Genomic DNA, 227150 nt, shown 5'->3' on the forward strand with positions numbered 1-227150 from the left:
GCCCCTACGCTGCGCTTCGGGGTTCCCTCGCTCCGGCCTTGCTCCCGGGAGGACCGCGCTGCAGGCCCCATCCTGGGGCCCAGCGCTTGACGGGCATCCATGCCCGTCACCTCCCTCCGCAAGGCCTCCGCTCGGCCTCCTAAGGTCGCAATCTGCGTTTGCTGAACTACCGCGCGCTTAGAAGCAAGAGCAAGAGCGTCAGCAAGCAACGCGGCCGTGGTAGGAGCGAGCGCAGCTCGCGATGCGCAGGCGGCGCTCGATCTCAAAGCAAGCGCAAGTGGTTCAGGCTTGGAAATGGCGTTAAATTTGTTATAACGTAACAACATCCCGATTCCCTGTTGGATCACTGGTGTATGAACAGACGTAGTTTGTTGAAGTTTCTCTTGGCGGGAATCGCCTTACCCACTTCACTCGTTGCCAATGCAGCACAATCTCTGCGACGTATCCGCGTCAGTCGGGTAGAGGGCCAGGCCACTGTATTGCTCGATCTCAGCGGCCCGGTCGTTTCCAACAGCTTCACCCTGGACTCACCGCCACGGCTGGTGCTGGACCTCAAGCAGACCGTGATGTCCGCACCGCTCGAAGGTTTGACGTTCGAAGGCACGGCGATCCGCTCGATCCGCAGTGGAACGACACCCACAGGCGATTTACGCATTGTCCTGGACCTGACCGAACCGGGCGTTCATACCGCGCTTCGCCCACTCCCCAATCTCAGCCACACCCTGCAACTGCAAGTGGCGGCCCCGCTGCGCAGTGCGGTGGCGAGCACGCAGGCCAACCGAACCCCCAAGCGCTCCGGCGCCAGGGTTAACCGTGACCTGCTGGTGGTGATCGACGCCGGCCATGGTGGCAAGGACCCGGGCGCGCTGGGCGCAAAGGGCGAGCAGGAAAAGCGCGTTGCCTTGCAGATCGCCACGCTGCTGGCCAAAAGAGTCAATGCGCAGAAGGGTTACAAGGCCCGGCTGGTTCGCAGCGACGACGTGTTCATACCCCTGCGCAAGCGCGCCGAACTGGCTCAGCGGCTCAAAGCCGACCTGTTCGTTTCCGTGCATGCCGATGCTGCCCCCAGGCTCACGGCTTCGGGGGCCTCGGTATTTGCCCTGTCCCAGGGCGGCGCCAGTTCGTCGATGGCACGCTGGATGGCTGCGCGTGAGAACGGTGCCGACGCGGTGGGCGGTGGTTTGGCGGTGAAGTTGCGTGAGGACGACCCCATGGTTGCCGGGGTGTTGCTCGATATGTCGATGAACGCCACCATTTCCACCAGCCTGGACCTTGGCCATCAGGTGCTGACGCAGTTGGGCACGGTTTCGCGGCTGCATCAGCCACGGGTCGAGCAGGCTGGGTTTGCGGTGCTGAAGTCGGCGGCCGTGCCTTCGATCCTGGTGGAGACCGGGTTCATCTCCAACGTGAATGATTGCCAGCGGCTGCACGACGCCCGCCAACAACGCAAGATCGCCGAGGCGATTTTCGCGGGCGTCGAGGGGTATTTCCGACAACGGCCTCCGGCAGATAGCCTGATTGCCACCTTGGGGTAGGGTGGTCCGGTTTTAGCCTTGTGGCGCCTGTGAGATCGAGCGCCGCCCGCGCGGCGCTTCGCGGGGCAAGCCCGCTCCTACATTTGTTTCGGGCCAATGTTCATGTGTCCACCGCGCGCGACCCCTTGGCGTACGACGCGATATCGTGGTGAACGAACAAGGCGGTCGCGCGCGATGGCACAGGCGTAACTGGCCCGAAACAAATGTAGGAGCGGCGGTGCGGCGATCCGACTTGCCCCGCGAAGCGCCGCGCGGGCGGCGCTCGATCTCAACGGCACCACAAGGCTAAAGCCCCACACCACGGCATCAATCCCAATCCTGCACCTGATTGTCCCCGCTTCCCATGTCAGACCCTCCGGTCACGATCCTTTAGCGTGTCGACGATTACCCATTCCAGGCAAAGCAGGATGCTTACCGATGCACTTCAGCGAACTGATGGCGGCTCTTTCCACCCACGCAATCCGACTCCAGCGCGAACACCAGGACCTCATCGTCCTGGGCGATGACGACGCCCTGGACGACACCCTGTGGGAGGCCCTGTCACGGCACAAGCCGGCCTTGCTGGAGATGCTGGCCGGGTGCGATGACGACTGGCTCAGCCCCGCGTTTCGCATCACCCCCGACATGCTGCCGCTGGTGCAACTCGACCAACCCTCGATCGACCGCATCGTCGCCAGCGTGCCCGGCGGCGCGGCCAACGTGCAGGACATCTACCCCTTGGCCCCCCTGCAACAAGGCATGCTCTACCAGCACTTGTCCGCCCAGCACGGCGACCCCTACCTCGCCCAAGTGCAACTGCGCTTTGCCAGCAAGGCGCACCTGGAAGCCTTCGCCGATGCCCTGCAATGGGTGATCCAGCGTCACGACATCCTGCGCACCGCGCTGCACTGGGAATACCTCGACCAGCCCGTGCAAGTGGTGTGGCGCGAAGCGGCCCTGGTACGCGAAGCCGTCGCCGTGGGCGGCAACGATGCCCTGGCCGCGCTGTGCGCACGGTTCGACCCGCACCACTACCGCCTGGACCTGCGCCAGGCCCCGCTGATGCAGTTGATGCATGCCCCAGGCGAAGGCGGGCAGTGGGTCGCCCTGCTGATGTTCCATCACGTAATCATGGACCACACCGCGCTGGACATCGTGCGCCGCGAAATTCAAGCGCACCTGGCCGGTGAGTCGGCGCAACTGGCCCCGCCCATGCCGTTTCGCAACGTGTTGGCCGCCGCCCGCCAGGCCCTCGACGAACAGGCCCATGAGCGCTTCTTCCGCGATATGTTGGGCGATATCGACGAGCCGACCCTGGCCTTCGGCCTGCAAGACAAGGCCGACCAACCGCTGCAGCAAGCCCGCCTGACCCTGCCCGCCAGCCTCAGCGCGCGCCTGCGCCAGCACGCGCGCCAGCTCGGCGTAAGCCCGGCCAGCGTGCTGCACCTGGGCTTCGCGCGCCTGGTCGGGCAATTGTCGGCGCGCCAGGCCGTGGTGTTCGGCAGCGTGCTGCTGGGGCGCATGACCACCGGCGATGGTAGCGAACAAGCCATGGGCATGTTCATCAACACCCTGCCGCTGCGCATCGACCTTGGCCGCACCGGCGTGCGCGCCGCGCTGCTGGCCACCCACAAGCGCCTGAGCACCTTGCTCGGGCACGAACAAGCCTCGCTGGCCCTGGCCCAACGCTGCAGCGGCGTGGCCGCGCCTGCGCCACTGTTCAACAGCATGCTCAATTACCGCCACAGCGATGCCGGTGACGCCGCCGAGATCATCCCCGTGGCACCCGGCATCGACATCGTGGGCGCCGAAGAACGCACCGACTACCCACTGACCGTCAGCGTCGACGACTTAGGTACGGACCTGCGCCTGACCGTGCAAAGCCTGCCCCAGTGGGGCGCCGAGCGCCTGGGCCTGCAGTTCGAACAGGTGCTGGCAAGCCTGGCCGATGCCCTCGAACAGGCGCCGGATACCCCCCTGCAGAGCCTGCCGGTGCTGCCACAGGCCGAACGCGAGCAGGTGCTGCAGCAGTTCAACCGCACCACCCAGGCCTACCCGCAAGGCCAGACCGTGCACGCCCTGGTCGAAACCCAGGCCGCCCGCCAGCCCAGCGCGCAGGCCGTGCAGCAGGGCAGCCAGCAGCTGAGCTACGGTGAGCTGAACCGCCGCGCCAACCAGCTGGCGCACCACCTGATTGGCCTGGGGGTGCAGGTGGGCGACCGCGTCGCCTTGTGCCTTGGGCGTACCCCCGAGCGCCTGGTTGGCCTGCTGGCGGTGCTCAAGGCCGGGGCCGCCTACGTACCGGTGGACCCGGCATACCCAGCCGAGCGCATTGCCTACCTGCTGCACGACAGCGCACCCACCTTGGTGCTGGCAATGACCGAAACCCAAGGCTTGCCGGACATCCCGCGCCTGAACCTGGACCAGGCCGGCGCCTTCGCCGCCGACGACAGCAACCCCCAGCGCCAAGGGCTGGACGCGCAGCAGCTGGCCTATCTGGTCTACACCTCCGGCTCCACCGGCCAGCCCAAGGGCGTGATGATCGAACACGCCACCCTGGCCAACCTGGTGCACTGGCACTGCCAGGCCTTCGATCTGCAGGCGGGCTCACACAGCTCCAGCGTCGCCGGCTTCGGTTTCGATGCCATGGCCTGGGAAGTCTGGCCAACCCTGTGCGCCGGCGGCACGCTGCACCTGCCACCGCAGCACATTGGCAACGAACATGTCGACGAACTGCTCGACTGGTGGCTGGAGCAACCCCTGCAGGTCAGCTTCCTGCCTACCCCGGTGGCCGAGCAGGCGCTGCGCCGCGAGCGCCAGCACCCCACCTTGCGCACTTTGTTGGTCGGTGGCGACCGCCTGCGCCAGTTCGACCGCGACCCAGGCTTCGCCCTGGTCAACAACTACGGCCCCACGGAAACCACCGTGGTCGCCACCTCCGGGCAGCTGCTGCCTGGCGGCGCGCTGCACATCGGCCGCCCGGTCGCCAACACCCGTGTGTACGTGCTGGACGAGGGCCTGCAGCCGGTGCCTGCCGGGGTCACCGGTGAGTTGTACATTGGCGGTGCGCAAGTCGCACGCGGCTACTTCAACCGCCCGCAGTTGAGCGCGGAACGCTTCCTTGACGACCCGTTCAACGCCGGTGGGCGCATGTACCGCAGCGGCGACCTGGTGCGCTGGAACGCTGATGGCACCCTGGACTACCTGGGCCGCAACGATGACCAGGTGAAGATCCGCGGCGTGCGCGTGGAGCTGGGCGAGATCGAAGCCACCCTGGCCGCCCAAGCCGGTGTCGGCGATGCCGTGGTGCTGGTGCGCGAAGGGCGCCTGCTGGCCTGGTACACCGAGGCCGCGCCCGTGCACCCTGACCACCTGCGCCAAGCCCTGCAGGCCAGCTTGCCGGCGCATATGCAACCCATGGCATTCATCCGCCTGGAGGCACTGCCACTGACCAGCCACGGCAAGCTGGACCGCCGCGCGCTGCCCAACCCCGACGGCGATGTGCTGCAAGCCCAGGCCTACGAAGCGCCGCAAGGTGAGCTTGAGGCCACCCTGGCCGTGGTGTGGGCGCAGGTGCTGGGCGTGCCGCGGGTAGGGCGCCACGACAATTTCTTCGAGCTAGGCGGCCATTCGCTGCTGGCCGTGACCCTGGTCGAGCGCCTGCGCAAGGCGGGGCTGGCCATCGACGTGCGCGTGCTGTTCGCCCAGCCGACCGTGGCGGCCCTGGCCGGCGCCGCCAACCTCGGCGGCGAGGCCAAGGTGCCGGAGAACCGGGTGCCGCACGCAGCCGAACAAATCACCCCAGCCATGCTGAGCCTGGTCGAGCTGGACCAGGCTGCAATCGATGCCGTGGTTGCCACGGTGCCCGGCGGCGCCGCCAATGTGCAGGAAATCTACCCGCTGGCACCGTTGCAGGAAGGTATCCTCTACCACCACCTGAGCGCCGAGCACGGCGACCCCTACCTGCTGCAGACCCGCCTGGCCTTCGACAGCGTCGAGCGCCTGCTGGCCTGGGCAGGCGCGTTGCAGCAAGTGATCGAGCGCCACGATATCCTGCGCACCGCGGTGCTCTGGCAAGGCCTGCCACAGCCCTTGCAAGTGGTGTGGCGCCGCGCCGAACTGCAGGTGTGCGAAGTCGACGACCTGGCCGATGAACCTGGCCTTTCGCGCATCGAGCAACTGCATGCACGCTTCGATGCCCGCCATCACCGCATGGACCTGGCCCAGGCACCGCTGACCCGGCTGCACTACAGCCTCGACCCGGTTAACCACCAGGTGGTGGCGATCCTGTTGTTCCACCACCTTACCCTCGACCACACCGCCATGGATGTGGTGGCCCGGGAAATGCGCGCGTTGCTGTTCGGCCAGGGCGGCGCATTGCCGCCAGCCGTGCCGTACCGCAACTACGTGGCCCAGGCCCGTCTGGCCGACCAGGCCGGCCATGAGGCGTTCTTCCGCGACATGCTGGCAGATGCCGAAGAACCGACCCTGCCGCTGGGCTTTGCCGATGTGCAAGGCGATGGCCGTGACATCGAAAGCGCCTTCCTGGCCCTGGACGCCGAACTCAGCCGCCGCCTGCGCAGCCAGGCCCGGCAACTGGGCGTGAGCGCCGCCAGCCTGATGCACCTGGCCTGGGCGCGTGTACTGGGCGTGCTCGCCAACCGCACCGACGTGGTGTTCGGCACCGTGCTGATGGGCCGCCTGCAGGGCGGCGAGGGTGCCGACCGGGCCCTGGGCATGTTCATCAACACCCTGCCGCTGCGGGTCGATACCCACGCCGATGCGCATACCGCCGTGCGGGCTACCCACCGCAGCCTGTCGGCCTTGCTCGGCCATGAGCACGCGCCACTGGCCCTGGCCCAGCGCTGCAGCGCCGTGGCCGCGTCGGCGCCGCTGTTCAGTGCCTTGCTCAACTACCGCCACAGTGCCGAGGATGCCCCGCGTGAAGGCGAGGGTATCTGGGAGGGCGTGCGCCTGCTCGGCGGCGAGGAGCGCAGCAACTACCCGCTGACCCTGAGCGTCAACGACCTGGGCGAAGGCTTCAGTTTCAGCGTGCTGGCCGTGGAAGGCATCGGCGCTGCCCGTGTCACCGGCTGGATGGCCAATGCCGTGGCGCAGTTGCTGCAGGCGCTGGAGCCTGGGCAGCAGACGCCCCTCGACAGCCTGCCGATCCTCGACGACGCCGAGCGTCAACACCTGCTCGGCCGTTTCAACGCCACCACGCAGGCGTACCCGCAAGGGCAGACGGTTCATGCCCTGGTCGAAGCCCAAGCCGCTCGTGCAGCGGAAACGACCGCCGTCAGCCAGGGCGAGCAGGCCTTGAGCTATGGCGAGCTGAACCGGCGCGCCAACCGCCTGGCCCACCGCCTGCTCGAACGCGGCGTGCAGTGTGGCGACCGGGTTGCCCTGTGCCTGCCGCGCAGCGTCGAACGGGTGATCGGCCTGCTGGCGGTGCTCAAGGCGGGCGCCGCCTATGTGCCCGTGGACCCGGCCTACCCGGCCGAGCGAATCGCCTACCTGCTGGAGGACAGCGCGCCGGCGCTGGTACTGGCCGACTCGGCCATCAGCGGTTTACCCGCCGACTTACCGCGCCTGGACCTCGACCAGCAGGACAGCTGGCACCGTGACGACAGCAACCCCCACGTAACCGGCCTGGATGCCCACCAATTGGCCTACGTGGTCTATACCTCCGGCTCCACCGGCCAGCCCAAGGGCGTGATGATCGAACACCACACCCTGGCCAACCTGGTGCACTGGCACTGCCAGGCGTTCGCCCTGGGCGCCGGCGAGCGCACCTCAAGCGTTGCCGGGTTCGGCTTCGATGCCATGGCCTGGGAAGTCTGGCCGGCGCTGTGCGCCGGTGCCACCCTGCACCTGCCGCCGGCGCACATCGCCAATGAGCACGTGGACGAACTGCTCGACTGGTGGTTGCAGCAACCGCTGAAAGTCAGCTTCCTGCCCACCCCGGTGGCCGAGCAGGCCCTGCGCCGTGCGCAGCAGCACCCCACCTTGCGCACCTTGCTGATCGGCGGCGACCGCTTGCGCCACTTCGACCGCGACCCAGGCTTTGCCCTGGTCAACAACTACGGGCCGACCGAAACCACGGTGGTCGCCACCTCCGGCACCGTGCTGCCCGGTGGGGCGCTGCACATCGGCCAGCCGATTGCCAACACCCGCGTCTACGTGCTCGACGCGCGTCTCCAGCCAGTGCCAGTTGGCGTCACCGGGGAGTTGTACATCGGCGGTGCGCAGGTTGCCCGGGGTTACCTGAACCGCCCCGAACTTACCGAACAGCGCTTCCTCGCCGACCCGTTCAGCCGCCTGCCGGGCGCGCGCATGTACCGCAGCGGCGACCTGGTGCGCTGGAATGCCGATGGCACCCTCGACTACCTGGGCCGCAATGACGACCAGGTGAAAATCCGTGGCATGCGCGTGGAACTGGGGGAAATCGAAGCCGCCCTGGCCGCCCAGCCAGGTATCGATTCAGCCGTGGTGCTGGTGCGCGGTGAGCGCCTGCTGGCGTGGTTCACTGAAACCGCGCCGGTCGACCTCGACACCCTGCGCCAGGCCCTCAACGCCAGCTTGCCGGCGTACATGCTGCCGCACGCCTTCATGCGCCTTGCGCAGTTGCCGCTGACCAGCCATGGCAAGCTGGACCGCCGCGCCTTGCCCGAGCCTGACTTGGCGCAGCTGGGCCATGTCGCCCCGCTGGGCGAAACCGAAACCCGCATGGCGGCCATCTGGGCTGAGGTGCTGGGCCTTGAGCGGGTAGGGCGCCACGACAACTTCTTCGAGCTGGGCGGCCACTCGCTGCTGGCCGTGACCCTGATCGAGCGCCTGCGCCAACAGGGCCTGAACACCGACGTGCGCGTGCTGTTCGGCCAACCGACCATCGCCGCGCTGGCTGCAGCGCTGGGCAGCGGCCGCCAGGTCGAAGTGCCGGCCAATGGCATTGCCGATGATTGCCAGCACATCACCCCGGGCATGCTGACGCTGATCGACCTCGACCCCGCCAGCATCGAGCGCATCGTCGCCACGGTGCCGGGCGGCGCCGCCAACGTGCAGGACATCTACCCGCTGGCGCCGCTGCAGGAAGGCATCCTCTACCATCACCTCAGTGCCAGCGGCGATGACCCGTACCTGCTGCAATGGCAGGTGGTGTTCGACAGCCCGGCGCGCCTGCAAGCCTTCGCCGCCGCCCTGGACAAGGTCATCGCCCGCCACGACGTGCTGCGCACTGCCGTGCTCTGGGACGGCCTGGCACAACCGGTACAAGTGGTCTGGCGCCACGCTCCGCTGCGGGTCATTGCTCAACCCCCGGCAGGCGTGGGCTCGCCCCGCGAAGGCGACACCGCCGATTTCAAACTCAGCCAGGCCCCGCTGATCCGCCTCGTGCATGCCGACACGGCCGGCCCCCTCAACGCCACCTTGCAGTTCCACCACATCGCCCTCGACCACACCGCGATGAAGGCCGTCCTGCACGAAATCCGCGATCACCTGCGCGGCGAGCAACCCAGCCAGCCGCCCGTGCCATACCGCAACTACGTGGCCCAGGCCCGCCTGGCCATCAGCGAGGCCGAACATGAAGCCTTCTTCCGTGCTGAACTCGGCGATATCGACGAGCCAACCTTGCCATACGGCCTGGCCGACCTGCAGGGCAAGGCCTGCGATTTCGAACTGGCCACGGTCCAGCTCGACCCCACCCACTACCAGCGCCTGCGCCAACACGCCCAGCAGCAGGGGGTGAGTGCCGCCAGCCTGCTGCACCTGGCCTGGGCACGGCTGGTGGCGGCCACCAGCGGCCGCGACAGCGTGGTGTTCGGCACGGTGTTGCTTGGCCGCCTGCAGGGCGGCGCAGGTGCCGACCGTGGCCTTGGCATGTTCATCAACACCTTGCCACTGCGCCTGGACCTTGCCGGCCTGCAGGTGCGCGACGGTGTGCGCCTGGTGCACCAGCGCCTGAGCGCGCTGCTGGTGCACGAGCACGCCTCGCTGGCCCTGGCCCAGCGTTGCAGCGGCGTGGCGGCGCCAACGCCGCTGTTCAGCGCCATTCTCAACTACCGCCACGGCGCCAGTGCCAGCGAACGACAGGCCCAGCGCGAAGCCCTGGAAGGGATCGAGGCGCTGCCCAGCGGTGGCCATGGCAACTACCCGCTTAGCGTCAACATCGATGACCTTGGCGATGGCCTGCGCCTGACGGCCCAGGTGCCCCAGCAGGTGGGTGCCCAGCGCCTCTGCGAGCAGCTGCTGCACGTGCTGCTGGGCCTGCTCGATGCCTTGGAACGGCAACCGCAGACGCTGCTGCAGCACCTGCCCGTGCTCACCGCTTCGGAGCGCCAGCAGCTGTTGGTGGCCGCCAATGCCTCGGCACAGCCCCATGACCTGCAGCAGCCGCTGCACGCCCTGTTCGAGGCCCAGGTGCGGCGCGCACCCGATGCCGTGGCCCTGGTGGCGCAAGAGGGCGAGCTGACCTACCGGCAACTCGACGAACAGGCCAACCGCCTGGCGCACCACCTGATCGCGCTGGGCGTGCGGCCCGATGATCGCGTGGCGATCTGCATCGAACGCGGGCTGTCGCTGGTGGTTGGCTTGCTGGCCATCCTCAAGGCGGGCGGCGCCTATGTGCCTGTCGACCCAAGCTACCCGGCGCAGCGTATCCGCCACATGCTCGCCGACAGCGCGCCCCAGGCCGTGCTGGTGCATGCGCCAACCCGTGACGTGGCTCCCCACGCCGTTCAGGTGAACCTCGACCACCCCAGCTGGGCCACCCAGCCGATCAGCAACCCACGGGTCGCGGGCCTTGCAGCGCACCACCTGGCCTACGTGATCTACACCTCCGGCTCCACGGGGGTGCCCAAGGGCGTGATGGTCGAGCACCGCAACGTGGTCAACCTGGTGCACTGGAGCCGGCGCCTGTGCGCCGTTGGCGAAGGCGCCAGCGTACTGCACAAGACCCCGGTCAGCTTCGATGCCTCGGTGTGGGAGCTGTTCTGGCCGCTGTGCAGTGGCCTGCGCCTGGTGCTGGCACGCCCCGACGGCCAGCGTGACGGGCACTACCTTGCGCAGCTGATCCAGGCGCAGCAGGTCAACGTGGTGCAGTTCGTGCCGGCCTTGCTGCAGCAATTTCTCGACCAGCCACAAAGCGCAGGCTGCACCAGCCTCAGCGACATCGTCTGCGGCGGTGGCGAACTGACCGAGGCACTGGCCGCCCTGGTGCGCCAGCGCCTGCCGGGGGTACGCCTGCACAACGTCTACGGCCCCACCGAAACCACCGTCGACTGCAGCGCCTGGACCCTGGAGCCGCAGGCGCCGCTGCCGCGCGGCAGCTTGCCCATCGGCCAGCCGATCGACAACACCCACCTCTACGTACTCGACAGCGCCGACCAACCGCTGCCGTGGGGTGTGGCGGGGCACCTGCATATTGGCGGTGCTGGCGTCACCCGTGGCTACCTGGGCTTGCCGGCGCAGCAGGCGGAGCGCTTCATCGACAGCCCGTTCGTGGCCGGCGAACGGCTGTACCGCAGCGGCGACCTGGTGCGCCAGTGGGCCGATGGCACCCTGGAATTTCTCGGGCGCAACGACGACCAGGTGAAAATCCGCGGCCTGCGCATCGAACCGGGCGAGATCCAGGCCTGCCTGGGCCGCGTCGCCGGTATCCGCGAAGCCGTGGTACTGGCCTGCGACGACCGTGCCAGCGGCCCACGCCTGGTCGCCTACTACACCGGTGCAGCCCAGGCGCCGGACGCCCTGCGCCAGCACCTGCTGGCGCAATTGCCGGAGTACATGGTGCCGGCGTTGTACATCCACCTTGAGGCACTGCCGCTGGCTCCCAACGGCAAGCTCGACCGCAAGGCCTTGCCAGCCCCCGACGCGCAACCGCGCACCTTCGAGCCACCGCAGGGCACCACCGAAACCCTGCTGGCGCAGCTCTGGGCCGAGCTGCTGGGGGTTGAGCGGGTAGGGCGCCACGACAATTTCTTCGAACTGGGCGGCCATTCGCTGCTGGCTGTCAGCCTGACCGCGCGCCTGCGCCTGGAAGGCTTGCAAGTCGATGTGCGGACCCTGTTCGGCCAACCGACCATCGCTGCGCTGGCCGCGACCCTGGGTGCCGACCAGCAGGTCAAGGTGCCGGAAAACCGCATCCCGGCAAACTGCAGCCAGATCACCCCGGACTTGCTCAGCCTGATCGACCTCGACCAGGCGGCCATCGACCGCATCGTCGCCTGCGTACCCGGCGGCGCTGCCAATGTGCAGGACATCTACCCCCTGGCGCCGCTGCAGGAGGGCATTCTCTACCACCACCTCAGCGCCGCTGAACACGACCCCTACGTGCTGTTCTCGCACCTGCGCTTCGACAGCCTGGCGCGCCTGCAAGCCTTCGCCGCCGCCCTGGACCAGGTCATCGCCCGCCACGACGTACTGCGCACCGCCGTGCTCTGGGACGGCCTGCCACAACCAGTGCAAGTAGTCTGGCGCCAAGCCCCACTGCTACTGGTTGCACACCCCCCTGTAGGAGCGGGCTTGCCCCGCGAAGGCCATATCGCGGATTTCAACCTGAGCCAAGCCCCCCTGATTCGCCTCTTGCATGACGACACCGCAGGCCCCCTCGAAGCCACCCTGCAGTTCCACCACATCGTCCTCGACCACACCGCCCTGGAAGTGGTGGGCGAAGAACTCCAAGGCTTCCTGCAGGGCGCCCCGGCCCCGGCCCACGCCCCGGTGCCTTACCGCAACTACGTGGCCCAAGCCCGCCTGGGCATCAGCCAGGCTGAGCACGAGGCATTCTTCCGCACGCAACTGGCCGACATCGACGAACCCACGTTGCCATTCGGCCTCAATGACGTGCAGGGCGATGGCCGCGACATGCAGGAAGCCAAGCTGCCCTTGTCTGCCGGCCTGGCCAGCGGCCTGCGCCGCCAGGCCCGGGTGCTGGGCATCAGCGTCGCCAGTTTGTTCCACCTGGCCTGGGCACGGCTGCTGAGTGCGGCCAGCGGCCAGGACCGGGTGGTGTTTGGCACCGTGTTGCTGGGCCGCTTGCAGGGCGGCGAAGGCGCCGAGCGGGCGCTGGGCATGTTCATCAACACCTTGCCGCTGCGCGTCGACCTGGCGGGCGTCAGCCTGCGCGACGCTGCCCATGCCACCCACCAGCGCCTGAGCGCGCTGCTGGCCCATGAGCACGCCTCGCTGGCCCTGGCCCAGCGCTGCAGCGGCGTGGCGGCGCCATTGCCGCTGTTCAGTGCGATGCTCAACTACCGCCATGGCGCCGAGCGCAGCGACGAGCAGCGCCAGGCCTGGCAAGGCATCGAAGTGTTGGACGGGCAGGAGCGGACCAACTACCCGCTGAGCCTGAACGTCGATGACTTGGGTGAAGGCTTCCGCCTGGTGGCCATGACCCCGGCCGAGGTCGGCGCGGCGCGTATCTGCGGGCAGATGAACCAGGTGCTGGAGGCCATGGTTGCGGCGCTGGAGCAGGAGCCGGAGCTGTTGCTGCAGCGCCTGCCGGTGTTGCAGGCCGAGGAGCGCCAGCGGGTACTGGTGGAATTCAACGACACGGCGGTCACTTACGACCTTGAGCAGACCCTGCATGGGATGATCGAGGCGCAGGTGCTGCGTTCGCCCGAAGCGGTGGCGGTTCGTGCTGAAGAAGGCGAGTTGAGCTACCGCGCGTTGAACGAGCAGGCCAACCGCCTGGCTCATTACCTCATCGGTTTGGGCGTCAAACCTGATGATCGCGTGGCGATCTGCGTGGAACGTGGCTTGTCGATGGTGGTTGGCTTGCTGGCCATTCTCAAGGCTGGCGGCGCCTACGTGCCGGTCGACCCGGATTACCCGGCTGAGCGGGTTCGGCATATGTTGACCGACAGCGCGCCGGTGGCGGTGCTGGTGCATGCGGCGACGCAGCATGTGCCGGAAACGGGCCGCATCATCGACCTGGACCAGCCAACGTGGGCCGAACAACCTTCAACTAACCCGGTGGTGGCGGCCCTGACGCCCCGCCATCTGGCCTACGTGATCTATACCTCCGGCTCCACCGGGCTGCCCAAGGGTGTGATGAACGAACACGCCGGTGTGGTGAACCGCCTGCTGTGGATGCAAGACGCCTACGGCTTGAATGCCGAAGACGTGGTGCTGCAGAAAACCCCGTTCAGTTTCGATGTGTCGGTATGGGAATTCCTCTGGCCACTGCTAACCGGCGCCCGCCTGGTCATGGCCCGCCCCGGCGGCCACCGCGACCCGGACTACCTGCGCCAGGTAATCGAGCACGAAGCCATCACCACCCTGCATTTCGTCCCTTCGATGCTGGACGTCTTCCTATCCTCCACCCCCGATACCACCGCGCTCCCTGTAGGAGCGGGCTTGCCCGCGATCACCGGCGAAGCCGGTGCCATCCTCCATGCTTCACCCCTGAAACGGGTCCTGTGCAGCGGCGAAGCACTACCAGGCAGCCTGGTCCGCCGCTTCCACACGCAACTCCCCGGCATCGACCTGCACAACCTCTACGGCCCAACCGAAGCCGCCGTCGATGTCAGTGCCTGGCACTGCCTGACCGCCCCGGACAACACCCCCATCGGCAAACCCATCGCCAACACCACCCTGTACGTCCTCGACCCCCAGGGCCAACCCGTCCCCCAAGGCGTCGCCGGCGAGCTGTTCATCGGTGGCGTACAGGTCGCCCGTGGCTACCTCAACCGCGCCGAGCTCACCGCCGAGCGCTTCCTCGACGACCCGTTCGCCCCAGGCGGGCGCCTGTACCGCACCGGTGACCTGGCCCGCCACCGCGCCGACGGCAACCTCGAATACCTGGGCCGCAACGACGACCAGGTAAAACTGCGCGGCCTGCGCATCGAGCTGGGCGAAATCCAGGCAGGCCTCACCGCCATCGCGGGCATCAAGGAAGCTGTGGTGATCGCCCGCGAACAACGCCTGGTTGCCTATTACACCGGCGAGCCACAAAGCACGGAAACCCTGCGCACGGCACTGCTCGCGCACCTGCCGGAATTCATGGTGCCCGCGCTGTTCATCCACCTCGAAGCCCTGCCGCTAAGCCCCAACGGCAAGCTCGACCGCAAGGCCCTGCCAGAACCCGACGCCATCGAAGAGCGCCCCTACGAGGCCCCACAAGGCGAAACCGAAACCCTGCTGGCCGCACTTTGGTGCGAACTGCTGAACCTGGAGCGGGTAGGGCGCCACGACAACTTCTTCGAACTGGGCGGCCACTCGCTCCTGGCAGTGACCCTCACCTCCCGCCTGCGCCAGCAAGGCCTGCATGCCGATATCCGCGTGCTGTTCGGCCAGCCAACCCTGGCTGCGCTGGCATCTGCAGTGGGCGTCGAAACCCGCGTGCAGGTGCCGGCCAACCGCATCCCGGCGGATTGCACCCGCATCACCCCAGGCATGCTGCCGCTGGCGCAGTTGTCCCAGGCCTCGCTCGATGCACTGCTGGCGCAAATCCCCGGCGGCGCAGGCAATGTCCAGGACATCTACGCCCTGGCCCCGCTGCAGCAAGGCATCCTCTACCACCACCTGGCCAGCGAAGGGGCCGACCCTTACGTGCTGCAAGCCCGTTTCGCCTTCCCCGACCCGGCCACCCTGGCCGCGTTCGCCGCAGCCCTTGACCACGTCATCGCCCGCCACGACATCCTGCGCACCAGCATCCACTGGCAGAACCTTGAAGAGCCGGTCCAGGTGGTGTCGCGCAATGTCCCACCGGCAATGCCGGCCCAAGGTGGCAGCGCGCTGGCCCGCGAAGCGCTGAACCTCGCCCAGGCCCCGTTGATCCGCCTGCTGCCCACTGAAACCAACGGCCGCCTGGAAGCGACCCTGTACATTCACCACATCATCCTCGACCATGCCGCCGTCGAGCAGCTGGTTGCGGAAATCACCGCCGTGCTGCAAGGGCAGGCGCTGGCCGACGCCAGCGTGCCGTACCGCAACTACGTGGCCCAGTCGCGCCTGGCCGGCAACCGCCAGGCCGAGCAAGCGCTGTTCCACGAACTGTTGGACGATATCGACGCCCCCACCGAAGTGTTCGGCCTGCGCGAAGCGCACAGTGCTGGCCGCCCCGTGCTCGACAGCCGCCAGGCGCTGGATGCCGGCCTCTCGACCCAACTGCGGGTGCAGGCGCGCCAATTGGGCATCAGTGTCGCCAGCCTGGTGCACCAGGCCTGGGGCCAAGTTCTGGCGCAGTTGTCTGGCCGCGACGAGGTGGTGTTCGGCACCGTGCTGCTGGGCCGCCTGCAAGGTGGCGAAGGCGCCGAGCGGGCGCTGGGCATGTTCATCAACACCTTGCCCCTGCGCGTCAGCGTCGGCACCTTGGGCGTGGCCGAAGGCGTGCGCCTGACCCACCAACGCCTGGCCCGCTTGCTTGCCCACGAACAGGCCTCGCTGGCCGAAGCCCAGCGTTGCAGCGGCGTGCCAGCGACTCAGCCGCTGTTCACCAGCCTGCTCAACTTCCGTCACAGCGCACCGGCCAGGGCCGAGCTGCGCGAGGCCTGGCAGGGCATCGAGCAACTGGCCGCCCACGAACGCAGCCACTACCCGCTGGTGGTGAACGTCGATGACCTGGGCGACGGGCTGGTACTGACCGTTCAGGCCGTGGCCGAAGTGGACGGCGCCCACGTGTGCCGCTTGCTGGCCACGGCCCTGGCGCAGCTGGCCCAGGCCCTGCAGCAGGCACCGGCCACGGCCTTGCAGCAGCTGAGCTGCCTGGCACCTGCCGAACGGGAGCGAGTGCTGCACGGCTTCAACGCCACCCGCCGCGACTACCCCCAGGCCCATGCCGTGCATACGCTGTTCGGTGCCTACGCGGCGCTGAGCCCGGACGCCGTGGCCGTGGTCCACGGCGAGCAGGCTTACTCCTACGCCGCACTCGACCAACATGCCAACCGCCTGGCCCATCACCTGTTGGCCCTGGGCGTGCAACCAGGCGAGCGTATCGCGCTGCTGCTGCCGCGCAGCTTCGACCTGCTGGCGGCGCAGCTGGCCGCCAGCAAGTGCGCGGCGGTGTATGTCCCCCTGGACAGCAATGCACCGGCCGAGCGCCTGGCGTTCATGCTTGCCGACAGCCAGGCCCGCGTGCTGCTGGCCTTGACTAGCGAGCCGCCGGCCGGCCATGTGCTGCGCGTGGACCTCGACCGCCTCGACCTCGCCGGCTGTCCGAGCCACGCCCCAGGCCTGGCCGTGGATGGGCAAGACGCGGCGTACATCATGTACACCTCCGGTTCCACCGGCACCCCGAAAGGCGTGGAGGTGCCGCATCGGGCCATCGTGCGCTTGGTGGTCAACAACGGCTTCGCCGATTTCACCAGCCAGGACCGGGTGGCCTTTGCCTCCAACCCGGCCTTCGATGCCAGTACCCTGGAGGTGTGGGCGCCGCTGCTCAACGGCGCCAGCGTGGTGGTGATCGACCAGCAGCACGTGCTGTCGCGTGAGGCCTTGCGCGACACCTTGCTGCAGCAGCGCGTGAGTGTGCTGTGGCTGACCGCCGGCCTGTTCCATCAGTTCGCCGCAGACTTGCTGCCGGCCTTCGCCAAGCTGCGCTACCTGATGGTGGGTGGCGATGTGCTGGACCCCGCGGTGATCGCCCGCGTGCTGCGCGATGGCGCCCCGGCGCACCTGCTCAATGGCTACGGCCCGACCGAAGCCACCACCTTCAGCACCACCCACGAAATCCTCGCAGTGGGCGAGGGCAGCATCCCGATCGGCAAACCCATCGGCAATGCCCGTTGCTACGTGCTCGATGCCCGCCAGCAACCCCTACCGGTCGGCGCCGTTGGCGAGCTGTACATCGGCGGCGACGGCGTTGCCCTGGGCTATCTGGGCCAGCCCACGCTGACGGCCGAGCGCTTCCTCGATGACCCGTTCAACCCCCAACCCGGCGCGCGCATGTACCGCAGCGGCGACCTGGTCTGCTGGCAGGCCGACGGCACCTTGCGTTACCTGGGCCGGGCCGACCAACAAATCAAGCTGCGCGGCTTCCGCATCGAACTGGGTGAGATCGAGGCGGCGCTGGGTGAATGCGCAGGCGTAGGCGATGCCGCGGTGCTGCTGCGTGAAGACGCACCCGGCGACAAGCGCCTGGTCGCCTATTTCACCGCTTGCGAGCAAGCCCCGGCCATCACCGATGTGCACGCCCAGCTGCAAGGCCGGTTGCCGGACTACATGCTGCCGGCCGCCTATGTGCTGCTGCCGGCCTTGCCGCTGAACGCCAACGGCAAGCTCGACCGCCGCGCCTTGCCGCAGCCGGGCAGCGATGCGCTGCTGAGCCGCGCCTTCGAAGCGCCGCAGGGCGAAGTGGAATCCACCCTGGCGGCGATCTGGGCCGACCTGCTCAAGGTCGAGCAGGTGGGGCGCCACGACCACTTCTTCGAACTGGGGGGCCATTCGCTGCTGGCGGTCACCTTGATCGAGCGCATGCGCAAGGCCGGCCTGAGTGCCGATGTGCGAGTGCTGTTCGCCCAGCCGACCCTGGCCGCCCTGGCCGCGGCCGTGGGCAGTGGCCGTGAAGTGCAGGTGCCGGAAAACCGCGTGCCCCATGACGCCCGGCAGATTACCCCGGCGATGCTCAGCCTGATCGACCTCGACCAGGCCACCCTCGATCGCATCGTCGCCTGCGTGCCCGGCGGTGCCGCCAACGTGCAGGAAATCTACCCGCTGGCACCGCTGCAGGAGGGCATCCTCTATCACCACCTGAGCGCTGAACAGGGCGACCCGTACCTGCTGCAGTCACGCCTGGCGTTCGACAGCCTTGCCCGGCTGCAGGCCTGGGCCGGGGCCTTGCAGCAGGTCATCGACCGCCATGACATCCTGCGCACCGCCGTGCTCAGCGAGGGCCTGGAGCAACCGGTGCAGGTGGTGTGGCGCCAGGCGCGCATGGCCGTGACGGCCGTTACCGACCTGCGCAGTGATTCGCTGATCGACGCCTTGCAGGCACGCTTCGATGCCCGCCATCAGCGCCTGGACCTCACCCAGGCACCCCTGATGCGCTTGATGTACGCCGAAGACCCGGCCAATCAGCGCGTGGTGGCGATCCTGCAGTTCCACCACCTGGCCCTGGACCACACGGCCATGGAAGTGATCGCCGGTGAAATGCAGGCGATCCTCGCAGGCCACGCTGAGCAGCTGGCAGTGCCTGCGCGGTACCGCACCTATGTTGCCCAGGCGCGCCTGGGCGCCGATGACGCCGGCCACGAAGCCTTCTTCCGCGACATGCTGGGCGACCTTGACGAGCCGACCCTGCCGTTTGGCCTGGCAGATGTGCAGGGCGATGGCCGGGCGATCGAGGAGGCGCGCTTGGCGCTGGACCCCGGCGTGGCCCGCCAGCTGCGCGACCAGGCCCGGCGCCTGGGCGTCAGCGCCGCGAGCCTGGCGCACCTGGCCTGGGCGCGCGTGCTGGGGGTGCTGGCCAACCGCAGCGACGTGGTCTTCGGCACCGTGCTGATGGGCCGCCTGCAGGGCGGCGAGGGCGCCGACCGCGCACTGGGCGTGTTCATCAACACCTTGCCCCTGCGCATCGACCTGGCAGCCCCCGTGCAGCAAGCCGTGCGCGCCACCCACCAGCGGCTTTCGGCACTGCTTGGCCACGAGCATGCCTCGCTGGCCCTGGCCCAACGCTGCAGTGGCGTGGCCGCCTCGTTGCCGCTGTTCAGTGCCTTGTTCAACTACCGCCACAGCAGCGCCGGCACACCGGCTGCGCAGGATGCCAGCGTACAAGGCGTGCGCCTGCTGGGCGGCGAGGAGCGCAGCAACTACCCGCTGACCCTGAGCGTCGATGACCTGGGCGAAGGCTTCACCTTGAGCGTACTGGCCCAGCAGGGCCTGGGCGGCGAAGCGGTGGCGCAGTGGATGGCCCAGGCCCTGGCCCAGCTGTGCCAGGCGCTGGAGCAGGGCGAAGCAACGCCGGTGGAGGCCTTGTCGATTCTTGATGAGCCTGCCCGCCAGCACGTACTGGAAGCCTTCAACCTCACGCACCGCGACTACCCACAAGGGCAGACCGTGCATGCCCTGGTCGAAGCCCAGGCCGCCAGCGCACCGCAAGCGGCGGCGCTGGTGCAGGAGGGCCAGGTACTGAGCTATGGCGAACTCAACCGCAGCGCCAACTGCCTGGCCCACCACCTGGTCGCCCGCGGCGTGCAGGTTGGCGACCGGGTGGCCGTGTGCCTGGCGCGGGGCATCGAGCGCGTAGTGGCCTTGCTCGCAGTGCTCAAGGCCGGCGCTGCCTATGTGCCGGTGGACCCAGCCTACCCGGCCGAGCGCATCGCCTACCTGTTGGCCGACAGCGCGCCAGCGTTGGTGCTGGCCGATACCCGCACCCAGGCCCTGGTCGGCGACACACCGCGAGTCACCCTGGACCGCGACCCGTGGCAGGCCAGCGCGGATGGCAACCCGCAGCTGGCTGGCCTGGACGCGCGCCAGCTGGCCTACGTGATCTACACCTCCGGCTCCACCGGCCAACCGAAGGGCGTGATGGTCGAGCACCACACCCTGGCCAACCTGGTGCACTGGCACTGCGCAGCGTTCGCCCTGGGCGCCGGCAGCCACACCAGCAGCGTCGCCGGTTTCGGCTTCGACGCCATGGCCTGGGAAACCTGGCCAGCGTTGTGCGCCGGGGCAGTGTTGCACCTGCCACCGGCGCACATCGCCGGCGAGCACGTCGACGAACTGCTCGACTGGTGGCTGGAGCAGCCGCTGCAGGTCAGCTTCCTGCCCACCCCGGTGGCCGAGCAGGCCCTGCGCCGCGAGCGTCAGCACCCGACCCTGCGCACGCTGCTGGTCGGTGGCGACCGCCTGCGCCAGTTCGACCGCGACCCAGGCTTTGCCTTGGTCAACAACTATGGCCCCACGGAAACCACCGTGGTCGCCACCTCCGGGCATTTGCAGCCGGCTGGCGAGCTGCACATTGGCAAGCCGATCGCCAACACCCGCGTCTACGTACTCGACCCGCACCGCCAGCCGTTGCCGGTGGGCGCAGTCGGTGAACTGTACATTGGTGGGGCCGGTGTCGCCCGGGGTTACCTGAACCGCCCTGAACTGACTGCAGAGCGCTTCCTCGACGACCCGTTCAACGCCGGCGGGCGCATGTACCGCAGTGGCGACCTGGTGCGCTGGAATGCCGACGGCACCCTCGACTACCTGGGCCGCAACGATGACCAGGTGAAAATCCGTGGCGTGCGCGTCGAGCTGGGTGAGATCGAAGCCGTGCTGGCTGCCCAGCCAGGGGTGGCCGATGCGGTGGTGCTGGTGCGCGGCGAACGCCTGCTGGCCTGGTTCACCGAAGCGGCCCCGGTGGCGGCCGAACACCTGCGTGAAGCCCTGCAAGCCAGCCTGCCGGCGCACCTGGTGCCGCTGGCGTTCACCCGCCTGGCGGCGCTACCGCTGACCAGCCATGGCAAGCTGGACCGCAAGGCCTTGCCGGACCCGGACCCTGCGCTGCTCAGCGGCCACGCCTACGCGGCGCCGCAAGGGGCAGTGGAAATGGCCCTGGCACAGGTTTGGGCGCAGATGCTGGGCGTGGCGCGGGTAGGGCGTCACGACAACTTCTTCGAGCTGGGCGGCCACTCGCTGCTGGCGGTAAACCTGACGGCGCGCTTGCGCCGCGAGGGCCTTCAGGTCGATGTGCGTACGCTGTTCGGCCAACCGACCATTGCTGCCCTGGCCGCGACCTTGGGCCAGGCGCGTACGGTCGAGGTGCCGGCCAACCTGATCCCAAACGGTTGCCAGCACATTACCCCAGCCATGTTGCCGCTGGTGGCGCTGGAGCAGGGCGCCATCGACCGCATTGTCGCCCAGGTGCCGGGCGGCGCCGCCAACGTGCAAGACATCTACCCCCTGGCACCACTGCAGGAGGGCATTCTCTACCACCACGTGAGCGCTGCCGGGCATGACCCGTATGTGCTGCAGTCGCGCTTGAGCTTCGCCAGCCGCGACCACCTGGCCCAGTTCGCCGCCGCCCTGGACCAGGTCATCGCCCGCCACGACGTGCTGCGCACCGCCGTGCTCTGGCAAGGCCTGCCACAACCGGTGCAAGTGGTCTGGCGCCAAGCCCCCCTGTCGCTGATCCCTGTAGGAGCGGGCTCGCCCCGCGAAGGCCATATCGCTGATTTCAACCTGAACCAAGCCCCCCTGATCCGCCTAGTGCATGACGACACCGCAGGCCCCCTCGAAGCCACCCTGCAGTTCCACCACATCGTCCTCGACCACACCGCCATGGAGGTGGTGGCCGAGGAGCTGATCGGTTACCTGCAAGGCAACGCCGAGCCCGTCCACGCCCCAGTGCCTTACCGCAACTATGTGGCCCAGGCGCGACTGGGCATCAGCCAGGCCGAACACGAGGCGTTCTTCCGCACCCAGTTGGCCGATATCGACGAGCCAACCCTGCCGTTCGACTTGAGCGACGTACAGGGCGACGGCCGGGATATCGAAGAGGCCCAACTGTGGCTGCACCACGACTTGGCCCTGCGCCTGCGCCAGCAAGGCCGGCAACTGGGCATCAGCGTCGCCAGCCTGTTCCACTTGGCCTGGGCGCGGCTGCTGAGTGCGGCCAGCGGCCAGGACCGGGTGGTGTTCGGCACCGTGCTGCTGGGCCGCTTGCAGGGCGGCGAAGGCGCCGAGCGGGCGCTGGGCATGTTCATCAACACCCTGCCGCTGCGCATCGACCTGGCGGGCGTCAGCCTGCGCGACGCTGCCCATGCCACCCACCAGCGCCTGAGCGCGCTGCTGGCCCATGAGCACGCCTCGCTGGCCCTGGCCCAGCGCTGCAGCGGCGTGGCGGCGCCATTGCCGCTGTTCAGTGCGATGCTCAACTACCGCCACAGCAGCCAGGCCACCGCCAGCCAGAAGCAGGCGACCGAGGGCATCTCCACCCTGGAAAGCCAGGAGCGCAGCAACTATCCGCTGGGGCTGAACGTGGATGATACCGGCGAAGGCTTCCGCCTGGTCGCCATGACCCCGGCCGAGGTCGGCGCGGCGCGTATCTGCGGCCAGATGAACCAGGTGCTGGAGGCCATGGTTGCGGCGTTGGAGCAGGAGCCGGAGCTGTTGCTGCAGCGCCTGCCGGTGTTGCAGGCCGAGGAGCGCCAGCGGGTACTGGTGGAATTCAACGACACAGCGGTTGCGTACGACCTTGAGCAGACCCTGCATGGGATGATCGAGGCGCAGGTGCTGCGTTCGCCGGTGGCGGTGGCGGTTCGTGCTGAAGAAGGCGAGTTGAGCTACCGCGCGTTGAACGAGCAGGCCAACCGCCTGGCTCATTACCTCATCGGTTTGGGCGTCAAGCCCGATGACCGCGTGGCGATCTGCGTGGAACGCGGCCTGTCGATGGTGGTTGGCTTGCTGGCCATTCTCAAGGCCGGCGGTGCCTACGTGCCGGTCGATCCGGATTACCCGGCTGAGCGGGTCCGGCATATGTTGACCGACAGCGCGCCGGTGGCGGTGCTGGTGCATGCGGCGACGCAGCATGTGCCGGAAACGGGCCGCATCATCGACCTGGACCAGCCAACGTGGGCCGAACAACCTTCAACTAACCCGGTGGTGGCGGCCCTGACGCCCCGCCATCTGGCCTACGTGATCTATACCTCCGGCTCCACCGGGCTGCCCAAGGGTGTGATGAACGAACACGCCGGTGTGGTGAACCGCCTGCTGTGGATGCAAGACGCCTACGGCTTGAATGCCGAAGACGTGGTGCTGCAGAAAACCCCGTTCAGTTTCGATGTGTCGGTATGGGAATTCCTCTGGCCACTGCAAACCGGCGCCCGCCTGGTCATGGCCCGCCCCGGCGGCCACCGCGACCCAGACTACCTGCGCCAGGTAATCGAGCACGAAGCCATCACCACCCTGCATTTCGTCCCCTCGATGCTGGACGTATTCCTATCCTCCGCCCCCGATACCACCGCGCTCCCTGTAGGAGCGGGCTTGTCGAGGCGTCGAACCGCCGCGAACACCGGCAAAGCCGGTGCCATCCTCCATGCTTCACCCCTGAAACGGGTCCTGTGCAGCGGCGAAGCACTACCGGGCAGCCTGGTCCGCCGCTTCCACACACAACTCCCGGGCATCGACCTGCACAACCTCTACGGCCCAACCGAAGCCGCCGTCGATGTCAGTGCCTGGCACTGCCTGACCGCCCCGGACAACACCCCCATCGGCAAGCCCATCGCCAACACCACCCTGTACGTCCTCGACCCCCAGGGCCAACCCGTCCCCCAAGGCGTCACCGGCGAGCTGTTCATCGGCGGCGTACAGGTCGCCCGTGGCTACCTCAACCGCGCCGAGCTCACCGCCGAACGCTTCCTCGACGACCCGTTCGCCCCAGGCGGGCGCCTGTACCGCACCGGTGACCTGGCCCGCCACCGCGCCGACGGCAACCTGGAATACCTGGGCCGCAACGACGACCAGGTAAAACTGCGCGGCCTGCGCATCGAACTGGGCGAAATCCAGGCAGGCCTCACCGCCATCGCGGGCATCAAGGAAGCCGTGGTGATCGCCCGCGAACAACGCCTGGTCGCCTATTACACCGGCGAGCCACAAAGCACGGAAACCCTGCGCACGGCACTGCTCGCGCACCTGCCGGAATTCATGGTGCCCGCGCTGTTCATCCACCTCGAAGCCCTGCCGCTAAGCCCCAACGGCAAGCTCGACCGCAAGGCCTTGCCAGAACCCGAGGCCATCGAAGAGCGCCCCTACGAGGCCCCACAAGGCGAAACCGAAACCCTGCTGGCCGCACTCTGGTGCGAACTGCTGAACCTGGAGCGGGTAGGGCGCCACGACAACTTCTTCGAACTGGGCGGCCACTCGCTCCTGGCAGTGACCCTCACCTCCCGCCTGCGCGAACAAGGCCTGGAAGCTGACGTGCGCGCGCTGTTCGAGCAACCGACTTTGGCCGGCTATGCAGCCATCACAGACAGCATGGAGATCGTCCTGTGAGCATCAACGAACTTTTGGCCACACTGGCGGCCAACAACGTCCAGCTGGCCTTGAAGGATGGCCAGCTGGTGGTCCAGGGCAATCGCCAGGCCCTCACCGACGCTGCCCTGGTGGCGCGCCTGCGCGAGCACAAGCCGGCACTGGTGGCGCTGATCGAAAGCGGCCAGTACGTGGCCGTCAAGCACGGCGCCGTGCAGGTGCCAGGCAACCTGATCCCGCCCGGCTGCACGCGCATCACCCCGGCACTGGTGAACCTTGCCGACCTGCAGCAGGGCACCCTCGACCAGTTGGTGGCCGCGATTCCCGGTGGCGCGGCCAACGTGCAAGACATCTACCCCCTGGCCCCCCTGCAGCAAGGCATGCTGTTCCACCATGCCAGCGCCACCGGCCACGACCCTTACGTGATGCAAGCCCGTTTCGTGTTCGCCAGCGAAGCGCGCTTGCAGGCCTTCGCCCAGGCCCTGCGTGGGGTGGTGGCGCGCCACGACATCTTGCGTACCTCCGTGCATTGGCAGGGGCTGGAGGCGCCGCTGCAGGTGGTTTGGCGCCAGGCTGAGCTGCCCGTGCTCGACCTCGCGGTGGATGACCCGGCACGCCACTGGCTCGACCTCACCCAGGCGCCGCTGATTCGCCTGCTGCGCGAGCCGGTGCAGGCCGACGGCCGGCTTAATGCCACCTTGCAGTTCCACCATATCGCCATGGACCACAGCGCGCTCGACGTGGTGCGCCAGGAACTGATCGCCTTTCTCAGCGGCCAGGGCGAGCAGTTGGGCGCACCGGTGCCGTTTCGCAACTACGTGGCACAGGCGGTGCTGGGCATCAGCCAAGCGCAGCATGAAGCCTTCTTCCGCGAGATGCTCGGGGGCATCGATGAAGCCACCCTGGCCTACGGCATCCAGGACGTGCAGGGCGACGGCTCGCCCCACAACGAACACGCCCTCGACCTGCCCCAGGTGCTGTGCCAGGGCCTGCGCGCCCATGCCCGCAGCCTGGGCGTGAGCGTCGCCAGCCTGTTCCACCTGGCCTGGGGCCGGGTGCTGGGCGGCCTGACCGGGCGTGACCAGGTGGTGTTCGGCACGGTGCTGATGGGCCGCCTGCTGGGCGCCGAGGCCACCGACCGGGCGCTGGGCATTTTCATCAACACCCTGCCATTGCGGGTAGACCTGGGCGAGGGCGACCTGCCCACCGCCATTCGCGCGACCCATCAGCGCCTGAGTGCGCTGATGCGCCACGAGCACGCACCGCTGGCCCTGGCCCAGCGCTGCAGCGGCGTAGCGGCCCCGGCGCCGCTGTTCAACGCACTGCTCAACTACCGCCACAGCGCGCCGGCGGCGGCTGCCGAGCCGCAGCGGGCAGCGCTGGCTGGCATCGATATCGTCGAGTCTGCCGAGGCCACCAACTACCCGTTGACGCTCAGCATCGACGACCTTGGCGAAGGCTTCCGCCTGACCTTGCTGGCCAGCCCCGAGGTGCCTGCCGAGCGCGTTTGCGCCTACCTGCAGCACACCTTGGAAAGCCTGCTGCACAGGCCGGATGCCGAAGTGCTGGCGCTGCCGATGCTGCCCGACAGCGAACGCCAGGCGCTGCTCGAAGGGTTCAATGAGCACACGGCCCCTTTCGAGGCGACGCTGACCCTGCACCAACGCATCGCGCAGCAGGCCCAGGCACAGCCGGACGCGGTGGCCGCCACCTGCGGCGCGCAGCGCCTGAGCTATGCCCAGCTCGACCGCCAGGCCAATGCCCTGGCACACCGCCTGCTGGCATTGGGCGTGCGCCCGGACGACCGGGTGGCCGTGTTCGCCCGCCGTGGCCTGGACACCCTGGTGGCGCTGCTGGCTGTGCTGAAGGCGGGCGCAGGCTACGTGCCGGTCGACCCCGCCCACCCGGACGAGCGGGTGCAGTACCTGCTGGCCGACAGCGCGCCAGTGGTGGTGCTCGCCCAGCACGCCTTGCGTCAGCGCCTGGGGGCCTTGGCGGCGCCGCTGGTGCTGCTCGATCAGCCTGATTGGCCGGCCCAGGCGCAGGCGCCGGTGGTGGCTGGGCACAGCGCTCGCCACCTGGCCTACGTGATCTACACCTCAGGCTCCACCGGCCAGCCCAAGGGCGTGATGGTCGAGCACCGCACCGTCAACAACCTGGTGGATTGGCACTGCCGTGCGTTCGACCTGTGCCAGGGCCGCCACACCTCGTGCCTGGCCGGCTTCGGCTTCGACGCCATGGCCTGGGAAGTGTGGCCTGCCTTGTGCGCGGGGGCGACCCTGCACCTGGCGCCGCCCGCCGAGGGCAACGAAGACCTCGACGCCATGCTGACGTGGTGGCGCAGCCAGCCGCTGGATGTAAGCTTCCTGCCCACCCCGGTGGCCGAGTATGCCTTCAGCCACCAGCTCGAACACCCGACCCTGCGCACCCTGCTGATTGGCGGCGATCGCCTGCGCCAGTTCAACCGCACCCAGCGCTTTGCCGTGGTCAACAACTACGGCCCCACCGAAACCACCGTGGTCGCAAGCTCCGGGGTGGTGGAGGCGGGCGGGGTGCTGCACATTGGCCGGCCGGTGGACAACGCCCGCCTGTACGTGCTGGATGCGCAGCTTCAGCCCGCGCCGCTGGGGGTGCCTGGCGAACTCTACATTGGCGGCGCCGGGGTCGCCCGTGGCTACCTCAACCGCCCTGACCTGACCGCCGAACGTTTCCTCGACGACCCGTTCAGCCCAGGCGGGCGCATGTACCGCAGCGGCGACCTGGTACGCTGGCTGGCCGACGGCACCCTCGACTACCTGGGCCGCAACGACGACCAGGTGAAGGTCCGTGGCGTGCGCATCGAGCTGGGTGAAATCGAGAGCCGCCTGGCCAGCCTGCCTGGCATCACCGAGGCCGTGGTACTGGCCCGCGAGGACCAGCCCGGCCAGCCGCGCCTGGTGGCCTACTTCACGCCCCAGGCCGCCGTCGAGGCGGCAACCCCCGAAAGCCTGCGTGCGCAGCTGCAAGCCCACCTGCCCGAATACATGGTGCCGGTGGCTTTCGTGCAACTGCAGGCCCTGCCGCTGACCGCCAACGGCAAGCTCGACCGCCGCGCGCTGCCCAAGCCAGAGCGCTCGGCGTTGTTCGAGCAGGGCTTCGAGGCCCCGCAGGGCGAATTGGAAAACGCCTTGGCGCAGATATGGGCCGAGTTGCTGCAGGTGGAGCGGGTCGGCCGCCGCGACCATTTCTTCACCCTCGGTGGCCATTCGCTGCTGGCCATGCGCATGGTGTCTCAGGTGCGTGTGCGCCTGGGCGTGGAGCTGGCCTTGGCCGAGCTGTTCGCCAATGCCGAGCTGGCGGCGGTGGCCGAAGTGCTGGCAGGCGCCGGGCGCAGTGCCTTGCCGGCCATTGTCGCGGTGCCGCGCGAGCACGCCTTGCCGATGTCGTTCGCCCAGCAGCGGTTGTGGTTCCTGGCGCAGATGGAAGGCGGCAACCAAGCCTACAACGTGCCGCTGGCCCTGGGCTTGCGCGGGCCGCTGGAGGCCGATGCGCTGGAGTGCGCCTTGTTGCGCATCGTCGAGCGCCACGAAACCCTGCGCAGCCGCTTCGTGCCCCGCGACGACAGTGCCGAGGTGGTCATCGCCGCCACGCCTGGCGCCGGCTGGTTCCGGCGCGAAGACATCCAGCCCGATGCTCTGGCGGCCACCCTGCAGGAAGAAGCTCGCGCGCCGTTCGACCTGGCCCACGGCCCGTTGCTGCGGGCGCGTTTGCTGCGCGTGGCCAGCGACCAGCACGTGCTGGCCCTGACCGTGCACCATATCGTTGCCGATGGCTGGTCGCTGGGCGTGCTGACCCGCGAGTTGAGCGCCCTGTACCCGGCCTTCTGCCAAGGGCGGGACGACCCGCTGCCGGCGATGGCCATTCAGTACGGCGACTACGCCGTGTGGCAGCGGCGCTGGCTGGCCGGCGAACAGCTGCAACGTCAGGCCGACTACTGGCGCCAGGCCCTTGAAGGCGCACCCAGCCTGCTGCGCCTGCCCAGCGACCGGCCGCGCCCCGAGCGCCAGGATTTTGCCGGGGCAAGCCTGGCGCTGGCATTGGACCCAGGCCTGGCAGCCGGCCTGCGCACCTTGGCCCAGCGCCACGGGGTGACCTTGTACATGACCGTGCTCGGCGCCTGGGCCGCCTTGCTCAGCCGGCTGGCAGGGCAGAGCGAGGTGGTGATCGGCTGCCCGGTCGCTGGCCGTGGCCATGCCGAGCTCGAAGCGCTGGCCGGCCTGTTCGTCAACACCCTGGCCATTCGCATCGACACGGCCGCTGCGGCCAGCACCGAGGCATTGCTGGCCCAGGTGAAGGCGCGTGTGCTGGACGCCCAGGCACATCAAGACCTGCCGTTCGAGCAGGTGGTGGAGATCGTCCGGCCTGCCCGTAGCCTTGGCCATACGCCACTGTTCCAAGCCACCCTGAACTGGCAGGCGACCCAGGGCGCGGCCCTGCAATTGCCGGGGCTCGAGCTGGAAGCGGTGGGCCAGGCCGGGCAGGTGGCCAAGTTCGACCTGACGCTGAACCTGGGCGAGCATGACGACCGGCTGGCCGGCAGCCTGGAATACGCCACGGCGCTGTTCGACGAGGCGACCGTGCAGCGCTACCTGGGCTACTTCCAGGCGCTGCTGTGGGCCATGGCCGGCAATGACCAAGCCCCGCTGGAACAGGTTGAACTGATCGACGAGGGCGAGCGGCAGATGCTGCTGCAAGCCTTCAATGCCACGGCCTACGACTACCCCCGCGCACAGGGTGTCGCCGCGCTGTTCGAGCAGCGCGTCGCCCGTCACCCGCTGGCCGTGGCCGCCGTGCAAGGCCAGCAGACCTTGCGCTATGGCGAGCTCAACCAGCAGGCCAACCGCCTGGCTCACTGGCTGATGGCCGAAGGGGTGGTGCCTGGTAGTTGCGTGGCGATCCTGCTGCCGCGTTCGCTGTCGTTGCTGGTGGCGCAGTTGGCGGTGCTCAAGTGTGCAGCGGTCTATGTGCCCCTGGATATCCACGCCCCGGCTGAGCGCCAGGCGTTCATGGTCGAGGATTGCCAGGCCGTGGCCTTGCTGACACTGGCCGAAACCGAGGCCCCATGGCCGGTACGCCGCATCGACCTGGACCGCTTGGCCCTGCACGACCAGGACGGCCACGACCCACGCCTGACGCAGGACACCGGCAGTGCGGCCTACGTGATGTACACCTCCGGCACCACCGGCCAGCCCAAAGGGGTGTGCGTGCCGCACCGGGGCATTGCCCGGCTGGTGCTGAACAACGGCTATGCCGACTTCAACGCCCAGGACCGCTTCGCCTTCGCTTCCAACCCGGCGTTCGATGCCGCCACCCTGGAGGTGTGGGGCGCGTTGCTCAACGGCGGGCAGGTGCGGGTGATCGACCACCCGACCCTGGTCGACCCGCAGCGCTTCGCCGCGGCGCTGGTAGACCAGGGCGTGACCGTGCTGTTCCTGACCACCGCGCTGTTCAACCAGTATGTGCAGTTGCTTCCAGAAGCGCTGGCGGGGCTGCGCATCCTCATCAGCGGTGGCGAGCGGGCTGAGCCGGCCGCGTTCCGTGCGCTGCTCGAACGGGCACCGGCGCTGCGCCTTATCAATGGCTACGGCCCCACCGAAACCACCACCTTCGCCACCACCTGCCACGTGCAGGCGCTGGCGGCCAACGCCGCGCAGGTGGCCATCGGGCGGCCCATCGGCAATACCCGGGTTTACGTGCTCGACCACCAGCGCAAGCTGGTGCCGCGCGGCGTGGTTGGCGAGCTGTACATCGGCGGTGATGGCGTGGCCCTGGGCTACCTGAACCGGCCTGAACTGAGCGCCGAGCGTTTTCTCGACAGCCCGTTCGTGAGCGGCGACCGCCTGTACCGCACCGGCGACCTGGTGCGCTGGCAGGCCGATGGCCAGCTGGAATGCCTGGGGCGCAACGACGACCAGGTCAAGATCCGAGGTTTTCGCATTGAACTGGGGGAAATCGAGCAGCAACTGGCGCTGTGCCCTGGCATCGCCGAGGCGGTGGTGATGGCGCTGCCGGACGGCCAGGGGCCGCTGCGCCTGGTGGCCTGGTTCACCTGTCACGGCGCCGAGGTCGATGCCAGCAGTGTGCGCAGCTACCTGCGCGGTCGCCTGCCCGACTACATGCTGCCAGGCGCCTATGTGGCGCTGGCGCGCATGCCGCTGAACAACAACGGCAAGGTCGACCGCAAGGCCTTGCCACAACCCGGCCCGCAGGATTTCACCACGGCCGCCTTCGAGTCCCCGCAGGGTGAGCGCGAAACAGCGCTGGCCCTGCTGTGGAGTGAGTTGCTGCAACGCGATCGGGTGGGGCGCCACGACCGCTTCTTCGAGCTGGGCGGCCATTCGCTGCTGGCCATGCGCATGCTGGCCCAGGTTCGCCAGCGCCTGGGCCTGGAGTTGGCCTTGGCCGAGCTGTTCGCCGACGACAGCCTGGCGGCAGTGGCTGCCAGCCTTGGGCAACAGGGCGAGCGGGCCTTGCCGGCCATTGAGCCGGCCCCGCGCCTGGGCAGCCTGCCGCTGTCGTTCGCCCAGCAGCGCCTGTGGTTCCTGGCGCAAATGGCCGGCGGCAGTGCGGCCTACCATATTCCCATTGCCCTGCACCTGCATGGCGCGCTGGATGTGCTGGCCCTGGAGCGCGCCTTGCGCCGGGTGGTCGAACGCCACGAGAGCCTGCGCAGCCACTTCGTGGAGCAGGAGGGTGAACCGCGCGTGGTGCTGGCCACCGACGCCCGTGGCCTGGCCCTGGGCCGCGAAGCGGTGCAAGCGTTGGATGAGCCTGGGTTGGCGCAACTGATGGCCGAGGAAGCGGGGCAGCCTTTTGTGCTGGCCCATGAGTTGCCGATTCGTGGCCGCCTGCTGCAGCGTGGCCAGGATCACCACATCCTGCTGCTGACCGTGCACCACCTGGTGGCCGATGGCTGGTCGCTGGGGGTGCTGGTGCGTGAGCTGGACGTGTTGTACCGGGCCTTTACCGACGACCAGGCGGACCCATTGCCCGCCTTGCCGGTGCACTACCTGGACTACGCCGTGTGGCAGCGGCGCTGGCTTGGCGTCGAGGCCTTGCAGCGCCAGGCGGACTACTGGCGCCAGCAACTGGCCGGCGCGCCGACCTTGCTCAGCCTGCCATGGGACCGGCCACGCCCGGAGCGCCAGGTGTACGTCGGCGGCAGCGTTGCGCTGAACTTGGACCCGCGGCTAAGCCACGAGCTCAAGGCCCTGTGCCGGGCCCAGGGGGTGACGCCGTACATGCTGTTCATGGCCGCCTGGGCGGTGTTGCTGGCGCGCTTGGCCGGGCAGGACGAGGTGGTGATTGGCTCGCCATTGGCCAACCGGCGCCAGGCCGAGGTCGATGGCCTGATCGGCATGTTCGTCAATTCCGTTGCCCTGCGCGTGGACACCGCCGGCATGCCGAACGTGGCCACCTTGCTGGCGCAGGTCAAGGCCTGCGTGCTGGCCGCCCAGGCGCACCAGGACCTGCCGTTCGAGCAGGTGGTCGAAGCGGTACGCCCACCGCGTAGCCTGGCCCATACGCCGTTGTACCAGGTGTCGCTGGACTGGGACGCTACCTCCGAAGCCCAGGCGCTGCAGTTGGGAGACCTGACGGTGACCGCAGTGGCCGGGCAGGCGAGCATCGCCAAGTTCGACCTGAGCCTGAGCCTGGGCGAGGGCGCCGATGGCTTCAGTGGCGGCATCGTGTATGCCACGGCGCTGTTCGAGCGGGCGACGGTCGAGCGTTACGCCGGGTACCTGCAGCAGGTGCTGTGGACCTTTGCCGAAGGCGCCCAGGCCGTGCCAGGGCATGTGGGCTTGCCGGATGCCACTGAGCGCAAGCGGTTGCTGGTGGATTTCAACGACACGGCGGTTGCGTACGACCTTGAGCAGACCCTGCATGGGATGATCGAGGCGCAAGTGCTGCGTTCGCCCGAGGCGGTGGCGGTTCGCGCTGAAGAAGGCGAGTTGAGCTACCGCGCGTTGAACGCGCAGGCCAACCGCCTGGCTCATTACCTCATCGGTTTGGGCGTCAAGCCCGATGACCGCGTGGCGATCTGCGTGGAACGCGGCCTGTCGATGGTGGTTGGCTTGCTGGCCATTCTCAAGGCCGGCGGCGCCTACGTGCCGGTCGATCCGGATTACCCGGCTGAGCGGGTTCGGCATATGTTGACCGACAGCGCGCCGGTGGCGGTGCTGGTGCATGCGGCGACGCGGCATGTGCCGGAAACGGGCCGCATCATCGACCTGGACCAGCCAACGTGGGCCGAGCAGTCTTCGACTAACCCGGTGGTGGCGGCCCTGACGCCACGCCATCTGGCCTACGTGATCTATACCTCCGGCTCCACCGGCCTGCCCAAGGGGGTGATGAACGAACACGCCGGTGTGGTGAACCGCCTGCTGTGGATGCAAGACGCCTATGGCTTGAATGCCGAAGACGTGGTGCTGCAGAAAACCCCGTTCAGCTTCGATGTGTCGGTATGGGAATTCCTCTGGCCTCTGCAAACCGGCGCCCGCCTGGTCATGGCCCGCCCCGGCGGCCACCGCGACCCGGACTACTTGCGCCAGGTAATCGAGCACGAAGCCATCACCACCCTGCATTTCGTCCCTTCGATGCTGGACGTCTTCCTATCCTCCACCCCCGATACCACCGCGCTCCCTGTAGGAGCGGGCTTGCCCGCGAACACCGGCAAAGCCGGTGCCATCCTCCATGCTTCACCCCTGAAACGGGTCCTGTGCAGCGGTGAAGCTCTACCAGGCAGCCTGGTCCGCCGCTTCCACACGCAACTCCCGGGCATCGACCTGCACAACCTCTACGGCCCAACCGAAGCCGCCGTCGATGTCAGTGCCTGGCACTGCCTGACCGCCCCGGACAACACCCCCATCGGCAAACCCATCGCCAACACCACCCTGTACGTCCTCGACCCCCAGGGCCAACCCGTCCCCCAAGGCGTCACCGGCGAGCTGTTCATCGGCGGCGTACAGGTCGCCCGTGGCTACCTCAACCGCGCCGAGCTCACCGCCGAACGCTTCCTCGACGACCCGTTCGCCCCAGGTGGGCGCCTGTACCGCACCGGTGACCTGGCCCGCCACCGCGCCGATGGCAACCTGGAATACCTGGGCCGCAACGACGACCAGGTAAAACTGCGCGGCCTGCGCATCGAGCTGGGCGAAATCCAGGCAGGCCTCACCGCCATCGCGGGCATCAAGGAAGCCGTGGTGATCGCCCGCGAACAACGCCTGGTCGCCTACTACACCGGCGAGCCACAAAGCACGCAAACCCTGCGCACGGCACTGCTCGCGCACCTGCCGGAATTCATGGTGCCCGCGCTGTTCATCCACCTTGAAGCCCTGCCGCTAAGCCCCAACGGCAAGCTCGACCGCAAGGCTCTGCCACAGCCCGAGGCCATCGAAGAGCGCCCCTACGAAGCCCCACAAGGCGAAACCGAAATCCTGCTGGCCGCACTTTGGTGCGAACTGCTGAACCTGGAACGGGTAGGGCGCCACGACAATTTCTTCGAACTGGGCGGGCACTCCCTGGCCGCCATCCGCCTGCTGGACAAACTAACTAAGGCCAACCTGCCAGCGGCGCTCAATGATGTGTTCCAGCAACCCAGCCTGGCCGCGTTCGCCCGCCATCTGGACGCCAGCCGCATCGACCCCGCCCAGGCCGTGGTAACGGTCAGGGCTAACGGCAGCCAGACACCGCTGTTCCTCGTTCACGAGTTCACCGGCCTGGACTTCTACTTCCCCGTGCTCGGCCAGCACCTGCCCGGCGATTTTCCGGTGTACGGCTTGCCAGGCATACCCTGCGGCCAGGCGCAACCGCACACGCTGGAATGCCTGGCCCGCTATCAGGTCGAGCAGCTGCGCAAGGTTCAGCCCCACGGCCCCTATCGCCTGGCCGGCTGGTCGTTCGGCGGCGTGCTGGCGTTCGAGATGGCCAACCAGCTGCTGGGCGTGGACCAGGAGGTGGAATTCCTCGGCCTGATCGACACCTACGTGCCACGCCTGGCCGACCAGGGCAAGGCGCGTTGGCAGGGCCCGGGCGCGCTGGAGCGCCAGTTGCTGCTCAACTGCAGCAGCTTCTGGCGTTCCCAGGGCGAGGCGGGCGTTGCGCCCCTGGCGCAACTGCAACGCCTGGAAAACGAGCAGGCCGACTTCACCCAACTGCTGGCCAGTTGCCGGGAACACCACCTGTTGTACGGCCTGTGGTCGAGCATGGGCGATGAACAGCTGCGCCACTACTTCGAACGTGAACTGGCCCACGGCCATGCCATGGCGCACTACCGCCTGGCGCCGCTGAACCTGCCGGTGCACCTGTTCCGCGCCGAGCACGACAGCGCCAGCCGCGGCTGGCACGAGGCGCTGCCGGGCCAGGTGCTGCTGGAAGTCGGCGTGCCCGGCGACCACCGCAGCATGATGCAGGCACCGCATGTGGCCGCCTTGGGCGCTGCCCTGGGACAGGCGCTGGCCAGCCTGGCACGCCCCGTTGCGCAGCCGGCGGCGTACCAGCCGTTGGTAGCGATTCAGAGTGGCCAGCCAGGCCATGCGCCGCTGTTCTGCGTGCCGGGCGCCGGTGACAGCGTCACCAGTTTTATTGGCTTGGCCGAGGCACTGGGGCCGGAGTGGCCGCTGTATGGGCTGCAGGCCCGTGGCCTTGAAGGCTCAGCCGTGCCCCATGCGACCGTGGAAGCGGCTGCCGAGCGCCACCTGCAGGCGATCGAGGCGCTGTACCCGCACGGGCCGTTGAACCTGGTCGGCCATTCGTTTGGCGGCTGGGTGGCGCACGCCATGGCCGTGCGCCTGGAAGCCAAGGGCCGCACGGTGCGTTCGCTGACCTTGATCGACAGCGAGGCGCCGGGCGAGGGCGGATCCTGTGGCAGGCCGTACACCTTTGGCCAGGCGCTGGAAAAGCTGATTCAGGCGCTGCAGTTGTCCACCGGCAAAGCCCTGGGCATCGAGCCGCAGGGCTTTGCTGCGGCCAGCGATGACGAGCAGTTGCGCCAGTTGCATGGGGCGATGGTGCGCACCGGCCTGCTGCCGGCGCGCTCGGCGCCCGCCGTGCTGGAAGGCACGGTGCGCACCTTCGCCACGGCGCTGCGCACGCGCTATCGGCCGGCGCAGGGCTACCGTGGGCCGGTGGGGCTGGTATTGGTCGACGACCCCAGTTTGGATGCCCCGGCCAATGCCCGCGAGCAGGCGGCGATGCAGGCCGGCTGGCAGGCGCTGATGCCGCAACTGGCGCTGTGGCAGGGCCCAGGGGATCACTTCAGCATCCTCAAGGTGCCGGATGTGTTCAGCCTGGCGGCCTGGTGGCACGACGGGCAAGCGTTGCAGCCGGGCAAGGTGACCCAGTGAGTGAAGGCGTCCCGCCCCATTCGGGGCGGGGCAGGCCGTTGATGATGTGCTTTCAATGGAAGTGAGTGTTCATGGAAAAATCCAGCTTTCGCAAATTCAGCCTCGGCGCCGCCGTGGTGCTGGTGGCCGGCATCACCCTGTATGCGGTGCAGGCGCCGGCCAAGCCGCCGCAATACATTGTCGCCACCGTGGAAAAGGGCGACATCGAGAATGCCGTGCTGGCCACTGGCATGCTTGAAGGCATCAAGCAGGTGGATGTGGGCGCGCAGGTGTCCGGGCAGCTGAAATCGCTCAAGGTCAAGCTCGGCGACAAGGTCAGCCAGGGCCAGTGGCTGGCCGAGATCGACCCCCTGGTGCTGCGCAATACCCTGCGCCAGGCCGAGGTCGACGAGGAGAAGCTGCAGGCCGAAAAGCGCTCGACCCAGGCCCAGTTGCGCCAGGCCAAGCGCGTCTACGAGCGCTACCGGGAGTTGCAGGCCGACGAGTCGGTGTCACGCCAGGACTTCGAGAACGCAGAGTCGGACTATGAGGTCAAGCAAGCTTCGGTGCGCTCGCTGGACGCCCAGATACAGAGCGCCCGAGTGGAAATCGACACGGCCAAGGTCAACCTGGGCTACACCCGCATCAACGCACCGATCACCGGCCATGTGGTGGGCATCGTCACCCAGGAAGGGCAAACGGTGATCGCCAACCAACTGGCCCCCGTGCTGCTGAAACTGGCCGACCTGGACACCATGACGGTCAAGGCCCAGGTGTCGGAGGCCGACGTGATCCACATTACCCCCGGGCAAGCGGTGTACTTCACCATCCTCGGTGAAGACAAGCGCTACTACGCCAAGCTGCGCGGCACCGAGCCTGCGCCGCAGAACTACGCGCAAAGCAGCGACAAAAGCGACGGCAGCAGTGCCAAGCCCAAGGGCGCGGTGTTCTACAACGCCCTGTTCGAAGTGCCCAACCCCGATCACCGCCTGCGCATCTCGATGACCGCCCAGGTGCATATCGTGCTCGACACCGCCCAGGGCGTGCTGACCGTGCCGGTGGCCGCGCTGGGCCTGCGCAATGGCGATGGCAGCTTCCCGGTACGGGTGCTCGACGCCAAGGGCTTCGCCCAGCAGCGCAACGTGCAGACCGGCATCAACAACAACGTCAAGGTGCAGATCAAGGACGGCCTGGCCGAAGGCGACCGGGTGGTGATCGGCGAGCCGGTGTCTGGCGAATCAGGGGCGTGAGCATGAACATGAATGTCGAGCTGACCCCGCACCTTGAAGTGCCCAGTGGCCAGGGCCAAGCCTTGTTGCGCTTGCGCGGTGTTACCCGCAGCTTCCTCGCCGGTGACCGTGAGTTCCTGGCGCTCAAGGGTATCGACCTGGACATCCGCAGCGGCGAGCTGGTAGCGATCATCGGGGCTTCTGGCTCGGGCAAGTCGACCCTGATGAACATCCTTGGCTGCCTGGACAACGCCAGCAGCGGTAGCTACCAGGTTGGCGGCCAGGAAACCCGTGAGCTGGACGACGACGCCCTGGCCGCGCTGCGCCGCGACCATTTCGGCTTCATCTTCCAGCGCTACCACCTGCTGCCGCACCTGGATGCCCTGCACAACGTCGAGATCCCAGCCGTGTACGCCGGCACCCCCCAGGCCCTGCGCCATGAAAGGGCGCGCGAGCTGCTGACTCGCCTGGGCCTGAACGGGCACCTGGAACACCGCCCGAGCCAGTTGTCCGGCGGCCAGCAGCAGCGCGTGAGTATCTGCCGCGCGTTGATGAACGGTGGCCAGGTGATCCTCGCCGACGAGCCCACCGGCGCCCTGGACACCGCCAGCGGCAAGGAGGTAATGAACATCCTGCTGGAGCTGCACAACGCTGGGCACACGGTAATCCTGGTAACCCACGACCCTAAGGTGGCCGCCCATGCGCAGCGCATCATCGAGGTCAGCGACGGGCAGATCATCAGCGACCGCAGCAACGCCCCAGGCAGCGTGCCTGCCCCCGCCGCCCAAGCCGCGCCGAAGGCTCCGCCCAGCCGACGCCTGGTGGCCAGCCTGGGGATGTTCCGCGAGGCCTTCAAGATGGCCTGGATCGCCCTGGTTTCGCACCGCATGCGCACCTTGCTGACCATGCTCGGGATCATCATCGGCATCACCTCGGTGGTGTCGATCTCGGCCATTGGCGAAGGCGCCAAGGGCTACGTGCTCAAGGACATCCAGGCGATCGGCAGCAATACCATCGACATCTATTCGGGCAGCAACTTCGGCGACAGCCGGGCCAAGACCATCGAGACGCTGCTGCCCGCTGACGTGGCGGCGCTGAACGCGCTGTACTACGTCGACAGCGCCACTCCGGTGATCGGCCAGAGCACCCTGGTGCGCTACCGCAACCTGGACGTGGACGTGCAACTCAACGGGGTCAGCGAACACTACTTCCAGGTGCGCAACATTCCCCTGGCCGCGGGTATCGTGTTCAGCGCCGACGACGCCCGCCGCCAGGCCCAGGTGGTGGTGATCGACCACAACACGCGCACGCGCCTGTTCGGCAGCAACGTCGACCCGCTGGGGCAGGTGATCCTGGTCGGCAACCTGCCGTGCACGGTGATCGGCGTTACCGCGCAGAACAAGAACCTGTTCGTGGCCAGCAACCAGTTGAACATCTGGGTGCCCTACGAAACCGCTGCCGGGCGCGTACTGGGGCAGCGCCACCTGGACAGCATCAGCGTGCGGATCAAGGACGGGGTGCCGAGCAAGCGAGTGGAAGAGGAGGTCACCAAGGTGATGCTGCAGCGCCACGGCACCAAGGACTTCTTTACCAACAACCTCGACAGCATCATGCAGACCGTGCAGAAAACCAGCCGCTCACTGACCCTGCTGCTGTCGCTGATTGCCGTGATTTCGCTGGTGGTGGGGGGCATCGGGGTGATGAACATCATGCTGGTATCGGTCACCGAACGCACCCGCGAAATCGGCATCCGCATGGCGGTGGGGGCGCGGCAGTCGGACATTCGCCAGCAGTTCCTGGTGGAGGCGGTGATGGTCTGCCTGTTTGGCGGGGTGGTGGGGATCGGCTTGTCGTATGGGATCGGCTACCTGTTCGAGCTGTTCGTCAAACAGTGGGAGATGGTGTTCTCGCCGGCCTCGATCGTGATGGCGTTCGCCTGTTCGACCTTGATCGGCGTGGTGTTCGGCTTCGTGCCGGCGAGAAATGCGGCGCGGCTGGACCCCATCGAGGCGTTGGCGCGGGATTGAGGCTCCGCCGGCCCACACCCTCCGGTAGGAGCGAGCGCAGCTCGCGATGCGTCGCCGCAAGCGGCGCGGGCCCCGAAGGGCCCCTTCGCGAGCTGCGCTCGCTCCTACAGGGGAAACCCGGAGGGCCAGGAAGGCGTCATTCGGTATACATCCAGCGCATCAACGAATGCCGGCCACTGATGCCCAACTTGATTGCCGCCCGGCGCAGGTAGCTCTCCACGGTATTGACCTTGAGCTGCAAATGCTCGGCTTGCTCCGGCGCCGTTTGCCCGGCCAGCAGCCCCAGGCACACCTGGCATTCGCGTGCCGACAGCTTCAGGCCAGACTGGGCGATACGCTCAAGGAACCGCTCGGCCAGGCTTTCCGGGGCGTTGCGTTCGGTGGCGGGGCGCAGGGCGTGGGCGTGCTTTTCCAACATCGGCAGCAACAGCGGCGAGATGTCATCCAGGCGGCTGCGTTCGTGGGCGGAAAAGCCGTAGGCCGAGCCTGCCCGCAGCACCTGGATTTCGTAGCGCGAGTCGCCTTTGCGGCGGATCAGGTGCAAGCGCGAGGGGTCGCTGAATTCCGCCTGGGGCCGGCGCTCGGAGGTGAACACGGTTTCGTGGATCACGCTTGCGTCGTTGCTGCATGACTGGCGAATCTGCGTGGCATCGATGGTCAGGTGGGCCTGGATCAGGTTGTGCAGCATGCGCGGAAACTCGCGGCTGCCAGTGCTGGCAATGACTTTGCCGATCTGGGGGTAGAGCAAGTGAGCGTTCATCGTGTCGTCCATGAGTTCGGTGGCGCGAATCCCGTCGGTTTGGGCGGCCTTTATCCTGGGCCAGCGACGGGACGTGGTGAGTATCCTAGTACAACGATTGGGTGACGGTTAAATGAAGTAGCGATAGTGTCAGATTAATGGCATCTATTCCTTGACGTCTACTGCCCCGGGGGTTGTCGGGTATGATGCGCGCCTCAACTTTTTTCACGAGGCCTGTCCCATGTCCCTGAACGCTGAACAGATCGGCGAATTCCAAGCCTTCGCCGAGCAGTTGGCCGATGCCGCCGCCGCCGCGATCAAGCCGTATTTCCGGGCAAGCCTTGAGGTTGAGGACAAGGGTGGGCGGCTGTACGACCCGGTGACCGTGGCCGACAAGGCCGCCGAGGACGCCATGCGCGCCTTGATCCAGGCCCGCTACCCCGAGCAGGGCATTCTTGGCGAGGAAGCCGGCGTGGCGGTGGGCAGTAGCCCGCTGACCTGGGTGCTGGACCCAATCGACGGCACCCGGGCGTTCATCACCGGGCTGCCGCTGTGGGGAACCTTGATCGCACTGAACGATGGCACGCGGCCTGTGGTTGGGGTAATGAACCAGCCATTCACCGGCGAACGCTTCGTCGGCACCCCGGCTGGCGCCTGGCGCAGTGGCACGCCGCTGAAAACCCGGGCCTGCGCCGACCTGGCCGCCGCCACGCTGATGTGCACCACCCCGGACATGTTCGACACCGCCGCGCGCAAGGCCGCATTCGAAGCGGTGGCCGGCAAGGCGCGGCTGATGCGGTACGGCGGCGACTGCTATGCCTATTGCATGCTGGCGTCGGGCTTCGTCGATGTGATTGTCGAGGCAAGCCTGCAACCGTACGACGTGCAGGCGCTGATGCCGATCATCGAAGGGGCGGGCGGGGTGATCACCGCCTGGGATGGTAGCTCGGCACAGAACGGTGGTTGCGTGGTGGCCTGTGGCGACCCGGCGCTGCATGCGCAGGTGGTGGAGATGTTGCGCCACGCCATGTGATTGAAGCGCAGGCCCTGCGAACTGCACAGTGCCCGCAAGCGCGCCGCAATACCCTGTAGGAGCGGGCTTGCCCGCGAACACCGGCGCAGTCGGTGCCATTCCCTCACTGTTCCCGTTTTGCGGGCACTCTGCTTGGCCAGGCCGTTGATTTCTTGATGCGTGTTATGCCTGCCAGATCGCATCGCGAGCTTTGCTCGCTCCTACGGGGGGAGAGGAAGTCAATCGGCGAGTGGTGAGGTGGCCCCATCCCTGGGGCCACAGGTCGTCAGGGTTGGAAACAGGCGATCATTTCGTATTGGGGACCGTTTGCGATCATGGGCATCAGTGTGAAAACGCGAATGCCGTTCGCGTTGACGTTCAGGTCGGTAGCGGCCCAGAGATAGGCATTGGGCTGCGTGAAACCACTATTTCCGAAACTGTCGTCCAGCGTTCCGTCAGCCAGCAGCCGTACCACGTACAACTCGGAGTGAATTTGATCGGCACTTTCAGCTTCGTAGTAACGTTCGCCCGCCAGTACCAGACGGCCCTGGTCATCGAATGAAGCGTGGTGAAGCGAGAGATTACCAACCGGCAGACGGACGATGCGTCTGAATCGCAGGTCCTGGTGGCCGTCCATGTCATAGCCATAGAGGCTGGTTGCCTCGGGTATCGAGATTTTAGGGGTTGCACCCTTGCAGACCACGATCATTGACCTGTGCTCCCGTATCCGGGTCCAGTGTCATGCAAAGGGTTTTTCGGTAATGGAGCCATCTGCAGCCGCCAACATCGATTTGAAAACGACCCTTATCAGGCCCGCTGCCAATGCCAGTTTCGGCGCGCTTATATAGGTCGCTACTTGCGGAGAAATGTGTTCATCCCGCAATTGGCTTCCAGGGGCCAGGACAGGTCGCGTCGTGGCGATGCCGTCGTCGGCGAAGCCTGGCCAAGGCGCGAAATGCTCTGTGTAACGACCCACTACAATTTCCTGGTAAACGTCATCGCCTTCAAAATAGTACGCCTTGCCTGCTGTCAGAACGCCGTCCTGCGCATTGCCTGTGGTGTAAGTCAGCGCAGTGAAGTCGTCAAATTGCAACGGCATTGGGCCGTTCTGATTTTTTGAAATCGGCACGTGCCCTGTTTCACGATCCCAATGCCCGTCAGCGTTCATGCGTGTGAAGACCTTGTTGGCGTGGAGGGGGTCATCTGGATTAAAACCATACATGGCCGCCGAGCCGTCATTGGCCCAACCAACAGGGTATATCTGTAGGGAGTGCGTATCCGGATCCAAGCCGCCCATGGGAGGGATGCGTGCAATCCCGTCGCCTTTGTCGCCGTAGGAAAGGTCCAGGTCGCCCGCTCTCTTGGTCCTCATGGCACGCGCTCTCGTGGTGGAAGGTGCTCCCACAGTCAGCGCGCCGTCATTGCTCCGAAACTGGCAGAATTACCAGGTCGGCGATCAAGGGTGGCCACTGCACTTTTTCGGTTTCCTGGGCTCTATGCTTGGCCAGGCCGAACCGATCCCCAGTACGGCCGCCCATTCTCGACCCGGTGCCGATGGTTGCAAGCAACGCCAAAACCCTTTCGCGCCTGCTGCTGGCAGGCACGCTTATCGCCCTGGCCGGCTGCAGCCAGCAGCAGGGCCGTGACATCGTCAGCCAGTTCGGTGACGGCAAGCCCAGCGAGCTGTTCCAGACCAGCGTCGACCGCATGGCCACCCTGGCCATGCGCGACAACCTGCAAAGCCTGTACTTGCTGATGAACAAGCTGTACCTGCGCAACCCCAGCCAGTTGAAGCTGTCTGGCTACCTCGATGCTGCCACCGCCGAGCGGCAGATCCGCCTTGCCATCGAGCAGCGCCAGCCGTTGCCGCAGCTGGGCGAGCGCCGCGACCTGGCGGCGCTGAGCTATGCCCTGAGCCCGGAATTTCGCGGCGACCGGGTTGGCGCTTTCATCTACGCCATTGGCAGCATGTTGATCACTGCCCATGGTGGGCGTACCGAGTTCTACATGACCGATACCCTCGACCCGCTGTTCATCAACAACGCGGCGCGCAATATCGAGAAGGCCACCTGGATGCTCAGCCAGCGCCAGGATGCCAATGGGGTGCTGTTGCTGTTCAGCAACGAAATCTCCGAGGAGGGCAGCAACCTGAGCTTTGCCGTGGAGTTCGGCAAGATCGTGGCGCGCCTGGACCTGTTGGCCGAGCTGTTGGATGAGCGCTACCGGCGTATTGGCCTGAACTATGCGCAAAGCCTGCTGCTGATGAATTTCCTGCCGGTGCAGTGATCTCGAAACGCTACGTCAGCCTGGGGTAGGAGCGAGCGCAGCTCGCGATGCGGTGTCACGGCCGGGTTGGTCCCTTGAGCGTGCTACGCCTGCCAGATCGCATCGCGAGCTTTGCTCGCTCCTACGAGGGCGAGACGTGCAGGCGGGCTTAGGTATTGCGCAACTGTTCGAGCAACGGTTGGAACTCCACCAACAACCAGTCACGCAACCGCCGGCAACTGGAGTCGTGTTCCTTTTCTTCGTTGAACGCCAGGAAATGGAAGGTGTCCTTGAGCACCAGCTCCTCGGGCACTGGCCGTACCAGCAGCCCCTGGGCCAGCAGCGGCGTCACCAGGTGGTGCCAGCCCAGCGCCACACCCTGGTTGCCCAGGGCCAATTGCACCAGCAGGTTGTAGTCGTTGGCGTTGAAGAAGTGCGGCGCAGTGCTGGCGCGGCTTTTCAGGTCGACATCATGGAACGCTAGCCACACGTTCCAGTCGACATGCTCGGCCACCTGCGAGCGGCCGTAGGGGCTCAAGTTGAGCAGCGAGCCGTCGCGCAGGCCCTCCAGGGTGCGCACCTCGGGGTGCTCGGCCAGGTACTGCGGCGAGCATACCGGGTAGATCACATCGTGGTTCAACGGGTGGCAGCTGTAGCCCGCCTGGATCTTGCCCAGCTTGGTGATGTAGATGTCCGGGCGCACCCCAGGCTCCATCGACAGGAAGTTCTGCGTGGTGACCAGGTTGATGTCGATATCCGGGTTGTCTGCGAAGAACCTCGGTATCCGCGGCCCCATCCACAACGCAGCGAAGGCCGGCGAGCAGCACAGGGTGACCACGTGCTTGGTGTTGGTGTTGCTGCGGATACGCTCGGCGGCCTGGGAGATGTTGACGAACGACAACTGCACCGCATCGAAGAAGATCGAACCGGCCACGCTCAACTCCACCGCCCGGCCCACGCGGGTGAACAGTTCAGCCCCCAGGTAGGTTTCCAGCTCGCGGATCTGCCGGCTGACCGCCGCCTGGGTCACGCACAGGGCCTCGGCGGCGCGGGTGAAATTCTGGTACTTGGCAGCGGCGACGAAAACCTTCACGGCGCGCAGGGAGGGCATCTTGATCAGCGTCTGATCGGGTTCGGAGTGTCTGACCATGATGGTGGCGGGATGTCCTTCGTCTAGCCAAGGGGATCACTCTGTCAAAGCCCCGGCGGTAAATGCGCAGGGGCTCTGGCGTCGTGGCTGCAGGCCAATTGATAACTTCAGGTAATGGTTAGCGTCATGCAAATGTCGTTGGACCCCGTCTGGATCAGGGCCTAACGTAAAACCACGGCGCGGCATTCGCGACAGCGATGTCTAATAATTTCGAAGCAGGACTTTCTGCGTGCCGGTGTTGACTCACGTTCGAATTCGAACGGACTGCCAAGCGTACTCGCACTGATCTCTACCCGCCTTATTGAAAGTGCGATGTTGAAAGATTGGTTAATAAGCATAATAAAGAGGGTCGTATGAGCCATGCCGATGAGATTCTTTCGGTAAAAAACATCTTCAAGGTATTCGGGCCCAACCCCGACATGGCCATGGAGATGCTCCGCAAGGGCGCCGACAAGAACGAAATCTTCAGCAAGACCGGCCACGTCGTCGGCGTGTTCGATGCAAGCTTTTCCGTCAAACGTGGCGAAATCTTCGTCATCATGGGCCTCTCCGGCTCGGGCAAGTCGACCATGGTGCGGCTGTTCAACCGCCTGATCGAGCCCACCTCCGGCAGCATCCACCTCAACGGCAAGGAAATTACCGGGCTCTCCGACAAGGCCCTGCTCGACGTGCGCCGCAAGGAAATGGGCATGGTGTTCCAGTCCTTCGCGCTGATGCCGCATATGAGCGTGCTGCAGAATACTGCCTTTGGCCTTGAGATTGCCGGTGTGCCCGAAGCCGAGCGCAACAGCCGCGCCCGTGAAGCCCTCAGCCAAGTTGGCCTGGCCGGCCACGAACACAGCTACCCGCACCAGCTGTCTGGCGGCATGCAGCAGCGCGTGGGCCTGGCCCGGGCGCTGGCCAACGACCCCGCGATCCTGTTGATGGACGAAGCGTTTTCCGCCCTCGACCCGCTGATTCGCAGCGAGATGCAGGGCGAGCTGATTCGCCTGCAGGCCGAGCAGCAACGCACCATCATCTTCATTTCCCACGACATCGAGGAAGCCATCCGCATCGGCCATCGCATCGCGATCATGGAAGGTGGGCGGGTGGTGCAGATCGGCACCCCGCAGGAGCTGATAAACGAGCCGGCCAACGACTACGTGCGCACCTTCTTCAAGAGCTTCGACAGCTCGCGGGTGCTCAAGGCCGGTGATGTGGCCAAGTTCGACCCGGCCGTGGTGTGCAAGGTCAACGGCAAGGCGCCGAGTTTCCAGGCCGGCGTGCCGTTCGGCTACCTGGTCGACGACCGTGGCCAGTTGCTCGGGGTGGTCGACACCGACGCCAGCGGTGCCACCGCCAGCGAGCGCTACAGCCTGCACGAGCAGCAACCGGTGTATACCGACACGCCGCTGCACGAAGTGCTGGGCATCGCCGCGGACCTGCCATACCCGGTGCCGGTGCTCGACCGCCAGGGGGCCTTCAAAGGCACCGTGTCGAAGAACGAGCTGCTGCAGACCCTGAGCCGCCACTAATACAAGAAGAGGTAAGCCCTCATGTCCGAATTCAGCCTGCTCGACCCGTTCCAGGCGGCCACCATCCCCCTGGGCGACTGGGTGACCGCCACCCTGAACTTCCTGGTGCATAACTTCCGTGACGTATTCCGTGCCATTCGCTGGCCCATCGACCAGGTGCTCAATGGCATCGAGTTCACCCTGCAGAGCATTCCGCCCACCATCGGTATCCTGCTTTCGTCACTGCTTGGCTGGCAGTTGGCAGGCAAGCGCATGGCGCTGCTGTGCTTCATCACCCTGACCTTGCTGGGGTTGATCGGCGTGTGGGCCGAGTCGATGACCACCCTGGCACTGGTGCTGACCTCGGTGTTCTTCTGCGCGGTGATCGGCATTCCACTGGGTATCGTCTGCGCCCGCAGCAACCGCCTGGAAAGCATCATTCGCCCGCTGCTCGACGCCATGCAGACCCTGCCGGCGTTCGTCTACCTGGTGCCGGTGGTCATGTTGTTCGGCATCGGCAACGTGCCGGGCGTGCTGGTGACCATCGTCTTCGCCCTGCCGCCTTTGGTGCGCCTGACCAACCTGGGCATCCGCCAGGTGCCGGAAGACAAGATCGAAGCCGCCCGTGCCTTCGGTTGCACGCCACGGCAGATGCTGACCCGCGTGCAATTGCCGCTGGCCACCTCGACCATCATGGCCGGCCTCAACCAAACCCTGATGCTGTCGCTGTCGATGGTGGTGATCGCCTCGATGATCTCGGTGGGCGGCCTGGGCCAGATGGTACTGCGCGGCATCGGCCGCCTGGACATGGGCCTGGCCACGGTCGGCGGCGTTGGCCTGGTGTTGCTGGCGATCTTCCTCGACCGCCTGACCCAGGCGATGGGCGCGCGCACCAGCGCCGACCCAAGCCGGCGCTGGTACCACACCGGCCCCGTAGGCCTGCTGCTGCGCCTGTGCGGCGCGGCGCAACCCCAAGGGCAGCGCAAGACTGCCTGAACAGCACCCTGGATACATTCGATCTGCCGCACTTGAAGATAACAATCAGAAGAAGGTAAGCGACGATGCACGAATCCACATTCACCCGCAGCATCCTCAAATGCGCTACCGCGCTGACCCTGGTGGCCGCCGCGCTGTGCGCCCATGCCTCGGCCGACAAGCCCGGCGAAGGGGTGAAGGTCACGCCGATCTTCCCGTCCATTGCCGAAGAGCGGTTCCGTGGCGAAGTGGCCATGGAGGGCCTGCGCGAGCTGGGCTACAACGTGCAGGAGCCGAAGGAAACCGAGTACGGGGTGATGATGGTGGCCCTGGCCAACGGTGATGCCGACTTCACCGTGCACCTGTGGGAGAAGCTGCACGACAAGTTCTACCAGCAGGCTGGCGGTGACGATGTGATGGTCAAGACCGGCAACATCCTGCCGGGCGTTGCCCAGGGCTACCTGATCGACAAGAAAACCGCCGACCAGTACAACATCAAGTACATCACCGACCTGAAGAAACCCGAGATTGCCAAGCTGTTCGACACCGACGGCGATGGCAAGGCTGACATGACCGGCTGCAACCCAGGCTGGGGCTGCGAACTGGTGATCGCCCACCACATGAAGGCCTACGACCTGAGCAAGACCGTTACCGTCAACCAGGGTTCGTACTTCGCACTGATGGCCGACACCATCACCCGCTACAAGGAAGGCAAGCCGATCCTGTATTTCACCTGGGTGCCGCAGTGGATCGCCAGCGTGCTGGTCGAGGGCAAGGACGTGGTATGGCTGGAAGTGCCGAAAACCGACCTGCCGGACGGCAACAATGATGTCGATACCATGTACCACGGCAAGAACCTGGGCTTTGCCATCGACAAGGTGGTGGCGGTGCTGAACAAGGACTTCGCCAAGAAGAACCCGGCCGCCGAGAAGTTCCTGTCGCTGGTGCAGATCAGCACCGATGACGAGAGCAACCAGAACCTGAAGATGCAGAAGGGCGAGAAGAAGCCCGCCGACATCACGCGCCATGCCAAGGAGTGGGTAGAGGCGCATCGTCAGCAGTTCGACCAGTGGCTGCAGGCATCCCGCGCCGCCGCTACCCAGGCCAGCAACTAATCCTGTTTCATCTGCTTAGGCCTTTTCGCGGGGCAAGCCCGCTCCTACAGGAACAGCGCAAACTGCGCCTGTAGGAGCGGGCTTGCCCCGCGAAGAAGTCACCGCGATTTCCCCGCCGTAGAGTCACCGCCATGAGCCATTTCGAAAGCATCCTCAAGAACACCAACCTCGCCCACCTCGACCCCGCCGGCCGCAGCACCCTCGGCCAGCCTTGCCGGCGGGTGGCCTTCGTCCTGCGCGAGCACTTTTCGATGATGGCCTTCACCGCCGCCATGGACACCCTGGTCACCGCCAACCTGATGAGCGCCACACCCCTGTTCGACATCCAGGTGGTGGGCGAGGGCGCCCAGGTGATTAGCGACCTGGGCATCGCCTTGCCGGTCAACCTGGCCCTGGCCGACCTCGAGGTGCAGGGCCTGGACTGCCTGCTGGTGTGCGGCGGTTTCCGCGTGCGCCTGGAAGCCTCGCCGCTGCTGCGCAGCAAGTTGCGCCAGGCCGACCATTCAGGCTGCCAGCTGGGCGGGCTGTGGAATGGTGCCTATTTCCTCGCCGAAGCGGGTTTGCTCAATGACCACGACTGCGCGTTCCACCCCGATGGGCGGGCGATGATGAGCGAGTTGTTCCCCAAGGTGCGGGTCAGCCGCCAGGCGCACCTGCTCGATGGCCGGCGCATGAGCTGCGCCGGGGCCAGCAGCGCGCTGGACATGATGCTGGCCATGCTCGAATTCAAGGGCGGCGAAGGGCTGCGCCGGGCAGTGGAGCAGATGCTGGCCTGCGACCGCGCCCGGGGGCTTGGCGATACGCCGTCGAGCGCCCCGGAAGTGGACCCGAGCCTGCCGCGCGGGGTGCGCTTGGCGCTGGAGCTGATGCACGCCAATATCGAAGATCCCATTGGCATCGACGAAATTGCCGAACACGCCGGGCTGTCCCGCCGCCACCTGGAGCGCCTGTTCCGCCGCCATGTCCAGGCGACGCCGCCGCGTTATTACCTGGAGCTGCGCCTGACCCATGCGCGGCAGTTGTTGCAGCACACCAGCAAGTCGTTGACCGAGGTAGCGGTGGCCAGTGGGTTTGTCAGTTTTCCGCATTTCTACCGGCGGTTCCGTGAGCTGTTCGCGATTGCACCCCGGCAGTTCAGGGCACGCAGCCAGGGTTGGGCAGGGCGGCAGGACATGGCGGTTCATTGAGGGTTTAATCTACCGTGTTTACGCCGGCCTGGTAGGAGCGAGCGTAGCTCGCGATGGGGCGCGCAGCGGCCCCGGTGTTTCAGCTCCGCGGCCCATGATGCCGGGGCTGCTTTGCAGCCCATCGCGAGCTGCGCTCGCTCCTACCCGCGAAGAGGCCCGCACAGGCATAACCATTCTGTTCGCTGATCGCCCAATTCCACAGGCTCCACTGTCCGCTATCCGCCCACCCAATCCCAACGGCGCATTGCCCAACCCCTGGTTTTTTGCTTAGGTGTCACTCACCACAACAATAACGATCCCGAGTGCCTGCCCATGGAAAGCCGCCTGCTGAGCGAGCGCAGTAGCGTGTTCCATCACGCCGACCCCTATGCCGTGTCGGACTACGTCAACCGCCATGTCGGCCAGCACTGCATTGGCCTGTCGCACAGCACCCATCCCCAGGCCAGCCTCAGCCACCGCAGTTTCGCCGAACTCGACCTGTGCCGCATCAGCTACGGCGGCAGCGTGCGGGTGACCTCGCCGGCGCTGGAGTCCATCTACCACCTGCAAGTGCTGCTGCGCGGCAACTGCCTGTGGCGCGGGCACCGGCGCGAGCAGCACCTGGTGCCGGGCGAGCTGCTGCTGATAAACCCAGACGACCCCGTTGACCTGACCTATTCCGACGACTGCGAGAAATTCATCCTCAAAGTGCCCACGCGCCTGCTCGACTCGGTCTGCGAGCAGCAGCGCTGGCAACGGCCAGCAGGCGGCGTGCGCTTTGTGCGCAACCACTACCGGCTGGAGGAACTGGAAGGCTTCGTCAACCTGCTGGCCATGGTGTGCCAGGAGGCGGAAGTGAGCGAGCCGCTGCCGCGCGTGCAGGGCCATTACAGCCAGATCGTCGCCAGCAAGCTGCTGACCCTGATGAACACCAATGTCCAGCGCGACAGCCTGGGCGCCGCCACCGCCAGCCTGGAACGCATCCTCGACTACATCCACCACAACCTGAAGCTGGAACTGAGCGCCGAAACCCTGGCGGAGCAGGCCTGCATGAGCGTGCGTTCGCTGTATGCGTTGTTCGACCGCACGCTTGGCACCACGCCTGGCCAGTACGTGCGCCAGCGCAAGCTGGAGCGGGTGCACGCCTGCCTGAGCGACGCCAGTTGCCCGGTGCGCAGCGTCACCGAACTGGCCATGGACTACGGCTTCCTGCACCTGGGGCGGTTTGCCGAACGCTACCGCCAGCACTTCGGCGAGCTGCCGTCGGAAACCCTCCGGCAGCGCCGCTGAAGTGGCCTATAGCGGGTAGTGTTTGAGCTCGCGGGCGATCAGCATGCGCTGGATCTCACTTGAACCTTCATAGATCTGGGTGATGCGTGCATCACGGTAGTGGCGCTCTACCGGGTAGTCTTCCAGGTAGCCGTAGCCGCCATGCACCTGGATCGCCATCGAGCACACCCGCTCGGCCATTTCCGAAGCGAACAGCTTGGCCTGGGAGGCTTCCGACAGGCAGGGCTTACCGGCCGTGCGCAGGCGTGCGGCATGCAAAATCAGCAGGCGGGCAGCGTTCACCTGCACCTGCATGTCTGCCAGCAGATTGGCGATGCTCTGGTGCTCGTTGATCGGCTTGCCGAACTGGATGCGCTCACGCGAATACACCAGCGCCGCCTCGAACGCGGCGCGGGCGATGCCCAGGGCCTGGGCGGCGATGCCGATACGCCCGCCTTCGAGGTTGGACAGGGCAATGGCCAGCCCCTTGCCGCGCTCACCGAGCAGGTTGGCGGCTGGAATGCGGCAGTTGTCGAAGGTGACCGCGCAGGTGTCGGAGGCGCGAATGCCCAGCTTGTGCTCGCTGCGGTCGACCTTGAAACCTGGGTTGTCGGTGGGCACCAGGAAGGCCGACAGGCCTTTCTTGCCCAGTTCCGGGTCGGTGACCGCGAACACGATCGCCAGGCCCGCGCGGCGGGCGTTGCTGACGAACTGCTTGGCGCCGTTGATCACCCACTGGCCATCGACCAGCTCGGCGCGGGTGCGCAGGTTGTGCGCTTCGGAGCCGGCCTGCGGTTCGGTCAGGCAGAAGCAGCCGATCACTTCGCCTGCCGCCAGGCGCGGCAGCCAGGCCTGTTGCTGTTCGGGGGTGCCGTAGGCGAGCAGGGGGCCGCAACCGACCGAGTTGTGAATGCTCATCATCGCGCCGGTGGCGCCGCAGCCGGCGGCGATTTCCTCGACGGCCAGGGCATAGGCCACGTAGTCGGTGTAGCTGCCACCGAAGCTTTCCGGCACGACCATGCCGAGCAGGCCCAGCTCGCCCATCTTGCGTACCACGCCGTCGTCGATCCAGCCGGCCTTGTCCCAGGCCTGGGCATGCGGGGCGATCTCGCCACGGGCAAAATCCCGGGCCATGTCGCGGATCATGATCTGCTCTTCGCTCAGTTCCACGTCTTGCATCTGTGTACTCCCAGGCTCACAGGCCTTCGAAGAATTGGTCGACCCGCTGGCGCGACAGCCCGGCCAGGGTTGGCGGGTTCCAGCGCGGCTGCTTGTCCTTGTCGATGATCAGCGCCCGCACGCCCTCGATCAGGTCGCCGTACTGGAACCACTGGCGGTCCAGGTGCAGCTCCATGGCGAAGCAGTCCTCCAGGGTCAGGTGGCGGCCGCGGCGCAGCATCTCCAGGGTAACTGCCATAGCCAGTGGCGAGCGGCTTTCCAGCTGGTCGGCGGTGGCCAGTGCCCAGTGGTGGCTGTCACCGATGCTGACGGCGCGCAGTTGCTCGATGATGGCCGTAAGGTCGGGCTGGGCGAAAAAGTGGTCGATCACCGGGCGCAGCTTTTCCAGCGGTGCATTGTCCAGTACCTGGCTGCCGAGCCGGGCCAGCAGGTTCTGCAGGTCCTTGAGCGGGGTGCCGCCGAAGCGCAGCTGGTCGAGGCCTTCATCCAGGGCGGCCAGCTTGTCGCTGTGCAGATACCAGTCGGCCAGGCCGCAATACAGGGCATCGGCGGCCTGGATCTGGGCGCCGCTGACGCCCAGGTAGGTGCCAAGCTCCCCGGGAATGCGCGAGAGGAAATAGCTGCCGCCCACATCCGGGAAGTAGCCGATACCCACTTCCGGCATGCCCAGCCGGCTGCGCTCGGTGACGATGCGCAGGTCGCAGCCCTGGGCAAGGCCCATGCCGCCGCCCAGGGTAAAGCCGTCCATCAGCACCAGCACCGGCTTGCGGTAGCGGTGGATGGCCAGGTCCAGGGCGTATTCTTCGACGAAGAAGTCTTCGTGCAGGGTGTCCCCGGCCTTGTAGCTGTCGTGCAGCGAGCGGATGTCGCCCCCGGCGCAGAAGCCCTTGGGGCCCTCGCCGCGCAGCACCACGGCCTGCACCTGCGGGTCGTCGGCCCAGGCGTCGAACTGCTGGCGCAGGCGGCGCACCATGTCCAGGGTCAGGGCGTTGAGGCCGGCGGGGCGGTTGAGGGTAAGGTGGCCAATCTGGTTACGAACCTCGGCCAGTACATGGTCGGTTGCCGAGGTATGAGCGTGCGCGGTCATCGCGTTCTCCCTGCTTTGTTATTGATTTTCCGAGTGAAGTTTGCAGCGCACTGGAGGGTCAATGGATCCTCGCATGCGAATTTGCCCTGAGCAATGGACAAATCTGCAGGGGGATCGTGCGTTTTTGCCACATTGGCCGCGCCTGTCAGGCCCACCGTTGACGGGTGAAAACGCGATTCCCGGTGGTTGAGCGCAATCGTTAACTTTACCGTAATGATCGCCCTCCCAGCTTGATTGATCCACCAGCAGGCACCGCCCTAATGTGGCCCCACGACAGCGAACCCGTGGAGTCACCATGACCTTCAGCAAGAATCCACCCCCGCAATGGTCCAGGCGCCGCGCCGAGAAGCAGCGCCGCCTGGACCGCGTCCGACACCTGGCCGACGGCGTGGTGCTGCCCACCGACAAAATCGTCGAAGCCCTGGAGCTGCTGATCGCCCCCGGTGACCGTGTGGTGCTCGAAGGCAACAACCAGAAGCAGGCCGACTTCCTTTCCCGCTCCCTGGCCAAGGCCGACCCCGAGCGCTTGCACGACCTGCACATGATCATGCCCAGCGTCAGCCGCGCCGAGCATTTGGACCTGTTCGAACGTGGCATCGCGCGCAAGCTCGATTTTTCCTTCGCCGGCCCGCAGAGCCTGCGCATCGGCCAGCTGCTGGAAGACGGCCTGCTGGAAGTTGGCGCCATCCACACTTACATCGAGCTGTACTCGCGGCTGCTGGTCGACCTGATTCCCAACGTCACCCTGGTGGCCGGTTTCATGGCCGACCGCGACGGCAACCTGTACACCGGCCCCAGCACCGAAGACACCCCGGCGCTGGTGGAGCCAGCGGCGTTCAGCGATGGCTTGGTGATCGCCCAGGTCAACCAGCTGGTGGACCGGGTGGATGACCTGCCACGGGTCGACATCCCGGCGTCCTGGGTCGACTTCGTGGTGGTGGCCGACCAGCCGTTCTACATCGAGCCGCTGTTCACCCGCGACCCGCGCCATATCAAGCCCGTGCACGTGCTGATGGCGATGATGGCGATACGCGGCATCTACGAAAAGCACCAGGTGCAGTCGCTGAACCACGGCATCGGCTTCAACACCGCCGCCATCGAGTTGATCCTGCCCACCTACGGCGAGTCGCTGGGCCTTAAGGGCAAGATTTGCCGCAACTGGACGCTCAACCCGCACCCCACCCTGATTCCGGCGATCGAAACCGGCTGGGTGCAGAGCGTGCACTGCTTCGGCACCGAGCTGGGCATGGAAGACTACATCGCCCAGCGCCCGGACGTGTTCTTCACCGGCCGTGACGGTTCGCTGCGTTCCAACCGCATGATGTGCCAGCTGGCCGGGCAATACGCGGTCGACCTGTTCATCGGCGCCACCTTGCAGGTGGACGGCGATGGCCATTCCTCGACCGTGACCCGCGGCCGCCTGGCCGGCTTTGGCGGTGCGCCGAACATGGGCCATGACCCGCGCGGGCGGCGCCACGCCACCCCGGCCTGGCTCGACATGACCGTGCCGGACACGATGCTTGAGCGCGGCCGCAAGCTGGTGGTGCAGATGGTCGAAACCTACCAGGAAGGCGGCAAGCCCACCTTCGTGGAAACCCTGGATGCGGTGGAGGTGGCGAAGAAAGCCGGCATGCCGCTGGCACCGGTGATGATCTACGGCGACGACGTGACCCACCTGTTGACCGAAGAGGGCATCGCCTACCTGTACAAAGCCCGCAGCCTTGAAGAGCGCCAGCAGATGATCGCCGCCGTGGCCGGGGTTACCGCCATCGGCCTGCGCCACGACCCCAAGGACACCCTGCGCCTGCGCAAGCTCGGCCTGGTGGCCTTGCCCGAAGACCTCGGCATCCGCCGCACCGACGCCAGCCGCGAACTGCTCGCGGCGCGCAGCATCGCCGACCTGGTCGAATGGTCCGGCGGCCTCTACAACCCGCCCGCCCGCTTCAGGAGCTGGTAAATGAACGCGCATTCCCAAAAATTGCCGGCCTACCCCCTACCTGTAGGAGCAGGCTTGCCTGCGATGAGGCCCGCCCAGTCCACCCAGCTCCCTCATTCAACCCACCCCCCCCAGCCCGACCACCTGGCCGACCTGGCAGTAGAAGCCCTGATCGACGAAGCCGACCTGTCCCCCAAGCCCGGCCTGGTCGACCGCCGCGGCAGCGGCGCCCACCCCGACATGACCCTGGCCCTGATGCACGCCTCGGCCCTGTCGCTGTGGCCCTGCCTGCGCCAGATGGCCGAGGCAGCCCAGGCCCATGGCCAGGTCAACCAGCCCCTGCGCGCCGAACTGGGCCGCATTGGCCGTGAAGGCGAACACGCCATGCTGGCCACCACCGGCGGCATCAACACCCATCGCGGTGCGATCTGGGCACTGGGCCTGTTGCTGGCCGCCCAGGCCCTCGACCCCAAGGCAGATGCCGGCACGGTTGCCGCCCGCGCCGGGCGCATCGCCCTCATCGATGACCCGGCCATGCCCGTGCAGCCCAGCCACGGCGCCGAGGTGCGCCAGCGCTACGGCGCCAGCGGTGCCCGCGAACAGGCCCAGCAAGGCTTCCCGGCAGTGATTGGCCACGGCCTGCCACAGCTGCGCCGCAGCCGCGCCGCAGGTGCCAGCGAAAGCCATGCCCGGCTTGATGCGCTGCTGGCGATCATGGCCGCCCTGAGCGACACCTGCGTGCTCTGGCGAGCCGGCCCCGAGGGCCTGAACACCGTGCAAAGCGGCGCCCGCGCCGTGCTGGCTGCCGGCGGCAGCGCCACCCTCGATGGCCGCCGCCTGCTGCGCACGCTGGACGCCCAACTGTTGAACCTGAACGCCTCACCGGGCGGCGCCGCCGACTTGCTGGCCGCCTGCCTGTTTCTCGACAAAGCCAGGAGCCTGTGACATGGAAACCCTGACATTTCAATTCCCCGCCGCCGCGCCTGGCCGTGGCCGTACCCTGGTCGGCTGCGTCAGCTCCGGCGACCTGGAAGTGCTGATCGAACCTGGCCGCGCCGGCCAGCTGGAGATCCAGGTGGTCACCTCGGTGAACGGCAGCAGCGCCCGCTGGAGCCAGCTGTTCCAGCGCCTGTTCGACGGCCGCACGCTGCCGGCGCTGAAAATCGACATCCACGACTTCGGCGCCACGCCTGGGGTGGTGCGCCTGCGCCTGGAACAAGGCTTCGAGGAGATCGGCCATGACTGACACCGCACGCCTGCTGCAAAGCCGCAGCTTCGTCGAACTCGGGGCCCGCCAGCGCGCCCGCGCCATGCTCGACCCCGGTAGCTTCCGTGAACTGCTTGGCCCGTTCGACCGCCTGATGTCGCCCTGGCTGCCGCGCCAGGGCATCGTGCCCCAGGCCGACGACGGCGTGGTGATCGCCAAGGGCCTGTTGGGCGGGCGCCACGCCGTGGTCGCTGCCATCGAAGGCGGTTTCCAGGGCGGCAGCATGGGCGAGGTGGGCGGGGCGAAGATCGCCGGTGCCCTGGAGTTGGCCATCGAGGACAACCGCAACGGCACGCCCACCTGCGCCGTGCTGTTGCTGGAAACCGGTGGCGTGCGCCTGCAGGAGGCCAACCTCGGCCTGGCGGCGATTGCCGAAATTCAGGCGGCGATCGTCGAGCTGCGCAACTATCAACCGGTGGTTGGCCTGATTGCAGGTGCGGTCGGCTGCTTTGGCGGCATGTCCATCGCTGCCGGGCTGTGCAGCCACCTGCTGGTTACCCGCGAAGCGCGCCTGGGCTTGAACGGCCCCCAGGTGATCGAGCAGGAAGCCGGCATCGCCGAATACGACGCCAAGGACCGCCCGTTCATCTGGAGCCTGACCGGTGGCGAGCAACGCCACGCCAGCACCCTGGTGGACAGCTACGTGGCCGATGACGTCGAGGCTATTCGCCAACAACTGCTGCACCTGCTGGACACGCCCACGGCCGACCGTGCCGGGCGCCACGCCTGGTTCCTGCAGCGCCTGGCCCGCCTGGGCGCCGAATGCCCGCAACTGGACGCCGCCGCCGTGCGTGCCCTGTACCAAGGAGATGCGCAATGAACCGTGCCCTGAACTGGCTGCCGGGCCTGGCCGGTGCCGAACCGCTGCCGGGTTACCCGGCCTCGCTGCGGGTGGTCGATGGTGAACTGGACAACCGCCTGGCGCGCTTTATTGCCGTGGTGCCCGATGCCAACAACCCGTTTCCCAGGGCGCGCAACGGCGAAGTCGGCTTGCTCGAAGGCTGGGGCCTGGCCCAGGCGGTGAGCGAGGCGGTGGCGTTGGACCGCGAAGGCCAGAAGCGCGCTATTGTCGCGATCATCGACGTGCCCAGCCAGGCCTATGGCCGCCGCGAGGAAGCGCTGGGCATCCACCAAGCCCTGGCCGGCGCCGTGCAGGCCTACGCCCAGGCACGCCTGGCCGGGCACCCGGTGATCGGCCTGCTGGTGGGCAAGGCCATGTCCGGCGCGTTCCTGGCCCACGGCTACCAGGCGCAACGGCTGATCGCCCTGGACGACAGCGGGGTGATGGTGCACGCCATGGGCAAGGACGCGGCGGCGCGCATCACCCTGCGCAGCGTCGAGCAACTGGAGGCCCTGGCCGCTGAAATTCCGCCGATGGCCTACGACCTTGCCAGCTATGCCTCGCTCGGCCTGCTCTGGCGCCGGCTTGCGGTAGAAAGCGCCGAGGCGCCGAGCGCCGCCGACCTGGCGCAGGTGCGTGCCTGCCTGGCCGAAGCCGTGGCCGACATCGGCCATTCGACCGACCTAGCCTCGCGCTTGGCCGGCGAGCACCGCAGCGCGTCCCGCGAGGTGCGGGCGCGCCTGCGTAGCCAGTGGCAGGGGGCCTGACATGAACCTTGCGCAACCCCACGACCTGCTTTGGGGCATGACCCCGGCCGATTTGCCTGCCGATGCCCCTGCCTGGGCCGTGCAGGCGCTGGCGGCCGGGCAACCGGTGGTGGTTCGCCGCGCCGTCTGCAGGGCGGGTTGGGTGGCCGTGGGTGTGCGCGGGCAGGGGCGCGAACAGCGCCTGGCCACGCAGATGCGCCTGGCTGCTGTGCAGCGCCATGTGGCGCCAGAAGCGCTGCGCTGGCAGGGCCACAGCCCGTGCGCCGCGTTGCAGGCGCTGGCCTCGGCGGCGCCGGTGCTGGACGCCAGCGGCCTGGCTTGGGGCCCGACGGGGGGTGTTGGTTATCAGCTGGCGACCGGTTGCCAGGTGCTGCACGCGGGCAGCGACCTCGACCTGGTGCTGCGCACACCGCAATTCATGGCGCGGGCAAAGGCCCGTGAACTGCTGGACATCCTGGACTGCGGCCCTTGCCGCATCGATGTACAACTGGAAACGCCCGCAGGGGCCATTGCCTTGCGCGAGTGGGCCGGCATGGCGCGGCAGGTGCTGCTCAAGTCGGCCCACGGTGCGCGCCTGGTCGCCGACCCCTGGCATGCCGTGGAGCGCGCCGCGTGAGCAGCCTGTTCGCCTTTCCAGGGCAGGGCGCCCAGCAGCCCGGCATGTTGCAGCGCCTGCCAGAAGGCAGTGCGCGGCTGGTGGAGGAGGCCAGCGACGCCCTTGGGCAACCCGTGCTGGGCCTGGACACCGCGCAGGCGCTGCAATCGACCCGTGCGGTGCAACTGTGCCTGTTGCTGGCGGGGGTAGCCTGGGCGCGCTGGTTACTGCAGCGCAGCCCCGCACCCGAGTATGTGGCGGGCCTGTCGATCGGTGCCTACCCGGCCGCTGTCACCGCCGGTGCGCTTGGCTTTGCCGATGCGGTGCGCCTGGTGGCCCTGCGCGGCGAACTGATGCAGCGTGCCTATCCGCAGGGCTATGGGATGACGGCCATCAGTGGCCTGGATGCCGCCAGCGTCGAGTACTTGCTGGCCGAGGTGGCGGGCGAGGCTTACCTGGCCAACCTCAACAGCGACAACCAGATCGTCATCGCTGGCAGCGACGCGGCCATGGCCGAGGTCGTCGCTCGCGCCCGCCGCCGCGGCCAGGGCGTGGCGCGGCGCCTGGCAGTCAGCGTGCCGTCGCACTGCCCATTGCTCGACGGCCCAGCGGCAGAACTTGCCAGTGCCTTTGCCAGTATCGAACTGCGCCGCCCGCGCATCACCTACCTGAGCGGCAGCAGCGCCAGGCCCATCGTCGACCCGCAGCGCCTGCGCGACGACCTGGCGGGCAACATGGCACGCTGGGTGGACTGGCGCGGCACGCTGCGCAACGCCTATGAACGCGGTGTGCGCCTGCACCTTGAAATGCCACCGGGCAGCGTGCTCACTGGCCTGGCCCGCCCGGTGTTCGAACAGGGCAGGGTGGTGGCGGTGGAAGGTACCCGCTGGGACACCCTCGATGCGCTGTTGCGCCAGGAGGTGGCTGGCAACCGATGAGTGCGCTGCATTTCGAAGAACAACAACAAGCAACTTCGACTCAAGCTGAGGACAACAACAATGATCATCTATGGTGTGGCTCTGCTGGCGGTATGCACGCTGGCCGGCGTTATCGTCGGCGACTTCCTGGGCGTGCTGCTGGGCGTGAAATCCAATGTGGGTGGGGTCGGCATCGCCATGATCCTGCTGATCTGCGCACGGTTGTACATGCACCGCAACGGTGGCATGAGCAAGGAGTGCGAGTTCGGCGTCGGCTTCTGGGGCGCGATGTACATTCCAGTGGTGGTGGCCATGGCGGCCCAGCAGAACGTGGTGACTGCCCTGCACGGTGGGCCGGTGGCGTTGATCGCTGCCGTGGGCGCCGTGCTGGTATGCGGCCTGACCATCGCGGTGATCAGCCGCAGCCATCGTGGCGAACCCTTGCCGGCGCCTGATGCGCCCGAGGTTGCCGATGCGCAGGCCGTGCCTGCAGGAGGGCGCTGATCATGTGGCCGATCATTGACAATGCGTTGGAGCACAACGGCCTGATCACGGCCTTCGCGGTGGTGGGTGGGATCATGTGGTTGTCGGTGTTGCTGTCCAAGTACCTGACATTCGGCCGGGTGCACGGCTCGGCGATTGCCATCGTCATCGGCCTGGTGCTGGCCTGGGTGGGCGGCACCGTGACGGGCGGGCAGAAAGGCCTGGCCGACATGGCGCTGTTTTCCGGTATTGGGCTGATGGGCGGGGCGATGCTGCGCGACTTCGCCATCGTCGCCACGGCGTTCGAGGTGCAGGCCACCGAGGCGCGCAAGGCCGGGATGATTGGCGCCGTGTCGCTGCTGCTCGGGACGGTGCTGCCGTTCATCGTCGGTTGCGCGGTGGCCTACGCTTTTGGTTACCGCGACGCGGTGAGCATGACCACCATCGGTGCCGGGGCGGTGACCTATATCGTTGGCCCGGTGACCGGGGCGGCGCTGGGCGCGAGTTCGGACGTGGTGGCGCTGTCGATTGCCACCGGGTTGATCAAGGCGATTCTGGTGATGGTGTTCACCCCGGTGTCGGCGCGGCTGCTGGCGCTGGACAACCCGCGCTCGGCGATGGTGTTTGGTGGCTTGGCGGGCACGGTGTCGGGGGTGACAGCCGGGTTGGCGGCGACTGATCGGCGGCTGGTGCCCTATGGCGCGTTGACCGCCACCTTCCATACCGGGTTGGGGTGCCTGATGGGGCCTTCGGTTCTGTATTTCTGTGTCAGGGGCTTGGTCGGTTAGTGCCGGCATTCCCTGTAGGAGCGGGCTTGCCCCGCGAACACCGGCGCAGCCGGTGCCATGCCCCGCGTCGCCTGCTTCGCGGGTCAAGCCCGCTCCTACAGCGGCGTTCTGAGCCGCGAAGCTGAAACCTTGGGGGCGCTACGCGCCCCATCGCGAGCTGCGCTCGCTCCTACCGAAGCGGCGCTGGCCTGGCTCAATTCTCACGGCTGTACATCCGGCATTCAGCCAGCAACGCCAGCAGGTTCGGCTCCCGCTCCCGGGCCTTCAGGAACACCACGCCAATATGCTGCTGCAGCCGGTACCGCGCCTGCAGCGCAATCAGCTTCACGCGGTTCTCGTACACTGCCGCGATCCGCCCGGGCAGCAGGGCGAAGCCCACGCCCGAGCTGACCATGCTCAGCAGGGTGAAGATATCGTTCACCTGCATCGCCACCTTCGGCTCGAAGCCGGCCTGCTGAAACACCCGGGCGCCGTCGCGGTGGGTGGCGAAGCCTTGGGTCAGGGTGATGAAGGTGGAGTCGGCCAAGTCCGCCAGGTCCACTTCCTGCTGCTCGGCAAAGGGCGAGTCGGTGGGCACGGCCAGGAAAATGTCGTCGGAAAACAGCGGCAGCTGTTCACAGGCAGGGTCTGCCACGCTTTCGTCCAGCGACACCAGGATCGCTTCCAGTTCGTGGTTCTTCAGCCGTTGCAGCAAGTCGACGTTCGAACCCAGGGTGAGGTCGATGTTCAGCTCGCTGCGCCGCAGCTTCAGGCCCATCACCAGCTTGGGCACGGTTTTCACCGTCAGCGAGTACAGCGCCCCCAGGCGAAAGCGCTCGGCGTAGAAGCCCGCTGCCTCGCGGGTTTGGCGCACCATCTGTTCGGCGTCCTGGATCAGCTGGCGGGCTTTTTTCTCCAGTACATAGGCGCTTTCCAGGGGAATCAGCTGGCGGCCCTCGTGTTTGAACAGCGGGCAGCGCAGGGCGCTTTCCAGGGAATGGATGGCCCGGTGTACGCTCACCGCGCTGGTGGACAGCTCGGCGGCGGCGCGGCCCAGGTTGCCGCTGCGCATGAAGGCGAGGAAGGTTTCCAGCTTCTTCAGGGTCAGTTCTTCGTCGATCAACATGTTCGGCCCTGGTAGTGAGGTGGGGTCGATGATGCCATAGGGCGCCGCTTTGCGGCGCATCGCGAGCTGCGCTCGCTCCTACGGGGGCGTGCGTAGGATGGGGGGGCACGGCCTCACCCCGAAGGGTGATGGTCCGCCTGGCAAGCGCGTGCAAGAATCCCAACCACAACAACCCCGGCATGGGACCACGACAATGAGCAAAGACCGGCTGAAATCGCCCGACTGGTACGCGCAGATGGCCCGTGTCGTCGACGCCCAGGGTTCGCCGGGCTTCGTCGAGGCGCTGTTCGCCGCGCTCAAGCTGATTGCCCCGTGCCAGGCCATCACCGTGTTCCTCTACCCACGCAAGGGCCTGCCTTCGGCGTTGTTCGAAAAAGACGAGGAAGGCCCGTGGTTGCCCGAAGGCAACATCCACAAATACCTCGAAGGCTACTACCTGCTGTGCCCGTTCTACCGCGCCTGCATGGACGGGATCGCTCCCGGTTGCTACCGCCTGAGCGATGTCGCCCCCGACCACTTCAAGCGCAGCGAGTATTACCTGGCGTTCTACCAGCACGCGCACCTTGAAGACGAACTGAACTTCATCGTGCCCCTGGACGAACACCTGACCATCGCCGTGGCCCTGGCCAGCACCCGCCGCCTGGACCGCCAGCAGGTCAACGACCTCAAGTGCGTGGCGCCCTGGGTGGTGGCCAGCGTGCGCCGCCAGTGGGGGCACCTGGACGTGGACGCCCTGGGCGGGCGCTTCGAAAGTGCCTTGGGCCGGCAGATCAACGCCGCACTGAACAACTTTGGCTCGTCCCTGCTCACCGAGCGCGAGTGCCGCATCGCCCAGTACCTGCTGCGTGGCCACTCCACCCGTTCCCTGGCCGAGCGCCTGGGCATCAGCGAGGACACGGTGAAGACCCACCGCAAGAACCTCTACACCAAGCTCGACATCGCCAAGCAGTCCGAGCTGTTTTCGCTGTTCATCGACTCGCTCGCCCAGGCCCAGGAAGGCCTGAGCAAAGACCCGTTGGAAAGCTACCTGCGAAGGCGCTGAACGCGCCGCTACCCCTCAAACGTTTTTTACTGTCAGCGGTCTGGCAGGGACAACTGCATGCCGCGTTTCACCCTGGAGAACAACAATGAACGCACCGTTCAAAGCCCAGCTGCACGCCCAGCGCGATACCCGTGACTACCAGGCCGGCGATGCCGCCCACCATATCCATGCCTTCCTCGACCAGAAGGCGCTGAATGCCGAAGGCCCGCGGGTGATGGTGGGCGGCGAGCGCCTGCACCTGTGGGACAGCGACGGCAAGCGCTACCTGGACGGCATGTCCGGCCTGTGGTGCACCCAGCTCGGCTACGGGCGCAAGGACCTCACCACCGCCGCCGCTGCGCAGATGGACCAGCTGGCCTACTACAACATGTTCTTCCACACCACCCACCCGGCGGTGATCGAGCTGTCCGAGTTGCTGTTCAGCCTGCTGCCGGGCCACTACAGCCACGCCATCTACACCAACTCCGGCTCCGAGGCCAACGAGGTGCTGATCCGAACCGTACGCCGTTACTGGCAGGTGGTCGGCCAGCCAGCCAAGAAGATCATGATCGGCCGCTGGAACGGCTACCACGGCTCGACCCTGGCGGCCACGGCGCTGGGCGGCATGAAGTTCATGCACGAAATGGGCGGGATGATCCCGGACGTGGCGCACATCGACGAGCCGTACTGGTACGCCGCCGGGGGCGAGCTGACCCCGGCCGAGTTCGGCCGCCGCTGCGCCCTGCAACTGGAAGAGAAGATTCTTGAACTGGGCGCCGAGAACGTCGCGGGCTTTATCGCCGAGCCGTTCCAGGGCGCAGGCGGGATGATCTTCCCGCCGGAAAGCTACTGGCCGGAGATTCAGCGCATCTGCCGCCAATACGACGTGCTGCTGTGCGCCGACGAGGTGATTGGGGGCTTTGGCCGCACCGGCGAATGGTTCGCCCATGAATACTTCGGCTTCCAGCCCGACACCCTGTCGATCGCCAAGGGCCTGACCTCGGGCTACGTGCCCATGGGCGGCCTGGTGCTGAGCCAGCGCATTGCCGAGGCCCTGGTGGAACGGGGCGGGGTGTTCGCCCACGGCCTGACCTATTCCGGGCACCCGGTGGCGGCGGCGGTGGCGATTGCCAATCTCAAGGCGCTGCGCGACGAAGGCATCGTGCGCCAGGTGAAGGAGGATACCGGGCCTTACCTGCAGCGGATCCTGCGCGAGGTGTTTGCCAATCACCCGCTGATTGGCCAGGTACAGGGCGCTGGATTGGTGGCGGCGTTGCAGTTTGCCGAGGACAAGGGCAGCCGCAAGCGGTACGCCAACGAGAATGACCTGGCGTGGCAGTGCCGGACCTATGGGTTCGAGGAAGGGGTGATCATTCGCTCGACCCTGGGCCGGATGATCATGGCGCCGGCGTTGGTGGCCAACCATGGGGAGCTGGATGAGTTGGTGGAGAAGACCCGCATCGCGGTGGACCGGACGGCGCGGGGGTTGGGATTGTTGTAAGGGGCGGGGCCGCTTTGCGGCCCATCGCGACCTTTGGTCGCTCCTACGCAAGGCGTGCGTTCACATCCCTCCCTGTAGGAGCGAGCAAAGCTCGCGAACGCTTCACAAATATTCACAAAGTTTCAAATGAGACAAAATTGACTCATTAAGCCTCCAGAAATATCATTCGGGCCGTTTTTCTCTAAATAGCTCGGGTGAATCATGCGCCACTTGCGTGCACTAGGACTGGTCAGCTGCTTGGCCGCTGCCGTTGCGTTAGCCGGCTGCGACGAACAGCAAGCGCCAGCGTCCGCCGCCAACACCACCATTCCCGTCCAGACCGTCACCGTCGCCAGCGAACCGCTGGCCCTGGCCTCGACCCTGCCTGGCCGGGTCGAACCCATGCGGGTGGCGGAAGTCCGCGCCCGGGTGGCCGGAATCGTCCTGCACAAACGTTTCGAAGAGGGCGCCGACGTCAAGGCCGGCGATGTGCTGTTCCAGATCGACCCCGCGCCGTTCAAGGCCGCGCTGTCGCGTGCCGAAGGCGAGCTGGCCCGTGCCCAGTCGGTGATGCTCGAAGCCCAGGCGCGGGTGCGCCGCTACCAGCCGCTGGTGAAGATCGAGGCGGTCAGCCAGCAAGACTTCGACAAGGCCAGTGCCGACCTGCGCAGCGGCCAGGCGGCCGTGCGCTCGGCCCAGGCCGATGTCGAAACGGCGCGCCTTAACCTTGGCTATGCCACGGTCAAGGCGCCCATCTCCGGCCGGATCGGCCGCGCCCTGGTCACCGAAGGTGCGCTGGTGGGGCAGGGCGACGCCACGCTGATGGCGCGCGTGCAGCAACTCGACCCGATCTACGTCGACTTCACCCAATCCGCCGCCGACGCCCTGCGTTTGCGCCAGGCGCTCAAGGACGGCGAACTGGCCGCCGGCGACAACCCCGCGCTGACAGCCCGGGTCGAAGGCACCGATTATCAACGCCAGGGCACGCTGATGTTCACTGACGTGGCCGTTGACCGTGGCACTGGCCAGGTCACCCTGCGCGGGCGTTTCGACAACGCCGACGGCATCCTGCTGCCGGGCATGTACGTGCGCGTGCTGACGCCCCAGGGCACCGACAACCAGGCCATCCTGGTGCCGCAACGCGCCATCCAGCGCGGTAGCGATGGCGAGGCGCGGGTACTGCTGGTGGGCACCGGTGGCATCGCCGAGGCCCGTGCCGTGCGCACCGGCGCCATGCACGGTGCGCGCTGGCAGGTCACCGAGGGCCTGCGCCCGGGCGACCAGGTGATCGTTGGCAGCCCGGCGGGCCTGGCCCCCGGCATGCCCGTGGCACCGGCCGCCGCGCAACACGCAGCGGCGCGCTGAGGCGAGGAGCACGAGATGTCCAAGTTCTTCATCAAGCGGCCGAATTTCGCCTGGGTCATGGCCCTGTTCATTTCCCTGGCCGGGTTGCTGGTAATCCCCATGCTGCCGGTGGCCCAGTACCCCAACGTGGCGCCGCCGCAAATCACCATCACCGCCACCTACCCGGGCGCCTCTGCCAAGGTGCTGGTGGAGTCGGTCACCAGCATCATCGAGGAGTCGCTCAACGGCGCCAAGAACCTGCTGTACTTCGAGTCCACCAACAACTCCAACGGCATGGCCGAGGTGGTGGCCACCTTCGAGCCGGGCACCGACCCGGAACTGGCCCAGGTGGACGTGCAGAACCGCCTGAAGAAAGCCGAGGCGCGCATGCCGCAGGCGGTCACCACCCAGGGTATCCAGGTGGAACAGACCAGCGCCGGCTTCTTGCTGATCTACGCCCTGAGCTACAAGGATGGCGCCGGCAAGGCCGATACCACGGCCCTGGGCGACTACGCCGCACGCAACATCAACAACGAACTGCGCCGCGTGCCGGGCGTGGGCAAGCTGCAGTTCTTCTCCTCGGAAGCGGCCATGCGCGTGTGGGTCGACCCGCAGAAACTGGTGGGTTTCGGCCTGTCGATCGATGACGTGAGCAACGCCATTCGCGGGCAGAACGTGCAGGTGCCGGCCGGCAGCTTCGGCAGTGCGCCAGGCAGCAGCGAACAGGAACTGACCGCCACCCTGGCGGTGCAGGGCACCCTTGACGACCCCGAGGCCTTCGGCCGCGTGCTGCTGCGCGCCAACCCCGACGGCTCGCAGGTAACCCTGGCCGATGTCGCCCGGCTGGAAGTGGGCCTGGAAAGCTACAACTTCTCCTCGCGCCTGGACGGCAAGCCGGCGGTGGCCGGCGCGGTGCAGCTGGCGCCCGGTGCCAACGCGCTGAAAACCGCCGAGCGGGTCAAGGAACGTTTGGCCGAGCTGAGCGAGTTCTTCCCCGAAGGCGTCGAGTATTCGGTGCCCTACGACACCTCGCGCTTCGTCGACGTGGCCATCGAGAAGGTGATCCATACCCTGATCGAGGCCATGGTCCTGGTGTTCCTGGTGATGTTCCTGTTCCTGCAGAACATCCGCTACACCCTGATCCCGTCGATCGTGGTGCCGGTGTGCCTGCTCGGTACGCTGATGGTGATGAAGTTGCTGGGCTTCTCGGTGAACATGATGACCATGTTCGGCATGGTGCTGGCCATTGGCATTCTGGTCGACGACGCCATCGTGGTGGTGGAAAACGTCGAGCGGATCATGGCCGAAGAAGGGCTGCCGCCAGCCCAGGCCACGGTCAAGGCCATGGGCCAGGTGTCGGGGGCGATCATCGGCATCACCCTGGTGTTGTCGGCGGTGTTCCTGCCACTGGCGTTCATGGCAGGTTCCGTGGGGGTGATCTACCAGCAGTTCTCGCTGTCGCTGGCGGTATCCATTCTGTTCTCGGGCTTCCTGGCGCTTACCTTCACCCCGGCGCTGTGCGCCACCCTGCTCAAGCCGGTGGCCCCGGGGCACCATGAGAAGCGCGGGTTCTTCGGCGCTTTCAACCGTGGTTTCGCCCGCCTGACCGAGCGCTACTCGGGCATGAACGGCGCGCTGGTCAAGCGTGCTGGCCGCTACATGCTGGTGTACGCCGGGATCCTGGCGATGCTGGGCTACTTCTACCTGCGCCTGCCCGAATCGTTCGTGCCGGTGGAAGACCAAGGCTACGCCATCGTCGACGTGCAGCTGCCGCCGGGCGCCAGCCGCGTGCGCACCGATGCCACCGGCCAAGCGCTGGAGCAGTTCCTGATGTCACGCGAGGCATTGGCGTCGGCATTCGTGGTCAGCGGCTTCAGTTTCTCGGGCATGGGCGAGAACGCCGCGCTGGCATTCCCCACCTACAAGGACTGGTCGCTGCGCGGCAAGGACCAGTCGGTGGACGCCGAAACCGTGGCCATCAACGCCCGCTTTGCCGGCCATGACGACGGCACGATCATGGCGGTCAACCCGCCGCCCATCGACGGCCTGGGCAACTCCGGCGGCTTTGCCCTGCGCCTGCTCGACCGTGGCGGCCTGGGCCGCGAAGCCTTGCTGGCGGCACGTGACCAGTTGCTGGGCCAGGCCAATGGCAACCCGGTGATTCTCTACGCGATGATGGAAGGCCTGGCCGAAGCACCGCAACTGCGGGTGGCGATCGACCGTGAAAAGGCCCGTGCCCTGGGTGTGAGCTTCGAGAGCATCAATAGCACCCTGGCCACGGCGTTCGGCTCGGCGGTAATCAACGACTTCACCAACGCCGGCCGCCAGCAGCGCGTGGTGGTGCAGGCCGAGCAGGGCGAGCGGATGACCCCGGAAAGCGTGCTGCGCCTGTACGCGCCCAATGCCAATGGCCAGCAGGTGCCGTTCAGCAGCTTCGTCACCACCCATTGGGAGGAAGGGCCGGTGCAAATCGTGCGCTACAACGGCTACCCGTCCATCCGCATCGCCGGCGACGCTGCGCCGGGCCACAGCACCGGCCAGGCCATGGCTGAGATGGAGCGCCTGGCCAGTGCGCTGCCGCCGGGCATCGGCTATGCCTGGACGGGCCTGTCATACCAGGAAAAGGTGTCCAGCGGCCAGGCGGGCAGCCTGTTCGCCCTGGCCATCCTGGTGGTGTTCCTGCTGCTGGTGGCGTTGTACGAAAGCTGGGCGATCCCGTTGACGGTGATGCTGATCGTGCCCATCGGCGCCCTTGGCGCGGTGCTGGCGGTGATGGTGACCGGCTTGCCCAACGATGTGTACTTCAAGGTTGGCCTGATCACCATCATTGGCCTGGCGGCGAAGAACGCGATCCTGATCGTCGAGTTCGCCAAGGAGCTGTGGGAGAAGGGCTACAGCCTGCGTGACGCTGCCATCGAGGCTGCACGCCTGCGTTTCCGGCCGATCGTGATGACCTCCATGGCGTTCATCCTCGGCGTGGTGCCCCTGGCGCTTGCCAGCGGCGCCGGCGCGGCCAGCCAGCGCGCCATTGGTACCGGGGTGATCGGCGGCATGCTCAGCGCCACCTTGCTGGGCGTGGTGTTCGTGCCGATCTGTTTCGTCTGGGTGCTGTCGCTGCTCAAGCGCAAGCCGGCCCCGCAAACCCACGCTGGCGAGGTGACTGATGCGCATGCGTAATGTGTTGCTGCCGTTCGCCCTGGCCTTGCTGGCCAGCGGCTGCTCGCTGGCGCCCACCTACCAGCGCCCCGAGGCGCCCGTGGCGCGCCAGTGGCAGGCTGCGCCAGAGCAGCCAGGGCAGGCCGTGGATGGCCTGGATTGGCAGGCGTTCATCGTCGACCCGGCCTTGCGCCAGCTGGTGGGCACGGCGCTGGACAACAACCGCTCGCTGCGCCAGACCCTGCTGGACATCGAGCAGGCCCGGGCGCAGTACCGGATTCAGCGGGCCGACCGGGTGCCGGGTTTGAGTGCTGGCGCTTCCGGTAACCGGCAGCGGGTACCGGCCAGCCTGGCCAGTGATGGATCGGGCGGCGTCACCAGCACCTACCAGGTGGGGGGGTCGTTGCCGGAGTACGAAGTCGACCTGTTCGGCAGGGTGAAAAGCCTTAGCGATGCGGCACTGGAGCAGTACCTGGCCACTGAAGAAGCCGGGCGCGCGGCACGTATCGCGCTGATTGGCGAGGTCAGCCAGGCGTACCTGAGCCTGGATGGCGCCGAGCGGCGGCTGGCGTTGACCCGCCAGGCCCTGGCCAGCCGTGAAGATTCGTTGGCCTTGATCGGCCAGCGCCGCACTGCCGGTGAGGCCACCGCGCTGGATCACCAGGAGGCCCTGGGCCTGGTCGAGCAGGCCCGCGCCGAGCTTGAAAGCAACCTGCGCCAGCAGCGCCAGGCGCGCAATGCCTTGGTGCTGCTGGTGGGCAGCGCGCAGGCGGTGATCCCGGCCCAGCGGCAAACGGCGCCCAGTGTGTTGCAGGACATCGCGCCCGGCGCGCCGTCGGCGCTGCTTGAGCGGCGGCCCGATATCCTCGCCGCCGAGCACCGGCTGCGGGCACGCAACGCCGACATTGGTGCGGCGCGGGCGGCGTTTTTCCCGCGCATCAGCCTGACCGGTAACTTCGGCACGTCGAGTGCGCAGGTGTCGGGCTTGTTCGACGGTGGTTCGCGCAGTTGGGCCTTCATGCCGCAGTTGTCGGTGCCGCTGTTCGATGCCGGGCGCAACCGCGCCGGGCTCAGTTTGGCCGAGGCGCGCAAGGATGCGGCGGTGGCGGCCTATGAGGGCGCCATCCAGGCGGCCTTCCGCGAGGTGGCCGATGCGCTGGCGGCCACGGATACGCTGCGGCGCGAAGAGGTGGCGCGGCGCTCGCTGGCCGAAACCAGCCGGGCCACGCTGGCTTTGGCCAAGGCCCGGTATGAAGGTGGAATCGACAGCCACCTGCGCTACCTGGATGCGCAGCGCAGTGATTTTGTGAACGAGGCGGCGTATATCGAGGCCAGTACCCAGCGGCAGCTGGCGTTGGTCGACCTGTTCCGCGCGCTGGGCGGTGGGTGGCCGGCGCGGGGCTGAATACAGGCTCCTTTGGTTGGGTGATCCGGCCGGTTTGGCCCCTGGGACTTGTGCCCAGGGGCCTTTTTTTTGTGCCGGAACGCGCGCCGCAGGCGGCGCATCGCGAGCTTTGCACAGGCCCCGTAGGAGCGAGCGCAGCTCGCGATCCTCGGTCAAACTCCGGCCATGGCCCCATGCAAAAACAGCTGCTCCAGCGCCACCGCCGAATTGGCACTGGCCGCTCGCCCGCGGCGCTCGGCATCGACCATGCCGTAGATCTGGGTAATGAACATCTCGGTAAACACCGCTGCGCTGATGTCGATGCGCAACACCCCCAACTGCTGCGCACGCAGGAAGAAGCCATCCATCGCCTGGGTATAGGCCAGCCAACGGCGGTCTTCGCTGTCGCCCAACAGGGTGTCGGGGCGGTACTGGAACATCAGGAACACCAGCATTTCACGGTGCTTGAGGTGTTCGGCAATCAGGTGGCGCACGGCATCCAGTGGCTCGGCTGTGCCCAGCGCGGCGTTGCTGATGACCTGGTTGAGCACCTGCTCGCCGTGGTCTTCGAGCATCGCCACCAGGTTGTCACGGGTGCCGCAGAAGCGGTGCAGGGTGGCCTTGCTGACACCGGCGGTTTCCGCCAGCTCCTTGAGGGTGGCGCGGGGGTGGACCACGATGGCGTGGGCCAGGGCCTTGAGCAGGCGTTCGTCGTGGGGGGTGGGTTGCATCAGGGGGCCTCGCAGGGGTGGCATGCTTGGCATTGTGCAGGAAATAGGTGGGGGATCAAGGTTTGGTGTCTCATATGAGACATTTTTGTGTCTTTGCCGGCCTCTTCGCGGGGCAAGCCCGCTCCTACACAAGGCCGTGTAGGAGCGGGCTTGCCCCGCGAAAGGGCCCTTACAGGCTATAGATCAATGCGGCGCACGCGGAATGGTCTTGAGTAGATCTTCCGGGCTGATGTGCCCCACCACCTGGGCCACCGCGCTACCCGGCGTCGGCAGATCGATGATGTGGCTTTTCATCTTGCCCACCACGTGCATCTCGCAGGGCTTGCAGTCGAACTTCAGGGTCAGTACCTCATCACCCTGAATCAGCTGCATCGGCGCCACCTTGGTCCGCACGCCAGTCACGCCCTTGGCCTGCTTGGGGCACAGGTTGAAAGAGAAACGCAGGCAGTGCTTGGTAATCATCACCGGCACTTCGCCGTGTTCCTCGTGGGCTTCGTACGCAGCGTCGATCAATTGCACGCCATGGCGGTGGTAGAAGTCGCGGGCCTTCTGGTTGTACACGTTGGCCAGGAACGACAGGTGCGATTCCGGGTACACCGGGGGCGGCGTGGTTTCTGCCTTGCGCGCACCGCGTGGGTGGGCTTTCACCCGGGCTTCGGTCAGCGCCTCGATGGCTTCGCGGCGCAGGGCCTTGAGCTGCGAGTTGGGGATGAAATACGCCTGGGGCGCATCCAGCTCGATGGCATTGGCGTGGTACATCGTGGTGCCCAACTGGCCGAGCAGGTCGTGCAATTGCTCCAGCGCTTGCTGCGGCTTGTTGGCCGCGCCGAACGGGCCATCCAGCGCCACTTGCACGCTGACGCCTTCTTCGCTGCTGACGGTGAGCATCAGGCGCTGCTCGCGCAGCACCGCGTGCCATTCCACGCCCACCCGGCGTTCGGCCGAGGTGCGCTGCAGGGCCTGTTGCCAGTTATGGTCGAGGTTGCGCGACAACGGGTGGTTCGGGCGCAGCTTGTGCAGGCCCTCGGGCATCTCGTTGGGCTCGACGCGGTAGCGGTAGCGCTTCTGGCCGTCTTCCTCGAACTCGCCACGGGGCTCGGCGATGTTGGCGCGGAAACCCACCACCTCACGCTTGACCAGTACGTTGAGGCCGTCGCCGTTGGTCAGCGGCACCTCGGTGACCACCTGCATGTCACGCTTGCCGACTTTCTCCACCACACCCACCGGCAGGCCGGTGAAGGTTGGCGAGTCGAAGGCGCCAATGTCGACCTTGCGGTCGGTGACGAAGTAGTCGGTGCTGCCGCGGTGGAAGGTTTTGTCCGGGTCGGGCACGAAGAAGTGCTCGGTACGGCCGCTGGAAGCGCGGGCCAGTTCCGGGCGGCCTTCGAGGATGGCGTCGAGTTCCTTGCGGTAGTGGGCGGTGATGTTCTTCACATAGCCCACGTCCTTGTAGCGGCCTTCGATCTTGAACGAGCGCACGCCAGCATCGACCAGGTCGGCCAGGTTGGCGGTCTGGTTGTTGTCCTTCATCGACAGCAGGTGCTTTTCGAAGGCAACCACGCGGCCCTGGTCGTCCTTGAGGGTGTAGGGCAGGCGGCAGGCCTGGGAGCAGTCACCGCGGTTGGCGCTGCGCCCGGTCTGGGCGTGGGAGATGTTGCACTGGCCGGAGAAGGCCACACACAGCGCACCGTGGATGAAGAACTCGATGGCCGCGTCGGTTTCGGCGGCGATGGCGCGGATTTGCTGCAGGTTCAGCTCACGGGCCAGCACCAGCTGGGAGAACCCGGCCTGGTCGAGGAACTTGGCCCGTTCCAGGGTGCGGATGTCGGTCTGGGTACTGGCGTGCAGTTCGATCGGCGGGATGTCCAGTTCCATCACCCCCAGGTCCTGCACGATCAGTGCGTCGACACCGGCGTCGTAGAGCTGGTGGATCAGCTTGCGCGCTGGCTCCAGTTCGTTGTCGTGAAGGATGGTGTTGATGGTGGTGAACACCCGGGCATGGTAGCGCCGGGCGAACTCGACCAGCTCGGCGATTTCGCCGACCTCGTTGCAGGCGTTGTGCCGTGCGCCGAAGCTTGGGCCGCCGATATAGATGGCATCAGCACCGTGCAGGATCGCCTCGCGGGCGATGGTCACGTCACGGGCAGGGCTGAGCAGTTCCAGGTGATTCTTTGGAAGGGACATGTCGTTATAGGTTCGGGCTGTCACGGTTAGGGCGGCATTGTAGCGGGGTTCGGGGCCGGAGGCATCATTGGGTGCCCAGAGGTGCATGGCAGGCTTGGCCTCTTCGCGGGGCAAGCACAAACAACACCCTCTAGAGCCGGATACCTTTCAGGCACTCCACCAACCGCAACGCCGCCGGCGACAAGCTGCTTTCGCTACGGGTAATCACCCCAAGCTCGCGCTCCAGCCCCGGCTCATCCAGCTGCCTGCGCACCAGCCGTTGCTCGCCGTCATCGGCCGACTCCGGCAGCAAGGCAATTCCCAGCCCATTGCGTACCAACGCCAGTACCGTGGACATGTAGTTGGCCTCCATCGCCGCACGCAGGACCAGCCCGCGGTCGCGGAATACCTGTTCGATCTGCGCCCGCACGCTGCTGTCACGGCCGGTCAGGATCATGGGTTGGCCGTCCAGGTCGCCCAGGCTGACCTCGCCCCGGGCCAGCGGGTGATCGGTGGGCACGAACAGGCACAGGCGGTCGTGCAGCAGTGGCGCGAATGCCAGGCCGTGGCCCAACCCGGCACGCACGCCCAGGCCGAAGTCGACATCGCCATCGCGCACGCGCTCGGTGATGCGCTCGGCCACCAGGTCACGCAGGCGTACCTCGATACCGGGAAAGCCCTGGCGAAACACTGCCAGCCGCTCAGGCAAGGCGCCGGCACAGAGCGATGGCAGGGCCGCGACGGTCACCACGCCACGGCGGATGGCCGCCAGGTCCTGGCTGGCATTGACGATATTACCCAGGTCCAGCAGCAGCTTCTCCATGGCCGGCAAGGCTTCGCGCCCGGCCGCCGTCAGCGCCACATGGCGCGGGCTGCGTTCGAGCAGGGCGACGCCCAGCCAGCCTTCCAGTTGGCGAATCTGTACGGTCAGCGCCGAGGGCGACAGGTGCAGGTCGTCGGCGGCGCGGGCGAAGTTGCCGCGCTGGGCAACGGTGAGAAAGGCGCGAATGTGCTGCAGAGCATTCTTCATTTTGTTTTTTCGAATGTGCCTGGCGTTAAATTGCAATTTACACCTAGCCCGGCGCATCCCGATACTCGGGGCAACAACAAAAACAAGCCGGAGTCTTCCCATGCTCGCCCTCTACGGCGTCATTACCATTGTGTCCCTGCTGGTTGCTGTGATGAGCAAGCGCATCTCGCCCCTGGTGGCGCTGATCGCGTTCCCCGTGGTTGCCGCACTGCTGGCCGGCTACGGCCTGCAAACCAGCGGTTTCATCCTGACCGGTATCAAGAACGTTGCGCCGGTGGTGGGCATGTTCATCTTCGCCATCCTGTTCTTCGGGGTGATGACCGATGCCGGCATGCTCGACCCGATCATCGACCGCATCCTGCGCGCCGTGGGTACGCGGCCAACGCGCATCGTCTGCGGCACCGCCTTGTTGGCGCTGCTGGTGCACCTGGACGGCTCGGGCGCGGTGACCTTCCTGGTGACGGTGCCCGCCATGCTGCCGCTGTATACCCGCCTGGGCATCGACCGGCGGGTGCTGGCCTGCGTCGCGGCCATGGCCGCCGGGGTCAACTTCCTGCCCTGGACCGGGCCTGTGCTGCGCTCGTCCGCTGCGCTGCACGTGCCGGTGGCCGACCTGTTCCAGCCGCTGATTCCGGTGCAACTGGTGGGCCTGGCGTTCGTCTTCACCTGCGCCTGGTGGCTGGGCCGGCGGGAGGAAAAACGCTTGGGGCTGCTGGCCGGCAGCGACATCGCCGCGCCACAGCGGGTGCTGACCGGCGAGGAGCAGGCTCTGCGCCGCCCGCGCATGTTCTGGCCGAACCTGCTGCTGACCGTATTGGTGATGGCGGTGATGATTGCCGGCTGGGTCGACCCGGTGGTGATGTTCATGCTGGGCACGGTGGCCGCGCTGTGCCTGAACTACCCGCGTGTCGACCAGCAGCGCGAGCGCATCGATGCCCACGCCAAGACGGCATTGACCATGGCCAGCATCCTCCTCGCCGCTGGGGTGTTCACCGGCATCATGCAAGGCACCGGCATGCTCAAGGCCATGGCTGAGGTGGCCGTGCAGCAGATTCCGCCGGGCCACGGCAAGCTGATCCCGGCGCTGGTGGGCTTCGTGTCGATGCCCCTGAGCCTGCTGTTCGACCCGGACTCGTTCTACTTCGGCGTCATGCCGGTGATCGCCGAAGTGGGCCGCTCACTGGGCGTGGACCCGCTGCAGGTCGCCCAAGCTTCGCTGCTGGGCGTGCACACCACAGGCTTCCCAGTCAGCCCGCTGACCCCCGCGACCTTCCTGTTGGTGGGCCTGTGCAAGCTCGACCTTGCCGACCACCAGCGCTTCACCCTGCCATTTCTGTTCGCCGCGTCGGTGCTGATGACCCTGACCGCGCTGGCATTGGGAGTTTTCTGAACATGAACACCTTGCGAATTGGCGCTGGCGCCGGCTATTCCGGCGACCGCCTGGAGCCCGCCGTGGAGCTGGCCCGTGATGGCCAGTTGGATTACCTGATTTTCGAATGCCTGGCCGAGCGCACCATCGCCCTGGCCCAGCAGGCGCGCCTGGCCGACCCCGAGGCCGGCTTCGACCCCTTGCTGGCCACCCGCATGCGCGCGGTGCTGCCGTACCTGCGCCAGGGCGGCCGGCGCCTGCGCATCATCAGCAACATGGGCGCCGCCAACCCGCGTGGTGCGGCGCGCCAGGTGCTGGCCATCGCCGCCGAGCTGGGCCTGCACGGGCTGAAGGTAGCAGCGGTGGAGGGCGATGATGTGCTGACGGTGCTGCGCCAGCACCCCGACTGGACGCTGGACAATGGCCAGCGCGTGGCGGACCTTGGCGAGCGCCTGGTATCGGCCAATGCCTACCTGGGCGTCGAGGGTATCGTCGAGGCACTGGCGCTGGACGCCGATGTGGTAATCACTGGCCGCGTCGCCGACCCTTCGCTGTTCCTGGCCCCGCAGATACACGCCTTTGGCTGGGCGGCGGACGATTGGCTGCGACGTGGCCGTGGCACCTTGACCGGGCACCTGCTGGAGTGCGCCGGGCAGGTCAGCGGCGGCTATTTTGCCGACCCGGGGGTGAAGGAGGTGCCCGACCTTGCGCGGCTGGGTTTCCCCCTGGCCGAGATTGACGGCGATGGCCACGCGCAAATCACCAAGGTGGCCGGCAGCGGCGGGCGCCTCGATGTGGCGACCTGCACCGAGCAGTTGCTGTATGAAGTGCATGACCCGCGCTGCTACCTGACCCCGGATGTAGTGGCCGATTTCTCTGCCGTGCGTTTCGACGCAACAGGGCCTGACCGGGTACTGGCCAGCGGTGCCAGCGGCACCGAACGGCCTGAGCAGTTGAAAGTGACCGTGGGCTACCGCGACGGCTGGATCGGCGAAGGGCAGATTTCCTACGGCGGGCCAAATGCCGTGGCGCGCGCCCGCTTGGCCGGGCAGGTGGCGATGCAGCGCCTGGCGTTGACCGGTGTTGCGGTCGAGGAACTGCGCTGTGAACTGCTGGGCGTCGATTCGCTGCACGGCAGCAGCTTCGGCCAGCCCGGCGAGCCCTGGGAGGTGCGCCTGCGGGTGGCCGGGCGCTGCGCTACGCGGGCCATGGCCCAAGCCCTGGGCAACGAAGTGGAAACCCTTTACACCAACGGCCCGGCAGGCGGTGGCGGTGCTACCCGGCAGGTGCGTGAAGTGCTGGCGGTGGCCAGCCTGTACCTGCCGCGCGAACTTGCAGTGCCCCGTGTTCACCTGGAGGTATGCCCATGACCCTGTACTTGCACGAGCTGGCCCACACCCGTACGGGGGACAAGGGCGATACGTCGAATATCTCGCTGATTGCGTTCAGGCCTGAGGACTACGGGCTGTTGCTGCGCGAGGTGACGGTGGAGCGGGTCGAGGCCTGGTTTGCGCATCTGCGTGATGCGGCGGCGGGGCCGGTGCGGCGGTATGAGCTGCCACAGTTGCATGCGCTGAATTTCGTGTTGCCGGGGTTGTTGCGCGGTGGAGTGACGCGGTCGTTGGCGCTGGATGCCCATGGCAAGTGCCTGGGGGCGGCGTTGTTGAGGATGCAGGTGCAGCGTTAGACGGTAGATCGGTGGGGCCGCGTTGCGGCCCATCGCGACCTGCGGTCGCTCCTACCAGGGGCGTGTGAAGGGAAGGGCCGCAACGCGGCCCTGAATGTCAAAACTGATATTCGAGCCCTGCACCGGCGTACCAGGACCGTCCCGGCGCCGCCTCGTAATACCGGCCATTGCCGTCGCCGACAATCACCGACCCCACGTACTGGCGATCCAGCAGGTTGTCCAGGCGCACCAATTGGTGGAAGGTCCACGGCCCAACGTGCTGCTCGAACCGGGTACGCCAGTTGAACACCGCATAGCTCGGCGCGGCATGCTGGTCGTTGGTGTCCTCGACATACACCTGGCTACGGTATTGCCCCTCAAGGCCCATGCTGATGCCATCGCGCGGCTTCCACACCAGTTCGCCGAACAGGCTGCTGCGCGGTATACCGGGAAGCTGGTTGCCTTTGTCGATGGTGGTGGTGCCTTGGCTGAACGCCTCGTCATAGGCGGCGTCGAGCAGGGTGTAGGTCAGGTTGGCCTGCCACTGCGCACTGATTTCACGTTGCACGCCCAGCTCGAAGCCACGGCGCAGGGTCTTGCCGGCATTGCGGTAGCTGGTGCGGCCATCGGTGGAGGCGGCCACCACGATTTCGTCCTTGGTACGGATTTCGAAGACCGCCGCGTTGATCCGCGTGCGTTCGTCTGGGCGCCATTTAAGGCCCAGTTCGTACTGGGTGCTGGTGGCCGGCTCCAGGCCGAAGTTGAAGCCTTCCAGCGCGCCCGGCGCGTAGGCCATTTCGGCCTGGGTCGGGGTTTCGAACGCCTTGCCAGCGCTGACATAGCCATGCAGGTCGGGGGTGAAGGCGTACATCACCGACAGGGTCGGGGTGGTGCGCTGGTAGGTCTTCGAGCCGCTGGCATCGCCATTGGCCAGGTAGTGGTCGTCGACTTCCATTTCCATGCTGCTGTGGCGCAGGCCGGCGTCCACGGTCCAGCGGTCCAGTTCCCAGTGCGCCTGCACATAGGGGTCCAGGCTGGTGGCGGTGTCCTTTTCGTCGCGGCGCAGCTCGCCTTTCACGCCCAGGGTATCGCCGCTGAAGTTCTGGTAGCCACGGCGGTTGTCGCGGCTGCGGTCGTAGTCGGCGCCAAACGTCAGCGTGAGGTTGCCGGGGGCGGCGCTGATCGGTTGTATCCAGCGCAGGGTGCCGCCGTGGAACTCGCGGTCGAAGTCGACCACACCGCCGCCGCGGTTGTTCGGCGCAGTGCCTTTGGGAATCGACAGGTACTGAATCACGCTGCGCTTGCCGGCATACAGGTTGAACTGCAAGGTGGCGTCGCCGAAGTAGCGTTCGTAGTTCATGCCCACCTGCTGGTGGTGAATGCTCTTGCGCGTGTTGTACTCCTCGGCGCGCGTGGCCACCGAGCGCGGGTCGTGCTTGTAGGCGTCCCAGGTCTGGCCCAGCGGGTCTTCGGTGCCGTTCTGCTCCAGGGTGCTGAAGGTCAGCGCCAGGCGGCTGTCTTCGTCGGGCTTGACGTGCACCTTGGCGAAGGTTTGGTCGCGGCGGGCGGCGCTGTGGTCGCGGTAGCCGTCGGTGTCCATGCGCGAGGCGTCCACCAGGAAACCGGCTTTTTCGCTGCCGCCTTCGCTGTACAGGTGGTTCTTGTTGAAACCGTCGCTGCCGAAGGTGGTTTCGGCGCCAACCTTCGGTGGCCCAGAACCGTCGCGGGAGAACATCTGGATCACGCCGCCGGCGTTACTGCCATAAATGGCCGAGGCCGGGCCGCGCAGCACTTCGATACGGTCGGCAACGTCCAGGTTCAGCGAGGCCGCCTGGCCCTGGCCATCGGGTGTGCTGGCCGGGATACCGTCGCTGAACAGCTTGATGCCACGGATGCCGAAGGCCGAGCGGGCGCCATAGCCACGCGAGGAAATCTGCAGGTCCTGGGCGTAGTTCTGGCGGTTCTGCACCACCAGGCCAGGCACGCGGTTCAGCGCCTCGGACAGGTTCACGCCCAGTTGGCCATCGGCGATCTGCTGGCGGTCGACGGTGTCGATGGAGTAGGGCAGGTCGAAGCTTGGGTTCGGCGCGTAGGTGCCGGTGACCACCACCGGCTCCAGCAGTTGGAAGGTGGTGGCAGGTTCAGCCAGGGCCAGTGGGCTCAGGCCCAGGCTGGGCAACAAGGCAATCAGGGCCTTGCGGCGCAAAGGGGGATAATGCATGCAGCTTCCTGCTTAAGGGTTGGAAGAGCCGGGGCCGCGTTGCGGCCCTTCGCAGGCAAGCCTGCTCCTACAGGAACAGCGCATGGCCCTGTACGTGTAGGAGCAGGCTTGCCTGCGAAGGGCTGCAAAGCAGCCCCGGCTCTGTCACGGTAAAATCGGTTTCAGGCCTTGGCGGCCATGGCGGTGACTTCCACGCGCATGTCGGGGAAGGCCAGCGCCGCAACGCCCACCGCCGCACGCACCGGCCAGGGTTTGCTGAAGAAACGCTGGTACACCTCGTTGAACACCGCGCGGTCAGCCATGTCGGTCAGGTAGATGGTCAGGTGCATCACCTTGTCCATGCCGCTGCCGGCCTTCTCCAGGGCGACTTTCAAGGCCTCAAGCGTAGCTTCGCTCTGCTGCACGATATCGCCCAGCACCAGGTTGCCGTCGGCATCGGTGGGAATCTGGGTGGTGACCAGGATGCCGTTGTATTCGGCCACGTCGGAGGAAATGGACTCCGGGTCGGAATCCGGGGTGTAGATCAGCTTAGCCATGGGAACGTTTGCCTTGCGACGGAAGGAAAGTGGCAAGCCTACGCGAGCGCGGCCAATGGGTCGAGCCGCGCGCCCCGCCGAGCGCCTGCACATTGAAATACCACGCCCTGGCCGTCAGAATCGCCGCCGATCGTTATGCAAGGGGCTTGAGTTGAACGAACAGACTTTGTCGATGCGCCTGGAGCGCGTGGCGGCGCATGTGCCGCAAGGCGCGCGCCTGGCCGATATCGGCTCGGACCACGGCTACCTGCCGGTGGCCCTGGCGCTGCGCGGGGTGATCGAGGCAGGGCTGGCGGGGGAGGTGGCGCAGGTGCCGTATGCCTCGGCCCAGCGCAACGTGCGCCGCAATGGCCTGCAGGAGAAGGTGACCGTACGCCTGGCCGATGGCCTGGACGCCATCGAGCCCTCGGATGCCATTACCGCCATCAGCCTGTGCGGCATGGGCGGGCAAACCATGTGCGACATTCTTGAACGCGGCAAGGCGCGGTTGAGCGGCAAGCAGCGGCTGATTCTGCAGCCCAACGGCGGCGAACGTGAACTGCGTGGCTGGTTGATGGCCAACGGTTACCGGATCGTCAGCGAGGAGTTGCTGCGCGAGAACCGTTTCGACTACGAGATCATCGTTGCCCAGCCCTGTGAGGCGGTGGCCTACAGTGCCGAAGAGCTGTACTTCGGGCCGCTGCTGATGCGTGAAAAAAGCCCGGCCTTCGTCACCAAGTGGCAGCGCATGCTGCGCCAGAAGCAGCAGAGCCTGGACAACTTCGAACGTGCCCGGGATGCCATCCCCCAGGCAAAACGGCGCGATTTCGCCCAGCAGATTGGCTGGATCAACGCGGTACTGGCCTGACTCATTGCTGCGAGCAGTTACCCATTTCCTGGTAGTTGATTTCGCGGCGCTGGCCTTGGTGGTCGACATACACCATGTGCGCGGTGCCCACCTGGCAGTCGGCGGCGTTGCTGGCCGGGGTGATCGAGATGACCTTGGCCACGTCCAGCGGCATGCCGTAGCTGTAGTTGGCATGCTGGCTGGCAGCGGCCGGGGCGCCAGCGTCGGCGTAGGCACCGAACGAAGCAAGGGCGGCAGACAGGGCGAGGAAGGCGATCGAACGTTTCATGGCAGGCTCCTTTTCGATGTTTTACCTATGATGTATTCGTTTGTGATCCACAATAAATGGGCTAAGTCGTGATAGATTCCTGCCTGGAACGTACGAATAAGAACGGATAAGGAACCAGCCCCCATGGACATGCTGCATGCCATGCGTACCTTTGCCCGGGTGGTGGAATGCGGCAGCTTCGCCGCCGCTGCCAATGCCCTGGATATCTCTGCCGCGCAGGTGTCGCGCATCGTCGCCGAGCTTGAAAACCAGCTGCAGACGCGGCTGTTGCACCGCACCACCCGGCGCCTGCGCATGAGCGAGGCGGGCGAGCGGTTTCTAGAGCGGGCGCGGCAGATCATGCTGCTGACCGATGAGGCGATGGACGAGGCACGCGGCGCGCACCTGACCCCGCGTGGCCACCTGCGCCTGCACTGCCCGCATGGGTTGGGCATGCTGCTGATGCCGTTGGTGGCGGGCTACAACGCGGTGTGCCCGGAGGTGGTGATCGAACTCACACTGTCCCAGCGCAACCCCGACCCGCTGGCCGAGGGGCACGATGTGGTGATCACGGTGGACGAGGCGCTGCCGGATTCGCAACTGATTGCCGTGCCCCTGGGCAATATCTTCAGCATCCCTTGCGCCGCACCCAGTTACCTGGAGCAGCACGGCACCCCCGAGCGGCCTGAGGACTTGCACGAGCATCGCTGCCTGCGCATGGCCTACCCGATGTACGAGGGCGACTGGGTGTTCCCCCACGGGCTGGACCACTGCGTGATCGCCCCGCGCGACAGTTTCATGACCAACGTGGCGGACGCCATGCTGGTGGCCAGTGAACTGGGAATGGGCATCGGCTTGCTGCCGTTCTACACCGCGAGCCAGGCGATCGAGCAAGGGCGCTTGCGGCGGCTGCTGGCGCCGTATCGGTTGCGCGAGAGTGCGTTGTACGCGATCTACCCGTCACGGCATTACCTGGATGCCAAGGTACGGACCTGGATCGACTACCTCAAGGAGCAGTTGCCGGCGTTGTTCGAGGGGCATGCCAAGGTGGTCGATGATTCCCAGTATTGGGTGTAGCAGGGCCGGCCTCTTCGCTGTCGCGCAAGGAACATTGCCAGCAGTCGCGCCGCAATCCCCTGTAGGAGCGGGCTTGCCCCGCGAACACCGGCGCAGCCGGTGCCATACACCGCGTCGCCTGCTTCGCGGGACAAGCCCGCTCCTACAGAAATACCAGTTAAATCAGATGGTTACGATTTGTTCCATAGGAGCGGGCTTGCCCCGTGAAAGGGCCCGTAGCGCCGCCATCAATCCCAATGCAAACAACTCCATGGGTAGCCCAGCCGCCGTCAGTGGCTGTCCTGGTCTTCGGCGGTGCCACCGCTGTGCCCGGCGCCTGAGCCGGTTGCCTCACCGGTGCTGTTGGAGCCGCCTGCGGCACCGTCGGCGGCGTCGCTGCCGGTGTCGCTGCTGTCGTTGTCCTGGCCGCTGCCGGGGCTGTTGACGCTGCTGCCTTGGCCTGCGGTCTTGCCGCCTTGCTGGTCGGTTTGCGGCTTGCTGTCGGTGTTGGTGGCATCGGTGGCGGCATGGCTGGTGGCCGAGGCCAGGCCGAGGGCAAGGGCGAGCAACAGCGGTTGCATGCGGATCATGGCGCGTCTCCTGGGAGGATGATCTGTCCTTGCTTTGGCTGGGCGGCGCCGGCAGGGTGCCGCTTGGGCGACGAGCGGTCAGAAACGACAAGGGCCGCAATGCGGCCCTTGGGGTGTTACTTGGCGTCTGCCGGCGCGGTGGGCGCCACCGGTTCCAGGGGCGGGTGCTCCTGCGCCGCGTGCATCAGGTCTTCGGTTACCCGCAGCTCTGCGCCGGTGGGCGAGAAGGTGGTGGAGGCGGCGAACGGCGCCGGGTGCTCGGCTGCCGGGCGCTTGCCACGGCGCCAGAGGAAGAAGCAGACCATGCCCAGGTTGACCACGGCGAAGGCCCAGAACAGGCCCACTTCGCCAAACTCGGTCATTGCCGGGGAAATGGCCAGCGGCGCCATGGCCGAGCCCAGCGAGTTGATCAGCAGCAGGCCCTGGATCATCGGCACCAGGGCATCCGACGGCGCACGGTCGGCGGCGTGGCTGACCGCGACCGGGTACAGCGCGAACACACCGCCGCCCAGCAGGAACATCACGGCCGGCAGCAGCGCCGAACTCGACGGCAGGAACACGGTGACCAGCGACAGCACCATGCACAGTGCAGCCAGGGCAATCAGCACATCCTGGCGGTCTTTGCGGTCGGACCAGCGGCCCACCGGGTATTGCAGCAGCATGGCGCCGAGGATCACCCAGGCCATCATGTTGCCGACTTCGCCCACGTCCAGGCCGATGCGTTGCAGGTACAGCGGCAGCAGCGCATAGATGCCGGCAATCACCACGCCGGAGCCGAAGCAGCCCACCAGCCCCGACGGCGCAACGCCCAGCAGCTGGCGCGGTTTCAGCGGTTCCACTTGGTCGAGCAGCGGCGAAACCCGTGGCAGGATCACGATTGGCAGCACCGACAGCGCGGCCAGCATGCCCGCCAGCATGAACGGGGCGCTGTCACCCAGGCGGGTGATTTCGCCAAGGCCTGCCTGGGCAATCACGCCTGCGCCATAGAAGGCGATCATGTACAGCGCCAGCAGGCGCCCGCGGATTTTCGCGTCACCGGCCAGCAGCAGCCAGCTTTCGATCACCAGGAACACGCCCACCGCTGCCCAGCCGTTGATCAGGCGCAGCACCGACCACCAGGTGGTGTCGTAGAACAGCCCTTGCAGCAGGATGGTGGCGGCGATCAGCGAGGCGAAGCTGGTGTAGGCGCGGATATGGCCGATGCGCAGGATCAGCCGGTCGTTGAAGATCGCACCCAAGGTCAGGCCGATGAAGTAAGTCGACGAGACGATACCGATGGTCGTGGCCGATTCACCGGCAGCGTCCAGGCGCAGGGTGGTAAGGGAGTTCATGAAGCCGTTGCCCAGGGCAATGATGAACAGCCCAAGCAGGGGCGCCAGCGCCATGGCCAGCAAACGCGGAGACATACATACCTCAAGTTGGAGTGGCGGTTAGAGAACGCCTCTTCGAACGTGCACGCCAAACAGACCCACGAAGGGCCTGGGGTGCACGGATGTGCCTGGGCTGGATGCGACCTGGGCAAGACTCAACCGCTGGACCCTGTGGGAGCTGGGCCGGGCGGGGTCGGTTGAGCCTATTTCACATGGGCTTCATGTGTTCAGGCCTGGACTCTGTCGTTGCTGCCGGTTGCCACCGTTCAAGGCGACGGGCGAAAAGGATGGGCGATTCTACGGCCTGTGGTGGATTTGCCCAAGAGGCTAAGGCCTGCGACCGGACGACGCAGGGCGGGGCGCGACAGGTTTGTGTCTGGATCAGACATCATTGGGGCCTGCAACGGCCTCTTCGCGGGTTTACCCGCGAAGAGGCCTGACCGGTCACAGGTCGCGGTTACGCAGCTTTTCCGGCAAGGCAAACAGCACCAGCAGCGCGGTCACCACGCAGGTGCCGGCAATCAGGTACAAGGCCGGCGTGGTGGTGCCTGTCAGGTCGCGAATGCGGCCCACCAACACCGGGCTGACGATTCCGCCCAACTGGCCCAGGGTGTTGATCAGGGCGATTCCGCCTGCCGCACCTGCGCCGGCCCCGGCCAGCAGTTTCGGCGGCAATGCCCAGAAGCTCGGGATCGACGCCACCACCCCTGCGCCCAGCAGCCCCAGCGACACCAGCAACAGCGGCGTATTGTCATCGAACAGACCGGCGCAGAGGAAACCCAGTGCGCCCACGCCAATCAGCCCAGCAGTGAACCAGCGTCGCTCGCCGCTGGCATCCGACAGCCGGCCACACACCACCATGGAAATCGCCCCGCACACGTAGGGTATGGCGGTGAGCAGGCCAATCATCGAAGGGTTCTCGGTGCCGGCACTGCGGATCAGTTGTGGTGCCCAGAAGTTCAAGCCATAGGAGGCGATCTGGATCAGGAAGTAGATCAGGCCCAGGGTCAGGAAGCCCGGAATGCGCACTGCCTGCAGCAGCGAGCCCTGGCCGTGGGCGGCCTGCGGCGGGTCGATACGCGAGAGCAGCAGCGTTTTCTCACCCGCGCTCAGCCAGCCGGCATCCTCAATGCGGTCCTTGAGCAGGGTCAGCACCAGCAAGCCGAGGGCGATGCAGGGCAGGCCGCCGAGCAGGAACAGCCAATGCCAGCCGCGCATGTCCAAGGCGCCATCCAGGTGGCCGAGGATCAGCCCCGAGAAGGGGGCGCCGAACAGCCCGGCAAACGCCGAGGCAAGGAACAGCAGCGAGGTGATGCGGCCGCGGTAATGGCGTGGGAACCACAGCGTCAGGTAATACAGCACACCGGGGGCGAAACCGGCCTCCATGGCGCCGATGATGAAGCGCAGGGCATAGAACTGCCATTCGTTGTTCACGAACACCATCGCCGCCGTGGCCAGGCCCCAGGAGATCATGATGCGGGCGATCCAGCGGCGAGCCCCGACTTTGTACAGCATCAGGTTGCTCGGCACCTCGAACAGCACGTAGCCCACCACGAACAGGCTCGCGCCCAGGCCGTAGGCGGTGTCGCTGAAGCCAAGGTCGGTCTGCAGCTGGAATTTGGCGAAGCTGATATTGATGCGGTCGAAAAAGGCGAACAGGTAGCAGACCATGATCAGCGGCATCAGCCGCCAGGCAACCTTGCGTACCAAGGCTTTTTCGCTGTCGGCGGTGCCATTGGCAGCCGTGTGCAGGGCGGAAAGACTCATTGTGTGTTCTCCAGTCGGGCCGCGGCGTTGCGCGGCCCTGTTGTTCTTGTTGTCTGGTGGGGCCAGGCCCCTGGGTAATACGGTGATTCAGGCCGGCAAGCCGGCAGGCAGTGGGTGCAGGTCGCCGTTGCGCCCGGCCTTGGCCAGTTGCCCGGGAACGTCGTGGCCGAGCAGGGCAGGCAGGCTTCGGGCCAGTTGCAGCAGGCCGTCCAGGTCGATGCCGGTGGGGATGCCGGTTTCCGCGCACAGGTTGGCCAGGTCCTCGCTGCAGATGTTGCCCGAAGCACCCGGGGCGAACGGGCAGCCGCCGAGCCCGCCCAGTGCGGCATCGAACCGGCGCGCCCCGGCTTCATAGGCGGCCAGCACGTTGCACAGGCCAAGGCCACGGGTGTTGTGGAAATGCAGGGTGAGCATGTTTGCCGGCAGCCGTTGCAGGCTGCGCCGCACCAGGCGTTCCACCTGGCGCGGGTTGGCCATGCCGGTGGTGTCGGCCAGGGTCACGCCCTGTACGCCCAGTTCCAGGTAGGCATCGAGCAGGCGCAGCACCAGGTCCTCGTCGATCTGGCCTTCGAACGGGCAGCCGAATGCGGTTGCCACCGTGGCATTGAGGCTGACCGGGCGCCCCTGCACGGCCTGGACGATCTCAGCGAAACCGGCCAGGGATTGTTCGCGGCGCATGCGCATGTTGGCCAGGTTGTGCGACTGGCTGGCCGAGAGCACCAGGTTCAATTCGTCGGCGCCCGCCGCCAGGGCGCGCTCGGCGCCTTTGAGGTTGGGGATCAGCGCGACATAGATGACCCCCGCCTGGCGGTGGATGCCGCGGAACACCTCATCGCCGTCGCGCAGCATCGGGATGGCCTTGGGCGAAACGAACGAGCCGGCCTCGATGCGGTTGAAGCCCAGCTGGGAAAGGCTGTTGATCAAGGCGATCTTCGCGTCGGTGGGCACCCAGGTCGGTTCGATCTGCAGGCCGTCACGCGGGGCAACTTCCTGGATCACCAGATGGTCAGGGTTGAGCGCAATCATTGCACCACCCCCTGTTCGCGCAGGCGGGCGATGGCGTCGGCACCCAGGCCCAGCTGGCCCAGCACCGCGTCGGTGTGCTCGCCCAGCGCCGGGCCTTGCCAGTCGACCCGGCCTGGGGTGGCCGAGAGCTTGGGCACGATGCCGGGCATGCGCACGTGGGTGCCATCGGGCAACTGGCTGTCGAGCAGCATGTCGCGGGCTTGATAGTGCGGGTCGTTGACGATGTCGGCCACCGAGTAGATGCGCCCGGCGGGCACTTCGGCCTGCTCCAGCGCGACCAGCACGGCGTCGATCGAATGCTGGCGGGTCCAATGTTCGATGGCGTCGTCGAGCAGCCTGGCCTGGGCGGCGCGGCCGTCGTTGTGGGCGAACTCGGGGGCATCGGCCAAATCGGGGCGACCGATGGTTTGCATCAGGCGGCGGAAAATCGGGTCGCTGTTGCCGGCAATCACCACGAAGGCGCCGTCTGCGGTGCGATACGTGTTCGACGGGGCGATGCCGGGCAGGGCGCCGCCGCTGCGCTCACGCACATGGCCGAGCAGGTCGTATTCGGGGATCAGGCTTTCCATCAGGTTGAACACGCTTTCCACCAGCGACACATCGACCACCTGGCCGACGCCGCCGTTGGCGCGCACATTGAACAGCGACAGCAACGCCCCCATCACCGCATGCAGCGAGGCCAGCGAGTCGCCCAGGCTGACCCCGGCGCGGGCGGGTGCAGCGCCGGGTTCGCCGGTGGTGTAGCGGATGCCGCCCATGGCCTCGCCAATGGCGCCGAAGCCTGGGCGGTCGCGGTAGGGGCCGCTCTGGCCATACCCGGAAATGCGCACCAGGGTCAGGCGTGGGTTCAGTGCATGCAACACGTCCCAGCCCAGGCCGAGCTTTTCCAAGGCGCCGGGGCGTAGGTTTTCGATCAGGACGTCGGTGTCCTGGAGCAGTTGCTTGACGATGTTCAAGCCTTCGGCGGCCTTGAGGTCCAGGGCCAGGGACTTCTTGTTGCGTGATTGCAGGTACCACCAGAGGGAGGTGCCGTGGTGCAGCTTTCGCCACTTGCGAAGAGGGTCGCCCTGGCCCAGGGCTTCGATCTTGATCACGTCAGCGCCGAATTCACCGAGCAGGCGGGCGGCAAACGGGGCGGCAATCAGCGTACCGATTTCCAGCACCCGAATGCCTTCGAGGGGAGCAGGCATGTTGCGTACCTCATTGTTCTTGGACTTTGAGGTGGAGGGTAAGGCGGGCGGGGGGCGGGGCACCAACCCTGTGTGGGCAACTACCGTTCGCGATTTGCGAAGGGTCGAGGCTTACCTGTGGTGGCCTCTTCGCTTGTAGGAGCGGGCTTGCCCCGCGAAGAGGCCGGTACAGGAAGACACTAATCCTGGTCCCCACGCAAATGTTCGAACAACATCCGGCTCACCGGCGACAACGCTTCCAGCTCGCGCACCACCAGCAGCAGCTCCCGCTCGGCCCAGTCGTCGCTCAGCGCCACCGCGCGCAACCCCAAAGCCCCGCCAAACAGCTCAAAGGCCTTGCGCGGCAGGACACCCACACCCATGTCCGCCTGCACCATGCGGCACACTGCATCGAAACTCGGCACATGGATGCGCAGGCGCAGTACCTTGCCCGCCCGGCGTGCGGCCTCGACGGTGCGCATGTTGATCGAGCTGGCGGAATGCAAGCCGACGAAATCATTCTCCAGGGTGTCGGCAAAGGCTACCCGGGGCTGGTCGGCCAGCGCATGCCCTTCACGCACCACCAGCACCAATTGGTCCCGCGTGTAGCGCACTGCGTGCAGTTCGCGGGTGTCGCAGTCGCCCGAGCAGATACCCAGGTCGGCCACGCCGTCGAGCAGGCCCTGTACCACGCCGTTGCTCGGGCGCTCTTCCAGGTCGACCTTGATCTGCACATGGTGGCCGCTGAATTCGGCCAGGTCCTCAGGCAGGAACTGGATGATCGCCGACAAGTTGGCGAGCATGCGCACATAACCGCGCACGCCTTGCAGGTGCTCGCCCAGCTCCAGGCCGATTTTCTCCAGGTTGAACAGCATGCGCCGGGCATGGTGCAGCAGGGTTTCGCCGGCTGGGGTCAGTTGCATGCCGCGCGCCTGGCGCAGGAACAGCGGCGAGCCGAGGGCACTTTCCAGCTCGTTGAGGCGCTTGCTGGCCGCCGACAGGGCAATCGACTCCCGCGCTGCGGCGCGGGTCAGGCTACCTTCTTCATGCACGGCTACGAACAGTTGCAGGGTGACCAGGTCCAGGCGGCGGATCAGGTTGTTCAGTTGCATGGTCCGTTCATTCCACCGGGCGGGTATCGATGCTCACCACCACCGACATGCCCGGGCGCAGGTGCCGGGCTTCGGGCTGGTCGGCATCCACGGTGATGCGCACCGGGATGCGCTGGGCGATCTTGACGAAGTTGCCGGTGGCGTTGTCGGCCTGCAGCAGGGCGAACTCCGAGCCGGTGGCTGGGGAAATCTGCTGCACATGGCCGCGCAGTTTCAGGTGGTTCAGGGCATCGACGGTAAAGGTGGCCGCCTGGCCGATGCGCACGTCGGCCATTTGGGTTTCCTTCATGTTGGCGATCACCCACAAGGTGTCGGGCACCAGCGCCATGAGCTGGGCGCCGGAGTTCACGTAGGCGCCCAGGCGTGTGCCGATCTGCCCCAGCTGGCCGTCGCGGGGGGCGGTGACGCGGGTGTTGTCCAGGTCGATGCGGGCCAGCTCCACGGCGGCCTTGGCGTTTTCCACGGCCGCTTCCAGGGCCGCGCGGTTGACGATGACCGTTTCGCGGTCCTGGCGGGCGATTTCCAGCGCAGCCTTGGCCTGGGCCAGGCTGGCCACGGCTGCGGCCTCGCTGGCGCGGGACAGGTCCAGGGTGCTGCGCGACACCGAGCCGTCGCTGACCAACGCCTGGCTGCGGCTGAGGTCGGCCTTGGCCTTGGTGGCCTGGGCCTGGGCGTCGCCAATGGCCGCCTGGCGCTGGGCGATGGTGGCCTCGGCACTGTTGCGTTGCTGCAGGTTGTTGGCCAGCGATGCCTGTTGCTGTTGCAACTGGGCGATGGCCTGAGCCAGGCGCTGCTTGTAGATACGGTCGTCCAGTTGCACCAGCAGGTCGCCGGCCTTGACGAACTGGAAGTCGTGCACCGGCACGTCGACGATGTAGCCGCTCAGCTGCGGCCCGATGATCGTCACCTGGCCGCGTACCAGGGCGTTCTCGGTGCTCTCGATGGCGCTGCTGAATGGCGGCAGGCGCCAGGCGTAGAGCACCAGCAGGATACCGGCCAGGGCCACGCAGGCGAAGCTGACGGTGGAGAGGATGCGGACCCGGCGGGTGCGTACCGGGCTGCTGGGTTCGCTGGGCGGAGCGACACCTTCCGGGGTTTCGGCAAGGGCCGTGGTGGTGGTGCTGCGGGTTTCTTCGGTCATCGCTTGGCAGTACCGCTGGTGGCGTCTTGTGAAGCGGCCTGGCGGGCCTTGTAGCGCAGCCAGGAACCGCGAATAGTAATCCAGATCATGGTCAGCACGGCGATGCTGCCGATCAGCATGAATACATCGTTATAGGCCATCACGTTGGCCTCGCGGGTGGCCGCGCTGGCCAGTGCGCGCAGGCCGGCCTCGCTGCGCAGCGCCGGGTCGGCGATGACTCCGGTGTAACTGGCGCCGCTGCTTTGCACGCGGGCGTTGACCAGCGGTTCCAGGTAGCTGAGGCGGTCCATCAGGTGGCTGGAATGGAATTTCTCGCGCCAGGTCTGGAAGGTGCCGAGCAAGGCTGCACCGATCAGGCCGCCCAGGTTGTTGCAGATGCCGAACAGCACCGAAAAGCTCACCAGGTTGCGCGGGTTGGCGCGCACGTGGCTGATGCCCAGGGCCATCGACGGGCCGAGGAAAAAGGTGCTGCCGAAGGCCAGCAGGAACTGGCTGAGGTACATCTGTGCCGGGCGCGTGAGGTTGCTTGAGCTGCTGTCCATGAAGGCGCCGGTGGCCATGGCGGCCAGCGAGATGAACAGCGGGATGATCAGGTGGGTCGGGGCAATGGTCAGGGCGCTGGTGGCCAGGCCCGCCACGGCGCCCAGCAGCATCACCCAGTACAGCGCACGCATTTGCTCGCTGCCCATGTTCAGGGCCTGCAGGAAGCCGACGGCGCCGGTGGACTGCTCGGAGGTAACCATGCGGATCAGGACCACGCACAGGCCCAGGCGGATGATGGCCCCACTGCCCAGCCAGCGCGTCATCAGCAGCGGGTTCTGGCGGTTGTGTTCAATGGCCAGGCCTGAGAGCACCAGGGCGATGGACGCTGCCAGGGCGACGCCGATCCACGGGGCGTCCAGCCACCAGTCGATGCGCCCGAGCGACAGCACCGCGCAGAGCAGGGCGGTGCCGCTGGCCATCAGGGTGAAGGTGAGAAAGTCCAGTGGCTCGAAGGTTTTGAAGCGGTCGCCGGGGGGCAGCTTGAGCATCAGCACGCAGCCCAGCGCTGCCAGTGCCAGGCCCAGTTCGAACAGGTACAGGCCGCGCCACTCGGCGATCTGCAGCAGGTCTTCGGAGAAGATCCGCGCCAGGGGCAGGGCCAGTTGCGAGGCGCCAAGGCCCAGCACCATGGCCTTGAGCCGCCAGCGTTCGGGAAAGGCCTGGATCATGTAGTACAGGCCCAGCGAGCTGAGCGCGGCACCGACCATGCCGTGGGCGGCGCGCACGGCGATGGCCGAGTTGAGGTCGTTGACCAGCAGGTGGGCGAAGGTGACCAAGGCGTACAGCACCAGGAATACCTCGGTGAAGGCGCGCAGGCCGAACTGCTGGCGGAATTTCACCAGCAGCAGGTTGATCGAGACGTTGGTCATGACATAGGCGGCGGGTAGCCAGGCCATTTCGGCGCTGGTGGCACCCAGGGCGCCTTGCAGGAATACCAGGTTGGCGGTGACCAGTGCGTTGCCCAGGCCGCCGGTGATCGCCACCAGCAGGCCGACCACGCCGTAGGCCAGGCGCTTGGCTGGGGTGTGCAGGGGCGTGGAGGGCGAGCCGGGGAGGCTGGGTTTTTCGTGGGGGAGCCACTGGCGGGGGGCGTATTTGTCCATGGGGGAGACTGTACGTCAGGGGGATTGGCTTGGGAACTGGGGCGCCTGTGAGATCGAGCGCCGCCCGCGCGGCGCTTCGCGAGCTGCGCTCGCTCCTACGTTTGTTTCGGGCCAGTTATGCCTGTGAAATGCGCGCGTCCGCCTTGTTTGTACGACGCGGTGTTGTGCCATGCGCCAAAGCGTTCGCGCGCAAATGCCCCAGGATTCACTGGCCCGAAACAAACGTAGGAGCGAGCGCAGCTCGCGAAGCGCCGCGCGGGCGGCGCTCGATCTCACAGGCGCTGGCAATCGTTCGCCATGCCACAGGCGCTGCAATCGTTCGCCATACCCCACAATCTCAAGCCCCCGCATCCAACACGATCCGATACCGCGCCTTGCCGCTGCGCAGGTGCTCGATCGCCTCGTTCACCCGGCTCATCGGGAACATCTCAACCTGCGGCAAAATCTGGTGCCGAGCACAGAATTCGAGCATTTTCGCCGTCCCTGCCGGCGAGCCGACCGGGGAGGCAGAGAGGCTTTTCTGCTGCGGTATCAGGTTGAACACATGCACCGGGATCGCTCCCGGCACCACGCCAACGAAATTGACCCGGCCACGGTCGCGCAAGGTGCCGATCATGGCCGTCCAGTCGAGGTTGGCGTTGGCCGTCACCAGCAGGAAGTCCAGCGTTCCGGCGATTGCCTGCAGCGCCGCGCTGTCGGTAGACGCCACCACCTTGTGCGCGCCCAGGCGCTTGGCTTCCTCCTGCTTGGCCAGCGATGAGGTGAAGGCCGTGACCTCGCAACCCCAGGCATTGAGAAAACGCAGGGCCAAGTGGCCAAGGCCACCGATGCCGACCACGCCGACGCGATCGGTGGGCTTCACATCGAACGCCAGCAGCGGGTTGAACACCGTGGAGCCTGCGCAGAACAATGGCCCGGCCAGCGCCGGGTCGAGCCCTTCTGGCAGCGGGACCGCCCATGCCCAATGCGCCCGGATGCGGTCGGCGAAACCGCCGTTGCTGCCAATGATGGTCGGTTGCACCGAACCACACAGGTTGTGCGCGCCTTCCATGCAGGGCGCACAGTGCATGCAACTGCCTTTGTACCAGCCAACACCGACCCGTTGGCCCGCCTGCAGCCCCCGCACGGCGCTGCCCACGGCTTCGATGCGGCCAACCACTTCATGGCCGGGAATGAACGGGTAGCGGCTGACGCCCCATTCGTTGTCGATCATCGACTGGTCGGAATGGCACACGCCGCAGTATTCCACGGCAACTTCTACATCGTCGGCCGCCAGGCTGCCAGGGTCGTAGCTGTAGCGCTCCAGCGGCGCGCCGGCGGCGGTGGCGGCCCAGCCGGTGAAGGGAGTGGCATTGCTCATGAGGCACCTCCAGTGGGTTGGCGAAGCCTGGCAAGTGTAGTTCAGCCGGCGCCTTGCCAGTCCGCCAGCAACGCCAGCTCGCTGGGCACCCGCCCGGTCCAGCGCTTGAACGAGCGGCGGAAGTTGGTGCTGTCGCTGAAGCCCAGGTACTGCGCCACTTCATCGTTGCTGTAGCCCTTGACTTGGTAGAGGTACAGCGCCTGGTCGCGGCGCACCCGGTCCAGCTGCTCCTGGAAATTCGAGCCATGGCGGGCCAGGCGGCGCTTGAACGAGGCAGGGCTGGTGCCGAAGGCGGCGGCCACACGCTCCAGGTTCAACGGCTGGCGAATCAGCCCGTGCAGGTACTCGTACACCAGGTCGAGAAAACTCACCTGCCAACCCCAGGCCGCCAGCTGCGCGTCGCAGTGCTGGCGGGCCACCTGCTGGGCGGTGGAGCCAGCGCCAGGCCAGGCGCGTAGCAGGTATTCGCGGGGCAGGCTCATGACCGTGGACGGGCAGCCGAAGGCCACGGCATCGCCCAGGTGTACCCAGTATTGTTCGACATAGGCCGGCTCGGCGTGGCTGAACTGGAAGCGCCAGGGCAACTTTTCCTGTTGCTGACGGCGAGCCAGGGCCACCACCGCGGTCATGCTGGCCTCCAGCAGGAAGCGGCTCTGCTCGCCAATTGCGCAGCTTTCGCGCCAATACAGGTGCAGGTGGTGTTCATCCAGGCGCAGTACCGGGCTGAGCAGGGGCGACAACAGTGCGCGGTACTGGGCGATGCGCTCCAGCGCCTGCAACAGGTGGTCGGCCTGCTCCAGCAACAGGCTGGCAGCGCCGTAGTGCCCGGGCCACAGGCGCTGGCCGTAGAGAAAGCTGCTGTCGTCGGCGCCGAGCAGGCGTTGGGCATTGGCGATCAGGCGCAGGAACTGCTGGGGGCTGAGCCGGGCCTGGCCGGTGATGATGTCGTCGTAGAACAGCCCGCAACCGCGCAGCAAATGGTGGGTGTCGATCTGCCGCGAGCGGGCCAGGTCGATCAGCGCGGCGGGCAGGTGGTGGGCGGTGATGAAGCGGCTGTCGCCGTCGTAGCCGTTCATGCCCGGCGCGCCTGGCGGGGCTTGGCCTGAGCCAGGGCCTGGTTGAGGCGCTTGAGCAAGTGCGGCGGGTCTTCGTCCAGCGCCATCACGCTGGCCACCGTTGCCGCCAGGTGCAAGCGTTCGCCATGGCGGCTGGTGTGATGGGCTAGGTGGGCGATGCTCTGGCCCAGGGCTTGCGCCATGGCTTGGGCCTGACGCTCACCGGTGTTCGGCAGCACCGCGACGAAGCGGTCGCCGGCCAGGCGGCAGAGCATGTCTTGCTGGCGCAGGTTGAGCAGCAGCAACTGGGCGACCACCTGCAGCACCAGGTCGCCTTCATCCTGGCCGTAACGCTGGTTGACCTGGCTGAAGTCATCCAGGTCGATGGCGATCAACGACAGCGCCTGTTGCTCGCTGGCGGCCTTGGCCAGCGCCTGTTGCAGGTGCTGGCGCAGATACTGGGCGCCGGACAGCGGGGTGAGGTGGTCGAACAGGCGGTGCTCGCGGAACAACTGCTCGCGCTTGCGCATCTGCGCGGTGATGGCGTGCTGCTCCTGTTGCAGGTGGTACATGCCCAGGGTCAGCAACAGCATGCCCAATGGCATCGGCGCGGTTTCCAGCCAGTTGTCCCAGACCGCTTCGGGGGGCAGGCGGATGAACTCGTCGAGGGTGTCCATCCACATCGAGAAGGCGGTGAAGCACAAGCCCAGGGACAGCAGGCGGGTGACCCGGCCGGCGGGGCGCCCGTGCAGCAGCATCACCAGCCAGCCACAGAGGATCAGGCAGGTGCCGCCTTCACCGGCAACGTCCATCCAGTTGATCTCGGCCCAGGCCTTGATCGTGCCTGCGGCCAGGTAGATGAGCAGGCCGGCGTTGGCGGCCAGGAGCAGGCCGGCCAGGGTCAGGCCGTGTTGCTTGAAGAGGGATCTGAGAGGCATGGGGTGTCCTGTGGTCTTGTTGTCGCCAGTACCGGCCCTTTCGCAGGTAAACCCGCGCTCAGGGAACAAATCGCAAATAGCTGATTTAACGGAGAATCCTGTAGGAGCGGGCTTGACCCGCGAAGCAAGCACCGCGGTGCATGGCACCGGCTGCGCCGGTGTTCGCGGGGCAAGTCGGATCGCCGCACCGCCGCTCCTACAAAGGATGGCGGCGGGCCTACGTGCGATGCAGCATGCAAGGGCTTTATCTCAATCCGATGACGCTCACTTGCCCCGCGCCGTGCACGGCAGGCCGTCTGGCCCCATATCGGCCTGGCAGTAGCGTTCGCTGGCCAGTGCCAGCTTGGGTTCGTGCAGGAACTTGCGGCCCTTGGCGTCGCGGTTGATATCGAAGGCGTCATACAGCCGGCCATCGGCCGAATAGGTACGAACCTGCAAGCGCTCGCGCTCGACGGAAACGGCCTGGTAGAGCTGCGTGTCTTCCGCCGTGCGGTCCGGCTGGTTGCGGGCGCGGTCGTTGAGCCCGTACATTTTCGACCCGGTCACCGACACCATGTACACCGGGCCAATGGCCTGCTTCGCCTGCTGCGCGGCGCGGGTGGCCTGACGCCCTTGGGCGTGGGTCAGGCGGCTGTAGCAGTGGTCGTGGCCTTGCAGCACCAGGTCGACCTTGTAGCGTTCCAGCAGGGGTTGCCAGGCGGCCTTGAGCGGCTCGGTGTCTTCGGGGCGGGCGCAGGTGTAGACCGGCTGGTGCATGACCACGATGTTCCAGCGTGCCTTGCTGGCTTTGAGCACGTTTTCCAGCCACGCGGTCTGCGCCTGCAGGGTGCCCAGGTCCAGCGCCGAGGTGCCGTCCAGGACCACGAAGCGCACGTTCTGGTAATCGCTGAAGTAGCTGGTGGCGGCCACGCCAGGCGCGCCGTTGCGCGGCAGGGCGAACTGCGCGGGTACATGGGGGCTGAGGCTGCGGCTTTCGCTGCCGTCAGGGTTCAGGGTTTCCAGGTACTCGTGGTTGCCGAACGCGGTCAGTTGCGGGATCGCCGCGTATGCCCAGCCACCGGCCTGGTTCCATTCGCCCCATTCATCGTCGTGGGCAAGGTCGTCGCGCGAAGCCACCAGGTCGCCGGCATGCACCACCAGGGCCGGTTGCGCCACGCTACGCAGGGCCTGGCGGATGGTGCGCGAGGCGATGGCGAGGATGTCGTTCTGGGTATCGCCCAGGTAGATGAACGAGAACGGTGCGAAAGCGGCCTGGGCCGTGCGGAACTGGTGCCATTCGCTCCAGCCGGCGCTGCCTTTGACCCGGTACACGTAGGCCGTGCCCGGTTGCAGGTGCTCCAGCCGTACCTGGTGGTAGTTGGCCGGGCCGTTGTCGCTGTCCAGGCGCTGGGTGGTGCCGCCCAGTGCGCTGGCCTTGGCCGCCAGCGAAGGGCCGGCCAGGGCGGGGCCGAGTTCGAGCACGGCATCGGCCTGGGCCAGGTCGGTGCGATAGCTGATCGCCATTTGCGTGGCGGCGTCCTGGCCTGGGGTGAGCACGATTCGGTCGGCCAATGTGCCGGCGGCGTAGGGCTGGCCGGGCGAGCGCGGCACGGCGCTATCGGCATTGGCGTGGGCGAGGGTGGCGCAGAGCAGGGTGGCGAGTAGCAGGGGGCGGTGCATGGGTTTTCCTCGGTGAGCCCGAACGGCGTGATGGGGCGCAAAGGAAACAAAGGCGGATGACGGTTCGGTTACCGGCAGGGGGGTCGATTGGGCTCAGGTGATTGGTGCATGCCTTGGCGTTTTTCTGCGCCTGGGCGAGCACCCGCCGCCGGCGCGGCGCTCGATTTCCAAGCGCCCAAAATGCCACGACTCACCTTGCGCCCAGGTCATTTCAGCTCAATTCCCCACGAAAACCCCATGAATCCGGCCATTTCAGCCAGCGTGCCCGCCCCCCTGTCACGTAAGTGCCACACACTCTTCCTAGCTTTCGCTGCCATTCCCGGGCTCACCGGGCCACTGCAAGCGAGGGTTCCAAGGTGGCAATGCCGTTTCGTCACATCCGCAATGCCGGATTCAGGGTCAGCCTGCTGACCGTCGCCATCACCGCCACACCGGCCTGGGCCGAGGACGAGGTGGTCGAGCGGGTCGAGGTGATTGGCCAGGCCGCCAGCATCGACAAGGCGCTGCGCGAGCAGAAAACCGCCGACAGCATCAAGAGCGTGGTGCATGCCGATGGCGTCGGCCAACTGCCCGACGACAACGCGGCTGAAGCCTTGCAGCGCATTCCCGGCCTGTCGGTGGAGCGCGACCAGGGCGAAGGCCGTTTCGTCAGCGTGCGCGGCATTGCCCCGGACCTCAACAGCGTGACCATCAACGGCACCCTGGTCCCGGCGCCTGAAGGCGACCGCCGCGCCGTGGCACTGGACGTGCTGCCGGCTGAGCTGGTGCAGTCGCTGTCGGTGGTCAAGACCCTGACCCCCGACATGGACGCCAACTCGCTCGGTGGCACCATCGAAGTGGAAAGCCTGTCGGCCTTCGACCATGACGGGCTGTTCTATACCCTCAGCGGCGAAGCCAGCCACGACACCAACGTCAGCCGCAACAGCCCGAAATTCTCCGGCGCGGTGAGCGACCGCTTCAGCCTGGGTGATGGCGTGAACAACTTCGGCGTGGCCGCGGCGTTCAGCTGGCAGAAGCGCAAGTTCGGCTCCGACAACGTCGAAACGGGTGGCAAATGGGACTTCGACGATGGCGCCCGGCTTGAGGAAGTCGAAGCCCGCGACTACCAAATCACCCGCGAGCGCACCGGCCTGGGCCTGAACTTCGACTACCAGCCCGACGATTTTTCCAGCTATTACCTGCGCACCCTCTACAGCAAGTTCAAGGACACCGAAACGCGCAATGCCCAAGGGCTGGAGTTCGCCGACCCGCAAGGCAGCGGCCAGCGTGGCGAAGCCGAAGGCTGGCGTGACCTGAAGTCGCGTGAAGACACCCAGGAAATCCAATCTTATGTGCTGGGCGGCGAGCGCCTGATCGACCGTTGGACCGTCAGTGCCCAAGCCGGCTACAGCCAGGCCACCGAGAAAGACCCCGGCGGCATTGCCGGCGCCAAGTTCGTTGGCGATTTTGACGAGGTGGGTTTCGACGGCACGCGCAAGCCGCGCCTGAGCGTGGGCAGCGCGTTCTACGACCCGGCCCGCTTCACCCTCGATGAAGTGGAATGGGAAAAGGTCAGCGGCAAGGACCAGGAAAAGAACATCCGCCTGGACCTGGCCCGCGACTACGATTTCGCCGATGCCGCCCAGGTCAAGTTCGGTGGCAAGCTCAGCCGCCGCGACAAGACCAGCGACACCGAAACCTGGGTGTATGACGACTTCGACGATGTCAGCCTGGCCAATTACCAGGGCGGCAATGTCGACTACGCCCTGGGCAACTACGGCAATGGCATCAGTGCCAGCGCCATCAAAGGCCTGATCGGCAGCCTCGACCGGGCGGCGTATTACGACGAGGAAGCGTCGCGCATCAACGACTTCGACATGCGCGAAGACATCAACGCCGCCTACCTGATGAACACCGTCGATATCGGCGACCTGCGCCTGATCGCCGGCTTGCGCTACGAGGGCACCAAGTTCAACGCCAAAGGCACCGGCCTGCGCGATGGCGTGTACGAAAGCATCGACAGCAGCAACCGTTACGACCACTGGTTGCCGGGTTTGCATGCGCGCTATCAGCTGACGCCGGCCACCGCGCTGCGCGCCGCCTGGACCAACACCGTGGTGCGCCCGACCTTTGGCCAGCTGGCCCCAGGCTTCGTCATCGACGACAGCGACGCCTCGTTCGGCAACCCCACGCTCAAACCGCTGGAGTCGATGAACCTGGACTTCGGCATCGAGCACTACATGGGGCGTGCCGGCACCGCCTCGGCGTTCCTGTTCTACAAGGACATCGACCATTTCATCTACAGCACCGACCTGGCCGGCACCGGCGACTGGGTTGACTTCGACGAGGCGCTGACCTTCGAGAACGGCGGTGGTGCCAGGCTGTACGGCCTGGAACTGGCCTACTCGCAGAAGTTCGATTGGCTGCCGGCACCGTGGAACGGCCTGCTGGTCGGCGCCAACCTGACCCTGAGCAAATCCCACGCAACCCTCGAAGGCGCGGGCGGCAAGCGTGGCATCGACCTGCCGAACCAGTCCGACACCGTGGGCAACGTCATGCTCGGCTGGGAAAACGACCGCCTCAACCTGCGCTTGGCGGCCAACTACAAGTCCGGCTACCTGCTGGAGGTTGCAGCCCTCGACGACAAGGCCCACGACCAGTACGCCGACGACCAGGTGCATGTCGACTTCAAGGCCGGTTACTTCCTCACCCCTGAGCTGCAGCTGACCTTCGAGGCCCAGAACATCTTTGACGAGCCTTATTACGTGTACAGCGGCCACCGACGTTACAACGCCCAGTACGAGGAATACGGCCCGACCTACAAGATCGGCCTGACGCTCACCCATTTCTGATTCGCAGCCTTTTAGGGATTTTGCCTGCTCATGCGTATGTTCACCTTGTCCATGCTGGGGTTGTCCGTTGCCCTGGCCCAAGGCGCCGCCAGTGCCGCGCCAAGCCTGACCCTGGAACGCACCCCGATTGACGCCCAGGCCAGCCAGTGGCTTGCGCCGGCGCCTGCACTGAAGCAGGGCGGGCGCCTGCAACTGGCTGCCAAGGCGTTGCAAGTGCTCGATGGCCAGGGCCGCGTGCTGGGCGAGTTGCCCGGCCGCTTCGAAACCCTCGACCACCGTGCCGAGGGTGATGGCCTGCTGGTCGCCACGCTCGACAAGCAACGCCAGCAGGCTTTGCTGGCGCGTTTCGATGCATCAAGCGGCTGGGGCGCGCCGCACTACCTGCCCGCCACGCGCTATGCCATCGAAGGCCTGTGCCTGTACCGCGACAGCGCCGCCAACGATTTTCTGTTCCTGGTGGGCGAGGAGGGTATCGGCGAGCAGTGGTTGGTTGCCGAACACGCCCAGCCGCTTGCCGAGGCACGCCTGGTGCGCAGCCTGAGCCTGCCGCCGCAAAGTGCCTTCTGCCAGGTGGATGACGCCAGCCACAGCCTGTTCATCAACGAAGAGAACGTTGGCCTGTGGCGCTACCCAGCGGCTGCAGAAGCCCCCTTGCTGCGCGAACCGGTAGACCTGGTGGCACCGTTCGGTGGCCTGGCCAAGGCGGTTGCAGGCATGGCCGTGGTACCGGGTGGCTTGCTGGCACTGGACCCCGCCGCCAGGGCCTTGCACCTCTACCAGCGCAGCGCCGGGCAATGGCTGCGCGCTGGCACCCTCAGCCTGCAAGGGCTAAAGGAGCCAGAGCAGGTCAGCGCGCGTGTCGCCGGCAAGGGCTTGGAGCTGCTGCTGGCCGACGACCAAGGCACCCACCGCGGGGTGCTGGGCTGGGCGCCGCAAGCGCCGCACAGCCAGCCGCCGGTGGCGCAGGTCAAGGCGTTGGTGCAAACCGACGGTGTTCCAAGCCTGGGCGATGCGGCAGATGACCCAGCCATCTGGGTTCACCCCCGCCAACCGGCGTTGAGCCGTGTGTTTGGCACCGACAAGAAGGGCGGGCTGCTGGCCTACGACCTGCAGGGCAAGCAGCTGCAGGACCTCAGGGTCGGGCGGCTGAACAATGTCGACGTCCGCGGCGGTTTCCAGTACGGCGCGCACCTGGTTGACCTGGCCGTGGCCAGTAACCGCGACCGTAACAGCCTGCACCTGTTCGCCATTGATCCGGCCAGTGGCGAGCTCAGCGACATCGGCCAGGTGCCGACCGAGCTCAAGGAAATCTACGGCCTGTGCCTGTTCAAGGACAGCGAACAGGCCATCCACGCCATCGCCAACGACAAGGACGGGCGTTTCGTTCAGTACCGGCTCGATGCCAGCAATGGCCAGGTGACCGGCACGCTGGTGCGCAGCTTCAGCACCGCGACCCAGTCCGAAGGCTGCGTGGCCGATGACCGTAGCCAGCGCCTGTTCATCGCCGAGGAAGATGTCGCGGTGTGGGCCTTGGACGCCCGCGCCGAGGGCTCGACCCAACTGGACAAAGTGCTCGGTGTCGGTGGCCCGGTGCAGGACGACATCGAAGGCCTGGCGCTGTACCACGGCAAGGGCGGCGACTACCTGGTGGTTTCCAGCCAGGGTAACGACCGCTACGTGGTGGTCGATGCCGCCCCTCCGTATCGCCTGCGAGGCAGCTTCCAGGTCGGCCTCAATGGCGCCTTGGGCATCGACGGCGCCTCGGAAACCGATGGCCTGGAAGTGACCTCGGCCAACCTCGGCGGGCCTTGGGCCGAAGGCTTGCTGGTGGTACAGGACGGGCGCAAGCGCATGCCCGAAGGCAAGCAGAACTACAAATACGTGCCCTGGGCGGCTGTGGCCCAGGCCCTGGGGCTGAATTGATCGCCCGGCCTGTCATGCCGGCGCAACCTGATTGCCTTTGACTGTGAACCGAACTGAAAGGATAGCTGCAATGCAAACCCCGACTCCGCTCGAACACACCACGCTCTGGAGCCTGGTCAGCGACGCCAGCCTGGTGGTCCAGGCCGTGATGCTGTGCCTGGTCCTGGCCTCGCTGCTCAGCTGGTACCTGATCATCCAGCGCGGCACCCGCCTGCGCCGCAGCCAAGCGCACAGCAAGGCGTTTCTCAAGCAGTTCCGCGAAAACGAGGTCGGCCAGCTGTACCAGGGCCTCAAGGCGCAACAGCCGCACACCGATGCCGGCCTGCAACGGATCTTCGTCGCCGGCTACCAGGCCTTCCAGCAGTTGCAGCCAGGCCAGCAGCCTGACAGCGTGCTCGAAGGCGTCGAGCGTGGCCTGCTGGTGGCCATTGCCGAGCAGGAGGAGCGCCTGGAGCAAGGCCTGCCATTCCTCGCCACGGTCGGCTCGGTCAGCCCCTACATCGGCTTGTTTGGCACGGTGTGGGGCATCATGAATGCGTTCCTTGGCCTGTCCCAGGTGCAGCAGGCGACCCTTTCCACCGTGGCCCCCGGCATCGCCGAGGCGCTGATCGCGACCGCCATCGGCCTGTTCGCGGCGATTCCGGCGGTGATGGCCTACAACCGCTTCTCGGCCAGCAGCCAAACCCTGATTGGCCGCTATTACGCCTTTGGCAACGAACTGCAGGGCCGCTTGCAGCGGCGCCTGCAAGGCCAGGCGGGCAGCCTGGCGGCAGCGGCCTGAGGAGGAACGCGCGATGCTCGCCAAACCTGTGCGCAAGCATGGCCTGAAGGCCGAAATGAACGTGGTGCCCTACATCGATGTGATGCTGGTGCTGCTGGTGATCTTCATGGTCACTGCGCCGATGCTGGTGCAGGGCGTGCAGATCGAACTGCCCAAGGTGGCGGCAGAGGCGCTGCCAGCGCCCGGCCAGCAGCGCATCGTCACCCTGTCGGTCAAGGCCGATGGCAGTTACTACTGGAACCTGGGCCATGAGGTCGATGCCACCCGGCAGACCGACAGCGCCGTGGACACCGCGCAGATGCGCGAGAAGATCGCCGCCCTGGTCGCCCAGGACCCACAAACCCAGGTGTACCTGCGTGCCGACCGTAATACCGATTACGCGGCGGTGGTAGCCGGCATCGCCGAGCTGCAGCGCGGTGGCGTCAGCCGCCTGGGCCTGATCACCGAGGCCCCTTGAACATGAGCAGCCTGACCTTCGGCAACCGCGCCTGGCGTGAGCATGGTGCGGCATTCGGTGTGGCCCTGGCACTGCATGCCGGGCTCGCCTACCTGTTGATCAACTTGTCGCCCACGCCGCTGTTGCCTCCTGCGCCGGCACCGGTGATCCAGACCCAGTTGGTAGCGCTGCCAGCGCCTGTGGCGGTGCCTGAACCTGCAGTGGTCGCGCCGCCCGTGGCTGCACCGGTGGTCGAGCAGCCACAACCGCCAAGGCCCAAGGCACAGCCCCCGGTGGTTGACGAAGCGGCTATGGCGCTCAAGCGCGTGCAGCAGCAACAGCGCGAACAGCAACGCCAGGAACAGGCCCGGCAACAGCGTGAGGAGGCGCAAAGGCGTGAGCAGCAATTGGCCCAGCAGGAGCAGGCGCGTCAGCAGCAGGCACATGAGGCCCAGGCCCGCGAGGCGGCGGCGCAAGCCCAAGCCCGTGCAGCCGCTGAAGCTGCCAGCCGCCAATACCTGCCGATCGCCAAGCAAGCGCCGGATTATCCGCAGCGGGCCTTGGACCGAAACATCGAGGGGGAGTGCACGGTCACCTACACGGTTACCCCGCAAGGCCAGGTGAGTGACCCGCAGGTGGTCGGCCAGTGCCACCCGCTGTTCGTCCAGCCATCGCTGGCGGCCGCCAAGCGCTTCCGCTACCAGCCCAGGGTGGTGAACGGGCAGGCGGTGGCGGTGGCCAATGTGAAGAACACCTTCACCTACAAGATCCGCTGAGCGCCGCCACCCTCTGTAGGAGCGGGCTTGCCCCGCGAACACCGGCGCAGCCGGTGCCATCCACCGCGGTGCTTGCTTCGCGGGTCAAGCCCGCTCCTACAGGTTCCACCCAGTGGAACAACATTCGATTGTGCTGCCACGCCACTCGCGTTTAGCTGTCGCCAAGCACGACCTGCCTTCCCCGTCGTGATCTCAAGCGAACAACAAGAACGGGACCCACCCGCGCGAGGAGATTCCCCATGCTGAAACACCAGCACATCCTGGCCTGGCTGAACGACGTGGCCAGCGACCTGCACGCCATCCGCCACGACATTCACGCCCACCCCGAACTCGGCTTCGAGGAAAGCCGCACTTCGGCGCTGGTGGCCACGCTGCTCAAGCAGTGGGGCTACGAGGTGCACACCGGCATCGGCAAAACCGGCGTGGTCGGCGTGCTGCGCAACGGCAGCAGCACGCGCCGGCTGGGCCTGCGCGCCGACATGGACGCGTTGCCGATCATCGAGGCCACCGGCGCGGCCTACAGCAGCCGCCACCAGGGCTGCATGCACGCCTGCGGCCACGACGGCCACACCACCATGCTGCTGGGGGCTGCGCGCTACCTGGCGGCAACCCGGCAATTCGACGGCACCCTGACGCTGATCTTCCAGCCCGCCGAGGAAGGCCAGGGCGGCGCCGAGGCGATGCTGGCCGACGGCCTGCTGGAGCGCTTCCCCTGCGATGCGCTGTTCGGCATGCACAACATGCCGGGCTTGCCGGCCGGGCAGCTGGGCTTTCGCGAGGGGCCGATGATGGCTTCCCAGGACTTGCTCAGCGTGACCCTGGACGGCGTTGGTGGCCATGGCTCGATGCCGCACCTGACGGTCGACCCGCTGGTGGCAGCGGCCAGTGTGGTAATGGCCCTGCAAACAGTGGTAGCGCGCAATATCGATGCCCAGGAGGCGGCAGTGGTGACCGTGGGCGCGCTGCAGGCGGGCGAGGCGGCCAACGTGATTCCCCAGCAGGCATTGCTGCGCCTGAGCCTGCGCGCGCTGGACGCCCAGGTGCGGGCGCAAACCCTGGAGCGGGTGCGCGCAATCATCGTAAGCCAAGCCCAGAGCTTCGGCTGCACCGCCACCATCGAGCACCGCCCAGCCTACCCGGTGCTGGTCAACCATGCCGCGGAAAACGCCTTTGCCCACCAGGTTGGCGTCGAGCTGCTGGGCGAAGGCAAGGTCGATGGCAACACCCGCAAGCTGATGGGCAGCGAGGATTTTGCCTGGATGCTGCAACGTTGCCCCGGCGCCTACCTGTTCATCGGCAACGGTGTGCAGCGGCCGATGGTGCACAACCCCGCCTATGACTTCAACGACGACATCCTGCTGACCGGGGCCGCCTACTGGGGCGCGCTGACCGAGCGCTGGCTCGCACCGGCCTGACACTTCCCTTTGATTCCTGCCGTTGGACCCCGGGCGCAGCCGTGCCCGGGCGATCACCTGAACGTTGCTGGTCAACAGATGATGGAGTGTTCCCCATGCAGACTTCCCCAACAGGCGCGTCGCGTACCCGGCAAGTGGTCGCGGCGGTTATTGGCAATGCGCTGGAATGGTATGACTTTATCGTGTACGGCTTCCTGGCGAGCATCATCGCCCGCCAGTTCTTCCCCTCGGGCGACGAGTACGCTTCGCTGCTGATGGCCCTGGCCACCTTTGGCGTGGGCTTTTTCATGCGCCCGGTCGGTGGCGTGCTGCTGGGTATCTATTCCGACCGCAAAGGGCGCAAAGCGGCGATGCAGATGATCATCCGCCTGATGACCTTGTCCATCGCACTGATCGCCTTTGCCCCCAACTACCTGGCCATCGGCATGGGCGCGCCGCTGCTGATCGTGGTTGCACGCATGCTGCAGGGCTTTGCCACCGGGGGCGAATACGCTAGCGCCACCGCGTTCCTGGTGGAAAGCGCGCCGGCCAACCGCAAGGGCCTGTATGGCTCCTGGCAGTTGGTGGGGCAGTGCCTGGCGGTGTTCTCGGGCGCGGCCATGGTGGCCCTGGTGACCCACCTGTGCACGCCCGAGGCCCTGGACAGCTGGGGCTGGAGGATTCCGTTCGTGCTGGGCTTGCTGATTGGCCCGGTGGGGTTGTGGATTCGCAAGCACATGGAGGAGCCCGAGGAGTTCCTGCAAGCGCGCAAGCAGGCCAAGGGCCAGGCGCCGAGCCTTGTGCAGGTGCTGCGTGAGCACCGCCGCAGCCTGTTGGTGTCGATGGGCCTGGCCTGTGGCGCGACGGTGTCGTTCTACGTGGTGCTGGTGAACATGCCCACCTTCGCCCACAAGAACCTTGGCCTGCCGCTGGATCAGGTACTGCTGGTGCAGATGCTCGCGGTGGGCCTGATGACCGTGGTGATACCGCTGGCTGGCGCGCTGTCGGACCGCCTGGGCCGGCGCCCGGTGCTGATGGCCTTCACCCTGGCGTTCTTTGTCATGGTCTACCCGTTGTACGTGTGGGTGGCGGCCGCGCCGTCGATCGAACGCCTGCTGGTGATGCAACTGCTGCTGTGCACGGCCATCGGCGGCTTCTTCGGCCCGGCGCCAACGGCCCTGGCCGAGCAGTTTCCGGTGGAGGTACGCTCCACCGGTGTGTCGGTGGCGTACAACGTGGCGGTGATGGTGTTCGGCGGCTTCGCCCCGCTGATCGTCACCTGGCTGAGCCAGGCCCTCGGCACCCCGGTGGCGCCGTCGTTCTACGTGCTGTTCGCCTGCCTGCTGACCTTGCTGGGCACTTATTGCTTGAAAGAGGCCCCGCGCGCCGACAAGGCCGCCGCTTATAACCTTGGAGTAAAACCGTGAACCCGTTAGCCATCGACCCGATCGTTGCCTTGGATGCCGAGGCGTTGTCCCAGGCCATCCATGCCCGCCAGTTGAGCTGTCGCGAGGTGATGCTGGCCTACCTGGGGCATATCGAGCGCTGCAACCCGCAGGTCAATGCCCTGGTGTCGCTGCGCGACGGCGAGGCCTTGCTGGCCGAGGCGGATGTGCGTGACAAGGAGCTGGCACGCGGCCAGTCGCGCGGCTGGATGCATGGCATGCCCCAGGCGATCAAGGACCTGGCGGCCACCGCCGGGCTGCGCACCACCCTGGGCTCGCCGTTGTTCGCCGAGCAGGTGCCGGCGCATGATGCCATCAGCGTGGCGCGGGTGCGGGCCAGCGGGGCGCTGATCGTCGGCAAGAGCAACGTGCCGGAATTCGGCCTCGGCTCGCAGAGCTACAACCCACTGTTCGGCACCACTACCAATGCCTACGACCCGCGCCGGGTGGCTGGCGGCAGCAGTGGCGGCGCCGCCGCGGCGCTGGCCATGCGCTTGCTGCCGGTGGCCGATGGCAGCGACATGATGGGCTCGCTGCGTAACCCGGCGGCGTTCAACAACGTGTATGGCCTGCGCCCGTCCCAGGGGCGGGTGCCCTATGGGCCGACGCCGGAGCTGTTCGTCCAGCAACTGGCCACCGAGGGGCCAATGGGCCGCAGCGTCACCGATGTGGCGCGGTTGCTGACGGTGCAGGCCGGCTTCGATCCGCGCGTGCCGTTGTCGATCAACCAAGGCCCACGGGATTTCGCGGCGGGGCTGGCGCGGGACTTCAAGGGCGTGCGCGTGGGCTGGCTGGGCGACTATGCCGGTTACTTGCCGATGGAGGATGGGGTGCTGGGGTTGTGCGAAACGGCCCTGGCCGATTTCGCCGAGCTGGGCTGCGAGGTCGAGGCCTGCCAGCCGGGCTTCGACCTGGGGCGGTTGTGGCAGTGCTGGCTTACCCATCGCCACTTCCTGGTGCACGGCAACCTGGCTGCAGCCTATGCCGACCCCTCCCGGCGGGCATTGCTCAAGCCCGAGGCGCAATGGGAAGTGCAAGGCGGGCTCGCGCTGAGCGCGGCAGCCGTTTACCAGGCCTCGCTAGACCGCAGTGCGTGGTACCAGGCACTGGGCAAATTGTTCGAACGTTACGATTTTCTGCTGTTGCCCTCGGCCCAGGTGTTCCCTTTCGACGCAGCCGAGCCATGGCCGAAGGTGGTGGCTGGGCGGACGATGGACACTTATCACCGCTGGATGGAGGTGGTCATCGGGCCGACCCTGGCCGGTTTGCCGAGCATGAGCGTGCCGGTCGGTTTCAACCCCCAGGGGCTGCCGATGGGCCTGCAGATCATAGGCCCGGCCCAGGCCGACCATGCCGTGTTGCAGCTTGCCTATGCCCATGAGCAGCTGACCCGGTGGGTGCAGCGCTGCCCGCCGCCCAGCCTGCAGGTGCGCTGAGCGGCCCGTATCTTGCTGTGCTTGTTGACCATCCACGCACGGACAAGGAGGTCTAACCCATGGGCATCACGGCAGACAGCGGCGGCGTTCGTTCGGTGGAACGGGCGTTGGCCATCGTCGAGCTGCTTGGCGAACACCAGGCGCTGGGGTTGGAGGAAGTGCATTACCTCACAGCGCTGCCCAAGGCTACAGCGTCACGCATGCTCGCCACGTTGCAGGAGCAGGGCTGGGTGTACCGGGGCCTGAGCGACCGGCGTTACCGGCTCAGTGCACGGTGCCTGTTCGGTGACCGCCAGTTGCGCTTCAAACGCCAGCTGGTGGAACGGGCGGCACCGCTGTTGCTGGAGTTGTGCGAGCGCACAGGGCTGGTGGCCGACCTTTCGTGTTTCGACGGCGAGCGGCTGGAGGTGATGGAAAGCGCCATTCCCCAGGTGCTGCGCAAGCGTTACCCGAACAACTGCCAGATCGTTGGGCAGCATGCCAGCCTGTTCCATTCGGCGATGGGGCGGGCGTGCCTGAAGGAATTGGCGCAGGAGGAGGTGCAACGCCTGGCGGCCCAGGAACGGGCGCCGGGGGATGAGTGGTTGCGCGGCCTTGAGGGTGATGCGCAGAAAGGCTTTGGGCAACGCACCGAGGGGTATTGGGAGTACCCGGTCCGTTTGCCGTTCCTGATCCGGGCGATTGCCTTGCCGGTGCGGGTGCAAGGGCAACTGGCCGGGAGCATCGCCTTGCACTGGCCGGTGGACCAGGCACCGGTGGAGCGGGTGCTGAGCCTGCACCTGAACAGCCTGGCGGCGACGGTTGGGGATGTGCAGCAGGCATTGAATTAGTTTGCCTGTGCTGGCGCATCGCGAGCTATGCTCGCTCCTACCAGTCGCCCGTAACTCCTCGGTAGCGTAGTCTTAATTTTTTTGAGTGATATTGAACGTTCAGGTCGTCAAGCTGAGTTGGTGCTCTTGTTGTTCTGGCGTCGGCCTGTATCGTGGAGCCGGCGGAAGCAAGGGTAGTTGGAGTGCGCTCAAAGTTGAGGATTTCATAGTTGTAAGTTCTTAACATTTTCATTGGGTCATCTCTTAGCAGGTGCCATCCAATCGCAGCAGTGAAACTCGCATGCCTTGGTTGTCACCCCGGGTGCCGGGGTGCTTTTAGAAATAGATGAGTACATGCAATGAGTCAATGAGGGGCCAAGCCAAGTAGAAAAGGCCGCAGGTTAGTTGCCCTGTGTGCACTTGGAGAGGGTTGTAGGAGTTGTCCGTAGGAAATGGCGGAAAATCCGAAAAGTATTGGGTTGTAATGTAGCTTCTCGTAGGTGATTGTTGTTTGTGGCGTACGAAAATGTACCCTGCAGTGTAGGAGTGCTCTCTTAAATTCAGCCTGGGTTTGCATCGCTACGTGATTGAATCGGAATTGTTGCGCGTGCATTAGTGTTTCGAGATGTAAAATATGCGAGAGAGATTCGCTAATTCAGATTGTGCCATCTGAAGATGGCCGGTTACTAACCGGACAAATATTTGAGCAAGACCGTTGCTCACACAGGGTTGGGCTAACAGCGTGTAGGAGCGGGCTTGACCCGCGAAGCAAGCGACGCGGTGCATGGCACCGGCTGCGCCGGTGTTCGCGGGGCAAGCCCGCTCCTACAGGGCATTGCGGCGCGGCTGCTGGCACTGTTCCCTGCGCGACAGCGCAGCCCGCAGGGCTGGGTGGTCTCCTACAGGGAATTGAGGCGTGGGTTTAACTGGATTGCGCGGCCTGGCCGTCGGTGAAGTCTTCCTGCGGCTCTTCCTCGCCGGGCAACGCGGTGATCACGCTGAAATCACTGACTTCCACCTCACCACCCCCGTAGCCAAGCAGGTGAAACGAAAACGCCTTGCGCACGCTGGGGTTGTCGAAACCGAACTCCATTTCCAGTGGCTCATCGGTGGTTACCCGAATTTCCTCGGGCAAACCCAGCGGTACATCCTGCTCCAGCTCCTTGGCCTTCAGCTGGATGTAAGCAGCGTGCTGCGGGTCGAGTGCCCGCACCTTGACCCGCACGCGCGTGCGTGAGCCCTCGGGCATTTCCAGGTATTGCGCGCCAATCAGGTTGTCCGCCCAATCGTCATGAATGCGCGCCTGCAGGGCGATGGCCGAAGGCCCGCCAAACTGGTAGCGCAGGTTCAGTGGCGTTTGCAGCAGGGATTGGTCCAATACCCCAGCCAATGCACCCAATTGCGGGCCGAAGCTGTTGTCACCCGGCCCCAGGTAGCGCGCCTGGTCGGCGATGAAGCCCTGGCTGGCATAGCGGCGGCAGCGCTGCTGGAAATCGCACTCGGTGAACACGCCCTGGCCATCGTGGTAGCGCAGCATGCCGTTGGTGTAGGAAATCATTTCCCGGCCGCTGTCGTAGTCGCGAAACAGCGAACGGCCCGCCAGCGCAACGGGAATCGGCAGGTTGAAGTAGTCAAGCAGCGACGTGGCCAGGTCGACATGCCCATAGGTGCCCTGCTTGATGTGCGGCAATTGCGCCTGTTCCGGCGCCAGGGTCAGGTTGAAGCCCCATGAAGAGGCCAGGCGTACGCCATCGATGCCATGGGACTCATCCGAGGTGATGACCACCAGGGTGTCCTTCAACACGCCCTGGCGCTCCAGGTTGTCGAGAAACGCGCCGATCGCATCGTCCAGGTAGGCCACCGCCGCCTGTTTGGCCGTGTCGTACCGGGCCAGGTAATCGGCAGGTGCCGAGTAAGGCTGGTGGGTGCCCACGGTCAGCAGGGTGAGCATCCAGGGCTTTTTCTGCTGGCGCAGTTGCCCCACGTAGTCCTGCGCGCCTTCGAAGAAGGCCCGGTCATCCTTGCCCCACGGGAACTCCAGGTAGTTGTCGTGCTTGAACCACTCCAGCCCGTGCACCGACTCGAAGCCGATGTGCGGCATGATGCGGTCCTTGGCCATGAAGCGCAGCCCGGCACCTTGCAGGTAATGCGTGGTGAAGCCCGCCTGGCGCAGTTGTGCCGGCAGGCATGCCTGGTTGCGCTGCTGCTGGGTCAGCAGCTCCATGCCCTTGGGGGTGCCGTTGGCCAGCTTGTCGTAGTCACCGCAGAGCATCGCATACAGCCCGCGAATGGTCTGGTGGGTGTGCAGCACGTAGTCGGGGGTGTTCATGCCCCGCTGCGCCCAGCGGCTGAGTTTCGGCATCAAGGCCTGGTCGAAGCGGCTGTGCAAGGCTTCGCGGTTAGGGCTCAGGTAAGCCCCGGGAATGCCTTCGAGGGTAATCACCAGCAGGTTGCGGGCCTGGCCTGGGGCTGCCAGCAGGCGCTGGCCTGCCAGGTCGTGCTGGGTAAGGCCGTTGGCAGGCAGCGGGGTGATGGCAGGTGCCTCGCCCAGCCAACCCTGGGCCTGGCGTTGCAGGTCGCCGACGCCGGCGGACAACGCTTGGTGGGTCAGGTTGTACTGGCGCCATTGCTCGGCGTCGCTCGGGGCCAGGTGCTGCAGCCCCCAGTGCATGCCGAACAGCACGGCAGGAAGCGCCCAAGCCTTGCGTGGTAGCCGTGCCTGGGGCTGGCCACGGCCGGACCAGGCGCCCAGCAGCCAGGCCAGCAGGCCGCCGCCGAGCAGCGCTGGCAGCCAGGCATGGGCCAGGCCGCCGCCGGTGGAGTTTTCCATGAACTGTGGGTCGAACAGGTAACCCAGGTCGGCGCTGACTGGCAGCCTGCCGACGGCACTCACCAACTCGGCGGAGGCCACCCACAGGGCGGCCCAGGCAAGCAGCAGCGGCAGCGCCAGCCACCAGGGGCGGCGATGCACCAGCAGCACCAACAGGCTGCCCACTGCAAGGTCCGACAGGTAGCCCAGTGGGTTCGACCAACCCAACATGGCGCGCGCGCCCAACGGAATCACCAGAACCAGGGCCGCCAGGGCCAGAAGCCGGGTGAGAGGAGGGCGGAGCAGGTTTTTCACGGACACTTTCCTTATTGACATCAAATCGTCACGAAACGATGGGCGATGATATCAGGCAAGCGTCAGGAAAGTGGCGGATTACAAGGCTGGTTACCAAATGGCGGGGCTGCGTGGCAGCCCCTGGCTTCAGAAGTAGTACGGGAATTTCAGGCTGAACGAGAAGTCCGGGGAGTCTTCGGTCAGGCCGATGGCCAGGTTTGGCACGATGGTGAGGTTTTCCGAGGCGGCAAAGGTCAGGCCGACGTTGAAGTTGGCCGCGTTGTAGTCGCTGTTGGTGATCGACTGCCAATCGCCGCCATCCTGCTTGATCTTGCTCTTGCGGGCGAACTGGTCGGTAACCGAGAACGACATGCTCATCTTCTCGTTGAGGGCGAAGGCGATACCGCCGCCAATTTGCCAGGAATCCCCGAGTTTCACGTCGCCCGGCACCTTGGAGTCGGCCTGCGGGCTGATGTCGCTGAACGAGTCCTTCATGTTGTAGGTGTAGGACAGGCTGCCGAACAGCACGGCAGGGTCGAAGGTCTTGACCAGCGAGATGCCCGGCGTGATCGACCACACGCCGTTACCGGTCGGCAGGCTCTCAGGCACCGACAGGTTGTTGTTGCCGGCCACTTCGCGCAGCTTGATGCCGTAGGGGTCCTTGCCGGTGGGCGCCTTGATGCGCAGGGTGGCCACCGCATCGGGCCAGTGCTCCGACTCGTCGATGAACTTGTAGGCCACGCCGACGTTGACATCGCCGATTTGCGGGTCGCGGGTAACCGTGGCATCGGAGGCGTTTGGGCCAGCCCCGCCGGCGCCGCCGGAGGAGTAGGTCGATTCGCGGTAGATGACCGGAACGTTGACGTCGAACTGCCAACGGTTAGCCAGGTTGTACCGGGCGGTGAGGTCCAGCGTCCAGTTGTCGGCCTTGATACGGTCGATGTTGATGTTGCCAAGGAAGATCGAGTCCAGCGCCAGGAAGCCATTGAGCACCAGGGCGCGGGTGTCGTAGTGGGTATAGGTCAGCCCCGTTTCGACGCTGAACTTGCCGCCCCCGAAGAAGCCGCTGGCTTCGTCATACAGGTTGGATACGCTCTGCGCCGGTTCCGAGTCGTCCTTGAGCGACTGGCCATAGGAACTGCCCCCCGCGGCCACCGTCTGGGTGCCTTTGGAGGGCTCGGAGGGGGAGCGCACGAGGCGCTTGGGCGGTGCTGCGGCCGGGGTCTCTTCGACCTGGCGTACGCGCTGCTCGAGCACCATCAGTGCATTCTGTTGAGCCTCGTAGCGTTGCTTGAGTTGTGCCAGCTCCTGTTTCAGCGCTTCAACCTGTGGATCTGCTGCTGCATATAGCAATGACGCTGGGGCCAGGGTGCTCAAGCAAACTACAGCTCTGAACGTCAACGATCGATGCATGGAATAGCCGTCCCTTCTGACTACATGTTGGATGAGACTGAGCGTAGATCAGTATCCGAGATTGCGTAGGCCTTTGAGTTGATCGAGATTGGGGCCCACGTTTCCGGTACTTGGGGCCGTGTCACGCAGCACCACATTCAGCGCTGTCAGGTTTCTGACCACGTTGCTGCCACCAAGCAGGGTGGTGTTCTGCAGCAAGCCGCCCTGGGCCAGTTGCTGCAGGGTGCTGCCCTGGTTGTTGTTGGCGACGATGTTCATCTGCACACCGGAACCTGTGGAGGACACGCTGAGCGAGCCTGCGTCGTTGGCGCCGGTCAGGGTCTGGCCTGCGCTCAGCACCTGGCCCTGGGGTTGCGGGGTGGGGTCGGCCTGGCTGGCTTTGCTGACATTGATGTCGACATTGTTGTTGGCAATGTTGTTGTCGCCTGCGGCGCGTACAACCTGGGTCACGCCTTGGGTGGTGGTGAGGCCGTTGCCGCCGGTGACCGTGCCGGTGCCGTTGGCGATAGGTTGCGAGCTGGACGAACTGGGCGCCTTTTCATCGATCATCGACACATAGAACTGGGGTTTTATCGTCGATTGCGCAATTTGCATCTGCGACGTTGCGCCGATCAGTTCGCCCTTGGCGTTTTCCCAGGTACTGGTCATGACGATGCCGAAACTGACGATTCTGCCAGGCATGACGAAACGCCCGCGCAGGTTGGCCAGCTCCTGGTCCTTCAATTCGATGGGTTTGAACGTTTCCGCGTGAATCGGCAGGCTGGCTGCCATGCACGCGGCCACTAGCCAGATTGGAGTCTTCATAGGATGCTCCCAGACCCTAGCAAGGGCGTTAGAAGAAGTCGCTGCGGATGAACCCGAAGTCCATCAGCTCCGCGTCTTTAACCGGCTGGAAATCGTTGATGCGGTTCTTGGCGGTGAGCGGCAAAGGTGGGGTCAGCAACACGTTGCTCTTGTCGTAGCCTTGGCCGATGACGGCGAAGATGATGCCGTTCCAGCCTTTGACGAAATCGTCCACCTTGTAGCGTTTGTGCCCAAGCACCGGGTCGCCGATGTAGACCCAGCCTTTATCGACCCGCTGCAAGACCACGAAATGCTTGTAGCCACGGATGTCCATCAGCACCACGACGGGGATGCGCACGGTTTCCAGGGTTTCCGGGGCGACCCGGTAGCCGCGGGCGCGCATGCCCAGGCTTTCGACGTAGCGCTTCATGTCGAGCATGGAGAAGCCTTGGGTTCGCACCAGGTTCTGGTCGGCGTTCTCAAGCATGCCTTCGATGATGTGGGTTTCATCCACGTCCAGCCAGTAGGCTTGGCGCAGGATGGTTGCCAGCGCGGCGGCGCCGCAACTGAAATCGGTCTTTTGCTGCACCAGGTCGACGAACTTGCGTTCGCGCACACTCTGCAGCGGTTTGAACACCACGCCACCTCCGGGGATCACCGAAAGCGGCATCTGGGCAGCTTCGCTCACGCTGGCGAGGCACAGCAACAACGCCAAGGCAGTCATACGCATGATCGGGTGCCTTCTTGTTATGCGGAAGAAAAGGCCCCCCGAGGGGGGCCTTCAGTCCAGCGGTCAGAACGAGGTGTTGGAGATGGCCAGCGAGTTGCTTTGCTGGTTGCCCACACCGGCAGCCACGTTCACGCCCAGGTTGCCGCTGCCGCCATTGACCGAGCCACTGAGGGTGGCGGTGTTGGTGACAGGGTTGGCCCAGCCGGTCGGGGTCAGCACTTGGAACGACACGGAGTTGCTCAGGTCGTAAGCGCTGCTCTCGCTGTAGCCCTTCGACACGTCGTGCGAAGATTGCGAGGCTTTTTCACCCGATTTCTGGTACGCAGAAGCCGAAGCGTTCTCGTAGGCAGAGTCGTGAGACTTAGAGTAGGACGAGTCGTGAGACTTGTCATACGACGAGCTGCGGGTTTTGTCGAAGGACGAATCGAAGGCTTTTTCGAACGACGAGTCGTAGGCGCTTTGATGCGACTTGTCGATCGAGGCATCCAGCGAGGCGTTCAGCGAGCCGCTAGCGCTTTCGCTACGTGTACGGTTGCCGAAGGTTTGGCTGCGAGCAGCTTCTGCCGAGGCATCCAGCGAGGCGCTGAGGGTGGTGTTGCTGGACGAGCTGGCGTTGCCGCTGGCAGAGCCGTTGGCGTTCCAGCTGTTGCTGCCATTGACGTTGGAGGTGCTGTTGCCGCTGGCGTTCGAGCTGCTGGTGCCATTCGAGTTCCAGCTGCTGGAGCCGCTGTTGGCGGAGGCTTGTGCACCGGCTGCACTCCAGCTCGACGAAGCGCTTCTGTTGTCGCTCGAATCGAACTGGCCACTGCGCGAGGCCGAGCCGCTTTGGGTGGTGGTGAGCGTCAGGGTATCGACACGGTAGGTGCGGTCGGCACTGTTGACCACGGTCAGGCCTGGGCCATTCTGGTTGGCCGAGGCGGTGGCGGTGGAGTTACCCAGGCCAGCGTTGGCGTTGGCGATCGCCATGGTGTTTTTCTGCTGGTTGAGGTCGCCACCGGCGATGTTGATGCCCATGTTGCCGCTGCCGGCGTTACCCGACCCGCTCATGGTGGCCGAGGCGGTGGTGCCGTAGTTCTGCACCATGTTGCTGGTGCTCTGCTGGTTGACCCGGGCAGTGGCAGAAGCAGTGCCGAACACGAAGCTGTTGTCGATGGCCGATGCATCGGACGCGGCGTTGGCGATGGCGGCGGCGTTGTCTTGTTGGTTGCCGGAACCGGCCGCCACGTTGACACCGACGTTGCCACTGGCACCGGACGCCGAGCTGCTCATCTCAGCGTTGTTGATGGTGCCTTCGTTACGGATGTAGTTGTTGGTGCTGGTTTGCCGGTCGGTTGCCGTGGCAGTGGCATTGATCGGAACCATCCTTTCTGGAGGGTTCTGGTTGCCATGGTGGTGGTCGTTGCCACGACGATCATTTTGGCCAGCTTGTGCCGCAACAGCCATGATCGCAGCAATTGCGAAAACCAGAGGCTTGATTGCCATCGAAGGTTTCATGGTGTTTCTCCGTCTTTTTTAGGTTAAGTGTTGTTCTTAACTGCTTGGGTCATTGAGCAACCCGCACGCTGAAGGTGTTGGCCGTCTGGTTTCCCACCCCTGCGCTCTGATTCAACTGAATCACCCCACGGCTACCGGTGAAGGCCTGGTCGCTGGTGCTGACATGGCGATAACCGGGGGTGGAGTCAGTTGCATCGGAGTTGTTGAGCAGCGCCACGTTCTGTTGCTTGAGGACGCTGTCGTCGAGACTTTGCGGCTGGGCACTGATGCTGATGCGCAGTGCGTTGGCCTGTTGGTTGGCGGCGCCGGCGGCCTGGTTCACACCCAGTGCGCCGTTGCCACCGCTGAAGGAATTGCCCTGGATATTGGCCTGGGTATCGCGGGCCGGGTCGGGGGCTGTGTTGAGGCGCTGACGAATGTCGGTGACGGCACTGGCATTGTGGCCAGTGGCCAAGGCACGGGCGTTGGCCTGTTGTTGCTGGTCGCCGGCGGCCTGGTTGACGCCGACGTTGCCCTGGTAGTTGGCGCCGGAGTTGTCGATGGTGGCGTTGTCGATGACCGGTGAACCGGCCAACGCCGTTGCACTGCACAGTGAAGCCAGAATCAGCAGCATGTGCCTCATGTCATTGGCCTCCGGTCAGGATCTGCAGGGGCGCCAGGCCACGCTGCACGCTGGAGTTGACCATGTTCGAGATGCCATTGCCGCCACCGGTGCCACGGCCCCCGGCCATGTTCGGCAATTGGCTCTGCTGGTTGATGTTGCTGCCGATGCCGTTGGTTTGCTGGGTGATCAGCGAAGTGATGCCGGCGCCGCTGCTCACGCTTGCGAAATCGCCGTCACTGAGTTCATTGGTTTGCTTGAGCACCTGGGCTGCCGGGTTGGCATTGACGGTGGTCGGATTCGGATCGGGCTGGAGGGGCTGGCGGTAGGCAATGCGTGGTTGCACATCGCGAGTGATCACGATGATGCCATCCGCGGCCTGGGCGCTCAGGGTCGCAAGGCCCGAGCCCAATGCACAACCGACCAGCAGCAAATGGCAGATGCCTTTGTCGAGTTTCCCCATGACGGCGACTCCTTCTTCGGGCGCTGGTCTGTTCAGCGTTGCGAGGGAGGAGAGCGAAAGGCGTGCCGCTTTTTGATTTTATAGAGAATTCAACAGGTTGCGTTCACAGCCTGAACGTGAGCTGAACATGCTGTATCAGCGCTGAGACAGAAATTCAGTAAAACCGGGTTTGGCCCAGCATTTACGTTGCTCGAAGGCCTTCAAGGCACACTGTTTCATCAGCTTGACACTGGCCCGCAAACCCAGGCCAAGCCCGCAGTGACGGGGGCTTGGCCTGCGCGAGTTGTGTCATGGGCTTAACACTCGGTGGCGCAAACCGGTGTTTTTCCAGCCAGCAGCCCTTGCACGGCCTGAAGGCCGGCGGCGCTGCGCTGGGGCCAATCACCGCCAATGATCTGCACGGGGCGCTGGTGGCGCTGCAACCAGTCGAGGCTGTCATCGAAGAACGCCTGGCGGTCGGCCAGGTCTGGCTGGCTGCGCTGGCCATCGGCTACCCAGCCCACGCCCTGCGGGCTGAGCAACAGGTGCAGGTGGTAGTGGCGGCTGAGCAGGGCCTGTTCCAGCCACGGCGGGCAGTCATCGAACAGGGCGCGGCTCCACAGCATGTTGCTGAGCAGGTGCGTGTCGAGAATCAGCAGCTCCGGGGCCTGCAGGCGTGCCTGGTCTTCCCACTGCAACTGGCCCTGGGCAATTGGGGTGATATCGGCATAGCAGGTGTCGCGGCCTTCACGGTCAATGAAGTGGCGCACGTACTCACCCACCACGATGCCTCCGAAGTGGGCCTGGATTTCGCCACTGAGCCAGCTCTTGCCGCTGGATTCCGGCCCGCACAGCACCAGGACCTTCATGCTGGCACCAGCGCTGGGTCGCGGCGCCATTCCAGCCAGCCACGCACGGCAATCAGGGTAAGCAGGGCGAACAGGCCGGCCGTGAAGTACAGCTGCTGGTGCAGGTACAGGCCGACGTAGACCACATCCACCACAACCCACAGTGGCCAGCACTGCACGCGCTTCTGTGCCATCCACAGCTGGGCGACCAGGCTGAAGCCGGTGAGCGTGGCGTCCAGCCAGGGCATCGCGGCATCGGTCCAGTGGGCCATGGCAGCGCCAAGGGCCACGCTTAGCAGGGCGCCGGCCACCAGGCCAGCCAGCAGCGCGGGCGGCCCCAGGCGCGACACCTGGCGTGCTTCAGCCACCTGGTCAGGGCGTTTCCACTGCCACCAGCCATACAGTTGCAGCAGCGCATAGGCCAGTTGCAGGAGCATGCCGGAGTACAACTTCACCTCGAAGAACAGCCAGCCATAGATAAGCACCATCACCAGGCCAATTGGCCAGCACCAGGCGTTCTGTTTGACGGTGAGCCATACGGCGATGACGCCGAGCACGGCGGCGATGAGTTCGAGGCCGGACATCGGCGATCCTTGGGGCGAGAGGGGGCGCGATTGTAGCGCGTGGCAGCAGGAAGGAGTAGGCGCGAATCCACAAGGGTCGCGCCTGCGCAGGCTACACCTTGAACTGGCGCAACAGCTGTTCGAGCTCTTCGCTGAGTTGCCCCAGCGCCACCCCGGCGCTGCTCGACTGCAGCGCCGCATCGGCGGTTTGCTGGGACAGGCCGGCGGTGTCCAGCACGTTGCGGTTGATCTCCTCGACCACATGCGATTGCTGCAAGGTGGCGCTGGCGATCGAGGCATTGAGGGCGGTGAGGTTGTGCAACGCCTGGCTGATGGCATCCAGGCTGGTGCCGGCCTCGCGGGCTTGCTCGACGGTTTGGCGCGAGGCTTCGCTGCTGGTGTCGATGGCCTTCACGGCCGCGTCCGACTGCCCTTGCAGGTGCTCGATCATGGTATGGATCTCGGCCGTCGACTGGGCCGTGCGCTGGGCCAGCAGGCGCACTTCGTCGGCCACCACGGCAAACCCGCGGCCTTGCTCGCCGGCGCGGGCCGCCTCGATGGCGGCGTTGAGGGCCAGCAGGTTGGTTTGTTCGGCAATCGAGCGAATTACCTCCAGCACACCGCCAATCTTGGTGCTATGCCCGGCCAGGTCACGGATCACCTGCACGGCTTGGTCGATGGTTGCCGAGAGCCGGTCGATCTGCTGCAGGCTGCCATGGATGGCCTGCTGGCCGTGCTGCACCTGCTGCTGCGCGGCGCGCATTTCGCCGGCGGCCTGTTCGGCGGTCTTGGCCACGTCCTGCACGGCGTAGGTGACTTCGTTGACGGCCGTGGCCACCTGGTCCATCTGCAACGATTGCTGGGCGCTGTGTTGCTGCGCGGCCCCGGCGTTGTCGCCGACCTGGCCGGCCGATTGGGCGAGGGCGTGGGCGGCCCCTTGCAACTGGCCGACCACACCCTGCAGCTTGCCGTTGAAGCGGTTGAAATGTTCGCCCAGGTGGGTGATTTCATCGCGGCCGTGGGTGTCCAGGCGCCGGGTCAGGTCGCTCTCGCCGCTGGCGATATTGCCCATCGCCTGCACTGCCTCCTGCAAGGGGCGGGCGATGCTGCGGGCGATCAGTGTCACCACCAGCGCCAGCAGCAGGGCGATGACCAAGCCGATCAGCGAGGCATCGCGCAGCTGGCGGGCGAACTCGGCCTGAACGTCATCGACATACACCCCCGAACCAATGATCCAGCCCCAGGGCTTGAACAGTTGGATGTAGGAAGTTTTGGCCACCGGCTCGCTGGCACCCGGCTTGGGCCAACGGTAGTCGACGGGGCCGGCGCCCTGGCTGCGGGCGAGGGCGACCATTTCGTTGAACACGGCAAAGCCGTCTGGGTCGCGGATGGCCGAGAGGTCCTGGCCATCGAGCTTGGGGTTGGCCGCGTGCATGATCATCGTCGGCCCCAGGTCGTTGATCCAGAAATAGTCGTTCTGGTCATAGCGCAATGCGCGCACCACCTGCAGGGCCTGTTGCTGGGCCGCCTCGCGGCTGAGCGTGCCGGCGGCCTCAAGGCCTTGGTAATAGGCCAGCACCCCGGCTGCGGTCTGTACCACGTGGCGGGTCTTTTCCGCCTTGGCCTGGTACAGATCGCCATGGATCTGGCGCAGCATCAGCAGGCCGAGCACCACCAGCATGCCCACCGCAACCACCAGGATCAGCCACAACCGCCGGCTGATCGACATCGACCGCAATGTCTTCATCACCTGCCACTCCTGCTTTGTTCTTGTTATTCAGGTGCATCCAAGCATGCTTTGCTTATCGGCCACACCCGACTAATGGCTAAGTGCTGGTATTTGGCTACTCTGCCATTGGGCTCGCGAGCCTTTGCAACAACGCTTTGCTAGGATTTCGGCCATGCAAGATGAAACCTTTAGGCACGGTGAACTTTTCCACTGGCGCCGGTCCCAGCACAGGCTGTAAAAAGGCGCGCCGCGTGCGGTAATCACTAGCAAATCAAAGAATAAGGGGCCTGCAAGAGCAGTGCTCCAGGGGGAATGATGGATTTTTGGACCGCCTTGCAGGCAATTATCTTGGGTGTGGTGGAAGGGCTCACGGAGTTTCTGCCGATCTCCAGTACCGGGCACCAGATCATCGTCGCCGACCTGATCGATTTTGGTGGCGAGCGGGCAATGGCGTTCAACATCATCATCCAGCTCGCTGCCATCCTTGCGGTGGTGTGGGAGTTTCGCAGCAAGATCCTCGACATTGTCTTCGGCCTGCCCAGCCAGCCCAAGGCACGGCGCTTTACCGCCAACCTGTTGCTGGCATTCCTGCCGGCCGTGGTGCTGGGCGTGCTGTTTGCCGACTTGATTCACCACTACCTGTTCAACCCGATCACCGTGGCCACGGCGCTGGTGATTGGTGGGGTGATCATGTTGTGGGCCGAGCGCCGCGAGCACCGTGTGGACGTCGACCATGTGGACGACATGCGCTGGACCCACGCGCTGAAGATCGGCTTCGTGCAGTGCCTGGCGATGATTCCGGGCACCTCGCGCTCGGGCTCGACCATCATCGGCGGCCTGCTGTTTGGCCTGTCGCGCAAGGCGGCCACGGAGTTCTCGTTCTTCCTGGCGATGCCGACCATGGTCGGGGCGGCGGTGTACTCGGGCTACAAGTACCGTGACTTGTTCCAGCCGGGCGATTTGCCGGTGTTCGCCATCGGTTTCGTCACCTCGTTCATCTTCGCCATGATCGCCGTGCGTGCGCTGCTCAAGTTCATTGCCAACCACAGCTATGCCGCGTTTGCCTGGTACCGCATCGTCTTTGGCTTGTTCATCCTGGCGACCTGGCAGTTCGGCTGGGTGGACTGGTCGACGGCGAACAGCTGACATGGCCAAGGCACAAGGTACGGCGGCACGCGGCGCCGAACGTGGGGTGGGCGTGCGCCATGCACGCCTGAAAGGGCTGGCGCTGGGCTTGTTGTGCCTGTTGCCGGTAGTGGGCGCAGTGCAGCTGGGTTGGCGCGGGCAGGGCTGGGTAGCGCTGGCGCTGTACCCACTGGCAAGCGTGATCAGCCTGCTGTTGTACTGGCGGGACAAGCGCCAGGCCCAGCGCAACGCCTGGCGCACGCCGGAAAAGGTGCTGCACGCCAGCGAGCTGCTGGGCGGCTGGCCGGGGGCGTTGGTGGCGCAGCAGCTGCTGCGCCACAAAACCCGCAAGCTGTCGTACCAGTTGGTGTTCTGGGGGATTGTGCTGGTGCACCAGGTGTTCTGGATAGACTACCTGTTCCTGGGGGCGCGGTTGTTGCCGTTCGGTTGATGGTTGCCTGTACCGGCCCTCGTCCGGATGGAATCGTAACTATCTGGTTTAAATGATATTTCTGTAGGAGCGGGCTTGACCCGCGAAGCAGGCACCGCGGCGCATGGCACCGGCTAAGCCGGTGTTCGCGGGGCAAGCCCGCTCCTACACAAAACGGCCATTTAAATCATCAAGCCCACCTGCAGCCTCTTCGGCAAGCGCTTCACCACCAACTGGTGCGAGCGCTGCAGCAGGTCGCACAACTCGTCCCGGCCCATGGGGTAGGGCTGCTCCATGCTCACCCACTTGGCCCGCGCCAGATACGGCGCCGGCCGCACACCGGGCCGGTCGCAGTAGCCCAGGAACAGCTCGTCGGCAACCTTGAACATCAACGCTGCGCCTTGCAGCCCCTGTACCGCGAACATCTTGTTGCCAGCCACCGAGAACACCCGCAGCCCGCCCCATTTGTAGTCTTCCCGCGCGCCGGGCAGGCTCAGGCAATACTCGGCCACCTGTTGCTCGGTCATTTTCTGTTTGGACATACCGCTCTCCACAAGCCTCGAAGGGATGCCGCCAGGTGATCGACCCACGCCTGCGTCGCCAGCAAATTGTACCCGCAGAGCCGAGCAAATAGCCCTACAGCACAGCAGCGCTCGAAACCAACTCCACCTGGGCGCCCCACGGTGTCAGGAAGTACATCCACTGCACACCATCGGCATTGGTGATTGGCTCATTGAGAATCGTCAGGCCCTTGGCCTTGATGATCGACAGGCTGCGCGCCATGTCCGCGGTCTTGAGGGCAAAGTGGCTTGCGCCGATGTCATCGCCGTGCGGGTGAACTTGATTGATGTGCGAGCCACGATACTGGAACAGTTCGATCTTGGCCCCGCCCGTCAATTCCAGCATTACGAAGCGTTGCAACTCACTGGATTGATGCCAGCGGAACTGTGTTTTCCACGCGGGGGGGACATTGCCCGGCGTGATGTCAGAGATCACTTTGGCACCGGTCAGGTCGGAAAAGAAGCCAATGGCCGCGTTGATATCCGGCACGTTCATGCCGACGTGATCGATCATCGACACCTGAAGCCTATCGGGCGTCGATTGGGGGAGCGGGGTGCTGGTGGCGGCAGCCTGGGCATGCGAGGCGAGGGTTACGGATAATGCAATCAAGGCGGTCTTTACGGTTTTCATGGTGGGTATTTTCTCGGTTGATCAGGTAGGTGAGCAGCCCGAAGTGCTGCGATGGGATAAGCGTATCGACGCGCCGGAAAATTCAAAATAGAATTGCTTGAAACCCATCGTTGCAGAAATGAAATGAGCAAACTTCCTGATTTCGAAGGCTTGGCCATGTTCGCCAAAGTGGCAGAAGAAGGTTCCTTCGCCGCGGCGGCGCGGGTCATGGGCGTGTCGGTGCCGACGGTGTCGCGCGCGGTCGCACGGCTGGAAGAGCGGCTGGGCGGGCGCCTGTTCAATCGCACCTCACGGCAGTTGTCGTTGACCGAATTCGGCCACAGCATGGCCGGCAAGGCGGGTGAGATCTATCGCCAGGCTGAGGAGGTCGAGGGCGAGGCCATGGAGCTGTCGGTACAGCCACGCGGCCAGGTTCGGCTGGCCGTGCCGATGTCGTTCGGGCTGCGTTGGGTGGCGCCGTTGCTGCCGAAGCTGATTCTTCAGTACCCTGAGCTGTCTATCGACCTGCACCTGTCCGATGCCTCGGTGGACCTGGTGGCCGATGGTTTCGACGCAGCGTTGCGGATTGCCGCGTTGCCCGATTCGTCACTGGTGGCCAGGCGACTGTGCGCCGTTACTCAGTTTCTGGTGGCTTCGCCTGCTTACCTGCAACAGCACGGTCGCCCGCAGCACCCGAGGGATTTGGCAAACGTGCCATGCCTGAGCTACGCCTACCGCGCCCGCACCCAGGTGTGGCGCTTCACCGATGCCTCCGGCACTGAAGAAGATGTTGTGCCGAACGGTCCGCTGCGCGTCACCAACTCGGACGCCATGCTGCCGGTATTGCTCGAAGGCCTGGCCATTTCCGAATTGCCAGAGTTCATCGCCAGTGAATACCTGGCCGATGGCCGCCTGGAGCGGTTATTGCCTGAATGGAGCATGACCCGGGGCGGGCTGTACTTCGTGACGCCCTCGGCGCGCACACGCCCGGCGAAGATCAGGGCACTGTCCGATTTCTTCCATGAGCACCTGTCTGACCCCGCCTGGCGTTGGGAAGGCAAGGTGATTTCATAAGTGAAACGATAGCTTTCAATCTTTGCTATTTTCGTGGTTGGCACGGCTGGTTAATGTGGTCCGCATGTTCGGCGATCCCGCGCCGCAACCTGAAGCCCCCGAGGACGATGACCATGAAAAATGCCGTGCAACTCTTTCAGCAGTACCTGGACACGATCCAGGATCCACGTGCCGCCGCCGCGCTATTCGCCGACGACGGTGCGCTGGAAATCCCTTATCTCAAATCCCTGGGCATCCCTGATCGTGCCCAAGGGCCGCAGCAGATCGAAGCCTTCATCGCAGCGCTGTTGGTGAAAGTGCCGGACTTCAAGTTCCGCAGCATTCGCTTCCTGATCGATACCCCGGACCAGGCGTTCGCCGAATACGATGTAGAAGCGCCAGTGCCGGCCACCGGGCGAATCTACCAGCAGTCCTACGCCGGGCGCCTGGTGGCGCACGACGGCAAGATCCAGTTGTTGCGCGAGTCGATGAACACCCTTGCCGCCGCCACCGCCTTCGCCCCGCGCGATGCTGCCTGAACCCTATCGAACGCCTGGAGAATACCTATGCAAGCCACCCACATCGCCGCAGCGTCCGACCACGACAAGACTCAACCTACGCAGATTCTGGTCAGCGCCTATTACCGCGTTCATCCCGATGACCGCCAGACGTTCATCGACGCCGTTGTTCCGGAAATGCTCGCCGCGCAGAAGCTTCCGGGCTGCATCTACTATGCGTTTGCCCAGGATCTGAGCAACCCGAATACCTTTCACCTCACTGAAGGGTGGGCTGATGAGCAGGCGTATGAACGCCATGAGCACTCGGCCACGTTCCTGCATGCGCTGGCCACGGTGGTGAAGAACGTGCGGATCCTGAGCCGGGAAGGCATTCGCTATGACGTAGCCAAACAACACATCGACGACCCGCGTGGAAAAGTCCAATAGGTCAAATGTGCAAGGGCTCTGAACATCATGTAAACGGCGACAGTCCAGCTCAATGGCGTCGCTCTGGCAGTTGTAGGTTCAAGCGGTCGTTACCTGCAATAATGGCCTTTGTTCTTCGGCTGCCGGATTGCCCCTGTGTTTGACTACAACGAATTGTACTTCTTCGCCCAAGTGGTCGAGCACAAGGGCTTTGCCGCGGCCGCCAGGAAAATTGGCATTCCGAAATCCAAGCTAAGCCGCCGGGTTCTTGCCCTTGAAGAACGGCTGGGCGTGCGCCTGATCCAGCGCTCAACACGGAAATTCACCGTCACCGAGATCGGGCAGGACTACTACCGTCATTGCGTAGGCATGCTGGTTGAGGCCGATGCTGCTGAAAAGGTCATCGAGCAGTCGCGATCAGAGCCCCATGGGCTAATCCGCGTCAGCTGCCCGCCGGCGCTGGCGGCGATGGGGGTGAGCGATGCCATGGCGAAGTTCATGGTCGCTCACCCCAACGTGCAGATCCAGGTCGAGAGCACCAACCGCAGAGTGGACGTGTTGGGGGAAGGCTTCGACATCGCGTTGCGTGTGCGCTTCCCCCCTCTGCAAGACGAAAACCTTTTCCTCAAGGTGTTCGGCGAAAGCTATCAGAAGCTCGTGGCGAAACCGTCGCTGGTCGAAGGCATTCAATTGGAAGAGCCCGCCGATCTCATTGGGCTGCCTAGCATGGACCTGGCGCCAGCCAATCGTGACCACCGCTGGGCATTTATCGACCCCTCTGGGAACCGTGTAGAGGTCCCCCATAGCCCACGCTTCGTCACTGCCGACCTGGACTCACTTCACCGGGCCGCGATCAAGGGCGTGGGGGTTGTACAGATGCCAGAGGTGATGGTGAGGCATGACCTGGAGGCTGGTTTGCTCGTCGAGGTGTTGCCAGCTTATCGACCGCCTAGCGGGCTAATCCATGCTGTCTACCCCTCCAAGCGCGGGTTGCTTCCGTCCGTGCGTGGGCTGATTGACCTTCTTGCCGAAGAGCTTGGGGCGAACGCTGAAGCGGACCGGAAGGCCTGCGAAGCAGCAGGCAAGATACCCAAAGCGTCGTGACTGTTCCATCTGTGGGACAAACTAACGCATTTTCTGCGACTTATCAGCCATTCGACATCCCGGTAGGATTCTCCCCATCGTGATCGCCCAACGCTGCGGTCTTCATTCACAGGAGAGTCCCATGAAACTGTTGCACATCGATTCGAGCATCCTGGGCGACAATTCCGCCTCCCGCCAGCTGAGCCGCGAAGTGGTTGACGCCTGGAAGGCTGCCGACCCAAGCATCGAGGTGGTTTACCGCGACCTGGCCGCCGACGCCATCGCCCACTTCTCGTCGGCCACCCTGGTGGCAGCTGGCACCCCGGAAGAAGCCCGTGACGCTGCCCAGGCCTTCGAAGCCAAGCTGAGCGCCGAAACCCTGGCCGAATTCCTTGCCGCCGATGCCGTGGTGATTGGCGCCCCCATGTACAACTTCAGCGTGCCGACCCAGCTCAAAGCCTGGATCGACCGCGTTGCCGTCGCCGGCAAGACCTTCCAGTACACCGAAGCCGGCCCGCAAGGCCTGTGCGGCGACAAGAAGGTGGTGCTGGTGTCCACCGCCGGTGGCCTGCACGCTGGCCAGCCAACCGGTGTTGGCCATGAGGACTTCCTCAAGGTATTCCTCGGCTTCATCGGCATCACCGAAGTAGAAGTGGTGCGTGCCCATGGCCTGGCCTACGGCCCGGAGCAGCGCACCCAGGCCATCGACGCGGCCCAGGCGCAAATCGCCAACGAACTGTTCGCTGCCGCCTGATCGCAAGCCTTGTAAAAAAGCCGGCTGTCGCCTTTGGGCGGCAGCCGGCTTTTTTCATCCAGTTTTCATGTGCCTGCGGGGCCGTCAGTCCTATGCTGACAAAATCCCCTCGCTCTGTGCGGAAGCCGGCCGATGAAGACCTCCCGTTGCGTGTTGGCCGTGCTCCTGTTCGCTGGCCTGCTGGCCCAGGCCCAGGCATCCAGCTGGGTGGCGGGCCTGCATCACATGACCCTGACCGACCCGGTGGACGAGCGGCCGATGCAGGCGCTGGCGTTCTATCCGTCCCAAGGCACCTTGCACAACATCCGTATCGACGGCTACCCGGTCGATGTTGCCGAGGAAGCCCCGGTTGCACTCGGGCAGTTCCCACTGCTGGTGTTGTCCCACGGCAATACCGGTAGCCCGTTGGCCCTTCATTATTTGGCTACTTCCCTGGCCCGTGAGGGGTTCGTGGTGGTGGCGGTGATCCACCCCGGTGACAACGCCCGCGACCACAGCCGCCTGGGTACGCTGAGCAACCTCTATGGCCGGCCTTTGCAGGTCAGTGCAGCCATTACTGCAGCGCGCGAGGATGCCCTGCTCGGGCCGTACCTGAATGACGGCAAGGTGGGGGTGATCGGTTATTCGGCAGGTGGCGAAACCGCGCTGATTCTGTCAGGCGGCCAGCCCGACCTTGACCGCCTGCGCCAGTACTGCCTGGAGCGCCCCACCGACAACGACGCCTGCAAGACCCACGGCGTGCTGATTGCCGACCGCAGTGAGCTGGCGCCCAAGGCCGACGCGCGGGTGGGCGCGGTGATGCTGATGGCGCCGTTGAGCCTGATGTTCGGGCGCCATGCCCTGGCCGGGGTGAAGGTGCCAGCGCTGATCTACAGCGGTGACAGCGACCAGTTGGTGGCCGTGGACCGCAATGCCGAGGCCCTGGCGCGCAAGCTGCCGTTAACCCCGGACTACCGCCTGCTGGCCGGTGCCGGGCACTTCGTGTTCATGGCCCGCTGCGACGATGAGCAGCGCACGCGCATGGCCGCGCTGTGCAAGGATGCCGAAGGGGTCGACCGCCGGCATATTCACCATTCCCTGCAGCAGGATACCGCAGCCTTCTTCACCCAGGCCCTGGGCGGGCCCGAGCATGCCGAACGCTCAGCCGCGACGGCTGCGCCGCGCCAGCAGCAGCGTTAGGCCGACCCCGGCCAGGGCCAGCAACGCGGCAACGCAGAAGATCGAGGCGTAGCCCAAGTGTACGGCGACGCTGCCCATCACCGGCCCGGCAATCGCCAACGCCATGTCGAAGAACACCGCATAGGCGCCCAACCCGGCTCCGCGGCTGCTGCTGGGCACCTGCCTGATCGCCTCCACGCCCAGCGCCGGGTACACCAGCGACAGCCCAAAGCCGGTCAGCCCCGCCCCCAGCAGTGCCCAGGCCGGGGAGGGTGCCAACCACAGCAGGCTCAGGCCGAGCACTTCGGTGGCCATGCAGGCCATGGCCACGTTGTAGCCGCCAAAACGGTTCACGGCATTGACGAACAGCAGCCGGGAAATGATGAAACACACACCAAACGCGCTCAGGCACCAGGCCGCGCCGACCCAGCCGCGTTCCAAATAGTAGAGGGTAACGAAGGTAGTGAGTGTGCCGTAACCGATCGACGCCAGGGTCAGGCCCAGGCCACAGGGCGCCACGCGGCTGAATGCCGACCAGAACGGCAGCCGTTCGCCCCGCGTCACCAGCACATCCGGGCGCTTGCGCAACACCAGCAAGGCCGCCAGGGCCAGCACCAGCAGGGTAGGGCCGAGCACGCTGAAATCCAGGCTGGCCGTCGCCAGAACGCCCACCGGTGCACCAATGGCGATGGCGCCGTAGGAGGCAATGCCGTTCCAGGAGATGACCCGGGCGGTATGCTCGGGCCCGACCTGGCTGATGCCCCAGCTGAGCGTGGCAACGCCGATCAGGCCCTGGGCCAGCCCCAGCAGCACCCGGCCGCCCAGCAACAGGGCCAGGCTCAGCAGCGGAAGCTGCAACGACCAGGCCGAGAGCAGCGTCAGCACCCCGCACCCGGCGATACCGATCAGGCCATAGCGAATGGCTTTCTTGCCCCCCAGGGTATCGGCCACACGCCCGGCAAACGGGCGGCTGAGCAGGGTTGTCAGGTACTGCAGGCCGATGGTGACCCCCGCGATGACGGCGCCGAAACCCAGCTGGTCATGCACGTAGCCGGGCAACACCGCGATCGGCAGGCCGATGCAGAGGAAGGCGATGAAGGTGTAGAAAACGATCGAAAGGATCTGCAGGGTGATGCTGAAGGTACTGCTGGCGGGGGCGGGTTGCTGCGCGGTCATGGGCTCGTTCGCGGGTGGGCGGTTTAGCGTGCGCCCATCATGGCCGGTGTGGAGGGGAAATGAAAGCAGGCTAACGAATTATTCGTCGGGTTGTGCCAACCTGTGGGATTTGTGTTGGCCTTATTCGCGGGGCAAGCCCGCTCCTACAGGAACGGGCTTGTTCCGCGAAAGGGCCGCCCAGGCGGCCCAGTCAGTCAGCTCAGACCACGACGCCCTGGCTACGCAGGTAATCGTCATAGGTCCCGCTGAAGTCCACCACGCCATCAGGGCTCAGCTCGATGATGCGGGTTGCCAGCGACGACACGAACTCACGGTCATGGCTGACGAACAGCAGGGTGCCTGGGTAGTTCTCCAGCGCCAGGTTCAGCGCTTCGATCGATTCCATGTCCAGGTGGTTGGTCGGCTCGTCCATCACCAGCACGTTCGGCTTCTGCAGAATCAGCTTGCCGAACAGCATGCGGCCTTGCTCGCCACCGGAAATCACTTTCACCGACTTCAGGATCTCGTCGTTGGAGAACAGCATGCGCCCCAGGGTGCCGCGGATCACCTGCTCGCCGCTGGTCCACTGGCCCATCCAGTCGAACAGGGTCATGTCGTCTTCGAAGTCGTGGGCGTGGTCCTGGGCGTAGTAGCCCACTTCGGCGCTGTCGGTCCACTTCACCGAACCTGCATCCGGGGTCATCTCGCCGACCAGGGTGCGCAGCAGGGTAGTCTTGCCGATACCGTTGGGGCCGATGATCGCCACGCGCTCGCCGGCTTCGACGGTGATGTCGAAGTTCTTGAACAGCACCTTGTCATCGAAGGCTTTCGCCATTTTCTCGACGACCACCGCCTGGCGGTGCAGTTTCTTGGTCTGTTCGAAACGAATGAATGGGCTGACGCGGCTGGAAGGCTTGACCTCGGCCAGCTGGATCTTGTCGATCTGCTTGGCGCGCGAAGTGGCCTGCTTGGCCTTGGAGGCGTTGGCCGAGAAGCGGCTGACGAAGGTCTGCAGTTCGGCGATCTGGGCTTTCTTCTTGGCGTTGTCCGACAGCAACTGCTCGCGCGACTGGGTGGCCGCGGTCATGTACTCGTCGTAGTTGCCCGGGAACAGGCGCAGCTCACCGTAGTCCAGGTCGGCCATGTGCGTGCACACGCTGTTGAGGAAGTGCCGGTCGTGGGAAATGATGATCATGGTGCTGTTACGCGCCGTGAGGATGGTTTCCAGCCAGCGGATGGTGTTGATGTCCAGGTGGTTGGTTGGCTCGTCGAGCAGCAGCACGTCCGGGTCCGAGAACAGCGCCTGGGCCAGCAGCACACGCAGCTTCCAGCCAGGTGCCACTTCGCTCATCGGGCCAAAGTGCTGCTCCAGCGGAATACCCAGGCCCAGCAGCAGTTCACCGGCGCGGGACTCGGCGGTGTAGCCGTCCATTTCGGCGAATTCGGTTTCCAGCTCGGCGACGGCCATACCGTCTTCCTCGGTCATTTCCGGCAGCGAGTAGATGCGGTCGCGCTCGGCCTTGACTTTCCACAGCTGGCCGTGGCCCATGATGACGGTGTCGATCACGGTGAATTCTTCGTAGGCGAACTGGTCCTGGCGCAGCTTGCCCAGGCGGGTGTTCGGCTCAAGCATGACCTGGCCACCGGACGGCTCCAGGTCGCCGCCGAGGATCTTCATGAAGGTCGACTTGCCGCAACCGTTGGCGCCGATCAGGCCGTAGCGGTTGCCGTTGTTGAATTTGACCGAGACGTTTTCGAACAGCGGCTTGGAGCCGAACTGCATGGTGATGTTGGCGGTGGAGATCAAAGGGCTTACCTATCAGTAACTTACATAGTGCTTTTTCAGCTTGGGACCAATTTGGGACCAATCTGGAGCTTTTCGAGCTCCTGCCAGTCGTTGGACGAGTGAATCCAACGTGCACACGTCGATAAGAGCATCTGCACGCTTTGCCCGAGCTGTTGGGCGATAAATGCGGGGGTTGAGACCAGACATTGAGCCTATTGTCGCATAGGTGTGGCGGCAGTTATACGGGGGCGGTGCCTGATCCCTAAGCGCTTGATGATCGGCCACCCTGGGGTGATGAAGTCCGTCCTACCCCTGCGAGCTGCAATCCCCCTGTAGGAGCGGGCTTGCCCCGCGAAGCAGGCGATGCGGTGCATGGCACCGGCTGCGCCGGTGTTCGCGGGGCAAGCCCGCTCCTACAGGGGATTCGCGGCGCGCATGCGGGTAGCGTGCGCGCTTGAAAATGCGAAGCGGCCGGTACCGGCTTACTTGAACCCGGTCACCGCGTGGGGCACATAGGGCGCTTCCAGGCGGGCGATTTCCTCGGCACTGAGTTCGAACGCCAGGGCGGCAATCGCATCGTCCAGCTGCGCCACTTTCGAGGCGCCGACAATCGGTGCCGAAACACCGCGCTTGCCCAGCACCCAGGCCAGCGCCACCTGCGCCATCGGCACACCGCGCTCGCGGGCGAGCTGTTCGACCACATCGATCACGCGGCCGTCTTCGGCTTCGGTTTTTTCATAGAACGACTGCCCGGAAATGTCGGTGCGGGTACGCGCGGTCTGCTGCCCGTGGGGGCGGGTCAGGCGGCCGCGGGCCATCGGGCTCCAGGGCATCAGGCCGACGCCCTGGTCCAGGCACAGCGGAATCATCTCGCGCTCTTCCTCGCGGTAGACCAGGTTGAGGTAGTTCTGCATCGACACGAAGCGGCTCCAGCCATTGCTGGCAGCGACCTGCTGGGCCTTGGCGAACTGCCAGGCATACATCGACGAGGCGCCGATGTAGCGCGCCTTGCCGGCGCGGACCACATCGTTGAGGGCTTCCATGGTTTCCTCGATGGGCGTGTGGTAGTCCCAGCGGTGGATCTGGTACAGGTCGACGTAGTCGGTGCCCAAGCGGGTCAGGCTGGCGTCGATATTGGCCATGATCGCCTTGCGCGACAGGCCCTGCTCGTTGGGGCGGGTGCTGCCTTCCCACATGTTGGCGGGGTAGAACACCTTGGTGGCGATCACCGTTTCCTCGCGGCGGGTGAACTCTTTCAGCAGCTTGCCGAGGATGATTTCCGAGGTGCCGGCCGAGTAGCTGTTGGCCGTGTCGAAGAAGTTGATGCCTTGCTCCACGGCATGGCGAATGATTGGCCGGCTATCGGCTTCGCCCAGGGTCCAGGGGTGGGTGCCGGCATCTGGCTCGCCAAAGGTCATGCAGCCCAGGCACAGTTTCGAGATGTCCAGGCCGGTGGTACCCAGTTTGACGTACTGCATCCGCTTCTCCTCACTGATTGGTTGTGCATCGGGGGGCAGCTTAACGGTGATACGGCCCTGCGCAAATTCCGCATCGGTGCAGGCGACATCTGCAAAAATTCACAAGCGCAGCAACGGCCGTACCTGCTGCTGGAGAAAATGGGTCACTGCCTTGATACGCGGCGTGTTGCGCACATCTTCGTGCACCGCCAGCCAGATTTCGATACTCATGGTCTGCTCGTCGCGCCCGGCCACCTCCAGGCCATGCTCCTGTGCCATGAACGCTGGCAGGCAGGCGATACCGATGCCGCCCGCTGCGGCCTGGGCCTGGATGCGTAGGTCGTTGCTTTGCAGGGCAAAGGGCTGGTTGCCGGTTTGGCGCAGTAGCCATTGCTGCTGGGGCGACTTGGCCTGGGATTGGTCATAGCCGATGTAGCGCACGGCACTGGCGCTGCGCAGGTAGGCGGGGGCGGCGTAGAGCCGGTAATCGAGGTAACCCAGCAGGCTGGCCACCAAGGTAGGTTCGCTGGGCCTGGCCAGGGCGACGCTGATGTCGGCCTCGCGCCGCGCCAGCGAAGCGCGGGTTTTGCTGCCGACCAGGGTCAGGCGCAGGTGTGGGTAGCGCTGGTACAGTGCACCCAAGTGCTGGGCGATGATGCTGCCCAACAGCGCGGGCGGGGCGGCCAGCACCACCTCGCCCTCGACCTGCTGCTGGCCGGCATTGGCGAAGTGCTCCAGGGCGAACGACGACTGGGTCATCTGTTCGGCATATTCGCCCACCCGCCGGCCTTGCTCGGTCAGCGCGTAGGCCCGGGGCCTGCGGTCGACCAGCTTGAGGTTCAGGGCCTGCTCCAGGGCGGCGATGCGCCGGGCCACGGTGGCGTGGTCGACGCCCAGTTGCCGGGCAGCCGCCGACAACGAGCCGGCGCTGGTAAAGGCGGAGAAATGGCGCAGGTCTTCCCAGTCGAACATAAGTGGCCTCAGGCGTAGACGGCCATCATACGGGCTGCTGGCGATTGCGGCGACCGCAACGCCAGCTTACATGCGCGTCAGCGAGGGGCAGATCGGGCTCAGGTCGCCGCTGCTCAGGTCGATGAGCGGTGCGCTGGCGTTGCTGGCATCGTGCTGCGCCAGGTGGGCCACGAAGGCATCGATGACCTGCCAGGCTGCCAGCGCACCGGGCAGGCTGGTAAGGCCCGGGCAGTCGCTGGGCTGGGCGCCTGCCGTCAGCGCCGCCAGCGCCTGATCGAGGCTGGCCTGCTGGGCCTCCCACACTTCCACTAGCCGCGGCAAGGCGCCGCGCAGTGTCAGGTAATGGGCCTGGATACCGCCCATGGCGGCCACTGCGCGGGTCAGGTGGGCCTGGCGCGTGCTGGGCTTGAGTGTCTGTTGGGGTTCGCTGGCCAGGGCCTGCAGGCCGGCGGCGATGGCCGTGCGCATCTGCGGCTGAGGGCTGCCGAACGCACGGATCATGCCCTTTAGCTCCTTGTCGGCGGCCCGGGTTGCGGCAAGGCTTCTGGCAGTTTTGGGCAGCAGGCGCTGCTTGAGCAGGTCGGCCCACAGGCGCCCGTCATTGGCCACCTCGGGGGCGACCAGCCAGGCGCTGGCAGTGAAGGTGGTGGCGTACTCGCGAAAGGCCTGGAGCACCGGCAGCCACACCAGTGGCCGGTCCAACTGCCAGACATCGGCTGCGGCGTCCAGGCGCCGGAACTCGATGGCCACCTGGGTAAACCAGGCGGGCTCTTCTGCCAGGCGCCCAACCTTGATGCCCTGGCAACTGAGCGCGAAGTTGTCGAGCGCGACGATGTCGGCGTAGGCATCGGTGAGCCTGGCGATGACGTCTTGTGGGTCGCAAACGAGCATAGTGACGTCCCTCGATCAATGGATGAGGTGCGGGAAAGGGAAGGGGTTATGGCGAAGGCCATCGAGCGATGCGCGGATAACGGCGAGGTGGATGGCGATTTTGAAGCGGTTCAAGGTCCTTCTCCCTTCATGACAGATGCGTTTCGGGGGTACCGAGGGCAAGTCACATAGCCATCATTGGCCGAGAAATTAAGGTTTAGATGAGCCGCCTGATGCTGGCAAGGGGGTGTCGGATGAATGGTTGCCACGGCTTGCTGCGGCACTGGGCAAGCCGACGACTGGTGTTAGCATAGCTGCATTTCCTGCCGTGGGGCCCGCCATGCAGCACCTCGATCACCTGTCGTTGCACCTGTTCGTCGTGGTTTGCGAGGAAGGCACCATCGCCCGCGCCAGCGAGCGTGCGTTCATGGCGCCGTCGGCGGTCAGCAAGCGTATTTCGGACATCGAGGCGCGTTTTGGCACGGCCCTGCTCAAGCGCAGCAAGCGCGGGGTCGCGCCCACCCCGGCCGGGCTGGCACTGCTGCGCCACGCGCGCGGCCTGACCCGCGCCATGGAGCGTCTGGACAGCGAATTGAGCGAGTACGCCGAGGGCGCGCGCGGGCATGTGCGGGTGCTGGCCAACGTGTCGTCGATCATGGAGTTCCTGCCCGAGGAGCTGTCGGCCTTCATGCTGGAAAACCCGCTGATCCAGGCCGATATCGAGGAGCGGTTCAGCCCTGACGTGGTACGCGGGGTGGCAGAGGGCAGTGCCGACCTCGGCATCTGCCGGCGCTCCATGGCCATTGGCGACCTGGAGTTCCTGCCGTACCGGCAGGACCACTTGGCCGTGGTGGTGGGCGCCGAGCACCCGCTGGCCGGGCGCGACAGCATTGCCTTCGAGGACACCCTGGACTACGAGCACCTGGGGCTGTCGGCGTTCGCCACCTTGAACAGCTTCATGCGCGAGAGCGCCGAGGCGGCGGGCAAGGCGTTACGGTTTCGTTCCTATGTATCGTCGTTCGATGCCGCCTACCGGCTGGTGCAGTTCGGCCTGGGCCTGGCGGTGTTCCCGCAAGAGGCGGTGGCGCGCTACGCCCAGCTATTTGGCTTGCGGGTGATCCCGCTGGTGGATGACTGGGCGCTGGGCGAGTTCGTCATCTGCATGCGCGACCGCAATGCCCTGAGCCTGTCGGCACGCCGCCTGCTCGACCATCTGCTGCTGCGCGCACCGGCCTGGCAACCGCGCAGCTGATCCATCGTGGTTGGCGATGGATCAGCCCGTAAAACACGTCTTTTCTGCCCGTCATCCTGCTCTTAGTCTGGCCCCACGCTTTAGCCAGAGAGACCGTGATGACAACAATAACCATCAATGAAGTGGGCCTGCGTGACGGCCTGCAAAGCCTGAGCACGGTAATGCCGACTGCCGCCAAGCAGCGCTGGATCGACAGCGCCTATGCCGCCGGCGTAAGGCATATGGAAGTGGCCTCGTTCGTGCCGGCGCGCCTGCTGCCGCAGATGGCTGACGCCCGGCAGGTGGTGGCCCATGCCCTGAGCTACCCGGACTTGGTCGTCACCGTGCTGGCGCCCAACCTGCGCGGCGCCCAGGATGCCTTGGACGCGGGCGCCCAGCGCATTGTCGCACCAGTGTCGGTGAGCACCGCCCACAGCCTGGCCAATGTGCGCCGCACCCCGCAGCAGATGGTCGAGGAGCTGGGGCGCATGTGCCAGCTGCGCAGCGACACGGGGCGTCATGGTGTGCAGATGATTGCCGGTATGTCCGTGGCCTTCGGGTGCACGCGCCAGGGCGATGTGCCGTTGGCCGACCTGTGCGCGTTGACCCGCCAGGTGATCGAGGCCGGCTGTGACCTAGTTTCCCTCGGTGACACCACAGGCTACGCCAACCCCGGCCAGGTCGCGCAGGTGATCCAGGCGGTGCGCGGCATTGCCGGCGAGCGCCTGCGCGCCGCGCATTTCCATGACACTCGCGGCCTGGCCCTGGCCAACAGCCTGGTTGCGGTGCAGCAGGGTATCGTCGAACTGGACGCCTCGCTGGCAGGCCTGGGCGGCTGCCCGTTCGCCCCGGGGGCCTCGGGCAACACGGTGACCGAGGACCTGGTGTTCATGCTCCAGGCCATGGGCCACGACACCGGAATCGACCTGCAGGCGCTAATCGATTCGCGCCAGGTGCTGCGTGACGCCTTGCCCGATGAAGCACTGTACGGGGCGATTGCCCGCGCCGGGTTGCCACTGAACTACCGAGGAATCGCCTGATGGCCAGACTTCCCCTGGACGGCATCCGTGTCGTCGAAATGTCCCATATGGTAATGGGCCCTACCTGCGGCATGATCCTCGGCGACCTGGGCGCCGAGGTAATCAAGATCGAACCCACCCGCGGCGACGGCACCCGCCGCCTGCTGGGCGCCGGAGCGGGTTTCTTCCGCACCTTCAATCGCAACAAGCAATGCATCGCCGTGGACGTCGAGACGCCCCAGGGGCGCGAGGCAGTGCTTGAACTGGTGGACACCGCCGACGTGTTCATCGAAAACTTCAAGCCTGGGCGCATGCACACCCTGGGCTTCGACTACACCAGCCTGCGCCAGCGCAACCCACGGTTGGTGTACGCCTCGCACAAGGGCTTTCTCAACGGCCCCTACGACAACCGCCTGGCCCTGGACGAGGTGGTGCAGATGATGGCCGGCCTGGCCTACATGACCGGGCCGGTCGGGCGGCCCTTGCGCGCTGGCAGCTCGGTAAACGACATCATGGGCGGCATGTTCGGCGCCATCGGCGTGCTCGCTGCGCTCAACGAGCGTCATGAAAGCGGCAGCGGCCGGGAAGTGCAGAGTGCACTGTACGAAAATTGCGTGCTGCTGGCCGCCCAGCACATGCAGCAGTATGTGGTAACCGGCGAGGCGGCGGCGCCCATGCCCAACCGCATCAGCGCCTGGGCGATCTACGACGTGTTCAGTTTCGCCGGCGGTGAGCAGATGTTCGTCGCCGCCACCGGTGAAGGGCAGTGGCATGCCTTGTGCCAGGTGCTGGGGCAGACCGCCTTGCTCGATGACCCGACGCTGGCCAGCAACAATGACCGGGTATTGCAACGCCCGCGGCTGTTGGCCCACCTGGCCGAGGTGTTCGCAACGCTGGATGCCCAGCGCCTGGCGGTGGAGCTGGAAGCCAACGGCATTCCGTTCGCGCCCATCCGCCGCCCGGAGGAGCTGTTCGACGACCCGCACCTGCGCCAGAGCGGCGGCCTGGCCGCGCTGGCCCTGGAGGACGGCAGCCACACCCCGATGCCGCTGCTGCCGTTGTCGCTGGATGGCCAGCGCCTGCAACCGCGCCGGCCGATCCCGCGGATTGGCGAGCATACGCGCGAGGTGATGCGGGGCCTGGGCTACAGCGACGAACACATTGCCCAGTTGTGCGCCGCTGGGGTGCTGAGAACCGATGACCAAGCCCAGGGAGTGCGCTGAATGGCCCTTTACCGATATGACACGCTGACCCCCGACCTTCACCCGGAAACCTTCGTTGCCGAAGACGCCACGGTGATCGGCGCCGTGACCCTGGCGCAAGGGGTGAGCATCTGGCCGCAGGCGGTGCTGCGCGGTGACAACGAGCCAATTCGCATCGGCCAGCACAGCAACGTGCAGGAAGGCGCGGTGCTGCATGCCGACCCAGGCTTCGCCGTGGACGTGGGGTGCAATGTGACCATCGGCCACCAGGCCATGCTGCATGGCTGCCGCATTGGCGATGGCGCCCTGGTCGGCATTCAGGCGGTGGTGCTCAATGGCGCGGTGATCGGCCGCAACTGCCTGGTCGGGGCTGGCGCCGTCGTCACGGAAGGCAAGGTGTTTCCCGACAACACGCTGATTCTCGGTGCACCGGCCAAGGCTGTGCGCGAGCTGAGCCCGGAAGCGATCGCCGGCATGCACGCCAATGCCGCCGAGTATGTGCGCAAGGGCCAGGCCTTCAGGGAAAAGCTGGTGCGCATCGGCTGACTGCGCTTTGCCAAGCGGCGCTCACCCGGGCGTCGCCATTCTCCAATAATTACAACAATGGAGATTCATCATGGTTGCCATGACTGGTGAACTGGCGCGCGAGCGCGCCGACCATCACATCGACGAACTGCTGCTGTACCGCCGGGTGGCCTGGCGCATCATGCCGCTGGCCATCATCTGCTTTCTGTTCTCCTACTTTGACCGTATCAACATCAGCTTTGCCAAGACCCAGATGCAGGCGGAACTTGGCCTGAGCGATGCGGCTTATGGCCTGGCCGCGAGCATGTTCTTCATCGGCTACGTATTGTTCGAGGTGCCCAGCAGCCTGGGCCTGAAACGCTACGGGGCGCCGGCGTGGATCTGCCGGATCATGGTGTCCTGGGGCATCGCCACGGCCTGCCTGGTGTTTGCCTATACCCAGTACACCCTGTATTTCCTGCGTTTTCTGATTGGCGTGATGGAAGCCGGCTTTGGCCCGGCCATCCTGTTCTACCTGGCCTGCTGGTTTCCGCGCAAACACCTGGCGAAGATGAATGGCCTGTGGTTCCTCGCCGTGCCCCTGGCCGGGGCAGTGGGCGGGCCGGCGGCCGGCTTCCTGCTGGGCAGCATGGACGGCGTGCTGGGCCTGGCCGGCTGGCACTGGCTGTTTCTGATGTCGGGCTTGCCCTGTGTGGTGCTGGGCGTGCTGGTGTTGTGCAAGCTTGACCGCGATATCGAGGCGGCAAAATGGCTGAGCCGCCAGGAAAAAGACCTGCTGCTGGAGAACCTGGCCCAGGACACGCGCGTGCACAAGCCGGTGCTGGGGTCGATCTGGCGGGTACTGTTGACCCGCGAGGTGGCGATCATGGCGTTCATCTATTACGTGGTGAAAACCGCGTCCTATGGCCTGAACTTCTGGATGCCGCACCTGATCAAGTCGTCGGGGGTGCAGGACATGCTCTGGGTGGGCGTGCTGTCGGCGCTGCCTTATGCCGTGGCCTGCGTTGGCATGGTGCTGCTGACCCAGCGCTCCGACCGCACCGGCGAGCGCAAGCGTTACCTGGTGTACTGCCTGCTGGCGGCGGCGCTGGGCTACCTGCTGGCCTGCCTGTATGCCGATTCGTCGTGGGCGATGATGGCTGCGCTGGTGCTGGCCACGGCAGGCACGTTCATTGCCATCCCGATTTTCTGGACCATACCGCAATCGACCTTCTCGGGCCTGGCGATTGCCACGGGCACGGCAGCGATCAACTCGGTAGGGCAGCTTAGCGGCATCGTCGCGCCGGTAATGGTGGGCAAGATCAACGACCTCACCGGCAGCAGCTACATGGGCATGTTGTCGATTGCCCCGCTGATCCTGATTGCCTGCCTGGTGGTGGTGCGCTACGTGCGCAACCCGAAAGCCTGAACACGGCTGGCGTGCGACAACAACAATAACAAGGCCTACCCCATGAACGCATACCCATCCCGGCGGGCATCGCTGATGCTCGCGGCGTTTTGCTGCGCCTGCCCGGCGGCCCGGGCCGCGGTGCTCGACGACGGCAAAGGCAGCCTGGAGCTGCGCAATTTCTACTTCGATCGCGATTTTCACGGCGACACGGCCAGCCAGAGCCGACGGGGCGAGTGGGCCCAAGGGTTCATGCTGAAATGGCAATCGGGCTTTAGCGAAGGGCCAGTGGGTTTCGGCCTGGATGCCGTGGGCATGCTGGGTGTCAAGCTCGATTCGTCGCCCGAGCGCAGCGGCACCGGGTTGTTGCCACGGGGCAGCGACAAGCGGGCCACCGATGAATACGCCAAGGCAGTGGCCACGTTCAAGGCCAAAGGGTCGCAGTCCGAGTTGCAGGTCGGTGGCCTGAGCCCGCAGTTGCCGTTGCTGGCTTCCAACTACAGCCGGCTGTTTCCCCAGTGGTTCAGGGGCGCGCAACTGCAGAGCCGGGAGCTCGCCGGCCTGACCTTCACCTGGTTGCGGGTGGACGCAACCACGCTGCGCGATTCCACCGATTTCGAGGCGTTGACGGCGATGGCGCAGCAGGGCGCCTACGCGGCCAGCGTGACAACCGACCGGTTGTACTATGCGGGCGCCGATTATCAGCCCCTGAACAACCTGACCGTGAGCCTGCATGCCAGCGTGCTGCAGGACCTGTTCCGGCGTGACTTTGCCGGCTTCAAGTACCGCCTGGCCCTGGGGCTAGGCGAGGCCTTCACCGAGTGGCGCTGGTTCAACGCCCGTGAACAGGGCAAGGCATTGTTGGGGCAGGTGGACAACCGGACTTTGAGCACGAACTTCGGCTACAGCCTGGGCGGCCATACGGTCAGTGGCGGCTATCAGAAGGTCAGTGGCGACACGGCCTATGCGTATGTGGGCGGCACCGATACCTACCTGTTCAGCGAGCAGCAGGTCAGCACCTTCGCCTTGCAGAACGAACGGGCGTGGATGCTGCGTTACGACTACAACTTCGCGGCGCTGGGGCTTCCTGGGTTGATCTTCAATGTGCGCTACGTGAAGGGCGACCAGGTCGACCCGCAGCATGTGGCCACGGTCAAGGGCCGGGCCCTGGCGGCGCGTGGCGGGGTGGGCGAGGAATGGGAGCGCACCACTGATCTGGGTTATGTGGTGCAGTCGGGGGTGTTCAGGAATGTGTCGCTGCGCTGGCGCAACGCGAGCATGCGCTCGAATTTTGCCGATGGGGCGGATGAGAACCGGGTGATCGTGGGCTACACGCTGAATTTCTAGAGAGTTGGCTGCCCCTCCTATGGAACAAATCGTAACTATCTAATTCAACTGATATTTCTGTAGGAGCGGGCTTGTCCCGCGAAGCAGGCGACGCGGTGTATGGCACCGGCTGCGCCGGTGTTCGCGGGGCAAGCCCGCTCCTACAGGGTTTCCGGTTAAATCAGATAATTACGATTTGTTCCAGGTCCAGAATGCCGCAGCCGATGAAACCGGTTTCAAGGCATTGCAAAACCGGCTAGATTACGCGGCTTTTCCGGCCCGACCGGACACCAGATGGCGCAATTTCAAGGCCGCCCCCTTGCTGATGAGGACCCCACAATGGCTGACCATGCCCCCGACAACCCACGCCGGGACTTCCTGCGCAAAACCCTGACCCTGATCCCGGTGGTCACCGTGGCCAGCACCGGCCTGGGTGCCGGCCAACTGCTGGCAGACCCGGTTCGCGAGCCCAAGGTGCCGGCCGCGCCGCCCGCCAGCCACTACCAGCCGACCTTCTTCACCGCCGAGGAATGGGCCTTCGTGCAAGCGGCCGTGTCGCGCCTCATCCCCGCCGATGAACTTGGCCCTGGCGCCCTGGAAGCCGGGGCTGGCGAATTCATCGACCGCCAGATGAACACCCCGTATGCCACCGGTGCCCAGTGGTACATGCAAGGCCCCTTCAAGGCCGATGCCGCGCCTGAGCTGGGCTACCAGCTGCAACTCACCCCGCAGCAAATCTACCGCCTGGGAATTGCTGCCACCGACGCCTGGTGCAAGAACGCCAGCGGCAAAACCTTTGCCGAGCAAGACAGCGCTACCCGAGATAAGGTTCTCGGCAAGATCGAAGCCGGGGAGATCGTTTTCGACCAGTTGCCGGCCAAGACCTTTTTCAGCCTGTTGCTGCAAAACACCCGCGAAGGCTTCTTTTGCGACCCGATCCACGGGGGCAACAGGGGCATGGTGGGCTGGACGCAAATCGGCTTCCCCGGCGCGCGGGCAGATTTCATGGATTGGGTGGAGCGCAACGAGCCATACCCGTTCCCGGCAGTATCGATTCGTGGCGAGAGGGCGTAAGGCATGGCCAATGCAATGAAAAAGGTCGACGCGGTGATCGTCGGCTTCGGCTGGGCCGGCGCGATCATGGCCAAGGAATTGACCGAGGCTGGGCTGCAGGTGGTAGCGCTGGAACGCGGGCCGATGCAGGACACCTATCCCGACGGCAGCTACCCCCAGGTGATCGACGAGCTGACCTACAGCATTCGCAAGAAACTGTTCGTCGATGTTTCGAAGGAAACCGTCACCATTCGCCACAGCGTCAATGATGTCGCGCTGCCCAATCGCCAGCTGGGCGCCTTCCTGCCCGGCAAGGGCGTGGGCGGAGCAGGGCTGCACTGGTCGGGCGTGCACTTTCGGGTAGACCCGATGGAACTGCGCATGCGCAGCCATTACGAAGAACGCTACGGCAAGCGCTTCATTCCTGAGGGCATGACCATCCAGGACTTCGGCGTGAGCTACGAGGAACTGGAACCGCATTTCGACTTTGCCGAGAAGGTGTTCGGCACCTCCGGCCAGGCCTGGACGGTCAACGGCACGCGGGTGGGCGAAGGGAAGGGCGGCAACCCCTACGCGCCCGACCGCTCTAACCCGTTCCCACTGGCGTCGCAAAAGAACGTGGTGTCGGCCAGGTTGTTCGAAAAAGCTGCCGCAAGCCTGGGTTACAAGCCCTACAACCTGCCGTCTGCCAACACCTCGGGCCCCTACACCAACCCTTACGGCGCGCAGATGGGGCCGTGCAACTTCTGCGGGTTCTGCAGCGGCTACGTGTGCTACATGTATTCCAAGGCCTCGCCGAACGTGAACATTCTGCCGGCGCTGCGCCAGGTGGCGAATTTCGAACTGCGTGCCAATGCCCATGTGCTGCGGGTGAACCTGGACGACAGCAAGCGCAAGGCCACCGGCGTGACCTACGTCGACGCCCAGGGGCGTGAGGTCGAGCAGCCAGCGGATATCGTCATTCTCGCCGCCTTCCAGTTCAACAACGTGCGGCTGATGCTGCTGTCGGGCATCGGCAAGCCCTACGACCCGATCAAGAACGAAGGCGTGGTCGGGCGCAACTTCGCCTACCAGAACATGGGCACGGTCAAGGCGTTCTTCGACAAGCGCACCCATACCAACAACTTCATCGGCGCCGGCGGCAACGGCGTGGCCATCGATGACTTCAACGCCGACAACTTCGACCATGGCCCGCATGGTTTCGTTGGCGGCTCGCCGATGTGGGTGAACCAGGCCGGCAGCCGGCCGATCACCGGGGCTGGCGTGCCTGCTGGCACCCCGGCCTGGGGCAGTGCGTGGAAGAAGGCCGCTGCCGACTACTACACCCACCAGGTGTCGATGGATGCCCACGGCGCGCACCAGTCGTACCGCGGCAACTACCTGGACCTCGACCCCACCTACCGCGATGCCTACGGCCAGCCGCTGCTGCGCATGACCTTCGACTGGCAGGAAAACGACATCAAGATGAACCAGTTCATGGTCGACAAGCTCAGCAAGATCGCCCAGGCGATGAACCCCAAGTCCATCGCCATCCTCGGCAAGAAGGTCAAGGAACACTTCAACACCGCCAACTATCAAACCACCCACCTCAACGGTGGCGCGATCATGGGCACCGACCCCAACACCAGCGCGCTGAACCGCTACCTGCAGAGCTGGGACGTGCACAACGTGTTCGTGCCAGGCGCTTCAGCGTTCCCCCAGGGCCTGGGCTACAACCCGACAGGCCTGGTGGCGGCACTGACCTACTGGTCGGCGCGGGCGATCCGCGAGCAGTACCTGAAAAACCCCGGCCCGCTGGTTCAGGCTTGAGGAGTGATGACCATGAGAAACCTGTTGATCGCCACCTTGCTGCTGGGTGCCAGCACCACTGCCCACGCCGACGATGCCCTGGTGAGCAAGGGCGAGTACCTGGCCCGCGCCGGTGACTGCGTGGCTTGCCATACCGCCAAGGGTGGCCAGCCGTTTGCCGGGGGCCTGCCGATGGAAACGCCCATTGGCACGCTGTACTCCACCAACATCACGCCCGATGCCAGCGGCATTGGCCAATACAGCTTCGCCGAGTTCGACCAGGCGGTGCGCAAAGGCATCGCCCGGGACGGCAGCACGCTGTACCCGGCCATGCCGTACCCGTCCTATGCCCGCGTCAGCGACGAGGACATGCAGGCGCTGTACGCCTATTTCATGCAGGGCGTGCAGCCGGTGGCGCAGCCGAACAAGGCCAGCGACATTCCCTGGCCATTGAGCATGCGCTGGCCGCTGTCGATCTGGCGCGGGCTGTTCGCCCCCGAGGCGAAGGCCTGGCAACCCCAGGCCGGGGCGGACCCGGTGGTCAGCCGCGGCGCCTACCTGGTCGAAGGCCTGGGCCATTGCGGGGCCTGCCATACGCCGCGGGCGCTGACCATGCAGGAAAAAGCCCTGAACCCGCAGGATGGCGCGCAGTTTCTGGCCGGCAGTGCGCCGCTGGAAGGCTGGATCGCCAAGAGCCTGCGTGGCGACCACAAGGACGGTTTGGGGAGCTGGAGCGAGGCGCAATTGGTGCAGTTCCTCAAGACCGGGCGCAGTGACCGCAGCGCGGTATTCGGCGGCATGAGCGATGTGGTGGAGCACAGCCTGCAGCACCTGAACGACGCCGACCTTACGGCCATTGCCCGCTACCTGAAAACCTTGCCGCCGAGCAACCCGGACGACAAGCCGCATGCCTACGACCAGCAAGTGGCCGATGCCCTGTGGCGCGGCGACGACAGCAAGGCCGGCGCGTCGGTGTATGTCGACAACTGCGCCGCCTGCCACCGTACCGATGGCCATGGTTACACCCGGGTGTTCCCGGCGCTGGCCGGCAACACGGTGGTGCAGACGGCGGATGCCACCTCGCTGATCCATGTGGTGTTGGCGGGTGGCACGGTGCCGGCCACCCACAGTGCACCGTCGAACTTCACCATGCCGGCGTTCGGCTGGCGCTTGGGCGACCAGGAAGTGGCGGATGTGGTGAATTTCATTCGCACCAGCTGGGGTAACCAGGGCAGTTCGGTCAGCGCCAGCGATGTGAAAGCCCTTCGCTAACAAGAATGCGCCGACCTGGTAGGAGCGAGCGTAGCTCGCGATGGGGCGCGAAGCGGCCCCATGGTTCCAGCTTCACAGCTCATGATGTCGGGCTGCTTTGCAGCCTATCGCGAGCTGCGCTCGCTCCTACCACCCTATATATCAAGTAGTTACGCCGTATATTTCTTGCTCTGTCTCACCCACCCTGTGACACTTTCGTTCATCGACGGGTTGACGAACGCGCGTGGTTTTGCTGTATTGAAACCGGTTTCATTCGCCGTCACCCGACAACAATCACAAGGGGCCCGCAATGACCGATTCACCCTTCAATGCCCGTGAGCGGGTAACCATCAGCGAAGTGGCGCGCCAGGCTGGCGTGTCCAAGGCCACGGTTTCGCGCTATATCGGCGGCGACCGGCAGTTACTGGCCGAAGCCACCGCCCAGCGCCTGGAACAGGTCATCGAGCGCCTGGGCTACCGGCCCAACCAGATGGCCCGGGGCCTCAAGCGCGGCCAAACGCGGCTGATCGGCATGTTGGTGGCGGACATCCTCAACCCCTATTCGGTAGCGGTGATGCATGGCGTGGAAACCGCTTGCCGCCAGCACGGCTACAGCCTGGTGGTGTGCAACACCAACCGCGACGACGAGCAGGAGCGCCATCACCTCACGGCCCTGCAGTCCTACAACGTCGAGGGGCTGATCGTGAACACCCTTGGCCGCCACCCCGGCGAACTGCTGAACCTGCAGCGCGACATTCCCATGGTGCTGGTCGACCGGCAGCTGCCGGAGCTGAACGTCGACCTGGTGGGGCTGGACAACGCCGACGCCATCGAACAAGCCCTGGATCACCTGCAGGCACGCGGCTACCGCGACATCCTGGCAGTCACCGAACCGCTGGACGGCACCAGTTCGCGGCTGGAACGGGTCCAGGCGTTTACCGCCTCCATCAGCAACCGCAGCGGCATGCGCCAGCAACTGCTGGAGGTCGACAGCGGCCTGCACGCCAAGCTGGGTGCGTTTCTCGCCAGCAAAGGCCACGGCCCGCAGGCGATCTTTACTTTCAACGGCGTCGCCACCCTGGCCGTCACCCGCGTGCTGCACGACGCCGGGTGCAACCTGTTCAACGACGTGGGCCTGATCGCCCTCGACGAACTGGACTGGTACCCGCTGGTGGGCACTGGCATTACCGCCCTGGCCCAGCCTACCGGCCGCATTGGCGTGGCCGCCTTCGAGTGCCTGCTCGAACGCTTGCGCGGGAACGCTCCAGCGCCACGGCGAATCGACTTCAAGGCCGAGCTGATCGTTCGAGGGTCCACGCAGAACCTGCAATAACCTGCCCACGGCAATGCCATGGGCATTACGCTCTGAAAAATGAAACCGGTTTCATAGGATAACAACAATGCACCAGAACCCCGTTTCCATCAGCCTTTCCAGCTACGGCGCCAGCCTGGTTCGCCAGCGTGGCCAGGAAAGTTTTATCAACCTCTTGGCTGCAGCCGGTGTGGCGCGCATCGAATTGCGCGAAGAGCTGTTCGAGGGCGCACCGGACGCTGCCGCGCTCGGCGCTGCCATTCGCGCCGCGAACCTTGAATGCCTGTATTCCTCGCCACTGGAACTGTGGGGCGCAGACGGGCAACCCGACCCGCGCCTGCCAGCCAAGCTCGCCCTGGCCAAGGCCTTGGGCGCCGTGGCGCTGAAAGTGTCCCTGGGGCATTACAGCGAGCGCTGCGAGGTCGGCGCCCTGCAGGCGATGCTCAGCCCCGGATGCCCCTTGCTGCTGGTGGAAAACGACCAGACCGAGCACGGCGGGCGCATCGAACCCATGCTGGCGTTCTGGCGACGCGTCGAGGGCTGGGGGTTGCCGCTGGGCATGACGTTCGATATCGGCAACTGGCACTGGCAAGGCGAGTCGGCGCTGCAGGCGGCGCGCCAGCTCGGCCGCTGGGTGCGCTATGTGCACTGCAAGGCGGTGCAGCGCCAAGACGATGGCCGCCTGGCCGCCGTACCGCCCAAGGCCGCCGACCTGCTGGCCTGGCAGGCACTGTTCGATGAATTCGCAGCCGGCCTTGTGCGGGCTGTGGAGTTCCCGTTGGTGGGCGCCGACCTGCTGGCGGTAACCCGGGCCCAGGTGCACAACCTGGCCCGCCTGGGCGAGGAGGTGAGCCATGCCTGAGCATGATGTGCTGTGCTTCGGTGAAACCATGGCGATGTTCATTGCCGGGCAAACCGGCGACCTGGCGGATGTGGCGACGTTCAGCAAGCGCATCGCCGGCGCCGACAGCAACGTTGCCATTGGCCTTGCCCGCTTGGGGTTTCGGGTGCGCTGGCTGAGCCGTGTCGGCGACGACTCGCTGGGCCGCTTCGTGCTCGCCAGCCTGCGCCAGGAAGGCCTGGACTGCAGCCATGTGCACGTCGACCCTGCATGGCCGACCGGTTTTCAGCTCAAGGGCCGCTGCGATGATGGCAGCGACCCGGTGGTTGAGTATTTCCGTGGCCATTCGGCTGCCCGCCAATTGTCCACCGCGCAGCTTGCCCCAGCCTTGCTGCAGGCCCGCCACCTGCACGCCACCGGTATTCCGCTGGCGCTGTCGGCCAGCTGCCGGGCCTTGTCCCACGCCTTGGTCGAGCGCATGCGCAGCGCCGGTTGCAGCATTTCCTTCGACCCCAACCTGCGCCCGTCACTGTGGCCCGACCCGGCCACCATGGTGCGCGAAGTGAATGCCCTGGCGGTCAAGGCCCATTGGGTGCTGCCGGGCCTTGAGGAGGGCCGCCTGCTCACCGGCCGGCAGGCGCCCGCCGACATTGCCGAATTCTACCTGGCCCAGGGTGTCGAGCAGGTGGTGATCAAGCTGGGCGGCGAGGGTGCCTACTACCGCAATGCCCAGGGCCAGGGGCTGGTCGCCCCGGTGCCGGTGGCCAAGGTGGTGGACACCGTAGGTGCCGGCGATGCCTTTGCCGTCGGTGTCATCAGCGCGCTGCTCGAAGGCTGCGCGTTGGATGACGCGGTGGCCCGCGGCAACTGGTGCGGCAGCCGCGCGGTGCAATCGCGCGGCGACATGGAAGGCCTGCCGCAGCGCCATGAGCTGGAGGCGCACCTGTTACGCAGAAGTGCTTGAAACGCTGATCGCCGGCACGCCGGCCCTGTTGCGACAAAAACAACAAGCTCAGGAGATCGATTCATGCAAACCTCCCGCCTTGCTCCACGCCGGTGGTGGTACATCATCCCCATCGTGTTCATCACCTACAGCCTGGCCTACCTGGACCGCGCCAACTACGGCTTCGCCGCAGCCTCGGGGATGGCCGACGACCTGAAGATCACCCCGGCGCTGTCGTCGCTGCTGGGGGCGCTGTTCTTTCTGGGCTACTTCTTCTTCCAGGTGCCGGGGGCCATCTACGCCGAAAAACGCAGTGTGAAGAAGCTGATTTTCGCCAGCCTGATGCTTTGGGGCGGGTTGGCGACCCTGACCGGGATGATCAGCAACGTCTACCTGCTGATCGCCATCCGCTTCCTGCTGGGCGTGGTGGAGGCGGCGGTGATGCCGGCGATGCTGGTGTACCTGTGCCACTGGTTCACCCGTGCCGAGCGCTCGCGGGCCAACACCTTCCTGATGCTTGGCAACCCGGTGACCATCCTGTGGATGTCGGTGGTGTCGGGTTACCTGATCAAGCATTTCGACTGGCGCTGGATGTTCATCATCGAAGGCCTGCCGGCAGTGTTGTGGGCGTTTATCTGGTGGCGCCTGGTGGATGACCGGCCCGCCCAGGTGGCGTGGCTGAGCGACGCCGACAAGGCGCGCTTGGAGCAGGCCCTGGCGGCCGAGCAGCAGGGCATCCGGCCGGTGAAGAACTACCGCGAGGCGTTTCGTTCGCCGCAGGTGATCGTGCTGTCGCTGCAGTACTTCTGCTGGAGCATCGGCGTTTACGGTTTCGTGCTGTGGCTGCCTTCGATACTCAAGCAGGCGGCCAATGTGGATATCGTCGAGGCCGGCTGGCTGGCCTCGGTGCCGTACCTGGCGGCGGTGCTGGCGATGATCGGCGTGTCGTGGGCCTCGGACCGCCTGCAGAAGCGCAAGCGCTTCGTCTGGCCACCGCTGCTGATCGCGGCCGTGGCGTTCTATGGCTCCTACGCCCTGGGCAGCGAGCACTTTTGGTTGTCGTACGCCCTGCTGGTGGTGGCCGGGGCGTGCATGTACGCGCCCTATGGCCCGTTCTTCGCCATCGTGCCGGAAATTCTGCCGGCCAACGTGGCCGGTGGCGCCATGGCGCTGATCAACAGCATGGGCGCGCTGGGTTCGTTCGGCGGCTCGTGGCTGGTGGGCTACCTCAATGGCGCGACCGGCGGGCCAGGCGCGTCCTACCTGTTCATGGCCGGGGCGCTGCTGACCGCGGTGGCGCTGACGGCCGCACTGAAAACCTCATCGGGCCATGGGCCAATAGGAAGCCGCAATGAAAAAACGAATCGTGCTGTACAAGCGTCTGTCCGAGGGGCTGCTGGCGCAACTGCAGGCGCAGGTGGAGGTAACCTGGGTCGACATGGCCAAGCCGGACGGCCTGGCGCGCCTGCGTGACGCCTTGCCCGGCGCCCACGGCCTGCTGGGCGCAAGCTTGCGCCTGGACAGCGCACTGCTGGACCTGGCGCCGCAGCTGGAAGTGGTGGCCAGTGTGTCGGTGGGCGTGGACAACTACGACATCAACGACCTGCACCGGCGCGGGGTCATGCTGACCAACACCCCCGATGTGCTGACCGAAACCACTGCCGACACCGGCTTCGCCTTGCTGCTGGCCACCGCGCGGCGGGTGGTGGAACTGGCCGGCTGGGTGCGCGACGGGCACTGGCAGGCGAGCCTGGGGCCAGCGCATTTCGGCACCGATGTGCATGGCAAGCGCTTGGGTATCGTCGGCATGGGGCGTATCGGTGAAGCATTGGCGCGGCGCGGCGCTGCCGGGTTCGGCATGCAGGTGCTGTACCACAGCCAGCGGCCCAAGCCCCAGGTCGAGGCGCGTTATGGTGCACGCTACTGCACCTTGGATGCCTTGCTGGGGGAGGCGGATTACGTGTGCCTGACGGTGCCCCTGAGTGCCAGCACCGAGGGTTTGATCGGTGCTCGGGAGCTGGGGCTGATGAAGCCCGAAGCGATTCTGGTGAACATCGCCCGCGGCCGGGTGGTGGATGAGGCGGCGTTGATCAAGGCGCTGCGGGCACGGCGGATTCGCGGGGCAGGGCTGGATGTGTTCGTACAAGAGCCGCTGGCCCAGGACTCGCCGTTGTTGCAGCTGGATAATGTGGTGGCCACGCCACATATCGGCTCGGCCACCCATGAAACCCGCGAGGCCATGGCGCGCTGCGCGGTGGACAACCTGCTGGCCGCGCTGAGCGGGCAAAGGCCGCCGAACCTGGTCACGCCCGGCTACATCTGATTGTAGGAGCGGGCTTGCCCCGCGAACACCGGCGCAGCCGGTGCCATGCACCGCGGTGTCTGCTTCGCGGGGCAAGCCCGCTCCTACACAGTTATTTAAAGTCCCACTGCATCTGGGTGGCGATGCTTACCCCGCTGGAGGATTTGACGCACACATCCAGGTAATCGGTGAAGCGCGGCGGCATGGCGATGCCTTCTTCGAGCAGGCGGCTGTTGTCGAACAGGTAGTTGAGGTCGGCAAAGCCGCTGTACAGGCGCAGGGCGCGCAGCACCAGGCGTGGGTTGGCCGGGCCAATGCGCGCTTCGAAGTCCTGGGCCAGGCTCTTGAGGTCGGCGACATTCACCTTGCGGTAGCGCTCACCCACCGGCGCCGCGCCATTGGCGTGGGCGAAGGCACGGTCGATTTCAGCGAAGGTACAGGCGGCCTGGTGGCCGGCGGAAATGTGGTACAGGTCGTGTTCCAGGCTTGGTTTGAGGGTCAGGCCAATCAGCGCCTCGGCGCAGTAGTCCACCGGGATCACGTCGATCTGCTCGTCCAGTTCGCAGGTGAAGCTTTCCAGCGCGAAGCCCATGCGGAACACCCAGAAGATGCTCGCCGAGGCCTGGCAACCCAGGGTGCGGTGGCCCACCACGATGGACGGGCGCGCCACCACCAGCGGCAGCGTTGGCAGCTGTTCGCTCATGCGCCGCTCAATTTCGGCCTTGGACGCGGTGTAGTCGACCAGTTGCTGCTCGGCGGCCGGGAAGTCCCACGACTCGCTGATCGGCGACTGGCGCTGCGGGCCGCAGCTCATGGCGGTACCCACGTGCAGGAAGCGCTTGAGGCGGGTGGAGCGGCTCATCACTTCGGCAAACGCATAGGTGCCTTCGACGTTTACCGGCCAGATGTTGGGGTTTTTCGAGAACGAGGCGACGGCGGCGCAGTTGATCACACGGTCGATTTGCATCAGCCGTGGCGTGGCGGCTGCCAGCCAGTGGGTGTCGAGGAAATCGCCACACAGGATCTGCTCGGCGCGCAGGGCCTGGCAGTCTGCTTCACTCACGCCGTGCTGGCGCAGGTTGTCGCGCAGGCGCTCCAGGCCTTGCTCCGGGCTGTTGGCTCGCACCAGGAAACACAGGTTGGCGCTGCGGCCGTTGTCGATCAATTGAGCCGTGACCGACCCGCCGAGAAAACCAGTGGCACCGGTCAGCAGGATATGTTCGTGAAGGGCGAAGTTAATAGGGTGGGCTGGCGCGTTCATAAACTTCCTCTGAAAAGTTTATTGATTGTCTTCGGGACGAAGGCACGGGCTGGGTAGTTTTCTAGGCTCGTGCCAAGGGCGCGCAGGTACTGGCGTTCAGCTCGGAGCGGGGGCGATTGTCGACGCCTTGGGAAGGGAAAAGCAATTAACGAAATGGCACTTTCGTATGAAACAAAAGTTAAGGAAGTGTTTGATTTTATTCAGTCAATGGATGCGCATTGCAATAATGCCACGGCGTTTGTTGTAAGCAAGTGAGGGCAATGTGAAAAATGCCTTGAGGCCCTGCCGCATACCCTTTCTTGTAGGAGCGGGCTTGCCCCGCGAACACGGGCGAAGCCCGTGCCAGGCACCGGGGCGCCGGGTTCGCGGGGCAAGCCCGCTCCTACAACACGGCCAACTCAGTGGCCGCCTTTCATCCGCCGTGCTGCCAGGTAGATCAGCAACCCAGCCAGTGCCGTGGCGGCGCCGATGTAGCCGGTGCTGGTCCAGCCCAGGCCGGCGGTAATGGCCATGCCGCCGAACCAGGGGCCCAGGGCGTTGGCCAGGTTGAATGCGGCGTGGTTGGACGCTGCCGCCAGGCTTGGCGCCTCGTGGGCGATGTCCATCAGGCGGATTTGCAAGGGCGCGGCCAGGGCGATCATGGTGCCGACCAGGCCGATGCCCAGCAGCACCGACCACAGCGCATGGGCGGCGAAGGTGAAGAACAGCAGCACGGCCATCGACCACACCAGCACGATGCCCACGGCGCGGAACTGCAGGCGGTCGAACAGCTTGCCCCCGGCAATGTTGCCAATGATGCCGCCAGCGCCAAACGCTGCCAGGCCGAAGGGGATCCACTCCGGCGACACCTGGGTCACCTGAAGCATGGTCGGGGCCAGGTAGCTGAATACGCAGAACATCCCGGCAAAGCCGATGGCGGCGATCCCCAGGGCCATCCATACCTGGGGCAGGGTGAAGGCTTGCAGTTCCTTGCGTGGGTCGCTGCGGGCCTCATTAGCCGGTTGTGGTACATAGCGCCACACCAGGGCGATGGTGCACAGGGCGATGGCCCCCACCAGGATGAATGCCGAACGCCAGCCAAAGAATTGGCCCAGGAAGGTGGCCACGGGGTTGCCCAGGAGCATCGCCAGGGTCAAGCCCATCATCACCCGGGCCACCGCGCCTGCACGCTGGTTGCTTGGCACCATGCTCGATGCCACTACGGCCGCGATGCCGAAATAGGCGCCATGGGGCAGGCCGCTGATAAAGCGGAAGGCCACCATGCTGCTGAACGACGGGGCGAAGGCGGTGGCCAGGTTGCCGATGGCGTACAGCGCCATCAGCAACAGCAGCATGTGCTTGCGCAGCAGCTTGGCCCCCAGTATCGCCAGCGCCGGGGCACCGACCACCACGCCCAACGCATAGGCGCTGATGGCATGGCCGACTTGTGGCTCACTGAGTTGCAGGTTGCTGGCGATGTCGGGCATAAGCCCCATGATGGCGAATTCGCCGGTGCCGATGGCGAAGCTGCCCAGTGCCATGGCAGCTTCCATCTTGCCGATTTCGCCTTTGGAAACGGCGAGGGGCGGTAATTCCTGAACGGACATTGGGATCCCTTGAAACATACTGAAACGTTTAACGTGGGATCATACCATTCAAGCATCCCACGGTGGGGTGGGAGGTAAGGCTGGCGGCTCAGGCCGGTTCTGCAGGGGCCGGGGCGAATGCCTGCGGCGCGGCTTGCAGGCGTTCTGTCAGGCGCGCTACGTAGGCTTCGGCGTCTGCCAGGCTGGCAAACGACACCGGATGCCCATCGATGATGACCTTGCAGCCTGCATCGTGCTCGTTTTGCGCGATCTCGATTTTCATGCCCCTTTCCTTCCTTGCTGTTGTTTTGGCGGGGCGAGAGTAGCGCAATTTTTCTGTAACAAAAAGTGAAATAACCGCTCTAAATCGGGCTTTTCGGGCTGACTGTTTGGTCAGTTATCGGTTGGCACGAACAGCCCGCTCTTCACCGTGCTCATCGACACCAAGGTTTTGAAGCGCTTGACGTTGTTGCTTTCGAAGAACAGCTCGCGGGTCAACTGGGTGTATTGCTCCATGTGCTTGACCAGCATGATCAGCACGAAGTCGCATTCGCCCGCCACGTAATAACACTGTTGCACCTGGGGGCAGGCGAGAAAGGTTTTCTTCATGGCGTCGAGCAGGTCGAGGCGTTCGTTTTCCACCTCCACCTCGGTGATTACGGTCAGCGTGTAGCCCAGCATCGTCGGGTCGACCTGCACCTGGGTGCCGCGTATGACCCCATCGCTGGTCATTTTCTTGAGCCGGCGGTTCACCGCTGCCGAAGAAAGGTTGACCTGAGCGCCGAGGTCCAGTTGCGACGTGCTGGCATCGCGCTGTACGGCGTCGAGCAACGCCTTGTCGAAATGATCGAGTGCCATGGTTCGAGCGTCCGTGGGTGAGTGAAGGTCGGTAGATGGCGTAATGAAATTGCACAAAACGGCTGAAAATCAAGTTTTTCATGCATGAGGGGCGAATAGAATTTCCCCATCGTGACTGAGGAACAGCGGATGAACGCACCTAGGCAATTGCAACTCGATGGCCCGACACTGCTCCAGCAGATCCAGGTGCTGGGGCAGGTGGGCGCGGACGCCGAGCACGGTGGCCGCACGCGCATTGCCCTGAGCGATGCGGAAAAAGCCGGGCGTGACCTGCTGGTGGGGTGGATGCGCGAGCTGGCACTGGATGTTCAGGTAGACCGCATTGGAAATATCTTCGGCACCCTAGGGGCGGCCCCAGGGCAGGGCGACCCGCGCCCGCTGATGATCGGCTCGCATATCGACACGGTCACCAACGCGGGCGCCCTGGATGGCTGTTATGGCGTGCTGGCGGGGCTGGCGGTGGTGCGTGCCTACCGCGCTGCGGGCGTGCTGCCGGCGCGCCCGATCACCGTGGCCGCGTTTACCAACGAGGAGGGTGTGCGCTACCAACCCGACATGATGGGCTCACTGGTGTACGCCGGGGGCCTGGGGCTTGAGCAGGCGCTGGATACCCAGGGCACCGACGGCACCCGGCTGGGTGACGAACTGGCCCGTATTGGCTACGCCGGCACACTTGAGCCGGGCGCGATCGTGCCCCATGAATACCTGGAATTGCACATCGAGCAAGGGCCGATTCTGGAAGCCGAAGGCACGTTGATCGGCGTGGTGGAGAACCTGCAGGGTATTTCCTGGCAACAGGTGCAGGTGCAGGGCAATGCCAACCATGCCGGCACCACCCCAACCCGCTTGCGCCATGATGCCGGCTACGTCGCCAGCGCCGTTGTCACGCAACTGCGCAGCCTGGCCCTGGCGTCGGGCACCACCCTGGCCACGGTTGGCTGCATGCAGTTCGAGCCCAACGTGATCAATGTCATCCCACGCAAGGCGCGCTTCACCGTCGACCTGCGTGACCCCGACGAGGCCCGCCTGGCGAGCGCCGAGCAGCGCCTGGCTGAGCTGCTGGCCAGCCTGGCCGAGCAGGAGGGGGTGACCATCAGCACCGAGCGCCTGGTGCGCTTTGCGCCGGTGACCTTCGATGCCGGCCTTGCCGATGAGATCGAAGCCTCGGCTAAGCGCCTGGGTTTCAGCCACCGGCGCATGACCTCCGGCGCTGGCCACGACGCGCAGATGATCGCGCGCATCGCCCCGGCGGCGATGATCTTCGTACCCAGCCGTGGCGGTATCAGCCATAACCCCCGCGAGCACACCGATGACGCGCAACTGATCCAGGGCGCCCAGGTGCTGCTGGATGTCGTTGGCCGTCGCCTTGCCCTTGCCTGTTGAAAGGAGTGTCTGATGTTCGTTTTTAACCCCAAGGCCACGCGCCAGCCATACCCGTCCGCGCTCAAGGACGTGATGGACATCGCCCGTGCCGAGCAGAGCCGCCAGTGGCTGGCGACCTGGCCACGGCTGAACCCCGGCGCGACGCCGCTGTACCCGTTGCCGGGCCTTGCCGAGCAACTGGGCGTGGCCCAGCTGCTGGTCAAGGACGAGTCGGTGCGCTCGCCGTTGGGCAGCTTCAAGGCGCTGGGCGCACCCATCGCCCTGGTGCGGCTGATTCTGCGTAGTTTTCCCGAGCAGGGCTTCGACCCCCAGGGGCTGTTGCAGGGGCGCTACGCCCAGGCACTGGCCGATTTCACAGTGATCAGCGCCACCGATGGCAACCACGGCAAGGGCCTCGCGGCGGCTGCGCAGAGCGTGGGTTGCCGCTGCGTGATCGTGTTGCATGCCCAGGTCAGTGCCGAACGCGAGCAAGCGATTGCCGACTACGGCGCGCGAATCGTGCGCATCAGCGGCAACTACGATGCGTCGGTGGCGCACGCGGCGCAGCTGGCCGCCAACAATGGCTGGACCGTGGTGTCGGACACGTCCTATGCAGGGTACGAAGTGATTCCGCGCGATGTGATGCAGGGCTACGGCACCATCGCGGCGGAAATTGCCGAGGCCAGCGCGCCGACCCATGTGTTTCTGCAGGGCGGGGTCGGTGGCCTGGCGGCGGGCATTGTCAGTTACCTGTGGGAGTTGCATGGCCAGCAGCGCCCGCGCTTCGTCATGGTTGAGCCAGAGCAGGCCGATTGCCTGTTGCAGAGCGCGGTTCAGGGCCGGGCCGCCCGGGCCACGGGTTCCGTGGATTCGGTAATGGCGGGGCTGGCTTGCGGCGAGACGTCACCGCTGGCCTGGCGGTTCCTGGAAACCAGTGTCGATGGGTTCATGACCATCAGTGATGCACAGGCCGTGGCCGCCATGCGCCGCCTGGCGGCGGGCAGTGCCCGGGACGTTCCGCTGCTGGCGGGCGAGTCGGGGGTTGCCGGGCTGGCAGGGCTTGTGGCGCTGATGCAGGACGCCGAGCAGGCGGCGAGGCTCGGCCTGGATGGCAATGCGCGGGTGCTGTTCATCAACACCGAAGGTGCAACCGCGCCGGGCGTGTATGCCGAATTGGTGGGGGAGACGGCCGCTTCCGTGCTGGGCCGCCAGCAGGTTTGGTTGGCGAAAGGGTAAATCCTGGCGGGCGCTTTCGCGGGGCAAGCCCGCTCCTACACGCGAAAGCGCCCTACCAGGCCTCAGCCAATCACTCGGCCATCTGCAATTCCGGCAGTTTCACCCGAAACGCCCGGGTCAGCCCAAGCAGGCAGACGAACCCCACGGCCATCCAGCACAGGCCAATGGTGAACGACATGCGCGACAAGCTGGTCCACAACCAGATCGTGCTGAGAAACCCCAGCGCCGGAATGGCGCCGTACAGCAGGCAGTTGCGCAGCCCACGCAGCTGCTGGTCCACCAGGTAATGCTTGACCACCGCCAGGTTCACCGCCGAAAAGGCGAACAGCGCGCCAAAGCTGATCATGTTGGCCACGGTGTCCAGGGTAATGAACAGTGCCACCAGCGACAGCAGGCTCACCAGCAGGATCGCCGTCGCCGGCACGCGCTTCTTCGTGACCAGTTGGCCGAACACCCGTGGCAGCGCGCCGTCGCGGCCCATGGCGAACAGCACCCGCGACACGCTCGCCTGGGACACCATGGCCGAGGCGAAGCAACCGGCTACATAGGTGGCGGTGAAGGCGGTTACCAGGTACTCGCCGCCCACCCGGCGCATCACATCCACCGAGGCTGAATCCGGGTCGGCGAAGCTGCCCCAGTCGGGGAACACCATTTGCGCGAAATAGGACACGACCAGGAACAACAGGCCGCCGATCAACGACACCGCCAGGATCGCCTGGGGGATGCGGGTGGTTGGGTTGCTGGTTTCCTCGGCCATGGTCGACACGGCGTCGAATCCCAGGAACGACAGGCACAGCACCGCAGCCCCGGTCATGATCAGCGGCACGCTGAAGCCTTCATGGTGAAAAGGTGCCAACAGCGACACCGGGGTGGTGTGCTCGCCAATGTTGCGCACTGACAGCGCCACGAACACCACGATGAACACCAGTTGCGCGACCACCAGCACCCAGTTCACCCGGGTGACCGACTCGATGCCAATAAGGTTGAGGAAGGTCACCAGGGCAATCGAGCCTGCAACCCACACCCAGGCGTGAATGGCCGGGAAGTATTCGGACATGTAGATGCCGATCAGCAGGTAGCTGAGCAGCGGCAGGAAGATGTAGTCGAGCAGCAGCGTCCAGCCCGCCATGAAACCGAAATGGCTGCCGAAGGCTTTGCGTGTATAGGTATAGACCGAGCCCGAGTAGGGGTGTGCCTGAACCATGCGCCCATAGCTGTAGGCGGTCAGCAGCATGGCGGCGAGGGTGAGCATGTAGGCGGTAGGCAGGTGGCCCTTGGTCATTTGGGTGACCAGCCCGTAGGTGGTGAAGACCGCGAGCGGGACCATGTAGGCCAGGCCGAACAGCACCAGGGCGGTCATGCCCATGGACTTTCTGAAACGGTCGGTGGCGGTGGGCGCGGCGCAATGATGAGGTTGGGCTGTAGTTGTTGTTGTATGCATAGCTAACTCCTGGAAGGGGATGCAGGAAGCCGCAGCAGGCGAGCAAGCTCGCTACTGGCAAGGGAGTTCAGTCAGGGGTGACGCTGGAGGTGGGGCGAGTCGAATGCTCGCACACTGTGCAGGTGGCCGGAATCACCCTTTGGGGGGAGCTTCGGTACGGCGCGGTCGCGCAGGGAACATTGCCCTGTAGGAGCGGGCTTGCCCCGCGAAGCAGGCACCGGCTAAGCCGGTGTTCGCGGGTCAAGCCCGCTCCTACAGGGTTATCGGTTAAATCAGAGAGCGATCAGAGGAGGCTCTGCAGGCTGGTCAGGATGGCATTGGCATCGTAGGGCTTGCGGATTACCGATACCTGGCGCAAGTGCTCGGGAATGCTCACGCTGTCGCCGTAGCCCGTTGCGAACAGGAACGGAATGCCCCGGCGCAGCAGCTCATCGGCCACCGAGATCGATGTACCGGTGCCCAGGTTGATGTCCAGGATCGCCGCATGCGGCACCCGGCTGCCCAACAGGCGCAGGGCTTCATCCTCGGAACTGGCGGTGATCACATCCTTGATCTGCGCATCGTTGAGGATCTGCTCCAGCCCCACGGCAATCACCAGCTGGTCTTCGAGGATCAGCACGCAGGTGTCCACCCGCGCGGCGAAAGCCTCGTGGGCCTGGGCCAAGGGTGCGGCAGGGCTTGCGGCTTCTGGCTGCTGTGCCACCGACAGGTGCTTGGCCGGAATTCTGAAGAACCCGCGCAGCCCCTCGGGCAGGTACTCGACGTTGCTTGTGCCACCGAGGTCGAAGGGGATGCTGCGGTCGATCAATACCGTGCCAAAGCCGCTGCGGCTCGGCGGGCGAACCGTTGGGCCGTCGCTTTCACGCCAGGTGATGTCACAGGCATTGCCGGCGTCCAGTGTCCAGTTCACGCACAATTTGCCGCCAGCGCGCGACAGCGCGCCATACTTGGCCGCATTGGTCGCCAATTCGTGCAGCACCAGCGCCATCACCGAGTAGGCGCGGGCATCGAGAATCACGTTGGGGCCTGACAGTTCGATGGCTTGCGCCGCACTGCGGTAGGGCAAGAGCTCGGCTTCGAGCAAGGCCGCCAGGCGCCCGCCACCGTCGCCGCGCACCACTTGGTCGTGGGCCAGGGACAGGGCGTGAATTCGGCCCTTGAGCGTTGCCACGTAGTCCTTGAGGGTTTGGCTTTCCGAGGTCGGGTGGGCCACCAGCGCGCCGATCAGCGACAGGATGTTCTTCACCCGGTGGTTCAGTTCTTCATTGAGGATGCGCTGGCGCACCTCGGCCTTGGAACGCTCGTTGGCCAGCAGCTCGCTGTTGTGCAGCGCCACCTCGACCACGGCGGTGCGGATGGCCTCGCCGAACTGGCGGTCCTGTTCGCTCCAGGGCAGCGACTGCTGGTGTACGGTTTCCTTCCAGATGGCAAAGCTCTTGCGTGGGGTCAGGCGGTCGCCCAGCGCGCCGCTGTCGTAGGTTTTGTTCGGGTCGCCGGCCCAATCCAGCGTCTCCACCACTTCCTTGCGAAACAGCATCAGGTAGTCCCGCGGCTGCTGCGACATGGGGATCAGCAGTACCCCTGACACGTCGGCGAAATAGGCCTGGGCAGCAGGCAGGGCCATCGACAGGCGGTTCGACGCCCAGGTGCGGCCTTCGCTGACCACCTCCGCCAGGCGCAGCAGGTCGGGCAGGGCGGCCTTGGGTGGGGTGAGGCCGGCCGATGTCCAGCGGCCCTGCAGCGCCATGCCGATGCCGTCGCAGGGGATCAGCGACTGGAACTCGGCCAGGCGTGAATGAAAGAACGCTTCTATGTCCTGGGAATGGTTGGCATCGCGCAACAAGGAATCCAACGCCTTGTGCACGTTGACGGCGGCCTCCAGGTGTTGCCGGGTGCGCAGGGTTTCGATGTGCAGCGAGAAGAACTCGCCGAACATTTCAGCGGCGACGCGCTGGCCCATGGCCAGGGTGCGCGGTGCGTAATGATGGCAGGCGATCAAGCCCCATAACTGGCCATCGACAATCACCGAAATCGACATCGAGGCGCCCACGCCCATGTTGGTCAGGTACTCGCAATGAATCGGCGAGACGCTGCGCAGGTGGGCGTAGGACAAGTCGAGGGGTTCGCCTGAGAGGTCCAGCACCGGCTCGACCGGCACGCGCTTGAACTGGGCGTCGGAAATGATTCGGATGGGGTTGCGCAGGTACAGCGCACGGGCCTGCTGGGGAATGTCGGAGGCAGGGAAATACTGGCCGAGGAAGCTTTCCAGGTCGCCGCGCTTGGCTTCGGCCACCACCTTGCCGGCGCCGTCGGCGCCCAGTTGGTAGATCATCACCCGGTCATAGCCGAGCACGGCCCGCACGAAGCGGGCGGCGTCGCGAAACAGTTTATGGGTCTGGTCGATTTCCCGCAGTTGCGCGATCAGGGTACGGGCCAGCTCGATGGGCTCGGCAATGCTGGCACCGGCAGGTTCGAACTCGATGATCGCGGTGCCCTTGAACACATGAGCGGAGATGTCGAAGGCCCGCCCGCACGGGAGCTGCACGCCAAAGGTCAGCGAAGGCCGGGCCCCTTCCCGGGTGCGCGCAAGCGCGTTGCGCAGGGTGTGCGCCACCTCGTCGCCGAGCACCGCATGCAGTTTCTGGCCGTTGATTTCCCCGCTGATACCGAGCATCGAGGCCAGGTTTGCCGAATGGCGCAACACCATGCGGGCTGAGGCATCGCAGGCAATCAGGCAGCCATGGGGCTGGATGCTGCCCGGGATCTGGATCGGCTCGCGATCGCAGTTGGTTAGGTTTACTTGGGGGTCGAATGTCATTGGGCCCGTGCCTGGAGAGATATCTGACGTACAGTACAGCATCGTTCGACAGCTGCGCGGCGAAAAAAGGCGACCCTGACCCACTTTCCGTGCATCATGCCTGCCCCCCGCTCACTTGCGCCAAACCCTCATCGCACCATGAATCGTCCGTTGTTCGTTTCCCTGGATGGCCCCAAGGGCACCGGCAAGACCACGTTGCTGGAGGCCGTCACCCAGGCCCTGCGCGTAGAAAAGCGCAAGGTCATCCGCCTTTGCGAACGCAAAAGCGACCCTTTTCGGGGCGAAATCATGGCCCTGGTCAACGCCCTCGCAAGGGCGCCCTCGCGGGCGCTGGAACTCAACGTGTGTGAGCGGCTTGCCGACAGCCGCGCCTGGATTTCACAGCATGTGCTGCCCAGGCAGCCGGCGGACAGCATCATCCTGATCGACCGCTGGTATCCGTCCGATGCCGCCTTTCGCCGCAACATCCCCTTTGCAGACATCCTGCAGTTGAACCTGGAACGGGGCGTGCAGGTGCCCGACCTGCATGTGGGCGTGGTCACCGACCCGCGTATTTCCTGGGCCAGGGCGGCCGCCCGCACACGAGGCCTTGGCAGCACGGTGCTGTTCACCGTTGAAGAGCAGGCAGCCTGCACCCAGGCCTTCGAGCGAGCGGTGGCCGAGCAGGGCTGGGTGCTGTGCCGTAACGAGGGCACCCTGGAGGCGGCAACGGCGCAGGTGGTGGCCGAAATTCTGCGCTGCGAATCGCGCTTTCCAGCGCGGCCGCTGGATCCGGCCCGGTAGGAGCGAGCGCAGCTCGCGATGGGCTGCAAAGCAGCCCCGGCATCCTGTGCTGTGAAGCTGTGAACCTGGGGCCGCTGCGCGCCCCATCGCGAGCTGCGCTCGCTCCTACAGGGGACTAAGGCGGCGCAAATCTGTAGGAAGGGGCTTTTTATCGCCAAGGCGCTACCCAGCAAGCCTCGCATCGCGCTCGGCAACCAGCGCTTGCAGGGTCAGCCGGGTCTGCCCCAGCAGCACCTCACGCACCGCCTGGGTGCGCTGTTGATCGATCGTATCCCACCCCAGTACCCCGAGTACCTGGGGGCGCAACACCCGGAACACCATGGCCTGGCTGTTGAGGGCAAAAGTGCGGATCAGGGTGCGCTCATCATTGGCGGCGTACCCGGTGAGGCGCCCGATGAGCGTGCAGGTGACGGTGCCCAGGCGCCGGTGCAGGCGCTCGTCCATCAGCGCCAGGGTGCCGGGCGGGCCGAGGCCGGCCTGTTCGCGCGCCATGAAACGGCGCCAGTCCACGGCTGAGGGCCTGTCATGGATGAACGCGATGAAACTGCCCAGAAGGCCCAGGTAGCAATCGATCAGCTGCGCGTCGGAGCACGCGGCATCCTCCACCAGCGCTTCGGCACAGGCCACTGGGGCGGCCAGCTGCTCCCAGACCCGGTCGAGGATCAACTCGATGCAGGCCGTGTACACCCCTTGCTTGTTGTCGAAGTAGTACTGCAGCGCCGGCGCGTTGACCCCGGCTGCCGTGGCGATATCACGGGTGGAGGCGCCCTCGAACCCGCGCTCGCCAAACAGCCGCAAGGCGCTGTCGACGATGCGTGCGCGGGTTTCTTCACCGCGTTGGTAGCCGCCTTCGGCGGTGGGTTTGTGTCGGGCCATGAAAACAACCTGGTGGAGTGGGTGGTGAAAATATACCACTTGACATAAAAGTGCCAAAATCTCATTTTGTAGCAACTGGAATAATTTCGAGATTTCCCGGCATGTCCTCCGATCGCCCCCTCGGTCAGCAAGACCGTCTGCAGCCTGCCCAGGCCCCTGAAATACCCAGCGAAAAGCGCCGCAGCCCCAAGCGCGTGCTGCTGTCGCTCGGTGCCATTGCCGCGGTTGCCGCACTGGGCTGGGGAGGGCACTGGTACTTTGTCGGGCAGTACATCGAAACCACCGACGATGCCTACCTGCAGGCCGACAGCATGACGGTCGCGCCCAAAGTCGGTGGCTACATCGCCGAGGTGCTGGTGGCCGATAACCAGCAGGTCGAGGCCGGCCAACCGGTCGCGCGCCTCGATCATGGCAACTATCAAGCCGCGGCCGACCAGTCCACGGCCACGGTCAAGGCGCGCCAGGCCGACGTGGCCCGTGCCGAAGCCGAACTCGCCCAGCAGGACGCCAGCATTGCCCAGGCCAAGGCCGAGCTCAGCGGTGCCGAGGCAGACCTTCGCCATGCCCGGGGGCAGGTTCAGCGTTACGCGCCACTGGCGCGTTCTGGCGCCGAAACCGAAGAGCGCCTGGCGGACCTGACCAACGAGCAGTCACGGGCCGACGCCACCCTGGTCGCCAAGCAGGCCGCACTGCGCGCCGCCCAGGTCAAGGTCGGCACCCTGCAAGCCCAGTTGCAGCAGGCCCAGGCGCAGTTGGCGGTGTCCCAGGCCAGCGCCCGGCAGTCGGACATCGACTTGCAGGACACCCTGCTGACCAGCCCGATCGCCGGGCGCGTGGCCGACCGCAGCGTGCGGGTTGGCCAGTTCGCGCAGCCGGGTACGCGGCTGATGACCATTGTGCCGGTGCAGTCGCTGTACCTGACCGCCAACTTCAAGGAAACCCAGATCGGCGCCATGCGTCCTGGCCAAACGGTGACCGTGCACGTCGACGCGCTGCCGGGGCAAAACCTCAGCGGCCATGTCGACAGCATTTCGCCCGGTACCGGTGCCCAGTTCGCGCTGTTGCCACCGTCCAATGCCACCGGCAACTTCACCAAGATCGTGCAGCGGGTACCGGTGCGTATCGTGCTGGACATACCCGAGGCAGTGCGCCCAGCGTTGGTACCGGGCCTGTCGGTGACCGTGGATGTCGACACCCGCACCGGCCCGGATGCCCACCATGGCTGAGGCGGCGCTCAGTGCAGGCAACGCCCAGGCACGCCCGGCCAATGCATCGCTGACCGACTGGATCGCCGTGGCGGCGGGCTCGCTTGGCGCGTTACTGGCGACCCTGGACATTTCCATCACCAACTCGGCATTGCCGCAAATTCAGGGCCAGATTGGCGCCACTGGCACCGAAGGCACCTGGATCAGCACCGGTTACCTGATGTCCGAGATCGTCATGATTCCGCTGGCCGCCTGGTTGACCCGGGTGTTCGGCCTGCGCCGGTTTCTGATGTGCATGGCCGTGCTGTTCACCCTGTTCTCGATGTACTGCGGGATGTCCGAGAGCCTGGCCGGAATGATTGCGGGCCGTATCGGCCAGGGCTTTGCCGGCGGGGCGATGATCCCGACGGCGCAAACCATCATCCGCACCCGGTTGCCGCAGCATCAGTTGCCCATCGGCATGAGTGTGTTCGGTTTGACGGTGTTGCTCGGCCCGCTGATGGGGCCGGTGGTGGGCGGCTGGCTGACCGAGAATGCCAGCTGGCGCTGGTGCTTCTTCCTCAACCTGCCGGTGAGCATTGCCCTGGTGACCTTACTGTGGACAGGGCTCAAGAGCGACAAGCTGGACCTTGAGCAGCTGTTCAAAGCCGATTGGCTGGGCATCGTCGGCCTGACCCTGGGCCTTAGTTCGCTGACCGTGGTGCTGGAGGAGGGCCAGCGTGAGCGTTGGTTCGATTCGCACATGATCATCTGGCTGAGCCTGCTGACCGTGCTCGGTTTCGTGTTGATCACCCTCGGCCAGCTCACCGCCAAGCGGCCGATCATTCGCCTGAGCCTGATGCGCAACGCCAACTACGCCAGCGTGATCCTGATCGTTTCGGTGGTGGGCGCGGGTATCTATGGCATCTCGTACCTGCTGCCGCAGTTTCTCGGCAACGTCTCGGGTTACAACGCCCAGCAGGCAGGCTCGATCATGCTGCTGTCGGGCATACCGGCCTTCATGCTGATGCCCATTCTGCCCAGGCTGTTGGGGCGCTATCCGGCGCGCTGGCTGGTAAGCCTTGGCCTTGCGCTGTTCTGCATCAGTTGCCTGCTTGATGTGAACCTGACTGCCGACAGCGTTGGCCACGACTTCTGGGGCTCGCAGATCTTGCGCGGCTTTGCCCAGATCCTGGCGATGATGCCGCTGAACCAGGCTTCGATGTCGGCGGTGAAGGCCGAGGAAGCCGGCGATGCGGCGGGCCTTTACAACATGGCACGCAACCTCGGCGGCTCCATTGGCCTGGCGTTGATCGGTGTACTGGTCGACCGCCGCGAGCAGTACCACGATGCCGTGCTGCGCGAGTCGGTGCATGCCAACAGCACCCTGGTGCAGGACCAGATGGCCGCCAGTACCGCTGCCTTCCTGGGTCGCAGTGGTGACCTGGCCCACGCGCAGATGCAGTCGTTGGGGCAATTGGCGCAAACCATCGCCCGCGAAGCACTGGTGATGACCTACGGTGAAACGTTCCTACTGCTGGGGCTGGCACTGCTGGCCTGCATTCCACTGGCCTTGTTGCTCAAAACCCGCAAACCCCAAGGTAATGCCCGATGATTCAGAAGACTTTATTGGCCACCCTGGTGCTGGCGGCAATCACCGGTTGCACCGTGGGCCCCGATTACCAAGGGGCGCCGCAAGTGGCCGAAAAAACCCTGGCCGCCGGGCGCCTGGCCCATGACCAGCCCGCCAGGGCCGATGCGCCGCCTGCGGCCCAGTGGTGGCACAGCCTGGGGGATGCCCAGCTCGACACCTTGGTCAACCAAGCCCTGGCCCATAGCCCGACCCTGGCCGAGGCCGAAGCGCGCCTGCGCCAGTCGCGTGCGGGCCTGGCCAGCGAGCAGGCCGCCGGGCGGCCGAAGGTGTCGGCCAACGCCACGATGTTGCGCATGCGTTCGCCGGATGTCTCGCAATTCGCCGGTGGTGAAGGGGGTGGAGGCGGGCGTGGGCCGTTGAGCCTGTACCTGGCCGATTTCGATGCCAGTTGGGAGGTTGACCTGTTCGGCGGCACCCGCCGCGCCATCGAGGCGGCCGATGCCAGTGCCGCCGCCAGTGCCGCGCAGCTGGCCGATGCCCAGGTCCAGCTGGCCGCCGAAGTGGTGCAGGCCTATGTCGATTTGCGTGATCGCCAGCAGCGCCTGGCGCTGGTGGATGCGTCCAGTGAGCTGGAGCAGCAGGTGCTGGAGCTGACCCGCCAGCGCCGCAGCCGCGGCGTGGCCAGCGAGTTGCAACTGGAGCAGGTGATTACCCAGGCCGACACCACGCGCTCGCAACGCTTGCCATTGCAGGCGCAGATCGTTGAATCCCTCGACCAGTTGGCCCTGCTGTGCGGCCAGGAACCAGGCGAGCTGGACGCGCAGTTGCAAGCTTCCGCCGCCTTACCCAGCGTGCCGGCCCAGGTGCCGCTGGCCGACCCGGCCGCCATGCTCAAGGCGCGCCCGGACATCCGCGCTGCCGAGCGCCAGTTGGCCTCGGCCAATGCGCAGATTGGCGAGAAGACCGCCGATTGGTTTCCCAAGCTGAGCCTGCTCGGCGACCTGGGTTTCAGCGCCGCTGACCCAGGCCACCTGGCACGCAAGGACAACGCCACCTGGCTGCTGGTGCCGCGCCTGACCTGGAATGCCCTTGATTTTGGCCGGGTGAAGGCCTCGGTCGAAGGCGCCGAGGCGGGCCGCGACCTTGCCCTGGCGCAATACCGTGGCACCGTGCTGCAAGCGCTGCGCGATGCCGACAGCGCCTTGGTGCGCTACGGCCACCAGCGTGAGAGCGTGGTGCTGTTGCGCGGCATTCAGGCCAGCGCCGAGCGCGCAGCCGAGCTGACCCGCCAGCGCTACCGCGCCGGCACCGCCAGTACCCTGGATTGGCTGGACGCCGAACGCACCCGCTTCGATGCCCAGCAGAACCGGGTAGCGGGCGATGCGCAGTTGTTGAAGGATTTCGCCGCCTTGCACAAGTCGCTGGGGTTGGGGTGGGATGATGCGGGTTCGTCGAGGGAGTTGCAGCGCCTGTGAAATCGAGCGCCGCCCGCGCGGCGCTCGATCTCACAGGCGCAAACAATCCAACGGCGAACACCTGCCGGCCCCACCCGCAATTTCAAACATTGCGGATTCACCGGCACAAGATTTAGCGGCCTATCCCAAGCTCCGCATCATCCAGCAAGGCCTTGGCTAGCGCGCTCAAGTAATGCGCAGCCCAGATCAATTGCGGATCGCTGTCCATCACGGCGGAAAGCGTCAGGTCGCGCACGCAGCCCATCAGTTCCGAGGCCTGGTCGCGGGCATGCTGGCAAGGGATGCCAGGTGCTATCTGGAATAAAGGCTGTTTGAGGGTATCGCCTTGGTAGAAGCAGGTTTTGCCGGGGGTGGTGTGGTTGTCGGCGGTCATGCGTTCTCTCCCTGAATGGTGGGTGTGCATGCGGCGATCATCACAGCATGGGGGAGGGTGACGCCGTCAGGCAGGTTGAATTCGTAGGGAGGGTCGGGGACGATTTGTTTCATGGCAGCTCCATGTGATCACGTGCCACCCATCCGTTTCCACACATTAGGGTGACAGCCGTACACGGGGTGGAAAACCAGGCACATGGCAAACCCGGTAGGCTCGGAAGCCTCCCGTGTACGGCTGTCATGACAACAGCAGCCATATGAATTGCCAGGGTTTCCACACCCCGATCGCTGAACTATTCAGCGACCTGGAAAGCCTAGAAGGATGGGTTTCCAGTCACAATCAGACGCGAGCCGACAGAGGTTGTAGGATATTTTGCGAGTGGTGCTGCTACCAGTGCGGTTTTGTAGGAAATGCCTGGGGATTTTGTGAGCGTTGTGCGCCTGTTTTGAGAGGGGGTGTGGGCCGCCAGGTGTTCGCCGTTGGTTTTTTAGCGCCTGGGAGATCGAGCGCCGCCCGCGCGGCGCTTCGCGAGCTTTGCTCGCTCCTACGTTTGTTTCTGGCCAGTAACGCCTGTGACAGGCGCGCGCGACCGCCTTGTTGGTACGACGCGATATTGCGCCATGCGCCAAGGCGTTCGCGCGCCAATCCCCCAGGACTCACTGGCCCGAAACAAACGTAGGAGCGAGCGCAGCTCGCGAAGCGCCGCGCGGGCGGCGCTCGATCTCCCAGGCGCTGCAAATACCCGCGCGAACACGCCTCAGGCCGTCAGGCCGTCAAACCGTGGAAGAACTGCGAGGCATTTTCATCCAGGGTGGCAATGTCATACCCCCCTTCCTGAACCACCACGCACGGCAGGCCCAGCGCCTTGATCCGCTGGCCGAGGCGGCGGAAGCCTTCATGGCTGACGGCAACCTTCGATTGCGGGTCGTTCTCGTAGATGTCGAAGCCCAGCGACAACACCAGCACATCCGGGGCAAACGCCCGCAGCGCCGCTTCGGCCTTGTCCATGCAGGCGAAGAAGTCCGCCTCGCTGGCGCCGTGGGCCATGGGCAGGTTGAGGTTGAAGCCTGCACCTGCCCCCGTACCGGTTTCGTCATCGAAGCCGGCGACCACCGGGTAGAAGTTGGTCGGGTCGCCGTGAATCGACACGTACAGCACGTCATCCCGGTCGTAGAAGATTTCCTGGATGCCCTGGCCGTGGTGCATGTCGGTGTCGAACACCGCCACCTTGGCGAACCTGCCGCGCAGTACCTGGGCGGCGATGGCGGCGTTGTTCAGGAAGCAGAAACCACCGGCGGCCTCGGCCCGGGCATGGTGCCCCGGTGGCCGGCACAGGGCGTAGGCGGCCTGGTCGCCTTCGATCACTGCGTGGGCAGCGGCGACGGCGCTTTGCGCCGACCAATAGGCAGCCTGCCAGGTATGCTCGCCAATCGGGCAACTGCCGTCCGCCAGGTAGCGGGCGGTTTTGCCGAGAATGCCCCGCAGCGGGTTGCCTTCGCGGATGAAGATGTTGGACATCACCTCATCGCCCCAGTCTTCCGGCACTTCGTGCCACTGTTGGTAGGCGCTGCTCAAGTAGTCGAGGTAGGCCGTGCTGTGCACGGCTGCCAGCGGCGCCAGGCCGTGGTCGGTGGGTTGGTGCAGCGGGTAGCCCAGTTGCTCGACCACTGCCAGCAGCGGGTCGATGCGGCTGGGCAGCTCCTGGGGCTCGCGCATCTGGCCACGCGACAGGTAGGAGCGGGGGTGGTGCAGGCGCTGCGCCGGGTGGAAAAACGTCTTCATGTAGGACCTCCTGGTAAAGCGTGCGATCAATAGCCCAGTTCGGCATCGACTCGGTTGTTCAATTCAAGCCCGGCAGCCAGGCGCGACACGTTGTCGGCCACCTGCCGGGCAATGCACAGGTCGGACGCCGCCGACGCCATGTGCGGGGTCACCCAGACCCCGGGCATGTGCCACAGTGGCGCGTCGGCGGGGAGGGGTTCCTGCTCGAATACATCGAGCAAGGCGCCACGCAGCTTGCCGCTGGCCAGCGCCTGGCGCAGGTGTTCGGCATCGAGGTGTTGGCCGCGCCCACAGTTGATCAGCGCACTGCCGTCCGCCATGTGGTGGAAAACCGCGTGGTTCAACACACCCTGGGTGCTGGCGGTGAGCGGCAGCAAGTTGACCAGCACATCCAGCCCAGCGAGGAAGCCGTGCAGCGAAGGGGCGCCGGCGAAGGTGCTGATGCCCTCGATCTGCCTTGGCGTGCGGGCCCAGCCGCGCACGTCGTAGCCTGCGCCGGCCAGGCGCTGCGCCACCGGCGCGCCAATCGCGCCCAGGCCCATTACGCCGACCTTGAAGTGCTCGGCCTTGCGCTGCACCGGCCGTTGCCAGTGCTGCTGGCTGTGGCCGGCGATCACCTGGTCGAAACCCCGGTGAAAGTGCAGCACGCCCCAATGCACGTACTCGCTCATGCCCAAGGTGTGGTCGGGGTCGACCACCCGGCAGACCGGCACGGCCGGGTCACGCGAGCTGTCCTGGGCCAGGTGATCGACCCCCGAGCCAATCGAGTGCACCAAGCGCAGGTTCGGCAGCTGGCCCAGGCTGCCCGCGGGCGGGAACCAGCACACGGCCACCTCGGCCAGGTGTGCCTGGGCGTCGCCTGGGCGCAGCACATCGAGCTGCGGGGCGTGTTCGGCGAACAGCGCGGCCAACCAGTCGGTCAGCGCGGGGTTCTGGCAAAGCAGTATGAGTTTGCCCATGTCAGCTGCACCAGTTGCTGCGTTGCTCGTCGATCAGGCTCAGCGCGGCCTGCCAGGCCATGTCGATGATGCCGTCGATGCCATCACGGCCGAACTGCGCAGCAGTGTGCCGGCACACATCCTCCGAAGGCACGTTCAGCGCAACGCCTGCGGACATGGCCTGCACCTGCGCCTGGCAGGCGCGTTCGAGGAAGTAGATTTCATGGAAGGCAGCCGCCACGCTGCCACCGGCGGCGAGCAAGCCGTGGTTGCGCAGGATCATCGCCTTGTGCGGGCCCAGGTCGGCCACCAGGCGCTCGCGCTCGGCCAGCGACAGGGCAATCCCTTCGTAGGTGTGGTAGGCCAGGTTGCCGTAGAACTTCAGCGCGTGCTGGGTCAGCGGCAGCAGGCCGTCACGCTGGGCAGCCACGGCCATGCCGGCGGCGGTGTGGGTATGGACGATGCAGTGCAGGTCCGGGCGTGCCTCGTGAATGGCCGAGTGGATGACGAACCCGGCCGCGTTGACCTTGCCGCCGTTGTAGTGGCTGTCGACCACGTTGCCGTCCAGGTCGATCAGCACCAGGTCGCTGGCGCGCATTTTTTCGAAGGCTACGCCGTAGCGGTTGATCAGAAAGTGCCGGTCGGGGCCGGGCACGCGCAGAGTGATGTGCGTGTCGATCAGGTCGGTCATGCGGTAGTAGGCGACCAGCCGGTACAGCGCGGCAAGCTCGCAGCGCGCTTGCCATTCGATATCCGACATGAGAAGAGGCTTGCTCATCAGGCGATTCCTTGGGAAGTGGAGAGGGCGGCCGGGCGTTTCTGCGCACTGCGCAAGCGCGACAGGCCCATGACACCGATCAGCGACATCAGGGCCAGCACGCTGAAGAACAGCGCCAGTGGCAGCCATTGCCCGGCGAACTGGCCAGTGAGGAAGGTGCCCAGCATCGGCGTGAGGCCGCCGGTCAGGCCGCTGCCGAGCTGGTAGGCGATGGAAATGCCCGAATAGCGCACCCGGGCCGGGAAGGCTTCCGCCATGTAGCCGGCGATCACGGCATACAAGGCAGAAAGCAGGACCACGGCCAGGGTAATGCCAGCGGTCATGTAGACCACGTCGCCGGTTTGTACCAGCAGGAACATGGGGTAGGGCGCGACGATGCACAGCGAGGCGACCCCTTTCAGGAAGCGCCCCTCGCCCAGGCGCTCGGCCAGCATGGCCGAGCAGGGCTGCGAGAGAAACTGCAGGATCGTGACCACGAACAGGCAATTGAGGATGGTGGTCTTGGCGATGCCCTGGTACTGGGTGACGTAGGTAATCATGAAGGTGTTGGTGAAGAAGAAGCCACCGGAGCCAATGGTCACCGCCAGGGCGGCGAACAGGATGTTGCGCCAGTGCTTGCGCAGAACCTCCAGTACCGGGTTGTCGCTGGTCTGGGCGCTGTCCTTGACCTTGGCGAATTCCGGCGACTCCGGTACGCCGAAGCGGATCACCAGGCCAACGATCATCAGCAGCCCGCTCATCAGGAACGGAATACGCCAGCCCCAGCTCATCAGCGCTTCCTGTTCCATGCCGGTGATGAAGCGGAAGGCGATCAGGGCCAGCAGCAGGCCGGCCGGGCTGCCCCATTGGGCGAACGAGGCGAAGAACACCTTGCGGCCCTTGGGCGCATGTTCGCTGGCCATCAGTACTGCGCCGCCCCATTCACCGCCAACCGAGATGCCTTGCAACAGGCGCAGGAAAATCAACCCAATGGGTGCCCAGATACCCGCTTGGGCGTAGGTCGGCAGCAGGCCGATGCAGGTGGTTGCCACGCCCATCAGCACGATGGTCACCAGCAGCATCTTCTTGCGCCCCAGGCGGTCACCCAGGTGGCCGAACACCATGCCGGCGAATGGCCGTGCAATAAAACCCACGGCGAAGCTGCCGAACGCGGCCATGGTGCTGAGCATCGGGTTTTCACTGGGGAAGAACAGCTGCCCCAGCACCAGGGCGGCGGCGAAGGCGTAGATGTAGAAATCGTAGAACTCGATGGTGGTGCCAATGAAGGCAGCCGCCGCGGCACGGCGCGGGGTGGGGGTGTGGCTCGTCATCTGAGGCTCCTGGATGTCATTGTTCTATAGGCAGGAGAAAGGGCGTCCGGCGCAGGCTGGACCACGGCACTCTGGCGGTGCATTGCCAGATGGTGAGGCAAGTCGTACCCTACGAAAAGCTTCTAATTTAAATACTTGAGTATAAGTAGGGCCAATAATGACCAAGCCTGCCATGCCGTCCGCCCGGGACCCGGAAGCCAAGCGCTTTCTCAATGACCGGCTGGACTGGAACCTGCTGCGCACCTTCCTGGTGATCGGGCAGGAGGGCAGCATCAGCCGTGCGGCGGCGCGCCTGCACCTGAGCCAGCCAGCGGTCAGCCAGGCGCTCAGGCGCCTGGAGGAACAACTGGCCAGCGCCCTGGTGGTGCGCCGTGGCCCGCGCATCACGTTGTCCAAGGCAGGCGAGGAGGTGATGCAGATTGCCGCTGAGTTGTACGGCATGGTGTCGCGCCTGGGGCCGGCGCTGGACAGCCCGGCCGAGACGGTCACCGGCAAGATTCGCCTGCTGAGCATCAGCCGTATCCAGTCGCGTGCCTACGACGAGTTTCTTGCCCGGTTTCACAGCGACTACCCGCAGGTGGAGTTGGAAATCGATGTACTGCGCAGTGCCGACGTGGTCAGCGGGCTGCTGCAGAAAACCGCATCGTTTGGCCTTAGCCTGTGCCGCACGCCCCAGCCGAGGCTGGAGCAGCGGGTATTGCTGGAGCAGCGTTACGCCTTCTTCTGTGGCCAACGCCACCGCCTGTTCGGGCGCAAGAACCTGAACGTGAGCGACCTGCAGGGTGAGAACTTCGTGAGTTTCACCAGTGACCAGATTGGCGGCAACCTGTCGCCGCTGACGGTGTTTCGCGACCAGCACGGCTTTACCGGGCGGTTGATCGCCTCGTCGCCGAGCCTGGATGAAATCCTGCGCCTGGTCGATGCCGGCTATGGCATCGGCTGCCTGCCGGAGCATATCGTCGCCGCGCAGGTGCAAAGCAATGCGCTGTGGCGCCTGCCGCCGTGGGAGGGGGTCATCGACGTCAACATCTACCTGCTGTGGAACCGGGAACAGAAGCTGACCCAGGCGGAGTCGATCTTTCTTGAGCGGTTTCAACAGATGCTGATGACCACCGACCCCGCCGAGCGTTTCTGACCGGCGGCAGGCTGCCCGGGCCCCGGGCAGACGGCAATGGCAACCATGACCAAAAGTCCGGCAAGGCTGTACATGCCGCGCACCTGCGTGCGTTGCACACTGGTTGGGTGGCAACACACCGAGCCCCCGGGCAGCCGGTTCGCTGCGCAAGCCTGGAAGGTGCGTATTTCCTAACAATAAGGTAGGCCTGCATGTCGCTCTCGTTGGAAAATCCGTCCTCGTACTACACCATGACCCGCAAGTACGACCTGCACTACGGTGATCTGGAAGGGGATATAGACGCGCAGGTGGTCATTGTCGGGGGCGGTTTTTCAGGTATCAACACCGCCCTGGAGTTGACCGAACGTGGCATTACCGACGTGGTGGTGCTGGAAGCCAACTACCTGGGCTTTGGCGGCTCCGGGCGCAACGGCGGACATGTGATGGCCGGCATCGGCCACGACCTGGAAACCATCGAGAAAGACGTCGGCCCCGAGGGCTTGAAGGCGATTTTCGAGATCAGCGACCTGGGTGCCAGCTTGATCAAGCAGCGCATCGCCCGCTACGACATCCAGGCAGACTTTCGCCATGGCTATGGCTACATGGGTTTCAACAAACGCCAGGGCAAGCTGCTGCAGGCCTGGGCGAAGGATTTTCAAAGCCTCAACCCCGACCAGGAAATCAGCTACCTGGAGGGCGCCGAGGTGCGCAGTATCGTGGGCGCCGACATCTATACCTGCGGCCTCAAGCACATGGGCAATGGCCAGGTTCATTCGCTGAACCTGCTGTTGGGCCAGGCGAAGGCGTTCACCGAACAGTATGGTGGGCGGATCTTCGAGCAGTCGCCGGTGCTGCAGGTTCAGTATGGGCCGAAGGTGACCGTGCGCACCGCCAAGGGCACGGTGCGGGCTGACAAGCTGCTGTTCAGCTGCGGTGCCTTCCTCAACAAGCTTGACCGCTCGCTCGACAGCACGGCGATCAATGTGTACGCCTTCAACACGGTCACCGAGCCGTTGTCCGATGCGCTGATCCAGCGTATCAGCCCCATTCGCGGCGCCTTCAGCGACATCACGCCGATCATCGACTACTACCGCATCACGCCGGACAACCGGCTCATGTACGGCACGGCCGGCATGTTGCTTGAGTACGTGCCCCGTGACCTGAAGGCCTGGAACCACAACAAGCTCATGCGCCTGTTCCCCTACCTGGCCGACACGCGCATCGACCTGGCCTGGGGCGGGCCGATGGATTGCACGCTCAACCTGTTCCCGCAAGTGGGCACGCTGCCGGGGCACGACAACGTGTTCTACGTGCAGGGCTATTCCGGGTTCGGCGTCACGCCCAGCCAGGTGATTGCCAAGGTCATCGTCGACGGCATGACTGGCGGCTCGCCGGCCTGGCACGCCATGCGCTCGATCCCGCGCCGCCGAATTCCCGGCAAGGAGCGTTTCCGTGCGGTGATCTGCAGCCTTGGCAAGGTCAGCCGCCAGCTCAATGCGTACCGGGTGGGGCGCCGGTAATTCGCCCCGACGGCGACAGGGAGTGTTGCGAAACCGCTGTAGACAAGCCTATTCAGCCCAGGATCAGCCTATGAAAACAATAATATCCAATCCGATCGACAAAACCTCCGTTTACCTCTGCGCAGGCCTGGTATCGGCCGGCGGCGCCTTGTTGCTCAACGTGCTCCCGGTGTTGTTCGGCGCGTTTGCCGAGCAATTCGGCTATGGCGAGCAACAGCTGGGGAACCTGGCGATGGCCATGAACCTGGGCTTCGGGCTGGTTGCCCTGGCGTCGGTACTGTGGATTCAGCGGGTGAGCTGGCGGGTCATTTCCACCCTGGCTTCGCTGCTGGTCGCCGCTGCGCTGATCGGCATGTGCGGTGGCACGGCTTACCCGGCGCTGGTGTTGTTGATGGCCCTGGCAGGTGCGGGAACCGGCGCGTTGTATGCGCTGGCAATGACCATTTTCGGGGACAGCTCGCAACCTGAGCGTGCGTTCGGCTTCAAGCTGGGCATGGAAACCGTGCCGGGCGCGTTGCTGCTGATCGTGCTGCCGGTCGCGGTGGCGCCCCGTTGGGGCTTGCAGGGGATGTTGATCACGCTGGCGATCAGCATGCTGCTGATGGGCATTGCCTCCTTGCCCTGGGTGCCTCGCCACAGCGCACGTCGCCAGGAGGCCGGGGAGCCGTTGCCGGTATGCCGGCAAAGCCAAACCATTGCCTGGCTCAGCCTGCTGGCCAGCCTGGTGTTTCTCACCGGCATCATGTCGGTGTGGGCCTTTCTCGAACTGATGGGCAAGAAGAGCGGTTTGTCATCGGACACCATCGGTACGGTGCTGGCGCTGGGCTTTATCATCAATGCGGGCGGCGGTTTCATTGCGTCTTCGATTGGCCTTAAGGCCGGGCGCTTTTTGCCGGTGGCGCTGATCATCGCCGCGGAGGTCGGCGGGTTGGTGTTGCTGGCGCAGTTTTCCTCGCTTGCCACTTACATTGCCGGGGTCATGTGCTTCCTGTTCTCCATCAGCTTCGTGCTGGCCTACACCTTCGGGGTGACGGCCGAGTTCGATGTGTCAGGGCGACTGGTGGTGCTCGGCGCGTTGTGCTTGTCGATCGGCGCGGCGGTAGGGCCTGCGGTTGGCGGCTTGCTGATCGAAACCTATGGCTACATGGCCGTGCTGTTGTTCTCTGGGGCCTGCTCGATCAGTGTGCTGGCGATCTATGGCGCTGCGGTACTGCGCTCGCAAAGCGCGAGCAGGCGTGGGCTTGTGCCGCTTTAACCGATAACCCTGTAGGAGCGGCGGTGCGGCGACCCGACTTGCCCCGCGAAGCTAGCGACGCGGTGCATGGCACCGGCTGCGCCGGTGTTCGCGGGGCAAGCCCGCTCCTACAACAGAGGATGGCGGTGCGCTTGCGGGCGGGCGTGAAGTATCAGTACACGCCGCCACCGGTGGTGGCCACGGCAGTTCCCTTGAACTTGCCCGCCAGGCTTTGCAAACCCCGCATCAGCACGGTGGTATCCACGCCAACCGCCACGAACGCAGCCCCCAGCTCGATGTAGCGCCGCGCCAGTTTCTCGTCCGCACTGAGAATACCGGCGGCCTTGCCCGCCTGGCTGATGCGCACGATAGCCGCCTCAATCGCGGCCTGAACCTCGGGATGCCCAGGGTTGCCGCGATGCCCCATGGCTGCGCTGAGGTCTGCCGGGCCGATGAACACGCCATCGACGCCCTCAACGGCTACGATCGCGTCAAGGTTGGCCAGGCCTTCCTTGTTCTCGATTTGTACCAGCAGGCACATCTGTTCGTCGGCATGATCCAGGTAGCTGGCAATGCTGTTCCAGCGCGAAGCCCTGGCAAGCGCACTGCCCACGCCACGCACACCCGTTGGCGGGTAGTGGATGGCCTTGACCAGCTGGCGCGCCTGTTCGGCGCTTTCGACCATCGGCACCAGCAAGGTTTGCGCGCCGATATCCAGCACCTGCTTGATCAGCGCAGTATCGCCAATCACTGGGCGAATCACCGCCTGGCTGGGGTAGGGCGCCACTGCCTGCAACTGGGCGAGCATGCCGCGCAGGTCGTTGGGCGCGTGTTCGCCATCGATCAGCAGCCAGTCGAAACCTGCATTGGCTGCCAGTTCAGCGCAGTACGCATTGGCCAGGCCCAGCCACAGGCCGATTTGTGGCTCGCCGCTGCGCAGGCGCTGCTTGAAATGGTTGATAGGCATGTCCATGGGCAGGTCCTCAAACGAAGCGGCAAGCAATCGAGCCGAGCATGTCGTAGTCGACGTGGAAGGTGTCGCCTGGGCGTGCAGCAACCGGGCGGGTGAACGAGCCACCGAGGATGATCTGCCCTGGCTGCAGGGTGACGTCGTATGGCGCCAGCTTGTTGGCCAGCCAGGCCACGCCTTTGGCTGGGTGGTTGAGCACTGCGGCGCTAACTCCGGACTCCTCGATCACGCCGTTGCGGTAAAGCACGGCCGGCACCTTGCGCAAGTCGATGTCGGTAGGGCGTACGGCGCGGCCACCCATGACCACGCCGGCATTGGCGGCGTTATCGGAAATGGTGTCGAACACCTTGCGGGTGGCCTGGGTGAGCGGGTCGACCTGCTGAATGCGCGCATCGATGATCTCCAGCGCCGGAATCACCCACTCGGTGGCGTCGAGCACGTCGAACACCGTCACGTTAGGGCCCTTCAGCGGCTTGCCGAGGATAAACGCCAGCTCGACTTCCACACGCGGCACGATGAACCGCTCGAACGGAATATCGCTGCCTTCGTCGAACAGCATGTCATCGAGCAGGGCGCCGTAGTCGGGCTCGGTGATGTTCGACGACACTTGCATGGCGCGGGAGGTCAGGCCGATCTTGTGGCCCACCAGCTTGCGCCCGGCAGCGATCTTTTTCGCAACCCAAGCGCGCTGGATGGCGTAGGCGTCTTCGATGGTGATGGCGGGTTGTTCCAGGGAAAACTGGCCAACCTGCTCGCGGGAGCGTTCGGCCTGGTCGAGGCGTTCGGCAGCGTGTTGAATGAAAGCGTTGTCTAGCATGGTAGCGGTCTCTTGATTCAAGGGTTGACGATGGCAGCCCGGGTGCGCAGCACCAGCAGGCCACCCAGGGCGATGAACACGGCAAGCACGTACAGCGCCAGGCTTGCGCTGTGGGTGGTGTCGCGTACCCAGCCGATGAAGTAGGGGGTGAAGAACGAGGCGATGCTGCCCAGCGAACTGATCAGGGCGATACCGGCGGCCAGGGTGCGGGTACTGAGGAAGGCCGGGGGCAATTGCCAGAACATCGGCAAGGCGGCGCTGGCGCCCATGCCGGCCAGCACCAGGCCTGCCAGCACCGGCACGGCCTGTTGCGGGGCGATGGCGGCAATGGCGATACCGGCGGCGGCCATCAGCAGGGGCACGCACAGGTGCCAGCGGCGTTCACGCTGGCGGTCACTGGAGCGCCCGCAGGCCAGCATGAACACACAGCCGGCCAAGTAAGGCAGGGCGCTGAGCAGGCCGACACTGGCATCACTGCCGATACCGGCGCCATGGATCAGGCTGGGCATCCAGAACGCCAGGGTGTTCACGGCCAGCATCACCGCGCAATACACCGCCACCAGCAGCCATACGGCGGGGCTGGCAAACAGGGCGCTGAATGAGGTCAGCGGCTTGCGCTGTTCTTCCTCACCGAACTGGCCACGCAGGGTGGCCTTTTGTTGCGCAGTCAGCCAGCTGACGTGCTCGAAGCGCTCGGGCAGTACGGCCAGCACCACCAGGCCCAGCAGCACCACCGGTGCGCCTTCGAGCAGGAACATCCACTGCCAGCCGCGCAGCCCGCCAGTGTCGTGCATGAAGGCCAGGATAGCGCCCGACACGGGCCCGCCAATCACGCCGGCCAAGGGCACGGCAATGGCGAACAGTGCGGTTACCTGGGCACGGCGCCCGGCGGGATACCAGCGGTTGAGGTACACCAGGATGCCCGGGAAGAACCCGGCCTCGGCCGCGCCCAGGGCAAAGCGCAGCAGGTAGAAGGCGCTGCTGCTTTCAATCAGCAGCATGCCGGTCGACAGCAGGCCCCAGACCACCATCAGGCAAGCGATCCAGCGGCGTGGGCCAACCCGGTCGAGCATCAGGTTGCTGGGTACGCCAAACAGGGCATAGGCGATGAAGAACAGCCCGGCGCCAAGGCCGTAGACGGTGTCTGACAGCTGCAGGTCCTGGCTCATCTGCATCTTGGCAAAGCCGATGTTGATGCGGTCCAGGTGGGCGAACAGGTAGCACACCAGCAGCAGCGGCATCAGCCGCCAGGTAACTGCTCGGTGGGTGCTTTCGGCCCGGTCAACAGGGGCCTCGTTGGGTGAGGCGTGGTCGAGTGTGCTCATGTTTTTGTACTTGTTCTGTAATGAGTCGGGGCGTGCCGAGGGCTAGCGGTTGAACAGCGGGTGCAGCGTGCTGTGCTTGGCGTCGTAGACCTGGGCGGTGCTGTGGTCGATCTGCACGGTGATGCCGATCGGGCGTTGCTGCAGCAGCGGGTCGAGGCGGGCCTTGAGCACCGCCAGCAGGCTGTCGCCTACCGCCTTGTGCACCTCTGCGCTGCGGCCGGTACCCATGCGCAGGTTGGCGTACAGGAAACCGTATTCGCCCTTGCCGTCGGCCACTGCGCAATGCGCGGCGGGGTAGGCCAGCACGCGGGTGCCGCCTGTTGGGAACACGGCGTGGCCTTGGCCGTCGCGCTGTTCCAGCATGGTGTCGGCCAGTGCGCGGCATAGGCCGGGAATGTCGGCATCGGTTTCCAGGTCGGGGGTGTAGAGCAGAACCAGGTGTGGCATGAGGGCATCCTCAGCGAGAAGCACCCGGCCATCGCGGGGATGGCCAGTTGCGAACGGGTGGGTTACAGGCGGCTGGTGGACGCCACGGCGGCCGGATTGGCCGCCTGCGCTTGCGGGATCGCCGAACCGTCCTGGGGGGTGACCGGGAAGATGGCGTTGATCTGGCCAGTTCCCGACGAGCCGAAGTAGGGGGTCACGACCTCGGCCTTGCCGTCATAGTTCGACCAACCGAGGGTGCCGAGCAGCATCGCCGTGTCGTGCATGAAGCCTTCGCCATGCCCCTTGGAGGCGTACTCGGGGAGCATGGCGCAGAAGTCTGCCCACTCGGCGTTTTCCCACATCTTCACCACGCGGTGATCGAGGGTTTCCAGGAACGGGCTCCACACCTTGGTGGCGAAGTCCGGGGCCTGGCCGTTCTGGGCGAAACGGTGCGACAGCGAGCCGCTGGCAAGGAACGCCACGGTGCCGTCGTAGTGGTCTTCCACGGCCTTGCGCATGGCCCAGCCGAGGCGGGCACTGTCGGCCAGGTAGTGCGAGGTGCACAGCGCCGATACCGAAACCACCTTGAAGTGCTGGTCTTGGTTCATGTAGCGCATGGGCACCAGGGTGCCGTATTCCGGGCCGAGCGTGGTGGCGTGGTGGGCCATGGTCTCGACGTTCAGGCGGTTGCATGCCTCGGCCAGGATCAGGCCCAGTTCCTTGTTGCCGGGGAATTCGTACTGCATGTTGCTGATGAAGTGCGGCAGCTCGTTGGAGGTGTACACCCCCTGGAAGTGTTCGCCACAGAGGATGTGGTAGTTGGCATTGACCAACCAGTGGGTGTCGAACACGACGATGGTGTCTACGCCCAGCTCACGGCAGCGGCGGCTGATCTCGTAATGGCCGTCGATGGCTGCCTGGCGAAAGCCCTGGCGTGGGCCAGGCAGTTCGGACAGGTACATGGACGGTACATGGGTGATCTTGGCGGCAAGTGCGACTTTGCCCATGGAAGCCTCCGTTAAGACGTTGTTGTTATCGTGTAGGAGCGGGGATGTTGCCGCGATCTCTGTAGGAGCGGGCTTGCCCCGCGAACACCGGCAAAGCCGGTGCCACGCACCGCGTCGCCCGATTCGCGGGGCAAGCCCGCTCCTACAGAAATTCCCTTTAATTTATGATTTTTCCATGAGAGCGGCCTTTACACGCCCCAGCGCGGGATATGGTGGCTGCCCATGGAAATGCACACGTTCTTGATTTCGGCGAACACTTCGAAGCTGTATTGCCCACCCTCGCGGCCGGTGCCCGAGCCTTTCACGCCGCCGAACGGCTGGCGCAGGTCGCGCACGTTCTGGCTGTTGATGAACACCATGCCGGCCTCGATGCCACGGGCCAGGCGGTGGGCCTTGCCGATGTCCTGGGTCCAGATGTACGAGGCCAGGCCGTACTCGGTGTCGTTGGCCAGTTGCAGCGCCTCGGCTTCGTCCTTGAACGGAATCAGGCACACCACCGGGCCGAAGATTTCTTCCTGGGCAATGCGCATCTTGTTGTTCACGTCGGCGAACACGGTGGGCTGGATGAACTGCCCCTTGGCCAGGTGCGCCGGCAGGTTGGCAGGGCGCTCCAGGCCGCCGGCAACCAGGCGCGCGCCTTCCTCGATGCCGATCTTGATGTAGCCGGTGACCTTGTCGTAGTGCGCCTGGGTGATCATCGAGCCTACTTGAGTCTTCGGGTCGGTCGGATCACCGACGATCAGGCGCTTGGCGCGGGCGGCGAATTCGGCGACGAACTGCGGGTACACGCTTTCCTGGATGAAGATGCGGCTACCGGCGGTGCAGCGCTCGCCATTGAGCGAGAAAATGGTGAACAGCGCAGCGTCCAGGGCGCGATCGAGGTCGGCATCTTCGAAGATCAGCACCGGCGACTTGCCGCCCAGCTCCATCGAGTATTTCTTCAGGCCTGCGGTCTGCATGATCTTGCGCCCGGTGGCGGTGCCGCCGGTGAAGGAGATCGCGCGTACATCCGGGTGGCGCACCAAGGCGTCGCCAGCGGTGGCGCCGTAGCCCTGGATCACGTTGAGCACGCCATTGGGAATGCCGGCCTCGACCGCCAGGCGGCCCAGTTCGTTGGCGGTCAGCGGCGACAGCTCACTCATCTTCAGTACCGCGGTGTTGCCCAGGGCCAGGCACGGCGCGGTCTTCCAGGTGGCGGTCATGAACGGCACGTTCCACGGCGATACCAGGCCACACACGCCCACCGGCTGGTACAGGGTGTAGTTGAGCATCTGGTCGTCGACCGGGTAGCTGTGGCCGTCCATGCGGGTGCACACTTCGGCGAAGAAGTCGAAGTTGTGCGAGGCGCGCGGAATCAACACGTTCTTGGTCTGGTGGATCGGCAGGCCGGTGTCGAGGGTTTCCAGTTCGGCCAGCTTCGGCACGTTCTGGTCGATCAGCTCACCCAGTTTGCGCATCAGGCGGGCGCGTTCCTTGGCGGGGGTGTTGGCCCACTTGGGGAAGGCTTCCTTGGCCGCAGCCACGGCCTGGGCGACTTCCTCGGCGCCGCCGCTGGCGACTTCGCAGATGGCATCGCCGGTGGCCGGGTTGTAGTTGACGAAGGTGTCTTTGCTTTCGACCTCACGGCCGTTGATCCAATGCTTGATCATGCTGCTCATGCCTTGTTGTTCTTGAAGAAGTCAGCTTCGCTGACGATACGGTTGACCAGGCGGCCGACACCTTCCACTTCCACCACCACTTCATCGCCCGGCACCACGTCGGCCAGGCCCTCTGGGGTGCCGGTGGCGATCATGTCGCCCGGTTGCAGGGTCATGAAGCTTGAGAAGTATTCGATCAGGTGCGGGATGTCGAAGATCATGTCCGCGGTGGTGCCTTCCTGCTTCAGCTCACCGTTGATCCAGGTCCGCAGCTTCAGGTTGCTGACGTCCGGCACATCGGCGGCGTCGACGATCCATGGGCCGACCGGGGTGGTGGCGTCGCGGTTTTTTACCCGCAGGTTGGGGCGGTAGTAGTTTTCCAGGTAGTCGCGGATGGCGTAGTCGTTGCACACGGTGTAGCCGGCGACGTAGTCCAGGGCGTTTTCACGCTTGACGTTCTTGGCCGGCTTGCCGATGACGGCCACCAGCTCGCACTCGTAGTGCATGTATTCGACGTTGTCCGGGCGCCAGGTAACCTGGTTGTGGCCGGTGTAGGTGCCCGGCGACTTGATAAAGGCCAGGGGCTCGGTGGGCGGTGCGAAGGCCAGTTCCCGGGCGTGGTCGGCGTAGTTCAGGCCCAGGGCGAACATGCTGCCGTTGGCAGGTGGCAGCCACTCGACCTGGTCGGCGGCGACAAGCCGGCCGTCGTTGAGGCGAACGGCACTGTTGTCTTCGACGGTGACAGCCTGGACGCTGCCCTCATAGCGAATGCGCGCGTGTTTCATGCTTGGCCCTCTGTGTCAGCCACGATGGTATTTGCCAAACGGCCCAAGCCGGTGATCTCCACCTCGACGAAGTCGCCAGGCTGCACATCGACACGGCCCTCGGGGGTGCCTGTGATCAGCACGTCACCGGCGTGCAGGGTCATGAACTCGCTCAGCTCGGCGATCAGTTGCGGGATGCTGCGCACGAAGTTGGCCGTGGTGTTTTCTTGCACGACGTTGCCGTTGACGTAGAGCTTCAAGGTCAACTGATGAGGGTCTTTCACTGCATCGGCGGGGACCAGTTCTGGCCCGATCGCGCAGAACCCGTCGCGGCACTTGGCCTTGACGGCAGGGCGGTAGTAGCTGTCTTCGGGCAGGCTGTATTCGTTGACGATGGTGTAGCCGGCCACATGGGCCAGGGCCTCGGCGGCGCTCACCCGGCTGGCGTCCTTGCCGATCACCACGCCCAGCGCAGGGCCGGGTTGCAGGCGCTCGCCGGCAGGCTGGATGACATCGGCGCCATGGGCGTTACGGGTGTTCGGGGTCTTGATGAACAGCACCGGCTTGACCGGCGCCTGTTTGTAAGGTGGCTGTTCAAATTCGGTGAGACGTTGCTGCAGCAGACCGTTGTAGTTCAGCGCAACGCCAAACAAGGTGCCGTTCGCAGCGTCATGCAAGGCATGGCTCATGCTTCTCTCCTGGCAGTGGTAGGGCGGAAAAGCCTTACCGGCAATTCGTTAATGTGTTAACGTTATATTTAATATGTTAACGATCGTCAAGCACTCATGCGTGGCGCTGCTGTTCTGGCCGGTGCAACATAGGCCGGGCGGCCCGCTTGGACGATGACAACAATGAGTACGCCTTGATGAGCGATCGGCAACCCATCCCGAATATCAACATTGGCCAGGTCTACGACCAGCGCTACAGCGACAGCGAGGTTCATTACGACCGCCTGGGCAACCTGGCCGGGTTCTTCGGGCGCAACATGCCGGTTCACCGGCACGACCGGTTTTTCCAGGTTCATTACGTGAAGACCGGCACCGTGCGGGTGTACCTGGATGACCAGCAGTACATCGAGGCCGGCCCGATGTTTTTCCTGACGCCGCCGACGGTCGCGCATTCCTTCGTCACCGAGGCCGACAGCGACGGGCATGTGCTGACCGTGCGCCAGCAGCTGGTCTGGCAATTGCTTGAGGCCGACGGCAGCCTGGTGGCGTCGGGGCTTCAGGTGGCGCCGGCCTGCGTGGCGTTGTCTGGCCTTGCGCCGATCTACCAGGCCGAGGCGCGGCGCGTTGAGCTGTTGTTCGAAGAACTGAGCTATGAGATTGCCGAGCAGCGAGTGGGGCGCGGCGCGGCGCTGGAGAACCTGACCCGGCTGATCATGATCAGCCTTCTGCGGCTGTGCTCCCATTCCGCGAAAGCGACCCCGGCGCGGCGCGAGGACCTGAAGATATTCCACCGCTTCAACGAGCTGATCGAGGCGCACTACCGGGAGCACTGGCCGTTGTCTCGCTACGCGGCGGGCATTGGTGTGACCGAGCCGAGGCTCAACGATGTGTGCCGGCGCATTGCCGACCTGCCTTCCAAGCGCCTGATCCAGGAGCGGCTGATGCAGGAAGCCAAACGGCTGCTGCTGTTCAGTGGCAGTTCGGCAAACGAAGTCTGCTACCAGCTTGGCTTCAAGGACCCGGCTTATTTCAGCCGGTTCTTCCAGCGCTATGCCGGCTTGACGCCTGGCGACTATCGGCAGCGCCACGCGGGGCTGAGTTGATCTGGACACGGTTGAAGGGCTCCGGCCATCTTGATTGTTGTAGCCCGATGGTCGCAGCTTCGCCGGCGCTGGCAAATGAGGTTTCCGTGGGAGAAATTGTACTTTTCATGGGTTCTGCCCACGCTGGCAGGGCCTTCGCCAAACCTACGGCGGCATGCTTCCCAGCTGCCGTTTCGTTTAATTGACATGGTTGGATCATGGCTAAAACTAGACCTTCACTGACATTGACACTTCTGCAGGCCAGGGAAGCTGCGATGGCATTTTTCAGGCCATCGCTCAATGAGCATGACCTCACCGAACAGCAATGGCGGGTGATTCGGATTCTCAGCCAGCAGGGCGAGTTGGAGAGCCATCAACTGGCGCAACAGGCCTGCATCCTGAAACCCAGCATGAGCGGTGTGCTCAGCCGGCTGGAGCGCGATGGCATCGTGCTGCGGCAGAAATCCCAGCAGGACCAGCGCCGGGTCTTCGTGAGTTTGAGTGAGCGCGGGCAGGCGCTGTTTGCGGCCATGAGCGGTGACATGGAGAAAAACTACCAGCGGATCCACGCGCAATTCGGCCAGGAAAAAATGGAACAGCTCATCGCCTTGCTCAACGACCTCAAGCGCATCGAGCCTTAGGGTCACGGTGCCTGCAGGCAGTAAGTGCCCGCATAACGTTAAGATGTTATCGTTTTCCTCGACCTTGAACTCGCAGTGGAGCACACATGCTGGACAACCCGCGACGCCTGATAATTGTGCTGGCCGCCCTGGTGGCATTTGCACCGTTATCGATAGACACCTACCTGCCCAGCCTGCCATCCATTGCCGAGGACTTGAACGCCAGTGCGGCCAGCGTGCAGATGACCATTGGCGTGTTCCTGGCGGGGCTATGCATTGGCATGCTGTTCTACGGCCCACTGTCGGACCGTTACGGGCGCAAGCCCTTGCTGCTGGGGGGCATGGTGCTGTACCTGGTGGCGTCGGTGGGTTGCATGCTGGCAGGCTCCGTGGAGCAACTGATCGCCTGGCGCTTCCTTCAGGCGCTGGGCGGGGCTGCAGCTTCGGTGCTGGCGCGTACCATCGTCAGGGACCTGTTCTCCCTGGGCGACGCTGCGAAAACCTTGTCCTTGATGCATCTGGTTACCATGCTCGCTACGCTCGTGGCGCCGCTGGCCGGTAGCTTCCTGATGCTGATCGAGGGTTGGCGGGTGATATTTGCCGCGCTGTTCGGGTTCGCGGCCATCTGCCTGCTCGCCTGTGTGTTCAGCATCCGCGAGACGCATCACCCCGACAATCGCAGCCAGTCGCTCGTTGCTGCGCTGATGGGTTACTGGCGCATCGCGAGCGACCCGACGGCCATCGCCTACATTCTGTGCATGGGGCTTTCGTTTGGTGGCATGTTCGCCTTCATAACGGCGTCCCCCTACGTTTACATCGGCTACTTTGGCGTCTCGCCCCATGGCTATGGTTGGTTGTTCGCCCTGAACATTGGCGGCGTCATCATCATGACCGTGGCCAACGCCCGCTTGGTCAGCCGGCTCGGCGCCCTGCGCATGCTGGGCGTCGGGGCACTGTTCGCGGGGTTGTCCGCCGTGGGCCTGCTGGTGCTTGGCAGCCGCGAGTCGGTGACGCTCTGGGGCATCGTCGGGTTGGTGATCCTGTACGTCAGCGTCACGGGGCTGATGGGGGCGAACTGTGTGGCCAGCTTGCTCAAGCGCTTCCCTGCAAACGCAGGCGCTGCAGCTGGGCTTGCGGTGTCGGCCCAATTCGCCCTGGGCGCCGCGTTCAGTGCCTGGGTGGGAAGCCTGGCCCATGATTCACCGCGGCCGATGTGCATGGTGATTGCCGCTGCGGGGATCGGCTCTGCGCTGAGCTACATGGGGATCAGGCTGCGGGCCAACCAGTGAGGCGTTGTGTTTGGCCAGCTTCGCAGTGAGCTTGAAGAGTACGGCGCTGACCATCAGCGCAAAGCCCAGCGGATACCAGGAACCCATCGGGATCCGCTTGTACAGCGACAGTATGAAAATGCCCGCAATCACCCAGGTTCCGGTGCTGTGCAGCCCCTTCCAGGCACGCGCGCCGAGCAGTTTCATGGCGCCTGGGAAGGAGGTGAGGGTCAGCAGGATGATGAACAGGTAGCCAATTGAGCCGGGAATGTTCGCAGCTGCCGTGCGGCCCTGCCAGAAGGTTTCGGGAAACAACTGTACATAGAGAAGGATCAGCAGCGCATGCACCGCGTGGGAAAAGGCAAAGGCCAGGCCCAGGAAGCGGCGGTTGCGCAGCAGGTTGCGGGTGAAGTCAGTGGGCACCAGGGCGGCAACGGACGACGCGAGGAAGGTGGCCAGGAACAGGATGAACGACGTGCGGGCTGTGGTTCGGATTGCGCTGCGCAGGGCGTCCACCCAATGTGGCTGGGCCCACAGGGCCAGTGAGGTGACGAGCAGTACCAGCAGGGACAACAGGGTGAACAGTGGCCAGCCTTGCAGGCTGGCAGGTTTGACTTGGCGGTTCATGGCGGGCTCCGAAATGGCAACGCGGCATACGGGAAGTTGCCGCGTTTCGAGGCGCCATGGTGACAACGGCGGTTATCCGGGTTATGTCGGGAATGGCTCGCCGTGTATCACTCTGTACCCGCTATCGGTCGGTGGCTGAGCCCAGTGTTCCTGATGCTGCCCCGGGCGTAAGGATCACTTTCCGACAATTGTCGGTTTTCTGATCGAACATCTTGTAACCCTTGGCTGCGTCCTCTAGCGCAAGGCGGTGGGTGACAATCAGCTCGGGCTGCAGGCGCCCAGCTTCGATATGCTCAAGCAGCTCGGGAAGGTACTTCTGAACATGGGTTTGGCCCATCTTGAAGGTCAGGCCCTTGTCGAAGGCTTCGCCGAAACTAAAGCCGTGTACGAACCCCGCATAGACCCCAGGCACGCTGACCACGCCGCCACGGCGTACCGCCGCTATGCTCTGGCGCAGGGCCTTGCCACTGCTGCCTTCCAGTTTCAAGGCGGTCATCAGCGAATCCGTGGCGCTGCCTTTGGCTTCGAACCCGACCGCATCGATCACCGCATCCACACCACGCATACCGGGTGTGTGGCGAATGATGCTGTCGGCGGGGTCATCATCCTTTTCGAAGTGGATCGGGATGACGCCATAAGCGTCCCGGGCGTAGGCCAGCCGATGGTCGCTGTTGTCCACCATGATGATGATGCTCGCACCCAGCATCCGTGCGCAGGCGGCGCTCAGCAGCCCCACTGGCCCGGCGCCATAGATGGCCACCGATGACCCTTTGCCGACCTCAGCATTGGTGACGGCTTGCCACGCGGTGGGAAGGATGTCGGAGAGGAACAGCACTTTGTCGTCAGCCAGGGTAGTTGGCACTTTGAAGGGCCCGACATTGGCTTTGGGCACCCGGACGTAATCCGCTTGCCCACCAGGAATACCCCCATACAAATGGCTGTAGCCAAACAGCGCTGCGCCAGGTGGGATGCCTTTTTTGTGGATGACGGCGCCGGGCCCGGTGTTGGTGGTTTCGCAGGCCGCGAACAGGTCGTGCTGGCAGAAGAAGCAACTGCCACAGGCAATGACAAACGGGATGACCACGCGGTCGCCAACTTTAACGTTGGTTACATCCGCGCCAACGTCCTCGACAATGCCCATGAACTCGTGGCCGAAGATATCACCCGCTTCGGTTTCTGGAACCCTGCCGTGGTACAGATGAAGGTCAGAACCACAGATGGCGGTGGCGGTGACCCTGAGAATGATATCGTCGGATTGTTCGAGGATGGGATCGGCGACGGTATCCACTCGAACATCTTTGGCGCCGTGATAGGTCAGTGCTCTCATTGTGTCAGCTCCTGCAGTGGTAGGAGTGAGTTAAGCAGGGAATCGGCCCACTGTGGGAACAATGGCCCTTAGTGCACGACGTGCTGAGCTTGGGCATTGTCGAGATTGCGTGGGTTTTGTACATGCTTGGAGTACAGATGTGCTCCTTCCGAAAAACAGCGTTATGGCTAATGCTGTTCACTTCACGACAAGCCAGCTCCCACAGGACCCGGTAGGAGCGAGCGCAGCTCGCGATGGGCTGCAAAGCAGCCCCAGCACTATGAGCCGCGAGGCTGAAACCCTGGGGCCGCTGCGCGCCCCATCGCGAGCTGCGCTCGCTCCTACCAGGGGCGGCGCTGGCCTGGAGGCGCTCGCGCCCGGACTATACGTCCGCCAGTAACTGACATCTGCAAGCTTCGGGCAACTGTATGATGCGTTGCCTGAAGCCATCTTCGTTCATCTCAGACCTGGGCTTGCAGTGCCTTGATGTGCTGCCACATCAGCGCCGGGTTGGAATACATCGGGAAGTGGCCACAATCGGGGATGCATGCCAGTTGCACCCCTTTGGCAGCGATGTCGCCGAGGTAGGAAAGGTGGGCGTTGGTGATGCCGTACATGTACTGGCGCGGGAAAGGCAGCGCCAGGAATTTCTCCATCAGGCCGCCGTTGTCCGATAGCTCGACCATGGACTCGAAGATGCCACGGACCGCCCCGGTACGGACTTTGTGCGCAAGGCTCGCCGCATAAAGCGCGCTGGCAGGGTCGGCGGCAAGCCGGGTGCGCTCGATGAAGTCGCGCAGGAAGCGTGCATCATCCTCGCATTTGTGCTCAAAGATCTGTCGGCTGAGGAAGCAATCCTCAGGCGCGATGTTGCCCTCGATGTCGACGAAACTCAACACGCGCTCTGCAGAGGCGTCAGCTAGCATCAGCCCGGTCAGGCCCCCCATGGAGTGACCGACCAGATGGAATCTGTCGACGCCAAAATGTGCAAGTACGGCCAGGGCTGTCTTCACCATTAACGGGATGTTGATGCGAGCGAGATCGCTGCATTCGGTTTCACCGCAACCAGGCGCATCGTAGGCAATGAAGGGGTGCCCTTCGAATGCGGGTTGCAGGGTGATGTCGGCATAGTCTTCCTTGGTTGAACCGAACCCATGCAGGAAGAGGATGGGTGCCTTGGGACCGGACCGATGGAGCACTGCCAGGTCCAGCAACACGCCATCGATGTTCAACGGCAATTTCTCGTAAGTGAAGCGAGCAGGGTGTGCCACGGTGGGAGCTCCTTTTACAGAGGCCGCAATGTCGGTCCAGCCCGGCATTTTGTAAAATACGAAGCTGCGAACGCAGTCATATGGCCAGCCTATGATGGAAAAACCTGCTTGGCCTGATCGATCATCGCCTCCACCAGCGGGTTACCGTTGACGCCATGCCACGCCATGGCGGTAGTGACAACCTTCACTTCCGGCTGCAAAGGCCGCACCAGCACATTTTCCGGCGCCAGTTTGTTCATCGAGGTCGGCACCAAGGCGATGCCCTGGCCGCAACTGACGAACGCCACCTGCGATGAAACAGAGCGCACCTGATGCACGATGCGCGGCGCGAAGCCGCTGGCTTTGCAGAGCCCTGCCAGGTAATCGAAATACACAGGGCTTACGTCTCTGGACGCCATCACCAGCGTTTCATCGGCAAGCGCCTTCAGGTCGATGGCTTCACGGGCGGCCAAAGGATGATCCTTGGGCATCGCGACCGCCAGGCGGTCTTCTGACAGTGCCATCGACTGCAGGTGCCGGCCCAAGTTGCCTTCCAGGCGTGCGAATGCAATATCGATATCGCCGGCCTCAAGCGCCGGAATCGCCTCCGCACTATCGATCTCTCGAACCGAAACCGTGATCAACGGGTGGTCCTGCTTGAAGCGCTCGATCAGCTGCGGCAGCACATCGATCATGGCCGATGTGATCGCCCCGATGGTCAGCACGCCAGAGTGCCCGGCCACGGCCTCGTGAACCGCCAACTCCAGCCGTTCCAGTTGATCGGCAAATTTTCGCACTGCAGGGAGAATTGCAGCGCCGGCGGCGGTGAGTTGAGCGCCACGGCGAGAGCGGGTGAACAGTTGAACGCGAAGGGAGTGTTCGAGCGCTTGGATTTGCTCGGTCAACGGTGGCTGCGACATGCCCAGGCGCTTGGCCGCACGGCTGAAGTTCTGGTCCTCGGCAACGGCCAGGAACAACCAGAGGTGGCGTATCAAACGAAAGTTGATCACAGCGCTATTCCATAGGTTTGTAGTATGGATAGCTTAGGTTATTGGTAATATACGTATCAAATATCGGCGCAGATACTCAAAGCCTCACTTACCAGAGGCCTGCAACCCATGAGCTTGAACGCCCCGCTTGATCGCCTGGCTGCGCTCGATACTAACACGGTGTCGGACGCGCTCGATTTCCTCCAGCTTCCTGGCGCCACCAACGGCCTGATGCCGCTCTGGAACTGCCCGAAGATTGTTGGCCGCGCCAGTACTGTGCAGTTGGGGCCAAAGCAGGACGCGGCGCCCATCGCTCACCTGATTACCCCGGTCGTGGAGCAGATCACCAGCGACGACCGCGTGCTGGTGATTGCCGGTGGCGCTGACGGCATCTCCAGTTGGGGCGACATCCTGGCCAACGCAGCTCAGCGCAAAGGCATCCGCGGCTCGATCATCGATGGCTTCAGCCGTGACATCCGCGGCAGCGCCGATATCGGCTACCCGGTATTCGGTCGCGGCGTGACCATGATCAGCGCACGTAACCGGCTCATTCAGATTGACGCGGCTGTTGGCGTTCGCATGGCCGGCGTTGAGGTTGAGGAGGGCGACTACGTCATCGCCGACGAATGCGGCACCGTTTTTGTCCCGGCCGACGCCATCGAGAAGGTGCTCGATCTGGCCGAACGTATTGACCGGCGCCAAGCCGGCATGGTGGATGCCGTCCGGGCCGGCCGCTCGGTCGAGGAAGTGATGCACGACAGCCAATTCGAAGCCATCACGGTGGAGCACTGACATGAGCCTTTGCGATAAAGATCTCGTTGCCTTGTTCGATGGCCTGGATACCCCGGGCGTGTCCGACGCGATGGACAAACTGGGCCTTCCAGGCCAGGCCTTCGGAATTGCACCACTGGCCAACTACAGCCAGGTGGTGGTCGGTCCAGCCTTCACTGTGCAGTACGTCAGTGCGAGCACGCCGCCCGGCACGGTGGGCGACTTCATTGATGAGGTAGCACCAGGTGACGTAGTGGTCATCGCCAACGAAGGCCGTACCGATTGCACGGTGTGGGGCGACATCATGACCCAGTACGCCCTGGCGCGCGGTATCGCGGGCACCGTCATCGATGGCGTCTGCCGCGATGTGAACAAGGCACTGGGCGAAGGCTACCCGCTGTTCAGCAAGGGCCGCTTCATGCGTACCGGCAAGGACCGCGTGGAAGTCGTGGCCGTCAACCAGCCCGTTTCAATTGGCCATGCCCGGGTTTGTGCGCGCGACATCGTCGTTGCTGACGCCAATGGTGTCGTCATCGTTCCGCGTGATCGTGCCCAGGAAGTGGCTGAAACGGCACGCCGTATCGAACACGTTGAAGCGCAGATCCGCGAGCAGATCGCCAGCGGAAAGCGCCTCAAGGAAGCCCGCGCCGCCCTCGGTTACCATGGCTTGCAGAGTAGGCAACCATGAGCCTTCCACGCGGCATGGGCCGTTCTTCATGGCGCATCAATGGCCAACCAATTGATCCAGCAGCCGTTGTTTGTACTCATGCAACACGGCATTGTGACGCTCACGCGGGTGAGGCAGGTCGATGCGCAAGTCTTCACGCACACGGCCAGGATGGGCGTCCAGCACAATCACCCGGTCGCCCAAGTACAGCGCTTCCTCGATATCGTGGGTCACCATGATCACCGTGCAGCGCTCCTGAACCCAGATACGCTGCAGCTCCTGCTGCAAGCGCACCCGCGTCAGGGCATCCAGTGCTCCCAGCGGCTCGTCCAGCAACAGCACCTTGGGCTTGTTGACCAGCGCCCGGGCGATCGCCGCACGCTGGGCCATGCCGCCGGACAACTGGTGCGGGTAGGCCTGCTCGTAACCGCCCAGGCCCACCAATTCGATGTGCTCGGCCACCAGGCGGTGCTTTTCGGCGGGGGCCAGCGCATGGTTTTTCAACGCCAGGGCAATGTTCTGCTGCAGGGTCATCCACGGGAACAGGCGATGGTCCTGGAACACGATGCCGCGCTCCAGGCCCGGCCCGCGCACGGGGTGGTGGTCCAGCAAGATCTGCCCTTGGTAGTCCTGGTCGAGGCCGACGATCAACCGCAGCAGCGTCGACTTGCCGCAACCGCTGGCGCCGAGAATGCTGACGAACTCACCAGGGCGGATGTCCAGGTCGATGCCCGCGAGCACCGGCACCGGCTTGCCCTTGAGCGGGTAGGCCTTGCTCAGGCCGCGAATGGTCAGGGCGCCAGTGCTGGCGCTGGTCGGTAGAGCATGGGCGATGGCATTCATGTTCGGGCCTTTCAACGGGTAGGGCGCCAGCGCAGCAGGCGGCGGGTAAGCAGGGAGCACAACCAGGACATCAGGTAGCCACACAGGCCGATGCACAGCACACAGACCACGATGATCTCCATGCGCGCGGCAGCCTCGGCGTTCATCATCAGGCTGCCAAGGCCGGCCCCGGTGGACAGGAACAGTTCGCTGCCCACCGAGGTGACCCAGGCGAAGGCCAGGGCCTGCAACACCCCGGCGGCAATGCCGGGCAGGGCGGCGGGCAGCAGGATCAGCCACAGTTGCTGCCAGCGGCTGAGCATCAGCACCTGTGCGGCTTCACGGTGCTGGCCGGCGACCTGGCGCAGGCTCTCGAAGGTGTTCAGCACCATCGGGTACAACGCCGCCAGGCTGACGATCAGCAACTTGGCGCCTTCGCCGTTATCCAGCCACAAGGCAATCAGCGGGATCCAGCCCAGCATCGGCACTTGGCGCAGGGCATGGAACAGTGGCGCGATCAGGCGGTTGGCCGGTACGCACAGGGCCATCAGCGCCCCCAGGCCAATGCCGGCGACAATGCCGATGGCCAGGCCGCTGCAGGTGCGCACCAGGCTCGCCCACAGGTTGACCAGCAGTTCTGCGCTGGCCATCAACTCGGCCAGTGCCGTGCCCACCTGCGCCAGCGGCACGAAGGCATAGGCGCCGGCTGGGCCCTGGCCAGAGGCGTATTCCCAGGCGCCGAGCAGCAACAGCGGCAACACCAGGCCACGCAAATTCTGCAGTTTCATCACAGCCTCCTTAGCGGCTTTGCCAGGCCGACAGGCGCCGTTCCACACGGCGCAGGGTGAAATCCAGGGTAAAGCCGATCAACCCGGTCAGCACCACGCCGACCATCACCACGTCGATGCGCAGCATCTGCCGGCCCATCTCGATCATCTGCCCCAGGCCGCTGTCGGCGGCCAGCAGCTCGCAGGCCACCAGCACCACCCAGGCGCGGGTCAGGGCCACGCGTGTACCGGTGACGATCGCCGGCACTGCAGCGGGCAGGGCAATGCGGCCCACCAGCGTGGGCCAGCGCAGGCGGTACACCGCCGCCACTTCGAAATGGCTGCGCGGGATGGCGCGTATGCCTTCGCAGGTCGCCAGTGCCACCGGAAAGAACGCGGTTTTGGCGACGATGACGACCTTGAAGGTTTCGTCCACGCCGAACAGCAGCACGAACATCGGGATCAGGGCGATGCTTGGCACCTGGCGCAGGGTATGGAACAGCGGGGCGCAGTAGGCGTCCACGGTCTTCGACAGGGCCAACGCCGCGCCAAAGCCAAGGCCGGCCAGTGCGCCGCCGGTAAAGCCCAGGGCCAGCCGCGACAGGCTGCCGGCAAGGTGTTCCTGCAATTCGCCAGTGACGAGCAGGTCAGTCAAGGTGCGCCACACCTCCTGCGGTGGAATCAGCAGGTTGCTCGGGAACAGCCCGGCATTGGCGACCACGGCCCAGAGGGCGAGCAGTGCCAGGGGGGAAATGAACCAGGAAAGAAGGGATAGCACGCGCATGGCTGGCCTTGGGGCGAACAGTGGGTTCAGAGGTATCGCAAGAGCTGTGCCAGGCGGCGCAGGCCTCAGAATGCGGGGTTGGAGGAAAGGTATGGTGCTGGAGCAGCAGTGGTGTGCTGCTGGGGCAACAGCCAGTCAGCAACATTGGTGTTGGCGTCTTCGCGGGCAAGCCCGCTCCCACAAGCTGCTGTAGGAGCGGGCTTGCCCCGCGAACACCGGCGCAGCCGGTGCCATGCACCGCGGCGCTTGCTTCGCGGGTCAAGCCCGCTCCTACAGGACTCTTGGTTAAATCCGATATTTGCGATGACGCCAACACCGGTTCCAGATCAGAAGTCGTAACTCACACTGGTGTAGTAGAACGCTCCCTGCGCCCCCTCCGGGCTGGTAATGGAATACTTCGGCACGCCATACAACTGCGCGCCCTCAAGCTTGTCCGGGTGGCTGTCGAACAGGTTGATCGCCCCTGCCGACAAGGTCAGGCCCAGGTCGAAGCGGTACGACACGTCCAGGTCGGTCACCCACTGCGGGCTGAAGGTCTGGTCCAGCGCCGGGTTGGCAGCGTTTCTGTTTTTCCACTCGCCATAGCGGCGTTGGGCCACGGTGACGCTCCAGCCGTCATACAGCCAGTTGGCGCTGAGGGTCAGCTTGTCCTTGGGGGTACCGTCTTCGATCAGCCCTTGGGTGTTACGGCCGATGATCTGGTTGCCGGGTATGCTGCCCACGTCGTCCAGCCCGGTGATGCGGGTATTGTTGCGCGCATAGCCGCCATTGAAGTCCAGCCGCCCCCAAACGGCCAGGTCCAGCTGGTAGTGGCCGGCCAGTTCGAAGCCGTCGGTGCGGGTGTCGGCGATGTTGGTGTAGAACGCTGCGCTCTGGATATTGGCGTAGGGCGTGCCGGCGAAAATCGGCCCGACCACCGCTGCCGGCAACTGGTCGGACAGGGTGATACGGTTGTCGATGTCGATGCGGTAGGTGTCGAGGGTGACCGAGGCATTGGGCAGTGGCCGCCACACCAGGCCCACCGAGAAGTTGGTCGACTCCTCAGGCTTCAATGCCTTGCCCCCCAGCAATGCCGCCTCCGGGCTGTCGGCGCGCAGGGTACGTTGCTGCACCTCGACCCAGTTGCCGCTGCCAGGCGGTTGCTCCACCACCTGCGCGCTGAACGACGACAGCCCGCTCTGCACCAGCGACGGTGCGCGGTAGCCGGTGCTGGCACTGGCCCGCGCGGCAATTTCGGGCGTGAAGTCGTAGCGCACGGACAGCTTGCCGTTGGTGGTGTCGCCAAAGTCCGAATAATGCTCGCTGCGTACCGCCACGCCAGCCTGGAATTTCTCGGTGAGCTGGGCCTCGACATCGAAGTAGGCGCCAATCACCCGCCTGTCCAGCGACACGGCATCGACTTGGGTGATACCCGAGTAATAACCGGGTATGCGCCTGCCGGTGATGGGGTCGCGGGTGTTGAACAGCGGCCCGTTCGACCAGCCGGCAGCATCGCCTTCGCTGAGGTCGTAGTTTTCCTGGCGCCAGGCCAGCCCGGCAGACACGGTCAACGGCTTGAACAGCCAGTCATTGGCGAAGTCGCGGGTCCAGTCCAGGGTCAGGTTGGTCTGGTCGGCTTCGCGCCGGCCGGTGTAGATCGTCGATGGGCTGGCCGTGCCCCAGCTGGGGTTGATGGCGTTACGGTCGGTGGAGTCGACGCGGTTGTCGCCGTAGTTCAGGGCCAGGTCGAATTTGCCCAGGGCCTGGTCTTCGAAGCGCAGGCCACCGGTGACGGCAAAGTCTTCCAGGCCGTAGCGGGTAACGGGCAGGCGGCCGTCCGGATAGCGTGCCAGGGCCACGCTGCCGTAGTTGCTGCGCAGGGTGGTGGGTGGGTCGAAGAAGTTCTCGGCATCCGTGTTCTTGTGCGCATAGGTGGCAAAACCATAGGCGCTCAGGCCTTCGCCCAGGCCCATTTCGGCGTTGGCGGTGAAGTTGTACTGGTCTGAGACATTGCCCGAGCCCCAGCGCCAGTTGCGGTAGCGGTTGTTTTGCTCGCGCGCGCTGCCGATGCTGGTGGAGCCGGGATAGAACAGGCGGTTGTCGTCGCGGGTGTCGCTGGCCGGGTCCTGGCTGCCGGCGTCGAAGGCCAGGGTCAGGAAGCCGTCGTTGGGCAGGGCAAAGCCTTTCCAGCCGCTGAGCTTGCGTTGCAGGCCATCGCCTTTGTTGTAGCCGCCGAAACGGTAGCCGGCGTTGCCGCCGTCGTCGCGCTCTTTGAGCACGATGTTGATCACCCCGGCGATGGCGTCCGAACCATATTGGGCGGCGGCACCGTCACGCAGGATTTCTACCCGCTCGATGGCCGACAGCGGGATCAGGCTGAGGTCTACCGCGGCCGCCCCCCGGGCGTTTACCAGGCCTTGGCGGGTGACGTTGGCACTGGTGTGGCGGCGCTTGCCGTTGACCAGCACCAGCACCTGATCGGAGGCCAGGCCGCGCAGCGAGGCGCCCTGGGCAATGGAGCCGGCAAAGGCGCCTTGGGGCGATTGCGGGAAGCTGAACGACGGTGACAGGGCGGTGAGCGCGGCGGACAGGTCGCTGGCGCCAGTTTCCTGCAGCTTCTCGCCACTGAGCACATCGACGGGCGCGGCACTTTGCAGGGCGGTGACGTCGCTGCGGTGGGTGCCGACCACGACCACGGTGTCGAGGCGATCACTGGGTTCGGCGGCAAAAGCAGGCACGGCGAGGCCGGCGATGGCCAGGGCAATGGCGCTGGCCAAGGGGGTGTAGTGGGGCATTGAGCAATCCTTTTATACCGCGTGATGCTGTGGGGCTGCAGCGCAGCGGCCCCATGGTTTTCAATCAGAACCGGCTGGTAACGCTGAGCCCGACGGTGCGTGGGTCGCCGTAGGTGATCACGTACTGCCCGGCAGTGCCGTTGGGCCGGCCATGCACCTGGTAGCGGCGGTCGGTGAGGTTGTTGACGAAGCCGGTGACGCTCAGTTTGTCGTCGTGGCTGAACCAGCTCAGGCGCGCGTTGGCCAGGGTGTAGTGGGGCTGGCTGAGGGTTTCGTCGGCGCTGCTCTGGCGGTCGGCGAGGAAGTATTCCTTGTCGCGGAAGCTCACGTCGCCGCCGGCCACCAGCTTGCCGCCCACTTCCAGCGGGATGGTGTAGTCCGCACCCAGCGACACCACATTGCGCGGCGAGCGCACGAAGCTGTTGCCGCTGTAGTCGCCGGTCACCGCACCGGTGGTGGGATTGGTGTTCTTGAAATCGGTGTATTCGGTGTCAAGGAACGACACTGCTGCCCGCAGGTGCAGGCGTTCGGTTGGCTGGCCTTCGATCTCCAGCTCAGCACCCTTGACCTTGCCCTTGGCGCCGTTGGTCAGCGCGGTGGTGAGCACGCCGTTGTTCACTGTCAGCAGGTTCACCTGGATGTCGGAATAGTCGTAGTAGAACACGTTGGCGTTGACGGTCAGGCGGCGATCGAACCACTCCGACTTCAGCCCGATTTCGTAGGCATCGAGTTTTTCCGGGTCGACCGTGGTCAACTGCGCCAGGCTGGTCGACAGCCCGGTGTTGAAACCGCCCGAACGGAAGCCGTGGGCATAACGGAAGAACACCCGCAGGTTGTCATTGATGCGGTACTCGGGGGTCAGGTCGTAGGTCCAGGCTTCCCAGGTCTTGTCCTCCTGGCGGTTGCCGTTTGTGCCCACGCCACCCAGCGAGATCAGCGGGCCGTTGGCGGTGGCGCGGGTCAGCTGCACCAGGTTGAGGTCGATGTCCTTTTTCTCCTGGGTCCAGCGCAGGCCGCCGGTAACGCTGAAGTCATCGGTGAAGTCGTAGGTCAGGTTGCCGAACAGCGCGTAGCTGTCGGTGCGGTGGTCGTAGCCCAGGTCGCGCAACACCGTGGTGCCGACCTGGTTGGAGCCGGTGCCGTTGGGGGTTGGCCCGGGGGCAACGATGCGCTGCGCCGAACTGTCGAGGTCTTCGTGGAAGTAGTGCGCACCCAGCAGCCAGTGCAGCGGGCGGTCTTCCGGCGAGGCCAGGCGCAGCTCCTGCGACCACTGGCGGTAGCTATTGTCGGTGATGGCCGCGCCGTTGACCTCATAGGGGGTGTAGTCGGCGTCGCTGGTGGAGCGGTTGCGGATGTAGTCGTAGGCGCTGATCGAGGTCAGTGTGTAGTCGCCCAGGTATCCGTTGAGGGTCAGCGAGGCACCGTCGTGGTCCAGGCGGTAGTCTTCGTTGACGTTCAGCGAGATGTCGCGGCCATTTGGGCGTACATAGCCGACGTTGTAGTAGCGGCCCACCGGCAGCGAGCCGTTGCTGCCGTCGCCCTTGAACTGGCGGCTGTGCAGCTTGAGCAAGGCGTCCAGGTTGGGGTTGAGCTGGGCCAGGAACTGCAGGCGGATGGCCTTCTTGTTGACGTCGCCGTAGGTGTGGCCGTCGAAGTCGTTGTTCTGGAAACCGTCACGCTCTTCGGAATACAGCGACACCCGCCCGGCCAGTTTTTCGTCCACCAGTGCGCCACCGATGGCACCGGTGACGATGCGCTCGTTCTTGCTGCCGAAGCCGACGGTGCCGTAACCGTCGGTGTCGAAGGTGGGCTTTTTCGAAATCACGTTCACGGCACCGGCCGTGGTGTTCTTGCCATACAGGGTGCCTTGTGGCCCGCGCAGGATCTCGATGCGCTCCAGGTCGAACAGCGGCCCGCCACCGGCGATGGGGGCGTTGAGGTAGACATCGTCGGCGTAGATGCCCACCGGGTACACCGTGGCCGCGCCAGTATCGCCGGTGCCCAGGCCGCGGATGTACCAGCGCGGGCGGCCGTCGCCGTCGGGGTTCTTGGCCGAGGCGTTGGGTACGAAGGTGGTGATGTCGCCCATCGCGCGCACACCATCGGCGGTGATGCTGGTGCCTTTGATGGCCGATACGGCTACCGGCACTTCCTGCAAGGTCTGTTCGCGGTGCTGGGCGGTGACGGTGACGGTTTCCAGGGCCGGTTCGTTCTTGGTGTCTTCGTTGGCGGCGATGGCCTGGCTGCCGGTGCCGGCGAGCAGCAGCGCGAGGCTGACCTGCCGGGCGAGTGGGTTGAGCTGGTGCATGGTGAATCTCCCCGTGTGTAAAGCGTTGTTGGGGAGGGTTAGAGCAGGGACTGTGCCATGTTTGTAACGTGTTGAATTGTATGAATTTAATGGGGATTTTCGGCACATGTTGCAGATTGCGCAGCAGTGGGGTGCTGGGCGGGTGCTGCTGGGGCAGCAGTGGGAATGCTGAAAAAGCGGGAAATGTTGGTAGGAGGTTCTGCGCTGTCGCGCAAGGAGCATGCGCCGCATCCCCCCTGTAGGAGCGGGCTTGCCCCGCGAAGCAGGCGACGCGGTGCATGGCACCGGCTGCGCCGGTGTTCGCGGGGCAAGCCCGCTCCTACAGGAGTATCAGTTAAAGCATATAGTTGAGGTGTGTTTCGTAGGGGCGCAAAGCCGAAGGCGGTGCAGCCCCAACCGCTTAAACCGCCAGGCGCGAAGTAGAGCCGATTACGCTTTCCAACACGCGAAAATCAATCCACTCACGCACATCGAAACGCCGTGGTATGAACCCCCAGCGGAACAGGAACTCGGTAAAGTCCTGCAACGCCTCGATCGAGCGGCTGTCCAGGGTGGTGCGCAAGCGCCGGTGCGCATCGTCACCATAGGCCGCCGCCACCCAGTACTCGCTGGTGTTCAGTTCACGCGCCAGGAAGCGCCGGGTTTCCTCGGGGTTGGCCCAGGCCCATTGCTCGGTGCGCAACACGGTGTCGACCAGCGTGCGGCTGGCTTCGAAGTGCTGCTCCAGCAGGTGGCGGTCCACGGTCAAGGTACGTGGCGTGCCGTTGTTGCTGCGAATCAGCGGGTCGGGGTGGCTGCCGGTGTCGACCACCACGCGCAGGCCGAACTCGTGGGCCAGGTGCACGGCGTGGGCGCCCTTGAGGAAGATGGCGTCGATGTCGCCGCGTAACAGGCCGATCAGCTCGTTGTTGCGGCGGCTGAAGCGGCTGGTGTCCAGGCTAACTTCGGCGCCATACAGGTGTTGCTTGGCATCGTCGCTGTAGGTGCCGCCGTAGGGGTAGTCGACCAGCTCCACATCGGCCACCGCCAGGCCTTCGAGCTTCAGCGCATTTTCCAGCCCGCGCAGGGCCTGGGCACGGGTGAAATCGATCTGCACGTTGGCCCACTTGGGCAGGCCGAAGCGGCGGTTCTTCAGGTCGCGAATGCTGCGCACGCCACTTTCCTCGGTGGTGAGGATCAACTGCACCTCATCGCTCCACGACAGGCCGAGCACACGGGTTTCCACGCCGCTGGCATAGGCCCAGATCGCCGGGATGTTGCCGCCGTGGCGCACCGAGTTCTGCAGGTGGTGGTCGTAGTGGGCCTCGCGCACTTCGCGCTCGCTGGACTCGCGCAGGGACTGGATATTGGTGCCGTACGGCGCAAAGGCCTCGGCCAGGCGCCCTGACTGCACGGCAATGCCGAGGCCGGTGGGCACCGGGCTGTGGGTGTACCAGAGGGTTTCCAGGGGCTTGGTCATGGGGCTGTGGTTTTCCTGTCCATGGGGGTGGGGGCCAGCAACTGCTCCAGGGGTTGCGGGGCGATCCAGTCGCGTACCTCGAAGCGGGCCGGGATGAAGCGCCAGCGCTTGAGGAACTCGACAAAATCCTGCAAGGCGTCGATGGCCTGTTGTTCCAGGCGGGTGCTCAGGCGCAGGTGGGCGTCACTGCCGTACGCCACTTGCACCCAGTACTCGCTGCTGTTGGTTTCCCGGGCCAGGTAGCGGCGGGTTTCATCGGGGTGTTGGTGGGCCCAGCGTTCGGCGCGCAGCACCGAGCCGAGCAGGGTGCGCACTACCTGTGGGTGCTGCGACAGCAAGTGACTGTCCACGGCCAGGGTGCGTGGCGTGCCATTGTTGCTGCGGATCAGTGGGTCGGGATGGCTGCCGGTGTCGATCACCGTGTGCAGGGCAAAGGCATGGGCCAGTTGCACGGCGCTGGCCCCCTTGAGGAAGATGGCGTCGACTTCGCCGCGCAGCAGGCCGGCCAGCTCCAGGTTGCGGCCCTCACTTTGGGTGCTGGACACCGGCGTGCCGGCCACGTTGCGCACCGGGCGGTCGCTGAAAGTGCCGTCGTAGCGGTAGTTGACGAGCTCCACGTCACCCACTTGCAACCCTGCGAGCCTGAGGGCGTTTTCCAGGCCGCGCAGGGCTTGCGCGCGGGTGAAGTCGATTTGCGCCGCAGCCCAGTCGGGCAGGCCGAAGCGGCGGCCCTTGAGGTCTTGTACGGTGTGGATGCCGCTGTCTGGGCGGGTCAGTATCAACTGTGCCTCATCCGCCCACGACAGGCCGATCACCCGGGTGTCGCGGCCTTGGGCGCGGGCCCAGATGGCCGGGATGCTGCCGCCGTGGCGTACCGAATTGAGCAGGCTGTGGTCGAAGTGCGATTCGCGCACTGCCTGCTGGTCAGCCTCGCGCAGGGATTGCACCCGGGTGCCGAGGCCGGCCAGGTCTTGCTGCAGCCAGCCTTGCTGCACGGCAATGCCCAGGCCGGTAGGCACCGGACAACGGGTGTACCACAAGGTATCGAGGGGTTGGCTCATGTTCAGCTCCGGTTGGGTTCAGGCACTGGCCTGCAACGGTGGGGTGGTGGCGGCTTGCTGCACCAGCGGCAGCACTTCCTGGCCGATGCGCAGGGCTTCTTCCAGGTGCGGGTTGGCGGCCAGGATGAACGTGCTGAAACCGGCATCGCGGTATTCAGCCAGGCGTTCGGCGATGTGCTGATGGCTGCCCACCAAACCCACGGTGGGGCCAGGCTTGGCCTTGGCGAAACCGGCCCACAGGTTGCGCGCCAGGATCAGTTCGTCGAAACCCTGCAAGCCTTGGTGGTAAGCCGCCTGGCGTGCACCGCCGACAGAATCGGAGCCTGTGACGAAGCCCTTGGCACTGGCGCTGGCCTTGCCTTCCAGGCGCTCGAACTGCTGGCGCAGCTCGCGCCAGGCTTGCTCCTCGGTTTCGCGGGCGAACAGGTCGACACGCAGGCCGAAACGCACCGTTCGGCCCTGTTTGTCGGCCAGTTCACGCACGCGCTCGATATGCGGCTTGAGTTTGTCGATAGGCTCGGCCCAGTTCAGGTACACATCGGCGTGGCGTGCAGCCACGTCCAGCGCCGCATCGGAAAACCCGGAGAAGTACACGCCCGGTTTGCGTTCGTGTTGCAGGCCCGGCGGCAGGCTGCCGTTTTCCAGGCGGTAGATATCGCCTTCGTAGGAAAACCGGTCCTGGGTCCACAGGCCCTCGATCACGTCGAGGAATTCGCCGGTGCGCTTGTAGCGCAGGTCATGTTCCAGGAAGTCGCCATTGGCCCGCTGGCTGGCCGGGTTGCCGCCGGTGATGATGTTCCAGTCCAGGCGGCCACCGCTGAGGTTCTGCAGGATGGCTGCCTGCTGGGCGGCATAGGCGGGCAGGGTCCAGGTGGCTTGGAACGCGATCAGGAAGCGGATACGCCGGGTTTCGCGGGCCAGCGCGGCGGCGGCAATCCACGGCTCCGGGCCGGTAGGCAGCAACGCGCCTTCGAACCCAGCCAGTTCAGCGGCCTTGGCCACCTGGGCGATGTAGTCGATATAGCTGAAACCATCGGCCTGGCCGTCGGGCAGGCGGCCAGGGGCGATGCTGCCGGGGCGGTGCACGGGGTTGCCGCGGTTGTGGCGGTCGGTGGACAGCTGCGGGCCGTCGGTGCCCAAGGGCAGGCGCCAGAAAAATTCGGTGGTCATGGGGGCTCCTGAAGGGAGAGGTTGTGCGGATGGGGAGGGTGGTGCAACGGCTGTGCCATGGCGGCGCAGGGCCTGTGGGGCGGGGATTTGCCGGGCCAGTACCGGTTGGATTGCTGCTGTAGCAGCAGTGGGGCAGCAGTGGATGCTGAAACAGCAGCAAGAGCGGCGTACCTACCACAGGTACTGCGCTGTACCTGTAGGAGCGGGCGTGCCCCGCGAAGCAGGCGACGCGGTGCATGGCACCGGCCTTGCCGGTGTTCGCGGGGCAAGCCCGCTCCTACAGAAATATCCTTTAAATCAAATTGTTATGATTCGGAGAGGCCGGCATGTCAGGCGTTCATAGGCGCGGTTGCAACCTCTCCGGCACTGCGCTGGTAGGCGTCATACAGCGCCGAATACGCCCCGCCCTGGCCAATCAGCTCGGCATGCGCCCCTTGCTCCACCACCCGTCCCTGTTTCACCACGGCAATCCGGTCCGCATCGCGAATGGTCGCCAGGCGATGGGCAATGATGATCGCCGTACGCCCCTGGCACAGCCGGCGCAGGGCGCGCTGGATGCGTCGCTCGGTGTGCACGTCCACCGCCGAGGTGGCCTCGTCCAGCACCAGCACCGCCGGGTCGGCCAGGTAGGCGCGCACCAGGCACACCAGTTGGCGCTGGCCATGGCTCAGGTGTGCGCCCAGTGGGCCGACTTCGCTGTGGTACTGCTGCGGCAGGCGTTCCAGCACCTCGTCGGCACCCAGCTCGCGGGCCGCGGCAATCAGCTGTGCATCACTGGCAGCAGGCGCAGCCAGGCGCAGGTTGTCGAGGATGCTGCCACTGAACAGCACGTTGTCCTGCAGCACCACGCCCACGTTGCGCCGCAGGTTGTGCTGGGCCAGCGCGCGAAGGTCGATGCCGTCGAGCTTCACGGCGCCCCGCTGTACTTCATAGAACCGCGTCAGCAACTGCACCAGCGTGCTTTTGCCATGCCCCGACGGGCCGACAATCGCCATCAACTCGCCAGCGCGGATGTGCAGGTCGAGGCCATCGATTACCGGCCGTGGGCTGTTTGCGCTATAGGCAAAGCCGACAGCCTCGAAGTCGACCTGGCCACGCGCCCTGGCCAGCGGGTGTGGCACGGGAGGGTCGAGCACCTGCGGGCGGGTGTCGAGCAGCAGGAAGATGCGCTGCGCCGAGGCGCTGCCGGTGGCGTAGCGTTCGAACAGGTCCGACAGCTCCTGCAGTGGACCAAGGAACAGAAACACATAGAACAGGCTTTCGGCCACCTGGCCTACGCTGACCTTGCCTTCGGCCAGGCCATGGGCACCCACCAGCAACAGCACGGCCATGCCGGCGGTACTCAGCAAGGCGGTGAATGGGGCAAACCAGCCGGCGCGCAGGCTGCCGCGAATCAGCGCCTGGTTGAAGTCCTCCAGCAGGCGCCGGTAGCGCGCCTGGTTGCGCTGTTGCTGCCCGCACTGCTGGATCAGCCGCACGCCGCTGACGCTTTCCACCAGGTGCGCGGTGAAACGGCTGCGTTGCTCGGCCACCTTGGCCCAGTTGCGCTGCGATACCCGCTTGAAGCGCCAGGTGGCCACGGCCAGCAGCGGTACGGTGGCGGCCAGGCTGTAAAAGAAGCTGGGCTCGATGCGCCACAGCATCACCGCCGCCAGGCCGCAGCGCAGCAAGGCGCCGAGTAGCTCCGGCGGGCCTTGTACCAACAGCGGCTCCAGCGCATCGACGTCGCGGTCGGCGCGCGCGATGATGCGCCCGGCTCGGGTCTGGTCGAAGTAACTCACCGACAGCGCCTGCACATGGGCGAACACCGTTACCCGCAAGTCATTCAGCACCCGGATCGCCGCGCGCCCGGCAATGAACTGCGATACCCCGGCCAACAGGAAGCGCCCCAGCCAGCTCGCTGCCAGCCCCAGGCCCAGGCAAAGCACCAGGCGCTCGTCGAGCAGCCAGTGATCGGCACTGGCCACCAGGCCCTGGTCGAGTAATTCGCGGACGAACCATGGCCGCAGGAACACGGTAAATACCAGCAGCAGCTCGATGCCGATCACTGCCAGGATCTGCCTGCGAATCGGCCGCAACAGTGGCAGCAGGCGCTGTAACATGCTGCGGTCCAGTGCCTGGCGGGCCAGGCGTTGCTCGATGTCGATATCGCTGGCAGGGGGATGTTGTGCATCAGTCATGGTCGATCCCCAACAGGTCGCGGTAATGGGTGTTGTGGGCGCTAAGCTGGGCATGGCTGCCGCTGGCACTGATGCGGCCGTTTTCCAGCAGCAGCACGCGGTCGGCCAGCAGCAGGGTGGACAACCGGCTGGTGATCAGCAGCAAGGTCGGGCCATGGCCGCCGGTGCTGTGCAGGCGACGGATGTTGTGCAGCACCTGGCGCTCGCCCAGTGCATCGAGGGCGCTGGTGGCGTCGTCCAGGCAGAGGATGTCGGGCGCGCCCAACAGCGCCCGGGCCAGGCACAGGCGCTGGCGTTGGCCGCCAGACAGGGTCACGCCGCGGTCACCCAGTGGCGTATCCAGGCCGTGGGCCAGGCGTTCCAGCACATCCTCGGCGGCGGCCATGCGCAGCGCTTCACGCAACTGAGCGTCACTGGCCTGCGGTGCGGCCAGGCGCAGGTTGGCCGCCAGGCTGTCGGAGAACAGGAAACTCTCTTGCGGCAGCACCTGTACCCGCCGGCGCAGGTCCGCCAGGTCCAAGTCGCGTACATCGTGCCAGCCGTTGGCATCGCAACCGACCTGCACACAGCCATGCTGCACATCGGCCAGGCGCGGCAACAGGCTGGCCAGCAAGCTTTTGCCGGTGCCGGTGGCGCCAACCAGCGCCACCACTTCGCCAGGCTGCAAGGTCAGTGAGCAGTCCTGCAGAATATGCCGGCCGGCTTCAGTTGCGCTGACCTGTACCTGCTTCAACTTCAGCCCCAATGGCCCGGCGGGCAGGCTGGCCTTGCCAGTGACGATGGCCGGGCGCTCGTCCAGCAGCTGCCAGATACGTTCGGCACTGGCGCGGGCATCGGCAAAGGTCTGCATCACCCGGCCAATGCCTTCGATACGGAACACCAAGGTGGTGGCTACCAGCAGCGACGTGACCAGCTCACCGATACCCAGCGCGCCGGCGGCCACCCGGTGGGCACCGTAGACCAGAATCCATACATGCCCCAGCGCGACCACGGCCTGTGGCAATGGAATGCGCGAACTGGCGTAGGCGAGGGCGGCCCGGGCGTGGCCGGTGAACACCCCGACCTGGCTGGCAAAGCGGGCGATGCGCTGGTGTTCAAGGCCAAACGCCTTGATGACCCGAACCCCACCGATGCCTTCGGCCAGGTCCTGGCTGACCTGGTCGTAGGCCGCACCTACGGCGCGGTCCAGCCTGACCAGGCGATCGGTTTGCACCACGAACAGCCACAGCCCGACACCGGTCAGCAGCAGCGGTACCAGGCCCAGCAGCGGGTCGTACCAGCTCAGCAAGCCAACGGCGGCGATGACCACCAGCGGGGTTTCGATGATCTGCCGCCAGAAGGTAATCAGCGCGTCGCGCACCTTGTCGGCATCGCGCGTGGTGCGGGTGACCAGCTCGCCCATGCCGTGGCGCCAGTGGTAACCCAGGTGCAGGCGCTGTACCTGGACGAGGATGCGTTCACGCAGGCGCGTGAGCAGGGCCTGGCTGAGGACCAGCGACAGCACGGCGGCGGCATATTGCAGCAGGCCGCGGCCAAGGGCGATGGCCAGCAGCAGCCACAGCCAGTGCCAGGCCACGCGGGCGTCCAGGCTGCCGTCGGCCAAGCGCTGCACGGCGCGGCCGCTGCTGACATCATCGACGGCGTGGCCGATCAACCACTGTTGCCAGGCCAGGCCAAGATTGCCGGCAATGTACAAGGCCGTGACCAGGGCGAAGCGCCAGGGCATTTCGCGATAAATGGCCAGAGCCCGAAGAAGCGGGTGGTTCATGTAGATGCTCGATTGGAATGCGACACCGCCCCTGTGGGGGCGGCCTTCTGCCGCGAATGGGGCGCGGCGCGCCCCCCGGCTGCAACTTCATTCAACGGCGGGTAGCGCCCTGGTTTTCCTTGGCATTGAGCACTGCCGTGTACTCCCCCGGGTCCGCCCCGTTCAGGTAGTAGTTGCCGACGTTGTGCAGCCGCCAGCGGATCGGGTCGTGGGTGGTGTGCACCCGCGCATTGCGCCAGAAACGGTCAAGGTTCCATTTGCTCAGCGACGCGCTGGCCCCCAGCAACGAGAACAGGCCGCTGGAAATGTTCAGCGATGCTGCATCGGAATGCGCACGCGCGGTGGCCACCGAGAGAATCAGCTCATCCTGCAAGGCCTTGTTCTCCGGGTCGCGCTCGTGTTCGTCGAACACCCGCGCCGCCTCGCGCAGCACCGACTCGGCGCCGCGCAGCGCCACGGCGTACTCGCCCACCTGGCGAATCACATGCGGCTCGTCACTGGCGCGCTCCACGCCGCTCTCCACCCAGGCGCGGGCGTGCTCGCGCAGGTACTCGACGCCGGCCTGCAAGGCACCGGCGGCGATGCCGGTGTCGATGGCGGCGTGGAGGATTTGTGGGAAGGTCAGGCCGGTGCGCTTCATCGGCCCGCTGCGACGGGTGAGGTAGCGCTCGTCGAGCACGATGTTGTCGAAGTTGACGGTGCCACTCACCGAGTTCTGCTGGCCGAAGGCCTGCCAGTCATCGACCAGGGTCAGCCCTGGGGTGTCGCGGTGCAGCAGCACGCCGACGCCACCGTCTTCGCTGGCGGCGGTCAGGGAAATCCACTCGGCCAGGTAGGAACCGGTGGAGTAGAACTTGCTGCCGTTGAGCACCCACTGGCCATCGGCGCGGCGCTCGACGCGGGTCTTGAGGGCAAATTTGTTCTTGCCGCCCACCTCGGCCAGGGCATTGCCGAAGCGCTTGCCGGCCAGCACGTCGGCGATCAGCCGGTCGCGAACCTCATCCGCGTAGCCGGTGAAGATGCCGCGCAGCATCACGTTGTGAATCTGCAGCAACTGGCCGACGCCGCCGTCGGCGGTGGAGATCAGGCGCACGGTTTCAACCACGGTCTGTACCGAGGCGCCGAGGCCGCCGAACCGGGCGGGTACGGCGATGGCGGTCAGGCCACTGCTGGACAGCAGCTCGGCCTGGCGGCGCGGCAGTTGGCCATTGTTGCGCGGGTCGGCGGCCAGTTCGGCGATTTGCGCGGCGACCTGGCGGGCGGTATCGATGGCTTCGGTTTCGCTGGTCAAGCGGCGGGCAGGGGAGGGTTGTAAGGCGCTCATGTAGGGGTCTCGGTTTGTCTCAAGGGCCAGTGCGTCTGGTTCGCGGGTAAACCGCGGTCCCAAAGCCTTGAGCAATATCTCTGCCACAGTGCTTCAGGCCACATGCTGCGCGGCCTCCACCCCCTTTTGCTGCCCCAGCAGCAGCCCCCTTGCTGATCTGGCAGCAGTGCACCCGCAATCCTGCTCCCAGCCCAGCACCCAGCCCCCTGCTGCAACTATCAAACCCACGCAAATCAAGGCCTCCAGCGGTTGGCACGCACACTGCAATGCTGCTTGCACGACGCCCAAGGAGCCACACCGATGACCCTCGCAACCTCTACCCTGCAACCTCTGGCCGACGACCCGCACGCCCTGGAGCGTATCTGGTTCACCCGCTGCCCGGTGCCTACCGCCTCAGGCCTGGCCTACAAGCTCGGCTGGCTGGAGCAGGAGTTCGCCGCCGATGGCCTGCCGGTTTCGACCTTGCAGGAGGCCCGCCAGCTGGGCCACCACCACTACGATCACCAACTGCCCGGGCTGTTTCGCGAAGGCGGCAACGTGCCGGCGCTGGCCGCGCGTGCGGCTGGCTCGCCCAGCCGGCTGATCGGCCTGACCTGGATCGAGGAATGGCAAACCATCCTGGTCCGCCCGGACTCGGGCATTCGCAGCGCCGCCGACCTGCGTGGCAAGCGCCTGGCCTTGCCGGCCTGGGGCGACAGCCGCCCTGGCAGCATTGCCCGCGCCATGAGCCTGCACGGCTACAAAGGCGCGCTGGCCTCGGCCGGGCTGCACCTGGATGACGTGCAACTGGTTGAAGTGGCCTTGCTCGACCAGGCCAGCGCTGCCACCCCGCAGCTGGGCCTGCAACGGCTGTGGTCGGGGCTGGACTACCTGGCCCGTGGCGAAGTCGATGCCGTGTACGTGAAAGGCGCTGCGGCGGCCGATGCCGCACGCCGGCTGGGCTTGGTGGTTGGCGTTGACCTCGACCTGCTGGCCGACCCGCGCCACCGCGTCAACAACGGCACCCCCCGGCCGATCACCGTGCACCAAAGCCTGCTCGACAACCACTTCGACCTGGTGGTGCGTTTTCTTGCCCAGACCCTGCGCGCCGCTGACTGGGCCGCCAGCAACCGCGACGCGCTCAAGCGCATCCTCGAAGAAGAAACCCGCGCCGGCAGCCAAGGCGTCGCCGAAGCCTACCGTGGCGACTTCCACACCACCCTGGCACCGGACTTGTCCGATCAGCGCCTGGCCTTCCTTGGCACGCAAAAGGACTTCCTCTACCTGCACGGCTTCCTTGAAGCCGATTTCGCCATCGCCGACTGGGTCGACCCGCGGCCTCTGCAAGCTGCCCATGAACTGCTGGCCCAGCGCCGCGCCTGACCTGACTGGAGATTGACCATGACCGTACTGATCAACGAACGCCCCGTGACTGCCGAACTGCAAGCTTTCATCGACCAGGTAGTGGCCGAAGCCGAAGCGGCCTTCAGCGTATTTCGCGAAACCAACACCATTACTGCCAATGGCACCGTCGGCTTCATCGAGCGGGTGCCCGGTGAGGAACTGCTGGTGTCGGTGAACTACGGCGGGCCGTGGAACCATCGCAAGCCGCTGCAGGCCACTGTCACCGACTTTGCCGGCAACGTAATCGTCGGCAAGGGCAAAGGCGGCCTGGGCCGATACACCAAGCTGTTCCAGACCCACGCCGATGTCACCACCGTGTCACACGTGCACAGCCCGTACCTCGGCGCCTGGGCCCAAACCCATCGTACCCTGCCGTTCCACTACGTGCCGGTGCAGCGCTACCAGCTGGCGCGTGAGCTGCCGGTGTACATCGACCGGCGCCAGGCCGAGGTGGACTTCATCCTCGACAAGATCGCCGAGAACCCCTTCAACCTGGCCATTCTCGAGGCCAATGGCGGCTCCACGGTGTGGGGCAAGCAGGGCCTGCGGGCCACGGCAGAGTTCATCCTGTTGCTGGAGGAGGGCGCGCAGATCCAGCTGCTGGCTGATGCCCTTGGCGGGTCGCGACCTTATGGGCCGGGGGTACTCACCCAGCAATGGAAGATGAGCGGGCTGTATGAGCGGGCCAGCGAGCTGGGGCTCGTACCAGGCATCGATCGGCGTAGCTAAGCAGACCGCCGGGGGCTGCAAGGCAGCCCCAAGGCCCTTGAACCCCGCACCTCTCTGATGAAATGGACATTTCCCCATGGCAGTAAAAATCCTCTGGTACCTCACCACCCCCGACGGCCCTCACCCCTGGGAGCCTGAAGGGCGCTGGCACACTGACTTCGAGCACCTCAAGCAACTGGCCATCGCCGCCGACCGCCTGGGCTTCTACGGCTCGCTGCTCGGCTCCAGCCCCAACGAAAGCCTGGCCGTGTCGGCGGCGTTGATCGACGCCACCAAGCGCCTGCGTTTTCTGGTCGCCCAGCACCCAGGTGAGCTGTCGCCCGCGGTGTTGGCGAAATGGGCGCTGACCTTCGACCAGTTCTCCAACGGCCGCTTGCTGTTCAACGTGGTCAACGGCAACGACGCTGGTTTGGCCACGTTGGGCGTGCATTACCCACACGATGAACGCTACGACTTCAGCCTGGAATACTGGCGCGCTTTCCAAAGCTTCTACGCCGGCGAAACCGCCGGTTACGAAGGCCGCTACGTCAAGCTTGCACCCCGTTCGCCAGGCGCTGCCCATCACCCGCTGGGCGGTTGGCACCCCCCGAAGCAAAAGCCCGGCATCCCGCTTTGGGGGGCAGGCACCTCGGCGCCGGGTGTGGCCCACTCAGTGCAACTGCTCGATGTCTACCTGAGCTTCGCCGACACCCCGCAAAAGCTTGGCGACAAGTTCCGCCGGGTGGCCGCCGAGGCGGCGAAGATCGGCCGTGAACTGACCTATGGCACGCGCCTGCAAGTGATCGTGCGCGAAACCGAGGAAGAAGCCTGGGCCCACGCAGAACGCCTGTTGCAGCGGACCTCGCTGGCCACCGCGCGCGCGGCCATCGAGCGCCAGTTGCCGCCTGGGCAAACCTTCGACAGCTACGTCAGCGACGACCCGCGTATCCAGCGCAACCTCGACAGCATCCGCGCCGGGCGCCTGCCCACCGCCCGCGAGCTGGAGATCTACCCCAATGTCTGGCTGGGCCCCAGCCTGTTCGGCTTCAACATCCTCGGCCCGGCTGCCGGCACTTACCTGGTTGGCAGTGCCGAGCAGGTTGCCGAGCGCATCCGCGAGTACGAAGCGCAGGGCACCTCGGCGTTCATCCTGTCCGGCTTCCCGCTGATTGATGAGGCGCACCGGGTAGCAGACCTGCTGTTCCCGCTGCTGGACCTGGACCACGGCTTCGATGTGCCTCGCCTGGGCGCAGTCAGCAAGCCTGGCGTGGCGCAACCGGCGTGAGGAGAGGGTGATGAGCGAGCTGTTTTCGCGCCGGGTGTTTCTCGGCAACAGCCTGGCCGTTGGCGGCAGCCTGCTGCTCGGTGGTGGCCTGCTCAGCGGCTGCGACGGTGGCACGCCGGCCGCGGCCAGTGCAGCCCTGCCGGGCACGCCAGTGCGTGGTGGGCGCTTGCGGGTGGGCATTATCGAGGGTGACCAGGCTGGTAACCTCGATGCCCATAAACCGGTAGGCGGCGGCATCATCCGTGGCTGGGCGTTGTACGCCAAGTGCTGGGAATGGAACGCCGACGTCAGCACGCGCCTGGCGCTGGCCGAGTTCGCCGAGCCGAATGCCGATGCCAGCGCCTGGACCCTCCGCCTCAAGCCTGGGCTGGAGTTCCACCACGGTAAAAGCATCACTGCCGACGACATGCTGTTCTCGATCCTGCGCCTGACCGACCCGCAACTGGCCTCGCCATTTGCCGGGCTGGTTGGCGCGATTGATCGGCAGGCGCTGCGCAAGCTGGACGAGCGCACCATTGAAATACGCTTCAAGCAGGGGCAAAGCTTCTACCCGCTGGATGAGACGCTAATCAGTTTCGGCGGCATTGTGCCTACCGACTACCACCCGGTGACCAACCCGGTGGGCGCGGGGCCCTACCGGCTGAAAAGCTTCATCCCCGGCCAGCGCTCGCTCTACACCCGTTTTGAAAACTACTACAAGCCCAACCGCCCTTATGCCGATGAACTGGAAATCATCGAATTCAAGGACCAGGTGTCGCGGGCCGCAGCGCTGCGCGCCGGGCAGATCGACGTGGCCAGTGGTGTGCAGGCCGAGCACAGCGCGCTGCTCAAGGCCGACCCACGGCTACGCCTGTATGCCTCGCCGACCACCTCGTTCACCGGTTTCAACCTGAACCTGGCCAAGGCGCCGTTCCAGGATGTGCGCGTGCGCCAGGCGTTTCGCCTGCTGGCCGACCGCCAGGAACTGGTGGCGCGTGGGCTCAATGGCTTTGGCCGGGTTGCCAATGACCTGTATTCGCCACATGACCCTACCTACAACCACACCATCGCCCAGCGCCCCTACGACCTGGACCAGGCCCGTTCGCTGTTGCGCCAGGCGGGGCAAAGTGACCTGCGCGTCGAGCTGACTACCACGCCGGGGCCGGGCGTCAACGCGGCATTGGTGTTTGCCCAGCAGGCCCTGAAAGCCGGGGTGCAGGTGAAGGTCAATCAGGTGGACGGGTCCGTCTTCAACGGCCCGCAACGCGAGCAATGGCAGCTGTCGCCAGGCGCGACGCCGGCGCGCGGCTTTCTTGCCTCGGCGCTGCACAACGATGCACCGCAGGCCATCTATAACCGCAGCAACTTCCACGATCCGCGCTTTACCGAACTGTTCCAACAGGCCCTGGCCCAGCCCGACCTGGCGCGGCGCAAGGCCTTGGTGCATGAGGCCCAGGCCATCCAGCACGAACGTGGCGGGTTGCTGATCTGGGGCTTCTCCGACGTGCTCGATGCTGCGTCGGCCAAGGTTGGCGGGCTTGCTCCGGAGCAGACCACCTTCGCCTCCTGGCGCTTCGACGAACTCTGGTTGAACCCCAATGCCTGACGCTCACCACACACCTCGCACACCGGCCTGGCTGGCCTGGTTCATTGGCCGCCTCGGTTATGGGCTGCTGACCGCCTGGGTAATCAGCCTGGTGGTGTTCATTGCCACCCAGGCGCTGCCCTCAGACCCGGCGCGGGTGATTCTCGGCCCGGATGCGCCACTGGAAAGCATCCTCACCTTGCAGCGGCAACTGGGCCTCGATCAGCCGATCTTGCTGCAGTACCTGCGTTGGCTGGGTGCCACCCTGCGCGGGGACCTGGGCATTTCGCTGGACTCCCAGGTACCGGTGGCGCAGTTGTTGTTCGGCCGCCTCGGCCATACCCTGGCCTTGCTGGCCGGGGTGTTGGCGCTGGTGGTGCCGCTGGCGTTGTTGCTGGGGGTAGGCCTGGCCCTGCGCCGTGACAGCCGCCTCGACCGCTGGGGGCTGTCGGCGTTGATCCTGCTCAAGGCCACGCCGGGTTTTCTGCTGGCCATCGGCCTTGTGTTGCTGTTTTCCATGCCGGGGATGGGCTGGCTGCCGGCGGTGTCGATCCTCGACCCGCAGTTGCCGTTGTGGCGGCAGTGGCCGTCACTGGTGCTACCGGTGCTGGCCCTGAGCCTGACGGCCTTGCCGTACCTCACGCGCCTGGTGCGGGCTTCAATGATCGAGGCGCTGGAGTCCGAGTACGTGATTGCCGCGCGCCTGCGGGGTATCCCCGAGCGTCGCATCGTCTGGCGGCATACCTTGCCCAATGCCCTGACCCCGGCGATCCAGGGCGTGGCACTTACCCTGCGCACGCTGGTCGGGGGCGCACTGCTGGCCGAGGTGATTTTCAGCTACCCAGGTATCGGCACCGCGTTGAACGCGGCGATCCAGATGCGCGACCTGCCGATGATCCAGGGCGTGGTGCTGGTCATCACCTTGGCGGTGGTGCTGATCAACCTGCTGGCCGACCTGCTGACGGTACTGCTCACCCCCAAGCTGCGCACCGCACGCCGGGTGCGGATGATTCGCCGTATCCGCCGTGGCATTCGCCCATGGTGGCGGCGCACGCGCAGCACCCCTGCCCAGGAGGCTACCCATGACTGATTCCCGTTGGCTGGCCGACCCACAGGTGCGGCGTGGCGCCGTTATTACCTTGCTGGTGGCGCTGCTGGCCGCTTTTGGCCCCTGGCTGGCACCGCATGCGCCTACGGCGATGGTCGGGCCGGTGTACGGCCCCCCGGCTGCGGGGGCGCCGCTGGGGCACGACTTCCTGGGCCATGACGTGTTGTCGCGGTTGCTCAGCGGCGGCCTGTCGGTGCTGTGGATGTCGGTGGCGGCGGCCACCCTGGCATTGCTGGTGGGCGGCAGCCTGGGCCTGTTGGCCGGGTTCGCGCGCAGGCGCCTGGACCAGGCGATCAGCTGGGCGGCCGATGTGTCGCTGGCGTTTCCGGACCTGATCCTGGTGCTGCTGATCGTGTCCATGCTCGGCCGAGCACCTTGGCTGATCGTACTGACCGTGGTCATCGCCTTTACCCCAGGGGTTGTCCGCCTGGCCCGTGGCAGTGCCGTGGCGGTGGCCGGGCAGGAATACGTCGAGGCGGCGCAGATGATGGGGTACCCGCGGTGGCGCATCCTCTTTCATGAAATCCTGCCGAACATCCTCACGCCGCTGCTCGTGCACTTCGGCAACATGCTGACCTGGGCGGTGGGCATGCTGTCTGGCTTGAGTTTTCTGGGTTACGGGGTGGCACCGCCGGCGGCGGACTGGGGCTTGATGATTAATGAAAACCAGGCCGGGCTGCTGGTGCAGCCCTGGGCCGTGGTGGCCCCTGCAGTGCTGATCGGGGTGTTTGCCTATGGCACCAACATCCTTGCCGAAGGCATCGGCCGGGCCAGTGCACGGATTGGGGAGAAGCAACCATGAGCGCGCAGTTGAATGTGGCCAGTGAAGTGCTGCAGGTCAGCAACCTGCGGGTAGAGCTGGCCGGGCAGGTCGATGTGCTGGCCGAGGTGTCCTTCAGCCTTGCGGCAGGGGAGATCGTTGGCTTGGCGGGCGAGTCCGGCTCGGGCAAGACCACCTTGGCCACGGCGTTGCTGCGCCATGCCCGGCAGGGTGCGCGCATTGTTGGCGGGCAAGTGGTGGTGGCCGGGCAGTCGCTGCTCGAACTCGAAGGCGAGGCCTTGCGCCTGGCCCGTGGCGGGCTGGTCGGCTACGTAGCCCAGGACCCGGCCACGGCGCTGAACCCGGCGTTGCGCCTGGGAACCTTGCTGCGTGAAACCCTGCTGGCGCACCAGCCCGGGCTGTCGCGTGAGGCCGCACGCCAGCGCATCGGCGAAACCCTGCTGGATGTGGGCCTGCCGGATGACGACGCCTTCCTGCGGCGCTTTGCGCATCAACTGTCTGGCGGGCAGCAACAGCGGGTGATGCTGGCGCTGGCGTTCGTCTTGCGGCCCCGACTGATCGTTCTCGACGAGCCCACCACCGCCCTGGACGTGACCACCCAGGCCCATGTGCTGCAGACCCTCAAGCGGCTATGCCGTGACCAAGGTGTGGCGGCCCTTTACGTCACCCATGACCTGGCGGTCGTACGGGACCTGGTCGACCGCGTGATGGTGATGTACGCCGGGCGGCTGGTGGAAGTGGCCGGGCGCGAGGCGCTGTTTCGCGTACCGCTGCATCCCTACACCCGCGCCTTGCTCGCGGCCATTCCCGACATTGCCCAGCGCCAGCCGTTGCAGGCGATTGCCGGGCATGCACCGGCACCGGGGCAGCGCCCGGATGGTTGTGCGTTTGCGCCGCGCTGCGGCAGGCGTCGTGCAGAGTGTTCAGTGATCGAGCCGTCGTTGTTGGCGCACGACAGTGGGCATCGGGTGGCCTGCCTGGTGCCATACCAAGAGCCCCTGCCGCTGGGCGAGGCGGCCTTCGAGGCTGCTGCAGCGGGCGGCGCTGTGTTGCTGGAGGTTCAGGGGCTGGATGTCGCCTACGATCGCCAGGTGCTGTTCGATGTGTCCCTGCGGGTGGGGCAAGGGGAGTGCCTGGCGCTGGTGGGTGAGTCGGGTTCGGGTAAGACCAGCCTGGCCAGGGCGATTGCCGGGCTGGGCGAAAACGTTCAGGGGCGAATGCGCTACGCCGGCAAACCCTTGGCGTTTGCCGCGCGCGAACGTGATGCCCGGTTGCGTCACCAGATCCAGTATGTGTTCCAGAACCCCTATCGGGCCTTGAACCCAAGGCAGACGATCGGGCAAACGCTCAGCGCGCCGTTGGCGCACTTTTTCGGGGTACGTGGAGAGCAAGCGCGTCAGCGGGTCGAGGCCGTGCTGGAACGGGTGTCGCTGCCGGCGCGGGTGGCGGGTTTGTACCCGCATAGCTTGTCTGGTGGTGAGCGCCAGCGGGTGGCGATTGCCCGGGCCTTGATCTGCGAACCGAAATTGCTGGTGTGTGACGAGATCACCTCGGCGCTGGATGTCTCCGTGCAGGCGTCGATACTGGCCTTGCTGCAGCGCTTGCAGCGGGAGGGGGTGACGTTGTTGTTCGTGACCCACGACCTTGGCGTGGTGCGGGCGATTGCCGACCGGGTGCTGGTACTGCGCCACGGGCGGGTGGTGGAGCAGGGCAGCGCCGCACAGGTGCTGGACCGACCGGCGCAGGCCTATACCCAAAGCCTGGTAGCGGATTCAAATAGTAACTACCTGATTTAACGGGGAATTCTGTAGGAGCGGGCTTGACCCGCGAACACCGGCGAAGCCGGTGCCACGCACCGCGTCGCCTGCTTCGCGGGGCAAGCCCGCTCCTACAAGGGGGCCTTGGGCCGGTCAGAACTGGTAGTCCACCTGTGCCAGCAAGGTGCGGCCCGGCATCGGTTGCAGGAAGGTATTGGTGGAGCCGGCCAGGCCGCTGACGAAATTCAGCTCGTCGGTGACGTTGAGCATGCGCACGGTCACACCCCACTGCGGCTGGCGGTAGTACACGGCAAGGTCGAGGTTGTATTCGTCTGGCACTTTCACCGTCTTGCTCAGGTTCAGGTACCAGCTGCTGGTCCACCAGCCGGAAAGCTCGACGCCAAACCCTGAGTCGAAGCGGTAGTCGACATACCCGCCGACGTTGTATTCGGGAATCTGCACCGCATCGAACTTACCCGACGGGCGCTGGTTGAGGCTGTTGTTGTCGCCAAATACCGTGCCGTTATCGGCAATGAACCCCGCCGAGGCAAACCCAGCCTGGCTGGTGAATTCGTTGTAGGCGCTGATGCGGCTGAGGTTGAGGCCGCCGCGCAGGTGCTGGTCCTGGTAGCGCAGGGTCGCCTCCCAGCCTTTGACGATCAGCCGGGCAATGTTGTTGTTGCTGTCCGGCGACTGGTCGCGGGCCTGTTTGTAGGCGGCCAGGGTAAGGAACAGTTGGTCGGGCACCGCTTCCACTTTCAACCCAACCTCATGCAACACGCTCAGGCTCTCGAAGGCCAGCGGGTTGAGCTGGTTGGCCCCCGCGCCGCTGCCCCAGCCCAAGCCGTTGGTGAAGAAGCCGGTGTTCACGGCGAGGGAACGGTCGAACGTGTAGTACAGCGTGCTGTTTTCGGTGGGTTTGAAATAGGGGCTGACCTGCACCGAGAACAGCCGGTAGTTGTCCGCGTCTTTGCGCGGGTTGCCGCCGGGTAGCACGAAGGGGTTTTCGATACGGGCGTCGATCCAGCTGCGGCTGGCGCCCAGGTTCAGGCCCACGCGCTCGCCCAGGCGCAGGTTGTGCTGGCTGAACAGGGTCTTGGTGGTCCAGGTGCTGTCGGCGGTATAGGGCGCCACCGATTCGGCATACAAACCGTGCCCGGCAGGGTACATGGCGGGCAGGTTGAGCCAGCCGTAGTAGCTGGAATACTGCGCCACGCCGGGTTGGCCGATCCAGGCCGCGTTGCCACCGGCGGGGTTGCGCCCGCCCAGGCCGAGCAGGTCGCCGGGGTTCTTCAAGGTCGGGTCGAGGGTCAGGTCATAGGCGTTGATGGTGCTGCCAAAGCTGTTGTTGGCGGCGATCGACTCGTTGCGCTCGCGGCGGTAGATCAGCCCGGTGTTGCTGTCGTCGACCAGGGTCAGGCCGCCCAACTGCCACTGGCCACGGGCGCGAAATTCGAAGCGGTTGTCGAAAATGTCGTCCTTGCCCTGCACCTGGAACGCCCCGACGGCATCGGTGGTGTCGGTGGAATGCTGGTAGAAGGTGCTGTTGGCCAGGGTGATCGATGGGCTCAGGTCACCTTCCACGCGCAGTTGCGTGGTAAAGCGCCGCGAGCGGTTTTCATCCTGCGCGCGCTGGCCGGCCTGGGACGACAACGAGGTCAGGCCGTTTCCCGCCAGCGATGGATCGTAAACCCAGCCACGCAGGCTGCCGGGGCTGGCCTGGGTATTGGGTGATGCGCCCTGGAAGCTGCCGTCGACGACCTGATACTGGCCCTGGGCATTGCGCTGGCGCTGCACCCAGCCCAGCACCTGGGCGTCGGCTGCACCGGATGACAGCACCGGTGACCATAAGGTATTGCCGTTCTGGATGATCGGTGTGGCACGCCCGGCGTAGTACTTGCCGTGGTCGACCAGGCCCTGGGTAGCGCGGTTCCAGCCGTGGGTGATGTTGTAGTCGTAGTAGTCATCGTAGGCGGCGTTCCAGTCGACCCGCAGGTTGTCGTTACGCCAGGCCAACGCGCCGTAGAAGGCGTCGAAGTTGTTCTCGACGTTGTCGTAGAAGTCTTCCTGGCGCTGGCGGGAGATGCTCACCCGGTAGGCCAGGTTGTCCGTCAGCGGGCCGGTGTTGTCGATGCTGAACTTGGTCGCATCGCGTGATTCGCCATCGGGGATCCAGCTGCCGATCTCTCCACTGAGCTTGGTGCGAAAGCGGTTGAAATCGGGCTTCTTGCTCAGGTAATTGACGTAGCCGCCGCTGCCACTGACCGAACCGTAGGTCACCGAAGACGGCCCTGCGACGATGTCGGCGCCTTCATAGGCATTGAAGTTGGCCGGGTGGCGCACGCCGTAGGCACGCTGGCCGTCCTGGAACACCTCGGTGTTCTGCCCGCGCATCTGCGGTGCGATGCCGGCGTTCTGGCCACCGCCGCGGGTAATGCCGGGGGCGTACTTGACCAGGTCATCGGCGCTGCGGATCGGGTCGTTGGCCAGTTGTTCGGCATTGACCTGGGTGACCGAGCGCGGGGTATCCAGCACCTTGGCTTCCAGGCCGCCGTAGATCGAGGCGGGCGGACGGGTGGGCAGGGCGTCGTCGTCGGCCTGTTCAGCCTGCACGGTGACGGTTTGCAGTTGGGTATCTTCGGCATGCGCCATCGGCATGGTGGCGGCGAGAATGGCCAGCGCCAGGGTGCTGGGTTGGAATTTCGGGTGCAACAAGTTAACGCGGGGCATTGGCTGAGCCTCGTTCGATAGGGGGGGCAGGGCGCAGCCGCGCCTGCGGTTGAAGGTTCTGAGGGGGTACGGCGGCCCTGGATGCCTAACGCTGAATCAGCTTTTCAGCCACAGGCTCTCGAACCGCCAGGTACTGAACAGCGACTGCTCGGCCTGCGCGCCACCCACGCGGGTGCTGACGCTGTCGAGCAGGTCGGCAAAGCCCCAGATCAGCATGCCGCCGCGTTCGTACTGGATACGTTGCGCGCGGTGCACCAGCGCCTTGCGTTGTTCCAGGTCCGGTTGGGCCATGGCGGCGAGGAATGCCTCGCTGAACTCCGGGTCGTGGAAGTGGGTTTTGTTGGCCACCGCGAACGGTGCGTCGGTATGGATGGCGCTGGCCAGGAACGGCGCACCGATGCTGCCACCGGTACTGAGCGTCCAGTCGTCGCGCTGCGGGCCCTGGAAAGTGGCCAGGTCGACCTGGCGCACGTTGATGGTCACGCCGATACGCTGGGCCTGTTCGGCCAGCACCAGTGCCGAAGCCAGCCCCAGCCCAGGCGTGGTCACCAGTTCCACCTGCAACTGTGCATGCCCGGCTTCACGCAGCATTTGCGCTGCCCGCTGCGGGTCGTGCGGCCGCGGGCCAATGCTGTGGTCGAAGGTAGGGTCGAACGGTGCGTACAGGTCGTTGGCCACCCGGCCCTGGCCGTTCAGCGCACGGCGCACCAGTTCCTCGCGATCGGCCAGCAGGCGGAACGCCTCACGCACACGCGGGTCGTCGAACGGCGCCTTGGCAGTGTTCATGTCAAACGACAGCCAGTTGCCGCTTACCGATTTCAGCAGGCGCAGCCGTGGGTCGGCTTGAAGCACCTGCAAATGCTCGGTGGACATGACATTGGCCATGTCGATCTGCCCGGCACGCAACGCCGCCAGGCGGCCGGTCTGGTCCTTGAAGTCGATGATCTCCAGTTCATCGGCATAGGGCTTGCCGGGTTTGTAGTAGTTGGCGAAGCGCGTGAACAACGAGCGTTGGCCCGGGGTGAAGCTTTTCAGTTTGTACGGCCCGGCACCGACCGGGTTGGTGACAGGGTGATAGTCGACCGGCACGATGCCGCCGAAGTTGACCCAGGTTTCCGGCAGTGGCAGGTAGCTGCGCCCATCGCGAAAGCCCAGGCGCACGGTGCGCTCGTCCAGCTTGACCAAATTGTCGCGGTCCACCCAGTGCAGCAGCGCCGCGTAGGGCGAGGCCAGTTGCGGGTCAGTGAGGCGGCGGATGGAGAACATCAGGTCGTCAGCATCGATGGTCTTGCCGTGGTGGAATTCCAGCCCCGGTTTCAGCCGCAAGGTCCAGCCGCTGGCATCGGCGTTGGGCTCGGCGAACTCAGCCAGGGCCAGGCGCGGCTGCATCTGCTCGTCCCACTCCCACAGTTTGCTGTACAGGGCAAACCCACGCACGATGCCGCTGCCAATAGGCTTGTGGGCGTCGAGGTTGCCGCTCTGGTTGCCGTCGATGATCCCTAAGCGCAGGCGGCCACCATGGCGCGGCTGATCGGCTGTGCCATGGGCCGGGCTGTCGGCCGGGCCGCAGCCGACCAGTACACCGCCGGCCAGTACGCCGGCGTGGCCCAGAAAGGTGCGCCGGCTCAGTGGGTATCCGTCCCAGGCCATGGCGTCAGGCTCCGTTACTGGCGTGCAGTTGCACGGGGCCGGCCGGCTGGCGGGCCAGGGGGGCACGCTGCTGGCGAAAGTGCGGCAGGATGTGCTCGCCAATCCGGTAGGCTTCTTCCAGGTGTGGGTAGCCGGCCAGGAAAAACAGGTCGACACCAATGCCGTGGTACTCGCCAATGCGTGCCACCACGTTGGCGTAGCTGCCGACCAGTGCGCAGCCCGGCGGGACGCCGATGTAGCCGAAACCGGTCCACACGTTGGGGTGGATGAAGAAGTTGTCGAACGTCTGTTGGTCGCCCTGGTCGTTGTAGCCGTGTTCATAGCTTAGCTTGCGCGCCGTGCGCAGGCCTGCGTGAGCCGCGCGGGTCTTGACCGTGCCCTTGGCCACGCCTTCGTCGAAGAAGCGCTTGGCCTCGGCCAGCGCGGCTTCTTCGGTATCACGGGCAATGACGTCGATGGATAGGCCAAAGCGGATGTCGGTACGGCCCCACTTCAACGCGCGGGTGCGGATGTCGGCAATCAGTGCGGCGATCTCGTCCGGGTGTTCGGCACGCATCAAGTAGAAATCGGCGTGCTTTGCGGCAAACTCGCGCGCGGCTACCGACGAGCCCGCGGTGCAGATCAGTGGCAGCTCGGCCTTTTTCAGCGGGCCGCGCAAGCCGCCGCCTTCGGCGCGGTAGTAAGCGCCTTCGTAGTGGAACTGCTCGTTGTGCCAGTAGCCGCGCACCACGTCCATGAATTCGGTGGCACGGGCATAGCGTTGGTCGTGGTCCTCGAAGTCGCCGACCTGGCGCTGGATGGCATCCGAGCCGCCGTTGATGATGTTCCACACCAGGCGGTTACCGGTGGCGCGCTGGTAGGTCGCAGCCTGTTGCACAGCGACCCACGGGGTGTAGTGATAAGGCTGGAACGCGGTGACGAATTTCAGTGTGCGGGTTTCCCGGGCCAGCAGCGAGCACACCGTCCAGGGTTCTTCGCCGGTGGGGGCGTTGACCATCAGCGCGCCGCCAAAACCGTTGATTTCAGCAGCGCGGGCGATCTGCCCGAGGTAGTCGATATAGGTGAAGTGATCACCGACGGCAAACCCCGACACCGCACCGGTGCTGGGCCCTCCCGCATGCCAGTCACCGCGGTTGCGCGGGTCGCCGGGGAGGAACTGGGTTTCGCCATGCAGTGGCAAGCGGGTGAAGAATTCGATGCTCATGGGTTGGCTTCCTTACTGGACGCTTGGGCTGCAATTGGGGGTGACGGGCTGGCCACTGATGACCTGGCGGGCGAAGGGGATCGAGTCCTTCAGCGAGGCATTCACCGTTTCACTGTGGCCCAGGCCTTTGTACAGGTGGCCCTGCACCACCGAGCCGGCCTTGCAGGCGTCCTCCATCAACGCCACTTGGGTGGCGGCGGCGGGGGTCTTGTCCTCGGCGCCGGTGCCGATGAAGATCGGCTGGGCCAGTTTCAGGGTGGGGTACGATACCTGCGCCAGCCATGGCTTGAGCTGGTCGCCCTTGTAGTCTTTCTTGGCGTTGGCTGGGGTCAGGCCTGTGCCGACCACATCGCTGACCAGTGCTGACAGGCAGCTGGTGCGGGCCTGTTCGAACAGTGGCAGGGCTTTGTCGGTGTAGAAGTCACGTGGGTCGATGCTCGGGTCATACTGCTGCGCAGCCAGCAGGGTATAGAAGCCATAGGCCAGGGCCGGGTCGACCTTGTCCTGGTCCTGCTCACCGACACTCTTCGAGCCCACGGTGTAGATCACCCCCGTGCCGATACTGCCCTTGACGCCCAGCGTGGGCGCATAGGTTGCCGCATAGGCCCCGGCGGCAAAGGCCCCGGCGCCGCCTTGCGACTGGCCAATGATCAGCACCTTGTCGGCCAGCCCCGGCACGCCGGCGACCACCGCCTTGGCCGCATCGAGAATGCCGTACGCAGCCATGCGGTTGTTCAGCAGCGGGTGGCCGCCCGGGACACCAAGGCCCTGGTAGTCGGTTGCGACGATGGCGTAGCCTTCATCGAGCCAGCGGTTCAGGTATTGCACGTCGCGGTAGCTGCGGCCAGCCCAGGACGGCGCGCAGATATCCGCCACGCCGACGGTGCCGTGGCCCCAACTGGCAACCGGCCAGCCGCCTGCCGGCGCCTTACCTTTGGGAATGAACAGTGCGCCGGAAACCACGATCGGCGTCTTGCCGTCGATGCCATCCAGGGAGGTGTAGAGAATGCGTTGCGCGCTGGCTGCATTGGGCAGGCTAAGTGCCTGCTCTAGTGGTTCGCTGCGCAGCAGCTTGCCGGGGGTGGCGGGGATGGCCTTGCTCCAGGTGTAGAAGGCCGACACACGGCCATCGCCCTGTTGCGGGTCGGGTTTGGGGACGTAGGTTTCAGCGGCCATGACCCCGATGGACAGGGCCAGGGTGCTGAGGCCGAAGATGAGCGAAGCAGGCAGTTTCATGGGTAAGGTTCTCAAGGTTGTTGGCTGATCTGGGCGTCGAGCGACGGCCAGTAGTGGGTCAGTTGCAGGTCGATGAGTGCCTGGCGGGTAAAGCCCGTGGCCAGGTCGCGGGTAATGTCGTAGGGCGTGCGGATCAACCGGTTGGCCAGGGCGTACTGGCCCAGTGCGTCGTAGTGGGCCTTGAGCTGGGCGTCGGTTTTCGGCGCCCAGTGCGTCTTCCACGCGACCGGGTCGTTCTGGTCGTCACGGCGCAGCACGCTTTCGCTGACACCGGCACGGGACGACAGCGCGTAGTAGCCGTCGCGGTTCTGCTCTTGCGAGATCCACCAGGCCGCGCGCACCCAGGCGGTGGCCACCAGTTGGGTCAGGTCGGCATGTTGCTCGACGAAGCGGTCAGTGCCCCACAGGTCGGAGACGAGTCGCCAGTCGTTGGCGCCTTGCTTGGTCGACCAGAGGATGCGTGCCACGCCTTTGTCTTCCAGGGCATAGGCTTCGTTGAGCAGTACGGCCGCATCGACCTTGCCGGCGGACACGGCTGCGGCGCCTACCTGGGGGTTGAGGTTGGCGATCTTGAAATCGCTGAGTGCCAGGCCCTGGCTCTGCAGGAAGTTACTGAAGGCGAACTCCCACGGGCGGCCGCGGTGCAAGGCCAGGCGTTTGCCCTTGAGGTCCTGGATGCTGCGCGCCGGCGAGTCGTTCGGCACCACCAGATAGATGTTGTTGCCGCTGCCGCCCGGTACCACCAGCTTGCCGGGCACCTGGCCAGCCCCGGCGATGACCGAGGGCAGGTCACCGCGTACGGCAAAGTCCAGGCTGTCGTTGCTGAAGCCTTCGTTGATCTGCGGCCCGGCGCCTGCGTGGGGCAGGGCAGTCCATTGCAGTTTCACGCCGCGGGCAGCCAGTTGCTGTTCCAGCCAGCCTTCTTCAATCACCCGCCCGGGGATGCCGCCGAACACCGGGGTACCGCCCTGGGTGAAGGCGACGATGGCGATGCGCACCGCCGCCGGTGGCTCGGCTGCCAGCGCAGCCAAGCTAAGGGTCAGGCCGCCCAGCAGGGTGAGGATATGACGCCAGGGATTATTCATGTGCAGCTCCAGGCAATAGGTACTGCAAGCCAAGAGCGAAATACATGCCAGCCTGCCATGATGTGGCTACAGCCCTTTGAATTCGCGGTGTTCGGGGGATAGCTAGCGGGACAGAGAGGCCGTGCCTGCTGATCGGCGGGCAGGGGAGTGCTGGCGGGTTGCTGCTGTAGCAGCAGTCAATTGCTGGAAATTTAAATATTTCTATTTGATATATCTAAATATTAATTAATAATTTTTTGATCTAATTTGTTTCATGCACTATGGGCCTGCGCGTCAACTGCCAGGAATGCCCCTATGTCGCTGATCACCCATCCCAATGCCCGCGAGCTGACCAAGTCGGTACGTGCCACCGTGCTCGTGTTCAAGGACCCGCGCTCCCAGGAACTGCTCAGCCGCATCGAGCGCTTGGCGCCTAGCGAAGCCAATACCCTGATCATCGGCGAAACCGGCACCGGCAAAGAGCTGGTTGCCCGTCATATCCACCATCTCAGCCGCCGGGGTCGTGAACCATTCGTGGCGGTCAACTGCGGTGCCTTTGCCGAAACCTTGGTGGAAAGCGAACTGTTCGGCCACGAAAAAGGTGCGTTCACCGGCGCCACCAGCGTCAAGGCCGGCTGGTTCGAAGCGGCCAATGGCGGCACGCTGTTCCTCGATGAAATTGGCGACCTGCCGCTGAACATGCAGGTGAAATTGCTGCGGGTGCTGCAGGAGCGTGAAGTGGTGCGCCTGGGCTCACGTACGCCGATTCCGATCAACGTGCGGCTGGTGGCGGCGACCAACGTCAACCTGGCCGATGCTGTAGTGGCGGGGCATTTTCGAGAGGACCTGTTCTACCGGCTGCATGTCGCGACCATACGCCTGCCGCCCTTGCGCGAGCGGCCAGGAGACATCCTGCCTCTGGCGGAGTTTTTCATTGAAGAGCATTGCCGCCGGCTGGGCTACGAACGGGCATCGCTGAGCCCGGATGCCGAGCGCAAGCTACTGGCGCACAGTTGGCCTGGCAACATCCGCGAGCTTGAAAATGCCATTCACCATGCGTTGCTGGTGTGCCGCTATCAAGTGGTGGCGCCGGCGGACCTGCACCTGGTCGATATGAGGCCACAGGTGTCGGCGCCTGCGGTCCCTGGATACTTGCCTGCAGCGAGCGCGGCAGCGCCTGACCTTGAAAGTGCGTTGCTGGCGTTGTTCGAGAAGAATGTGCCGAATTTGTATGAGCATATCGAGGAGACGGTGTTCAGGGCGGCGTATCGATATTGCCATGGCAACCAGTTGCAGACGGGACGGTTGTTGAACATCAGCCGCAACATCGTGCGTGCGCGGCTGGAGAAGATTGGGGAGTTGTCTAAAGCCTGAATTGTGCTGCTTCACCCGCAAACTGGCACCATCGGCATTTGACGCTTCGGGTTGTGATTGAATTGCCTAACTGAACAGCATTGGTAAGCTGCGGCGGTTCAACCTCTTTACCCGGAGTCATCAATGGATGTGCTGAATGCGATGCAGGTGTTCGTGAGCGTCGTGGAGACGGGCAGCTTTACCAACGCTGCACAGTCGCTCCACATGCACCGGCCGGCTGTGTCAAAGTCAATTCAGCTTCTGGAGCAGCGGCTTGATGGGCGACTGCTCAACAGGTCGACACGCAGGCTCAGCATGACCCCGGAAGGTGAGGCGTTTTACCACCGATGCAAGGCCATCCTCGACAATGTCGGGCAGGCAATGGCGTCGCTGGGTGATCGCCCTGCGCGATTGGTCGGGAAGCTGCGTGTTGACTTGCCAGTATCGGTAGGCCACCTGCTCATCATTCCGTCACTCATGGCGTTCCAGCAACGCTATCCTGGGATTGAGTTGACGTTGGGTACCAGTGATAAGCCGATCGACCTCATCAGCGAAGGCGTCGATTGCGTCGTGAGGCTTGGCGCACTGGAAGATTCCAGCCTGATAGCCAGCGGGATTGGTTATCTGCCCATGGTGACCTGTGCATCCCCTGCGTACCTCGCTCGACATGGGGTGCCTGAGCGCATTGCTGATCTAAGCGAACACCTCGCGGTGAACTATTTCTCGGGCAGCAATCCTCGCACGCTGGAATGGTTGTTTGTTCAGGGCGATGAAGTCCAGACCGTTCGTGTCAGGTCGGCAATCAATGTGAACGATACTCAGGGATTCGTCGCATCAGCCTTGGCGGGGTTTGGCCTGATTCAAGGCCCTGCGCTCAATGTTCAGGCTCATCTTGAGTCCGGCGCGCTGGTACGGGTGATGCAACATTGCCCAATCCCTTCCAAGCGCGTCTCGATCCTATACCCCCATCGCGACCTGATGCCGCCGACAGTCGAGGTCTTTGTCGCATGGCTAAGGTCACTGATGGCAGACAAGGGCTTGACCCAGCCTTGATTGGTAATTCTGTGGATACCAGTCTGTAACTCGGGCACGCCTTTTTCTTCGGCTTGCAGCTCAGTAATTTTGAGCTTTGAGCATTCGCAAGAGGAACAAAGACATGTCAAAGGTTGTTCGTAAGCGCTCCATGAACCCCACATTCAAAGCGCTCAACTGATCCCGGATGCTGTGCTCCCGATTTCTTTCCGGAGCCCGCCGACCATGATGCGACCCGACGCCAAAGTCGAAACAGTCTACCTCTAC

The 227150-nt window shown here is 65.3% G+C and carries 167 protein-coding genes and 1 pseudogene; 85 read left to right on the forward strand and 83 right to left on the reverse strand.

The window, feature by feature from the left end:
- Positions 1 to 353 precede the first annotated feature (353 nt).
- The 5 genes from F3J44_RS30240 to F3J44_RS17290 all read left to right on the forward strand — a co-directional run bounded on the left by F3J44_RS30240 (position 354) and on the right by F3J44_RS17290 (position 39029).
- Positions 354 to 1535 carry an N-acetylmuramoyl-L-alanine amidase gene (locus F3J44_RS30240; protein ID WP_167274331.1) on the forward strand — a complete coding sequence of 394 codons (1182 nt, stop codon included), beginning with the start codon at positions 354 to 356 and terminating at the stop codon, positions 1533 to 1535.
- Between the two features lie 417 nt (positions 1536 to 1952).
- A complete protein-coding gene (locus F3J44_RS17275) occupies positions 1953 to 24431 on the forward strand; it encodes a non-ribosomal peptide synthase/polyketide synthase (RefSeq protein WP_167274334.1) in 22479 nt (7492 codons plus the stop codon).
- Positions 24428 to 35794 carry a non-ribosomal peptide synthetase gene (locus F3J44_RS17280; RefSeq protein ID WP_167274337.1) on the forward strand — a complete coding sequence of 3789 codons (11367 nt, stop codon included), beginning with the start codon at positions 24428 to 24430 and terminating at the stop codon, positions 35792 to 35794. Before F3J44_RS17275 ends, F3J44_RS17280 begins: the two co-directional genes overlap by 4 nt.
- Before the next feature lie 71 nt (positions 35795 to 35865).
- The gene (gene macA, locus F3J44_RS17285) at positions 35866 to 37023 is read left to right on the forward strand and encodes a macrolide transporter subunit MacA (protein ID WP_167070738.1); all 1158 of its coding nucleotides are present in this window, start codon (positions 35866 to 35868) and stop codon (positions 37021 to 37023) included.
- A gap of 8 nt (positions 37024 to 37031) precedes the next feature.
- Positions 37032 to 39029 (forward strand): MacB family efflux pump subunit, encoded by a 1998-nt coding sequence (locus F3J44_RS17290; protein ID WP_167070741.1) that lies wholly within the window; start codon positions 37032 to 37034, stop codon positions 39027 to 39029.
- A 136-nt stretch (positions 39030 to 39165) separates the two neighbouring features.
- Here F3J44_RS17290 and F3J44_RS17295 read toward each other — a convergent pair whose 3' ends face one another.
- On the reverse strand, positions 39166 to 39789 hold the full coding sequence (locus F3J44_RS17295) for a helix-turn-helix transcriptional regulator (RefSeq protein ID WP_167274340.1): 624 nt from the start codon (positions 39787 to 39789) through the stop codon (positions 39166 to 39168).
- A gap of 220 nt (positions 39790 to 40009) precedes the next feature.
- Here F3J44_RS17295 and hisN point away from each other — a divergent pair, with 220 nt between their 5' ends.
- On the forward strand, positions 40010 to 40801 hold the full coding sequence (hisN, locus tag F3J44_RS17300) for a histidinol-phosphatase (protein ID WP_167274344.1): 792 nt from the start codon (positions 40010 to 40012) through the stop codon (positions 40799 to 40801).
- A 265-nt stretch (positions 40802 to 41066) separates the two neighbouring features.
- Here the strand turns inward: hisN and F3J44_RS17305 are convergent, their stop codons facing one another.
- Positions 41067 to 41489, reverse strand: coding sequence for a delta-60 repeat domain-containing protein (locus F3J44_RS17305; protein ID WP_167274346.1), 423 nt, complete (start codon positions 41487 to 41489; stop codon positions 41067 to 41069).
- Between the two features lie 30 nt (positions 41490 to 41519).
- Positions 41520 to 42152 carry a hypothetical protein gene (locus tag F3J44_RS17310; RefSeq protein ID WP_167274348.1) on the reverse strand — a complete coding sequence of 211 codons (633 nt, stop codon included), beginning with the start codon at positions 42150 to 42152 and terminating at the stop codon, positions 41520 to 41522.
- 182 nt (positions 42153 to 42334) lie between these two features.
- On the opposite strand from F3J44_RS17310, the gene F3J44_RS17315 reads away from it, so the two are divergent.
- Positions 42335 to 43066, forward strand: a complete 732-nt coding sequence (locus F3J44_RS17315; RefSeq protein ID WP_167274351.1) for a hypothetical protein — start codon at positions 42335 to 42337, stop codon at positions 43064 to 43066.
- Positions 43067 to 43214: 148 nt separating this feature from the next.
- Here the strand turns inward: F3J44_RS17315 and F3J44_RS17320 are convergent, their stop codons facing one another.
- Positions 43215 to 44195, reverse strand: coding sequence for a LysR substrate-binding domain-containing protein (locus F3J44_RS17320; protein WP_167274354.1), 981 nt, complete (start codon positions 44193 to 44195; stop codon positions 43215 to 43217).
- A 353-nt stretch (positions 44196 to 44548) separates the two neighbouring features.
- Here F3J44_RS17320 and F3J44_RS17325 point away from each other — a divergent pair, with 353 nt between their 5' ends.
- The 5 genes from F3J44_RS17325 (at position 44549) to F3J44_RS17345 (ending at position 50234) form a co-directional block, all read left to right on the forward strand.
- On the forward strand, positions 44549 to 45709 hold the full coding sequence (locus F3J44_RS17325) for a glycine betaine/L-proline ABC transporter ATP-binding protein (protein WP_167070732.1): 1161 nt from the start codon (positions 44549 to 44551) through the stop codon (positions 45707 to 45709).
- A gap of 21 nt (positions 45710 to 45730) precedes the next feature.
- Positions 45731 to 46684 (forward strand): glycine betaine/L-proline ABC transporter permease ProW, encoded by a 954-nt coding sequence (proW, locus tag F3J44_RS17330; RefSeq protein WP_167274357.1) that lies wholly within the window; start codon positions 45731 to 45733, stop codon positions 46682 to 46684.
- A gap of 65 nt (positions 46685 to 46749) precedes the next feature.
- Positions 46750 to 47778, forward strand: coding sequence for a glycine betaine/L-proline ABC transporter substrate-binding protein ProX (gene proX / locus F3J44_RS17335; RefSeq protein WP_167070730.1), 1029 nt, complete (start codon positions 46750 to 46752; stop codon positions 47776 to 47778).
- Between the two features lie 131 nt (positions 47779 to 47909).
- Positions 47910 to 48965, forward strand: coding sequence for a GlxA family transcriptional regulator (locus F3J44_RS17340; RefSeq protein WP_167274360.1), 1056 nt, complete (start codon positions 47910 to 47912; stop codon positions 48963 to 48965).
- A gap of 312 nt (positions 48966 to 49277) precedes the next feature.
- Positions 49278 to 50234 (forward strand): AraC family transcriptional regulator, encoded by a 957-nt coding sequence (locus tag F3J44_RS17345; protein ID WP_167274363.1) that lies wholly within the window; start codon positions 49278 to 49280, stop codon positions 50232 to 50234.
- 6 nt (positions 50235 to 50240) lie between these two features.
- Here the strand turns inward: F3J44_RS17345 and F3J44_RS17350 are convergent, their stop codons facing one another.
- Positions 50241 to 51392 (reverse strand): acyl-CoA dehydrogenase family protein, encoded by a 1152-nt coding sequence (locus tag F3J44_RS17350; RefSeq protein WP_167274365.1) that lies wholly within the window; start codon positions 51390 to 51392, stop codon positions 50241 to 50243.
- Positions 51393 to 51408: 16 nt separating this feature from the next.
- A complete protein-coding gene (locus F3J44_RS17355; protein ID WP_167274368.1) occupies positions 51409 to 52479 on the reverse strand; it encodes an enoyl-CoA hydratase/isomerase family protein in 1071 nt (356 codons plus the stop codon).
- 295 nt (positions 52480 to 52774) lie between these two features.
- Here F3J44_RS17355 and mdcA point away from each other — a divergent pair, with 295 nt between their 5' ends.
- The 9 genes from mdcA to madM all read left to right on the forward strand — a co-directional run bounded on the left by mdcA (position 52775) and on the right by madM (position 60073).
- Positions 52775 to 54436 carry a malonate decarboxylase subunit alpha gene (mdcA, locus tag F3J44_RS17360; protein ID WP_167070725.1) on the forward strand — a complete coding sequence of 554 codons (1662 nt, stop codon included), beginning with the start codon at positions 52775 to 52777 and terminating at the stop codon, positions 54434 to 54436.
- 63 nt (positions 54437 to 54499) lie between these two features.
- Positions 54500 to 55360 carry a triphosphoribosyl-dephospho-CoA synthase gene (locus tag F3J44_RS17365; protein WP_205299963.1) on the forward strand — a complete coding sequence of 287 codons (861 nt, stop codon included), beginning with the start codon at positions 54500 to 54502 and terminating at the stop codon, positions 55358 to 55360.
- Between the two features lies 1 nt (position 55361).
- Positions 55362 to 55661, forward strand: a complete 300-nt coding sequence (locus tag F3J44_RS17370) for a malonate decarboxylase subunit delta (protein WP_167070723.1) — start codon at positions 55362 to 55364, stop codon at positions 55659 to 55661.
- Entirely contained in the window at positions 55654 to 56502 is an 849-nt protein-coding gene (locus F3J44_RS17375) for a biotin-independent malonate decarboxylase subunit beta (RefSeq protein ID WP_167274374.1), read from the forward strand. The genes F3J44_RS17370 and F3J44_RS17375 overlap by 8 nt, the downstream gene beginning before the upstream one ends.
- Entirely contained in the window at positions 56499 to 57290 is a 792-nt protein-coding gene (mdcE, locus tag F3J44_RS17380) for a biotin-independent malonate decarboxylase subunit gamma (RefSeq protein ID WP_167274377.1), read from the forward strand. Before F3J44_RS17375 ends, mdcE begins: the two co-directional genes overlap by 4 nt.
- 1 nt (position 57291) lies before the next feature.
- Positions 57292 to 57906 carry a malonate decarboxylase holo-ACP synthase gene (locus F3J44_RS17385; RefSeq protein WP_167274379.1) on the forward strand — a complete coding sequence of 205 codons (615 nt, stop codon included), beginning with the start codon at positions 57292 to 57294 and terminating at the stop codon, positions 57904 to 57906.
- On the forward strand, positions 57903 to 58823 hold the full coding sequence (gene mdcH, locus F3J44_RS17390; RefSeq protein WP_167274382.1) for a malonate decarboxylase subunit epsilon: 921 nt from the start codon (positions 57903 to 57905) through the stop codon (positions 58821 to 58823). Before F3J44_RS17385 ends, mdcH begins: the two co-directional genes overlap by 4 nt.
- A 60-nt stretch (positions 58824 to 58883) precedes the next feature.
- A complete protein-coding gene (gene madL / locus F3J44_RS17395; RefSeq protein WP_167274384.1) occupies positions 58884 to 59306 on the forward strand; it encodes a malonate transporter subunit MadL in 423 nt (140 codons plus the stop codon).
- Positions 59307 to 59308: 2 nt separating this feature from the next.
- On the forward strand, positions 59309 to 60073 hold the full coding sequence (madM, locus tag F3J44_RS17400) for a malonate transporter subunit MadM (RefSeq protein WP_085678325.1): 765 nt from the start codon (positions 59309 to 59311) through the stop codon (positions 60071 to 60073).
- Between the two features lie 193 nt (positions 60074 to 60266).
- On the opposite strand, the gene F3J44_RS17405 is transcribed toward madM, so the two are convergent.
- Positions 60267 to 61238 (reverse strand): LysR substrate-binding domain-containing protein, encoded by a 972-nt coding sequence (locus F3J44_RS17405; RefSeq protein ID WP_240158414.1) that lies wholly within the window; start codon positions 61236 to 61238, stop codon positions 60267 to 60269.
- 133 nt (positions 61239 to 61371) lie between these two features.
- Here F3J44_RS17405 and F3J44_RS17410 point away from each other — a divergent pair, with 133 nt between their 5' ends.
- The 5 genes from F3J44_RS17410 (at position 61372) to F3J44_RS17430 (ending at position 69584) form a co-directional block, all read left to right on the forward strand.
- On the forward strand, positions 61372 to 62220 hold the full coding sequence (locus F3J44_RS17410) for a helix-turn-helix transcriptional regulator (RefSeq protein ID WP_167070717.1): 849 nt from the start codon (positions 61372 to 61374) through the stop codon (positions 62218 to 62220).
- Between the two features lie 85 nt (positions 62221 to 62305).
- Entirely contained in the window at positions 62306 to 63700 is a 1395-nt protein-coding gene (locus tag F3J44_RS17415; protein ID WP_167274387.1) for an aspartate aminotransferase family protein, read from the forward strand.
- 201 nt (positions 63701 to 63901) lie between these two features.
- The gene (locus tag F3J44_RS17420) at positions 63902 to 65044 is read left to right on the forward strand and encodes a MexC family multidrug efflux RND transporter periplasmic adaptor subunit (RefSeq protein WP_167070461.1); all 1143 of its coding nucleotides are present in this window, start codon (positions 63902 to 63904) and stop codon (positions 65042 to 65044) included.
- 15 nt (positions 65045 to 65059) lie between these two features.
- A complete protein-coding gene (locus tag F3J44_RS17425; protein WP_167274390.1) occupies positions 65060 to 68200 on the forward strand; it encodes an efflux RND transporter permease subunit in 3141 nt (1046 codons plus the stop codon).
- Entirely contained in the window at positions 68187 to 69584 is a 1398-nt protein-coding gene (locus F3J44_RS17430; protein WP_167274392.1) for an efflux transporter outer membrane subunit, read from the forward strand. Before F3J44_RS17425 ends, F3J44_RS17430 begins: the two co-directional genes overlap by 14 nt.
- Before the next feature lie 152 nt (positions 69585 to 69736).
- Here F3J44_RS17430 and F3J44_RS17435 read toward each other — a convergent pair whose 3' ends face one another.
- From F3J44_RS17435 to F3J44_RS17445, 3 genes are all read right to left on the reverse strand, one after another.
- Positions 69737 to 70294, reverse strand: a complete 558-nt coding sequence (locus F3J44_RS17435) for a TetR/AcrR family transcriptional regulator (RefSeq protein ID WP_167274395.1) — start codon at positions 70292 to 70294, stop codon at positions 69737 to 69739.
- Between the two features lie 183 nt (positions 70295 to 70477).
- Complete coding sequence (locus F3J44_RS17440) at positions 70478 to 72478, reverse strand: U32 family peptidase (protein ID WP_167070469.1); 2001 nt, start codon at positions 72476 to 72478, stop codon at positions 70478 to 70480.
- Between the two features lie 130 nt (positions 72479 to 72608).
- The gene (locus tag F3J44_RS17445) at positions 72609 to 73487 is read right to left on the reverse strand and encodes a LysR family transcriptional regulator (RefSeq protein WP_167274399.1); all 879 of its coding nucleotides are present in this window, start codon (positions 73485 to 73487) and stop codon (positions 72609 to 72611) included.
- 13 nt (positions 73488 to 73500) lie between these two features.
- Here F3J44_RS17445 and F3J44_RS17450 point away from each other — a divergent pair, with 13 nt between their 5' ends.
- Genes F3J44_RS17450 through F3J44_RS17460 form a run of 3 tightly spaced genes read left to right on the forward strand, consistent with a single transcriptional unit; the run spans position 73501 to position 76543 of the window.
- Positions 73501 to 74877: a CitMHS family transporter gene (locus F3J44_RS17450; RefSeq protein WP_167274402.1), complete on the forward strand. Its 1377-nt coding sequence runs from the start codon at positions 73501 to 73503 to the stop codon at positions 74875 to 74877.
- Positions 74878 to 74879: 2 nt separating this feature from the next.
- Positions 74880 to 76226, forward strand: a complete 1347-nt coding sequence (locus F3J44_RS17455) for an acyclic terpene utilization AtuA family protein (RefSeq protein WP_167274406.1) — start codon at positions 74880 to 74882, stop codon at positions 76224 to 76226.
- Positions 76223 to 76543 carry a hypothetical protein gene (locus F3J44_RS17460; RefSeq protein ID WP_167070475.1) on the forward strand — a complete coding sequence of 107 codons (321 nt, stop codon included), beginning with the start codon at positions 76223 to 76225 and terminating at the stop codon, positions 76541 to 76543. Before F3J44_RS17455 ends, F3J44_RS17460 begins: the two co-directional genes overlap by 4 nt.
- A gap of 97 nt (positions 76544 to 76640) precedes the next feature.
- Here F3J44_RS17460 and F3J44_RS17465 read toward each other — a convergent pair whose 3' ends face one another.
- Entirely contained in the window at positions 76641 to 78743 is a 2103-nt protein-coding gene (locus F3J44_RS17465; RefSeq protein ID WP_167274409.1) for a TonB-dependent receptor, read from the reverse strand.
- 161 nt (positions 78744 to 78904) lie between these two features.
- Positions 78905 to 79279, reverse strand: coding sequence for a RidA family protein (locus F3J44_RS17470; protein WP_167070479.1), 375 nt, complete (start codon positions 79277 to 79279; stop codon positions 78905 to 78907).
- Between the two features lie 151 nt (positions 79280 to 79430).
- Here F3J44_RS17470 and F3J44_RS17475 point away from each other — a divergent pair, with 151 nt between their 5' ends.
- The gene (locus tag F3J44_RS17475) at positions 79431 to 80126 is read left to right on the forward strand and encodes a tRNA (adenine(22)-N(1))-methyltransferase TrmK (protein ID WP_167070481.1); all 696 of its coding nucleotides are present in this window, start codon (positions 79431 to 79433) and stop codon (positions 80124 to 80126) included.
- A 1-nt stretch (position 80127) separates the two neighbouring features.
- Here F3J44_RS17475 and F3J44_RS17480 read toward each other — a convergent pair whose 3' ends face one another.
- Positions 80128 to 80394 (reverse strand): DUF2790 domain-containing protein, encoded by a 267-nt coding sequence (locus F3J44_RS17480; protein WP_167274412.1) that lies wholly within the window; start codon positions 80392 to 80394, stop codon positions 80128 to 80130.
- A gap of 123 nt (positions 80395 to 80517) precedes the next feature.
- On the opposite strand from F3J44_RS17480, the gene F3J44_RS17485 reads away from it, so the two are divergent.
- Entirely contained in the window at positions 80518 to 81450 is a 933-nt protein-coding gene (locus tag F3J44_RS17485; RefSeq protein WP_167274414.1) for a LysR family transcriptional regulator, read from the forward strand.
- A gap of 269 nt (positions 81451 to 81719) precedes the next feature.
- Here the strand turns inward: F3J44_RS17485 and F3J44_RS17490 are convergent, their stop codons facing one another.
- The 12 genes from F3J44_RS17490 to F3J44_RS17545 all read right to left on the reverse strand — a co-directional run bounded on the left by F3J44_RS17490 (position 81720) and on the right by F3J44_RS17545 (position 96262).
- On the reverse strand, positions 81720 to 82019 hold the full coding sequence (locus F3J44_RS17490) for a hypothetical protein (protein ID WP_167274417.1): 300 nt from the start codon (positions 82017 to 82019) through the stop codon (positions 81720 to 81722).
- A 116-nt stretch (positions 82020 to 82135) separates the two neighbouring features.
- Positions 82136 to 83425, reverse strand: a complete 1290-nt coding sequence (locus F3J44_RS17495) for an MFS transporter (protein WP_167070491.1) — start codon at positions 83423 to 83425, stop codon at positions 82136 to 82138.
- Between the two features lie 408 nt (positions 83426 to 83833).
- A complete protein-coding gene (locus F3J44_RS17500) occupies positions 83834 to 85156 on the reverse strand; it encodes an MFS transporter (protein WP_167274419.1) in 1323 nt (440 codons plus the stop codon).
- Positions 85157 to 85243: 87 nt separating this feature from the next.
- Positions 85244 to 86182: a hydroxymethylglutaryl-CoA lyase gene (locus F3J44_RS17505; RefSeq protein WP_167274422.1), complete on the reverse strand. Its 939-nt coding sequence runs from the start codon at positions 86180 to 86182 to the stop codon at positions 85244 to 85246.
- Entirely contained in the window at positions 86179 to 87372 is a 1194-nt protein-coding gene (locus tag F3J44_RS17510) for a CaiB/BaiF CoA-transferase family protein (RefSeq protein WP_167274425.1), read from the reverse strand. Before F3J44_RS17510 ends, F3J44_RS17505 begins: the two co-directional genes overlap by 4 nt.
- 179 nt (positions 87373 to 87551) lie before the next feature.
- Positions 87552 to 88463, reverse strand: coding sequence for a LysR family transcriptional regulator (locus F3J44_RS17515; protein ID WP_167274427.1), 912 nt, complete (start codon positions 88461 to 88463; stop codon positions 87552 to 87554).
- A 7-nt stretch (positions 88464 to 88470) separates the two neighbouring features.
- Positions 88471 to 89604 (reverse strand): HlyD family secretion protein, encoded by a 1134-nt coding sequence (locus F3J44_RS17520; protein WP_167274429.1) that lies wholly within the window; start codon positions 89602 to 89604, stop codon positions 88471 to 88473.
- Positions 89601 to 91250, reverse strand: coding sequence for an MFS transporter (locus F3J44_RS17525; RefSeq protein ID WP_167274432.1), 1650 nt, complete (start codon positions 91248 to 91250; stop codon positions 89601 to 89603). Before F3J44_RS17525 ends, F3J44_RS17520 begins: the two co-directional genes overlap by 4 nt.
- Before the next feature lie 337 nt (positions 91251 to 91587).
- The gene (locus F3J44_RS17530) at positions 91588 to 92610 is read right to left on the reverse strand and encodes an NAD(P)-dependent alcohol dehydrogenase (protein ID WP_167274435.1); all 1023 of its coding nucleotides are present in this window, start codon (positions 92608 to 92610) and stop codon (positions 91588 to 91590) included.
- A 41-nt stretch (positions 92611 to 92651) separates the two neighbouring features.
- A complete protein-coding gene (locus F3J44_RS17535; protein WP_167274437.1) occupies positions 92652 to 93686 on the reverse strand; it encodes an AraC family transcriptional regulator in 1035 nt (344 codons plus the stop codon).
- A complete protein-coding gene (locus F3J44_RS17540) occupies positions 93683 to 94603 on the reverse strand; it encodes a GGDEF domain-containing protein (protein ID WP_167070512.1) in 921 nt (306 codons plus the stop codon). The genes F3J44_RS17535 and F3J44_RS17540 overlap by 4 nt, the downstream gene beginning before the upstream one ends.
- 264 nt (positions 94604 to 94867) lie before the next feature.
- On the reverse strand, positions 94868 to 96262 hold the full coding sequence (locus tag F3J44_RS17545; protein WP_167274440.1) for a metallophosphoesterase family protein: 1395 nt from the start codon (positions 96260 to 96262) through the stop codon (positions 94868 to 94870).
- Between the two features lie 362 nt (positions 96263 to 96624).
- On the opposite strand from F3J44_RS17545, the gene F3J44_RS17550 reads away from it, so the two are divergent.
- From F3J44_RS17550 to F3J44_RS17590, 9 genes are all read left to right on the forward strand, one after another.
- Complete coding sequence (locus F3J44_RS17550) at positions 96625 to 99093, forward strand: TonB-dependent receptor (RefSeq protein ID WP_167274443.1); 2469 nt, start codon at positions 96625 to 96627, stop codon at positions 99091 to 99093.
- 30 nt (positions 99094 to 99123) lie between these two features.
- Entirely contained in the window at positions 99124 to 101016 is a 1893-nt protein-coding gene (locus F3J44_RS17555; protein ID WP_205299964.1) for a phytase, read from the forward strand.
- 70 nt (positions 101017 to 101086) lie between these two features.
- Complete coding sequence (gene tolQ, locus F3J44_RS17560) at positions 101087 to 101797, forward strand: protein TolQ (RefSeq protein ID WP_167070520.1); 711 nt, start codon at positions 101087 to 101089, stop codon at positions 101795 to 101797.
- A 13-nt stretch (positions 101798 to 101810) separates the two neighbouring features.
- A complete protein-coding gene (gene tolR, locus F3J44_RS17565) occupies positions 101811 to 102254 on the forward strand; it encodes a protein TolR (RefSeq protein WP_167070522.1) in 444 nt (147 codons plus the stop codon).
- A gap of 2 nt (positions 102255 to 102256) precedes the next feature.
- Positions 102257 to 103009, forward strand: coding sequence for an energy transducer TonB (locus F3J44_RS17570; RefSeq protein WP_167070525.1), 753 nt, complete (start codon positions 102257 to 102259; stop codon positions 103007 to 103009).
- Between the two features lie 242 nt (positions 103010 to 103251).
- On the forward strand, positions 103252 to 104424 hold the full coding sequence (locus F3J44_RS17575; RefSeq protein ID WP_370526764.1) for a M20 aminoacylase family protein: 1173 nt from the start codon (positions 103252 to 103254) through the stop codon (positions 104422 to 104424).
- Positions 104425 to 104519: 95 nt separating this feature from the next.
- Complete coding sequence (locus tag F3J44_RS17580; protein ID WP_167274449.1) at positions 104520 to 105830, forward strand: citrate-proton symporter; 1311 nt, start codon at positions 104520 to 104522, stop codon at positions 105828 to 105830.
- Entirely contained in the window at positions 105827 to 107284 is a 1458-nt protein-coding gene (locus tag F3J44_RS17585; RefSeq protein ID WP_167274452.1) for an amidase, read from the forward strand. The genes F3J44_RS17580 and F3J44_RS17585 overlap by 4 nt, the downstream gene beginning before the upstream one ends.
- Before the next feature lie 59 nt (positions 107285 to 107343).
- Positions 107344 to 108114 carry an IclR family transcriptional regulator gene (locus F3J44_RS17590; RefSeq protein WP_167274455.1) on the forward strand — a complete coding sequence of 257 codons (771 nt, stop codon included), beginning with the start codon at positions 107344 to 107346 and terminating at the stop codon, positions 108112 to 108114.
- Between the two features lie 901 nt (positions 108115 to 109015).
- Here the strand turns inward: F3J44_RS17590 and F3J44_RS17595 are convergent.
- From F3J44_RS17595 to F3J44_RS17640, 10 genes are all read right to left on the reverse strand, one after another.
- A complete protein-coding gene (locus F3J44_RS17595; protein WP_167274457.1) occupies positions 109016 to 111217 on the reverse strand; it encodes an LTA synthase family protein in 2202 nt (733 codons plus the stop codon).
- A 126-nt stretch (positions 111218 to 111343) separates the two neighbouring features.
- Positions 111344 to 112573 (reverse strand): hypothetical protein, encoded by a 1230-nt coding sequence (locus F3J44_RS17600; protein WP_205299965.1) that lies wholly within the window; start codon positions 112571 to 112573, stop codon positions 111344 to 111346.
- Positions 112574 to 112657: 84 nt separating this feature from the next.
- Positions 112658 to 113413: a hypothetical protein gene (locus tag F3J44_RS17605; RefSeq protein WP_167274463.1), complete on the reverse strand. Its 756-nt coding sequence runs from the start codon at positions 113411 to 113413 to the stop codon at positions 112658 to 112660.
- A 28-nt stretch (positions 113414 to 113441) separates the two neighbouring features.
- Positions 113442 to 114122, reverse strand: coding sequence for a C39 family peptidase (locus F3J44_RS17610; RefSeq protein WP_167070688.1), 681 nt, complete (start codon positions 114120 to 114122; stop codon positions 113442 to 113444).
- A gap of 63 nt (positions 114123 to 114185) precedes the next feature.
- Entirely contained in the window at positions 114186 to 115484 is a 1299-nt protein-coding gene (locus tag F3J44_RS17615; protein ID WP_205299966.1) for a hypothetical protein, read from the reverse strand.
- Between the two features lie 181 nt (positions 115485 to 115665).
- The gene (locus F3J44_RS17620) at positions 115666 to 116238 is read right to left on the reverse strand and encodes an adhesin (RefSeq protein ID WP_167070690.1); all 573 of its coding nucleotides are present in this window, start codon (positions 116236 to 116238) and stop codon (positions 115666 to 115668) included.
- 1 nt (position 116239) lies between these two features.
- Positions 116240 to 116680 (reverse strand): hypothetical protein, encoded by a 441-nt coding sequence (locus tag F3J44_RS17625; protein ID WP_167070691.1) that lies wholly within the window; start codon positions 116678 to 116680, stop codon positions 116240 to 116242.
- Positions 116681 to 116976: 296 nt separating this feature from the next.
- Entirely contained in the window at positions 116977 to 117528 is a 552-nt protein-coding gene (locus F3J44_RS17630) for an AAA family ATPase (RefSeq protein ID WP_167070692.1), read from the reverse strand.
- Positions 117525 to 118091: a nicotinamide riboside transporter PnuC gene (gene pnuC / locus F3J44_RS17635; protein ID WP_167070693.1), complete on the reverse strand. Its 567-nt coding sequence runs from the start codon at positions 118089 to 118091 to the stop codon at positions 117525 to 117527. Before pnuC ends, F3J44_RS17630 begins: the two co-directional genes overlap by 4 nt.
- Positions 118092 to 118182: 91 nt before the next feature.
- Complete coding sequence (locus F3J44_RS17640) at positions 118183 to 119817, reverse strand: methyl-accepting chemotaxis protein (RefSeq protein WP_167274468.1); 1635 nt, start codon at positions 119815 to 119817, stop codon at positions 118183 to 118185.
- 294 nt (positions 119818 to 120111) lie between these two features.
- On the opposite strand from F3J44_RS17640, the gene F3J44_RS17645 reads away from it, so the two are divergent.
- On the forward strand, positions 120112 to 120945 hold the full coding sequence (locus F3J44_RS17645; protein ID WP_205299967.1) for an undecaprenyl-diphosphate phosphatase: 834 nt from the start codon (positions 120112 to 120114) through the stop codon (positions 120943 to 120945).
- 1 nt (position 120946) lies between these two features.
- A complete protein-coding gene (locus tag F3J44_RS17650) occupies positions 120947 to 121375 on the forward strand; it encodes a DUF1294 domain-containing protein (RefSeq protein ID WP_167274473.1) in 429 nt (142 codons plus the stop codon).
- 161 nt (positions 121376 to 121536) lie between these two features.
- On the opposite strand, the gene F3J44_RS17655 is transcribed toward F3J44_RS17650, so the two are convergent.
- Together F3J44_RS17655 and F3J44_RS17660 are read right to left on the reverse strand one after the other, a co-directional pair.
- Positions 121537 to 121896: an MmcQ/YjbR family DNA-binding protein gene (locus tag F3J44_RS17655; RefSeq protein ID WP_167274476.1), complete on the reverse strand. Its 360-nt coding sequence runs from the start codon at positions 121894 to 121896 to the stop codon at positions 121537 to 121539.
- A 94-nt stretch (positions 121897 to 121990) separates the two neighbouring features.
- Positions 121991 to 122545 (reverse strand): VOC family protein, encoded by a 555-nt coding sequence (locus F3J44_RS17660; protein ID WP_167274478.1) that lies wholly within the window; start codon positions 122543 to 122545, stop codon positions 121991 to 121993.
- A gap of 123 nt (positions 122546 to 122668) precedes the next feature.
- On the opposite strand from F3J44_RS17660, the gene F3J44_RS17665 reads away from it, so the two are divergent.
- From F3J44_RS17665 to F3J44_RS17690, 6 genes are all read left to right on the forward strand, one after another.
- Positions 122669 to 123598, forward strand: coding sequence for a LysR family transcriptional regulator (locus tag F3J44_RS17665; protein ID WP_167274481.1), 930 nt, complete (start codon positions 122669 to 122671; stop codon positions 123596 to 123598).
- A 113-nt stretch (positions 123599 to 123711) separates the two neighbouring features.
- Positions 123712 to 124116 carry a nuclear transport factor 2 family protein gene (locus F3J44_RS17670; RefSeq protein ID WP_167070700.1) on the forward strand — a complete coding sequence of 135 codons (405 nt, stop codon included), beginning with the start codon at positions 123712 to 123714 and terminating at the stop codon, positions 124114 to 124116.
- A 27-nt stretch (positions 124117 to 124143) separates the two neighbouring features.
- Positions 124144 to 124521, forward strand: coding sequence for a putative quinol monooxygenase (locus F3J44_RS17675; RefSeq protein WP_167070701.1), 378 nt, complete (start codon positions 124144 to 124146; stop codon positions 124519 to 124521).
- A 135-nt stretch (positions 124522 to 124656) separates the two neighbouring features.
- A complete protein-coding gene (locus F3J44_RS17680) occupies positions 124657 to 125604 on the forward strand; it encodes a LysR substrate-binding domain-containing protein (protein WP_167274485.1) in 948 nt (315 codons plus the stop codon).
- Positions 125605 to 125725: 121 nt separating this feature from the next.
- Positions 125726 to 126337 carry an FMN-dependent NADH-azoreductase gene (locus tag F3J44_RS17685; protein WP_167070703.1) on the forward strand — a complete coding sequence of 204 codons (612 nt, stop codon included), beginning with the start codon at positions 125726 to 125728 and terminating at the stop codon, positions 126335 to 126337.
- A 132-nt stretch (positions 126338 to 126469) separates the two neighbouring features.
- Positions 126470 to 127516, forward strand: coding sequence for a dienelactone hydrolase (locus tag F3J44_RS17690; RefSeq protein ID WP_167274486.1), 1047 nt, complete (start codon positions 126470 to 126472; stop codon positions 127514 to 127516).
- Here F3J44_RS17690 and F3J44_RS17695 read toward each other — a convergent pair.
- From F3J44_RS17695 to F3J44_RS17715, 5 genes are all read right to left on the reverse strand, one after another.
- Positions 127478 to 128671: an MFS transporter gene (locus F3J44_RS17695; protein WP_167274490.1), complete on the reverse strand. Its 1194-nt coding sequence runs from the start codon at positions 128669 to 128671 to the stop codon at positions 127478 to 127480. The genes F3J44_RS17690 and F3J44_RS17695 overlap by 39 nt on opposite strands.
- A gap of 199 nt (positions 128672 to 128870) precedes the next feature.
- The gene (locus F3J44_RS17700; RefSeq protein WP_167274493.1) at positions 128871 to 130457 is read right to left on the reverse strand and encodes an ABC-F family ATPase; all 1587 of its coding nucleotides are present in this window, start codon (positions 130455 to 130457) and stop codon (positions 128871 to 128873) included.
- A 461-nt stretch (positions 130458 to 130918) separates the two neighbouring features.
- Positions 130919 to 131914 (reverse strand): aldo/keto reductase, encoded by a 996-nt coding sequence (locus F3J44_RS17705; RefSeq protein ID WP_167274496.1) that lies wholly within the window; start codon positions 131912 to 131914, stop codon positions 130919 to 130921.
- Between the two features lie 99 nt (positions 131915 to 132013).
- Positions 132014 to 132865, reverse strand: a complete 852-nt coding sequence (locus F3J44_RS17710; protein ID WP_167274499.1) for a LysR family transcriptional regulator — start codon at positions 132863 to 132865, stop codon at positions 132014 to 132016.
- A 66-nt stretch (positions 132866 to 132931) separates the two neighbouring features.
- The gene (locus tag F3J44_RS17715; RefSeq protein WP_167274502.1) at positions 132932 to 133756 is read right to left on the reverse strand and encodes a hypothetical protein; all 825 of its coding nucleotides are present in this window, start codon (positions 133754 to 133756) and stop codon (positions 132932 to 132934) included.
- Positions 133757 to 134075: 319 nt separating this feature from the next.
- On the opposite strand from F3J44_RS17715, the gene F3J44_RS17720 reads away from it, so the two are divergent.
- From F3J44_RS17720 to F3J44_RS29870, 14 genes and pseudogenes are all read left to right on the forward strand, one after another.
- Complete coding sequence (locus F3J44_RS17720; protein WP_167274505.1) at positions 134076 to 134987, forward strand: LysR family transcriptional regulator; 912 nt, start codon at positions 134076 to 134078, stop codon at positions 134985 to 134987.
- A gap of 98 nt (positions 134988 to 135085) precedes the next feature.
- Positions 135086 to 136006 (forward strand): hydroxymethylglutaryl-CoA lyase, encoded by a 921-nt coding sequence (locus F3J44_RS17725; protein WP_167070711.1) that lies wholly within the window; start codon positions 135086 to 135088, stop codon positions 136004 to 136006.
- Complete coding sequence (locus F3J44_RS17730) at positions 136006 to 137208, forward strand: CaiB/BaiF CoA-transferase family protein (protein ID WP_167274508.1); 1203 nt, start codon at positions 136006 to 136008, stop codon at positions 137206 to 137208. Before F3J44_RS17725 ends, F3J44_RS17730 begins: the two co-directional genes overlap by 1 nt.
- Positions 137209 to 137733 carry a gamma carbonic anhydrase family protein gene (locus tag F3J44_RS17735; RefSeq protein WP_167274511.1) on the forward strand — a complete coding sequence of 175 codons (525 nt, stop codon included), beginning with the start codon at positions 137209 to 137211 and terminating at the stop codon, positions 137731 to 137733.
- 70 nt (positions 137734 to 137803) lie between these two features.
- Complete coding sequence (locus tag F3J44_RS17740) at positions 137804 to 139120, forward strand: MFS transporter (RefSeq protein WP_167274514.1); 1317 nt, start codon at positions 137804 to 137806, stop codon at positions 139118 to 139120.
- A gap of 42 nt (positions 139121 to 139162) precedes the next feature.
- A complete protein-coding gene (locus tag F3J44_RS17745) occupies positions 139163 to 140446 on the forward strand; it encodes an OprD family porin (protein WP_167274516.1) in 1284 nt (427 codons plus the stop codon).
- A gap of 318 nt (positions 140447 to 140764) precedes the next feature.
- Positions 140765 to 141499: a gluconate 2-dehydrogenase subunit 3 family protein gene (locus F3J44_RS17750; protein WP_167274519.1), complete on the forward strand. Its 735-nt coding sequence runs from the start codon at positions 140765 to 140767 to the stop codon at positions 141497 to 141499.
- 3 nt (positions 141500 to 141502) lie between these two features.
- Positions 141503 to 143287: a GMC family oxidoreductase gene (locus F3J44_RS17755; RefSeq protein WP_167274521.1), complete on the forward strand. Its 1785-nt coding sequence runs from the start codon at positions 141503 to 141505 to the stop codon at positions 143285 to 143287.
- A 12-nt stretch (positions 143288 to 143299) separates the two neighbouring features.
- A complete protein-coding gene (locus F3J44_RS17760; RefSeq protein ID WP_167274524.1) occupies positions 143300 to 144538 on the forward strand; it encodes a cytochrome c in 1239 nt (412 codons plus the stop codon).
- Positions 144539 to 144827: 289 nt separating this feature from the next.
- Positions 144828 to 145850, forward strand: coding sequence for a LacI family DNA-binding transcriptional regulator (locus tag F3J44_RS17765; protein WP_167274527.1), 1023 nt, complete (start codon positions 144828 to 144830; stop codon positions 145848 to 145850).
- Between the two features lie 67 nt (positions 145851 to 145917).
- Positions 145918 to 146691, forward strand: coding sequence for an AP endonuclease (locus tag F3J44_RS17770; RefSeq protein ID WP_167274529.1), 774 nt, complete (start codon positions 145918 to 145920; stop codon positions 146689 to 146691).
- Positions 146684 to 147634: a sugar kinase gene (locus tag F3J44_RS17775; RefSeq protein WP_167274532.1), complete on the forward strand. Its 951-nt coding sequence runs from the start codon at positions 146684 to 146686 to the stop codon at positions 147632 to 147634. Before F3J44_RS17770 ends, F3J44_RS17775 begins: the two co-directional genes overlap by 8 nt.
- Before the next feature lie 63 nt (positions 147635 to 147697).
- Positions 147698 to 148930 (forward strand): annotated as a pseudogene (locus F3J44_RS17780) (MFS transporter); the annotation flags it as partial.
- Positions 148931 to 148964: 34 nt separating this feature from the next.
- The gene (locus tag F3J44_RS29870; protein ID WP_167274534.1) at positions 148965 to 149936 is read left to right on the forward strand and encodes a D-glycerate dehydrogenase; all 972 of its coding nucleotides are present in this window, start codon (positions 148965 to 148967) and stop codon (positions 149934 to 149936) included.
- Positions 149937 to 150027: 91 nt separating this feature from the next.
- On the opposite strand, the gene cprA is transcribed toward F3J44_RS29870, so the two are convergent.
- From cprA to F3J44_RS17805, 4 genes are all read right to left on the reverse strand, one after another.
- Positions 150028 to 151176 carry a cationic peptide resistance protein CprA gene (gene cprA, locus F3J44_RS17790; RefSeq protein ID WP_167274537.1) on the reverse strand — a complete coding sequence of 383 codons (1149 nt, stop codon included), beginning with the start codon at positions 151174 to 151176 and terminating at the stop codon, positions 150028 to 150030.
- A 398-nt stretch (positions 151177 to 151574) separates the two neighbouring features.
- On the reverse strand, positions 151575 to 152762 hold the full coding sequence (locus tag F3J44_RS17795) for an MFS transporter (RefSeq protein WP_205299970.1): 1188 nt from the start codon (positions 152760 to 152762) through the stop codon (positions 151575 to 151577).
- 88 nt (positions 152763 to 152850) lie between these two features.
- On the reverse strand, positions 152851 to 153024 hold the full coding sequence (locus tag F3J44_RS17800) for a hypothetical protein (protein WP_167064422.1): 174 nt from the start codon (positions 153022 to 153024) through the stop codon (positions 152851 to 152853).
- A gap of 110 nt (positions 153025 to 153134) precedes the next feature.
- On the reverse strand, positions 153135 to 153599 hold the full coding sequence (locus tag F3J44_RS17805) for an Lrp/AsnC family transcriptional regulator (RefSeq protein ID WP_167064419.1): 465 nt from the start codon (positions 153597 to 153599) through the stop codon (positions 153135 to 153137).
- A gap of 129 nt (positions 153600 to 153728) precedes the next feature.
- On the opposite strand from F3J44_RS17805, the gene F3J44_RS17810 reads away from it, so the two are divergent.
- Together F3J44_RS17810 and F3J44_RS17815 are read left to right on the forward strand one after the other, a co-directional pair.
- Entirely contained in the window at positions 153729 to 154982 is a 1254-nt protein-coding gene (locus F3J44_RS17810) for a Zn-dependent hydrolase (protein ID WP_167274541.1), read from the forward strand.
- Between the two features lie 12 nt (positions 154983 to 154994).
- Positions 154995 to 156197 carry a diaminopropionate ammonia-lyase gene (locus tag F3J44_RS17815; RefSeq protein ID WP_167064413.1) on the forward strand — a complete coding sequence of 401 codons (1203 nt, stop codon included), beginning with the start codon at positions 154995 to 154997 and terminating at the stop codon, positions 156195 to 156197.
- A gap of 70 nt (positions 156198 to 156267) precedes the next feature.
- Here the strand turns inward: F3J44_RS17815 and F3J44_RS17820 are convergent, their stop codons facing one another.
- Both F3J44_RS17820 and F3J44_RS17825 read right to left on the reverse strand, forming a co-directional pair.
- Positions 156268 to 157638, reverse strand: coding sequence for an APC family permease (locus F3J44_RS17820; RefSeq protein ID WP_167274544.1), 1371 nt, complete (start codon positions 157636 to 157638; stop codon positions 156268 to 156270).
- A gap of 283 nt (positions 157639 to 157921) precedes the next feature.
- Positions 157922 to 160456: an HWE histidine kinase domain-containing protein gene (locus F3J44_RS17825; RefSeq protein ID WP_167274547.1), complete on the reverse strand. Its 2535-nt coding sequence runs from the start codon at positions 160454 to 160456 to the stop codon at positions 157922 to 157924.
- Positions 160457 to 160594: 138 nt separating this feature from the next.
- Between F3J44_RS17825 and F3J44_RS17830 the strand changes: the two genes are divergently transcribed.
- Positions 160595 to 161239 carry a dTMP kinase gene (locus F3J44_RS17830; RefSeq protein WP_167274549.1) on the forward strand — a complete coding sequence of 215 codons (645 nt, stop codon included), beginning with the start codon at positions 160595 to 160597 and terminating at the stop codon, positions 161237 to 161239.
- Positions 161240 to 161401: 162 nt separating this feature from the next.
- Here the strand turns inward: F3J44_RS17830 and F3J44_RS17835 are convergent, their stop codons facing one another.
- The gene (locus F3J44_RS17835; protein ID WP_167274552.1) at positions 161402 to 162115 is read right to left on the reverse strand and encodes a CerR family C-terminal domain-containing protein; all 714 of its coding nucleotides are present in this window, start codon (positions 162113 to 162115) and stop codon (positions 161402 to 161404) included.
- Between the two features lie 101 nt (positions 162116 to 162216).
- Here F3J44_RS17835 and F3J44_RS17840 point away from each other — a divergent pair, with 101 nt between their 5' ends.
- From F3J44_RS17840 to F3J44_RS17850, 3 genes are read left to right on the forward strand one after another with little or no spacing between them, the layout of a single operon-like run.
- On the forward strand, positions 162217 to 163341 hold the full coding sequence (locus F3J44_RS17840) for an HlyD family secretion protein (RefSeq protein ID WP_167064399.1): 1125 nt from the start codon (positions 162217 to 162219) through the stop codon (positions 163339 to 163341).
- On the forward strand, positions 163334 to 164914 hold the full coding sequence (locus F3J44_RS17845) for a DHA2 family efflux MFS transporter permease subunit (protein ID WP_167274555.1): 1581 nt from the start codon (positions 163334 to 163336) through the stop codon (positions 164912 to 164914). Before F3J44_RS17840 ends, F3J44_RS17845 begins: the two co-directional genes overlap by 8 nt.
- Positions 164911 to 166368 (forward strand): efflux transporter outer membrane subunit, encoded by a 1458-nt coding sequence (locus F3J44_RS17850; RefSeq protein WP_167274557.1) that lies wholly within the window; start codon positions 164911 to 164913, stop codon positions 166366 to 166368. Before F3J44_RS17845 ends, F3J44_RS17850 begins: the two co-directional genes overlap by 4 nt.
- A 112-nt stretch (positions 166369 to 166480) precedes the next feature.
- Here the strand turns inward: F3J44_RS17850 and F3J44_RS17855 are convergent, their stop codons facing one another.
- The 5 genes from F3J44_RS17855 to F3J44_RS17875 all read right to left on the reverse strand — a co-directional run bounded on the left by F3J44_RS17855 (position 166481) and on the right by F3J44_RS17875 (position 171549).
- On the reverse strand, positions 166481 to 166741 hold the full coding sequence (locus F3J44_RS17855) for a DUF3077 domain-containing protein (RefSeq protein ID WP_167274560.1): 261 nt from the start codon (positions 166739 to 166741) through the stop codon (positions 166481 to 166483).
- Positions 166742 to 167506: 765 nt separating this feature from the next.
- Entirely contained in the window at positions 167507 to 168523 is a 1017-nt protein-coding gene (locus F3J44_RS17860; protein WP_167274563.1) for a histone deacetylase family protein, read from the reverse strand.
- A gap of 26 nt (positions 168524 to 168549) precedes the next feature.
- Entirely contained in the window at positions 168550 to 169482 is a 933-nt protein-coding gene (locus tag F3J44_RS17865; RefSeq protein ID WP_167274566.1) for a glyoxylate/hydroxypyruvate reductase A, read from the reverse strand.
- Position 169483: 1 nt separating this feature from the next.
- Positions 169484 to 170239 (reverse strand): class II aldolase/adducin family protein, encoded by a 756-nt coding sequence (locus F3J44_RS17870; RefSeq protein WP_167064381.1) that lies wholly within the window; start codon positions 170237 to 170239, stop codon positions 169484 to 169486.
- Positions 170239 to 171549 carry an MFS transporter gene (locus F3J44_RS17875; protein ID WP_167274569.1) on the reverse strand — a complete coding sequence of 437 codons (1311 nt, stop codon included), beginning with the start codon at positions 171547 to 171549 and terminating at the stop codon, positions 170239 to 170241. Before F3J44_RS17875 ends, F3J44_RS17870 begins: the two co-directional genes overlap by 1 nt.
- Before the next feature lie 157 nt (positions 171550 to 171706).
- Between F3J44_RS17875 and F3J44_RS17880 the strand changes: the two genes are divergently transcribed.
- The 3 genes from F3J44_RS17880 (at position 171707) to F3J44_RS17890 (ending at position 175438) form a co-directional block, all read left to right on the forward strand.
- Positions 171707 to 172684, forward strand: a complete 978-nt coding sequence (locus F3J44_RS17880) for a LysR family transcriptional regulator (protein ID WP_167064377.1) — start codon at positions 171707 to 171709, stop codon at positions 172682 to 172684.
- Positions 172685 to 172875: 191 nt separating this feature from the next.
- Positions 172876 to 174183 (forward strand): FAD-binding oxidoreductase, encoded by a 1308-nt coding sequence (locus F3J44_RS17885; protein ID WP_167274573.1) that lies wholly within the window; start codon positions 172876 to 172878, stop codon positions 174181 to 174183.
- A gap of 70 nt (positions 174184 to 174253) precedes the next feature.
- The gene (locus tag F3J44_RS17890) at positions 174254 to 175438 is read left to right on the forward strand and encodes an MFS transporter (protein ID WP_167274576.1); all 1185 of its coding nucleotides are present in this window, start codon (positions 174254 to 174256) and stop codon (positions 175436 to 175438) included.
- Positions 175439 to 175589: 151 nt separating this feature from the next.
- Here the strand turns inward: F3J44_RS17890 and hpaI are convergent, their stop codons facing one another.
- From hpaI to F3J44_RS17930, 8 genes are all read right to left on the reverse strand, one after another.
- Positions 175590 to 176384 carry a 4-hydroxy-2-oxoheptanedioate aldolase gene (hpaI, locus tag F3J44_RS17895; protein ID WP_304622152.1) on the reverse strand — a complete coding sequence of 265 codons (795 nt, stop codon included), beginning with the start codon at positions 176382 to 176384 and terminating at the stop codon, positions 175590 to 175592.
- A 16-nt stretch (positions 176385 to 176400) separates the two neighbouring features.
- A complete protein-coding gene (gene hpaH / locus F3J44_RS17900) occupies positions 176401 to 177204 on the reverse strand; it encodes a 2-oxo-hept-4-ene-1,7-dioate hydratase (RefSeq protein ID WP_167064363.1) in 804 nt (267 codons plus the stop codon).
- Between the two features lie 17 nt (positions 177205 to 177221).
- Complete coding sequence (locus F3J44_RS17905) at positions 177222 to 178529, reverse strand: MFS transporter (RefSeq protein WP_167274579.1); 1308 nt, start codon at positions 178527 to 178529, stop codon at positions 177222 to 177224.
- A gap of 42 nt (positions 178530 to 178571) precedes the next feature.
- Positions 178572 to 178976, reverse strand: a complete 405-nt coding sequence (locus tag F3J44_RS17910; protein WP_167064358.1) for a 5-carboxymethyl-2-hydroxymuconate Delta-isomerase — start codon at positions 178974 to 178976, stop codon at positions 178572 to 178574.
- A 62-nt stretch (positions 178977 to 179038) separates the two neighbouring features.
- Positions 179039 to 179962, reverse strand: coding sequence for a 3,4-dihydroxyphenylacetate 2,3-dioxygenase (gene hpaD, locus F3J44_RS17915; protein WP_167064355.1), 924 nt, complete (start codon positions 179960 to 179962; stop codon positions 179039 to 179041).
- Between the two features lie 188 nt (positions 179963 to 180150).
- Entirely contained in the window at positions 180151 to 181611 is a 1461-nt protein-coding gene (gene hpaE, locus F3J44_RS17920; protein WP_167064463.1) for a 5-carboxymethyl-2-hydroxymuconate semialdehyde dehydrogenase, read from the reverse strand.
- 5 nt (positions 181612 to 181616) lie between these two features.
- Positions 181617 to 182384, reverse strand: a complete 768-nt coding sequence (locus tag F3J44_RS17925; RefSeq protein WP_167064352.1) for a fumarylacetoacetate hydrolase family protein — start codon at positions 182382 to 182384, stop codon at positions 181617 to 181619.
- The gene (locus F3J44_RS17930; protein ID WP_167064349.1) at positions 182381 to 183052 is read right to left on the reverse strand and encodes a fumarylacetoacetate hydrolase family protein; all 672 of its coding nucleotides are present in this window, start codon (positions 183050 to 183052) and stop codon (positions 182381 to 182383) included. The genes F3J44_RS17925 and F3J44_RS17930 overlap by 4 nt, the downstream gene beginning before the upstream one ends.
- Before the next feature lie 176 nt (positions 183053 to 183228).
- Between F3J44_RS17930 and hpaA the strand changes: the two genes are divergently transcribed.
- From hpaA to F3J44_RS17945, 3 genes are all read left to right on the forward strand, one after another.
- Entirely contained in the window at positions 183229 to 184134 is a 906-nt protein-coding gene (hpaA, locus tag F3J44_RS17935; protein WP_167064346.1) for a 4-hydroxyphenylacetate catabolism regulatory protein HpaA, read from the forward strand.
- Positions 184135 to 184331: 197 nt separating this feature from the next.
- Entirely contained in the window at positions 184332 to 184754 is a 423-nt protein-coding gene (gene hpaR, locus F3J44_RS17940) for a homoprotocatechuate degradation operon regulator HpaR (protein ID WP_167274582.1), read from the forward strand.
- Between the two features lie 86 nt (positions 184755 to 184840).
- Complete coding sequence (locus F3J44_RS17945) at positions 184841 to 186022, forward strand: Bcr/CflA family multidrug efflux MFS transporter (protein ID WP_167274585.1); 1182 nt, start codon at positions 184841 to 184843, stop codon at positions 186020 to 186022.
- On the opposite strand, the gene F3J44_RS17950 is transcribed toward F3J44_RS17945, so the two are convergent.
- The 4 genes from F3J44_RS17950 to F3J44_RS17965 form a co-directional block, all read right to left on the reverse strand.
- Complete coding sequence (locus tag F3J44_RS17950; RefSeq protein WP_167274588.1) at positions 185933 to 186628, reverse strand: ferric reductase-like transmembrane domain-containing protein; 696 nt, start codon at positions 186626 to 186628, stop codon at positions 185933 to 185935. The two genes, F3J44_RS17945 and F3J44_RS17950, sit on opposite strands and share 90 nt — an antisense overlap.
- A gap of 121 nt (positions 186629 to 186749) precedes the next feature.
- Positions 186750 to 187955, reverse strand: a complete 1206-nt coding sequence (locus tag F3J44_RS17955; protein WP_167274590.1) for a zinc-dependent alcohol dehydrogenase — start codon at positions 187953 to 187955, stop codon at positions 186750 to 186752.
- A 440-nt stretch (positions 187956 to 188395) separates the two neighbouring features.
- The gene (locus F3J44_RS17960) at positions 188396 to 189205 is read right to left on the reverse strand and encodes an alpha/beta fold hydrolase (RefSeq protein ID WP_167274593.1); all 810 of its coding nucleotides are present in this window, start codon (positions 189203 to 189205) and stop codon (positions 188396 to 188398) included.
- 89 nt (positions 189206 to 189294) lie between these two features.
- A complete protein-coding gene (locus tag F3J44_RS17965; protein WP_167274595.1) occupies positions 189295 to 190194 on the reverse strand; it encodes a LysR family transcriptional regulator in 900 nt (299 codons plus the stop codon).
- Positions 190195 to 190302: 108 nt separating this feature from the next.
- On the opposite strand from F3J44_RS17965, the gene F3J44_RS17970 reads away from it, so the two are divergent.
- Together F3J44_RS17970 and F3J44_RS17975 are read left to right on the forward strand one after the other, a co-directional pair.
- Positions 190303 to 190965: an RraA family protein gene (locus F3J44_RS17970; protein ID WP_167274598.1), complete on the forward strand. Its 663-nt coding sequence runs from the start codon at positions 190303 to 190305 to the stop codon at positions 190963 to 190965.
- Between the two features lies 1 nt (position 190966).
- A complete protein-coding gene (locus F3J44_RS17975; RefSeq protein ID WP_167274600.1) occupies positions 190967 to 191632 on the forward strand; it encodes an RraA family protein in 666 nt (221 codons plus the stop codon).
- A gap of 36 nt (positions 191633 to 191668) precedes the next feature.
- Here the strand turns inward: F3J44_RS17975 and F3J44_RS17980 are convergent, their stop codons facing one another.
- The 11 genes from F3J44_RS17980 to F3J44_RS18030 all read right to left on the reverse strand — a co-directional run bounded on the left by F3J44_RS17980 (position 191669) and on the right by F3J44_RS18030 (position 208028).
- Positions 191669 to 192454 carry an ABC transporter ATP-binding protein gene (locus tag F3J44_RS17980; RefSeq protein WP_167274603.1) on the reverse strand — a complete coding sequence of 262 codons (786 nt, stop codon included), beginning with the start codon at positions 192452 to 192454 and terminating at the stop codon, positions 191669 to 191671.
- Between the two features lie 11 nt (positions 192455 to 192465).
- Positions 192466 to 193221, reverse strand: a complete 756-nt coding sequence (locus F3J44_RS17985) for an ABC transporter permease (protein WP_167274606.1) — start codon at positions 193219 to 193221, stop codon at positions 192466 to 192468.
- A gap of 10 nt (positions 193222 to 193231) precedes the next feature.
- The gene (locus F3J44_RS17990; protein WP_167274608.1) at positions 193232 to 193984 is read right to left on the reverse strand and encodes an ABC transporter permease; all 753 of its coding nucleotides are present in this window, start codon (positions 193982 to 193984) and stop codon (positions 193232 to 193234) included.
- A gap of 326 nt (positions 193985 to 194310) precedes the next feature.
- Positions 194311 to 196758: a TonB-dependent siderophore receptor gene (locus F3J44_RS17995; protein WP_167274611.1), complete on the reverse strand. Its 2448-nt coding sequence runs from the start codon at positions 196756 to 196758 to the stop codon at positions 194311 to 194313.
- A gap of 64 nt (positions 196759 to 196822) precedes the next feature.
- Entirely contained in the window at positions 196823 to 199066 is a 2244-nt protein-coding gene (locus F3J44_RS18000; protein ID WP_167274613.1) for a TonB-dependent receptor, read from the reverse strand.
- Between the two features lie 400 nt (positions 199067 to 199466).
- Complete coding sequence (locus tag F3J44_RS18005; RefSeq protein ID WP_167274616.1) at positions 199467 to 200525, reverse strand: ABC transporter substrate-binding protein; 1059 nt, start codon at positions 200523 to 200525, stop codon at positions 199467 to 199469.
- Positions 200522 to 201586, reverse strand: coding sequence for an ABC transporter substrate-binding protein (locus F3J44_RS18010; RefSeq protein ID WP_167274618.1), 1065 nt, complete (start codon positions 201584 to 201586; stop codon positions 200522 to 200524). The genes F3J44_RS18005 and F3J44_RS18010 overlap by 4 nt, the downstream gene beginning before the upstream one ends.
- Positions 201587 to 201604: 18 nt before the next feature.
- Positions 201605 to 202756, reverse strand: coding sequence for an LLM class flavin-dependent oxidoreductase (locus F3J44_RS18015; RefSeq protein WP_167274621.1), 1152 nt, complete (start codon positions 202754 to 202756; stop codon positions 201605 to 201607).
- A 329-nt stretch (positions 202757 to 203085) separates the two neighbouring features.
- A complete protein-coding gene (locus F3J44_RS18020; protein ID WP_167274624.1) occupies positions 203086 to 204936 on the reverse strand; it encodes an ABC transporter ATP-binding protein in 1851 nt (616 codons plus the stop codon).
- Entirely contained in the window at positions 204929 to 206704 is a 1776-nt protein-coding gene (locus tag F3J44_RS18025; RefSeq protein ID WP_205299972.1) for an ABC transporter ATP-binding protein, read from the reverse strand. Before F3J44_RS18025 ends, F3J44_RS18020 begins: the two co-directional genes overlap by 8 nt.
- Positions 206705 to 206795: 91 nt before the next feature.
- The gene (locus F3J44_RS18030; RefSeq protein ID WP_167274626.1) at positions 206796 to 208028 is read right to left on the reverse strand and encodes an acyl-CoA dehydrogenase family protein; all 1233 of its coding nucleotides are present in this window, start codon (positions 208026 to 208028) and stop codon (positions 206796 to 206798) included.
- A 300-nt stretch (positions 208029 to 208328) separates the two neighbouring features.
- On the opposite strand from F3J44_RS18030, the gene F3J44_RS18035 reads away from it, so the two are divergent.
- The 7 genes from F3J44_RS18035 to F3J44_RS18065 all read left to right on the forward strand — a co-directional run bounded on the left by F3J44_RS18035 (position 208329) and on the right by F3J44_RS18065 (position 216653).
- Positions 208329 to 209390 carry an ABC transporter substrate-binding protein gene (locus F3J44_RS18035; RefSeq protein ID WP_167274629.1) on the forward strand — a complete coding sequence of 354 codons (1062 nt, stop codon included), beginning with the start codon at positions 208329 to 208331 and terminating at the stop codon, positions 209388 to 209390.
- 18 nt (positions 209391 to 209408) lie between these two features.
- Complete coding sequence (locus F3J44_RS18040) at positions 209409 to 210140, forward strand: class II aldolase/adducin family protein (protein ID WP_167274631.1); 732 nt, start codon at positions 209409 to 209411, stop codon at positions 210138 to 210140.
- A 76-nt stretch (positions 210141 to 210216) separates the two neighbouring features.
- On the forward strand, positions 210217 to 211404 hold the full coding sequence (locus F3J44_RS18045; RefSeq protein WP_167274634.1) for an LLM class flavin-dependent oxidoreductase: 1188 nt from the start codon (positions 210217 to 210219) through the stop codon (positions 211402 to 211404).
- Positions 211405 to 211414: 10 nt separating this feature from the next.
- A complete protein-coding gene (locus F3J44_RS18050) occupies positions 211415 to 212989 on the forward strand; it encodes an ABC transporter substrate-binding protein (RefSeq protein ID WP_167274637.1) in 1575 nt (524 codons plus the stop codon).
- On the forward strand, positions 212982 to 214058 hold the full coding sequence (locus F3J44_RS18055; RefSeq protein WP_167274639.1) for an ABC transporter permease: 1077 nt from the start codon (positions 212982 to 212984) through the stop codon (positions 214056 to 214058). Before F3J44_RS18050 ends, F3J44_RS18055 begins: the two co-directional genes overlap by 8 nt.
- Complete coding sequence (locus tag F3J44_RS18060; RefSeq protein ID WP_167274642.1) at positions 214051 to 214878, forward strand: ABC transporter permease; 828 nt, start codon at positions 214051 to 214053, stop codon at positions 214876 to 214878. The genes F3J44_RS18055 and F3J44_RS18060 overlap by 8 nt, the downstream gene beginning before the upstream one ends.
- The gene (locus F3J44_RS18065) at positions 214875 to 216653 is read left to right on the forward strand and encodes an ABC transporter ATP-binding protein (RefSeq protein WP_167274645.1); all 1779 of its coding nucleotides are present in this window, start codon (positions 214875 to 214877) and stop codon (positions 216651 to 216653) included. The genes F3J44_RS18060 and F3J44_RS18065 overlap by 4 nt, the downstream gene beginning before the upstream one ends.
- A gap of 114 nt (positions 216654 to 216767) precedes the next feature.
- Here F3J44_RS18065 and F3J44_RS18070 read toward each other — a convergent pair whose 3' ends face one another.
- From F3J44_RS18070 to F3J44_RS18090, 5 genes are all read right to left on the reverse strand, one after another.
- Positions 216768 to 219344 (reverse strand): TonB-dependent siderophore receptor, encoded by a 2577-nt coding sequence (locus F3J44_RS18070; protein ID WP_167274647.1) that lies wholly within the window; start codon positions 219342 to 219344, stop codon positions 216768 to 216770.
- Positions 219345 to 219440: 96 nt separating this feature from the next.
- Positions 219441 to 220994 (reverse strand): ABC transporter substrate-binding protein, encoded by a 1554-nt coding sequence (locus F3J44_RS18075; RefSeq protein ID WP_167274650.1) that lies wholly within the window; start codon positions 220992 to 220994, stop codon positions 219441 to 219443.
- Between the two features lie 4 nt (positions 220995 to 220998).
- Positions 220999 to 222198: an LLM class flavin-dependent oxidoreductase gene (locus tag F3J44_RS18080; protein WP_167274653.1), complete on the reverse strand. Its 1200-nt coding sequence runs from the start codon at positions 222196 to 222198 to the stop codon at positions 220999 to 221001.
- A 12-nt stretch (positions 222199 to 222210) separates the two neighbouring features.
- On the reverse strand, positions 222211 to 223434 hold the full coding sequence (locus tag F3J44_RS18085) for a lipase family protein (protein ID WP_167274655.1): 1224 nt from the start codon (positions 223432 to 223434) through the stop codon (positions 222211 to 222213).
- 11 nt (positions 223435 to 223445) lie between these two features.
- Positions 223446 to 224519 (reverse strand): PhnD/SsuA/transferrin family substrate-binding protein, encoded by a 1074-nt coding sequence (locus F3J44_RS18090; protein ID WP_167274659.1) that lies wholly within the window; start codon positions 224517 to 224519, stop codon positions 223446 to 223448.
- A gap of 294 nt (positions 224520 to 224813) precedes the next feature.
- Between F3J44_RS18090 and F3J44_RS18095 the strand changes: the two genes are divergently transcribed.
- Complete coding sequence (locus F3J44_RS18095; RefSeq protein ID WP_167274661.1) at positions 224814 to 225872, forward strand: sigma-54-dependent Fis family transcriptional regulator; 1059 nt, start codon at positions 224814 to 224816, stop codon at positions 225870 to 225872.
- A 123-nt stretch (positions 225873 to 225995) separates the two neighbouring features.
- Positions 225996 to 226904, forward strand: coding sequence for a LysR family transcriptional regulator (locus F3J44_RS18100; protein ID WP_167274664.1), 909 nt, complete (start codon positions 225996 to 225998; stop codon positions 226902 to 226904).
- A gap of 60 nt (positions 226905 to 226964) precedes the next feature.
- On the opposite strand, the gene F3J44_RS29610 is transcribed toward F3J44_RS18100, so the two are convergent.
- Positions 226965 to 227150: hypothetical protein (locus F3J44_RS29610; RefSeq protein WP_205299973.1), on the reverse strand; the 186-nt coding region annotated here is incomplete at its 5' end.

It is taken from the genome of Pantoea sp. Tr-811, from assembly GCF_011752535.1.
In the GTDB taxonomy this organism is placed as follows: domain Bacteria; phylum Pseudomonadota; class Gammaproteobacteria; order Pseudomonadales; family Pseudomonadaceae; genus Aquipseudomonas.

Bases quoted from the DNA above. Each gene is read 5' to 3' on its own strand.
- F3J44_RS30240 (WP_167274331.1), top strand. From the start codon at position 354: ATGAACAGACGTAGTTTGTTGAAGTTTCTCTTGGCGGGAATCGCCTTA.
- F3J44_RS17275 (WP_167274334.1), top strand. From the start codon at position 1,953: ATGCACTTCAGCGAACTGATGGCGGCTCTTTCCACCCACGCAATCCGA.
- macA (WP_167070738.1), top strand. From the start codon at position 35,866: ATGGAAAAATCCAGCTTTCGCAAATTCAGCCTCGGCGCCGCCGTGGTG.
- F3J44_RS17290 (WP_167070741.1), top strand. From the start codon at position 37,032: ATGAATGTCGAGCTGACCCCGCACCTTGAAGTGCCCAGTGGCCAGGGC.
- F3J44_RS17295 (WP_167274340.1), bottom strand. From the start codon at position 39,789: ATGAACGCTCACTTGCTCTACCCCCAGATCGGCAAAGTCATTGCCAGC.
- hisN (WP_167274344.1), top strand. From the start codon at position 40,010: ATGTCCCTGAACGCTGAACAGATCGGCGAATTCCAAGCCTTCGCCGAG.
- F3J44_RS17305 (WP_167274346.1), bottom strand. From the start codon at position 41,489: ATGATCGTGGTCTGCAAGGGTGCAACCCCTAAAATCTCGATACCCGAG.
- F3J44_RS17310 (WP_167274348.1), bottom strand. From the start codon at position 42,152: ATGAGGACCAAGAGAGCGGGCGACCTGGACCTTTCCTACGGCGACAAA.
- F3J44_RS17315 (WP_167274351.1), top strand. From the start codon at position 42,335: ATGGTTGCAAGCAACGCCAAAACCCTTTCGCGCCTGCTGCTGGCAGGC.
- F3J44_RS17320 (WP_167274354.1), bottom strand. From the start codon at position 44,195: ATGGTCAGACACTCCGAACCCGATCAGACGCTGATCAAGATGCCCTCC.
- F3J44_RS17325 (WP_167070732.1), top strand. From the start codon at position 44,549: ATGAGCCATGCCGATGAGATTCTTTCGGTAAAAAACATCTTCAAGGTA.
- proW (WP_167274357.1), top strand. From the start codon at position 45,731: ATGTCCGAATTCAGCCTGCTCGACCCGTTCCAGGCGGCCACCATCCCC.
- proX (WP_167070730.1), top strand. From the start codon at position 46,750: ATGCACGAATCCACATTCACCCGCAGCATCCTCAAATGCGCTACCGCG.
- F3J44_RS17340 (WP_167274360.1), top strand. From the start codon at position 47,910: ATGAGCCATTTCGAAAGCATCCTCAAGAACACCAACCTCGCCCACCTC.
- F3J44_RS17345 (WP_167274363.1), top strand. From the start codon at position 49,278: ATGGAAAGCCGCCTGCTGAGCGAGCGCAGTAGCGTGTTCCATCACGCC.
- F3J44_RS17350 (WP_167274365.1), bottom strand. From the start codon at position 51,392: ATGCAAGACGTGGAACTGAGCGAAGAGCAGATCATGATCCGCGACATG.
- F3J44_RS17355 (WP_167274368.1), bottom strand. From the start codon at position 52,479: ATGACCGCGCACGCTCATACCTCGGCAACCGACCATGTACTGGCCGAG.
- mdcA (WP_167070725.1), top strand. From the start codon at position 52,775: ATGACCTTCAGCAAGAATCCACCCCCGCAATGGTCCAGGCGCCGCGCC.
- F3J44_RS17365 (WP_205299963.1), top strand. From the start codon at position 54,500: ATGAGGCCCGCCCAGTCCACCCAGCTCCCTCATTCAACCCACCCCCCC.
- F3J44_RS17370 (WP_167070723.1), top strand. From the start codon at position 55,362: ATGGAAACCCTGACATTTCAATTCCCCGCCGCCGCGCCTGGCCGTGGC.
- F3J44_RS17375 (WP_167274374.1), top strand. From the start codon at position 55,654: ATGACTGACACCGCACGCCTGCTGCAAAGCCGCAGCTTCGTCGAACTC.
- mdcE (WP_167274377.1), top strand. From the start codon at position 56,499: ATGAACCGTGCCCTGAACTGGCTGCCGGGCCTGGCCGGTGCCGAACCG.
- F3J44_RS17385 (WP_167274379.1), top strand. From the start codon at position 57,292: ATGAACCTTGCGCAACCCCACGACCTGCTTTGGGGCATGACCCCGGCC.
- madL (WP_167274384.1), top strand. From the start codon at position 58,884: ATGATCATCTATGGTGTGGCTCTGCTGGCGGTATGCACGCTGGCCGGC.
- madM (WP_085678325.1), top strand. From the start codon at position 59,309: ATGTGGCCGATCATTGACAATGCGTTGGAGCACAACGGCCTGATCACG.
- F3J44_RS17405 (WP_240158414.1), bottom strand. From the start codon at position 61,238: ATGCGCCGCAAAGCGGCGCCCTATGGCATCATCGACCCCACCTCACTA.
- F3J44_RS17410 (WP_167070717.1), top strand. From the start codon at position 61,372: ATGAGCAAAGACCGGCTGAAATCGCCCGACTGGTACGCGCAGATGGCC.
- F3J44_RS17415 (WP_167274387.1), top strand. From the start codon at position 62,306: ATGAACGCACCGTTCAAAGCCCAGCTGCACGCCCAGCGCGATACCCGT.
- F3J44_RS17420 (WP_167070461.1), top strand. From the start codon at position 63,902: ATGCGCCACTTGCGTGCACTAGGACTGGTCAGCTGCTTGGCCGCTGCC.
- F3J44_RS17425 (WP_167274390.1), top strand. From the start codon at position 65,060: ATGTCCAAGTTCTTCATCAAGCGGCCGAATTTCGCCTGGGTCATGGCC.
- F3J44_RS17430 (WP_167274392.1), top strand. From the start codon at position 68,187: ATGCGCATGCGTAATGTGTTGCTGCCGTTCGCCCTGGCCTTGCTGGCC.
- F3J44_RS17435 (WP_167274395.1), bottom strand. From the start codon at position 70,294: ATGCAACCCACCCCCCACGACGAACGCCTGCTCAAGGCCCTGGCCCAC.
- F3J44_RS17440 (WP_167070469.1), bottom strand. From the start codon at position 72,478: ATGTCCCTTCCAAAGAATCACCTGGAACTGCTCAGCCCTGCCCGTGAC.
- F3J44_RS17445 (WP_167274399.1), bottom strand. From the start codon at position 73,487: ATGAAGAATGCTCTGCAGCACATTCGCGCCTTTCTCACCGTTGCCCAG.
- F3J44_RS17450 (WP_167274402.1), top strand. From the start codon at position 73,501: ATGTGCCTGGCGTTAAATTGCAATTTACACCTAGCCCGGCGCATCCCG.
- F3J44_RS17455 (WP_167274406.1), top strand. From the start codon at position 74,880: ATGAACACCTTGCGAATTGGCGCTGGCGCCGGCTATTCCGGCGACCGC.
- F3J44_RS17460 (WP_167070475.1), top strand. From the start codon at position 76,223: ATGACCCTGTACTTGCACGAGCTGGCCCACACCCGTACGGGGGACAAG.
- F3J44_RS17465 (WP_167274409.1), bottom strand. From the start codon at position 78,743: ATGCATTATCCCCCTTTGCGCCGCAAGGCCCTGATTGCCTTGTTGCCC.
- F3J44_RS17470 (WP_167070479.1), bottom strand. From the start codon at position 79,279: ATGGCTAAGCTGATCTACACCCCGGATTCCGACCCGGAGTCCATTTCC.
- F3J44_RS17480 (WP_167274412.1), bottom strand. From the start codon at position 80,394: ATGAAACGTTCGATCGCCTTCCTCGCCCTGTCTGCCGCCCTTGCTTCG.
- F3J44_RS17485 (WP_167274414.1), top strand. From the start codon at position 80,518: ATGGACATGCTGCATGCCATGCGTACCTTTGCCCGGGTGGTGGAATGC.
- F3J44_RS17490 (WP_167274417.1), bottom strand. From the start codon at position 82,019: ATGATCCGCATGCAACCGCTGTTGCTCGCCCTTGCCCTCGGCCTGGCC.
- F3J44_RS17495 (WP_167070491.1), bottom strand. From the start codon at position 83,425: ATGTCTCCGCGTTTGCTGGCCATGGCGCTGGCGCCCCTGCTTGGGCTG.
- F3J44_RS17500 (WP_167274419.1), bottom strand. From the start codon at position 85,156: ATGAGTCTTTCCGCCCTGCACACGGCTGCCAATGGCACCGCCGACAGC.
- F3J44_RS17505 (WP_167274422.1), bottom strand. From the start codon at position 86,182: ATGATTGCGCTCAACCCTGACCATCTGGTGATCCAGGAAGTTGCCCCG.
- F3J44_RS17510 (WP_167274425.1), bottom strand. From the start codon at position 87,372: ATGCCTGCTCCCCTCGAAGGCATTCGGGTGCTGGAAATCGGTACGCTG.
- F3J44_RS17515 (WP_167274427.1), bottom strand. From the start codon at position 88,463: ATGCAACTGAACAACCTGATCCGCCGCCTGGACCTGGTCACCCTGCAA.
- F3J44_RS17520 (WP_167274429.1), bottom strand. From the start codon at position 89,604: ATGACCGAAGAAACCCGCAGCACCACCACCACGGCCCTTGCCGAAACC.
- F3J44_RS17525 (WP_167274432.1), bottom strand. From the start codon at position 91,250: ATGGACAAATACGCCCCCCGCCAGTGGCTCCCCCACGAAAAACCCAGC.
- F3J44_RS17530 (WP_167274435.1), bottom strand. From the start codon at position 92,610: ATGAGCAATGCCACTCCCTTCACCGGCTGGGCCGCCACCGCCGCCGGC.
- F3J44_RS17535 (WP_167274437.1), bottom strand. From the start codon at position 93,686: ATGAACGGCTACGACGGCGACAGCCGCTTCATCACCGCCCACCACCTG.
- F3J44_RS17540 (WP_167070512.1), bottom strand. From the start codon at position 94,603: ATGCCTCTCAGATCCCTCTTCAAGCAACACGGCCTGACCCTGGCCGGC.
- F3J44_RS17545 (WP_167274440.1), bottom strand. From the start codon at position 96,262: ATGCACCGCCCCCTGCTACTCGCCACCCTGCTCTGCGCCACCCTCGCC.
- F3J44_RS17550 (WP_167274443.1), top strand. From the start codon at position 96,625: ATGCCGTTTCGTCACATCCGCAATGCCGGATTCAGGGTCAGCCTGCTG.
- F3J44_RS17555 (WP_205299964.1), top strand. From the start codon at position 99,124: ATGCGTATGTTCACCTTGTCCATGCTGGGGTTGTCCGTTGCCCTGGCC.
- tolQ (WP_167070520.1), top strand. From the start codon at position 101,087: ATGCAAACCCCGACTCCGCTCGAACACACCACGCTCTGGAGCCTGGTC.
- tolR (WP_167070522.1), top strand. From the start codon at position 101,811: ATGCTCGCCAAACCTGTGCGCAAGCATGGCCTGAAGGCCGAAATGAAC.
- F3J44_RS17570 (WP_167070525.1), top strand. From the start codon at position 102,257: ATGAGCAGCCTGACCTTCGGCAACCGCGCCTGGCGTGAGCATGGTGCG.
- F3J44_RS17580 (WP_167274449.1), top strand. From the start codon at position 104,520: ATGCAGACTTCCCCAACAGGCGCGTCGCGTACCCGGCAAGTGGTCGCG.
- F3J44_RS17590 (WP_167274455.1), top strand. From the start codon at position 107,344: ATGGGCATCACGGCAGACAGCGGCGGCGTTCGTTCGGTGGAACGGGCG.
- F3J44_RS17605 (WP_167274463.1), bottom strand. From the start codon at position 113,413: ATGAAGACTCCAATCTGGCTAGTGGCCGCGTGCATGGCAGCCAGCCTG.
- F3J44_RS17610 (WP_167070688.1), bottom strand. From the start codon at position 114,122: ATGCGTATGACTGCCTTGGCGTTGTTGCTGTGCCTCGCCAGCGTGAGC.
- F3J44_RS17615 (WP_205299966.1), bottom strand. From the start codon at position 115,484: ATGGTTCCGATCAATGCCACTGCCACGGCAACCGACCGGCAAACCAGC.
- F3J44_RS17620 (WP_167070690.1), bottom strand. From the start codon at position 116,238: ATGAGGCACATGCTGCTGATTCTGGCTTCACTGTGCAGTGCAACGGCG.
- F3J44_RS17625 (WP_167070691.1), bottom strand. From the start codon at position 116,680: ATGGGGAAACTCGACAAAGGCATCTGCCATTTGCTGCTGGTCGGTTGT.
- F3J44_RS17630 (WP_167070692.1), bottom strand. From the start codon at position 117,528: ATGAAGGTCCTGGTGCTGTGCGGGCCGGAATCCAGCGGCAAGAGCTGG.
- pnuC (WP_167070693.1), bottom strand. From the start codon at position 118,091: ATGTCCGGCCTCGAACTCATCGCCGCCGTGCTCGGCGTCATCGCCGTA.
- F3J44_RS17640 (WP_167274468.1), bottom strand. From the start codon at position 119,817: ATGAAGACATTGCGGTCGATGTCGATCAGCCGGCGGTTGTGGCTGATC.
- F3J44_RS17645 (WP_205299967.1), top strand. From the start codon at position 120,112: ATGATGGATTTTTGGACCGCCTTGCAGGCAATTATCTTGGGTGTGGTG.
- F3J44_RS17650 (WP_167274473.1), top strand. From the start codon at position 120,947: ATGGCCAAGGCACAAGGTACGGCGGCACGCGGCGCCGAACGTGGGGTG.
- F3J44_RS17655 (WP_167274476.1), bottom strand. From the start codon at position 121,896: ATGTCCAAACAGAAAATGACCGAGCAACAGGTGGCCGAGTATTGCCTG.
- F3J44_RS17660 (WP_167274478.1), bottom strand. From the start codon at position 122,545: ATGAAAACCGTAAAGACCGCCTTGATTGCATTATCCGTAACCCTCGCC.
- F3J44_RS17665 (WP_167274481.1), top strand. From the start codon at position 122,669: ATGAGCAAACTTCCTGATTTCGAAGGCTTGGCCATGTTCGCCAAAGTG.
- F3J44_RS17670 (WP_167070700.1), top strand. From the start codon at position 123,712: ATGAAAAATGCCGTGCAACTCTTTCAGCAGTACCTGGACACGATCCAG.
- F3J44_RS17675 (WP_167070701.1), top strand. From the start codon at position 124,144: ATGCAAGCCACCCACATCGCCGCAGCGTCCGACCACGACAAGACTCAA.
- F3J44_RS17685 (WP_167070703.1), top strand. From the start codon at position 125,726: ATGAAACTGTTGCACATCGATTCGAGCATCCTGGGCGACAATTCCGCC.
- F3J44_RS17690 (WP_167274486.1), top strand. From the start codon at position 126,470: ATGAAGACCTCCCGTTGCGTGTTGGCCGTGCTCCTGTTCGCTGGCCTG.
- F3J44_RS17695 (WP_167274490.1), bottom strand. From the start codon at position 128,671: ATGACCGCGCAGCAACCCGCCCCCGCCAGCAGTACCTTCAGCATCACC.
- F3J44_RS17705 (WP_167274496.1), bottom strand. From the start codon at position 131,914: ATGCAGTACGTCAAACTGGGTACCACCGGCCTGGACATCTCGAAACTG.
- F3J44_RS17710 (WP_167274499.1), bottom strand. From the start codon at position 132,865: ATGTTCGACTGGGAAGACCTGCGCCATTTCTCCGCCTTTACCAGCGCC.
- F3J44_RS17715 (WP_167274502.1), bottom strand. From the start codon at position 133,756: ATGCTCGTTTGCGACCCACAAGACGTCATCGCCAGGCTCACCGATGCC.
- F3J44_RS17720 (WP_167274505.1), top strand. From the start codon at position 134,076: ATGCAGCACCTCGATCACCTGTCGTTGCACCTGTTCGTCGTGGTTTGC.
- F3J44_RS17725 (WP_167070711.1), top strand. From the start codon at position 135,086: ATGACAACAATAACCATCAATGAAGTGGGCCTGCGTGACGGCCTGCAA.
- F3J44_RS17730 (WP_167274508.1), top strand. From the start codon at position 136,006: ATGGCCAGACTTCCCCTGGACGGCATCCGTGTCGTCGAAATGTCCCAT.
- F3J44_RS17735 (WP_167274511.1), top strand. From the start codon at position 137,209: ATGGCCCTTTACCGATATGACACGCTGACCCCCGACCTTCACCCGGAA.
- F3J44_RS17740 (WP_167274514.1), top strand. From the start codon at position 137,804: ATGGTTGCCATGACTGGTGAACTGGCGCGCGAGCGCGCCGACCATCAC.
- F3J44_RS17745 (WP_167274516.1), top strand. From the start codon at position 139,163: ATGAACGCATACCCATCCCGGCGGGCATCGCTGATGCTCGCGGCGTTT.
- F3J44_RS17750 (WP_167274519.1), top strand. From the start codon at position 140,765: ATGGCTGACCATGCCCCCGACAACCCACGCCGGGACTTCCTGCGCAAA.
- F3J44_RS17755 (WP_167274521.1), top strand. From the start codon at position 141,503: ATGGCCAATGCAATGAAAAAGGTCGACGCGGTGATCGTCGGCTTCGGC.
- F3J44_RS17760 (WP_167274524.1), top strand. From the start codon at position 143,300: ATGAGAAACCTGTTGATCGCCACCTTGCTGCTGGGTGCCAGCACCACT.
- F3J44_RS17765 (WP_167274527.1), top strand. From the start codon at position 144,828: ATGACCGATTCACCCTTCAATGCCCGTGAGCGGGTAACCATCAGCGAA.
- F3J44_RS17770 (WP_167274529.1), top strand. From the start codon at position 145,918: ATGCACCAGAACCCCGTTTCCATCAGCCTTTCCAGCTACGGCGCCAGC.
- F3J44_RS17775 (WP_167274532.1), top strand. From the start codon at position 146,684: ATGCCTGAGCATGATGTGCTGTGCTTCGGTGAAACCATGGCGATGTTC.
- F3J44_RS29870 (WP_167274534.1), top strand. From the start codon at position 148,965: ATGAAAAAACGAATCGTGCTGTACAAGCGTCTGTCCGAGGGGCTGCTG.
- cprA (WP_167274537.1), bottom strand. From the start codon at position 151,176: ATGAACGCGCCAGCCCACCCTATTAACTTCGCCCTTCACGAACATATC.
- F3J44_RS17795 (WP_205299970.1), bottom strand. From the start codon at position 152,762: ATGTCCGTTCAGGAATTACCGCCCCTCGCCGTTTCCAAAGGCGAAATC.
- F3J44_RS17800 (WP_167064422.1), bottom strand. From the start codon at position 153,024: ATGAAAATCGAGATCGCGCAAAACGAGCACGATGCAGGCTGCAAGGTC.
- F3J44_RS17805 (WP_167064419.1), bottom strand. From the start codon at position 153,599: ATGGCACTCGATCATTTCGACAAGGCGTTGCTCGACGCCGTACAGCGC.
- F3J44_RS17810 (WP_167274541.1), top strand. From the start codon at position 153,729: ATGAACGCACCTAGGCAATTGCAACTCGATGGCCCGACACTGCTCCAG.
- F3J44_RS17815 (WP_167064413.1), top strand. From the start codon at position 154,995: ATGTTCGTTTTTAACCCCAAGGCCACGCGCCAGCCATACCCGTCCGCG.
- F3J44_RS17820 (WP_167274544.1), bottom strand. From the start codon at position 157,638: ATGCATACAACAACAACTACAGCCCAACCTCATCATTGCGCCGCGCCC.
- F3J44_RS17825 (WP_167274547.1), bottom strand. From the start codon at position 160,456: ATGACATTCGACCCCCAAGTAAACCTAACCAACTGCGATCGCGAGCCG.
- F3J44_RS17830 (WP_167274549.1), top strand. From the start codon at position 160,595: ATGAATCGTCCGTTGTTCGTTTCCCTGGATGGCCCCAAGGGCACCGGC.
- F3J44_RS17835 (WP_167274552.1), bottom strand. From the start codon at position 162,115: ATGGCCCGACACAAACCCACCGCCGAAGGCGGCTACCAACGCGGTGAA.
- F3J44_RS17840 (WP_167064399.1), top strand. From the start codon at position 162,217: ATGTCCTCCGATCGCCCCCTCGGTCAGCAAGACCGTCTGCAGCCTGCC.
- F3J44_RS17845 (WP_167274555.1), top strand. From the start codon at position 163,334: ATGGCTGAGGCGGCGCTCAGTGCAGGCAACGCCCAGGCACGCCCGGCC.
- F3J44_RS17850 (WP_167274557.1), top strand. From the start codon at position 164,911: ATGATTCAGAAGACTTTATTGGCCACCCTGGTGCTGGCGGCAATCACC.
- F3J44_RS17855 (WP_167274560.1), bottom strand. From the start codon at position 166,741: ATGACCGCCGACAACCACACCACCCCCGGCAAAACCTGCTTCTACCAA.
- F3J44_RS17860 (WP_167274563.1), bottom strand. From the start codon at position 168,523: ATGAAGACGTTTTTCCACCCGGCGCAGCGCCTGCACCACCCCCGCTCC.
- F3J44_RS17865 (WP_167274566.1), bottom strand. From the start codon at position 169,482: ATGGGCAAACTCATACTGCTTTGCCAGAACCCCGCGCTGACCGACTGG.
- F3J44_RS17870 (WP_167064381.1), bottom strand. From the start codon at position 170,239: ATGAGCAAGCCTCTTCTCATGTCGGATATCGAATGGCAAGCGCGCTGC.
- F3J44_RS17875 (WP_167274569.1), bottom strand. From the start codon at position 171,549: ATGACGAGCCACACCCCCACCCCGCGCCGTGCCGCGGCGGCTGCCTTC.
- F3J44_RS17880 (WP_167064377.1), top strand. From the start codon at position 171,707: ATGACCAAGCCTGCCATGCCGTCCGCCCGGGACCCGGAAGCCAAGCGC.
- F3J44_RS17885 (WP_167274573.1), top strand. From the start codon at position 172,876: ATGTCGCTCTCGTTGGAAAATCCGTCCTCGTACTACACCATGACCCGC.
- F3J44_RS17890 (WP_167274576.1), top strand. From the start codon at position 174,254: ATGAAAACAATAATATCCAATCCGATCGACAAAACCTCCGTTTACCTC.
- hpaI (WP_304622152.1), bottom strand. From the start codon at position 176,384: ATGCCTATCAACCATTTCAAGCAGCGCCTGCGCAGCGGCGAGCCACAA.
- hpaH (WP_167064363.1), bottom strand. From the start codon at position 177,204: ATGCTAGACAACGCTTTCATTCAACACGCTGCCGAACGCCTCGACCAG.
- F3J44_RS17905 (WP_167274579.1), bottom strand. From the start codon at position 178,529: ATGAGCACACTCGACCACGCCTCACCCAACGAGGCCCCTGTTGACCGG.
- F3J44_RS17910 (WP_167064358.1), bottom strand. From the start codon at position 178,976: ATGCCACACCTGGTTCTGCTCTACACCCCCGACCTGGAAACCGATGCC.
- hpaD (WP_167064355.1), bottom strand. From the start codon at position 179,962: ATGGGCAAAGTCGCACTTGCCGCCAAGATCACCCATGTACCGTCCATG.
- hpaE (WP_167064463.1), bottom strand. From the start codon at position 181,611: ATGATCAAGCATTGGATCAACGGCCGTGAGGTCGAAAGCAAAGACACC.
- F3J44_RS17925 (WP_167064352.1), bottom strand. From the start codon at position 182,384: ATGAAACACGCGCGCATTCGCTATGAGGGCAGCGTCCAGGCTGTCACC.
- F3J44_RS17930 (WP_167064349.1), bottom strand. From the start codon at position 183,052: ATGAGCCATGCCTTGCATGACGCTGCGAACGGCACCTTGTTTGGCGTT.
- hpaA (WP_167064346.1), top strand. From the start codon at position 183,229: ATGAGCGATCGGCAACCCATCCCGAATATCAACATTGGCCAGGTCTAC.
- hpaR (WP_167274582.1), top strand. From the start codon at position 184,332: ATGGCTAAAACTAGACCTTCACTGACATTGACACTTCTGCAGGCCAGG.
- F3J44_RS17945 (WP_167274585.1), top strand. From the start codon at position 184,841: ATGCTGGACAACCCGCGACGCCTGATAATTGTGCTGGCCGCCCTGGTG.
- F3J44_RS17950 (WP_167274588.1), bottom strand. From the start codon at position 186,628: ATGAACCGCCAAGTCAAACCTGCCAGCCTGCAAGGCTGGCCACTGTTC.
- F3J44_RS17955 (WP_167274590.1), bottom strand. From the start codon at position 187,955: ATGAGAGCACTGACCTATCACGGCGCCAAAGATGTTCGAGTGGATACC.
- F3J44_RS17970 (WP_167274598.1), top strand. From the start codon at position 190,303: ATGAGCTTGAACGCCCCGCTTGATCGCCTGGCTGCGCTCGATACTAAC.
- F3J44_RS17975 (WP_167274600.1), top strand. From the start codon at position 190,967: ATGAGCCTTTGCGATAAAGATCTCGTTGCCTTGTTCGATGGCCTGGAT.
- F3J44_RS17980 (WP_167274603.1), bottom strand. From the start codon at position 192,454: ATGAATGCCATCGCCCATGCTCTACCGACCAGCGCCAGCACTGGCGCC.
- F3J44_RS17985 (WP_167274606.1), bottom strand. From the start codon at position 193,221: ATGAAACTGCAGAATTTGCGTGGCCTGGTGTTGCCGCTGTTGCTGCTC.
- F3J44_RS17990 (WP_167274608.1), bottom strand. From the start codon at position 193,984: ATGCGCGTGCTATCCCTTCTTTCCTGGTTCATTTCCCCCCTGGCACTG.
- F3J44_RS17995 (WP_167274611.1), bottom strand. From the start codon at position 196,758: ATGCCCCACTACACCCCCTTGGCCAGCGCCATTGCCCTGGCCATCGCC.
- F3J44_RS18000 (WP_167274613.1), bottom strand. From the start codon at position 199,066: ATGCACCAGCTCAACCCACTCGCCCGGCAGGTCAGCCTCGCGCTGCTG.
- F3J44_RS18005 (WP_167274616.1), bottom strand. From the start codon at position 200,525: ATGACCAAGCCCCTGGAAACCCTCTGGTACACCCACAGCCCGGTGCCC.
- F3J44_RS18010 (WP_167274618.1), bottom strand. From the start codon at position 201,586: ATGAGCCAACCCCTCGATACCTTGTGGTACACCCGTTGTCCGGTGCCT.
- F3J44_RS18015 (WP_167274621.1), bottom strand. From the start codon at position 202,756: ATGACCACCGAATTTTTCTGGCGCCTGCCCTTGGGCACCGACGGCCCG.
- F3J44_RS18020 (WP_167274624.1), bottom strand. From the start codon at position 204,936: ATGACTGATGCACAACATCCCCCTGCCAGCGATATCGACATCGAGCAA.
- F3J44_RS18025 (WP_205299972.1), bottom strand. From the start codon at position 206,704: ATGAACCACCCGCTTCTTCGGGCTCTGGCCATTTATCGCGAAATGCCC.
- F3J44_RS18030 (WP_167274626.1), bottom strand. From the start codon at position 208,028: ATGAGCGCCTTACAACCCTCCCCTGCCCGCCGCTTGACCAGCGAAACC.
- F3J44_RS18035 (WP_167274629.1), top strand. From the start codon at position 208,329: ATGACCCTCGCAACCTCTACCCTGCAACCTCTGGCCGACGACCCGCAC.
- F3J44_RS18040 (WP_167274631.1), top strand. From the start codon at position 209,409: ATGACCGTACTGATCAACGAACGCCCCGTGACTGCCGAACTGCAAGCT.
- F3J44_RS18045 (WP_167274634.1), top strand. From the start codon at position 210,217: ATGGCAGTAAAAATCCTCTGGTACCTCACCACCCCCGACGGCCCTCAC.
- F3J44_RS18050 (WP_167274637.1), top strand. From the start codon at position 211,415: ATGAGCGAGCTGTTTTCGCGCCGGGTGTTTCTCGGCAACAGCCTGGCC.
- F3J44_RS18055 (WP_167274639.1), top strand. From the start codon at position 212,982: ATGCCTGACGCTCACCACACACCTCGCACACCGGCCTGGCTGGCCTGG.
- F3J44_RS18060 (WP_167274642.1), top strand. From the start codon at position 214,051: ATGACTGATTCCCGTTGGCTGGCCGACCCACAGGTGCGGCGTGGCGCC.
- F3J44_RS18065 (WP_167274645.1), top strand. From the start codon at position 214,875: ATGAGCGCGCAGTTGAATGTGGCCAGTGAAGTGCTGCAGGTCAGCAAC.
- F3J44_RS18070 (WP_167274647.1), bottom strand. From the start codon at position 219,344: ATGCCCCGCGTTAACTTGTTGCACCCGAAATTCCAACCCAGCACCCTG.
- F3J44_RS18075 (WP_167274650.1), bottom strand. From the start codon at position 220,994: ATGGCCTGGGACGGATACCCACTGAGCCGGCGCACCTTTCTGGGCCAC.
- F3J44_RS18080 (WP_167274653.1), bottom strand. From the start codon at position 222,198: ATGAGCATCGAATTCTTCACCCGCTTGCCACTGCATGGCGAAACCCAG.
- F3J44_RS18085 (WP_167274655.1), bottom strand. From the start codon at position 223,434: ATGAAACTGCCTGCTTCGCTCATCTTCGGCCTCAGCACCCTGGCCCTG.
- F3J44_RS18090 (WP_167274659.1), bottom strand. From the start codon at position 224,519: ATGAATAATCCCTGGCGTCATATCCTCACCCTGCTGGGCGGCCTGACC.
- F3J44_RS18095 (WP_167274661.1), top strand. From the start codon at position 224,814: ATGTCGCTGATCACCCATCCCAATGCCCGCGAGCTGACCAAGTCGGTA.
- F3J44_RS18100 (WP_167274664.1), top strand. From the start codon at position 225,996: ATGGATGTGCTGAATGCGATGCAGGTGTTCGTGAGCGTCGTGGAGACG.